Raw genomic sequence first — 225469 nt, 5'->3', positions numbered from 1 at the left:
ACGCAGCTTGAAGATCCGCAGCGGGATCAGGGCGTCGTCGCCCATGTGGCGCTCGGCCGCGACGAAGGCCGCCACGCCCGCCAGCCCGATGACGTACGCCGCCAGCGAGCGACCGGAGGTCCATCCCCACTCGCGACCCTGCTCGGCCACGGTCAGCAGCGGCACCAGGGCGACGACCAGGGCGGTGGCGCCCATCCAGTCGATGCGGGCCTCGCGGCGCACGTGGTGCAGGTGGAGGTTCTTGGTCACCACGAACAGCGCGGCGATGCCGATCGGCACGTTGATGAGGAAGACCCAGCGCCAGCCGGTGAAGCCCAGGATCGTGTCCTGCCCCGCGAACAGGCCGCCGGCGACCGGGCCGAGCACGCTCGAGGTGGCGAACACGGCCATGAAGTAGCCGGTGTACTTCGCGCGCTCCCGGGGGCTGACGATGTCGCCGATGATGGCCAGCACCAGCGTGAACAGCCCGCCGGCGCCGAGGCCCTGCAGCGCCCGCAGCGCGGCCAGGTTCCACATGGAGGTCGCGAACGAGCAGGCGGCCGAGCCGATGACGAACAGCGTGATGGCGAACAGGAACAGCTTCTTGCGGCCGTAGAGGTCGCCCAGCTTGCCGTAGATCGGCGTCGTGATCGTCGAGGTGATCAGGTACGCCGTGGTGACCCACGCCTGGGCCGAGAGGCCCTGCAGGTCGTCGGCGATGGTGCGGATCGAGGTGCTGACGATCGACTGGTCCAGCGCGGCCAGGAACATGCCGAGGAGCAGGCCCGAGAGGATCGTGAGGATCTGCGCGTGGGTGTACTCCTCGCCTGCCGGTGCGGCCCCCTCGGGCGGGGTGGTAGCGCTGGGCTGGGCGGCGTCGGGACGCGGGGCGGTGGCCGTCACGGGCGGGCTCTCCTGAGGGATCGGTGCGGGGTGGCGGCCCCCCGGAGCGGCGGCCCCTCCCAGGTTAGTTGCTCGGCGCAAGCACCGCTGCCGGACCGCCGCACCCGCCGCTCGCCCGACCTCAGGCGGGGGCGAAGACGCCCGCGTCGAGCACCGGGACGAGCGTGCTCGAGCCCGTCTCGAGCGCCACCTCGACGTCGGCGGCGAACCCCATCTGGTCGAGCTCCACCCCGCTGCGCGAGCGACGCACGCGGTCGGCGAGCCGGTCCCCGGCGTCGGCGTACGCCGCCACGGCGGCCTCGGCCTCCCCGTCGGGCTCGCGGGTGCTCCGGGCGGCGGCCAGCACCGCCCCGGCGCCCAGCAGGTCCTCCAGGGCCGGTCGCAGGCTGTCGTCGCCCCAGCGCTCCCCGGCGGCCACCACGACGGCGTCGCCGGGCTGCTCGGCCAGCCAGGCGCCGACCGCGACGGCGTTGCGCAGGCAGCCGGCGGCGACCACCACGTCGGCGTCGGCCAGCGCCGCGCAGATCGTCGAGCCGTTGGGGGAGGGCAGCACGAGGCGTCGTACGCCCCCGGAGCGCCGCAGGCTGGTCGGCGAGAGGCTCACCTCGCCCGGCCCGGCGGCGAGCCGGCGGCGGGCGAGGGTGGCGCCGTGCTGCAGGGCGTACGCCGCGGCCGACCCCTCCCAGGCGTGCGGGAGCACCTCGATGCCCAGGTCGGCGGCCACGCTGACGGTCGTGCTGAAGCTGAGGACGTCGACCACCACGGCGGTGCGCACGCCCTCCTCGACGGCGGCCAGCGCACCCGCCACGCCCCAGGTCGCGAGCAGCCGCCGGGGCGGCTCGTCGGCCCTCCGTGGGGGCGGCGGCGGGCTGCTCGTCATGGCTGTGTCCTGACGTCGGAGGGGCAGGAACGGGCCGATTTCATCTATCGGCCCACGCCTGTGTATTCTGCTCGTCGGCCCGAGAGGTCGTGCCCCTTTAGCTCAGTCGGCAGAGCGTCTCCATGGTAAGGAGAAGGTCTACGGTTCGATTCCGTAAAGGGGCTCTGGGAATGACCGCGGTGACGCGGTGGTTGCCCGGGGCGGGGTAGCTCAGCTGGTTAGAGCGCACGACTCATAATCGTGAGGTCGCGGGATCGAGTCCCGCCCCCGCTACTCACTCGTCATTCACAGCATCAAGCAGGGAAGAAGGCACGCGCGTGGCCAGCAAGAGCTCCGACGTCCGCCCCAAGATCACCTTGGCGTGCGTGGACTGCAAGGAACGCAACTACATCACCAAGAAGAACCGTCGCAACGACCCCGACCGCATGGAGCTGAAGAAGTTCTGCCCGCGCTGCCGCACGCACACCGCGCACCGCGAGACCCGCTGAACCCAGCAGTCCCACCGCATCGAGCGGCTCCGGCCTTGCCGGGGCCGCTCGTCGCGTTCCGGGCCTCCTCCGCACTAGCCTCCCCGAGGTGACCGTGACCCCGTCCGCTCCCCGCTCCGGCCCCAGCCCGCACCTGGCGGGGCTCACGACCCTGCGCGTGGGTGGCCCCGCCGCCGACCTGGTCGTCGCCGAGACCGAGGACGCGCTGGTGGAGGCGGTCCGCGGGGCCGACGAGGCCGGCACCCCGGTGCTGGTGGTCGGTGGCGGCAGCAACCTCGTGGTCGCCGACGAGGGGTACGCCGGCCGCGTGGTGCTGGTCCGCACCCGCGGTCTGCGCGCCGAGTCCGACCTGTGCGGCGGCGCCTTCGTCGAGGTCGCCGCGGGCGAGCCGTGGGACGACCTGGTCGCCGCGGCCGTCGAGCGCGGCTGGTCGGGCCTGGAGGCCCTGTCCGGCATCCCCGGCACGACCGGCGCCACGCCGCTGCAGAACGTCGGCGCCTACGGCCAGGAGGTCAGCCAGACCCTGGCCCGCGTCCGCACCTGGGACCGCCGGCGCGGAGCGGTGCGGACCTTCGCAGCGGCCGACTGCGGCTTCGGCTACCGGACCTCGCGCTTCAAGCAGGAGCCCGACCGCTTCGTGGTGCTCGCGGTGACCTTCCAGCTGGGCGTGGGCGACCTCGGCGCCCCCGTGCAGTACGCCGAGCTGGCCCGTGCGCTGGGCATCGAGGTCGGTCGCCGGGCGCCCGCCCGCGCCGTGCGCGAGGCGGTGCTGGCCCTGCGGCGGGGCAAGGCGATGGTGCTCGACGCGGAGGACCACGACACCTGGAGCACCGGCTCGTTCTTCACCAACCCGTTCGTCGACCCGGACCGGCTGCCCGAGGGCGCGCCCTCCTGGCCGGCCGACGGCGACCGCGTCAAGACCAGCGCGGCCTGGCTGATCGAGCACGCCGGCTTCGCCAAGGGCCACGGGGACGGCCCGGCCCGGCTGTCCTCGCGCCACACCCTGGCCCTGACCAACCGCGGTGAGGCCAGCACCGCGGACGTGCTCGCCCTGGCCCGCGAGATCCGCGACGGCGTGCTCACCCGCTTCGGCGTCGAGCTCCACCCCGAGCCGGTGCTGGTGGGCTGCTCGCTCTGAGGGCGCGGGCCGCCGCGCCGCGGACCCGCCTCAGACGTTGCCGTAGTCGCTGCTGCTGCTCCCACCGGAGGCGACGCCGATGACGATCACGGCGGCCACGACGAGCAGCGCGAGGACGAGCAGGACGGTGCCGATGATGCCGGTGACCTGGCCCGCGCGGGCCTGGCCCTCGCCGCTGAAGCGGCCCTGCGAGGCGCGGATCTCCTTGAGGCTGTTGCGCCCGATCGCCCAGGCGAACGGCGAGGCCAGGAAGCCGATGCCGCAGCTGAGGCCGAGCACCAGCCCGACGATGCCCAGGATCATGGCCAGCGTCGACTGCGGGTGCGCCACCTGGGGGTACGGCGTGCCGTACTGGCCCGGCGCGTAGCCGCCCGGTCCGTAGCCGCCCGGCGCGTACCCACCCTGGCCGTAGCCCCCCTGCGCGTACCCGCCCTGTGCGTAGCCGCCCTGGCCGTATCCCTGCTGCTGGCCGTACCCGCCCTGGCCGTAGCCCTGCTGCCCGTAGCCCTGCTGCTGGCCGTAGGCCGACGGCGGGGCGGCCTGCTGCGGGGCGTCGCCGCCGGGGGAGGCCTCGGGCTGGGGGTAGGAGCCGTGGGGACGGTCCCAGCTCTGGTCCGCGGACGGCTCGCCCCAGCCCTGCTGGTCGGCGGGCCGGTAGCCGACCGGCTGGGTGTGCTCCGGGTCGGCGGAGCCCGACGACCCCGACGACCCCGACGACCCCGACGACCCCGACGACCCTGACGACCCCGGGGTCCCCGAGGGGGTCTCCTGGTCGTGCTCGCCGCGGGCGGGGTCCTCACCGGGATAGCTCGTCATGGCCTCATCATCCCCACCAGGCGTCGATCTCGGCCAGCCAACCCGCCTTCTGGTCCTCCGGGGCGGCGCTGGCGCGCACCGACCCGCGCGCCAGGTCGGCCAGCTGGGCGTCGTCGAGGTCGTGAGCGGCGCGCATGGTGGCGTACTGGCCGGCGAGGCGCGAGCCGAACAGCAGCGGGTCGTCGGCCCCGAGGGCGACGGTCGCGCCGGCCGCGAGCAGCTCCGGCAGCGGCACCGAGGTGAGGTCGCTGTAGACGCCGAGGGCCACGTTGGAGGTGGGGCAGACCTCGAGCGCGATGCCGCGCTCGACGATCAGCTCCAGCAGGCGCGGGTCCTCGACCGAGCGGATGCCGTGGCCGAGCCGGTCGGCGTGCAGCTGCTCGACGCAGGTCCGCGCCGAGGCGGCGCCGAGCAGCTCGCCGCCGTGGGGGACCAGCCGCAGGCCGGCCCGCTCGGCGATGGCGAAGGCCGGCGCGAAGTCGGCGGTGGTGCCGCGTCGCTCGTCGTTGGACAGCCCGAAGCCGACCACGCCTCGGTCGGCGTACTGCGCCGCGAGCCGGGCCAGGGTGCGGGCGTCGAGCGGGTGGCGGGTGCGGTTGGCGGCGATCACCACGGCCATGCCGATGCCGACCTCCCGGGAGGCCTGCGCCACCGCGTCGAGGACGAGCTCGGTGAAGGCGGTGATGCCGCCGAAGAGGGTGGCGTAGCCGCTGGGGTCGACCTGGATCTCCAGCCAGCGACCGCCGTCGCGCTTGTCGTCCTCGGCGGCCTCGCGGACCAGGCGGCGGACGTCGTCCTCGGTGCGCAGCACCGACCGGGCCACGTCGTAGAGGCGCTGGAAGCGGAACCAGCCCTTCTCGTCGGCCGCCGACAGCGTGGGCGGCCACTCCTCGACCAGGGCGTCGGGCAACCGGTAGCCCTCGCGGGCCGCGAGCTCCAGGAGCGTGCCGTGCCGCATCGAGCCGGTGAAGTGCAGGTGCAGGTGCGCCTTGGGGAGCTCCTCGATCGAGCGGGGGCGCACCGGGCGTCCCCGGGCTGCGCCGTCCTCGTGGTGGCGGTCCCGGGCTCGGGCTCCGCCCTGGTCCTGGCGGGGATCGGTGGGGCCCGTCACCGTGGCTAGCCGTGCAGCTTCTCGGCGGCGGCGAGCAGGACGCAGGTGGTCACGGCCTCCATGGCCGCGGTGACCTGCTCCAGCGGCGGGAACGTCGGGGCGAGGCGGATGTTGCGGTCGCGGGGGTCGTCGCTGTGGGGGAACGCCGAGCCGGCGGGCGTCAGCGCGATGCCGGCCTGCTTGGCCAGGGCGATCACCCGCGAGGCGGTGCCGTCGAGGACGTCGAGGCTGACGAAGTAGCCGCCGGTCGGCTCGGTCCAGGTCGCCACCCCGAGGCCGCCGAGGCGCTCCTCGAGCACCCGCTGCACCTCGGCGAACTTCGGACCGATGACCTCGCGGTGCCGGACCATGTGGTCGCGCACGCCCTGGGCGGAGCCGAAGAACTGCGCGTGGCGCAGCTGGTTGAGCTTGTCGGGACCGATGGAGCCCTGGCCGAGGTGCCCGACGTACCACTGCACGGTCTCCACCGAGCCGCCGACGAAGGCGACGCCGGCGCCGGCGTAGGTGATCTTCGACGTCGAGGCGAACATGATCGGGCGGTGGGGGTGGCCGGCGGCCGAGGCCAGGGACAGGATGTCGGCGCTCTTGGCCTCGTCCTCGGTCAGGTGGTGGAACGCGTAGGCGTTGTCCCAGAAGATCTTGAAGTCGGGCGCCGCCGTCGGCATCGAGGCGAGCCGCTCGGCGACCTCCTGGGTGACGACCGAGCCCGTGGGGTTGGCGTACGTCGGGACGATCCAGATGCCCTTGACCGACGGGTCGGCCGCGGCGATCTCCGCCACGGCGTCCACGTCGGGGCCGGTCTCGAGCATCGGCACGGTCACGGTCTCGATGCCGAGCCACTCCAGCAGCGTGAAGTGGCGGTCGTAGCCGGGTACCGGGCAGATGAAGGTGACCTTCTCCTCGGCCGACCACGGGCGCTCGCTGTCGACGCCGCCCTTGAGCAGCAGGTCGACCAGCACCTCGCGCATCATGACCAGGCTGGAGCTGCCGCCGGCGACGAGCTGCTCGGGCTCGATCCACAGCAGCTCGGCGAAGATCTCCCGCAGCTCCCGCAGCCCGTGGAGCCCGCCGTAGTTGCGGGTGTCGACGCCGTCGGCGTCGACGTGGCCCTCGGGCAGGGCCAGCAGCCGGTCCGAGAGGTCGAGCTGCGCCGAGGACGGCTTGCCCCGGGTCAGGTCGAGCGTCAGGCCGCGGGCCGCGAGGTCGGCGTGCGCCGCCCGCTGCTCGGCGAGGAAGGCCTCGATCTCCTCGGGGGAGCGGTCGGCGAGGGGGCGGGTGCTCTGGCTCTGCTGCGTCACGCCCACCATGGTCCCAGATCCGCCCGGTTCGACTTTGTCCGGGACCGACCCGTAGACTCGGGGACTGGTGTTTCCGGCCACTGTTGCGGCATGCCCGGAGCGCACCGAAGGGCACTAGCTCAACTGGCAGAGCATCGGTCTCCAAAACCGAAGGTTGGGGGTTCAAGTCCCTCGTGCCCTGCGAGACGCAGACCAAGGACGGCGACCGGAAGTGGGAAGCACGTGACGGAGAAGGCAGTTCGCCCCGAGAAGAACTCTCGTGAGCGCACCAGCCCGCTCACGTTCTACCGCCAGGTGGTCGCCGAGCTGCGGAAGGTGGTGTGGCCCACGCAGCAGCAGCTGGTCACCTACTTCTTCGTGGTCCTGATCTTCGTGCTCGTGATGATCGCGTACGTCTCCCTGCTCGACGTCGCCTTCGGCAAGGCCGTGTTCGCGCTCTTCGGGGAGTAGCCCCGCAGCGCGGGCCGCCTCGAGCCCACGAGCACCGGTGTCCCGGACGGGACACCCGACCAGAAGCAGCAGGAAACCGAGATGACGGAGTGATCGTGTCGCAGTTCAACGACGAGCAGCCCACCGAGGCTGACTCGACCGGGTCCGAGTCGGTCCTGGAGGCCGAGGAGGCCGTCCTCACCGACCCCGAGACCGGTCAGACCACCGAGGTCGTCTCGCCCGCCGACGAGGAGGTCGTCGACCCCGACGCCCCCGTCGAGGCCACCGACGAGTCCGCCACCGAGGACGCCGCTGCCGACACCGAGGAGCTGCCCGACATCGACGCCGCCCCCGCGGACCCGATGGAGGAGTTCCGCAAGGCGCTGCGGGAGAAGGAGGGCGACTGGTTCGTCGTCCACACCTACTCCGGCATGGAGAACCGGGTGAAGGCCAACCTCGAGAACCGCATCACCTCGCTCAACATGGAGTTCTACATCCACGAGGTGGTCGTGCCGACCGAGGAGGTCGCCGAGATCAAGAACGGCCAGCGCAAGATGGTCAAGCGGACCGTCCTGCCCGGCTACGTCCTCGTCCGCATGGACCTCACCGACGAGTCCTGGGCCGCCGTGCGCCACACGCCGTCGGTGACCGGCTTCGTGGGCCACAGCCACCAGCCGGTGCCGCTGAGCCTGCAGGAGGTCGAGAACATGCTCGCCCCCGCGATCGCCGCGCAGGCCGCTGCCGCCGCGCCGGCGGAGTCCTCGGGCTCCGGCGGGTCGAGCCCCTCGGCCTCGCGCCCCCAGGTCGCCGTGGCCGACTTCGACGTCTCCGACTCCGTCATGGTCGTCGACGGCCCGTTCGCCACGCTCCACGCGACCATCACCGAGATCAACGCCGAGGCCCAGCGGGTCAAGGCGCTCGTCGAGATCTTCGGCCGGGAGACCCCGGTCGAGCTGAGCTTCACCCAGATCCAGAAGGTGTGAGGCTAGCCGGTCGCCGCCCGCGGTGACCGGACAGCGCAACCGCAACACCAGTGGCAGAGGGCATCGGCCCTCGTCCTGACCACGAGAGAGAGAAGAAGGCAATGCCCCCCAAGAAGAAGATCGCCGCACTCGTCAAGGTGCAGCTCAACGCGGGCGCGGCCACCCCGGCCCCGCCCGTCGGTACCGCCCTGGGTCCCCACGGCGTGAACATCATGGAGTTCTGCAAGGCGTACAACGCCCAGACCGAGGCCATGCGCGGCAACGTGATCCCGGTCGAGATCACCATCTACGAGGACCGCTCGTTCACGTTCATCACCAAGACCCCGCCCGCCGCGGAGCTGATCAAGAAGGCCGCCGGCGTCGCCAAGGGCTCGGGCGTCCCGCAGAAGGACAAGGTCGGCAAGCTGACCAAGGACCAGGTCCGCGAGATCGCCACGACCAAGCTGCCCGACCTCAACGCCAACGACCTCGACGCCGCCGTCAAGATCGTCGAGGGCACCGCCCGCTCGATGGGCATCGTCACCGAGTGACCCCGCGTCGGTCGGACCCGTCCGGGACCGACCGGCACCCATGCTCCACGTGGCAGAGCCGCGCTGGCTCATCGCGACCACACTTCCGAGAAACAGAGGAATCACCATGCAGCGCAGCAAGACCTACCGCGCGGTGGCGGAGACGTTCGACCAGGACGAGCTCCACGCCCCGCTGTCCGCCATCAAGATCGCCAAGGGCGGCGCCAAGAAGAAGTTCGACGAGACCGTCGACGTGGCCATGCGCCTCGGGGTCGACCCCCGCAAGGCCGACCAGATGGTCCGCGGCACCGTCAACCTGCCCCACGGCACCGGCAAGACCGCCAAGGTCCTCGTGTTCGCCAACGGCGACAAGGCCGAGGCCGCCCGTGAGGCCGGCGCCGACGTCGTCGGTGGCGACGAGCTGATCGAGAAGGTCAACGGTGGCTGGCTCGACTTCGACGCCGTCGTCGCGACCCCCGACATGATGGGCAAGGTCGGCCGCCTCGGCCGCGTGCTCGGCCCCCGCGGCCTCATGCCCAACCCGAAGACCGGCACGGTGACCCCCGACGTCGCCAAGGCCGTCACGGACATCAAGGGCGGCAAGATCGAGTTCCGCGTCGACCGTCACGCCAACCTGCACTTCATCATCGGCAAGGCGTCGTTCTCCGAGGCCCAGCTGGCCGAGAACTACGCCGCTGCCCTCGAGGAGGTGCTGCGCCTCAAGCCGTCCAGCTCCAAGGGCCGCTACCTGCGCAAGATCACGGTCTCCACGACCATGGGCCCCGGCGTCCAGGTCGACCCCAACCGCACGCGCAACGTCGCGGGCGAGGACGAGGCCTGACGGACCCCCGTCACCAGCGTCATTGCTCCACCGCCGAGGCGGCCGTCCTGACAGGATGGCCGCCTCGGTCGTCTCCGCCCCGGTGACGACCACGACTCGGGAAGGTGGCGCGCCGTGCGTCGTACGTCGAAGGTCCGGATCCTGGCCGCCCCCGCGGTGGCCACCCTGCTCGTGCTCGGGGGCTGCGGCTCGAGCGACTCGGGCAGCTCGGGCGACGGGGGCAGCTCCTCGGCGGGCGACTCGTCCAGCGCGTCCGCCGACGCCGGGTCGGACGACTCGGCAGGCTCCTCGGGCGAGGAGCTGACCAAGGCCGACTTCGGCGACCGCATCTACGCCGCCTTCCAGGACGCCGGCACCCTGAAGTTCACGATCACCACCAGCGGGGCCGGCTCCAGCACCGGCACCGGGGAGGCCGACCTCAGCGGCGACCAGCCCGCGTCCTCGGTGACGCAGGAGGTGCAGGGGGCGGGCAAGGTGCAGGCCATCGCCGTCGACGGCGTGTTCTACCTCAAGTCGGCCCAGCTGAGCGGCGAGAAGTGGCTCAAGGTCGACCCGAACGCCAAGGACGGCCTGGGGGCCCTCATCGGCTCCCTGGGCGGCAACAGCGACCCCTCCAAGCTGCTCCAGGTGATGAACCAGGCCAGCGAGGTCACCGCGGAGGGCCAGGAGGAGGTCGAGGGCACCGAGACCACGAAGTACCACGTGGTGCTGCCGCGCAAGGCCTTCGCCGCCACCCTGGGCGACAACCCGCAGGTCGTGCAGATGCTGCCCGCCCAGATCGAGTTCGACATGTGGGTCGACGGCGACGACCAGCTCCGCAAGGTGACCTACGAGCTGGCGGTCGGTGGCCAGGAGAGCGGGACCACCGTCACCTACCGCGACTTCGGAGACCCCGTCTCGATCCAGGCCCCGCCCGCCTCCGAGACCACGACCCAGGCGCCCGGCCTCGGCGGCACTCCCTGACGGGAGGGTCACCCGGCCTGACGGGTTCTCAGAAGTCACCCAGCCTGGTGGCCTAGCATGGCCCGAGCACCTACGAGGGGGGATCGCCGGTGGACCGGATGTTGGAGGGGGCGTCGGCACGTCCCGACGGCTCGTCGAACCGGGAGCGCGCGGGGGCGACGCCCTGGCGCGAGACCACCCTCAACCGGCTCCGGCTGCGCTGGATCTGGATCGTGCTCGTGGGCCTGCTCGGGGCCGTGCTCGCCGTGCTGCTCTCCGCGGGTCCGGCGACCTACGAGGCCACCGGGGTGCTGCAGATCAGCAGCTCGACGACCGACAGCGCCCGCGTCAAGCAGGTCGCCCAGACCGTCGAGCGCACGGCCACCTCGTCGCGGGTGATCGACCGGGCCGCGTCGGCGCGCGGCACCACGGAGGCCGAGCTGGCCCCGCGCGTGACCGCGCTGTGGCAGACCGACACCGACATCGTCGACGTGACCGTCACCGGCGCCGACGAGGACGGCGTCGTGGCCGACGCCAACGCGGTGCTGCGCAGCCTCGACGCCTACTACCGCCAGCAGACGCAGGACGCGGTCAGCGCGCTGCGCCAGAGCGGCAACGAGCTGCTCAACAACGGCGAGCTCGACAACCCCACCGCCGAGGAGGCCCGCCGCGCCGGCGTCGGCCAGGCGCTCGCCGCCCAGCAGGGCGAGGCCGCGTCCAGCACCACCGCCGTCTCGGCGCTCGCCGACGCCACCAGCGCCACCACGGTCGGCCTCTCCACCCCGGTCTCCGCGGTGCTCGGCCTGTTCGCCGGCCTGGTGCTCAGCTCCGCCGTGGCACTGCTGCTGCCCTTCCGGCGCCGCGCCGTGCGCCGCGCCTCCGACGTGCCCCTGCTGCTGCCCGGCACCAGCGGGGTCGACGGCAAGGGCGGCTCGGCCGAGGTGGCCGGGCTCTTCCTCGAGTCCGACCGGCGCGACATCGCGGTGGTGGCCATGCCCGGCGCCGAGGAGGCCGCCACGACGTTCGGGGCCGACCTGGTCGCCCTGCTCCACGCCCACGGCGTGACCGCCTCGATGACCAACCTGCTCAGCACCGACAACGCCGCCATCGGGGTGCACAAGCGCACCCCGGAGACGGTGCCGCGGACCGCAGCGGCGGCGCCCTACAGCGACCTGGCGGCGATCCGCGTCCTGGGCCACGCCGGCCGCCACGACACCCGGGCCCGGCTCAACGTCGCGACGCTGGTGATGGTGACCGGGGCCCGCAGCGAGTCGCTCGGCCTGCTGGCGGGCCAGCGCGAGGTGCAGGCCGTCGTGGTGACGGTGCCGCGCGGGCACTCGGTCAACAAGCTCAGCGGGGTGGTGGCCCAGCTGCGCCACGCGGCCCCGGTCGTCGCCGTCGTGTCGTGACCGCGACGGTCCTCGCGGCGCCGGACGCGCTGCGCCGCGACACGCTGCGCTTCGTGACCGTGATCTACGTCGGGGTGGTGCTGCTCCAGCGCTTCTCGGTGCCCAACCAGCCCGTGGCGCTGCTGCTGCCGCTCGCCTTCGTGGCCGCGGGCTGGGGCCTGGCGCGGGGGCTGCTCGAGGTCGACGACCGGCGGCTGCTCGCCTGGCTCGCCGCCTCGGGCGCGACCGCCCTGCTCATCCCGTTCCAGTCCTACGTGCTGGACCGGGAGCTGATCAGCTTCACCTCGTGGGGGCTGTTCATGGCCAGCTGGCTGCCGTTCGTGCTGCGGCTGGTCGACCGGCGGATGGCGACGTACCTCGACGTGCTCCGAGCCGTGGTCCGCATCAGCGTGGTGCTGGCCGCCGTCTGCGTGGTCATGGTGGTCTCGCAGTACGCCGGGCTGGCCTACCACGACTGGTTCGCCGACCTCGTGCCCGCGCCGCTGCAGCTCGGCGGGTTCGTCATCACCTACCCGATCAGCTACGACTCGCCCATCTACCGCGCCAACGCCTGGATCGGGCTCGAGCCCTCGATGGTCTCGCTCCAGCTCGGGCTCGGGCTCGTGGCGGCGCTGCTCACCGGGGCCCGGCTGCGCTCCATCGCCCTGCTGCTGGCCGGCCTCGTGGCGGCGACGTCGGGCTCGGGCTTCGCGATCCTCGTCGTGGCCCTGGTCGTGATGCTGCTCAGCCCCGTGCGGACGGTGCTGCGCCGCTTCCTGCTGCCGGGGGTCGCCGTGGTGCTCGCCGGCCTGGCCAGCCCCCAGGGCCAGAGCATCGCGGGCCGGCTCGGGACCGGCAGCGGCGTGGACCCCTCGCTCGGCCTGCGCGCGATCTCGCCGTACTCCTACCTGTGGCCGACGTGGTCGACCGACCTGTCGCTGGTCCTCTTCGGGGCGGGGCCGGGCTCCTCGCAGCGCCTGGTCGACCGCTCGGGCATCCTGGGCCTGCTGGTGCCGACCCCGATCAAGATCTTCTTCGACTACGGCCTGCTGGCCGGCCTGGTGCTCGCGGCGTTCATCCTCGTCTGCTTCGTGGGCGGGCCCAGCCGCACCCTCTCGCTCGCCCTGCTCATCTCGCTGTGGACCCTCCAGCCGGGCACCACCACCATGGTCGTGGTCATCCCGGTGCTGCTGCTGGTGGCCTGGTGGTCGCCGCGCGCCGACTCCCCGGCGCTGGAGGACCTCTACCGACGTCGCCGCGAACGCCGTCGCCGAACCGGTCGCCGCGCGCTGCGCGTCCCCAGCGGCGACGGGTACGCCGACCTCACCGACGCCCTCAGGAGGCACCCGTGACCCCCGACGCGACCACCACCGCGACGCCCGTCGTCTCGATGCTGATGCCCGTCTACAACGAGGAGGCCAGCGTCGCCGAGGCGGTCGCCTCCGCGCTGTCCCAGAGCGTCGACCCGGTGGAGCTGCTCGTGGTCGACGGGCGCTCGGCCGACGCGACCGTCGACATCGTGAGGCGGCTGGCCGAGGCCGACCCCCGCGTCCGTCTGCTCGACAACCCGGGCCGCACCATCCCGTGCGCGCTCAACATCGGCCTGGCCGCGGCCCGGGCCGACGTGGTGGCGCGGGTGGACGCCCACCTGACCATCAACCCGGACTACGTCGCGACCGGGCTGGCCGTGCTCGCCGAGCACCCCGAGGTGGCCGCGGTCGGCGGCCGGCGGGTCGGGGTGGCCGACTCGGCCACGGGTCAGGCCGTCGCCGCCGCGCTCTCCAGCCCCTACGGCGTGGGCGACTCGATCAACCACTACGCCACCGAGCCCCAGGAGACCGACCACGCCTCGATGGGCGTCTACCGCACCGCGGTGCTGCGCGAGGTCGGCGGCTGGGACGAGTCGCTGCGCGTCAACGAGGACGTCGACATCGACCACCGGATCCTGGCGACCGGGCGCCGCATCCGCTACCACCCCGACATGGTGATGCTCTGGTCGGTGCGCGAGTCGCTGCGCGACTTCGGCCGCCAGTACCGCCGCTACGGCCGCGGCAAGGCGGGCATGGTGCGCAAGAACGGGCCGGCGGCCGTGCGTCCCCGCCACCTCGCGCCCCCCGGTCTGCTGGGGATGCTCACCACCTCCGCGCTGGCCGGCGTGACCGGCCACCCGAGGGTCGCCGTCGCGCTCGCCCTGCCGTACGCCGCGGTGCTCACCAAGGCGGTCTCGGCCACCGACCTGCCGGGCGGACGCACGCCCGACGGCGCTCTGCGGCTGGCAGGGGCGTTCGCCACCATGCACCTGGCCTGGGGCCTGGGGTTCACCGAGGGGCTGCTGCTGGGGGCCGAGCCGGCGCTGTCGAGCGGCCGGGCGCCGGGGGAGCAGGGCTCGCGGCTCACCAGAGCTCTCGGTAGACCTCGCTCGACTCGGGGTTCTGCGCGGGCGTGAGGAACAGCGAGGACCCCAGGTAGGGGTTGGGCTCGTCGAAGTAGTTCTCGTAGGCGAGCCGGTCGCGGTGCTCCCGGAAGAAGGCGAACATCTGCTCGACGAAGTAGGGGTTGTCTCCCGACCCCTCGGCCGAGCGGGCGGTCAGGCCCCACTCCGGCACGGCGAACGGCTTGTCGTGCTCGGTGGCGAAGTCCACCAGGTCGAGCAGCCCGACCCCGGTGCTGGGCCGGATGGACTCCTCCCACGCGGCCCGGTCGGTGGCACGGGCCGTGAAGCTGTCGTAGTGGTCGCACCCGACGACGTCGACGACGTCGTCCCCGGGGTAGAGCCGGGTCAGCGCTGAGAGCCGGTCGTCCTCCGCGCCGCGCAGCGGGGCCCCGCAGGAGATGTCGAAGACGAAGCTGAGGTCGGGTGCCTCCTGCGCCATGACCGTCGCCACGTGGCGGTACGCCGCGACGAAGTCGGTCGCGGTCGCGGCCGTCGCCCCCCACGGGAACCAGGTGCCGTTGGCCTCCAGCCCGATCCGCACGAAGCTGTCGCCGCGGTCGCCCGCGACCAGGGTCCTGGCCACGCTGCGCCAGACGTCGTCGTGCGCACCGTCCGCCACGTCGCGCAGCGTCCCGGGGGCTCGCTCCGGCAGCAGCGGCAGGCCGTAGCTGAGCCGTCCGGGGAAGCCCGCGAAGGTGTCGACGTGCCAGTCGCTGGTGCGCAGCTCCTCCCAGGTGGCGTACGCCGGGTAGGTGGTCACCACGTCGGCCGGGTCGCCCCGCCAGGCGCCGAAGCGCTCGAGGTCGCCGTCGCTGAGCGCCCCTCCCAGCCAGATGCCGCTCGACCACGGAGGCCCGGGGTCGCTGCTGGCCGTGGAGGCGCGCGCCCCCTCGTCGCGGGTGCCGGCGGCACCGGTGCCCGTGCTCGGGGTGCACGCCGCCAGGGGGAGGAGCAGCGCCGCGGTCGCGGCGGCGAGCAGGCGACCGCGCCGGGACGCGGCCGGCCGGGTCGGCAGGGCGTGGTGCAGGGCGTGGTGCTGGGCGCGGTGGTGGGCGTGGTGACGGGCGTGGTGCACGACGTCCCCCAGACGGCTGTGGGTGCTCGGCCTCGTGTGCACCACGAGCCTAGCCAGGGGGTCGGCACCCGCCAGGCCGCCCACGGGTGCCGGCCGGACAGGTGCACGACCGCGGCCCCGTCCCCGCGCGTGGGCAACATCCCTGGTCAGGGGCCTGCCCCTCGGCCGGGAGCGCTGCGAGCAGGGCGGCGCACGGCGGATGCCCGCCGACTTCTCACGCGGTCTAGCCCGACCTGCGCGATCGCCCCAAAACATCCCTCCGTGGGTGATAACTTCCTTGCGTCGCAGGGCCCGCCGGACGTCTCCGGTGTCGTCCCGCACGGGCCCGGTCTCCGGCAGCCCGACGAAACCGGGGGGTTTTCACTGATGGCGAGCCACGTCACCGACGCGTCCGTCGCTGCTGCCGTCCTCCCGACCCGCAGCCAGCGTCGCGGCCGTTCTCGGGCCGTCGCCGGCGACTCCGCTGCGCACCTCGCGCAGCCGTCCACCGACCCCGACAGATGCGTAGGATCCCAGCCATGAACAACGCCGACATCCCCGTCGTCATCCTCTGCGGTGGCATGGGAACTCGCCTCCGCGAGGCCAGCGAGAAGCTCCCGAAGCCGCTGGTCGACATCGGTGGCAAGCCCATCCTGTGGCACGTGATGAAGACCTACAGCCACTTCGGCTTCCGGCGCTTCGTGCTGTGCCTGGGCTACAAGAGCGACCTCATCCGCCGCTACTTCCTCGACTACCGCGAGCACCAGAACGACTTCACCCTGGAGCTGGCCTCGGCCGAGCAGCCGCAGTGGCACGGCGGCAGCCAGCTCGAGGACTGGGAGATCACCTTCGTCGACACCGGCCTGCTCTCCGGCACCGGTGCCCGGGTGAAGCGCGTCGCGCAGTACCTCGACCAGGACACCTTCATGCTCACCTACGGCGACGGCATCGGCGCGGTCGACCTCGACCAGCTGCTGGCCAACCACGCCGAGGGCGGCCGCATCGGCACCGTCACGGGTGTCCACCCGGCCAGCCGCTACGGCGAGATGCACGTCGAGGGCAACCAGGTCAGCGAGTTCAACGAGAAGCCGACCCTGGCCACCGGCTGGGTCAGCGGCGGGTTCTTCGCCTTCCAGCGCGAGATGGTCGACCGCTACCTCGACGACGACCCCGGCCTGCTGCTCGAGCACAAGCCGCTGCGCTCGCTCGCCTCCGACGGCGAGCTCACGATCAACCCCCACGAGGGCTTCTGGATGGGGATGGACACGTTCCGTGACTGGACGGAGCTCAATCAGCTCTGGGACGCCGGCGAGGCTCCCTGGAAGGTCTGGGAGGACTGACGTGCGCGTTCTGGTGACTGGCACCGACGGATACCTCGGCTGCCTGGTGGCCGCGGACCTGATCCGCGAGGGCCACGAGGTGACCGGTGTCGACACGGGCTTCTACCGTCTCGGCTGGCTCTACAACGGCGTCGACGCGTTCGCGCGCACGCTCAACAAGGACATCCGCAAGCTCACCCTCGAGGACCTCGAGGGCGTCGAGGCCATCGTGCACATGGCCGAGCTGTCCAACGACCCCCTGGCGGCGGTCGCGCCCGAGCTGACCTACGAGATCAACCACCAGGGCTCGGTCAACCTGGCCACGCTGGCCAAGCAGGCCGGCGTGGAGCGGTTCGTCTACATGTCCTCGTGCAGCGTCTACGGCTTCTCCGACAGCGACGCCGAGCTCGACGAGACCTCCCCGGTCAACCCGCAGACGCCGTACGCCGAGTGCAAGGTGATGGTCGAGCGCGACGTCTCGCCGATGGCGAGCGACTCGTTCTCGCCGACCTTCATGCGCAACGCGACGGCGTACGGCGCCTCGCCGCGGCAGCGCTTCGACATCGTGCTCAACAACCTGAGCGGCCTGGCCTGGACGACCAAGGAGATCGTGATGACCAGCGACGGGTCGCCCTGGCGCCCGCTGGTCCACGCGCTCGACATCTCCCAGGCGATCCGCCGCGTGCTGGCGGCGCCGCGCGAGGCGATCCACGGACAGGTCTTCAACGTCGGTGACAGCGCCCAGAACTACCGGGTCAAGGAGATCGCCGAGATCGTGGGTGCGGAGTTCCCGGGCTGCGAGGTGACCTTCGGCGAGAACGCCGGCGACAACCGCAGCTACCGGGTCAACTTCGACAAGATCAAGGACACCCTGCCCGGGTTCGCGTGCGACTGGGACGCCGTCAAGGGGGCCCGCCAGCTCCACGAGATCTTCGAGACCATCGACCTCGACGAGGCGACCTTCCGCGGTCCCGGCCACACCCGGCTGCTCGCGCTGCAGAAGCTGATGCGCTCGGGCCAGGTCGACGGTCAGCTCTACTGGAAGCAGCCGTGAAGATCCTCACCACGCCCATCGAGGGGGTCGCGATCGTGGAGCTCGAGCTCCGCGAGGACGACCGGGGCTTCTTCGCCCGCACCTACGACCGGGCCGAGTTCGAGGCGGCGGGCCTCGAGCCCGCCGTCGAGCAGTGCAACATGTCCTACAACCACAGGGCCGGGACGCTGCGCGGCATGCACCTGCAGGTGGCGCCGCACCCCGAGACCAAGCTGGTGCGCTGCGTGCGCGGCGGCATCGTCGACATCATCGTGGACCTGCGTCCCGACTCGCCGACGCGGCTGCAGCACGTGGCCGTGGAGCTCACCGCGGACAACCGCCGGGCGCTGTTCGTGCCGGCGTACTTCGCCCACGGGTTCCAGACCCTGGTCGACGACACCGAGGTCGTCTACCAGGTGAGCGGCGCCTACACCCCGGCCGCCGAGCGCGGCCTGCGCCACGACGACCCCGACCTGGGACTGCCCTGGCCGCTGGCCACCTCGGTGATCAGCGACAAGGACCGGTCCTGGCCGCTGCTCTCCGAGCGCCCGGCCTCCGACTTCGACCCGCTGCCCGCAGCCGAGGAACCGCCCCGATGATCATCGTCGACACCGCCCTGCGCCGTCGCGCCGCCGAGGGCAACCCGGTCCGGGTGGCCCTGGTGGGCGCCGGCTTCATGGGCCGCGGCCTCACCAACCAGATCGTCAACAGCGTCCCCGGCATGGAGCTGGTGGCGATCGCCAACCGCACCCTGGCCCGCGCCGAGCAGGCCTACGCCGAGGCCGGTGTCGGCGAGGTCCGCCAGGTCGCCGACGGCGCGGCGCTCGACGCCGCCGTGGCCGACGGCGTCGCGGCGGTGACCGACGACTGGCGCGCGGTGTGCGACGCCGCGTCGGTCGACGCCATCGTCGAGGCGACCGGTGCCGTGGAGTTCGGCTGCCACGTCGTGGTGCGGGCCATCGAGCGCGGCAAGCACGTCGTGCTGATGAACGCCGAGGTCGACGCGACCGTGGGCCCGCTGCTCAGCCGGCGTGCGAGCGAGGCCGGCGTGGTCCTCACCGGGTGCGACGGCGACCAGCCGGGCGTCCAGATGAACCTCGTCCGCTTCGTGCAGGGCATCGGTCTGACGCCGCTGGTGGCCGGCAACGTCAAGGGCCTCCAGGACCCCTACCGCACGCCCACCACCCAGAAGGCGTTCGCCGAGCGCTGGGGACAGGACCCCCACATGGTGACCAGCTTCGCCGACGGCACGAAGATCTCGATCGAGCAGGCGACCGTGGCCAACGCGACGGGCATGACCGTCGCGCGGCGCGGCATGGGCGGAGCCGACCACGCGGGCCACGTCGACGACCTGGTCGAGCACTACGACGTCGAGCAGCTGCGCGAGCTGGGCGGCGTCGTGGACTACGTCGTGGGCAGCAAGCCCGGACCGGGCGTCTACGTCCTGGCGACCCACGACGACCCGAAGCAGCGGCACTACCTCGAGCTCTACAAGCTCGGCCAGGGTCCGCTCTACAGCTTCTACACGCCCTACCACCTGTGCCACTTCGAGGTGCCCTCCACGGTCGCGCGTGCGGTGCTGTTCGGCGACGCGGCCATCGCGCCGCTGGCCGGTCCGAAGGTCGAGGTCATCACGATCGCCAAGCAGGACCTCGCCGCCGGCACGGTCCTCGACGGTCTCGGCGGCTACCACACCTACGGCGAGGCGGAGGCCTACGACGTCAGCCAGGCCGAGGGCCTGCTGCCGATCGGCGTGGCCGAGGGCTCGCGGCTGACCCGCGACGTGCGCAAGGACGAGGCGATCTCGTACGCCGACGTCGTGCTGCCGGAGGGGCGCCTCGTCGACGAGCTGGTCGCGGAGCAGACCCGGCTCTTCGCCGCCCAGGCGTGAGCACGACGAGCGACGAGCAGGAGGCGGCGGCGGTGGTCGAGTTGTCCGAGATCGAGGTGGTCCTCGTGACCTACCGCAGCCGGGCGCTGGTCGAGACGCTGCTCGCGCGGCTGCCCCGCGACCTGCCCCTGGTGGTCGTCGACAACTCCGGGGGCGCGGACGCGGTGGCCGACGTGCTCGAGGGCCGGGAGCACGCGCGCTACCTCGACGGTGGCGGCGTGGGCTTCGCCCGCGCGGCCAACCTCGGTGCGTGGAGCTCCGAGCGCCCCTACCTGGTCTTCGTCAACCCCGACACCGCCCCCACCCCCGAGCAGCTGTTCGCGCTGGTCGAGGAGCTCAAGGGCGACCCGGGTCTGGCGGCCGTCTCGGCCACGACCGTCACCCACGACGGCCGCGTCGAGCTGGGCGTCGGGGGCTGGGAGCCGACCGTGGGCCGGGTCCTCGTCTACGCCACCGGCCTGCACTCGCGGTTCCCGACGGCGGGCGTCTTCGCCCGGCCCGAGCCCCACCAGGAGATCGACCTGGAGTGGCTCACCGGTGCCTGCCTGGCGGTGCCGCGCGAGACGTTCGTGGCCCTCGGCGGCTTCGACGAGCAGCACTTCATCTACAACGAGGACATGGCCTACGGCCGCCGGCTGCGCGAGGCGGGGCTGCGGCAGAAGCTGCGCACCGACCTGCTGGTGCCACACGCCGGCGCCGGCTCCGGCGGGGCCAAGACCACCATGCTCCAGATGCGGGGCGCCTCGATGTTCGACTACGTGCGCCGTCACAACAGCGCCCCGGCGGCGCACACGATGCGACTGGTGCTCGCGGCCGGGTCGCTCGGCCGCGCGGCCGTGTGCCGCGCCCGGGGCAACCCGGACGCCGCGGCCGGGTTCGCGGCGTACAACCGCGGGCTGTGGCGCGGCGCGCCGGACATGAGCTGACCCGACGAAACCCGACCCGGCGGGGTCTGGCGCCTCAGGTGCCGGCGTGGTGCTGCGCGGAGGCACCGGCGAGGCGACGGGCTTCGCGGCGCACGCGCACCCACCACACGGGCGCCACCGACCAGTAGGCGAGGGCGAAGCCCCAGGCCGCCCCCTGCGCACCTCCGACGACGACGCCCCCGACGCCCCCGAGGAACATCAGCGGGGCCAGCACCGCGTGGATCGAGAGCGTCACCCGTGCCCGGTCCATGGCGTAGAGCGCCACTGCGGGTCCTAGTGCGATGGCCGCGCCGGCCTGCTGCACGATCGAGGCGACCAGGATCTGCGAGGTCGTGGCCCACGTGTCGCCGAGCAGCTCGCGGCCCCACGCGTCGGGCACCAGCAGGAACAGTGCCCCCCACAGGACGCCCATGCCGGTGACCAGGCCCGAGAGGGCCACGGCGGCTAGCACCCACCTCCGCGCGGACAGGTCCCGGCGGCGGCGCGAGAGCTCCGGGAGGGCGAAGCTCTGGATGCCCACGGCCAGGATCGTCGTGGGGCCGAGCAGCACCTGCACCCCGCGCAGGGCTCCGACGGCGCTCAGGGTGCCGATCGAGGCGATGCACAGCAGTGCGAGCTGCATGCCGCCCTGGAGGGTGACGTACTCCAGCAGCAGGTAGCGCGAGAGGTCCCAGTGGCGACGCAGCCAGGTGACGGCCGACCGGGGCGCGGGGCGCACGCCGGCCTGCCGCAGCCCGAGCAGTGCGGCAGCGCAGGCCGCTCCGCCCCAGGCCAGGAGCAGCGGGCCGACGGTGCCGAGGTCGGCAGCCACCAGCGCCAGGACTGCCCCGATCTGGAGCACCGCCCACAGGGCGTCGTTGACGACGGCGGCCTGCGGCCGCGCCTCGGCGAAGAAGACGAAGCGCCAGGCGTCCTGCACGAGCAGCCCGGGCAGCACCACGCCCAGCGCGAGCAGTGCCGTGCCGGCCGCGCCGTCCAGCAGCGAGCCGGCGACCAGGCAGCCGACCCCGCCCACGGCGCCCACCACCAGCGCGGTCCCGACCGACGCGGCGCCGGCCGGTCGGAAGAGGCGGTCGTCCTTGCCGGCGAAGCGCACGCTCAGCGGGGACGACGACACGGCCCGGCTCAGGCCGACGAGCACGGAGAAGACGGTGAAGGCGATCGAGAAGCCGCCGAACTCGGTCTCGGTCACCGACCGGGCGACCAGGAACGACAGCAGCGCGTTGGTGGCGCTCGAGAGCACCTGGTCGCCCAGGTTCCACCCGACGCGCAGCAGCGCCCCCCGCCTCACCGGCGGGTCACGCCGACTGCTCGCCCGCGGCCTCGGTCCGCTCCTTGAGCCATGCCCGCGTCTGCTCCGCCAGCTCGGCCCAGCCCTCGGAGGGCTGGAAGGCGCCGGTCTCGAGGTGGGCGATGAGGTCCTGCGGCGGCTGGTGCAGGGTGCGACGGTGCGAGGGCCGGCGCAGGCCCCGGGTGCCCAGAGCCGTGCGCACCACGCCGCGGGTGACGTGGCGGGCCCACTGGTCGGGGGCGTGGTGGCCGAACGGCACCAGGTCGCGTCGCAGCCGGCGGGCGGTGAAGGGGTAGCGGCCGGCCAGGGTGAGGAAGGTGGTGTGGTCGAAGGCGCCACCGGTGTAGGTCATCAGCATGAGCAGCCGGGCGTCCTCCTGCAGCGCCGCCCGGCGTACGCCGAAGCTGCTGGTGGTGCTCACGGCCGGCACCCAGTCGTCGACCGGGAACTTGTCGTCGCGCTGCCGCAGCTCGCCGAGGTAGAGGGAGAAGTAGTCGACCTCGGGACGCTCCTGCGCCACCCGCACCAGCTCGGCGAAGGCCTCGGGACGGTAGAGGTAGTCGTCCTCGGCGAACCAGACGAGGTCGTCGGGGCCGTGGTCGCGGGAGCGGGCGAGACGGACCGCGGCGTTCCAGGAGGCCCGGTTGCTGCCGAACTCGCCCTGCACCACCTCGCCCGCGCCGGCCATCAGCCGCTCGCGAGCCGCCGGGAGCGGCCCGTCGTTGAGGAAGACCAGCTCGGCGGTCGGCGCCACCTGCTCGGCGGCACGCACCAGGGACGCCAGGCAGGTCGTCTTGTCGTAGAAGTCGGGCCGGTTCTTGAGGTTCTCGCTGCCGTGGGAGCGGAGGAAGACCCGCAGCCGACCGGGGGTCGGGGGAGCGACGACCAGCGGGGGCACCGGCGAGGTCTGGGCGGGCGCCGTCGTGGTCTCGACCCGGGCCGGTGCCGCGTGGGCGGTCGACACGGACACCGCGTGGTTGACCTGGCTCAGCGCCTGGCCGGCCGCGAAGGCGGAGTACTTCCAGCGCAGCGACGGACCTCCGCTGCCGTAGGCGAAGTCGTGGTGGGTGTCGATCTGCTCGCTCCAGCGGAGCTTGGCGACGTTGGGCCCGGGGGAGAAGTTGACCCACCGGGCCCCCGACTCGGCTGCCTCGCGCACCAGGTGCTCCTGCAGGTAGGTCACCGGCGAGAGCGCCCAGACCGACGGGTCGACGCCCGAGGAGTGGAAGTAGGTGACGCCGGGGGCGCGCAGGGCGAGCTGCACCGCGACCACCTCGTCGTCGACGTGGAGCTCGAGCAGGGTCGCCCGGCCGCGGGCACCGAGCCGGGGGAGCAGGTCGCGCAGGAACGCCTGGCGCGCGGGGCTGGCGTAGGCGTCGGCGTGCTGGACGCTGGCGCCGTGCGCGGAGCGGCGGTGGTGCAGGTCGAGCAGCCGCTCGACGGCGTGGACGTCGAGGTCCTCGGTGCGCGGGACGACCGTCCAGGTGCGGCCGTCCTTGGCGATCCGGTTGCGCGAGCGGCGCAGGCTCTCCTTGAGGTTGCGCTTGAAGCCCGCGCGGGTCGCCTCCCACCCGGCGTCGACGGGCAGCACGACCGAGGCGCGCACCATCTGGCTGCGGTAGAACGCCACGGGCTGACCCGTGCTGTAGGACCACTCGGGCTCGAACCAGCCGGCCCCGGTGGGGATGGCGATCTCGGACCAGTCCACGCCCTCGCCCTCGGGGACGCTGATGGTCTCCTCGACCACGGCCCGGACGACCTCGCGGGCCAGGCCGGGGGCGGTCAGGACCTGGGGCGACTCGAGGACCGACCCGCCCTGGCCGGCGCCGGCCAGGGTCAGCCGGTGGGCCACGCCGGCCGGCCCGAGGGCCACCCGGTCGCGGTAGAACGGCGCCACGCCGACGAGCTCGTCGCCGCGCCACACGGTCAGCAGGTGCCGCTGGCTCGGCCGGGTGAAGTGGGTGTACCAGGTCTCGACCCACTCCGGCGCGCAGAACGGGTTGGCCAGCGCGTCCTGGGCCTCGAACAGCCGGTCCCACGCGGCGCGGCCGGCCCCGGCGAGCCGGTCGAGGTCGTCGAGCACGACGTGGATCCGCTGGCCCGGGCGGCCACCGGCGGTCGGGCCGCTCACGACAGCTCCTTCTCGAGGCGCGCGAGGTTGGTGGCGGGGTCGAGCAGGTCGGCGACGTGGCGTCGGGCGGCGGCGCCCATCGCCTCGGCCCGGTCGGGGTCCTGGAGCAGGCCGACCAGCGCCTCGGCGTACGACTCGGGGCGGTCCTGGACGCTGACCAGCGGGCCGTCGGTCAGGCCGAGGCCCTGGGCGCCCAGCGTCGTGGTCACCACGGGGACACCGGCCTGCAGGTAGTCGACGAGCTTGATGTTGACCCCCGAGCCGGACACGGCGGGGTTCACCGCCACCCGGGCCCCGCTGAGGAACGGGGCGAGGTCGGGCACGTCGGCGTGGAGCTCCACGCCGGGCTCCGCGTCGAGCCGGGTGACGAGCGCCGGCGCGGGGTGGCGGCCCACCACGTCGAGCACGGCGTCGGGCACCTGCCGGCGCACCTGGGGCCAGACCCGCTCGAGCAGCCAGTCCAGGGCGGTGGTGTTGGTCTCGACGTCGAGCGCCCCGAGGAACACCACCCGCGGCTCGGGTCCGGGCGTGCGGGGGAGCACCAGCTTGGAGGCGTCGTGGGCGAAGGGGGGCACGTGCACCGCCCGACCGCCCCGGTCGCGACGCACCTGCGCGTCGGTCGCCGAGATGTCGGCCATGGTGCGCAGCCAGTCGGCCTGCTCGAGCCGGCGCTCGTCGCGGTCGATGCGGCGGGCCTCGAGGTGCATCACCAGGCGGCGCACGCCGGTGCTCCCGGTGGCCAGGCTGCGGTGGTAGGGCCCCTCGAGGTTGTGCTGCCGGAGCACGGCCGGCACCTCGAGACCGAGGGCGAGGGCCTCGCCGATGCGCCAGGACTTGTAGGAGAAGCACACGACGCCGGTCGCCTGCGGCGCGACCTGGCGCACCCGGCCCACCAGGCCGGGGCGGGCCGGCCGCGAGGACACGACGTACGGCGTGACGGGGTGGGCCGCCAGCCACGGGCGCTCGCGCCGCCGGGTGACCACGAGCGGGGTCTCCCCGAGGACGGCGCGGTAGGCGGCGACGTCGAGCGTCTCCGAGGACGGCACCACCAGGGCGGCCAGACGACCGCCGGCGACGGCGGCCTCGACGAACCCGAGGTGCTCGCGCTCGCCGCCGCCGCGGGCGGGCAGGAAGGGTGAGTCGGCGACGACCACCCAGGCGTGCTCGGCGATGACTGTTCCCCCTCGTACGACGGTCATGTCGGCACCTCGATGCTACTCGCGCGCCGACGCCGGCGGGGCGTCCTCGCCAGGTCCGCGACCTGGTGGGTCCCCGCCGGCGCCGGTCGCCGCGGTGTGGTGGTGACTAGCCCTTGAGCAGGCCGCTCAGGGTGCTGGCCCAGTCGGCGGTGCCGGCCCGGCCGGCCTCCCACAGGTAGCCGCCGCGGAGGTTGGGGTACTTCGCCTTGATGTAGGTCACCGCGGCGACGCACTCGGCGACGGTCCAGTAGACGTCCGCGGTGCCGACCATCATGCCGACGGCGATCTTGCTCTGCGGGATCCCCATGCTCACGGCCTGGTTGATGCGGCCCATGGCGGCCTCCTTGGAGACCACGGCGTCGTAGAACTGCTGGCCGATCATGTCGAGCGCGTTGTTGGCCTGCAGCTGCACGGCGATGGCGAGGTACTCGTTGATGTTGGAGCCGTTGGGCGCCAGGGTGATCGCGAAGTCCTGGCCCCGCAGGGTCTTGAGCCGCTTGGAGATCCACACGACGTCGGCGGCCGCCATCGGGGTGGAGCCCTCGATGTCCCAGTCGATGCCGTCGAGGGGGAGCTTGGCGTTGAGGCTCATGACGCCCTGGACGAAGGCCTCGCGGTTGGCCAGGTTGACGTGGCCGCCGGCTCCGCCGACCGAGGCGACGATCCGGACCCCGCGGGCCCGCAGCGCCTTGGCGTCGGCGATGAAGCTGGCCTCGCTCTGCGAGCCCCAGCCGACCAGCGACGGCGGGTCGCCCTGGAGGAAGGACAGGTTGACGACGTTGACGTCCGAGGGGATGTTGCGCAGCATCGGCGAGCCCGAGTTGGACCACATCATCAGGTAGAGCGCCTGCACCTTGCTGGGCAGCGGCATCGGGTCCGTGCTGCTGGTGCCCGTGCTCGGCGTCGTGGGTGCGGGGGTCGGCGTCGGGGTCGGAGTGGGCGTGGGGGTGGGCGTCGGGGTCGGGGTGGAGACCGAGCCGCTGCCGGAGGTGACGGTGCCGCCGACCTGGGCCGCCGCCCGGAGCCACTCGCCGGCCGCGCCGTGGCCCGACAGGACGTAGCCGCCCGAGGGGACCGGCGTGGCCGCGCTGATGTTGTTGACCTGCCGGTCGATCACCGAGGTGATCCTGCCACCGACCACGCCGACCTCGACGCCCCACATGTTGGTCGGGGTCTGCGTCAGGGGGGAGGTGTAGGCCACCAGGGCGTCCACGCCGCGGTCGATGTTGACGCCGCTGACGGGGTAGCTGGACGAGCCGATGGCGGCCCGGGTGCCGGCGGCCGGCACGGCGGGCGCGGTGGGCGTCGGGGTGGGGGTCGGGGTCGGGGTGGGCGTGGGGGTCGGCGTCGGGGTCGGGGTGACCACGTCGGGGACGGTGACCTGGTAGCCGACGGTGCCACCGACCTTGGCCCGGGCCCGCAGCCAGTCGCCGGCGCTGCCGTGGGCGGAGAGCACGTAGCCGCCGGTGGGGACCCGGGTGCCGCTGGTGACCTGCTTGACCTGGCGGTCGACGATCGAGGTGATCTTGCCGCCCACCACCGTCAGCTCGACGCCCCACATGTTGGTCGTGGTGACCGTGACGGGCGCGGTGTAGGCGACGACCTGGTCGACGCCGCGGGGGACGTTGATGCCCGAGAGCTTCCAGGTGCCGTTGCCCACGACCACGGGGGCGCCGACGGTGGGGGTGGCGGTGGCGACGACGCGGCCGCCGGTGCCGACCTGGCCGCCGGTGGCGGCGGTGGAGGTGACGGCGACGCCCGGCTTGGCGTGGGCGCGCAGCCAGGCGGCGGAGGAGCCGAGCCCGGAGACGACGAAGCCACCGGCGGGCACGGCGGTCCGACCTGCCCGACGGCCGTGGTGGCGCTTGACCGAGACGACCTTGCCGTCCTGGACGACGACGTCCACGCCGCGCTTGGTCTTGTGGGTGGTGGAGCGCGGGGCCGAGTAGACGACCAGCTTGCCGACCTTGCGGGCCACGTTGGTGCCCGCGACCGACCGCGTGGCGCCACCGATGGTGAGCGTGGCCGACCGAGCGGCGCTGGCCGCGGCGGTGGCGACGCTGCTGGTGGGGGTTGCCGGGGCGGCGGCGGCGGGAGCGGTGGCCAGGGTCGAGGCGAGGAGCGTCGAGCTCACCAGCAGGGCGACCGTGGAGCTGACCTGGGCCAGGCGGGACTGGTGGCGGAGCGGGCGGGGGAGTGACATCGTGAACCTCGTTCGTGGGCGATTGTGGTTACGCACAGAACGTTATGGGCTAAATGTCCGATTTGGTCAGTTTTCCCGACTGGTCTAGTGATCCTTGGCCCGGTCCGCGATTTGGCCGCACGGCGAGCAGCGACGTACAGTCCTCCGCGTAGCCGAAGACCGCCGGTCGGCCACTCCCCGGAGTGGCTCGAAAGGTCCGCGATGCGGGCGACCTGCGCAGGTGACACCGAGTTGACCGACGCGATCGCGTCGCCCGCCCTGTGCACCTGCACGGGGCGTTCTGCATGTGTGGCCCTTCCGGCCCTCGGCTCGGGGACCCGGTCAACCCGGCCGGATCCTCCGCACGCACCAGTGCACCGAAGTGTGGAAGGAGACCCATGGCGCGGCCAGACAAGGCAGCAGCCGTCGCGGAGATCGTCGACTCGTTCAACGACTCCACGGGCGCTGTGCTGACCGAGTACCGCGGTCTCACCGTGAAGCAGCTGCAGGACCTGCGGCGAGTTCTCGGCGAGAACGCCCACTATGCCGTGGTCAAGAACACGCTGACCAAGATCGCCGCCGGCCAGGCGGGCGTCGAGGGATTCGACGACCTCCTGACCGGTCCGACCGCCATCGCCTTCATCAACGGCGACGTGGTCGACGCGGCCAAGGGTCTGCGTGACTTTGCCAAGGCCAACCCCGCCCTGATCATCAAGGGCGGCTACATCGACGGCGCCACCGTGGACGCTGCCGGGATCGCCAAGCTGGCCGATCTCGAGTCCCGCGAGGTGCTGCTGGGCAAGATGGCGGGCGCCATGCTCGCCTCGCTCAGCCAGGCCGTCTACCTCCTCAACGCCCCGCTCGCCCAGGCTGCCCGGCTCGCCGGCGCCCTGGAGGCGAAGGCGCAGGAGGACCCCTCCATCCTCAAGGGCGGTGCCGGCGAGCCGGCCGCCGCGGCCGAGGACACCGCAGCGGACGAGGCCCCCGTGGCCGAGCCCGCTGCAGCCGACGACGCGCCCGCGTCCGAGGAGACCACCGAGGCCACCGAGAGCACCCAGGCCTGACATCCCGGTTGCGGCGCGAGCCGCACCACCACTGAAAGGAACGCCACCATGGCGAAGCTCAGCACCGACGAGCTGCTCGACGCTTTCAAGGAGATGACCCTCCTGGAGCTCAGCGAGTTCGTGAAGCAGTTCGAGGAGACCTTCGGCGTCACCGCCGCCGCCCCCGTCGCCGTTGCCGCTGCCGGCGCCGGTGCCGGTGCCGGCGCTGCCGAGGCCGTCGAGGAGCAGGACGAGTTCGACGTCGTCCTCGAGTCCGCTGGCGAGAAGAAGATCAACGTCATCAAGGAGGTGCGCGCCCTCACGAGCCTCGGCCTGAAGGAGGCCAAGGACCTCGTCGAGTCCGCCCCCAAGGCCGTCCTCGAGAAGGTCAACAAGGAGGCCGCGGAGAAGGCCAAGGAGTCCCTCGAGGGCGCCGGCGCCACCGTCACCCTCAAGTGATCCCGGTCGGCTCGCGCCGACGCTGATCGCCTGCACCACCCGAACGCCCCGGACCGTCTGGTCCGGGGCGTTCGTCGTGCCCGGGAACCCGTCGGTCGGGGTGGCGCATGGGACCGTCCGGGAGGGGAACTCCTGGTGCACGGTCGTAGGCCGACCGTGTCCGTCCTGTTTTGAGACGAGTGCCCGATCCACCTGACGCCGCCGCAATGCTGCCGTAACTTAGCGGCGGGCTACTCGTTGGTACGCGCAGCAGAGGGGGGCTGAGCGTGCCTCCAGGTCGAGAGGGACCTGGACGCAGTCATGCAACGCGTGGAACACCAGCGACGAGGGAGGCGGACGGCGTGGGCGTCGAGATCGCGATCAAGGACCTGACCAAGAGCTTCGGCAGCCAGCTGATCTGGGGCGACGTGACGCTGACCGTCCCCGCGGGCGAGATCTGCGTGATGCTGGGTCCCTCCGGGACCGGCAAGTCCGTGCTGCTCAAGACGATCATCGGTCTGCTCAAGCCCGACCGCGGCAGCGTGGTCATCGAGGGCGTCGACATCGCCTCCTGCCCCGAGCGCGAGCTCTACGAGATCCGCAAGCTGTTCGGGGTGCTGTTCCAGGACGGCGCCATGTTCGGCTCGATGAACCTCTACGACAACATCGCCTTCCCGCTGCGCGAGCACACCAAGAAGTCCGAGTCCGAGATCCGCAACATCGTGATGGAGAAGCTCGACCTCACGGGTCTCCTCGGCACCGAGACCAAGCTGCCCGGCGAGATCTCCGGCGGCATGCGCAAGCGCGCCGGCCTGGCCCGTGCGCTGGTCCTCGACCCGGAGATCGTGCTGTTCGACGAGCCCGACTCGGGCCTCGACCCGGTCCGCACGTCGTTCCTCAACCAGCTCATCGTCGACCTCAACGCCCAGATCGACGCGACGTTCCTCATCGTCACCCACGACATCAACACCGCGCGCACGGTGCCGGACAACATCGGCCTGCTCTACCACAAGCACCTGGCCATGTTCGGTCCCCGCGAGATGCTGCTGTCCTCGGAGGAGCCGGTCGTGCGCCAGTTCCTCAACGCCCAGGTCGTCGGACCCATCGGCATGTCGGAGGAGAAGGACGCCGACGAGCTCGAGGCCGAGAAGGACATGGACCTGCCGCCGCTGCCCCCCATCCCGCTGCAGCTCGAGCCCTCCAACGGCCAGCCCCGACGCAGCCAGCGCGACCCGGGTGCCTGGTGCAAGGAGAACGGCATCACGCCGCCGCCCGGCTCGTTCGACGAGAACATGACCATGACGACTGGCGCGTGAGCCGCTGATGGCCACCCTCACCTCGAGCCGCCTGCTGAAGCCGATCGGCACGTCGGGCAAGCTCTTCGCCTTCGCGCTCGACACCTTCCGGCAGCTCTTCCGGCGCCCGTTCCAGACCCGCGAGTTCATCCAGCAGGCCTGGTTCCTGGCCTCGGTGACGATCGTGCCGACGGCCCTGGTCGCCATCCCGTTCGGTGCGGTCATCGCGCTGCAGGTCGGCGGCCTCATCAAGCAGTTCGGCGCACAGTCGTTCACCGGGTCCGCCTCGGTGCTGGCGGTCGTGCAGCAGGCGGCGCCCATCGGCACGGCGCTGCTGATCGCCGGTGCGGGCGGCTCGGCGATCGCGGCCGACCTCGGAGCGCGCAAGATCCGCGAGGAGCTCGACGCCATGATGGTGCTCGGCATCGACCCGATCCAGCGCCTCGTCGTGCCCCGCGTGCTCGCCTGCATGATGGTGGCGGTCTTCCTCAACGGCATGGTGAGCGTGGTCGGCGTCGCAGGCGGCTACGTGTTCAACGTCGGTCTGCAGGGCGGTACGCCGGGCGCCTACCTGGCCAGCTTCACCGCCCTCGCCCAGCTGCCCGACCTGTGGGTGGGCCTGTTCAAGGCCCTGCTCTTCGGCATGCTCGCGGCGGTCGTCGCGGCGTACAAGGGCGTCAACGCCAACGGCGGCCCCAAGGGCGTCGGTGACGCGGTCAACGAGTCGGTGGTCATCACCTTCGTGCTGCTGTTCATCGTCAACTTCGTGGTGAGCGCCATCTACCTCCAGATCATCCCCCCGAAGACAGGCTGAGGACGATGGCGAACCTCAAGAGCGTCTACGAGCGGCCGCTGTCCTCCATCGACCGGATGGGGGAGGAGCTGGCGTTCTACCTGCGCGCCCTGCGCGCCACCCCGCGGTCGGTGACGCGCTACCCCAAGGAGATCCTGCGGCTGCTGGCCGAGGTCACCCTCGGATCGGGCGCCCTGGCCGTCATCGGCGGCACGGTCGGCGTCATCCTGGCCATGACCTTCTTCACCGGGGCCCAGGTGGGCCTGTCGGGCTACGCCGCGCTCGACCAGATCGGCACCGCACCGTTCGCGGGGTTCGTCTCGGCGTACTTCAACACCCGCGAGATCGCCCCGCTCGTGGCCGGCATCGCACTGGCCGCCACCGTCGGCTGCGGCTTCACCGCCCAGCTGGGCGCCATGCGCATCTCCGAGGAGGTCGACGCCCTCGAGGTGATGGCGATCCCCTCGATGCCGTTCCTCGTCACCACGCGCATCGTCGCGGGCCTGGTCGCGATCATCCCGCTCTACGTCGTGGGCCTGATGTCCTCCTACGTCGCCACCCGCCTGACGGTGACGCTGTTCTACGGGCAGAGCCCGGGCACCTACGACCACTACTTCAACCTGTTCCTCCCACCGGGCGACGTGCTGTGGTCCTTCGGCAAGGTCCTGGTGTTCTCGGTCGTGGTGATCCTCATCCACTGCTACCACGGCTACACCGCCGGCGGCGGCCCCGCGGGCGTGGGCGTCGCGGTCGGCCGCGCGGTCCGCACCTCGATCGTGGCGGTCAACGTGATCGACCTGTTCCTGTCCATGGCGATCTGGGGATCTGCCGCCACCGTCCGGTTGGCGGGGTGACGACGTGACCAAGCACCTCATGAACCACCGCTTCCTCGGCCTCGTGTTCATCGGCCTGCTCGTGCTGGCCGTGTGGCTGGTGAGCGCGATCTTCGGGCAGAAGTTCACCGACTTCGACCGGGTCTCGCTCACGACCAACAGCGCCGGCCTGCAGCTGCCCGACAAGGCGGACGTCAAGGTCCGCGGCGTCATCGTCGGCCAGGTCACCAAGATGGACTCCGTCGGGAAGGGCGCGACGATCGAGCTCGGCATCAAGCCCGACTCGATCAAGCAGATCCCCGACAACGTGACGGCCGCGATCCTGCCCAAGACCCTGTTCGGCGAGAAGTACGTCGAGCTCGACATCCCCTCGAAGCCCGCGTCGACCCCTCTCGCGGCGGGGGACGAGATCACGCAGACGAAGCTGCCCATCGAGGTGGAGAAGGTCCTCAACGACCTCTACCCGCTGCTGCGCGCGGTGCAGCCGGCCGAGCTGAACTACACCCTGAACGCCCTCGCCGACGCCCTCGACGGGCGCGGCGAGAAGCTCGGCGAGACCCTGGTGACGCTCGACGACTACCTGACCCGGATGAACCCCCAGCTGCCGGCCCTGGTCGAGGACCTGAAGCTGCTGGCGACGGTGACCGACACCTACGCCGACGTCTTCCCGCAGCTGGCCGAGACCCTGCGCAACACCACCAAGACCGGCAACACCCTGGTGTCCAAGGAGGCCAAGCTCAACGCCTTCCTCAAGGACCTGACGTCGTTCTCGGACACCACGACCGGGTTCCTCAACGACAACGGCAACAACCTGATCCGGCTCAGCCAGCTGAGCGAGCCGATCGTGGCCCTGCTCGCGCGCTACTCCTCGACGTACCCCTGCATGCTGCGCGGCATCGTCGACCAGGCGCCGCGGCTGGCCTCGACCTTCCGCGGCTTCATCTTCCACATCGACCTGCAGCTGCTGCCCAAGCAGCCGCGCGGCTACACCGCGGGCGACACCCAGGTCTACGGCGCCTCCAACGCCCCCAACTGCGCCGGGCTGCCGAACCCGCCGATCCCCTACCCGAAGTTCCCCAACATCGACGACGGCGTGAACGGCATCGGCAAGGGCGGTCAGCGGACCTCGCCGGGCTTCGGTGTCACGTCCGCGACCCCCCGTGATGCCTCGGTGGGCCAGGTGGGCCGGGCCGACCGCTCCTCCATCAGCGTCGGTCCCTCGGGGACCCCCTCGCAGAAGGCGCTGATCAACTCGCTGCTGGCGCCCTCGCTGGGGATGCCGGTCGACGAGATGTCCGACATCACCGCCGCGCTGTTCGCGCCGGCCATGGCCGGGACGAAGGTGAGCATCGGATGAGCATCCTCGACAAGAAGACCAGCGGCGACCTGGTCAAGCTGATGATCTTCATCCTCGTGACCTCGCTGGCCACGGGCGTGCTGGTGGTCCTCATCGGCAACTTCACCTTCGAGTCCACGCGGACCTACAAGGCCCAGTTCTCCGACGCGACCGGCGTGGTCAAGGGCGACGACATCCGGATCGCCGGCGTCAAGGTCGGCAGCGTCAAGGACGTGCGCATCGTCGACCGCGAGCGCGCCGAGGTGACCTTCGGGGTCGCCCGGAGCTCGGTGGTCACCAAGAGCAGCACGGCCACGATCCGCTACCGCAACCTCGTCGGCCAGCGCTACATCGCGCTGACGCAGGGCGTGGGCGACCTCGACCGGCTGCCCGAGGACGCCACCATCCCGATGGACCGGACCAAGCCGGCCCTCGACCTGACGGTGCTCTTCAACGGCTTCAAGCCGCTGTTCGCGGCGCTCTCGCCCGCCGACATCAACAAGCTCTCGGCCGAGGTCATCTCGGTCTTCCAGGGGGAGGGCGGCACGCTCACCTCGCTGCTGCAGAGCACCGCGTCGCTGACCAACACGCTGGCCGACCGCGACAAGGTGATCGGCGAGGTCATCGACAACCTCAACGCCGTGCTGGCCACGCTGGCCGGGCGCGACAAGCAGCTCAACGAGCTGATCACCGACTTCCAGCGGCTGATGTCGGGCCTGGTGCAGGACCGCGGCGCCATCCTCGGCTCGCTCGACTCCGTATCGGCGCTGGCCGACGAGACCTCCAGCCTGGTGATCGGCATCCGGCCCTCGCTGGTGCGCGACGTCAAGGGCCTGCGCAAGGTGGCGGCCAACCTCAACCAGGGTCGCGGCGAGATCGACCGCGCGCTGCAGGTGCTGCCGATCAAGCTGAACAAGATCGGTCGCACCGCGATCTACGGCTCGTTCTTCAACTTCTACCTGTGCCAGTTCCAGGGCAACGTGAAGGTGGGCAACGCCCTCACCGTCCCGATCAAGTACGACACGAGCACGTTCAGCAAGGACGCGAGGTGTGAGCTCGGATGAGCGTTCCCTTCCGCGAGCGGAACCCCGTGGTGATCGGCGCGATCAGCATCGCCGTCCTGGCCGCCCTGCTCCTCGGGGCCTTCAAGGCCGGCTCGCTGCCCCTCATCGGCGGCGGCGACACCTACCGGGCCGCCTTCAACGACGCCAGCGGTCTCAAGCCGGGCGACGAGGTCCGGATCGCCGGTGTCCGGGTCGGCAAGGTCGACGCCATCGAGCTCGACGGCAACCAGGTCGTCGCCAAGTTCAAGGTCGACACCCCGTCGAAGTTCGGTCGCGAGACCGGCGCCCAGATCAAGATCAAGACGCTGCTCGGTGACATGTACCTCGCCCTCGAGCCCGAGGGATCGGGCCAGCTGGCCGAGGACGCGCTGATCCCCCGCAGCCGCACCCAGTCGGCGTTCGACGTCGTCTCGGCGTTCGAGGGCCTCGCGGGCAAGGCCGAGGACATCGACGTCGACCAGCTCGGCAAGTCGTTCGACACCCTGGCCGAGCTGACCGACAACACCCCGGCCGCCTTCCAGGGCACGCTGCGAGGGCTGTCCCGGCTCTCGGAGACGGTCGCGAGCCGCAACGACCAGATCGGCGAGCTGCTGCGCAACCTCGACACGGTCTCGGGCACGCTCGCGAACCGCGACGAGGACCTGGTCTCCCTGATGAAGGACAGCGACGTCCTGCTGCGGGCGCTGGTGGCGCGCCGCGAGGCCGTGCACACCCTGCTGGTCTCCACCAACCGGCTCTCCCTCGAGCTGACCGCGCTGGTGCGCCAGACCCGCTCGGACCTCAAGCCGGCCCTCGACAACCTCAAGGGCGTCGTGGACACGCTGCTGAAGAACCAGAACAACCTCGACGAGAGCCTGCGGCTGCTCGAGCCCTTCTACCGCGTCTTCGCCAACACGCTCGGGTCCGGCCCGTGGTTCGACGTCTACATCGAGAACCTCCCGCCCGCCCCCGCCCTGCCGACGGGAGGCCAGGGATGAAGTCCCTCGCGAAGCTGAACCCCGTCATCGGCGTGGTCCTGGTCGTGGCCCTGCTGGCCGCCCTGCTCGCGGTCTTCTGGCCCGGCGGCGAGAAGCGCTACGTCACGGCCGACTTCCCGCGCACGGTCTCGCTCTACAAGGGCTCCGACGTGAAGATCCTCGGCGTGCCGGTGGGCAAGGTCGAGGAGGTCACGCCCGTGGGCACGGCCGTCCGCGTCAAGCTCAGCTACGACAGCAAGTACAAGCTGCCCGCCGACGCCAAGGCGGCCGTCATCGCGCCCTCGATCGTGGGCGACCGCTTCGTCCAGATGACCCCGGCGTACGACGGCGGGGACGTCCTTCCCGACAACGCCGAGCTGGGCGTCGACCGGACGGCCACGCCGCTCGAGCTCGACGAGATCTTCAGCAGCCTCAACCAGCTCAACATCGCGCTGGGCCCCGACCAGGCCAACAAGCCGGTCGACGGCGGGGTCGGCCCGCTGACCCGCCTGCTCGACGCCACCGCGCGCAACCTCGGTGGGCAGGGCGTGGAGCTCAACCGCACCCTCAAGAACGTCGGCGCCCTGACCCAGACGCTGGCCGACAACAAGGACGAGCTGTTCGGCTCGCTGAGCCAGGTGCAGGACTTCACCAGCACGCTGGCGCGCAACGACGACACCGTGCGCCGGTTCAACGACTCGCTGGCCAGCGGCGCCGAGCTGCTGGCGGGGGAGCGGCAGGAGCTCGCGGCCGTGCTGCGCAACCTGTCGGTCGCGATGCAGGAGATCCGTGGGTTCATCCGCGAGAACAAGGCCTCGCTGAGCCAGAACATCTCCGGCCTCAACCGCGTCACCAAGACCATCGTCAAGCGCCGCGACGCGCTGGACAAGACGCTGCAGTACGCCCCCGCCGCGCTGAACAACCTGTTCCTGGCCGGCAACACCGACACCGGGACGCTCGACGTGCGCGACAACCTCGGCCAGCTGTTCACCAACCTCGGCACCGACCCGCTGACGACCGTGTGCAGCCTGGTCAGCGCCGCCGACCAGAACAAGGCCTGCCTGTCGATCCGCGACGCCCTCCAGGGCGCGCTGCCCGCGGTCCCGGCCGGACGCGCCGCTCCCGGCTCCCCCGCGCAGGCCACCTACGAGCGCGAGCCCGTCGACCGGTCCCTCGGTGGACTCCTGGAGGTGCAGCCGTGAGCCCGAGCTCCCGTCCCGTGCTGCGGCGCCGCCTCGCCGGCGGGCTGTCCTCCCTCGTCGCCGGCGCGCTGCTGCTCTCCGGCTGCTCGGTGTACGACGCGCCGCTGCCCGGCGGCCCCGACACCGGGGACAACCCGATCGAGGTCACCGCCCGGTTCCGCGACGTGCTGGACCTCGTGCCCCAGTCGACGGTCAAGATCGACGACGTCAGCGTCGGCAAGGTGACCGCCGTCAAGCTCAAGGGCTACGTCGCGGTGGTGACCCTCAAGCTGCCCGCCGACGTGAAGCTGCCTGACAACGCGACCGCGCAGATCCGCCAGACCAGCCTGCTGGGGGAGAAGTTCGTCTCGCTGTCCCCGCCGCAGTCGCCGAGCGGCGGCCGGCTCTCCGACGGCGACGTCATCGGCCTGGACCGCACCGGACGCAACCCCGAGGTCGAGGAGGTCTTCAGCGCCCTCGCGCTGCTGCTCAACGGCGGTGGCGTGGGCCAGCTGAAGACCATCGTCTCCGAGCTCAACAACACCTTCGACGGCCGCGAGGCCGACGTCCGCTCGCTGCTCACGCAGATGGACACCTTCGTGGGCCAGCTCGACGAGAACAAGGCCTCCATCGTCGCGGCGATCGAGAACACCAACCGGCTGGCCGCCTCCGCGCGCCAGCAGGACCAGACGATCAAGAACGCCCTGGACGACGTCCCCGACGCGCTGCGCTCGATCAACCGGCAGCGGGCCGACCTGGTGCGGCTGCTCAAGGCGCTGACCCGCCTGTCCGACGTCGGGGTGCGGGTCATCAAGGCCTCCAAGCAGTCCACGATCAACACGCTGCGCGACCTCGGCCCGGTGCTGGACCAGTTCGCCGCGGCCGGTCAGGACCTCCCCAAGGCGCTGCAGGTCTTCCTGACCTACCCCTTCGTCGACGAGGCCGTCGGTCGTGACCCCCAGGTGGCCCGCAACCTGCACATGGGCGACTACACCAACCTCGCGGTCAACCTCGACCTCGACGTGCTCGACCTGCCCAACCTGCCGACGCTGCCGGGCCTGCCCACCGAGGTGTGCGACGCGCTGGCTGCGATCCGCGCGGCGACCGAGGCCAACGTCCGCGAGGCCGCCACCCGCGCGGTCAACGCCCTCCCGGACAACCCGCTCATCACCGCCCAGGAGCGCGAGAAGCTGCGCGACGCGCTGGTCGACCGGCTGCTGAAGAACGCCCTCGACACCGCGGAGCGCAACTGCGAGGAGGTCAGCCTCAACGACCTGCTCGACTCGGCCACCACGGTGCTCCCGACGCTGCTCGACGTGCTCGACATCCTCACGCCCGACCAGGTCAAGCAGCTGCTCAGCGGTGCCCTCGGCCCCGTCGGCGGCGCGCTGGACGGCCTGCTCACCGGGTCCGGCGGCTCCGGTGGTGGCTCCACCTCCGGTGGCTCCGGCTCCGGCTCCGGCGGTTCGGGCGGTGGCGGCCTGCTGGGCCTGCCGCGCGCCCCGCTCAACGAGCGCTTCACCACGTCCGGTGCGCCGGAGCCGATCGACCCGTTCGGGCTCGCCCGGCTCGGGCTGGACCCGGGCATCGGCACGATGCTCCTGCAGGGGGTGGCGGAGGACCGATGATCACCGCACGCACGAAGCGACAGCTGCTCATCTTCGCCATCCTCACGCTCGTGGGGGTCACCTACGTCGGTGCCCGCTACGCCCGCCTGGACCGGCTGTTCTACGACGACACCTACACGGTGACCGCCCACTTCGCCCAGTCCGGCGGCATCTTCACCGACGCCGAGGTCACCTACCGCGGCGTGCAGGTCGGGCGGGTGCAGGACATGAAGCTCACCGACAAGGGCGTCGACGTCGTCCTGGGCGTCTCCAAGGACCACGACGACATCCCGCGCGACAGCCTGGCGCTGGTCGGCAACAAGTCGGCGGTCGGCGAGCAGTACGTCGAGCTGCAGCCGCAGAGCGACGAGAAGCCCTACCTCACCAACGGCTCGGAGATCGACACCCCCGAGACGGCCGTCCCGGTGTCCACCACCGAGCTGCTGACCAACCTCGACAACCTGGTCCAGTCGGTGCCCCAGTCCGACCTGCGCACCGTGGTGGCCGAGGCCGGTGCCGCCTTCCAGGGGACCGGACCCGACCTGGCCCGCATCATCGACACGTCGAGCTCGTTCATCGAGACGGCCAACGAGAACTTCGAGACCACCACCAAGCTGATCCGCGACGGCCGGATCGTCCTGCAGACGCAGGTCGACAAGGGGTCGGCCATCCGCAGCTTCTCCCGCGACCTGGCGCTGTTCAGCGGGACCCTGGCCGACAACGACGCCAACCTGCGCCGCCTCATCGACGAGGGCTCGGCCACGGCCAACGAGCTGCGCACCTTCCTCGAGAAGAACCGCGTCGACCTGGGCGAGCTGGTCAACCAGCTCGTCACCACCAACGAGGTCGTCGTCAAGCACCTCGACGGCATCCGGCAGATCCTCGTCGTCTACCCCTACGTCGTGGCCGGCGGCTACACCGTGGCGGCGCCCAACGGCGACGGCGACTTCGACGCCCGGTTCGGGCTGGTCCTGCAGCAGCAGAGCCCCGTGTGCAACGCCGGCTACAACACCCCCAAGCGCACCCCGCAGCAGCGCGAGGACCTGCCGATGAACACCGAGGCCGGCTGCACCGACGGGAGCAGGAACCTCCGCGGCGCGGAGAAGTCCCCCGCCGGCCGCGCCGGGGCGGCGTACCGCTCACCCGTGGCGACGTACGATGCCGGCACCGGCGACGTGACCTGGACCGACGAGGCCACCCAGGGTCGGGTCGCCTACGACGGCGGTGCCGCGGCTCTGTTCGGTGACGACTCATGGAAGTGGACGCTGCTCCAGCCGTCGCTGCCCGACGACCAGCAGTAGACCCAGGAGTAGATGGTGCCCACGGCTCGACCCTCGCGGCTGCGCGCTGCGCTGACCTCCCTGCTCGCCGTCCTGCTGGTGGTGGGCGTGGTCGGTGCCGGCTACCTCGTCTACCGCATGGAGCACCTCACCGACCGTCCGTTCGACCCGGTGTCGTCGGGGTCGCGGGTCCCCGACGCCGCCCAGCGCAGCGAGGTGACCGCGGTCGCCGAGCAGTTCGCGCTGCGGATGGACACCGTCGACGGCAGCGACTTCGACTCCTACGTCAAGGGCATCAACCAGATGCTCACCACCAAGGCCAGGGCGCGCAACACCGAGACCTTCACCGCGCTGCAGAAGACCTACGAGGCCGCGAAGGTCAAGGGCAAGGGCAAGGTGCTGCTGTCGGGCGTCTCCGACATCGACAGCGACTCCGCGACCGTGCTCGTCGCGCACGACGCGTCGGTCACCACGACCCAGGGCGACATCGAGCACCACTACCGGTGGTCGGTCTCGCTGGTGGAGGTCGACGGCCGCTGGCTGGTCGACGACTTCACCCCGGTCAACTAGGAGCCCTGCCGTGAGCACCCCCCGCACCCCCACCTGGTACGACGTCCTCGGCGTCTCCCGCGAGGCCAGCCGCGACGAGGTCCGAGCGGCCTGGCGCCGGGCGACCGACACCCACGAGCCCGGCACGCCGCAGTTCCGGACCTACAACGACGCGGCCGACGTGCTGCTCGACCCCGAGCGTCGGGCGGCGTACGACGCCTCGCTCCCGGCCGACGAGCCCGAGCCCGCCCCCGAGCCCACCCTCGGGTCCGACCCGTCCGCCGGCGCAGCGACCGGGGCGGGCCCCGAGGCCGCGGCGGCCACGCGCCCCGCCGACGACGAGCCGGCGGCGCCCGGGGGAGTGGTGCGCGCGCTGGGACGGGTCTCGACCCTGGTCCTCGCGGTCCTGCTCGTGCTCGTGCTCGGCGCCTTCGGGGTGGCGGCCTGGGCCGGCACCGAGATCGCCCAGCAGCAGCGCGTCGACGACGCCCGGGTCGAGGCGCCGGCAGCGGCGGAGGCGGCGGCCAAGGCCCTGCTGTCCTACGACTACCGCACGCTCCCGGCCGACCGGCAGCGGGCGTCGCGCTACCTCACCGGTGGCTTCGAGCGGGAGTACCTGAAGAACTTCCAGCTGCTCGAGAAGCAGGAGGACGGGACCGCGGGGGCGGCCGTGCAGACCAAGGCGGTCGTCAAGGCCACCGTCACCGGCACCGGGGTGATCGACGCCGACAGCGACCGCGCGCGGGTGCTGGTGTTCGTCAACCAGGTCTCGGAGAAGCAGGGCCAGGACCCGCAGATCTTCCAGAACCGGGTGGCGATGTCGATGCGCGACGTCGACGGCCGCTGGCTGGTCAGCGACCTCAAGAGCTACTGACCGCGAATCCTCCCCAACGCGGCCCCCAGGGGGTAGCGTGTCGCCACCGAGGCGCTCCGGCGCGACGGTGGTCGGGTCCCCCGGCGTCGATCTGGCGCCGCGAGAGGCACCCGGGCTTGTGAGTGCCTTGACCACTGTTGTAGCCTGACTCTTTGCGCCCTCTCTCATATGCTTCCTGCCTGCCCGGTGGCCAGGTTTGTGGGGGGATGGAGCGCCACCACACGTGTGCCTCGGAAGGACCCCTCTTGGCCGCCTCGCGCAGCAAGAACAGCACCAACTCCCCCCGCCGCATCTCGTTCGCGAAGATCGCCGAACCCCTCGAGGTCCCGCAGCTGCTCGCGCTGCAGACCGACAGCTTCGACTGGCTCGTGGGCAACGAGAAGTGGGAGCAGCGCGTCGCCGAGCGTCGCGCCAACGGCGAGGAGGTCTCGCAGAAGTCGGGCCTCCACGAGATCTTCGAGGAGATCTCCCCGATCGAGGACTTCTCCGAGACGATGTCGCTCTCGTTCGAGAACCCCGTCTTCCTCGACCCCAAGTACACCGAGGAGGAGTGCAAGGAGAAGGACTTCACCTACTCCCGCCCCCTCTACGTCTCCGCCGAGTTCACCAACGGCGAGACCGGTGAGATCAAGGGTCAGACCGTCTTCATGGGCGACTTCCCGATGATGACCCGCAAGGGCACCTTCATCATCAACGGCACCGAGCGGGTCGTGGTCTCGCAGCTGGTCCGCTCGCCCGGCGTCTACTTCGAGCGCACGGCCGACAAGACCTCCGACAAGGACATCTTCACCTCCAAGGTGATCCCGTCGCGCGGTGCCTGGCTCGAGTTCGAGATCGACAAGCGCGACCTGGTCGGCGTCCGCCTCGACCGCAAGCGCAAGCAGAACGTCACGGTGCTGCTCAAGGCCCTCGGCTGGACCAACGAGCAGATCCGCGAGGAGTTCGGCCAGTACGAGTCGATGATGCTCACCCTCGAGAAGGACAACACCGAGGGCCAGGACGACGCGCTGCTCGACATCTACCGCAAGCTGCGCCCGGGCGAGCCGCCCACGCGCGAGGCTGCGCAGACGCTGCTGCAGAACTACTACTTCAACCCCAAGCGCTACGACCTGGCCAAGGTCGGTCGCTACAAGATCAACAAGAAGCTCGGCACCCACCAGGCGTTCGACCAGCAGACGCTGACCGTCGACGACATCGTGGCCACGATCCGCTACATCGTGGAGCTGCACGCCGAGAAGGACACGCTGGTCGACGCGCAGGGCAACGAGCTCACCAACCTCAACGGCGACACGATCGAGGTCCGCAAGGACGACATCGACCACTTCGGCAACCGCCGGATGCGCACCGTGGGCGAGCTCATCCAGAACCAGCTCCGCACGGGCCTGGCCCGCATGGAGCGCGTGGTCCGCGAGCGGATGACGACCCAGGACGTCGAGGCCATCACGCCGCAGTCCCTGATCAACATCCGCCCCGTGGTCGCGGCGCTGAAGGAGTTCTTCGGCACCTCGCAGCTCTCGCAGTTCATGGACCAGACCAACCCGATCGCCGGTCTGACCCACAAGCGCCGGCTCTCCGCGCTCGGCCCGGGCGGCATCTCGCGCGACCGCGCGCAGATGGACGTCCGCGACGTGCACCAGTCGCACTACGGCCGGATGTGCCCGATCGAGACCCCCGAGGGTCCCAACATCGGCCTGATCGGCTCGCTGGCCTCCTACGGCCGGATCAACCCGTTCGGCTTCGTCGAGACCCCCTACCGGGTGGTCGTCGACGGTCAGGTGACCGACGAGATCCACCACCTCACCGCCGACGAGGAGGAGTCCAAGGTCATCGCGCAGGCCAACGCCCGCATCGACGACGAGGGCAACTTCGTCGACGAGCGCGTGCTGGTCCGCACCCGCGGTGGCGAGGCCGTCGACATCCCGCGCACCGAGGTCGACTACATGGACGTCTCGCCGCGCCAGATGGTGTCGGTGGCGACCGCGCTGATCCCGTTCCTCGAGCACGACGACGCCAACCGCGCGCTCATGGGCGCCAACATGCAGCGCCAGGCGGTGCCGCTCATCAAGAGCGACGCCCCGCTGGTGGGCACCGGCATGGAGTACCGCGCGGCCGTCGACGCGGGTGACGTGGTCACCTCCGACGTCGCCGGCGTGGTCAAGTCGGTCTCGGCCGACGAGGTCGTGATCTTCACCGACGAGGGCGGCGACAAGTCGCACCGCCTGCTGAAGTTCACCCGCTCCAACCAGGGCACCTGCATCAACCAGCGCCCGCTGGTCTCCGAGGGCGACCGGGTCGAGGTCGGCTCGCCGATCGCCGACGGCCCGTGCACCGACGACGGCGAGATGGCGCTGGGCACCAACCTGCTCGTCGCCTTCATGCCGTGGCAGGGCCACAACTACGAGGACGCGATCATCCTCTCCCAGCGCCTGGTGCAGGAGGACGTCCTCACCTCGATCCACATCGAGGAGCACGAGGTCGACGCCCGCGACACCAAGCTGGGCCCCGAGGAGATCACGCGGGACATCCCCAACGTCTCCGACGACGTGCTGGCCGACCTCGACGAGCGCGGCATCATCCGCGTCGGCGCCGAGGTCACCACCGGTGACATCCTCGTCGGCAAGGTCACGCCCAAGGGCGAGACCGAGCTGACCCCCGAGGAGCGCCTGCTCCGCGCGATCTTCGGCGAGAAGGCGCGCGAGGTGCGCGACACCTCGATGAAGGTGCCCCACGGCGAGTCCGGCACGGTCATCGGCGTCCGCGAGTTCAACCGCGAGGACGGCGACGAGCTGCCCCCGGGCGTGAACCAGCTGGTCCGCGTCTACGTGGCGCAGAAGCGCAAGATCTCGGTGGGCGACAAGCTCGCCGGTCGCCACGGCAACAAGGGCGTCATCGCCAAGATCCTGCCGATCGAGGACATGCCGTTCATGGAGGACGGCACCCCGGTCGACGTGATCCTCAACCCGCTGGGCGTCCCGCGACGGATGAACATCGGCCAGATCCTCGAGCTGCACCTGGGCTGGCTGGCCAAGCAGGGCTGGGACCTCGACCTGTCGGGCGAGGACCAGTCGGCCGACTGGAAGCAGCGGCTGATCAAGATCCACGCCGACAAGGCGGAGGCGGACACCAACGTGGCCACCCCGGTCTTCGACGGTGCGCGCGAGGACGAGATCGTCGGCCTGCTCGGCTCGAGCATCCCCAACCGCGACGGCGTGCGGATGGTCGGCGAGAGCGGCAAGGCGAGCCTGTTCGACGGCCGCTCGGGAGAGCCCTTCCCGGACCCGGTCTCGGTCGGCTACATGTACATCCTCAAGCTCCACCACCTGGTCGACGACAAGATCCACGCGCGTTCGACCGGTCCCTACTCGATGATCACGCAGCAGCCCCTGGGTGGTAAGGCCCAGTTCGGTGGCCAGCGGTTCGGCGAGATGGAGGTCTGGGCGATGGAGGCGTACGGCGCGGCCTACGCCCTCCAGGAGCTGCTCACCATCAAGTCCGACGACGTGCCTGGTCGCGTCAAGGTCTACGAGGCGATCGTGAAGGGCGAGAACATCCCCGACTCGGGCATCCCCGAGTCGTTCAAGGTGCTCGTCAAGGAGATGCAGTCGCTCTGCCTCAACGTCGAGGTGCTGTCGCAGGACGGCACCGCGATCGAGATGCGCGACGCGGAGGAGGACGTCTTCCGCGCCGCCGAGGAGCTCGGCATCGACCTGTCCCGTCGCGAGCCCAGCTCGGTCGAAGAGGTCTGAGGTCGCGGGTGGCGTGTCCCCGGACACGCCACCCCGCCTCGGCCCCCCACCACGATCTCCACACTTCTTCTCACGAGGGACAGCCACTGTGCTCGACGTAAATTTCTTCGACCAGCTCAAGATCGGCCTGGCCACCGCGGACGAGATCCGCGGATGGAGCCACGGCGAGGTCAAGAAGCCGGAAACCATCAACTACCGCACGCTCAAGCCCGAGCGTGACGGCCTGTTCTGCGAAAAGATCTTCGGTCCCACCCGGGACTGGGAGTGCTACTGCGGCAAGTACAAGCGCGTGCGCTTCAAGGGCATCATCTGCGAGCGCTGCGGCGTCGAGGTGACCCGTTCCAAGGTGCGTCGCGAGCGCATGGGCCACATCGAGCTCGCCGCACCGGTCACCCACATCTGGTACTTCAAGGGTGTCCCGAGCCGGCTCGGCTACCTGCTGGACCTGGCGCCGAAGGACCTCGAGAAGGTCATCTACTTCGCCGCCTACATGATCACCTCCGTCGACGAGGACGCTCGCCACCGCGACCTGTCCGACCTCGAGGGCAAGATCGGCCTGCAGCGCAAGAGCCTGGAGAACCGCCGCGACGTCCAGATCGAGGAGCGGGCCCAGAAGCTCGAGTCCGACCTGGCCGCGCTGGAGGAGGAGGGCGCCAAGGCCGACGCCAAGCGCAAGGTCAAGGACGGTGCCGAGCGCGAGATGGCGGCCGTGCGCAAGCGCTCCGACGCCGAGCTGGCGCGTCTCGAGGAGGTGTGGAACACCTTCAAGAACCTCAAGGTCCAGGACCTCATGGGCGACGAGATGCTCTACCGCGAGATGAACAACTGGTTCGGCACGTACTTCGAGGGCTACATGGGCGCCACGGCGATCCAGAAGCGCCTCGAGACCTTCGACATCCCCGCCGAGGTGGAGTCGCTGCGCGACACCATCGCCAACGGCAAGGGCCAGAAGAAGGTCCGTGCGCTCAAGCGCCTCAAGGTCGTCGACGCCTTCCGCAAGACCGGCAACAGCCCGATGGGCATGGTCCTGGACGCCGTCCCGGTCATCCCGCCGGACCTGCGCCCGATGGTGCAGCTCGACGGTGGCCGCTTCGCGACCTCCGACCTCAACGACCTGTACCGCCGCGTGATCAACCGCAACAACCGCCTCAAGCGGCTGCTCGACCTCGGTGCGCCCGAGATCATCGTCAACAACGAGAAGCGGATGCTCCAGGAGGCCGTCGACTCGCTGTTCGACAACGGCCGCCGTGGTCGTCCCGTCACCGGCCCGGGCAACCGGCCGCTGAAGTCGCTGTCCGACATGCTCAAGGGCAAGCAGGGTCGCTTCCGCCAGAACCTGCTCGGCAAGCGCGTCGACTACTCCGGTCGCTCGGTCATCGTCTCGGGCCCGCAGCTCAAGCTGCACCAGTGCGGTCTGCCCAAGTACATGGCGATCGAGCTGTTCAAGCCCTTCGTGATGAAGCGGCTGGTCGACCTCTCCCACGCGCAGAACATCAAGTCCGCCAAGCGGATGGTCGAGCGCGCCGTGCGTCCCGAGGTCTGGGACGTCCTGGAGGAGGTCATCGCCGAGCACCCGGTGCTGCTCAACCGTGCGCCCACGCTGCACCGCCTCGGCATCCAGGCCTTCGAGCCCCAGCTGATCGAGGGCAAGGCCATCCAGATCCACCCGCTCGTCTGCTCGGCCTTCAACGCCGACTTCGACGGTGACCAGATGGCCGTGCACCTGCCACTGTCCGCGGAGGCCCAGGCCGAGGCCCGGATCCTGATGCTGTCGACGAACAACATCCTCAAGCCGTCGGACGGTCGCCCCGTGACCATGCCGACCCAGGACATGATCATCGGCATCTTCTTCCTGACCCGGGCCGACGAGGGCGCGGTCGGCGAGGGCCGGGCGTTCTCCTCGATCGGCGAGGCGATCATGGCCCTCGACAAGGGCGAGATCACCATCCAGTCGAAGGTGAAGATCCGGCTCGAGGGCGTCGTGCCCCCGGCCGGTGCCCAGCTGCCCGAGGGCTGGAGCGAGGGCGACTCCGCCGTGCTCGACACCACCCTGGGTCGCGCGCTGTTCAACGAGACGCTCCCGGCCAACTACGAGTACGTCGAGTTCGGCGTCGGCAAGCGCGAGCTGGGCCGCATCGTGAACAACCTGGCCGAGCGCTACAGCAAGGTCGAGGTCGCCGCGTCGCTGGACGCCCTCAAGGACACCGGTTTCCGCTGGGCCACGCGCTCCGGCGTGACCGTCTCGATCGAGGACGTCGTCACCCCCGACTCCAAGGCCGAGATCCTGGAGAAGTACGACGCCAAGGCGGCCAAGGTGCAGCAGCAGGCCGAGCTGGGCCTGATCACCGACGACGAGCGTCGCCAGGAGCTCATCGAGATCTGGACGCAGGCCTCCAACGAGGTCGCGAAGGCCATGGAGGCCAACTTCGACAAGAAGAACCCGATCTACATGATGGTCGACTCGGGCGCCTCCGGAAACATGATGCAGATGCGTCAGGTGGCGGCCATGCGTGGTCTGGTGGCCAACCCCAAGGGCGACATCATCCCGCGTCCGATCAAGGCCAACTTCCGTGAGGGCCTCTCGGTCCTGGAGTACTTCATCTCCACCCACGGTGCCCGCAAGGGCCTGGCCGACACCGCGCTGCGCACCGCCGACTCGGGCTACCTGACCCGTCGTCTGGTGGACGTCTCGCAGGACGTGATCATCCGCGAGGACGACTGCGGCACCGAGCGCGGCATGAACAAGGTCATCGGTGTCCGTCTCGACGACGGCGTCGTGGTCAAGGACGACAACGCCGAGACCTCGGCGTACGCCCGGGCCGCGGCGGTCGAGATCACCCACCCCGAGACCGGGGAGGTGCTCGCCGGTGCCGGTGAGGACCTGGGTGACATCAAGATCGAGGAGCTGGTCGCGGCCGGCATCGAGACGGTCAAGGTCCGCTCCGTGCTGACCTGCGACGCCCGCACCGGCACGTGTGCCAAGTGCTACGGCCGCTCGCTGGCCACCGGCAAGCTGGTCGACATCGGCGAGGCGGTCGGCATCATCGCCGCCCAGTCCATCGGCGAGCCCGGCACGCAGCTGACGATGCGCACCTTCCACACCGGTGGTGTGGCCTCCGCGGACGACATCACGCAGGGCCTGCCCCGCGTGGTCGAGCTCTTCGAGGCCCGTCAGCCCAAGGGCAAGGCGCCCATCGCCGAGTCCGCCGGCCGCATCGAGATCGAGGACACCGACAAGTCCCGCAAGGTGCTGCTGACCCCCGACGACGGCTCGGAGGTCCAGGAGTACCCCGTCAGCAAGCGCTCGCGCCTGCTGGTCGGCGACGGTGACCACATCGAGGTCGGCGAGCAGATCACGCAGGGCACGCCGGACCCCCAGGAGGTCCTGCGCATCCTGGGTGTCCGCAAGGCCCAGGAGCACCTGGTGGCCGAGGTCCAGCGGGTGTACCGCAGCCAGGGCGTGTCGATCCACGACAAGCACATCGAGATCATCGTCCGGCAGATGCTGCGCCGCGTCACGGTGATCGAGTCCGGCGACACCAAGCTGCTCCCGTCCGACCTCGTCGACCGGGTGCGCTACGAGGAGGAGAACCGCCGCGCGGTCTCCGAGGGCTCCAAGCCCGCCTCGGGTCGTCCGGTGCTGATGGGCATCACCAAGGCCTCGCTGGCGACCGAGTCGTGGCTCTCGGCGGCCTCCTTCCAGGAGACCACCCGGGTGCTCACCGACGCCGCCATCAACGGCAAGTCGGACTCGCTGCTGGGTCTGAAGGAGAACGTCATCATCGGCAAGCTGATCCCGGCGGGCACCGGCCTCGAGCGGTACCGCAACATCCGGGTGGAGCCGACCGAGGAGGCGCGCGCCGCGGCGTACGCCGTCACGGGCTACGACAACTACGGTGACGACTACTTCGGTAGCACCACCGGTCAGACCGTGGCGCTGGACGACTTCGACTTCGGGTCCTACCAGAACTGACGCACCACCTCACGACCCCCGACGCCTCGGCGTCGGGGGTCGTGCTGCGTCCGGGGACTGCCCAGCCCGGCGGGGTGCCCACCCCCGAGGAGATCGTCACCCACCACGACGACACGCCCCCGCCCGGCTGCAGCCCGTGGGTGGGCGACCACGGACCCGGGACCGAGGTGGCAGTCGCGGTCGGCGAGAACTCGCCATCTGGTTGCCGTATGCAACTTCTGGGGAGCATCGTGCGTCGTACGGGGTGAGGCACCGACCAGCCTGGCCGGGCCCCGAGGAGAGAAGGTCAGCATGTCCACACGCACGTTCCTCGCCACCGGTGCCGCCGCCCTGACGGTCGCTGCCAGCGCGCTCGCGGGCCCGCTCGTCGGTCCCGCGTCGGCAGCCACGGCCCCGTTCTGCGGTCCCGAGAACCTCGTCACCGCCTACCACGCCACGGACGCCGGGGCGGGTCACCGCTACGGCCGGATCGTGCTGCGCAACACCTCCGACCAGACGTGCCGCACCCACGGCTACGGCGGGGTGGCGTACGTCGACGACATCGGTCGCCAGATCGGGGCGTCGGCCACGCGCACCCCTGGTCCCGACCCGGTCCTGGTCCTCGAGCCGGGCCAGAAGGCGGTCAGCGTGCTCGACGAGGTGGTCGCCCAGAACTACCCGAAGGCCACCTGCCACCCGAGGAAGGTGACCTCGCTGCAGGTCATCGGCCCGGACTGGGAGGTGGGCCGGTTCGTCGCGCACCGCACCACCGGCTGCGCGAGCACCAAGGTCCACCTGCTCGCGCACAAGCCCTACACGCGGCCCTGACGCCGGGCGACCTGCTCGCCGCGAGCCCCTGGGAGGCCGGTGACCAGGGGCTTGCGAGAATGGGGGCGTGAGCCTCGCCCCCGTCCCCGCCGAGACCGACGTCCTGGTCGTGGGGGCCGGTCCCGCCGGCTCCGCGGCCGCCGCCTGGGCCGCGCGGGCGGGCCTCGACGTCGTCCTGGCCGACGCCGCCGTCTTCCCCCGCGACAAGACCTGCGGCGACGGGCTGACGCCCCGGGCCATCGGCGAGCTCGAGCGGCTGGGCCTCGGCGAGTGGGTGCGCTCGCACACCGTCAACCACGGCCTGCGGGCCCACGGGTTCGGGCAGACGCTGCTGCTGCCCTGGCCCGGCGGCACGCTGCCGGCGTACGGCTCGGCCGTGGCGCGCACCGAGCTCGACGACCACCTGCGCACGACCGCGGTCAAGGCGGGCGCCCACGGGCTCGACGGTCTCCGCGCCGTCGACGTGCGCCTCGAGGCCGGTCGCGTGACGGCCGTGGTCTTCGAGCGGTCCCGCGGGACCGAGGGCGCGGGGGAGCGGCTCGAGATCCGCTGCCGCCGCCTCGTGGTGGCCGACGGCGTGCGCTCGCCCCTGGGCAAGCTGCTCGGCCGCGAGTGGCACCGCGACACCGTCTACGGCGTCGCCGCGCGGGCGTACGTCGACTCGACCGCGAGCGACGACCCCTGGATCTCCAGCCACCTCGAGCTGCGCGGCGTGGACGGCGAGATCCTGTCCGGCTACGGCTGGATCTTCCCGCTCGGCGACGGGCAGATCAACATCGGCGTCGGCACGCTGGCGACCTCGAAGCGGCCCGCCGAGGTCGCGCTGCGCCCGCTGATGCAGTTCTACACCGACGAGCGCCGCGAGGAGTTCGGGATCACCGGCGAGCTGCGCGCCCCCACCTCGGCGCTGCTGCCGATGGGCGGGGCGGTGTCGCGGGTGGCCGGCCCCAACTGGGCGCTGGTCGGCGACGCCGCGGGCTGCGTGAACCCGCTCAACGGCGAGGGCATCGACTACGGCCTCGAGGGCGGCCGGCTCGTGGTCGACCTGCTCGTCGAGGGGGGCGACCTGGAGACGGCCTGGCCCGACCTGCTGCGCGAGCACTACGGCGAGTCGTTCTCGATCGCCCGGCGGCTGGCCGGGCTGGTGACGGTGCCGCGGGTGCTGCCGACCTTCGGCCCCGCCGGCATGCGGTCGGACTGGCTGATGACGCTCGCGCTGCGCTGGATGGGCAACCTCGTGACCGACGAGGACCGCGACCGGGCCGCGCGCGTGTGGCGCTGGGCGGGTCGACGCTCGGTCGCGCTGGACCACCGGCCGCCGTTCAGCTGACCCGGCGGGGCGGGGCCCCCCCGAGGTGGGTGACCCCGTCGCCCTCAGCGAGCGCGGTGGTCCAGGGCCGTGCGGACGAGCTCGGCCACCTCGAGGGCGCCGGAGCGCACCTGCTCGACCGGCACCCAGGCCGCGGCGTCGGTGGTGCCGTCGGTGTCGCGGACCTCGGGGTCGCCGGTCGCGGTGACCTCGAAGAGGAGCTGGACGCCGTGGAAGTCCTCCTCGCGCCCGGAGGGGGCGGTGCCGGTGAAGTGCTCGTCGTGCACCCCGACGAGCCGCCCGACCTCGCCGTCGAGACCGGTCTCCTCGCGCAGCTCGCGCGCCACGGTCCGAGCCGGCGGCTCGCCGTGGTCGACGCCGCCGCCGGGCAGCGCCCAGCGGCCCGGGTGGGGCCCGCGCGCCGAGTTGCGGGTGAGCAGCACCTCGTCGGCGCCGTCGTGGGTCCGCACCACCAGGGCGTACGCCGCGACCCGCTGCAGCCGCGCGGTGGCGTGCTGGTCGAGCGCCCAGCGCACCATCGGGACCGTCTCGACCCGGCCCGAGACCACGTCGGCGAGCGGGTGCCACGCGGCGTCGACGGTGGAGCCGTCGACCTCGACGACGCGGGGCTCGGGGGCGTCGGGCGCGACCCAGCCCTCGTAGACGATCCGCACCGAGTGCATGTCGGTGTCGGACACGGTGGCGTGCCGGCGGGCGGAGTCGATCCAGGCCTCGTCGGAGACCGTCACGTCGAGGCCGGTCTCCTCGTGGACCTCGCGGACGACGGCGTCGCGGGGGTGCTCGCCGAAGTCGATGCCGCCGCCGGGCAGCGTCCAGCGCGGCGACTCGGACAGGTAGGGCGCCAGCCGGGACAGCAGCAGCTCCCCGTCGCGCAGCACCACGGCGTACGCCGCGACGCGCTGCCGCTGGGGCAGCGAGCGAGATCCCGGGGTGCTCGGCTCTGACACGCGCCCGAGTCTAGGATCCCCTCGCGCGTCCCCCTCGAGCGGTGCCGCGAAGTCGACCGGGTCGGTAGGCTTCTCCGGTGACGAGCGCCGCCCCCGCCGCGACCGGGTCCCGCCCCACGGCCCCGGCCCCGAAGGTCCGAGACCCCTGGTTCGACAACGCCAAGATGACGCTGGTCGTCCTCGTCGTGATCGGCCACGCCTGGACGCTGCTGCCGCTGTTCTCCGGCGACCAGGGGTCGGGGACGGCCAAGCTGGTCGACGGCTGGGCCTACCACTTCCTCTACGCCTGGCACATCCCGGCGTTCGTCATCGTCACCGGCTACCTGTCGCGGTCGTTCGAGTACACCCGCGCCCGGATGACGTCGCTGCTCACCACGGTGGCGCTGCCGTACGTCGTGTTCGAGGGCCTGCTCGTGTGGTTCCGCCACGAGTTCGGCGGGGTGGAGTTCGAGCGGATCTGGGCCAACCCGCACTGGCCGATGTGGTACCTGTCCGCCCTCTTCTTCTGGCGCCTGGCGACGCCGGTCTTCACGCGTCTGCCGGCGAAGGTGGTGGTGGCGACCGCGATCAGCCTGGCCGCCGGGCTGTTCGCCACCGACACCCTCGACAACGCCCGCATCCTGGGGCTGCTGCCCTTCTTCGTGCTCGGCCTGAAGATGCACGAGGGCCACTGGAACCTGATCCGCAGCCGCCGCGCGCGCTGGTACGGCTTCGCCGTGCTGCTGCTGATGGCCGTGGCCGCCCGCTGGGCCGGCGACCTGCTGGAGACCGAGTGGTTCTACTACCGGACCCGCTACGACGCCCTCGACCCGGACAACCTGCGGGCCTTCGTGATCCGCATGGGGATGCTGCTCAGCGGCCTGGTCGGTGCCTTCGCGTTCTTCGCCGTGGTGCCGCGCACCAGGACGTGGTTCTCCGCGATGGGCGGGGCCACCCTGGTCGTCTACCTCTACCACGGCTTCGTGGTGCTGGGCGCTGAGTTCCTGGGCTACAAGGGCTGGGCGGCCGACCACTGGCCGGTGTCGCTGGTGCTGACCACGCTGGCCGCGGTCGCCCTGGCGCTGGTGCTGGCCTGGCAGCCGGTGTCCTCGCGCCTCAACGTGCTGGTGGACCCGGTGGGGTCCTTCCAGCGGGCCCGCCGTAGGCGTCGAGATCGGGACCCCAGCTCGGCCTGACCGCGTGGAGCGGCACGGTCTCGAGCTCGACCGCGCGGTAGCGGGAGGGCGCGTGGCCGCCGAGGTGGGCGGGGTGCCACGGCGCGACCTGGCCCGGCCGCGGCTGGTGGTGGGGCAGTCGCTGCAGCCCCTCCAGCAGGTCGGTCAGCACGTGCCCGAGCTCGTGGGTGCGCTCGGTCAGGTCGTCCCCGGGTGCCACGCGCAGCGCGGGCCCCAGGGCCAGGTCGACCCGCCGGCCGCGCGTCCAGTCCGGTGGCGGGGCGGGGTCCCCGACGCCGAGCAGCCGCTGACCGCCCCACAGCGCGACCGGCACCAGCGGCACCCCCACCTCCTGGGCCAGCGCCACCAGGCCGCGCATCAGCGGCCGCACCGTGTAGGAGTGCGAGATCCCCGCCTCGGGGAACCCGCCGACGGCCTCGCCGGCCCGCAGCAGCGCCCGGGCCCGCAGGTACGCCGCCGCCGGGGCGTCGCGGTCCACCGGCACGTGGCGCATGGCGTCCATGAAGAACGGCACGCCGGGCGCGTGCCAGACGTCGTGGCGGGTCAGGAACCGCACGTAGCGGCCTCGGGTGACCGCCACCCGCTCGAGCAGCACGAAGTCGGGGAACGACCCGTGGGTGGCAGCGAGCACCACCGGCCCCTGCGTCGGCAGGTGCTCGGCACCGGTCCACCGGACCTCGAGGCGCAGCGCCCGCAGCGCGAGCCGGCCGACCCCGTTGACGAGGCGGTACACCGGGTCGGACACGCCCGCACAGTAGCGGCGCCGGCCCGGAGCAGCGGAGGAGGAGGAGCCGGGGGAGTGGCGCCGGTCACGTGGGTCGCTAGATTGGCGTCATGAGCGCTGAGTCGATCTTCACCTACGGAGCACCCGGTCTGAAGTTCGGTGAGGGGGCCTCCGACGAGATCGGCTACGACCTCTCCCAGTACTCCGTGAAGCGGGTGCTGGTCGTCACCGACGCCGGCGTGGCCGCCACCGGCCATCCCCAGCGGGTCGCCGACCAGATGGCGCAGTTCGGCATCGAGGCCGCGGTCTTCGACGGCGTCCACGTGGAGCCGACCGACGCCAGCCTCGAGGAGGCGATCGCGCACGCCCGTGCGACCGGTCCCTGGGACGCCTTCGTCGCGGTCGGGGGCGGCTCCTCGATCGACACCGCCAAGGCGGTCAACCTGCTCACCACCAACGAGGGCGAGCTGATGGACTACATCAACGCCCCCGTCGGCCAGGGCCGCGCCCCGGCCTCGCCGCTCAAGCCCCTGGTCGCCGTGCCGACCACGACCGGCACCGGCGCGGAGTCGACCACCATCTGCGTCCTCGACGTGCTGGCCCAGCACGTCAAGACCGGCATCAGCCACCCGCGGCTGCGTCCCACCCTGGCCGTCGTCGACCCCGCCCTGACCCGCACCCAGCCGGCCGGGGTGACCTCCGCGGCCGGCATGGACATCCTGTGCCACGCGCTGGAGAGCTACACCGCCCGCGACTACCGCTCCTACGACCGCAAGCAGCCCGACCAGCGCGTGCCCTACTGCGGCTCCAACCCGATGTCGGACATGTGGTCGGAGAAGGCGATGTCGCTGCTCTCGGAGTCCTTCCGCACCGCCGTGCTGCACGGCGACGACGACGAGGCCCGCCACCAGATGGCGATGGCCGCCACCTTCGCCGGCATCGGCTTCGGCAACGCCGGCGTGCACATCCCGCACGCCAACGCCTACCCGATCGCCGGCCGCGTCAGGGGCTTCCGGCCCGAGGGCTACCCCCAGGACGAGGCGATGGTGCCGCACGGCATGGCCGTCTCGCTGACCGCGCCCGAGGCCTTCCGCTGGACCTTCGAGGCCTCGCCCGAGCGCCACCTCAAGGCCGCGGAGCTGCTCGCCCCCGGCCACTCGCACGACCGCGGCCCCGACACCCTGCCCGCCGTGCTCGCCGAGCTGATGCGCGACATCACCATCCCCAACGGCCTGGCCGCCGTCGGCTACGACAAGGGCGACATCGACGACCTCGTCGAGGGCACCCTCAAGCAGCAGCGGCTGCTCGCCACCTCCCCCCGCGAGGTCACCGAGGAGGACGCCGCCGGGATCCTGGAGCGCTCGCTCGAGCTCTGGTAGGCCCGTCCACGGGCGGAGGGAGCGGCCGGCGGCGTGCACCCGGGTGAGAGACTGGAGCACGTGCCGACCAGCGATCTCGTCCAGGCCCTGCGGTCCGCGGGAGTCTCCGACGTCGACGACTCCGACCTCGCACGATCGCTCTACGCCAGCGACGCCGGGCTGTGGCGGGTGGCTCCGCAGGTCGTCGTGCGGCCCCGGCACACCGACGAGATCCAGGCGGTGCTCGGGGTGGTCCGCGAGACCGGGGTGCCGCTGACGATGCGCGGGGCCGGCACCTCGATCGCGGGCAACGCCATCGGTGCGGGCATCGTGCTCGACACCACCCGGCACCTGCACGACGTGCTCTCCATCGACGCCGAGGCGCGGGTCGCCCACGTCCAGCCGGGGGCGGTGCACGCCAGCCTGCAGCGGCAGGCGGTGCCCCTGGGGCTGCGCTTCGGCCCCGATCCCTCGACGCACACGCGCTGCACCGTCGGCGGGATGATCGGCAACAACGCCTGCGGGTCGCGGGCGCTGGGCTACGGCCGCACGGTCGACAACATCGAGGCCATGACGGTGCTGCTCGCCGACGGCACCGTGGTGCGCACGGGACCGGACCTGGCGCCGCCCGCGGCCCTGACCGAGCTGGTCGACGCCCACCTCGGGGTCGTCCGCACGGAGTTCGGCCGGTTCGGCCGCCAGGTGTCGGGCTACTCCTTCGAGCACCTGCTCCCCGAGCGTGGCCGTCGCTTCGACCGCTTCCTCGCCGGCACCGAGGGCACCCTCGGCGTCGTCCTCGACGCCCACGTGCGCCTGGTCGAGGACGCCCCCTTCCGCGCCCTGGCCGTGCTGGCATACCCGACGATGGCCGAGGCCGCCGACGCCGTCCCCGCCCTGCTCGCCGGCCACGACCTCGTCGCGTGCGAGGGCCTGGGCGAGCGCATCGTCGACATGGTCAGCTCCCACCCCGAGCTCCCCGCCGGTGGCGGCTGGTTGTTCGCCGAGGTCACCGCCGACTCGCTGGCCGAGGCCGACGCCCGGGCCCGGGCGGTCGCCCGCACGGCCGGCGTCGCCCACCGCGTCGTCACCGACGTCCGCGAGCAGCTCGCCCTGTGGCGGATCCGCGAGGACGGCGCCGGTCTGGCCGCCCGCTCGCTCACGCGCCCGGCGCAGGCGGGCTGGGAGGACGCGGCGGTGCCGCCCGAGAAGCTCGGCGCCTACCTGCGCGACTTCGACGCCCTGCTGCACCAGAGCGGCCTCGACGGCGTGCCCTACGGCCACTTCGGTGACGGCTGCGTGCACGTGCGCATCGACTTCGAGCTCGAGGACGAGGCCGGTCGCGGGCGCTACCGGCACTTCGTGGAGCAGGCCGCCGACCTGGTCGCGGGCTACGGCGGCTCGATGTCGGGCGAGCACGGCGACGGCCGGGCGCGCTCGGAGCTGCTCCCGCGGATGTACTCCCCGGCGGCGATCGCGCTGATGGAGCAGGCCAAGCGCGTGCTCGACCCGCGTGGGCTGCTCAACCCGGGGGTGCTCGTCGACCCGGCGCCCTTCGACTCCGACCTGCGGCTGGCCCAGCCGCTGCCCGGCCTGCGGACCACGCTGCGCCTGACCCACGACCACGGCTCGCTCACCTCGGCGGTGCACCGCTGCACGGGGGTGGGCAAGTGCGTCGCCGACAACACCGGCACCGGCGGCGTGATGTGCCCGTCGTACCTGGCCAGCCGCGAGGAGAAGGACTCCACCCGCGGTCGCGCCCACGTGCTGCAGGACGTCGTGTCGGGCGTCCTCGACGTGCGCAGCGAGGCCGTCGGCGAGGCGCTCGACCTGTGCCTGTCCTGCAAGGGCTGCGCCTCCGACTGCCCCACCGGCGTGGACATGGCGACCTACAAGTCCGAGGTGCTCTCGCAGCGGTACGCCGGGCGGCTGCGCCCCCGCTCCCACTACGCGCTCGGCCAGCTGCCGCGCTGGGCCCGGATGGCGCCGGCGCGCCTGGCCAACACGGCGCTGCGGAGCACGACCGTCGCGCGCCTGGCCAAGGCCGCCGCCGGCGTCGACCAGCGCCGCAGCCTCCCGCGCTTCTCCGAGCAGCCGCTGCGGTCCCGGTCGGGTGGCGGGGACGCCGCGGCGCGCACCGACGTGGACGTCTGGGTCTGGGCCGACTCCTTCACCGACAGCTTCGCCGCCGACACCGGCCGGGCAGCCCTGGAGCTGCTGCGCTCCACCGGGCTGCGGGCCGAGGTCATCCCCGGCCCCGCCTGCTGCGGCCTCACGTGGATCACCACGGGCCAGCTGTCCGCGGCGCGGAAGATCGTCGGCCGGGCGGTGGAGACGCTGCACCGCTACGTCTCCTCGGGTGTCCCGGTCGTCGGCCTCGAGCCCAGCTGCCTGGCCGCGATCCGCGAGGACGCCGCCCAGCTCGTCGACGACCCGCGGGTCGCCGAGGTGGCCGCCGGGATGCGCACCCTGGCCGAGTTCCTCTCCGCGCGGGTGGCCGCGGGGGAGTGGACCCCGCCCGACCTGACCGGGGTCGAGGTCGTGGCCCAGCCGCACTGCCACCACCACGCCGTCCTGGGCTGGGAGGTCGACGCCGCCCTGCTCGCCCGGACCGGCGCCGAGGTGACGCGGGTCGGCGGCTGCTGCGGGCTGGCCGGCAACTTCGGGGTCGAGGTCGGCCACTACGAGACCAGCGTCGCGGTGGCCGAGCACGACCTGCTGCCCGCCGTACGAGCTGCCGGGCCGGACGCCGTCGTGCTCGCCGACGGCTTCTCGTGCCGCACCCAGCTCGACGACCTCGCCGGGCGCCCGGCGCTGCACCTCGCCGAGCTGCTGCTCCGTGGCGCCCCGCAGCGGTAGTCCGCGACGATGAGCAGCGCTGGAGGGGCTTCGGAGGTGCCGAACGTCTCGGACTACCCGCCCCAGGAGGTCGAGCGGTTCCGGGTCGTGCCCGCGGCGTACGTCGTGCTGCGGCGGGGTGACGAGGTGCTGCTGCAGCTGCGCGAGGGCACGGGCTACATGGACGGCCGCTGGGCGTGCGCGGCGGCCGGGCACGTCGAGGCCGGGGAGCCCGTCCACGACGCCGCCGTCCGCGAGGCGCTCGAGGAGCTCGGCGTCGTGCTGCGGGTCCGCGACCTCGAGCCGATCACGACGATGCACCGCACCGGGGCGGGCGGCGCCGCGGTCGACGAACGGGTCGACTGGTTCTTCGCCTGCCGCACCTGGGACCGCGAGCCGCGGCTGCAGGAGCCGGACAAGGCGGCCGACCTGCGCTGGTGGCCGCTGGACGGGCTGCCGGAGCTGACGGTGCCGCACGAGCGCCACGTGCTGGACCGGTGGTGGTCCGGGGAGCTCGGTCCCGTGGAGGCCTACGGGTTCGACCCCGCCCAGGCGCGGGCCCAGTCCGACGCCGCCGCCGGTCGCTGAGCAGGGCCGGGCAGCGCCGTGGCCTCAGCTCCGGGCGCGCTCGATCGCCGACATCACGTGGTAGACGACGATCGCCGCGACCGTGCCGAGCGCGATGCCGTTGAAGCTGAGCTGGCCGGCGGAGAAGGTGAAGTCGGCGATGCCCACCACCAGCGCGGTCGCGGCGGTGAACTGGTTGACCGGCCGCGAGAAGTCCACGCCGTTGTCGATCCAGATCTTGACGCCGATGACGCCGATGAGGCCGTAGAGCGCGGTGGTGACGCCGCCCAGGACGCCCGGCGGGATGGTGTTGACGACCGCGCCGACCTTGGGCAGGAAGCCGAGCACCACCGCGAAGGTGCCGGCGACCCAGTAGGCGGCCGTCGAGTAGACCTTGGTCGCGGCCATCACGCCGATGTTCTCGCCGTACGTCGTGGTGCCGGAGCCGCCGCCGAGGCCGGCGACCGTGGTCGCGAGGCCGTCGGCGAACAGCGCCCGGCCGGTCTCCTTGTTGAGGGCCGGGTCCGCGAGGTGGGCGACGCTGCGGACGTGGCCGACGTTCTCGGCGACGAGCACGAGCACGACCGGGACGAAGGCCGGCAGCACCGACCACGCGACGGTGGGGGTGGTGAAGTCGGGCAGGCCCACCCAGGCGGCGTCGCGCACGGGCGCGAAGTCGACCTGACCGGCGAGGACCGCGGCGACGTAGCCGACCACGACGCCGAAGAAGATCGACAGCCGGGCGAGCAGGCCGCGGAAGGCGACCGTCCACACCACGACCGCGGTGAGGGTGATGAGCGCGACCCACGGGGCGGCGGTGAAGTTGGTCTTGGCCACCGGCGCCAGGTTGAGGCCGATGAGCGCCACGATCGCGCCGGCCACGACGGGCGGCATCAGGGCGTCGATCCACCCGGTGCCGGTGACGGTGACGAGCAGCCCCACCAGCGCCAGCAGCAGGCCGACCACGACGATGCCGAACAGCGCGCCACCCTGGCCGTCGGAGGCGGTCGCCGCCGTGATGGGCGCGATGAAGGCGAACGACGAGCCGAGGTAGCTGGGGAGCCGGTTGCGGGTCACCAGCAGGAACAGCAGCGTGCCGACGCCGGAGAAGAACAGCGTCGTGGTGGGCGGGAAGCCGGTCAGCAGCGGGACCAGGAAGGTCGCGCCGAACATCGCCACCACGTGCTGCAGGCCCAGGCCGATCGTGGCCGGCCACGCGAGCCGCTCGTCGGGACGCACGATCTCGCCCTCGGTGATGGTGGTGCCGTCGCCGTGCAGCTTCCAGGTCAGTGCCATGGGCGGCACTCTGACGCATCCGTGTGTCGCCCGCGTGACGAGGGTCGGGTCGGGCCCCGCGGGAGGGGCGTGCGGCTCGTTTTGACCGTGGTGGACCCGCCCGGTAATCTCATCCCTTGTGTCTGGTAACGCCAGACCTCTTCGCGTGCCCTGAATCCAGCGCAGCGCGTCCGCACCACGCACAGCATCACCATCGTGCCCGGCAGAGCGCCGCGCACTGAGAGTCGACAAGAGAGGGAACCACCAGGTGCCCACGATCAACCAGCTGGTCCGCAAGGGCCGACAGGACAAGGTGTCCAAGAACAAGACGCCTGCCCTGAAGGGTTCGCCCCAGCGACGCGGTGTCTGCACCCGCGTCTACACCACCACCCCGAAGAAGCCGAACTCTGCCCTCCGCAAGGTCGCCCGCGTGCGCCTGTCGAGCGGCATCGAGGTCACCGCCTACATCCCGGGTGTCGGTCACAACCTCCAGGAGCACTCCATCGTGCTCGTCCGCGGCGGCCGGGTGAAGGACCTCCCCGGCGTCCGCTACAAGATCATCCGCGGCTCGCTCGACACCCAGGGTGTCAAGAACCGCAAGCAGGCCCGCAGCCGCTACGGCGCGAAGAAGGAGAAGAGCTAATGCCCCGCAAGGGTCCCGCCCCGAAGCGGCCGATCGACATGGACCCGGTCTACGGGTCGCAGCTCGTCTCGCAGCTGGTCTCCAAGGTGCTCCAGGACGGCAAGAAGCAGGTCGCCCAGCGCATCGTCTACAGCGCCCTCGAGGGCACCCGCGAGAAGACCGGCACCGACCCGGTCGTCACGCTCAAGCGTGCGCTGGACAACGTGAAGCCGGCCATCGAGGTCAAGTCCCGCCGCGTCGGCGGTGCGACCTACCAGGTCCCGATCGAGGTCAAGGCCAACCGCAGCACGACGCTGGCCCTGCGCTGGCTCGTCGGCTACAGCGCCGCCCGCCGCGAGAAGACCATGTCCGAGCGACTGATGAACGAGATCCTCGACGCGAGCAACGGCCTGGGCGCCGCTGTGAAGAAGCGCGAGGACACCCACAAGATGGCCGAGTCCAACAAGGCCTTCGCGCACTACCGCTGGTGACCTCCGGTACGCCGCCCACACCGTGCGGCGGCGTACCGACCACCTGACCAACCAGCTGGGCACAGCGTCCAGCCAACCGAGGGGATCGAAGACCTACCGTGGCCGTCGACATCACCACTGACCTCAACCAGGTCCGCAACATCGGCATCATGGCTCACATCGATGCCGGCAAGACCACCACCACCGAGCGCATCCTCTTCTACACCGGTGTGACCTACAAGATCGGTGAGGTCCACGAGGGCGCGGCCACGATGGACTGGATGGAGCAGGAGCAGGAGCGGGGCATCACCATCACCTCCGCTGCCACCACCTGCTGGTGGAAGAACCACCAGATCAACATCATCGACACCCCCGGGCACGTCGACTTCACCGCCGAGGTCGAGCGCTCGCTGCGCGTCCTCGACGGCGCCGTCGCCGTCTTCGACGGTGTCGCCGGTGTCGAGCCCCAGACCATGACCGTGTGGCGCCAGGCCAACAAGTACTCCGTCCCGCGGATGTGCTTCGTGAACAAGCTGGACCGCACCGGTGCCGACTTCTTCCGCTGCGTCGACATGATGGTCGAGCGCCTCAACTCCACCCCGCTCGTGCTCCAGCTGCCCATCGGCGCGGAGTCCGACTTCCTCGGTGTCGTCGACCTGGTCGGCATGCGTGCCCTGACCTGGCGCGGCGAGACCAAGATGGGCGAGGACTACGAGATCGAGGAGATCCCCGCGGAGCTGGCCGACCAGGCCGCCGAGTACCGCGAGAAGCTCCTCGAGACGCTGGCCGACGCCGACGACGCGATCATGGAGAAGTTCCTCGACGAGGGCGAGTTCTCCGTCGAGGAGCTGGAGGCCGCGATCCGTCGCGCCACGCTCGCCGACAAGATCAACCCGGTCCTGTGCGGCACCGCGTTCAAGAACAAGGGCGTCCAGCCCCTGCTCGACGCGGTCGTGAAGTTCCTGCCCTCGCCGCTCGACATCGACGGCATCCAGGGCCACTCGGTCAAGGACGAGGACGAGGTCATCGTCCGCCAGCCCAGCGACGACGAGCCCTTCGCCGGCCTCGCCTACAAGATCGCCACCGACCCGCACCTGGGCAAGCTCATCTACGTGCGCGTCTACTCCGGCAAGCTCGTCGCCGGCTCGACGGTGATGAACTCCGTCAACGGCCGCAAGGAGCGGATCGGCAAGGTCTACCAGATGCACGCCAACAAGCGTGAGGAGATCGCGTCGGTCGGCGCCGGCCAGATCGTGGCCGTCATGGGCCTCAAGGACACCAAGACCGGTCACACCCTGTGCGACCCCGGTCACCCGGTGATCCTCGAGTCGATGACCTTCCCCGCCCCCGTGATCGAGGTGGCCATCGAGCCCAAGACCAAGGGCGACCAGGAGAAGCTCGGCACCGCGATCCAGCGACTGTCCGACGAGGACCCCACGTTCACCGTCAAGGCGGACGAGGAGACCGGCCAGACCATCATCGCCGGCATGGGCGAGCTCCACCTGGAGATCCTCGTCGACCGCATGAAGCGCGAGTTCCGCGTCGAGGCGACCGTCGGCAAGCCGCAGGTGGCCTACCGCGAGACGATCCGTCGCAAGGTCGAGAAGCACGGCTACACGCACAAGAAGCAGACCGGTGGTTCGGGCCAGTTCGCGAAGGTGCAGATCAGCCTCGAGCCGAACACCGACCCCGAGACCGGTCTCGGTGCGGGCTACGAGTTCGTCAACAACGTCTCCGGTGGTCGTGTCCCCAAGGAGTACATCCCCTCGGTGGACCAGGGCGGCCAGGACGCCATGGAGTTCGGCGTGCTCGCCGGCTACCCCATGGTCGACGTGAAGTTCACGCTCGAGGACGGCGCCTACCACGACGTCGACTCCTCCGAGCTGGCCTTCAAGATCGCCGGCAACCAGGCCTTCAAGGAGGCCGCCCGCATGGCCAAGCCGGTCCTGCTGGAGCCGATGTTCGCGGTCGAGGTCGTCACGCCGGAGTCCTTCATGGGCGACGTCATCGGCGACATCAACTCGCGTCGCGGCCAGGTGCGCGCGATGTCGGAGCGCTCGGGCGACCGCGTGGTCGACGCCCTCGTGCCGCTGTCGGAGATGTTCGGGTACGTTGGTGACCTGCGGTCGAAGACCTCTGGCCAGGCGTCGTACTCGATGGAGTTCGACTCCTACGCCGAGGTTCCCCAGAACGTCGCCGACGAGATCATCAAGAAGGTCCGCGGCGAGTAGCGTCGCGGTCCGGCACCACCCCCAGTTCACCCACGAGTTCACGTAACAACAACAGGAGGAGCCCCAGTGGCTAAGGCGAAGTTCGAGCGGACCAAGCCGCACGTCAACATCGGCACCATCGGTCACATCGACCACGGCAAGACGACGTTGACCGCAGCGATCACCAAGGTCCTGCACAACAAGTACCCCGACCTGAACGCCGCCTCGGCCTTCGACGAGATCGACAAGGCCCCCGAGGAGCGTCAGCGCGGCATCACGATCTCGATCGCGCACGTCGAGTACCAGACCGAGAACCGGCACTACGCCCACGTGGACTGCCCCGGTCACGCCGACTACATCAAGAACATGATCACCGGTGCGGCCCAGATGGACGGCGCGATCCTCGTGGTCGCCGCCACCGACGGCCCCATGCCCCAGACGCGCGAGCACGTGCTGCTCGCCCGTCAGGTCGGCGTGCCCGCCCTGGTCGTCGCGCTGAACAAGTGCGACATGGTCGACGACGAGGAGCTCATCGAGCTCGTCGAGATGGAGGTGCGCGAGCTCCTCTCCGAGTACGAGTACGACGGCGACGACATCCCCGTCGTCCAGGTCGCGGCCTTCCCGGCGCTGCAGGGCGACGAGAAGTGGGGCGAGTCGATCCTCAAGCTCATGGACGCGGTGGACGAGTACATCCCGCAGCCCGAGCGCGAGACCGACAAGCCCTTCCTCATGCCCGTCGAGGACGTCTTCACGATCACCGGTCGTGGCACCGTCATCACCGGTCGCATCGAGCGCGGCATCGTCAAGGTCAACGAGACCGTCGACATCATCGGCATCCGCGAGGGCAAGCAGAGCTCGACCGTCACCGGCATCGAGATGTTCCGCAAGCTCCTCGACACCGGCGAGGCCGGCGAGAACGTCGGTCTGCTCCTCCGCGGCACCAAGCGCGAGGACGTCGAGCGCGGCATGGTCGTGATCAAGCCCGGCACGACGACCCCGCACACCAACTTCGAGGCCTCGGTCTACATCCTCTCGAAGGAGGAGGGCGGCCGTCACACGCCGTTCTTCAACAACTACCGGCCGCAGTTCTACTTCCGGACCACGGACGTCACGGGCGTCGTGACCCTCCCCGAGGGCCGCGAGATGGTCATGCCCGGCGACAACACCGACATGTCGGTCGAGCTGATCCAGCCGATCGCCATGGAGGACGGCCTCCGCTTCGCGATCCGCGAGGGTGGCCGCACCGTCGGCGCCGGCCGCGTCACCAAGATCACCAAGTGATCTAGCGCTTCACCCCGAAGGCCCCGGACCTGCTGGTCCGGGGCCTTCGTGCGTCCCCGGGACCGCGCACGGCCGTCCGCCCCGTCCCGAGGGGCTCGACCCCTGTCGGTGCTCGCACCTACGGTGCCCTCATGACACTGACGATCGGCATGGTGACGGTGGACACCCAGGACGCGGAGCGCCTGGGCGGCTGGTGGGCCGAGCAGCTCGGGACCGAGATCGCGCAGAACCACGACGGGTGGTTCGTCGTGGTGCCGGCGCCCCCCGTGCTGCTGGCGTTCCAGAAGGTGGAGGACCCCACGCCGGGCAAGAACCGGCTGCACCTCGACCTCTCGGCGCCCGACCTCGACGCGGAGGTGGACCGGCTGGTGGCGGCGGGGGCGCGACTGGTGGGGCGGCGCGGCGAGGAGTCCTTCTCCTGGGCCACGCTCGCCGACCCCGACGGCAACGAGTTCGACGTCGCCTCCCACGACGAGGCCGCGGCCAGCTACTGACCCTCGAGGTCGCTCAGGCGAGCAGGGCCGCGACGGCCTCGCCGAAGACCTCGGTGTGGCGGTCGACGTCGGCCTCGGTGTGCGCCGGGCTGAACAGCGCCATGTTGTGGAACGGCGTCAGCAGCACCCCCCCGGTTGAGCGACCACAGGTGCAGGAAGCCCTCGAGGTCCTCGTCGACGGCTGCCGCGGCGGCGGCGCCGTCGCGCGGGGGCGGGCAGAACCAGTACTCCGCCCGGCAGCCGAGGCGCTGCACGTGCCAGGGCAGGCCGTGCTGCTCGATGACGCCCGCGACCCCGGCGGCGAACCGCTCCGCCAGGGGGACGGCGACCGCGAAGTCCTCCTCGCGCAGGCAGGTCGACAGCGTGGCCCGGACGGCCGCGAGGCTCAGGGCGTTGGCGGTCAGGGTGCCGCCGACGCCGGCGACGTCGATCTCGTGGCCCAGCATCGGCCCGTCGAGCCGGTCGGCCACCGCCTGCGAGAGGCCGTACGCCGCCGCGGGCACCCCGCCCCCGATCGGCTTGCCGACGACCAGCAGGTCGGGCTCCAGACCCCACGCGGCCGTCGCGCCGCCGGGCCCGGCGCACAGCGTGTGCGTCTCGTCGACGACCAGCAGCACGTCGTGGCGCCGGGTGACCTCGCGGACCCCGGCGAGGTAGCCCACCTCGGGCAGCACGATCCCGATGTTGGTCAGCGCCGGCTCCATCAGCAGGCAGGCGATGTCGCCCTGCGCCAGGCGTCGGTCGAGCGCGTCCAGGTCGTTGAAGGGCACCACCGCGGTGGTCAGCGCCGCGTCGACCTGCGGGCCCAGCGCCCCGGGCCGGGGCACGACCCGGTCGCCGTCGAGCACGGCGAGGGTCTCGTCGACGGTGCCGTGGTAGCACCAGTCCATGACGGCGACCCGCGGTCGGCCGGTCAGGTGGCGGGCGAAGCGCAGCACGAACCGGTTGGCGTCGGTGGCCGACATCGCGAGCTGCCAGCGCGGCAGCCCGAAGCGGCGGGCGAGCTCCTGGCCCACCCACACGGCGTCGGCGGAGGGCAGCATGGTGGTGATCCCCGACGCGGCCTGCCGGGCGACGGCCTCGGCGACCTGGGGCAGGGCGTGCCCGGTCATCGCGCCGGTGTCGCCGAGGCACAGGTCGACGTAGGCGTGACCGTCGACGTCGACCAGGCGGGCGCCCGAGGCGGAGGCGCAGAACAGCGGGAAGGCGCCGGGCCAGCGGGTCATCCACGGCATCGGCACGCCGGCGAGCAGGGAGCCGGCCGCCTCGGCGGCGAGCTCGGCCGAGCGGGGGTGCAGCTCGACGAAGCGCTGCTCCTCCTCGCGGCGCAGGTCGGCCAGGCGGCCACGGTCGACGGTGGGGGCGGCGGTCATGGCGGCAATCTAGGGCACCGACCGGGGCGTGGTCGGCGAGGTGTGGACCACACCCGCAGCGGGCCGCTGCGCACCGGGGTGCGGGACGTGTCCGAGAATGTCGGCCGTGACCTCGCCTGCCCGTGACCCGCTGCCCCCCGCCCGGCCGCACCAGAAGTTCACCGACGACGGGCGCCGGATGCGCGAGGTGCTGACCTACTCGCGGCGCGGCAGCCGCTTCACCCCCTCCCAGCAGGAGTCGTGGGACGCCCACCAGCAGCGGTGGGTGGTCCCCGACGATCGCGTCGACGAGCCGGGCTTCGACTGGGACGAGCTGTTCGGCCGTCGTGCCCCGAGGATCGTCGAGATCGGCTCGGGGGTGGGGGAGGCCACCGCGGTGCTCGCGGCCGCGCGTCCGGGGCACGACGTGGTGGCGCTCGAGGTGTGGCGACCCGGGGTCGCCCACACGCTCGGCCTGCTGGCCGAGGAGGGGGCCGACAACGTCCGGCTGCTCTCGGTCGACGCGATCTGGAGCCTCGAGCACCTCTTCGGCCCCGGCGAGGTCAGCGAGCTGTGGACGTTCTTCCCCGATCCGTGGCCCAAGAAGCGGCACCACAAGCGGCGCCTGGTGAGCCCGGAGTTCGCGGCCCTGGTCGCCACCCGGCTGCCGGTCGGCGGGTGCTGGCGGCTGGCGACCGACTGGGCGGAGTACGCCGACCAGATGCGCGCGGTCCTCGACGCCACCCCGGGTCTGGCCGGGGGCGTGGTCGAGCGGTGGGCCGACCGGCCGGTCACCAAGTTCGAGCGCAAGGGCGTCGAGGCGGGCCGCGCCATCACCGACCTGTGCTACCGCCGCACGCGCTGAGCCCGCGGCGGTGACCCGCGCCGGCTACTGCGGCCGGTCGGGGTCGCCGGTGCGGCGCACCTGCCAGACCAGGCCGGCCAGCGCCAGGGCGTGCTCGACCCGCATCCGCTCGGCCTCGCGCTCCAGGCTGGTCTCGAGCAGGTCGAGCAGCGCGGTCTCGACCTCCAGCACGCCCGCCACCTCCGCCAGGTGCGCGTCGTACGCCTGGACGACGCCGCGGTGCTTGGCCATCCGCGTGCCCGGCCGCGGGTCGTAGACCTCGGGCCAGAGCCGGCGCAGGTCCGCGGCCAGCTTCTCCAGGGGCGGGTGCGCGGGCCGCTCCGGTGGCGTCCGGTGGGGCAGCCGGGGGACCAGCCAGGCCCACGCCCGGGGTGCCCGCGTCCAGACGAGCACCACGACGACGGGGACCATCGAGATCCCCAGCACCTGCAGCAAGCCCGTCAGGACGACGCCGTCCATCCTCCGACGCTAGGTCGGCCGCACGAGCCGGACAAGGGCCCCGGCTCGCCGGGTTCCTAGACTGCGTCGGTGACCACCGCGGCCCCGTCCCCGATGCCCACCCGGGCGCGCTCGTCGCGGGCGTGGTGGGTGGCGCTGGCGACGCTCGCCGCCCTGGTCGCGGCGGCCGGCTTCCGGTCCTCGACCGGGGCGCTGCTCGAGCCGTTGGAGGCGGAGTTCGGGTGGTCGCGCACCACCACCTCGGGGGCGGTCACCCTCAACCTCGTCGTCTACGGCCTCACCGCCCCGTTCGCCGCTGCGCTGATGGAGCGCTTCGGGCTGCGCCGGGTGGCCGCGCTGGGCCTGCTGCTGGTCTCGGTCGGCTCGGGCCTGACCCTCGTGATGACCGAGTCGTGGCAGCTGTGGCTGCTGTGGGGGCTGCCCGTCGGGGTCGGCACCGGCTCCATGGCCCTGGTGTTCGGGGCCGTCGTGGCCAACCGCTGGTTCGTCGGGCAGCGCGGTCTGGTGACCGGCCTGTTCTCGGCCGCCAGCTCGACCGGCCAGCTGGTGTTCCTGCCGGCCATCGCGCGGCTGGCCGACGGGCCCGGGTGGCGGTGGGCGGCCGGCCTGGTCGCGGTGGTCGCCCTGCTGCTCGTGCCGGTGGTGGCGCTGGTGATGCGCGACCGGCCGGCCGACGTGGGCCAGGTGCCCCACGGCGCCCCCGCGTCGTACGTCGAGCCGCCGGTGGACCGCAGCGGTCCCGGGCCGGCCCGCGTGGCGCTGGGGACGCTGCGCCAGGTCAGCCGGACGTGGACCTTCTGGGCGCTGTTCCTCACCTTCTGGATCTGCGGCTGGTCGACCAACGGACTGGTCGGCACCCACTTCATCCCGGCCGCCCACGACCACGGGATGCCGGCGACCACCTCGGCCTCGCTGCTGGCCCTGATCGGGGTCTTCGACATCGTCGGCACGGTCGCCTCGGGCTGGCTCACCGACCGCGTGGACCCGCGGCTGCTGCTGGTCGGCTACTACTTCCTGCGCGGGCTCTCGCTGCTCGTGGTGCCCTCGCTGCTCGGCCCGACGGTGGCGCCGAGCCTGTTCCTGTTCATCGTGTTCTACGGGCTCGACTGGGTCGCGACCGTGCCGCCGACGGTCGCGCTGTGCCGGATCCACTTCGGCACCGCCCGCTCCGGGGTCGTCTTCGGGTGGGTGTTCGCCGCGCACATGGTCGGCGCCGGCGTCGCCGCGTCGTACGCCGGGTGGGTGCGGCAGGCGACCGGCGACTACCAGGGGGCGTGGCTGACCGCCGGCGTGCTGTGCGTGGCCGCGGCGGCGATGTGCGCGCTGGTCCCGCGGGCCCGGGACGCGCGGCAGGAGACGACCCTGGACGAGGTCGCCCAGGAGAACGCCCAGATCTGAGGGGTGTCCCGGCCCGTGGTCAGGGCCGCCGGGCCGTCAGCCGGTGCCGCAGCTCGGCCTCGCGGCGCAGCCGGACCTCGTCGCGGGAGCGGCGCTCGGCGCTCACGGCGGCGAGGAACGCCTCGGGCGGCGTGCCGGGCGGTGGCGGCGGGGCCACGTGGCGGGCCACCTGCGCGGCGGTCCGCTCGGTCAGCGCGCGGCGGGCCTCGGGGTGCAGCGTCCCGCCCCGGGCCAGCACCCGGCGCACGGTGAGGGCGAGCCGGTCGGGCAGCGGGGCGATGTCGGCGCCGGCGGCCCAGGCCGCGAGCGGCGGGGGCATCGGCACCGGCCAGGGCAGCGAGAGCCGCACCCGGTCGCGCACCACGTAGGTGCCGGCGACCAGGTCGCCCAGGCGCTTGCCACGGGTGGTGACCAGGGCCGCGGCCAGCGCCGGCACCCCGACCAGCAGCCACAGCTCCACGACGCCCACGAGGTGGCGCACGAAGACGTGGTGGAAGGAGACCGGTCCGGCGTCGTCGCGGACCGTGCGCAGGCCGAGGGCCAGCTTGCCCAGGGTGCGGCCGCCGGTGAGCGTCTCCAGGACGGTGGGGGCCACGACCAGGGCGCCGACCACCGCCACCACGCCGTACGCCGCCGCCAGCGCCTCGCTGGTCGCCAGCAGCCCGGCGACGAACAGGCCCACGACCAGGACGACCACCTGGACCACCAGGTCGACCAGGCCGGAGACCACCCGCAGCCCCGCCGACGCCGGGGGCAGCTCGAGGGCGACCCCCTCGCCGGTGACGAGGCGGTCGAGGTCGGCCCAGGCAGCGTCGTGCCCGCCCGGGGTCGCGCCCCAGGAGGTCGTCGCGGCCGGTCCCGGGGCGGGGCCGGACCGCGGACGGGCCTCGGGGGAGGAGTCGCTCGGGCTCACCCCGCCAGCGTAGGGCGCGCCGTACGCTGGCGCCGTGGACCTCGACGCGTACGTGCGCCAGCACGGTCCCACCTGGGAGCGGCTGGACCGGCTCAGCCGGCGTCGCCCCCGCACCGGCCCCGAGGCCGACGCGCTGGTGGAGCTCCACCAGGAGGTCTCGACCCACCTGTCGGTGGTGCGGACGACGGTGCCCGACCCCGAGGTGGTCGCCTACCTCAGCGCCTTGCTCGCCCGCTCGCGCCACCGCGCCGCGGGCACCCGCACGACCGCGTGGAGCGGGGTCGCCGACTTCTTCGGACGGCGCTTCCCGGCCGCGCTGTACGCCACCCGCCGCTGGTGGCTGACCACGATGCTCCTCAGCTACGCCCTGACCGCGCTGATGACGTGGTGGCTGCTCGCGAACCCCCAGGTCGAGCAGGGCCTGCTCGACCCGGCCACCGTGCGCCGGCTGGTGGAGAGCGACTTCGAGGGCTACTACTCCGAGTCGGCCGCCGGCAGCTTCTCCGCGCAGGTGTGGACCAACAACGCCTGGGTCGCGGCGCTGTGCATCGCGCTGGGGGTGCTGGGGCTCCCGGTCCTGTGGCTGCTGCTGCAGAACCTGCTCAACCTGGCCCTGGTCGCGTCGCTGATGATCCGCTACGACCGCGCCGGGCTGTTCTTCGGGCTCATCACCCCGCACGGCCTGCTCGAGCTGACGGCCGTCTTCGTGGCCGCCGGCACGGGGCTGCGGCTGTGCTGGTCGTGGGTGGTGCCGGGCGACCGGCCGCGGGTGCAGTCGCTGGCGCGCGAGGGCCGCGCGGCCGGCGGCATCGCCCTCGGGCTGGTCGTGGTGCTGCTGGTCTCGGGGGTCATCGAGGGCTTCGTCACCCCCTCGCCCCTGCCGACCTGGGCCCGGGTCGCGATCGGGGTGGTGGCCGAGGTGGCCTTCCTGGCCTACGTCTGGGGGCCGGGGCGCCGGGCGGCCCGCGCGGGCCACACCGGCGACCTCGACGCCTCCCTGCTGGAGGACCGGGTCGCGACCGCCGGCTGAGCGACCTGCCCGCCCTCAGAGCAGGGCGCGGGCCTTGAGCTCCAGGTAGTGGTCGGTGAGCCGCACGGCGAGGTGGTCGGCGTCGACGTCGAGCACCTCGACGCCCATCCGCGCGAGCAGGCGGGAGGTGCGCGCCCGGCCCGACGAGGTCTGCTCGGCCGCGGCCGCGGCGTACGCCGAGGCCGCGTCACCGCGCTCCCGGGCCACGCGGTCGACCTCGGGGTCGCGGACCGAGGCGACCACGACGCGGTGCCGGGCCGTCAGGGCCCCGAGCACGGGCAGCAGCCCCGCCTCGAGGGCCGCCGGCTCCAGCGCGGTGAGCAGCACCACCAGCGACCGCTGCCTGGTCAGGGTGCCGACGGCCCCCACCAGGCGGCGCCAGTCGGTCTCGGCCAGCTCCGGGTCGAGTCGGGCCATCGCCTCCTGCGCCTCCGCGACCACGTCGCGCCCGCGGCGACCACCTGCCCCGCCGTCCACCCGGGCGCGCACCACGGCGTCGCCGGCGACGAGCGAGACGCGGTCGCCCGCCCGGGCCGCGACCGTGGCGAGCAGCAGGGCGGCGTCCATCGCGGCGTCGAGCCGGGGGGCGTCACCGACGCGCCCGGCCGAGGTGCGGCCGGTGTCGAGCACCAGCACCACCCGGCGGTCGCGCTCGGGCTGCCAGGTGCGCACCACGACCGACCGGGTCCGGGCGCTGGCACGCCAGTCGACGCTGCGGACGTCGTCGCCGCGCACGTAGTCGCGCAGCGAGTCGAACTCCGTGCCCTGCCCGCGCAACCGCACCGCGGCCAGGCCCTCGAGCTCGCGCAGCCGCGCCAGGCGGCTGGGCAGCGCCCGCACCGAGGGGAACGCCGGCAGCGCCCGCAGCGACCCGCCCGCCAGCAGCGACCGCTGCCGCGCGGCGAGCCGCAGCGGCCCCAGCAGCCGCAGCGTCACCCGGTCGGCGCGCAGGTCGCCACGGCGCACGGGGAGCAGGTCGGTGACCAGGGCGCTGCCGACACCGGGCCGCAGGTCGAGCCGGTGCCGGTTGCCGGCGGCGCCGGCCGAGGGCTGCCAGGCGTCGCGCAGCAGCCCGTGGGCCCGGCGGCGCCCGGTGACCACCACGTCGAGGGTCGTGGTCGTCGGCTCGCCGACCCGCACGCGGCCGACCGGGCGGCGCGCGACCTCGACGCGCCGGGGCGAGGGCGCCAGCGCCAGGTCCCCGCCGACGAGCAGTACCACGAGGCCGACCCAGGCCCAGGCCGTGGCGGCGCGCGGCACCAGCAGCAGCGGCAGCAGGCCGAGCAGCAGCAGCGCGGGCACCCGCCAGGTGAGGGCCACGGCGCTCAGCGGGGGACGGTCACGGAGGCGATGGCGGTGTCGAGCACCTGCGCGACCTCGACGCCGTCGAGCTCGGCCTCGGGCCGCAGCGCGAGCCGGTGCGCGAGCGTGGCGTGGGCCAGCGCCTTGACGTCGTCCGGCGTCACGAAGTCGCGACCGGTCAGCCAGGCCCACGCGCGGCTGGAGCGCAGCAGGGCCGTGGCGCCGCGCGGGCTGACGCCCAGCGCCAGCGACGGCGAGTCACGGGTCGCCCGCGCCAGGTCCACGACGTACGCCGCGACCTCGTCGGCGACGCGCACCTCGCCGACCGCCGCGATGCCGGCCGCGACGTGGCCCGGCCCGGCGACCGGCGTCACCCCGGCCCCGGCAACGTCGCGCGGGTCGAAGCCGTCGGCGTGGCGGCGCACGATGGCGACCTCGTCGTCGCGCTCGGGCAGCGGCAGCACCAGCTTGAGCAGGAAGCGGTCGAGCTGGGCCTCGGGGAGCGGGTAGGTGCCCTCGTGCTCGACGGGGTTCTGGGTCGCCGCCACCATGAAGGGCCGGGGGAGCGGGTGGGTCCGGCCGTCGACCGACACCTGGCCCTCCTCCATGGCCTCGAGCAGCGCCGACTGCGTCTTGGGCGGGGTGCGGTTGATCTCGTCGGCCAGCAGCAGGTGGGTGAAGACCGGGCCCTCGCGGAAGCGGAGCTCGTGGCGACCGTCCTCGATCACCATCGACCCGGTGAGGTCCCCGGGCATCAGGTCCGGCGTGAACTGCACGCGGGTGGTGTCGACGTCGAGCGCCGCCGCGAGGCTCCGCACGAGCAGCGTCTTGGCCACGCCGGGCACGCCCTCCATCAGCACGTGGCCACGGCTGAGCAGGGCGACCAGCAGGCCCGAGACCGCCGCCTCCTGGCCCACCACGGCCTTGGCCACCTCCGCGCGGACGGCCGCGATCGCCTCGCGGGCCTCGCCCGCGCTCGTCGTGCCCATCGGCTCCGTCGTCATGCTCGTCGCACCTCGTCCTCCAGGTCCTGCAGGCGCCGGCCGAGCTCGACCAGCTGGGAATCTCGGGCGGGTGGCGCAGGCGACAGCAACGCCTCCACCTCCCGGGGGTCGCGGCCGGTGCGCGCCGCGACGACGGCGGCCACCTGGGCGCGGGGGGCGTCGGCGGGCAGCCGCAGCCGGTCGACGAGCCGGTCGTGGGTCGCCCCGACCAGGACCTGCGCAGCGTGGCCGCGGTCCCCGGTGCGGTGGTAGAGCCGACCCCGGCTGTGCGTCGCCTCGGCCGCGCGCACCACGACCGGCAGCGGCTCGCGGACCAGCGGCCCGAGCCGGCGGCCGCCCACCAGCACCAGGGCGAGCACCGAGGCCGCCACCAGCCACAGGCCGGGGACCAGCCACGGGGGCAGCAGGTCGCCGAGCCGGACGCCGTCGGACACGTCGGTGTCGCCGGCGTCGGGGACGTACCAGACCACCCGGTCGCCCTGGCCGAGCAGCCGCAGCCCCAGGGCCGCCCCGTCGTCCTCCAGGACGTGACGGTTGGTGATCGAGGCCGGCGTGGCCAGGGCCCAGGTGGCGCCGCTGCGGACCAGCCCGGCCGCGCCCTCGCCGCCGGCGGCGGCGAAGCAGCGCGTGGTGGTCCCGGCGCCCTCGTCGACCAGCCCGGCGCCGCCGCGGGTCCGGACCACGAGGTCCTCGACCAGCGGCTCGGGGCACCCCGCCGGGCGGGTGGCGGGGGCCAGCGGGGCGGCGGTGAGGTCCTCCAGCGCCCCTCCGGCGAGCGTGGCGAGGACGTCGGCCGGGCCGGCGTACACGAGGGCGGCGGCGGGGGCGGCGTGCTCCTCCAGGCGCCGCACGGTGCTCTCGCCGAGCGCCTCGACGCCGGTGACGGCCACGACGGTGGCGGCGTCCACCCGCTCGTCCAGGAGCGCCTGCTGCCCGCGCACCACCACCACGTCGGTCCCGCGGTCCTCCAGCGTGCGGGCCAGTGCCCGGGCCCCGTCGGGTCCGGGATTGCGGGGGTCGAGGGGGGAGTCGACGGCGGCGTCGTCGCGTCCCAGCACCGACACGGCCAGGAGCACCGCGAGCAGGCCGAGCCCGACCAGCACCATCCGGCGGCGACCGCCGCCACCGCGCGCGGGTGCGGCCGACCGGGGCGACAGGGCGGCGGTCGTGCTCGGCGGCCCGCTCACCGCGGCACCGCCGGCCGCCGGGGCCCGCCCACCGCGTCCCGGGCGGGGGAGGAGCGCCGCACCTGCTCCTCGAGCGCCAGGGCGGCGTCGGCCGCGGCGCGGGTCGTGCCGCGCTCGCCGTAGCGGGTCCGGTCGAAGTCCTGGGCCACCGCGCCCAGCTCGCGGGCCAGGCCGGGGAACCGCTCCGCGGCCGCGCCGGTGGTCTCGGCCACGGTCACGCCCGCGCGCTCGGGCAGCAGGCCGCGCTCGGACAGCCCCGCCGACAGCGCGCGGACCGCCTCCAGGAGCGCCTCCTCGTGCCGGCCGGCCGACCGTGCGGCGCGCGCCGCCCGGCGGTGGTCCTCGCTGCCCAGGCGGCGGTCCTCGAACACCTCCGCCGACTCCCGCGGCGCCGCGGCCGAGCGACGGACCCGGGCCAGCACCAGCACCGCCACGGCCACCAGCCCGACGCCCACGACCACGGCCGCGACGCCGCCCAGGCCGCCGCCCGTGCCGGCGACGAGGTCGAGCAGCTCGCCGAGCCAGCGCTGCAGCCGCTGGAGCACCGACTCGCGGTACTCGGGTCGCGACAGCTCCCGCTCCAGCCACCGACGGGCGGTGCCGGGATCGGGGTCGAGCACGCTGGGGACGGCCCGCCACAGCGCGGTGGGAGGGCTCACCGGCGGTCGGTCGGAGTCGTCCCGCCCAGGCTCTCCTCGAGCAGGGTGATGTCGAGGCCCTCCTTGCGGAAGCGCTGGTCGACGTACTGCAGCGCGGTGATGCCGGCGGTGAACGGCCCGATCAGGCCGCCCGTCACGACGGTCGCCACGTTGGAGGTGAGCAGCAACCCGGCCAGGGACCAGCTGTCGGGGAGCAGGAAGACCGCGGCGATGCCCCCGACCGCGAACGGCACCGCGATCACCTGGCCGACGATGCCGGCGGCGAGCTGGGCCAGCAGGGCGATGCCGAACAGCCGCCAGAACTGACCGCGGGAGAGCTCGCGGGCCCGGGCGAGCGACCGGCGCACGCCGATGTCCTCCAGGACGAGGGCGGGGGCCGCGAGCAGCACGAGCCGGACCCAGCCCCACACCAGCACCACCACGCCCGCGACCCCGAGGAGCAGGGCGAGGCCGACGGCCAGGGCCCGGCTGCCCGCGGCGAGGCCGATGCCCGCGCCGACGCCCACGGGCAGCACCACCACCGCCACCGAGGCGAGGCCGGTGACCAGGGCGAGCCCGACCAGCGCGGGCAGCCGGCGGCGGGTCCGGGCCCAGGCCTCGCCCGGGCGCATCGGTCGTCCCACGACCGCGGCCCCGGCGACCCGCACGATGAGGCCGACGATGACGATCGTGGCCAGCGCGTTGAAGACCGAGCTCAGCAGCGACGCCACGAAGACCGACACGTCCGAGAGCGACACCGCCGCCGACGACTCGCCGGCCTGGAGGTCGAAGCCGGAGACCAGGTCGCCCGCCCCGACGACCACCGCGCCGGCGATCGGCACGAGCATGAAGGCCAGGGTCACGAGCAGCGCCATGCCGACGGTGGCCGCTCCGTTGCGCCGGATGGTCTCCAGGGCGCCGCCGAAGATGTCGCCCAGGGTCAGCGGGCGCAGCGGCACCACGCCCGGTCGGGCCGTGGGCGGCGTCCAGGGGTGCTGCCAGTGGGGGGCCTCGGGCACCGGTGACGCCCCGGCGGGGGACCCCGGAGGGGGGAGCGGAGGGCGACCCGGCGACGGCGGAGGCGGGCCGGGCGGGCCCGGAGGCACCTGGTGCGCCCCGTCGTGGGGGAGGTCCTGCGACATCGTGCTCCCGTGGGCCCCGAGTGGCCGAGGACGGCATCGCGACCCCGACGACCCGCGGTCACGGGTCCAGCACCCATCCTGCCAGGCGGGGGCCGGTCGCGGAGCCGGAGCCGATTTGGCGCCACGGCGGGGTCTCTGTCAAGATAGTGCGGTTGCTCCGGCGGGATCGCCGGGGCGCGGACATTGACTACTGAACAGGTTCTCCTGCGCCACCCTCACCGTGGCGAGCAGTGGTCGTGCGTCCGTGCCGCACCAGGAGATCCCGTTCAGCCCGGCCCCCCGGGCGTCATCCCAGCTCGACCAGCACTGCAGCGGGCATGCCCGCGCGCCTGAGAAGCCGCGCGACACGCCCGACCGCGGGGGTCGGGGACGGGGTGGGAAGCAGGGCGGACCTCCTCACCGAGGGGAGGGTCCGAGACCAGTCGTAGCGACTACGAAGCGAAGGACGTTGTTTGATGGCGGGACAGAAGATCCGCATCAGGCTCAAGGCCTATGACCACGAGGTGATCGACACCTCGGCGCGGAAGATCGTTGACACCGTGACTCGCACGGGTGCCAAGGTGGCCGGCCCGGTGCCGCTGCCCACGGAGAAGAACGTCTACTGCGTCATCCGCTCGCCCCACAAGTACAAGGACTCCCGCGAGCACTTCGAGATGCGCACCCACAAGCGCCTCATCGACATCATTGACCCCACGCCGAAGACGGTCGACTCGCTCATGCGTCTCGACCTGCCTGCCGGCGTCGACATCGAGATCAAGCTCTGAGGTCGTCGACATGAGCACTTTCGAACGAAACATCAAGGGCCTCCTGGGCACCAAGCTGGGCATGACCCAGGCGTGGGACGAGAACAACCGTCTCGTCCCCCTCACCGTCGTGGCGGCCGGCACCAACGTGGTGACCCAGGTCCGCACCCCCGAGACGGACGGCTACAACGCCATCCAGATCGGCTTCGGCGAGATCGAGGGCCGCAAGGTCACCAAGCCTGCGGCCGGTCACTTCGGCAAGGCCGGCGTCACGCCGCGCCGCCACGTGACGGAGATCCGCACGAGCGACGCCGCCACCTACCAGGTCGGCCAGGAGCTCAGCCCCGAGCTGTTCGCCGCCGGCCAGGAGGTCGACGTGACGGGCACCAGCAAGGGCAAGGGCTTCGCCGGAACCATGAAGCGTCACGGCTTCCACGGCGTCGGTGCCTCCCACGGTGCCCACCGCAACCACCGCAAGCCCGGCTCGATCGGCGCCTGCGCCACCCCGGGCCGTGTCTTCCGTGGCACCCGGATGTCGGGCCGCATGGGCACCGACACCGTCACCACGCAGAACGTCACTGTCCACGCGGTCGACGTCGAGAAGGGCCTGATCCTGCTCAAGGGTGCCGTCCCCGGCGCCAAGGGCGGGCTCGTCATGATCCGCTCGGCCGCCAAGAAGATCGAGGAGGCCGGAGCATGAGCGCCAGCACCGTCGAGGTCGATCTCCCCGCCGAGATCTTCGACGTCGAGACCAACGTCGCGCTGATCCACCAGGTCGTGGTGGCCCAGCAGGCCGCGGCTCGCCAGGGCACGCACGCCACCAAGACCCGCGGCGAGGTCCGCGGCGGTGGCCGCAAGCCCTACAAGCAGAAGGGCACCGGCCGCGCCCGCCAGGGCTCGACCCGCGCACCGCAGTTCGTCGGCGGTGGCACCGTCCACGGCCCGCAGCCGCGTGACTACAGCCAGCGCACCCCCAAGAAGATGAAGGCCGCTGCCCTGCGTGGCGCCCTCTCCGACCGGGCCCGCGCCGGCCGCATCCACGTGATCGGCCAGCTGGTCGAGGGTGACAAGCCCGCGACCAAGCTCGCCGTCAAGGCCCTGGCCGAGCTGTCCGGCAACCGCCGCCAGCTCGTCGTGCTGGAGCGCGACGACGCGATCACGTGGCTCTCGCTGCGCAACGTGCCGTCCGTGCACCTGCTCGCGGTCGACCAGCTCAACACCTACGACGTCCTGATCGCCGACGACGTGGTCTTCTCCAAGGGCGCCTTCGACGCGTTCGTGAGCAGCGCCTCTGCTGCCAGGGAGCGCAAGGCGACCGTGGTCGAGGCCCCCGCGCACGACGAGCAGACCGCCGCGACGACCGACGAGGAGGCCTCCAAGTGAGCACCCTGCACAAGGACCACCGCGACGTGCTCGTCGCGCCCGTGGTGAGCGAGAAGAGCTACAGCCTGCTCGACGCCAACAAGTACACCTTCCTGGTGCGCCCCGACGCCAACAAGACGGAGATCAAGGTCGCCGTCGAGAAGATCTTCGACGTCAAGGTCACCTCGGTGAACACGCTGAACCGTCCGGGCAAGACCCGCCGGACCCGCAACGGGCTGGGCAAGCGCAAGGACACCAAGCGCGCCATCGTCAGCCTGGCCGAGGGTCACCGGATCGACATCTTCACCGGCCCGGTCGGCTGACCGGGTCCACGAGGAGCTGAGGAACTCACATGGCTATCCGCAAGTACAAGCCGACCACCCCGGGCCGTCGTGGCTCGTCGGTCGCTGACTTCGTCGAGATCACGCGCACCACGCCCGAGAAGTCCCTGACCAAGCCGCTGCCCAAGAAGGGCGGTCGCAACAACCAGGGTCGGATCACCACGCGTCACCAGGGTGGCGGTCACAAGCGCGCCTACCGCATCGTCGACTTCCGTCGCTACGACAAGGACGGCGTGCCGGCGAAGGTCGCCCACATCGAGTACGACCCCAACCGCACCGCGCGCCTCGCGCTGCTGCACTACGCCGACGGCGAGAAGCGCTACATCATCGCGCCGCTCGGCATCGGGCAGGGCACCGCGCTGGAGTCCGGCGTCGGCGCCGACATCAAGCCCGGCAACAACCTGCCGCTGCGCAACATCCCCGTCGGCACGACGATCCACGCCGTGGAGCTGCGTCCCGGTGGCGGGGCCAAGATCGCCCGGTCCGCCGGCATCAGCGCCCAGCTCGTCGCCAAGGAGGGTTCCCGCGCCCAGCTGCGGATGCCCTCCGGCGAGATGCGCTACGTCGACGTCCGCTGCCGCGCCACGATCGGCGAGGTCGGCAACGCCGAGCAGTCCAACATCAACTGGGGCAAGGCCGGCCGGATGCGCTGGAAGGGCCGCCGCCCGACCGTCCGCGGTGTCGTCATGAACCCCGTCGACCACCCGCACGGTGGCGGCGAGGGCAAGACCTCCGGTGGTCGCCACCCGGTCTCGCCCTGGGGCAAGCCCGAGGGCCGCACGCGCAAGCGCAAGGCCAGCGATGCCCTCATCGTCCGTCGCCGTCGCACCGGCAAGAACAAGCGCTGAGTAGGGAAGCAAACAGATGCCTCGCAGCCTGAAGAAGGGCCCCTTCGTCGACGACCACCTCATGAAGAAGGTGGACACGCAGAACGACGCCGGGACCCACACCGTGATCAAGACGTGGTCGCGTCGCTCGATGATCGTGCCGGCCATGATCGGCCACACGCTCGCCGTGCACGACGGACGCAAGCACGTCCCGGTCTTCGTGACCGACTCGATGGTGGGACACAAGCTCGGCGAGTTCGCGCCGACCCGCACCTACCGGGGCCACGTCAAGGACGACCGGAAGAGCCGTCGCCGCTGATCGCGGCGACCAAGGAGAGATGACAGCAATGAGCGTAGGAGAGCGTAGGCGCAGCAGCGCCCGCCGTGACTCGCTGCTCGGTGACAACCCGGGCGCATTCGCCAGCGCGCGCTTCGTCCGGATCACCCCGATGAAGGCGCGGCGCGTCGTGGACATGGTCCGCGGCCTGCCGGTCGACGACGCCCTGGCCCTGCTGCAGTTCGCGCCGCAGGCAGCCAGCGAGACGGTCTACAAGGTGCTCGAGTCGGCGGTGGCCAACGCCACCACGACCGAGGACCTCGACCGCGGTGGGCTCGTCGTCAGCAAGGCGATGGTCGACGAGGGTCCGACGATGAAGCGGTGGCGGCCGCGTGCGCAGGGCCGGGCTACCCGGATCAACAAGCGCACCAGCCACATCACGCTCGTCGTGGAGCCCCGCGTCGAGACCACCAGCACCGCCAAGAAGGGACGGAAGGCCTGATGGGTCAGAAGATCAACCCGAACGGGTTCCGCCTCGGCATCTCCACCGACCACAAGAGCCGGTGGTACGCCGACAAGCTCTACAAGTCCTACGTCGGCGAGGACGTCGCCATCCGGCGCCTGCTGTCGAAGGGCATGGAGCGTGCCGGCATCTCCAAGGTCGAGATCGAGCGCACCCGTGACCGGGTCCGCGTCGACATCCACACCGCCCGTCCCGGCATCGTCATCGGTCGCCGCGGCGCCGAGGCCGACCGCCTGCGCGGCGAGCTCGAGAAGCTCACCGGCAAGCAGGTGCAGCTGAACATCCTCGAGGTCAAGAGCCCCGAGGTGGACGCCCAGCTGGTCGCCCAGGGCGTGGCCGAGCAGCTCGCCGGCCGCGTGCAGTTCCGCCGTGCGATGAAGAAGGCGATGCAGACCGCCATGCGCTCCGGCGCCAAGGGCATCCGCATCCAGTGCTCGGGCCGCCTCAACGGCGCCGAGATGTCGCGCTCGGAGTTCTACCGCGAGGGCCGCGTGCCCCTGCACACCCTGCGCGCCGACATCGACTACGGCTTCTACGAGGCCAAGACCACCTTCGGCCGCATCGGCGTGAAGGTCTGGATCTACAAGGGCGAGGTCGCCGGCACCCGTGCCGAGCGCGAGGCCCAGGCCGCCGCCCGCGCCGGTGCCCCCGGCCGCGGCCGCGGTGCCGCCGGTGCGCGGGGCGACCGCCCCACGCGCGGCACCCGCAGCGACCGTCCGACGCGCAGCGACCGCACCGAGGCCCCGGCCGAGGCGACCGCTGCCCCGGCCGAGGCGACCGCCTCGACCGGCACCACCACCACTGGGGAGGCCTGACCATGTTGATGCCCCGCAGGGTCAAGCACCGCAAGCAGCACCACCCCAAGCGGACGGGTGCGGCCAAGGGCGGCACGAAGCTCACCTTCGGTGACTTCGGCATCCAGGCGGTCGAGGCCCACTACGTGACGAACCGACAGATCGAGTCGGCTCGTATCGCCATGACCCGCCACATCAAGCGAGGCGGAAAGGTCTGGATCAACATCTACCCGGACCGCCCGCTGACCAAGAAGCCCGCCGAGACCCGCATGGGCTCGGGCAAGGGCTCGCCCGAGTGGTGGGTGGCGAACGTCAAGCCCGGCCGCGTCATGTTCGAACTGTCCGGTGTTCCTGAGGACGTCGCTCGCGAGGCCATGCGCCGCGCGATCCACAAGCTCCCCATGAAGTGCCGGTTCATCAGCCGTGAAGCAGGTGATTTCTGATGGCGACCGCACACGATCTCGACGACCTGAACGCCGTCGACCTCGAGGGCAAGTTGCGCGAGGCCAAGGAGGAGCTGTTCAACCTCCGGTTCCAGGCCGCGACGGGTCAGCTCGAGAGCAACGGCCGCCTCAAGGCGGTCAAGAAGGACATCGCCCGGATCTACACCGTGGTGCGCGAGCGCGAGCTCGGCATCCGGACCGCTCCGGCGTCGGACAAGGATGGTGCTGCATGAGCAACGACGTGACCCCTGCGGGGGAGCGCACGGCGCGCAAGGTCCGCGAGGGCCTGGTCGTCAGCGACAAGATGGAGAAGACGGTGGTCGTCTCCGTGGAGGACCGCGTCAAGCACGCGCTCTACGGCAAGGTCCTGCGTCGCTCGACCAAGCTCAAGGCGCACGACGAGGCCAACTCGTGTGGCGTCGGTGACCGCGTGCTGATCATGGAGACCCGCCCGCTCAGCGCCACCAAGCGCTGGCGCGTCGTGGAGATCCTCGAGAAGGCGAAGTAGGAGACAACCCATGATCCAGCAGGAGTCGCGACTCAAGGTCGCCGACAACACCGGTGCCAAGCAGATCCTGTGCATCCGCGTGCTCGGTGGCTCCGGTCGGCGCTACGCCGGCATCGGCGACGTCATCGTCGCCACCGTCAAGGACGCGATCCCGGGCGGCAACGTCAAGAAGGGCGACGTCGTCAAGGCCGTCATCGTGCGCACCGTCAAGGAGCGCCGCCGTCCCGACGGTTCCTACATCCGCTTCGACGAGAACGCCGCGGTGATCCTCAAGGCCGACGGCGAGCCGCGCGGCACGCGCATCTTCGGCCCCGTGGGCCGCGAGCTGCGCGACAAGCGGTTCATGAGGATCGTCTCGCTGGCACCGGAGGTGCTCTGAGATGAGCGTCAAGATCAAGAAGGGCGACACCGTCAAGGTGATCGCCGGCAAGGACAAGGGCGCCGAGGGCAAGGTCATCGAGGTGCTGCGCGAGCAGGACCGCGTGGTCGTCGAGGGCGTCAACCGAGTCAAGAAGCACACCAAGGCCGTGCAGGGCAGCGGCGCTGCCGGCGGCATCATCACCGCCGAGGCCCCCATCCACGTGTCCAACGTGATGCTGGTCGAGGGTGACGGCGTGACCCGGATCGGCAGCAAGCGCGTGGACGCCGAGAAGCGACGCTCGGACGGCTCGACGTACGCCGTGCAGCGCAGCGTCCGCATCTCCCGCAAGTCCGGAGACGAGATCTGATGAGTGAGTCGATGACCGAGATCAACCAGGACCAGACGGCCGAGAAGGCCGCCGGTCCGCGCATGAAGGCGCGCTACCGCGAGGAGATCCTCCCCGCGATGCGCGAGCAGTTCGGCTACGCCAACGTCATGCAGGTGCCCGGCCTGACCAAGATCGTGGTCAACATGGGTGTCGGCGAGGCCGCGCGTGACTCGAAGCTGATCGAGGGCGCCGTGCGCGACCTCACCGCCATCACCGGCCAGAAGCCGCAGGTCACCAAGGCCCGCAAGTCCATCGCCCAGTTCAAGCTGCGCGAGGGCATGCCGATCGGCGCCCACGTGACGCTGCGCGGCGACCGGATGTGGGAGTTCCTCGACCGCCTGCTGGCGCTCGCGCTGCCCCGCATCCGCGACTTCCGCGGTCTCTCCGACCAGCACTTCGACGGTCGTGGCAACTACACCTTCGGTCTGACCGAGCAGGTCATGTTCCACGAGATCGACCAGGACAAGATCGACCGGTCCCGCGGCATGGACATCACCGTCGTCACCACCGCGACCAACGACGACGAGGGTCGCGCGCTGCTGAAGAAGCTCGGCTTCCCGTTCAAGGAAGGCAACTGACATGGCGAAGACTGGACTGAAGGTCAAGGCCGCACGCAAGCCCAAGTTCGCGGTGCGCGGCTACACGCGCTGCCAGCGCTGCGGCCGCCCCAAGGCCGTCTACCGCAAGTTCGGCCTGTGCCGGATCTGCCTGCGCGAGATGGCGCACCGGGGCGAGCTGCCCGGCGTCACCAAGAGCTCCTGGTAACCCGGGGCGGGCCACCTGGCCCGTCCCGACCTGACAAGCACCACACGACGATCGCTCCAGGTCGCGCTGAGGTACAGCGCGAAACCGGGGTGGAGAAAGGGCCGACCAGGCCATGACGATGACCGACCCGATCGCAGACATGCTCACCCGTCTGCGCAACGCCAACCAGGCGTACCACGACTCCGTCACGATGCCCTACAGCAAGCTGAAGCAGGGCGTCGCGGAGATCCTCAAGCAGGAGGGCTACATCACCTCCTTCGAGGTCTCCGACGACGAGGGCGTCGTGGGCAAGACCCTCGAGATCCAGATGAAGTACGGCCGCAGCCGTGAGCGCTCGATCGCCGGCGTCCGCCGCATCAGCAAGCCCGGCCTGCGCGTCTACGCCAAGAGCACCGCGCTGCCCAAGGTCCTCGGTGGCCTCGGCGTCGCGATCATCTCGACGAGCCAGGGCCTGCTGACCGACCGTCAGGCCAACAGCAAGGGCGTGGGTGGGGAAGTCCTCGCCTACGTCTGGTGACCAGGAAGCTGAGGTAGAAGCAATGTCGCGAATCGGCAAGCTGCCCGTCCCGGTCCCGTCCGGGGTCGACGTGCAGGTCCAGTCCAACCTGGTGACGGTCAAGGGCCCCAAGGGCACCCTGAGCCACTCCGTCGCCACCCCCATCACCGTGGAGCAGGTCGACGGCACCCTCGAGGTCAAGCGCCCCGACGACCACCGGACCAACCGTGCGCTGCACGGGCTGACCCGGACCCTGATCCACAACATGGTCGTCGGCGTCACCGACGGCTACGAGAAGAAGCTCGAGATCGTCGGCGTGGGCTACCGCGTGCTCTCCAAGGGCCCGACGCAGCTGGAGTTCCAGCTCGGCTACTCGCACTCGATCACGTTCAACGCGCCCGAGGGCATCACGTTCACCGTCGAGGCGCCCACCCGCCTCGGCGTCCAGGGCATCGACAAGCAGCTCGTCGGCGAGGTCGCTGCCAACATCCGCAAGCTGCGCAAGCCGGAGCCCTACAAGGGCAAGGGCGTGCGGTACGCAGGCGAGCAGATCCGTCGCAAGGTCGGAAAGGCTGGTAAGTGACGATGGCTATCTCACTCAAGACTGGCAAGCACTCCTCGGCTCGGCTGAGGTCGCGCACGCGTCGTCAGATCCGTGGTCGCAAGAAGGTGCACGGCACCGCCGAGCGTCCCCGCCTGGTGGTGACGCGCTCCTCGAAGCACATCACCGTCCAGGTGGTCGACGACCTCGTCGGCAAGACGCTCGCCTACGCCTCCACGATGGAGGCCGACGTGCGCTCCTCCGAGGGCGACAAGACGGCCAAGGCCCGTCAGGTCGGTGCGCTCGTCGCCGAGCGCGCCACCTCCGCCGGTGTCCAGGGCGTGGTCTTCGACCGCGCCGGCAACAAGTACCACGGTCGCGTCGCGGCCCTCGCGGACGGCGCCCGCGAGGGTGGCCTGGCCTTCTGATGGCGACCGGTGCAGACATGACATTCAAGGGAGTTAACTCATGAGCGGATCCCAGCAGCGCGGACAGCGCGCCGGTGGCGGCCGCGGTGGCCGTGACGGTGGTCGCGGTGGCCAGCAGGAGAAGAGCCAGTACATCGAGCGCGTCGTCGCGATCAACCGCGTCGCCAAGGTCGTCAAGGGTGGTCGTCGCTTCAGCTTCACCGCCCTGGTGATCGTCGGTGACGGCGACGGCATGGTCGGCGTCGGCTACGGCAAGGCCAAGGAGGTGCCTGCGGCGATCGCCAAGGGCGTCGAGGAGGCGAAGAAGAACTTCTTCCGCGTCCCCCGCATCCAGGGCACCATCCCGCACCCCGTCACGGGCGAGAAGGCGGCCGGCGTGGTGTTCCTGCGCCCCGCCGCCCCCGGTACCGGTGTGATCGCCGGTGGTCCGGTCCGTGCGGTGCTGGAGTGCGCCGGCGTGCACGACATCCTCAGCAAGTCGCTCGGCTCCTCCAACCAGATCAACATCGTGCACGCCACGGTGGAGGCGCTGCGCTCCCTCGAGGAGCCGGAGGCCGTGGCCGCGCGTCGCGGCCTGCGCGTCGAGGACGTGGCCCCGGCCGCGCTGCTGCGCGCCAAGGCCGAGGTGCCCGAGGGCGTCAGCCAGGAGGTGGCTTCCTGATGGCTCGCCTGAAGATCAAGCAGGAGAAGTCCACCATCGGCCGCAAGAAGAACCAGCGCGACACCGTGCGCTCGCTGGGTCTCAAGCGGATCGGTGACGTGGTCGTCAAGGAGGACCGCCCCGAGGTCCGGGGCATGGTCCACACCGTCCGTCACATGGTGACGGTCGAGGAGGTTGACTGATGACGCTCAAGCTGCACCACCTGCGTCCCGCCCCCGGGGCCAAGACCGCCAAGACCCGCGTGGGTCGCGGTGAGGCCTCCAAGGGCAAGACCGCCGGTCGCGGAACCAAGGGCACCAAGGCCCGCTACCAGGTCTCGGCCGCCTTCGAGGGTGGACAGATGCCGCTGCACATGCGGCTGCCGAAGCTCAAGGGCTTCAAGAACCCCTTCAAGGTCGAGTTCCAGGTCGTCAACCTCGACCGCATCGACCAGCTCTTCCCCGAGGGCGGCACCATCACGGTGGCCGACCTCGTCGCACGGGGTGCCGTCCGCAAGGGCGCTCCCGTCAAGGTGCTGGGCCAGGGGGAGATCTCGGTCGCCGTGCAGGTCACGGCCGACAAGTTCTCCGCCTCCGCCAAGGAGAAGATCGCGGCAGCCGGTGGCTCCGTGACCGAGCTCTGACCCGCAGCAGCTCCTCGCCGCAGGGCAGGACGTTCCCCACGGCTCCGGCCGGTGGGGGAGCGTCCTGCCCTGTTAGGCTTCCACGGATCTAGGACCAGGCCCGCCCCCGGCAGGCCGCCAGAAGTTTGAGAGGGCCAGTTGCTCAGCGCATTCGCCAACGCATTCCGGACACCGGACCTGCGCAAGAAGCTGTTGTTCGTGCTGGCCATCGTCGCCATCTTCCGGCTCGGCTCGCAGATCCCCGCCCCGGGCGTCAACGTCCCCAACGTCCAGCAGTGCTTCCAGGCCACCGCGGACAGCGGCGTCTACGGCCTGATCAACCTGTTCTCCGGCGGCGCCCTGCTGCAGCTGACGATCTTCGCCCTGGGCGTGATGCCCTACATCACGGCGAGCATCATCCTGCAGCTGCTGGTGGTCGTGATCCCACGGCTGGAGGCCCTCAAGAAGGAGGGCCAGTCCGGCCAGACGAAGATCACGCAGTACACCCGCTACCTGACGCTGGCGCTGGCCGTCCTCCAGGCCACCGGCATCGTGGCGCTGGCGCGCTCGCGCAACCTGCTGCCCGACTGCACGCAGCCGCTGATGTACAACGAGACCGTCTGGGCCTCGGTCCTGATGGTGCTGACCATGACCGCCGGCACGGCGATCATCATGTGGTTCGGCGAGCTCATCACCGAGCGCGGCGTCGGCAACGGCATGTCCATCCTCATCTTCACCCAGGTCGTCGCCACCTTCCCGGGCGCCCTGTGGGGCGTCCAGCAGTCCCGCGGCCCGTGGATCTTCGGCTCGGTGCTGGTGATCGGCCTCGTCGTGATGGCGGCGGTCGTGTTCATCGAGCAGGCGCAGCGCCGCATCCCGGTGCAGTACGCCCGTCGCATGGTGGGCCGCAAGATGTTCGGCGGCTCCTCGACGTACGTCCCGCTCAAGGTCAACCAGGCCGGCATCATCCCCGTCATCTTCGCCTCGAGCCTGCTCTACCTGCCGGCCATGGCGGTGCAGTTCAACCAGGGCTCCGACGCACCGTGGGTGCGCTGGATCTCGACCTACTTCGTGCGGGGTGACCACCCCCTCTACATGATCGCGTACTTCCTGCTGATCATCTTCTTCACCTACTTCTACGTCGCGATCAACTTCAACCCCGAAGAGGTCGCGGACAACATGAAGAAGTACGGCGGTTTCATTCCCGGGATCCGGGCAGGCAAGCCGACCGAGGAGTACCTCTCCTACGTCCTGTCCCGCATCACGCTGCCGGGTGCGCTCTACCTCGGTCTGATCTCGTTGATCCCGCTGGTCGCGCTCATCGTGGTCAACGCCAACCAGAACTTCCCCTTCGGCGGCACGTCGCTGCTGATCATGGTCGGGGTCGCCCTCGACACGGTGAAGCAGATCGAGAGCCAGCTCCAGCAGCGCAACTACGAAGGATTCCTCCGTTAATGCGAATGATCTTCATGGGCCCTCCCGGCGCCGGCAAGGGCACCCAGGCCAAGCACGTGGCCACCCACTTCGGCATCCCCGCCATCTCGACCGGTGACATCTTCCGGGCCAACGTGTCGCAGGGGACCGAGCTCGGCAGGAAGGCCCAGGAGTTCATGGACTCCGGGGAGTACGTCCCCGACGAGGTCACCAACCTCATGGTCCGCAACCGCATCGACGAGCGCGACGCCGAGCCCGGCTTCCTGCTCGACGGCTACCCCCGCACCCTGGCCCAGGTCGAGGAGCTCGACGGGATGATCAAGCACACCGGGCACGAGCTCGACGCCGTGGTGGTGCTGACCGTCGACGCCGAGGAGCTGGTGCAGCGGTTGCTGCACCGTGCCGAGACCGACGGCCGCAGCGACGACACCGAAGAGGTGATCCGTCGTCGCCAGGAGGTCTACACCGAGCAGACCGAGCCGCTCATCGAGGTCTACCGCGAGCGGGGCCTGCTCATCGAGGTCGACGGCATGGGCGAGGTCGAGGACGTCACGCAGCGCATCTTCGGTGCGCTCCAGGACGTCCGGCAGAGCTGAGCCATGGGTCTGCGTGACCGCGGGGTCGAGATCAAGACCCCCGACCAGATCGCCCGGATGCGCGTGGCCGGCCTGCTGGTCGGCCGCACGCTGGAGGTGCTGCGCGAGGCCGTGCGTCCCGGCGTCAGCACCGCCGACCTCGACGCGATCGCCGAGCGGCACATCCGCGACGGGGGCGGCACCCCCAGCTTCCTCGGGTACGGCGACCCGCCGTTCCCCGCGAGCATCTGCGCCTCGGTCAACGACCAGGTGGTCCACGGCATCCCCGGGCCGCGCGTCCTCGAGCCGGGCGACGTCGTCTCGATCGACTGCGGTGCGATCGTCGACGGCTGGCACGGCGACGCCGCGATCACCGTCGCCGTGGGGGAGACCCGCCCCGACGTGCTCGAGCTGATGCGCGTCACCGAGGAGTCGATGTGGGCGGGGTTCGCCGCGGCCCGCCTCGGCGGCCGCGTCACCGACATCTCCCACGCCGTCGAGCAGCACGTCCGCTCGCAGCCGCACCCGAGCGGCGGCACCTGGGGGATCGTCGAGGAGTTCACCGGACACGGCATCGGGACCGCGATGCACCAGCCCCCCAACGTGCCCAACTACGGCCGCGCCGGCCGCGGGCCGAAGCTCGAGCGGGGCCTGGCCCTCGCCGTGGAGCCCATGGTCACCCTCGGCAGCAAGCACCCGGTGCTCGACGACGACGAGTGGACGGTGCTGTCCGAGGACGGCAGCTGGGCCGCGCACTTCGAGCACACCTTCACCCTCACGCCCGACGGCCCGTGGATCCTCACCGCCGTCGACGGCGGGCGGTCCCGGCTCGCCGAGCTCGGCCTGCCCTACGGCGGGGACTGAGCCCCGACCGGTGCGGCCCTTCCTGCTGATCTCGATCCGGGCCGAGCAGGCGGCCGCGGACGACGAGTACGACGCGTTCCTGCGCTTCACCGGTCTCGACGAGGCGACCCTGCCGCGCGTGGACGTGCACGCCCACGACCTGCCGGCGCTCGACCTCGACGCGTGGTCCGGTGTGGTCCTGGGAGGCGGGCCCTGGAACGCCAGCGACGACCCGGCCACCAAGTCGGCGGTCCAGCTGCGGGCCGAGGACCAGCTCGGACGGCTGCTCGACGAGGTGGAGCAGCGCGACTTCCCGTTCCTGGGTGCCTGCTACGGCATCGGCACGCTGGGGCTGCACCGCGGCGGGGTGGTCGACCGGTCCTTCCCCGAACCGGTCGGCCCGCTGTCGGTCACGCTCACCGACGAGGGCCTGCGCGACCCGCTCTTCGCCGGCGTCCCGCGCGCCTTCGCGGCGTACGGCGGGCACAAGGAGTCGATGACCACGCTGCCGCCCGGCGCGGTCCTGCTCGCCACCTCCGAGGCGTGCCCGGTGCAGGCCTTCCGGGTGGGCGAGAACGGCTACGCCACCCAGTTCCACCCCGAGCTCGACGTCGACGGGGTGTGCACGCGCATCGAGGTCTACCGCCACGCGGGCTACTTCCCGCCGCAGGAGGCGCAGGCACTGACCGAGGTGGCCCGGAGCGTCGAGGTGCTGCACCCGATGACGGTGCTCGCCAACTTCGTCGCCCGTCACGCTCGCTGACCGCGCGGGGCGGGGGCTCCCACGATTAACGCTGGGACCGGGTTGTGACCTAGACTCTCTCCTTGGCCCAACGTGGGCTCGTTTCGTGGTGCCTCGCGGCTGCCCGGACCCTCGCATCCTTCCTCGTCACGAGGACGTGCGGCGCGCCCGGGGTTGAGGCTCACGGAGCCGCTCCACGAGGTCCACCCCGCGTCACCGTCACGGTGCCGGGGAGGTTCCCGGGCCGACGGTAGACAACGGACGAGCAGATTGCGGAGGACATGCCGAAGAAAGAAGGCGTGATCGAGATGGAGGGCTCCGTCGTGGAGGCCCTCCCCAATGCCATGTTCCGGGTGGAGCTCTCCAACGGACACAAGGTGCTCGCCCACATCAGCGGCAAGATGCGCCAGCACTACATCCGGATCCTCCCCGAGGACCGCGTGGTGGTGGAGCTGTCGCCGTACGACCTCACCCGGGGTCGGATCGTCTACCGGTACAAGTAACCGCATCCAGCCGACCCAGAAAGGGCTGACATGAAGGTCAACCCGAGCGTCAAGCCGATCTGTGACAAGTGCAAGGTGATCCGTCGCCACGGCCGCGTCATGGTGATCTGCGAGAACCCGCGTCACAAGCAGCGCCAGGGCTGAGCCCCGGCTCCGCCCCACAACTGAAGACATCCACCACGTGATCGCTCAGGGCCTCCAGGCCTGACACACCTCCGGAACGGATGGCCGGAGCCCGCCGCTCGGCGGGGCGCGACACGACCAGACCACCGTGATCCACAGAAGGGCCACCACCATGGCACGCCTCGTTGGTGTCGACCTCCCGCGCGAGAAGCGCATCGAGATCGCACTCACCTACATCTACGGCATCGGCCGTACCCGCTCCCAGAAGCTCCTGGCCGCGACGGGCATCGACCCGAACGCGCGCGTCCACACCCTGGGCGACGACGAGCTGGTCAAGCTCCGTGACGCCATCGAAGCCGACTACAAGATCGAGGGTGACCTCCGTCGCGAGGTCCAGGCGGACATCCGCCGCAAGATCGAGATCGGCAGCTACCAGGGTCGTCGTCACCGCATGGGCCTGCCCGTGCGCGGACAGCGGACCAAGACCAACGCGCGCACCCGCAAGGGTCCCAAGCGCACCGTCGCCGGCAAGAAGAAGGCGAAGTGACCTCAGGCCCCGCCTGAGCACCGCCTACAACTGACACCAGAAGACTTCAGGAGTACTGCATGCCCCCCAAGAGCCGCAGCGCGGCCGGCGCCAAGAAGGTGCGCCGCAAGGAGAAGAAGAACGTCGCTCAGGGCGAAGCCCACATCAAGAGCACGTTCAACAACACGATCGTCACGATCACCGACCCCACGGGTGCGGTCATCTCGTGGGCCTCTGCCGGCACCGTCGGCTTCAAGGGCTCGCGCAAGTCCACGCCGTTCGCCGCGCAGATGGCCGCCGAGGCCGCTGGCCGTCGGGCGATGGACCACGGGATGAAGAAGATCGACGTGTTCGTCAAGGGCCCGGGCTCGGGTCGCGAGACCGCGATCCGCTCGCTGGGTGCGATCGGCCTCGAGGTCGGCACCATCCAGGACGTCACGCCCACCCCCCACAACGGTTGCCGCCCGCCCAAGCGCCGGCGCGTCTGACCCGAGACTGAACAGGAGACTTACGACCCATGGCTCGTTACATCGGCCCCATGACCAAGAAGTCGCGCCGTCTCGGTGTCGACCTCGTCGGTGAGGACAAGGCGTTCGAGAAGCGCCCCTACGCTCCCGGCCAGCACGGACGGACCCGCATCAAGGAGTCCGAGTACCGCAACCAGCTGCAGGAGAAGCAGAAGGCGCGCTTCACCTACGGCGTGATGGAGAAGCAGTTCCACAACTACTACGAGGAGGCAGCGCGTCGTGCCGGCAAGACCGGTGACAACCTGCTGCAGCTCCTCGAGTGCCGCCTCGACAACGTGGTCTACCGCGCCGGCTTCGCCCGCACGCGTCGTCACGCCCGCCAGCTCGTCGTGCACGGTCACTTCCGCGTCAACGGCAAGAAGGTCGACATCCCGTCCTACCAGGTCGACGCGCACGACATCATCGACGTGCGCGAGAAGAGCCTGGAGATGACCCCGTTCATCGTGGCTCGCGAGACCCACGGCGAGCGGATCGTCCCGGCGTGGCTCGAGGCCATCCCGTCGCGGATGCGCGTCCTCGTGCACTCCCGCCCGTTGCGCGCACAGATCGAGCTGCCCGTCCAGGAGCAGCTCATCGTGGAGTACTACTCCAAGAAGTAAGCACCACCCCCCAGGCCACACCCCAGCGTTGTTCGAGCCCGTCATATGTCGGGTGGGCTCGGAAAGGAAACCAACAGTGCTCATCGCTCAGCGCCCGTCCCTGTCGGAAGAGGTCGTCGAGGACAACCGTTCGCGGTTCGTCATCGAGCCCCTCGAGCCCGGCTTCGGCTACACGCTCGGCAACTCGCTGCGCCGCACCCTGCTCTCCTCGATCCCCGGTGCCTCGGTCACCAGCATCAAGGTGGACACCGCGCTGCACGAGTTCTCCACGGTGGAGGGCGTCAAGGAGGACGTCACCGAGATCATCCTCAACCTCAAGGCGCTCGTCGTCTCCAGCGAGCACGACGAGCCCGTCGCCATGGTGCTGCGCAAGACCGGCTCCGGCGACGTGACCGCGGCCGACATCGAGGTGCCGGCCGGGGTCGAGGTGCACAACCCCGACCTCAAGATCGCGACGCTCAACTCCACCGGCAAGATCGAGATGGAGCTCATCGTCGAGCGGGGCCGTGGCTACGTCAGCTCGGCCCAGAACAAGGGTGCGGACAACGAGATCGGCCGGCTCCCGGTCGACTCGATCTACAGCCCCGTGCTGAAGGTGACCTACAAGGTCGAGGCCACCCGAGTCGAGCAGCGCACCGACTTCGACAAGCTCGTGATCGACGTCGAGACCAAGCCCTCCATCACCCCGCGCGACGCCATCGCCTCGGCGGGCAAGACGCTCGTGGAGCTGTTCGGCCTCGCCCGGGAGCTCAACGTCGAGGCCGAGGGCATCGACATCGGCCCGTCGCCCGTCGACGAGCAGCTGGCGCAGGACCTGGCGCTGCCGGTCGAGGACCTCAACCTCACCGTCCGCTCCTACAACTGCCTCAAGCGCGAGGGCATCCACACCGTGGGCGAGCTCATCTCGCGCTCGGAGCAGGACCTCCTCGACATCCGCAACTTCGGCGCCAAGTCGATCGACGAGGTGAAGGCCAAGCTGGTCGAGATGGGTCTGTCCCTCAAGGACAGCGCCCCCGGCTTCGACCCGGCGACCGCCCTCGCGGCGTACGACGACGACGACGACAGCTTCGTCGAGGACGAGCAGTACTGAGAGAACCCCGGAAGGTGGCCCGGACGTCGGGCCACCTCCACCTCTACCCCGGTACCTGACACGGCCGGGGAGGAACGAGAGAGACCATGCCTACCCCCAAGAAGGGTGCCCGCCTCGGCGGCAGCCCCGCCCACCAGCGCCTGATCCTGCGCAACCTGGCCACCGCGCTCTTCGAGCACGGCCGGGTGACCACGACCGAGGCCAAGGCCCGGCTGCTGCGGCCCTACGCCGAGAAGCTGATCACCAAGGCCCGCAAGGGCGGCCTGCACAACCGCCGCCTCGTGATGCGCGAGCTCTACACGAGTGTCGACCGTCAGCTGCTGGCCGACGAGGGCCTGGTCGCGGTCAACCAGTACCCCCAGCACCGCCTGTTCACCGAGATCGCCCCGGCGTTCGGTGACCGTCCCGGTGGCTACACCCGGATCACCAAGATCGGCCCCCGCAAGGGCGACAACGCGCCCATGGCGGTCATCGAGCTCGTGACCGAGACCTACACCCCCTCGGCCCCGCGCCAGAAGGCGTCGGCCACCACGGCGGCCCCGGCTGCCGAGGAGACCACCGAGGAGTCGACCGAGGCCACCACCGGTGACGTCGAGGCGACCGAGGCCGGCGCGTACGCCGGTTCGCACGCGCCGCTCGAGGACGTCCACGAGGCGCCCGAGGGCTTCCCGATCAAGGGCAACGAGGACTCGAAGAAGTACCACGAGCCGCTGAGCCCGGCGTACGCCCAGACCGAGGCGGAGGTGTGGTTCGACAGCGTCGAGTCCGCCGAGGCCGCGGGGTTCACCGCCCCGCAGGGCGAGCAGGACTGACCTGCAGCACCCGCACGTCGACGGCCCGTCACCCGCGAGGGTGGCGGGCCGTCGTGCGTCCGTGGGGTGCCGGCCCGCGGCGCCGCGCCAGGGACGCCTCAGGCCAGGAAGGCGCGCAGCACCTCGGCCTCGGCGCGCATCCGACGGGCTCGCGCCTCGTCGCCGCGGCTGGCGTAGGTCTGCGCCACCTGTTCGCGCTGCTCGGCCTCAGCAGCGACGATCGCGGTCACCTCGAGCTCGCTGAGCTGCTGTCGCGCGAGCTCGGAGCCCCCGCGCGGCCCGGCTGCGGACGGGGGACCCGACGGGACCGCCTCCGCGTTGGCGAGCACCCCCAGCGTCGAGCGCAGCGCGGTGACCACGACGCGGTCGCGGTCCTTCATGGCGCGGGGCAGCGCCGCAGCCATCCGGCCACGGAGTCCCTGCGTCACGGTGTCGACCACGGTCCGACCGTAACCGCGGCGGGCGCCCGGCCCGACATGGTTTTTTCGAGACCGAGGCAGTCGTGACGGGATAGTTACCGGGGAACCGGGGCAGCTCAGACGTCTCGGGCGAGATCGGCCAGGTGTGCGTGGACCAGCGGCACGGTGCTGGCGCCCTCGCCCGACGCGGCGGCCACCCGCTTCATGGACCCGGCGCGGATGTCGCCGGCCGCGAAGACGCCCGGGACCGCGGTGGCCAGGTCGGCGGGCGGTACGCCGTCGTGCCAGTAGTCGCGGGGCAGGTCCCTCCCGGTGAGCACGAAGCCCCGGTCGTCGCGGCAGACCTCGTCGGGCAGCCAGGCGCACTGCGGGTCCGCGCCGAGGAGCAGGAACAGCCCGCCAGCCGGGTGACGGGTCACCTCGCCGGTGCGCAGGTCGCGGACCGCGATCCAGCCCAGGCGGTCCTCGCCGCCCCCGTCGACGACCTGGGCGCACGGCCGGACCTCGACGCCGGGCGCCCAGCGCAGCTCGCGGACCAAGTAGTCCGACATCGTCTCGGCGATGCCGTCGCGACGCACGAGCAGGGTGACCGACCGGGCGAAGCGGGCCAGGTGGAGCGCGGCCTGGCCGGCGGAGTTGCCGCCCCCCACCACGAAGACGTCGGTGCCGGCCGTCTCCTGGGCGGCGCTCACGGCGGCCCCGTAGTGGACGCCGAGCCCGACGAGGTCCTCCAGCGGGGCGACGCCGAGGCGCCGGTAGGCGACCCCCGTGGCGATGACGACGTTGCGCGCGCGCACCTCGCCGCCGTCCGTCAGCAGCCGGTGGCCGGCCGCGCCGGTGTGCAGCTCCTGCACCGGCCAGCCGGTGAAGAAGCGGGTGCCGAAGCGCAGCGCCTGGCCGCGGGCGCGCTGGGCCAGCCGCATCCCGGACACGCCCCGGGGGAACCCGAGGTAGTTGCGGATCATCGAGCTGGTGCCGGCCTGGCCGCCGATCGCCCCCGTCTCGAGGACCACCGTCGAGAGGCCCTCCGAGGAGCCGTAGACGGCGGCCGCCAGCCCGGCGGGGCCCGAGCCCACCACGGCCAGGTCGACCTCGCCATCCACGTCGAGCTGGTCGGGGGCGCCGTAGACGGCCGCCGCGACCTCCTGCACCGACCGGGTCAGCACCGGGGCGCGGCCCATCGCGGCCACCAGCGGGAACGAGCCCGCGGTCGAGCCGTCGGAGCGCTGCGACTCCAGGTCCGCCCCCTCCGGGGAGGTCGGGTCGACGACCTGCGCCGGCATCCCCATCTGGTAGAAGAAGTCGCGGATCGCCACGGTGAGCGCGTCGAGGGTGGGGGAGACCACCTGCACCGGCGCCACCTGCGGGACCGCCACGCTCGAGCCCCAGTCGGAGAGCAGCTCGGTGAGCACGCCGTGGAACTCCTCGTCGCGCACCCCGCGCGGCATCAGCAGGTAGGCGTCGTACTTGCCGGCCCCCAGGCCGCCCCGCAGGTCGTCGGCGCGGTCGCGGAAGCGGCTGACGTGGGCGGTGACCACGCGCCGGGCGGTCGGCACCAGCACCCGCCACTGGTGGAAGGCCCGCAGCACGTGGTCGTCGGGCAGGTCGGGCTCGGCGACGAACAGCGCCACGTCGCGCCCCGGCTCCAGCCCGCGCAGCAGCTCCAGCGTCGCGGCCGACGAGGAGGTCCAGCGGACGTCGTACTCGCGGGCGTAGCGGTGGAGCGGCAGCTCGAGGTCCTCGGCGTGGTCGGGGGCGCAGACCACGACGAGCGGGCGGGTGTCGGAGGCGGGCTCGGCCATGGCTCCATCCTCCCCCGGTGGGCCGGGCCGGTCCTAGCCGCGGGACTGGTGGACGTCGAGGTGCAGCCGGCGGCTGACGAGGTCGACGAGCGGGCCGAGCAGCACGACGACCGCGACGGTGCCCACCCCGAGGGTGCCGCCGAGCAGCCAGCCGACGACGGCGCTGGCCCCCTGCGCCGCGGTGTAGCTCCAGCGGAACGGCACCGGCGGGTCCCAGGCCAGCGCGGCGCTCTCGATGGGGCCCGCACCCAGGCGGCTGCCGAGGTAGCAGGCGATCCCGGTGGCCAGCACGGGCAGCGAGAGCACGAGGAGCGCGACGCGCGGCACCAGCCCGTCGAGCGCGTCCCAGCGCTCCAGCGGCGGGAGCAGGACGGAGACCACCACGCCGACGAGCAGGACCTGCACCACGGTCCCCACCCCCGGGAACAGCCGCCGGGTCGCGGCGAGCAGCAGGAAGGCCACGCTGACGAGCAGGTTGGCCAGCGCGAAGGGCCACCCCGTCGCGCGGGCCGTGCCGTTGACCAGGGTGGAGAAGCCGTCGGAGCCCAGGTCGGCCGCCAGCAGCAGCGCGACCCCCACCCCGAGGACGACCGCGCCGCCGACCAGCAGCAGGGCACGACCGGACAGGTCACGGTGGCGGCTCACGCGGGGAGCATCCCAGACGACGGTAGGTTGTCGCGGTGCGGCTGCGCCTCGACCTCTCCTACGACGGCACCGGGTTCCACGGATGGGCCCGGCAACCCGGGCTCCGGACGGTGCAGGGAGAGCTCGAGCAGGCGCTCGACACCGTGCTGCGCACCACGGGCAGCACCCTCACGGTGGCCGGGCGCACCGACACCGGCGTCCACGCCCGGGGGCAGGTCGCGCACCTCGACGTCGACCCCGCGCTGGTGCAGGCCGCCTCGGGCCGCAGCCAGGACCCGCCCGAGGAGGTGCTGGTCCGCCGGCTCAACGGGGTGCTCGACCCGGACCTGCGGGTCCGGGGCTGCGGCCCGGTCGCCCCGGGGTTCGACGCGCGGTTCTCCGCCTCGTGGCGGCGCTACGCCTACCGGGTGGCCGACCGACCCGACCTGGTGGACCCGCTGACCCGGTCGCACGTGCTGGCCTGGCCGCGCCCGCTGGACGTCGAGCTGCTCAACCGGGGCGCGGAGCTGCTGCTGGGCGAGCACGACTTCGCCGCCTTCTGCCGGCGCCGCGAGGGGGCCACCACGATCCGGACGCTGCTGGCGCTCGAGTGGGAGCGCCCCGCCCGGGGCCCGCTGGTGGCCACGGTGCGCGCCGACGCCTTCTGCCACAGCATGGTCCGCGCCCTGGTCGGGTGCCTGCTCCCGGTCGGGGAGGGCCGCCGGCCGGTGACCTGGCCGGGGGAGGTGCTGGCCCGGCGGCAGCGCGACCCCGCCGTCACGGTCGCCCACGCCCACGGGCTGACGCTCGAGGAGGTGGCCTACCCGGCTGCGGACCAGCTCGCGCGCCGGGCCGAGGAGTCGCGCACCCTCAGGACGCTGCCCGGCGGCTGAGCCGGACCAGGCGGGCCGCCTCCACCTCGTAGCGGCTGGTGCGGCCGCCGGCGCCGCCGAAGAAGCGCCGGCGCAGCGATCCCTCGACGCGCACGGTGTCACCGGGGAGCAGCGCGCCGGCGCTGCGACGGGTGCGCCTGCTCCAGCAGGCGACGTCGACGACGTCCACCGTGCGCCGCGTCGCCCCCGTGTCCGGCGGCCGGTCCACGACCACGCGCAGCGTCACGAGCTCGTCGCCGCTCGGCAGCTCGCGGGTCTCCGGGGCGGCGCTGACCCGGCCGACCAGCGCCACCTCGTTGACGTGGGCCGGACCGGGGGTGGGGCCGGGGGCGGGGTCGGGCGGGGCGGGGGTCTCGAGGCTCATGCCCCCAGTGCAGCGGGTCCGCGGCGGTCGGCGGTCGGAGCCGGCCCCGGCTGTGGAAGGCTGGCCGTCCCGGACCGCCTGTGGACGCGGCGTCCGGCGCAGCGTCGTACGGGACCGGGAGGACGAGCGTGGCCGAGGAGCACTACTTCAGCGCGGACCCCTCGTCGCCGTTCCGACGGGTGCCGGTGCGGGCCGACGTGTGGGGCCACTGGCTGGAGCTCACGACGGGATCGGGCGTCTTCGCCCAGGGCCGGCTCGACGTCGGCACCGGCGTGCTGCTGCGGGAGACCGCCCCGCCCACCGGGGCCCGGGAGGTGCTCGACCTCGGCTGCGGGTACGGCGTCATCGGGCTGGCCGTCGCGGTGGCGGTCCCGCAGGCGCGGGTGACCGCCGTCGACGTCAACGAGCGCGCGCTGCTGCTGGCCCGCGAGAACGCCGAGCGTCTGGGGGTCTCCGACCGCTTCCGCGCGGTGCGCCCCGACGAGGTCGACCCCGGGCTGCGCTTCGACGAGATCTGGTCGAACCCGCCGATCCGCGTGGGCAAGGAGGCGCTGCACGAGCTGCTCCTGCAGTGGTTGCCCCGGATGGGTCCCGACGGCCGCGCCGTCATGGTGGTGGGCAAGAACCTCGGGGCCGACTCGCTGACCCGGTGGCTGGGGGAGCAGGGCTTCCCCACCAGCAGGACGGCCAGCGCCAAGGGCTTCCGCGTGCTCTCGAGCCGCCGGGCCGAGCCGGCAGGGGCGGACGACCACGACGGCCCGGCCGGCCCGGACCCGTCGCACCCGGAGCTCCCGCCGACGGACGACTAGGTCGTGGGGACGCGCCTGAGCGCCTGCAGGGGGCACGCCCGCACGGCGCGGACCGCGAGCCGCTCCAGGTCGCGCGGGACCGAGGGATCGCGCTCGCCGGTGCGCGAGACGGGATAGCCCCAGTCGTCCAGGTCGAGCAGCTCGGGGAGCAGCTCGGCGCAGGCGCCGTGGCCGTCACAACGGGTCCAGTCGACGTGCAGCCTCATGGCAACCTCCTCGCAGGTGGTCCTCGACGTGGGGGGCGAAGGTGGTCAGGGTGCTGGCGACGAACCGGGCCGAGCCGTCGGGGTGGGCGCAGGCTCCGCGGCCGGTGACCAGCCGGCGGACGCGCTGGACCTCCGGGACCAGGCCGGGGTCGGCCCCGGGGCGGGCCAGCTGCTCGAGCAGGTCGGCCATCCGGGGCAGGCCGTTGACGCAGGGACCGCACTGGCGGGCGCTCTGCCCGGCGAGGTAGCGCGCGACCTCGGCGGCGGCCGCGAGCGGGCAGGCGGCCCGGTCGAGGGCGTGCACGACGCCGGCACCGGGGGTCGCCCCGAACGGCGCGAGGTGCTCGCGGTCCAGGGGCACGTCCAGGTCCGTGGCGGGCACCCAGGCGCCGTGGTAGCCGCCGACCAGGACCGCCCGGACCCGGTCGGTCCTCGTGCCGCCCGCCTCGAGGACCGTGCGCAGCGAGGTGCCCCGCGCCACCTCGAGCACGCCCGGGTGGGTGAGCAGGTCGGCCGAGCTGCCGCTCAGCGTCACCAGGAAGGTGCCGGGGTCGGCCGGCGTGCCCTGCTCGCGGAACCAGTCGGCACCGTGCCGGGCCAGCAGCGCGAGCTGGGCCAGGGTCTCGGCGTTGAGGACGAGCGTCGGTCGGCCCCCGACGCCGCGCCGGAACACCGGGACCAGGGGATCGGTGGGGACGGCCGGGCCCCCGTCGAGCTGGCGGACCAGGGCCGACTCCTGGCCCGCGACGAAACCGCCACCGAGCGCCCGGACCTCGACGCGGGTGCCGCGGGCGGCCTCGCGTGCCGGTCCGGCGGCGACCTCGGGGCCGGTGGCCAGGAGCACCCGGGAGGCGCCCAGCGCGGCGCCGAGCAGGCTCAGCCCGTCGACGACGAGGTGGGGGGCCTGCGCGAGCAGCACGGCGTCCTTGGAGCTGAGCGGCTCGCCCTCCATGGCGTTGCCGACCACGACCGGTGAGCGGCCCGCGACCGAGCGCAGCTTGCGCGCCGTCGGGAACCCCGCACCGCCGCGGCCGGTCAGTCCGGCCGCCTCGGTGAGGGCGACCAGCTGGTCGGCGCTCACGTGCGGCAGGGGTACGTCGGGCCGCCGGCCGAGCAGCCGGGACGGACCGCTCGGAGCAGGTCGTGGGACGTCGGGTCCCGAGGCGAGCCCGGGGGCGGGCACGGAGGCGAGGACGTCGGTCATCGGACGAGCTCCCGGTCGGTGCGGACGTGGCGCAGGCCGCGACCGCGGAAGGAGGGGGTGAGCCGCCAGGCGACGGCCGCGGCCACCAGGGCGGTGGAGCCGCCCGCGACGGCGTCCAGCCACAGGGACCCGGCATCGGTGCCGTTGCCCAGGGAGTGCAGCAGCGCGATCGGCCACAGGGCGTAGGTGAGCCGGTGGACGGCGGTGAAGACCCGGGGCCCGACGCGGTCGCGCAGCAGGCTCACCGCGGTGACGGCGAGGAGCAGGTCGACCGCGAGCGTGCCCAGGCCGAGCCAGAGCGGGCGGTAGGTGCCGAGGAACGGCACCACGAGGTCGACCAGCCGCAGCTGGGCGTAGGGGTCGAGGAGCAGCGTGACGACGTGGACCACGACCAGGGCCACGCCGGTCAGCGAGGCGGTGCGGTGCAGCTCGGCCAGGCCGAAGCGCCCCAGCCGGTCGATGCTGCGGCCCGAGCGGGTCACGATGCCGAGCACGAGCGAGACGGTGAACAGCAGCAGGGCGGCGACGCCGGTGCCCCGGCCGAGCGCCCACAGAGCCTCGCTCACGACGCCCGCCCCTCGGGCGCGGCGGGAGCAGGCCAGCCACCCAGCACGACGACGTCGCCGTCCTCGGAGACCAGGCGGGCCGGCAGGCCCGTGCCGCGCAGCCAGGCGACCGCGTCGCCGCCCTTGACGAGGGCGGCGGTGCTCGCGGCGTTGGCCCGGGTGCAGCTGGTGGCGACGACGCTCGCCGTCCGCCACGGGCCGCGGGTCGGCTGGCCGGTGCGCGGGTCGAGCAGGTGGTGCACGTCGCGGTCGCCGGTGCGCCAGGTGCGGCGCACCGTGCTCGACGTGGCCAGGGCGGCGCCGGCCGCCAGCGTGACCTGCTGCGGGACGTCGACCGGCAGGTCCTGGACGGTCACCTGCCAGCCACCGGCCGGCGGTGCCCCCGCGGTGGCGACGTCGCCGCCCAGCGAGACCAGCACGCCGGTGCCGAGCCGCTCCGACACGAGGGTGGCGGCCCGGTCGGCCGCACCGGCCTTGGCCGTGGCCCCGAGGTCGAGCTGCACCCCGGCCGGCATCGAGAGCCGGTGGCCCGCGAGCGCGAGGCTGCGCCACCCGGGGAGGGAGCGCACCACCAGCGGGGTGCCCGCGCGGCGGCCGCCGGTCGCGACGCCCGGGACCGTCCGGGGGCGGTCCAGCAGCGAGAAGTCGCGGTCGTAGCCCAGGGCCGCGAGGGCGCCGCCCAGGGTCGGGTCGACGGCTCCACCGGTCGCGCGGGCCGCGGCGAGCGCCTCGGCGAGCAGCGCGGCGAGCAGCGGGCTCAGGACGACGTCGCCGTCGCCCGACCGGGCCAGGCCGAGCAGCTCGCTGTCGGGCCGGAACCGGCTCGCCGCCCGGTCGACGGCGTCGAGCAGGTCGTCGACGAGGTCGGCCGCCGCGGCCAGCCGGGCGGGGTCGGTGACGACCAGGCGTGCGGTGGTGCTCCACAGCTCCCAGTCGCGCACGCCGAGGGCCCCGGTCGGGGAGCCGGTCGTGGTGCCGACCGTGGCGGTCATCACGACCCGCCCGAGGAGGCGTTGCTCGCGCCGCCGGTCGACGGGCTGACCAGGGTGCTGCCCTGGCTCCGGCTGCTCGAGCCGGCCGACGTGGTGGCCTGGGAGGACGTGGTCGAGGAGGACGCGGAGGAGGTGCCGGTGGAGCCGGTCGCCGCGGTGCCGGTGGTGCCGGAGACCACCAGGGCACCGGCGACCGCCAGCGAGGTGCCGACGGCGCCGGCGACCACGAGACCCTTCGCGCGACCGGTGGCGCGGGTGCGCTGGCGGCGGCGCAGGGTCGGGTCGGTGGTCGGGTCGGGAGCGGTGTGCGGGTCCATGACGACGACCCTGCTCGCGCTCCCTGTGTCCTTCCTGTGGGTCCCCTGGTGGGGCCGTGTGGGTGGGGCGCCGGGTCAGGCAGCCGTGACGGCCTTGCGGACCTCGTTGACGCACAGGGCGAGGAACGCCAGCGCGCACAGCCCCATGGCCAGGTTGGAGTGCAGCTTGTTGCGCCACTCCCGCGGCGTGCGGTCGCTGTTGAGCAGCCACATCAGGGTGACGGCGAGGAACGGCATGAAGAACGCGCCGAGGACGCCGTACGCCAGGATCAGCCAGACCGGCTGGCCCAGGAAGAGCATCACCATCGGCGGGAAGGTCAGCCACAGGATGTACGCGCGGTACCACGTGCCGCCCGCGCGACGGGCGGGGTCCTCGGCGTCGAGCCCCCGGACGTGGCCCACGAAGTCGGCGAACATCAGGCTGACGCCGTTCCACACGCCGACCAGCGAGGACATCGCCGCCGCCCAGAAGCCGACCAGGAACACGGTGCCGGCGGCCCGGCCGTAGCGGTCGGCCAGCACCTGGGAGAGGTCGAGGAGGCCCTGGTCGCCGGTGGAGACCGCGATGCCGGCCGAGTAGAGCAGCTCGGCGCCGACGATGAGCGTGGCCACCACGAACAGGCCGGTCACGGCGTACGCGACGCTGTTGTCGATGCGCATCACCCGCATGTGGCGCGGGGTGATCCAGCCCTTCTCCCGCAGCCAGTAGCCGTACGCCGCCAGCGTGATCGTGCCGCCGACCCCGCCCGCGAGGCTGAGCACGTAGACCAGGCCGCCGCCGGGGACGAGCGGGACCAGCCCGGTCGCGATCTCGCCGAGGTTCGGGAGCGTCAGGGCGGCGGCGCCGACCATCGTGACGAACATCAGCAGCACGAAGATGCCGAGCACCTTCTCGAAGACCCCGTAGCGGCCCGACCAGACCAGGGCCAGGCCCGCCAGGCCGGAGATGATGCCCCAGGCCTTGACCGAGAGCACCGGGAACAGCGAGTGCAGCGGCAGCCCGGTGCCGGCCATCGCCGCGGCGCCGTAGACGAAGCCCCACACCACGATGTAGGGCCCGAAGTACCACGTCGTCCAGCGGCCCAGGCTGGTCCAGCCCTCGTAGATCGTCTTCCCGGTGGCCAGGCTCCAGCGGCCGGCGCCCTCGACCAGCACGATCTTCATCAGGCAGCCCAGGACGGCGCACCAGAGCAGGGCGTAGCCGTACTGGCTGCCGGCCACCAGGGTGGCCACCAGGTCGGCCGCGCCCACGCCGGTGGCCGCGACCACGAGGCCGGGCCCGAGGAGCTTCCAGCGGGGTGGGGTGTCGGTCAGGTCGTCCCGAGTCTGCTGCGACATCACCCCACCCTAGGAGGTGAGGCTCCCGGGGCAAGCCCGCGTCGCGCCCGTCCCGGGCCGGTCTCAGCCGGCGAAGCGGGCGCGCAGCTGGCGCTTGAGGACCTTGTGGGTGGGTCCGACCGGGAGCTCGTCGACCACCTGGACCACGCGGGGGTACTTGTGGCCGGCCAGCCGCTCGCGGGCCCACGCGACCACCTCGGACGGGACGACCTCCGCGCCCTCGACCGGCACCACGACCGCGCAGACCTCCTCGCCGTGCTCGGCGTCGGGCAGCCCGATGACCGCGACCTGCGCGACGTCGGGGTGGCGCACCAGCACCTCCTCGACCTCGCGCGGGTAGACGTTGAAGCCGCCGCGGATGACGAGGTCCTTGGTGCGGTCGACGATCCAGATGAACCCGTCGGCGTCGCGGCGCCCGATGTCGCCGGTGCGGAACCAGCCGTCGACGATGGCGCGCGAGGTCGCCTCGGGGTCGTCGAGGTAGCCGGCGAAGACGTTGTGGCCGCGCACGACGATCTCGCCCAGCTCGTCGCGGGGGAGCAGGTGCACGGCGTCCTGGGCGTGCTCGTCGGCGATCTCGACGTCGACGCCCCAGATCGGGTGGCCGACGGTGCCGGCGCGGGTGCCGGACCAGGGCTGGTTGACCGAGGCGGTGGGGGAGGTCTCCGAGAGGCCGTAGCCCTCGAAGATGCGGGTGTCGAAGGTCTTCTCGAAGTCCTCGAGCACCGCCACGGGCAGCGAGGCACCACCGGAGACGCACTCGCGCGGGCGGGGCAGCGGCTCGGACCGCTCGGTGCGTCCGCGCGCGGCGCCGAGCAGCTGGATGAACATCGTCGGCACGCCGAAGAACAGGCTCGCGGACTCGTCGAGCATCAGCTGCAGCGCGGCCGCGGGCTCGAAGCGGGGCTGCAGCAGCAGGGTCGCGCCGACCCGGAAGGAGGAGTTCATCGACACCGACTGGCCGAAGGTGTGGAACAGCGGCAGGCAGCCCATCACCACGTCGTCGCGACGGATCGGGTTGGCGTCGTAGGCGTTGGTGGTCGCGTTGAGCACCAGGTTGAGGTGGGTCAGCACGGCGCCCTTGGGGCGACCGGTGGTGCCGCTCGTGTAGAAGATGACCGCCGGGTCGTCGGCCTCGCGGGTCGCGTGGGAGGCGACCGGCTCGTGGCCCTCGCCGAGGCCGGCGACGTCGAGCGCCGGGATGCCCGCGGCGGCGGCCGCGGCACCGGCCTGCTCGGCGTACGACGCGTGGTGCAGGACGGCGGCCGCCCCGGAGGCCCCGACCAGGTAGGACGCCTCGTCGGCGTTGAGCAGCGTCGGCACCGGCACCACGACACCGCCGGCGGCGAGGATGCCGTAGTAGGAGCGCACGAAGTCGGTCACGTTGGGCGCCAGCAGCGCGACCCGCGACCCCGGGCCCAGCCCGTGGGAGGCGAGCGCCGCGGCGACGGCGCGGGCCTGGCGCCACAGCTCCTCGTAGGTGGTGCGGGTCCCGCCCTCGACGACCGCGACCTTCTCGGGGACGCGCCGGGCGGACTCGGCGAGGATGCTGGCGACGGACAGGACGGTCATGCGGCTCCTGGGGTGAGGGGAAGGGCTGGTCGAGGCCTAGACGAACGCGCTGATGCCGGTCTCCGCGCGGCCGATGAGCAGCTTCTGGATCTGGCTGGTGCCTTCGTAGAGGGTCATGACGCGGGCGTCTCGGAGGTACTTGGCGGCGGGGTACTCGTCGATGTAGCCCGAGCCGCCGTAGACCTGGATGGCGTGGTTGGCAGCACGGACGGCGGCCTCGGAGGCGTAGAGCTTGGCCTTGGAGGCGGCGACCCCGAACTTCTCGCCGCGGTCGCACAGGTCGGCCGCGCGCCACACCAGCAGCCGGGCAGCGTCGGCGTCGAGCGAGATGTCGGCGATCATGTCCTGCACCAGCTGGAAGCTCCCGATGGGGCGGCCGAACTGGGTGCGGGTGCGGGCGTAGTCGACGGCCGTCTCCAGGCAGCCCTGCACGATGCCGACGCAGCCGGCGGCCACCGCGATGCGGCCCTTGTCCAGCGAGGACATCGCGATCTTGAAGCCCTGGCCCTCCTCGCCGAGCATGGCGGAGGCGGGCACCCGGACGTCGGTGAGGAAGAGCTCGGCGGTGGCCTGGCCGCGCAGCCCGAGCTTGCCCTTGATCTCGCGGGCCTCGAAGCCCTCGCTGTCGGTCGGCACGAGGAAGGCCGAGATGCCGCGGGGGCCCTCGCCGCCGGTGCGCGCGAAGACCAGCGCGACGTCGGCCCAGGTGCCGTTGGTGATGAACAGCTTCTGGCCGCTGATGACCCAGTCGTCGCCGTGGCGGCGGGCCTTGGAGGTGAGGTTGCCGGCGTCGGAGCCGATGTCGGGCTCGGTGAGGCCGAAGCAGCCGAGGATCTCGGCGCGCGCCAGGCGGGGGAGGAGCTCCTGCTTCTGCTCCTCGGTGCCGAAGGAGAGGATCGACTTGCCGACCAGGCCGCTGGAGACCGAGACGATGCCGCGCAGCGCCGAGTCGGCGCGACCCAGCTCCTCCATGCCGATGGCGTAGGTGACGTAGTCGCCCCCGACGCCGCCGTACTCCTCCGGGATGGTCAGCCCGAAGAACCCGAGCTCGGCCATCTTGGGCACGATCGCCAGGTCGACGGCCTCGCGGCGGTCCCACTCGACGCGGTGGGGGACGGCCTCCTTGTCGAGGAACTCGCGGGCGATCTCGCGGAAGCTGCTCTGCTCGTCACTGAGGCTGAGGTCCATGCCGGCCACGATACGACCGGCCCCCGACGCGCGTCCGGCGGTCGGGACGGCGCCCGTTCCGACCCGCTCAGGTGCCGCCCGTGAGGGTGACGCCACCGTCGAGGACGACGGTGTGGCCGGTCGTCCAGGACGACTCGTCGCTGAGCAGGAAGGCCACGGTGGCGGCGACGTCCTCGGGCGTGCCGAGCCGCCCGAGGGGGTACGCCGCGGCGACCTCGGCCTCGCGCCCCTCGTAGAGCGCCGCCGCGAAGCGGGTCTTGACCACCGCCGGGGCGACCGCGTTGACCCGGATCCCCGGGGCCAGCTCGACGGCCAGCGACTCGGTGAGCCGGACGAGCATGGCCTTGCTCGCGCCGTACAGGTCGATGCCGGGCGCGGGCCGCAGCCCCGCCACCGACACCACGTTGACGACCGCGCCGCCGTGCTCGCCCAGCCAGGCGCGGTGGGCCGCCTGCACCCAGCCGAGCGCGGCGACGACGTTGACCTCGGTGATCTTGCGGGCGGCGGCCAGGTCGAGGTCGACCAGCGGGCCGTGGACGGGGTTGATGCCGGTGTTGTTGACCAGCAGGTCGAGGCTGCCGTACGTCGCGACGGCGGCCGCCACGACCTCCTCGCGGTGGGCCTCGTCGTCGGCCGCCCCGGCGATCCCCAGCGCGTGCTCCGGCCCGCCGAGCTCCTCGACGGCCGCCTGCAGGGCCTCGTCGCGACGGGCGGTGAGCACCACCCGCGCGCCCTCCTCCACCAGCCGGCGCGCGATCCCGAGGCCGATGCCCCGGCTCGCCCCGGTGACGACGGCGGTCCTGCCGGACAGTCCACGCATGCTGGCTCCTCGGGGTGGGGGACTCGCACCCTACGGCCGGCCCTTCGAGACAGGACTCCGTCCTTCCTCAGGGACCGATGCGTGTCGTCCTTCCTCAGGGACCGGGACCGGCGGGCCCTTCGAGACAGTACTCCGTCCTTCCTCAGGGACCGATGCGTGTCGTCCTTCCTCGGGGACCGGGACGTGGTCGGTCCCTGAGGAGGTCGCCCTGGCGACCGTCTCGAAGGGCGGTGGTGGGGCCGCGGGAAACCCGGGTGACACCCGCGCGGCGCCACCGGGATGATCGAGGGGTGGGACATGTCGAGGTGGCCGGGGTGCGCTACGAGCTGCCGGACGGGCGGGTGCTGCTGGACGACGTGTCGTTCCGGGTGGGCGAGGGGGCCAAGGTCGCGCTCGTGGGGGCCAACGGCGCGGGCAAGACCACGCTGCTGCGCATCGTCACCGGGGAGCTGGTGCCCGACGCGGGGGCGGTGACCCGCACCGGTGGGCTCGGCGTGATGCGCCAGATGGTCGGGCGGGACGCGACGTCCGTGGCCGAGCTGCTGCTCTCGGTGGCACCGCCGCGGGTGCGGCAGGCCGCGGCCGAGGTGGAGCGGCTCGAGCTGGCCCTGATGGAGGTGCACGACGAGCGCACCCAGATGGACTACGCCCACGCGCTGTCGGAGTTCGCCGATGCGGGCGGCTACGAGATCGAGGTGGTCTGGGACGGCTGCTGCACCGCGGCGCTCGGGGTCGGGTTCGACCGGGTCAAGTACCGCGACCTCGCGACGCTCAGCGGCGGGGAGCAGAAGCGGCTGGTCCTGGAGTACCTCCTGGCCGGCCCCGACCAGGTGCTGCTGCTCGACGAGCCCGACAACTTCCTCGACGTGCCGGGCAAGCTGTGGCTCGAGGAGCGGATCCGGACCTCGCCGAAGACGGTGCTGTTCATCAGCCACGACCGGGAGCTGCTGGCCAACACCGCCACCCGGGTGGTCACCGTCGAGCTCGGCGCGGCCGGCAACACCACCTGGACGCACGCCGGCGGCTACGCGTCGTACCACCAGGCGCGCAGCGACCGCTTCGCCCGCTTCGAGGAGCTGACGCGGCGCTGGGAGGAGGAGCACCAGAAGCTGCGCGAGCTGATGCTGATGTACAAGGACAAGGCGGCCTTCCGCTCCGACATGGCCTCGCGCTACCGCGCCGCCCAGACCCGGCTGCGCAAGTTCGAGGAGGCCGGGCCGCCGCAGGGCCAGCCGCGCGAGCAGCAGGTCTCGATGCGGCTGCGCGGTGGTCGCACGGGCAAGCGCGCGGTGGTCTGCGAGGACCTCGAGCTGACCGGGCTGATGCGGCCCTTCGACCTCGAGGTGTGGTTCGGCGAGCGGGTCGCGGTGCTGGGCTCCAACGGCTCGGGCAAGTCGCACTTCCTGCGGCTGCTGGCCGCGGGCGGCTCGGACCCCGACGTGGAGCACCGGCCCGTCGGCGACCCGCCCGCGCCCGTGCCCCACACCGGTCGTGCCCGGCTCGGCGCCCGGGTGCGGCCCGGCTGGTTCGTGCAGACCCACGCCCACCCCGAGCTGGTCGGGCGCACCCTGCTCGAGGTGCTGCACCGCGGCGACGAGCACCGCGACGGCATGCCGCGCGAGCCCGCCTCCCGGGCGCTCGACCGCTACGAGCTGGCCCACGCCGCCGACCAGCGCTTCGAGTCGCTCTCCGGCGGCCAGCAGGCCCGCTTCCAGATCCTGCTGCTGGAGCTGTCCGGGGCCACGCTGCTGCTGCTCGACGAGCCGACCGACAACCTCGACGTCGAGTCCGCCGAGGCGCTCGAGGAGGGGCTCGCGGCCTTCGAGGGCACGGTCGTCGCCGTCACCCACGACCGCTGGTTCGCCCGCGGCTTCGACCGGTTCCTCGTCTACGGCGCCGACGGCGAGGTCTACGAGGCCGACGGCCCGGTGTGGGACGAGGGCCGGGTCAGCCGGGCGCGCTGAGCCACCTAGGCTGGCCGCGTGTCCGGTCGGGAGTCGCGTGGGGTCGTGGTGCCCGCCCCGCTGCTGGTCCTCGGCGGGGTCGTCTCGGTCCAGTTCGGCGGCGCCCTGGCCGCGACCCTGGTGCCGGAGATCGGCGCCGGCGGCTCGGTGCTGCTGCGCATCGGCATCTCGGCGGCCATCCTCGGCGTGCTCGTGCGGCCGCGGCTGCGGGGCCGCTCGCGGCAGGACTGGACGACCGTGGTCGCGTTCGGGGTGGCGCTGGGCCTGATGAACTGGAGCTTCTACGGCTCCCTGGCCCACCTGCCGCTGGGCGTCGCCGTGACCGTGGAGTTCATGGGCCCGCTGCTGCTCACCACGGTGCTGTCGCGGCGGCTGCTCGACCTCGTGGCGGTCGCGGCCGCGGCGGCGGGCGTGCTGCTCATCTCCGAGGCGTTCACGGTGCCGCTCACCGAGCTCAGCTGGGTGGGCCTGCTGCTCGCCGGGACCGCCGGCGCGCTGTGGGCGGCGTACATCCTGCTGAGCAGCCGCACCGGTGCCGCCTTCGAGCGGCTCGACGGCCTGGCCATCGCGCTGCTCGTCTCCACCGTGGTGGTGCTGCCGGCCGGGCTGCCCAGCGTGGGGGAGTGGACCCGCGTGCACCTGCTGATGGGCCTGGGGCTGGCGGTGCTGTCCTCGCTGCTGCCCTACTCCCTGGAGCTGCTCGCGCTGCGCCGGCTGGCCAAGCCGGTCTTCGGGATCCTGCTCTCGCTGGAGCCCGCGGTCGCGGCTGTCGCCGGCCTGCTGGTGCTCGGCCAGGTGCTCGACGGCCTCCAGGTGGTGGGCCTGGTGCTGGTCGTGCTGGCCTCGGTGATCGTGCTGGGCCTGGGCGCGCGCCGCGGCCCGGCCGTGGCCGTCGAGGAGCCCGAGCTCACCCGGAGTACGTGAGGTCCCGGCCCACCAGGGTGAGCCGCAGGCCGGACTCGGTGGCCCGCAGCGAGGTGGGGCGCACGCCGAACGGCAGGCCCTCGAGCGGGACGTCGACGCCGAACGCCTCCCGCAGCGGGGCGGCGACGGCGTCCGGCAACGACCCGTCGGCCAGCGCGTCGGCGAAGCCGAGGGTGCCGTCGAGCAGGCGCGGGGTGACGGTCAGGGCGGGCCGGACGGTCCGGCCGGCCACGGTGACCTCCCGGGTGCCGCGCACGCGTCCCTCGCCGACGTAGGTCACCTCGAGGCCGGTGAGGCGGCCCAGCTCGGCGTACGACACGGTCCCGACCGCGCGGCCCCGGGCGGCCTGGACGCGGGAGAAGCTGCGGTCGGTCGTCACGTCGCGCAGGGTCAGCCGCAGGTCGGCCAGGCCGAGCCGCTGCCGCCCCGATCCCAGGGTGAGGTCGTCGACGGTGGCGGTGACGCGGTCGAAGCGCCGCGCCGCGACCTGGGTGAGGAACGGGAAGCCGGCGATGTCCACCTCGGGCGTCTGCTCCAGCCCCTGGCTGGCGGCCAGCCGGGTGGCGACGGTGCGCTCGGCGTACCAGTCGGCGCCGCGGTCGAGGCCGACGGCGAGCAGGACGAGGACGACCAGGGTCCAGAGCAGGGCGCGCACGCGGTCACCCTCTCAGGCACCCGGTCGTCACCACCGGCTGGACCGGACCGCCCGTCGCGGCGGGAACTCCGGGCGTTGTCTGCTCGTGTGCCCTGTGTCACAGTCGCCCCACCCCAGCCCGAGGAGACCCGACGATGACCGCCACCGAGACCGCGCCCGCCGGCAGCGACGCGCTGCCCGACCCGACGTTCCTCGACGACCGCCTCGCCCACTGGGCGGCGGCGACGCCCGACGCGGAGGCCTTCACCTACCTCGGCCGCAGCTGGACCTGGGCCCAGACCGAGGAGCGCGTGCGCCGGCTGGCCGGCGCCCTGCGCTCGCTGGGCGTCGGGCGCGGCGACGTGGTGTCCTTCCTCGACAAGAACCACCCCGCGTGCGTCGAGCTGACCATGGCGGCGGCCTCGCTCGGCGCCGCCAACGCGATCATCAACTTCCGCCTGGCCGGCGACGAGATCGACCACGCCGTCAACGACTCGGGCGCGACCGTGCTCCTGGTCGGCAGCGAGCTGCTGCCGGTCGTGGCGCGGATCCGCGAGAAGCTGGTGCACGTCCGCGAGGTCGTGGAGGTGACGCCCGACGGCGGCGAGGGCGACCAGTACGAAGCGCTGCTCGCCCGCTCGACCCCGGTGGGCCGCGACCCCGAGGTGACGCCCGAGGACGTCTGCCTGGTGATGTACTCCTCCGGCACGACCGGCCGCCCCAAGGGCGTCATGCTCACGCAGGCCAACATGATCGCCCACACCCTGGCCGCCCACGACGGCTGGGGGTTCGACCCGGGCGACAAGAACATGGTCTCGATGCCGTTGTTCCACGTCGGCGGCTCGTCGTACGTCCTGTTCGGCATCCACGACGGCGTCCCCAGCGTGATGACCCGCGACCCCGACGGCGCCTCGCTCGCCGGCGCGATCCTGCAGGGCGCCAACCGCACCTTCCTGGTGCCGGCCGTGCTCGCCCAGGTGCTCCAGTCGGGGCCGGACGCCGTGCAGCTGTTCGGACAGCTCAAGACCTACTGCTACGGCGCCGCCCCGATGCCGCTGCCGCTGCTGCGCGCGGCGATCGAGGCGTGGCCCGACACCGACTTCATCCAGGTCTACGGGCTCACCGAGCTGTGCGGCGTCATCACCCACCTGATGCCGGCCGAGCACCGCGACCCCGAGCACCCCGAGCGGCTGGTCAGCGCCGGCCAGGTGCTGCCCGGCGCCGAGGTCCGCGTCGTCGACCCCGGCACCCTGGAGGACGTGGGCGCCGGGGAGCACGGCGAGCTGTGGTTCCGCAGCCCGCAGGTGATGAAGGGCTACCTCGGCCAGCCCCGGGCCACCGCCGACGTGATCACCGAGGACGGCTGGTTCCGCACCGGCGACATGGGCCGCGTGGACGCCGACGGCTACGTCTACGTCGAGGACCGGCTCAAGGACATGATCATCTCGGGCGGGGAGAACATCTACAGCCCCGAGATCGAGCGGGTCCTGGCCGAGCACCCCGCCGTCGCGGAGGTCGCGGTCATCGGCGTGCCCGACGACCGCTGGGGCGAGTCGGTCAAGGCGGTGGTCTCGCTGCACCCCGGTGCCACGGCGACCGAGGAGGAGCTGGTCGCGCACACCCGCGAGCACCTGGCGGGCTACAAGTGCCCCAAGTCGGTCGACGTCCTCGAGGCCCTGCCGCGCAACCCCACCGGCAAGATCCTCAAGCGCAGCCTGCGGGCGCCGTACTGGGAGGGCCGTGACCGCCAGGTCTAGGAGGGCCCTGCCCGTCGCTGTCCTTGGTGCCGCCGCGGCGCTCGTGCTCGCGGGCTGCGGCGACGGCTCCGGCGCGGGTGGCGGGGGCGAGCAGCCCCTCACCTCTCGCGCCGTCGCGGCGGTGGCGCTGGACCACCTGCCCGAGGACACCAGCAGCCGCCGGGCGGCGTACGTCGACCGCACCGACCCGGAGGGCTACGTCGGCGCCGACCTGCGCTACGGCGGGGGCGAGGGGGACGACGGCGACCTGGTGCGGGTCGCCGTGACGCCCGACGAGCCGCTGCGCGGGTGCGACCAGGTCGACGTCGACTGCGCCGAGCCGGCCGAGGGGGTCGTCCTGGTGTGGGAGCAGGAGGCACCCGAGGAGGACCCCGGGTACGTCGCGGTGATGACCGAGCGCGACGGCGCGACGGTCGCGGCGCTCGCCGCGGGGCCGGCGATCACCGGGGACCCGCGCGAGCAGGCCGACCTCGAGCCGTCGGTCGAGACCCTGGTGCGGATCGTCTCCGACGAGCGGCTCGCGCCGCTGGCGTCGGCGGCGACGATCGCGGCGGGCGAGCGGCTGGGGAGGTGGGACGGCGGCGACCGCGAGGAGGGCGAGCTCGACGAGGTGGCGCAGACGAGCGCGGGCCTCGTCGGCACCTTCATGCTCGGCAACGGCGAGGGGTGGACCTACCAGGGTCCCTCCCCGGTCGCCGGCGACCTGGGCGACGGGGCGGTCGGCGGCCGGCTGCGGCTGGCCTTGGCCACCGGCCCGATCGGGCCCGGCGTCCTCGACGTCGCGGCGGTGCCGGAGATGCCGGCCTGGGCGGAGCCCGACACCTGCCGCGAGGGGTGGCGGTGCTGGTCGAGGGGCGAGACCCGGGTCGTGTGGCGCCCGGCCGCCGGCGGCGACCCGGGGGAGTCCTGGCTGCTGCAGCCCTCCGAGCTCGGCGGGGTCGCGGCCCTGCACACCCGCGGCCGCCCGATCCCCGACGACGAGCGCCGCATCCGCTACTACTCCGGCTACGTGCTGTGGGCCCGCTCCCTCACCGACGCCGTCGAGCCCCAGGCCATCGGCACCACCACCGACCGCCAGGGCCTCGAGCAGGCCGAGGCCCTCGCGGCCGAGCACCAGCAGGACTGACGAGCAGCGCCCAGAACTGGTCCCGACCGGGATGTCGAGACCTGCCCCGGCCGTTCGACGTACGGGCGAGAATACCAGCACCCACCACCACAGGAGTGATCGACAATGCCGCGATTCATGGGGTTCGTCAGGATGGAAGAGAACGTCGGCATGCCGCCGCAGGCGCTGTTCGAGGCGATGGACGGCTACATCGGCGAGCGGGCCGCGAAGGGGATCTTCGTCGACGGCGGCGGGCTGTTCGGCACCGAGGACGCCGTCAACTTCGTCGTGCGCGAGGGCCAGGTCAGCCGGGTCGACGGGCCGTACGCCGAGGCCAAGGAGGTCGTCGGCGGCTGGTCGATCCTGGAGTACCCCTCCCTCGAGGAGGCGGTCGCCGACCAGCGCGAGTTCGCCGAGCTGCACGCCCGGCACTGGCCCGAGGTGACCGTGGTCGCCACGCTGCGCCAGATCTCCGACGGCCCGGACGCGCCCACAAAGTAGCACCGTGCCCGCCTCCCCGGGGCTCCTAGGCTGGCGCCGTGACCACGACGACCAGCGCGGACGACCCCGGGGCGGCCGTCGTCGCCGCGTGGCGGGCCGAGTCGGCCCGCCTCGTGGGCGCCCTCACCCGGATGACCCGGGACGTCGGGCTGGCCGAGGACCTGGCGCAGGACGCGCTGCTGGCCGCGCTCGAGCAGTGGCCCACCACCGGGGTGCCGGAGAACGCCGCCGCCTGGCTGATGACGGTCGCCCGGCGTCGTGCGGTGGACCACGTGCGTCGCGCGGAGGTGCTGCGGCGCAAGCTCGACGCGCTCGGCCGCGCAGGGGAGGAGCAGGTGGTGCCGGACCTCGAGACCCAGGTCGACCACATCGAGGACGACGTCCTGAGGTTGCTCTTCCTGTCCTGCCACCCGGCGCTGACGCCCCCGTCGCGCGCCGCGCTGACGCTGCGGCTGGTCGGGGGACTGAGCACCGCGGAGATCGCCCGCGGGTTCCTGACCTCGGAGTCCACCGTGGCCCAGCGCATCTCGCGGGCCAAGCGCACGCTGGCCGACGCGCGCGCCGGCTTCGAGCTGCCCACGGGGGCGGAGCACACCGCCCGTCTCGACGACGTGATGGCGGTGGTCTACCTGGTCTTCAACGAGGGGTACGCCGCCACCGCGGGCGACGACTGGACCCGTCCCGACCTGGCGCACGAGGCGACGCGGCTGGCGCGGCTGCTGGTCACGCTCGCGCCGGACGAGCCCGAGGTGCTGGGGCTGCAGGCCCTGCTGGAGCTGCAGGGGTCGCGGCTGGCGGCCCGCGTCGACGCGGAGGGTCGTCCGGTGCTGCTGGAGGACCAGGACCGGACGCGGTGGGACGCCGTCCAGGTGCGCCGTGGCCTCGCCGCCCTCGCGCGGGCCGAGGAGCTCGCCGCGCGGGGCGTGCCCGTGGGCACCTACGTCCTCCAGGCCTCGATCGCCGCCGAGCACGCCCGCGCCGCGCGGCCCGAGGACACCCGGTGGCGCCGGATCGCGTCGTTGTACGACGTGCTGGCCGGCGCCGCGCCCGGCCCGGTCGTCGAGGTCAACCGGGCCGTCGCCCACGGGCGCGCCCACGGAGCCGACGCGGGCCTGGCCGTGCTCGACGCGCTGGCCCCCGACGCCCTGGGCGCCTCGCCGCTCGTGCCGAGCGTGCGCGGCGACCTCCTGGAGCGGGCGGGTCGCCACGACCAGGCCGCCGCCGCCTTCACCCAGGCCGCCTCGCGGTCCACCAACGCGGGCGAGCGCTCGGTGCTGCTGCGGCGGGCCGAGGACAACCGGCGGGGCTGAGGACCCTCAGAACTCCGACATCTTGTCCCAGCCGTCGCGGTCCGGGACGTCGATGTACATGATGTCGGGACGCTCGGCGACGTACTGCTTGGCGTCGCCGTCGACACCGTCCTGGAAGTGGTCGGTGCTGACGTGCGCCTCGCCGGCGGCCTTGTCGGTGAAGGCCTCGATCGTCAGGATCGTGTCGGGGTCGTCGACGCTGACGAAGTGCTCGTAGAACATGTTGCCGGGCTCGGCGCGGGTCGCGTCGGTGTAGGCCTGGCTCGCGGCGAGGTAGGCCTCGGCGGTGCCCGGTTTGAGCTTCTTCTTCACGGTGATGTAGATCAAGGCGTGCTCCTCGGTCGGACGGGTGAGCAGGACCGGTGCCTGCTCCGCCCCGCACCCTCGCACGGGCCGCCGACACCGGGTGGTGGCAGCCATGGGCACCGTGACCCCGGGCACGGGCCCGGGCAACGCGCCGAGGGCCGGCCCACCAGGTGGTGGACCGGCCCTCGGCACGCTGTCTGGCGGGTGCGCTCAGCTGATGCCGGGCGTGATGCCGGCGCTGCCCGCCCACCGCTCGGAGGCGGGGACGAAGTCGAGCGTGCGGTCGCCGGTGTAGATCTGCTTGGGGCGCGCGATCTTCTGGTCCTTGTCCTGGACCAGCTCGAGCCACTGCGCCAGCCAGCCCGGGGTGCGGCCGATGGCGAAGAGCACGGTGAACATCTCGGGCGGGAACTGGAAGGCCTCGTAGATCAGGCCGGAGTAGAAGTCGACGTTGGGGTAGAGCTTGCGCTTGACGAAGTACTCGTCCTCGAGCGCGATCTTCTCCAGCTCCTGGGCGATCTCGAGCAGCGGGTTGACCCCGGTGACCTCGAAGACGTCGTCGCAGGCCTTCTTGATGATCTTGGCGCGGGGGTCGTAGTTCTTGTAGACCCGGTGGCCGAAGCCCATCAGCTTCTCGTTGCCGTTCTTCACGCCCTCGATGAAGGAGGGGATGTTCTCCTTGCTGCCGATGCGTCGCAGCATCCGCAGCACGGCCTCGTTGGCGCCGCCGTGGAGCGGGCCGTAGAGCGCGCCGATGCCGGCGGCCACCGAGGAGTAGGGGTCGACCTGCGAGGACCCGACGGAGCGGACCGCGTTGGTCGAGCAGTTCTGCTCGTGGTCGGCGTGCAGGATGAACAGCACGTCGAGGGCCTTGACCAGGCGGGGGTCGGCGTCGAACTTCGGCTCGCTCATCTTGAACAGCATCGCCAGGAAGTTCTCGGTGTAGGACAGCTCGTTGTCGGGGTAGACGTAGGGCTTGCCCTGCGCGTGGCGGAAGGCCCAGGCGCCGAGCGTCGGCATCTTGGCGATCATCCGCACGATCTGCATGTGGCGGTTGTCGGCGTCCGCGATGTTGTTGGACTCGGGGTAGAACGTCGACAGCGCGCCCACCGAGGCCATCAGCATGCCCATCGGGTGGGCGTCGTAGCGGAAGCCCTGCATGAACGTCTTGACGTTCTCGTGCAGGAAGGTGTGGTGGGTGATCTCGTGGACCCAGGTGTCGTACTGCTCCTTGGTGGGCAGCGCGCCGTGGATCAGCAGGTAGGCGACCTCGAGGAAGCTGGACTTCTCGGCGAGCTGCTCGATGGGGTAGCCGCGGTACTCGAGGATCCCCTTCTCGCCGTCGATGTAGGTCACCGAGCTGCGGCACGAGGCGGTGTTGGTGAAGCCCGGGTCGTACGTCGACAGCCCGGGGGCGTCGTCGGCGACCTTGATCTGGCCCAGCTCCGCGGCCTTGATGGCGCCGTCGGTGATCGGGATCTGGTATTCCTTGCCCGTCCGGTTGTCGCGGACGGTGAGGCTGTTGTCCCCGGTGTCGGTCACGTCGGCTCCTTGCGCTCGCAGTGCGGGGGACGCGGGCGGTCGGCCTCGGCTGTCCCCGAGATGTGGTGGGACTCGGTTGGGGAAAACCTAGTCGCAGGCGGGTGGCGCGAGCCACCGGGGCGACGTTTTGACCTCGACCGACGCAGCCCGGTACCTTTGGCGGTCGCGTCTCCTGCCGCGCCCGGGCCACGTCCTCGTGACCCGCGGTGCAGTCCCGGACATGGCTGGCCCCCGGCTCCTCGGAGCTCCGGGGTCACGGCCCGGGCAGTGTTCGTCAGAAGGCGTCGCTCCACCACCGGTCCGGGTCCCCGGGCAGGTCACGAACGAGTCAGTAAGGCAATCACGTGCGTACGTACAGCCCCAAGCCCGGTGACGTCCAGCGCGAGTGGCACGTCATCGACGCCACCGACGTCCGGATGGGCCGCCTCGCGGTGCAGGCGGCCAACCTCCTGCGCGGCAAGCACAAGCCCACCTTCGCCCCCCACATGGACATGGGCGACTTCGTCATCATCGTCAACGCCTCGAAGCTCTCGCTCTCGGGCACCAAGGCGACCAAGAAGATGTCCTACCGCCACTCGGGCTTCCCGGGCGGTCTGTCGGCCACCCCCATGGGTGACCTGCTGGAGAAGGACGCGCGCAAGGCCGTGGAGAACGCGGTCTGGGGCATGCTCCCCAAGAACCGCCTCGGCCGCCAGATCCTCAAGAAGCTGAAGGTCTACTCCGGTCCCGAGCACCCCCACTCGGCCCAGCAGGCCAAGCCCTTCGAGATCACCCAGATCTCCCAGTAAGACCTCCCCAGACTTTTTTCGAGAACAGGCAAAGGAACATCGTGGCTGACGCAGACATCGAGACCGGCGAGGAGACCTACGAGGTCAACGAGCAGGGTGTCGCCTACTCCTCCGAGAGCGCTCCCAGCGCCGACGCGCCCGAGCGCCCGGCGACCATCGCCCCCGCCGCGGCCACCGGCCGCCGCAAGGAGGCGGTCGCCCGCGTGCGGATCGTCCCCGGCACCGGCAAGTGGACCGTCAACGGTCGGGAGCTGGACAACTACTTCCCCAACAAGCTGCACCAGCAGGTCGTGAACGAGCCGTTCGCCACCACCCAGCTGGAGGGCCGCTTCGACGTGATCGCCCGCATCCACGGTGGCGGCATCACCGGTCAGGCCGGCGCCCTGCGCCTCGGCGTGGCCCGCTGCCTCAACGCGATCGACGTCGAGGCCAACCGCCCCGAGCTGAAGAAGGCCGGGCTGCTGACCCGCGACGCGCGCGTCATCGAGCGCAAGAAGGCCGGTCTGAAGAAGGCCCGCAAGGCGCCCCAGTTCAGCAAGCGCTGATCCAGCACCTGCACCTCGGCCGTCCCGCAGCCCACCGGCTGCGGGACGGCCGTCGTCGTTCGGTCCCGGGCCACCCGACGCGGCAGCCCGTCCACCACCAGCGAAGGGTTCTCGCATGACACGCCTGTTCGGCACCGACGGGGTCAGGGGACTGGCCAACGGTGACCTGACCGCCGAGCTCGCGCTCGACCTGTCGGTCTCCGCCGCGCACATCCTGGCCGAGCGCGGCACCTTCGAGGGCCACCGCCCGGTCGCGGTGGTCGGGCGCGACACCCGGATCTCGGGCCAGTTCCTCGAGGCGGCCGTGGTCGCGGGCCTCGCCTCGGCGGGCGTGGACGTGCTGCTCCTCGGGGAGCTGCCGACCCCGGGCGTGGCCTGGCTGACCGCCGAGCTCGGCGCCGACCTCGGCGTGGTGCTCTCGGCCTCGCACAACGCGATGCCCGACAACGGCATCAAGTTCCTCGCCCGCGGCGGCGTCAAGCTCGACGACCGCATCGAGGCCGCCATCGAGAAGCGGCTGCGCGAGCCCTGGGACCGGCCGACCGGCGGGTCCGTCGGCCGCGTCACCCAGCACCCCACCTCCGTCGAGCAGTACGCCGCCCACCTGGTCGGCACCGTCCGGCACCCGCTGGCGGGCCTGAAGGTCGTGCTCGACTGCGCCCACGGCGCCGCCTCGGCCGTCGGCCCGGTCGCGCTGCGCGACGCCGGCGCCGAGGTGGTCGCCGTGTGCGCCGAGCCCGACGGCCTCAACATCAACGACGGCTGCGGCTCGACCCACCTCGAGGTCCTCCAGGCCGCGGTGCTCGAGCACGGCGCCGACGCGGGGTTCGCGCTCGACGGCGACGCCGACCGCTGCCTGGCCGTGGACCGCCACGGCGAGGTGGTCGACGGCGACCAGATCCTGGCCGTGCTCGCGCTGGCGATGCGCGAGGCCGGCACGCTGCACGACGACACGGTCGTCGCAACCGTGATGAGCAACCTCGGCTTCGTCCAGGCGATGAGGGCCGCCGGGATCGGCGTGCGCCAGACCAAGGTGGGGGACCGCTACGTCCTCGAGGCCATGAAGGTGCTCGGCTTCACGCTGGGCGGCGAGCAGTCGGGCCACGTCATCATGAGCCAGCACGCCACGACGGGTGACGGCCTGCTCACCGCGCTGCAGGTCCTCGACCGGATGGCCGCCACCGGCCAGGAGCTCCACGAGCTGGCCGCGGTGATGACGCGGCTGCCGCAGGTCCTGGTCAACGTGCCCGGCGTCGACAAGGCCCGCGCCGACGAGGACTTCGTGCTCGCCGCGGCGGTCGCCGACGCCGAGGCCGAGCTGGGCGACTCCGGCCGGGTGCTGCTGCGCCCCTCGGGCACCGAGCCGCTCGTGCGCGTCATGGTCGAGGCACCCACCGCCGAGCAGGCCCGCTCGGTGGCCGACCGTCTTGCCGGCGTGGTCCGCGACCAGCTGACCCTCTAGCCGTCGAGCGGGCGGTTGTGACACGCCCCACGCCGCCGAGCGGGCAGGAACAACACGACGCCCGGGGTGCTTGAAGGCTGCATGACCAACACCCCCGAGAAGATCGTCTACACCGCCCGCGCCACCGTCACCGGCGGCCGCCAGGGTCGCGCGACCTCCGAGGACGGCGTGCTGGACCTCAGCCTGACCGCCCCCAAGGAGATCGGCGGTCCCGGCACCGGCACCAACCCCGAGCAGCTGTTCGCGGTCGGGTACGGCGCCTGCTTCCAGGGTGCGCTCGGCCTGGTCGCCAAGAAGCACGGCGTCGACGCCTCCGCGTCGACGCTGGAGATCGCCGTCGGGTTCGGCCCCGAGGGCGATTCGTACGCCATCACCGCTGACATCGTCGCCACCATCCCCGGCGTCGACGACGCGACGGCCCAGGAGCTGGTCGAGGCCGCCCACGAGGTGTGCCCCTACTCCAAGGCCACGCGGGGCAACGTCCCCGTGACGGTGGTGGGCAAGGGCGCCTGAGCGCGCTGGTTGCCGAACGGGGCCCGGACGACGACGTCGTCCGGGCCCTGCTGCGTCCCGGGGGCTGCTTGACTGGCCGCGTGCGCCCCGAGGACGTCGTGCCGCAGCACGACCTGTCGCCCGCCGCCTGGCTGCTCGGCGAGCTGACCCGGCCGGGGCCGCTGGTGCGCCACACGACCACGCCCGAGCGCTGCTGGTGCACCTTCTGGGAGGGGTTCGCGCTGCCGCCGGCGTGGGACCGGGCGCCGCGGCTGCGGTTCCCCCACCGCGACCAGCTGCTCTTCGAGGCCCCGCTGTCGGAGCTGGAGGCGGTCACCGAGGCCTTCGGCCGGGTGGGGTACGCCGAGCCGACGCTGTGGTGGCCCGAGGACCGGGCCTGGGTCGTCCACTGGGAGGTCGACTCGGACGCGACGTACGCCGCCTGCCCGGGGCCGGCGGCCGCGGACCTGGTGGCCGCCGGCATCGGGGCGCACGAGGTCGACGGCGCGGACGCGATCACCCTCGAGGGCTGACCCCGGGCCGGCCCCGGGCCGGCCCCCGCCGCTCGTCGTGGGCTAGCCCCAGACCTCCTCGGCGACCTCGACGACGAGCCGGAGCTTGGCGACCTCGTCGTCCAGGGTGAGGTCGTTGCCCTCGACGGTGGAGGAGAAGCCGCACTGGGGGGAGAGGCTGAGCTGCTCGAGGGGGACGTGCCGCGCGGCGTCGTCGATGCGGCGCTTGAGGTCGTCCTTGGACTCCAGGACCGGGCTCTTGGTGGTGACCAGGCCGAGGACGACCTGCGTGCCCGGGGGCACGAAGCGCAGCGGCTCGAAGCCGCCGGAGCGCTCGTCGTCGTACTCCAGGAAGAAGCCGTCGACGTCGAGGCCGCCGAAGAGCGCCTCCGCGACGAAGTCGTAGCCGCCCGAGGCCGCCCACGAGGAGCGGTAGTTGCCCCGGCACAGGTGGGTGGTCACCGACAGGCCGGCCGGACGGCCGGCGAGGGCCTGGTTGAGGGTGCGGATGTAGCGCTCGTGCTGGTGGTCGGCGTCGCCGCCCCGGTCCGTGACGGCCGCGCGCTGGGCGGGGTCGTTGAGGTAGGCCAGGCTGGTGTCGTCGAGCTGGAGGTAGGTGCAGCCGAGGTCGGCGACCATCCGCAGCTGCTGGGCGTACGCCGCCGCGAGGTCGTCGAAGAACGCGTCCTCGTCGGGATAGACGCTCGGGTCGATCGCGGCCCGGCCGCCGCGGTAGTGGACCATGCTCGGCGAGGGGATCGTCAGCTTGGCCGTGGTGCCCGCGGGGGCGAGCGCGCGCAGGTGGGTGAAGGCCTCGCCGAAGATCGGCTGCTCGATCCGCACGGGGGCGTCGACGACCAGGCCGGCCGAGGTGAAGGAGCGGTCCTCCGAGGCGTTGCGCATCCGCACCTCGAGCTGCTCCTCGGTGCGGTGGATGCCCTCGATGGCGTGGATGAAGTCCATGTGCCACGACGTGCGCCGGAACTCCCCGTCGGTCACCGTCCGCAGCCCCGCGTCGGCCTGCAGGCGCACGACGTCCGCGATCGCCGCGTCCTCGGCGGCGCGGAGCCCCTCGTCGTCGAGCCGGCCCGCCGCGTGCTCCGCCCGCGCGTCGAGCAGCGGGCGGGGCCGCAGCAGGCTGCCGACGTGGTCGGCGCGGAAGGGGGGTGTGGTGCGGTCGGTCATCGTCGCTCCCGAGGGTGAGGGTCCGGCCAACCTAGCCCCGCCCCACCCGCCCCGCCCCGCTGCCGGTCAGCGCCAGACGCTGGCGACCTCGCGGCGGTAGCCGCGGCCCATCACGCCGATCAGGAGCACGCGGAAGGGAGCCGGCACCAGCTCGCGCAGCGCCTGGCTCTCCCGGGGTCCGGCGCCGTCGGCCAGCCAGCTCATCAGCACCGCGGCGCGACCGAGCCCGCCCGCCCGCAGCCGCCGGTCCATCTCCGCGGCCTCGGGGCTGCCCTCGAAGCCGCCGAGCAGCAGCGGCTCGAGCTCGCGCTCCTCGTGCTCGAGGTGGTCGGCGGTGACGCGGTGCAGCCGCCGCACGGCCTCCCGGGCGTGGTCGCGGGACCGTGGCGACGCGTCACCGCGCAGCGTCCCGACCGCGGCGTCGGCGTCGGCGAGGGCGGCCGCCATCAGGTCGTGCTCGGCGTCCATCTGGGCGAGCAGCGCCGGGTCCACGCCCCACGACGTGAGCGCCGGCCACACGACCTCGTGCTCGGAGCGGTGGTGGTGGTCGAGCTGCTCGCGGAAGTGGGCCCAGGCGCGGGCCAGCTCGGCCGCCCGGGCGGTGTCGCCGGGCGCCAGGTCGTCGAGGGCGCGCTCGAGGCGGCCGAGGTCGCGGCGCACGGCCGCGTGGATCACCGTGTTCATGCTCATCGTGGCCATGCCCCCGCACGCTAGGCCGCGTCCGGCGCCCGGGGGAGGGGGAGCACGACGACGGCCGCACCTGGTCAGGACCAGGTGCGGCCGTCGGTATCAGGAGCGGCGCTGCGCGCTCAGGCGTCGGGCTTGACCGCCAGCACGGGGCAGCGGGCGTCGAGCAGGATCCGCTGCCCGACGCTGCCCATGAGGGCCTTGCCGACCGGCGAGCGGTGCCGGACGCCGACGACGATCATGGTCGCCTCGGTCTCGCGGGCCACCTCGAGCACGGCCTGGGCGACGTCGGGCACCACCTCGTGGCGCACCGTGACGTCGAGGCCGGCCGACTCGAGCTTGCTCGTGATCGCGGCGATCTGGTCCTCGTGGGCGTAGCGGGGGTCGACCAGCGCGTCGCCCTTGGTGGCGTTGACGACCACCAGCGCGGTGTCGCGCTGCAGCGCCTCGGCGGCACCGTGGTCGAGGGCCGCCTCTCCGTAGGCGTCGGGGGTGTAGGCGACGACGATGCTCATGCGTGGACCTCGTCCTTCTCGGTGGCCGGAGCGGTGGTGTTCCTGCGCGAGCGGAGCCGGGCGACGACGAGGCCGGCGACCAGCGCCGCCATCACGACGTACGCCGCGACGGCGACCGGCTCGCCCCACAGCGTGGAGTAGCTGCCGCGGGAGATCTCGAGCGCCTCGGAGAGCTGCTCCTCGAGGCGGGGGCCGAGGATGACGCCGATGATGAGCGGCAGCACCGGGATCCCGAAGCGGCGCATCGCGAAGCCGAGCACGCCCAGGACGAGCAGCAGGCCGAGGTCGAACGACGACGTGCCGGCGGCGTAGGCGCCCAGCGTGGCGAAGAACAGGATGCCGGCGTACAGGTAGGGCCGGGGGATCTGCAGCAGCTTGGCCCAGACCGGCGCGAGCGGCAGGTTGAGCACCAGCAGCAGCGTGTTGGCGACGAACAGGCTGGCGAGCAGCGCCCAGACCAGCGACTCGTTCTGCGACATGAACTGCGGGCCGGGCTGGAGGCCGTAGCTCTCGAAGGCCACCAGGATGACCGCTGCGGTGGCCGTGGTCGGCAGGCCCAGCGCGAGCATCGGGAGCAGGGTGCCGGCGGCGGAGGCGTTGTTGGCGGCCTCGGGACCGGCGACGCCCTCGATGGCGCCCTTGCCGAACTCCTCGGGGTGCTTGGAGAGGCGACGCTCGGTGACGTAGGACAGGAACGTCGGGACCTCGGCACCGCCGGCGGGCAGCGCGCCGAAGGGGAAGCCGAACGCCGTGCCGCGCAGCCAGGGCTTCCAGGAGCGGCCCCAGTCGGCCCTGCTCATCCAGGGCTGGCCCACGGGGATGATCTCCAGCGGCTTGCGGCGCAGGTGGGCCGCGACCCACAGGGCCTCGCCCAGGGCGAAGATGGCGACCGCGACCACGACGATCTCGATGCCGTCGGAGAGCTCGGCGAAGCCGAAGGTCATCCGGGGCTGCCCGCTGGTCATGCCGACCAGGCCGATCGCCAGGCCGAGGAACAGCGCGATGAAGCCGCGCAGCTTGGAGGAGCCGAGCACGACGGTGACGGCCAGCAGGGCCAGCAGCATGATCGCGAAGTACGACGGGGCGCCGAGCTGGACGACCAGGGGACCGACCGTGGGGGCGAGCACGATCAGCAGGACCGTGCCGATGGTGCCGGCGACGAAGGACCCGATGGCCGCGGTCGCCAGCGCCTGGGCGGCGCGACCGTTCTTGGCCATCTTGTTGCCCTCGAGGGCGGTGATGACCGACGAGGACTCACCGGGGGTGTTGAGCAGGATCGAGGTGGTCGAGCCGCCGTACATGCCGCCGTAGTAGATGCCGGCGAACATGATGAGCGCGCTGTCGGCCGGGACGCTGTAGGTCACGGGCAGCAGCAGCGCCACGGTCATGGCCGGGCCGATGCCGGGGAGCACGCCGACGGCGGTGCCGAGGAGCACGCCCAGGACGGCGAAGAGCAGGTTGGTGGGGGTCAGCGCGGTGGCGAACCCGTCGAGGAGCAGGTCCATGTCACAGGACTCCGTTCAGGAGGCCGGCGGGGAGCGGGACGCCCAGGCCGACGTAGAAGGCGTAGAAGGTGCCGACCGAGAGCGCGACGCCGATGGCGACGTCGCGGACCCAGTGACGGCTCCCGAGGACCCAGGCGGCGCCGGTGAACAGGATGGCGCCGCTGATGGCCCAGCCGAGGGTCTCGATGAAGAACACGTTGACCGCGAGCACGGCGACGAGCAGCAGCAGCGTGCGCACGTCGGTGCCGTCGCTGAGGTCGACGTCCTCGCCCTCCTCGGCCTCGGCCACGTCGCCGCGGGCGGTGGCGACCGCGAGCAGCACGGCCAGGACCAGCAGCACGCCGCCGATGACGTAGGCGAAGGTGGACGGGGGCAGGAAGTCCGCGGACATGCCGCCGCGGAGCTGGGTGCCGTTGTGGACGACGTAGCCGCCGACGACGGCGAGGAAGGCCGCCATGACGTACTGCGCGGTGTCCACGACGCGGGTGCCGGTGGACACCTGCGGTGGGGACTGGAGCTGCTCGGACATGGCGGGACCTCCTCGGTCGACCAGTGGTGAGCCGGTGGGTGAGCCGGCGGGGCGGGCCCGCCGGGGTGGAGCGGGGGGCCGGGCGGCCCCGGTGGTGGGGCCGCCCGACGTCACCGGGTGGTGCGGTGTGCTCAGGCCAGACCGAGGTCGGTGAGCGTGGTGCGGACGCGGTCGTTCTGCTCGTCGAGGAAGGACTCGAACTCCTCGCCGGTGGCGAAGTTGTCGGCCCAGCCGTTCTTCTCGAGCGTGTCCTTCCAGGCCTGGGTGTCGTGCATCTCCTCGAAGGCCTTCACGTAGGCCTCGCGGGTGGCGTCGTCGATGCCGGGGGGAGCCAGCACGCCGCGCCAGTTGGTGAAGACCAGGTCGATGTCCTCCTCCGACAGGGTCGGGGCGTCGACGGTCTCGAGGCGCTCGTCGCCCGAGACCGCGAGCACGCGCAGCGAGCCGTCGGCGATCTGGCCCTCGAACTCGCCCAGGCCGGACATGCCGACGTCGATCTTGGAGCCCAGCAGCGCGGTGGTCAGCGGGCCGCCACCGTCGTACTCGACGTACGCGACGTCCTTGGGGGTGACGCCCACGGTGTCGGCCAGCTGCATCGGGAACAGGTGGTCGGGACCACCGGGGGCCGAGCCACCGCCGACGATGACCTTGTCGGGGTCGGCCTTCCAGGCCTCGACGAAGTCGTCGACGGTCTTGAAGGGGGAGTCCTTGGGGACCAGGATCGCCTCCTGCTCCTCGATGAGGCGGGCGATCGGCACGGCCTTGTCGACGGTGGCGTCGGACTTGTTGGTGTAGACGGCGCCGACGACGCCCAGGCCCATGGTCATGAGCAGGTCGTCGGAGCCCTTCTCGTTGAGCAGCCGCTGCATCGCGACGGTGCCGCTCGCGCCCTCGACGTTGCTGACCTCGAAGCGGCCGGTGATGTCGTCGTCCTCCATCACCTTGACCGCGGCGCGGCCGGTGAGGTCGTAGCCGCCGCCGGCGGCGTTGGGGATCATCATGCGCAGGCGCTGGTCGGCCAGGTCGCCGCTCGCGTCGCCGCCACCGGACGAGGTGACACCGCCGCACGCGGTCAGGGCGGCCAGCGAGACGACGCTGACGGTGGCCAGGGCGGCGCGCAGGCCACGACGGGTGGTCTGGGAGCGGCGGGGGAACAGGGTGACGGTCATCCTGGGAGCACCTCCTCGGTGAGTTCCGTGGGAGCATGTCCCGCGGATGTGGCGCCCGTCACGCTTGCGGAAGCAATGGAGGTTGTGGTCGTTGTGGTCAGCGTCACGTCGGGTCGACGCCGTGACCCGAGCCTCGCGGCGCAGGTGCTGGTGCTGCAGCTCGCGGTCGTCGTCGGGGTGCTCGCGCTCGTCGCGGTGATCTCGCTGCGCCAGTCCGGCGCGACCTTCGAGGAGCAGGCCGGCGCCCGGGTGCGCTCGGTCGCGGAGTACGTCGCCGACTCCAGCCAGGTGCGCACCAAGCTCGAGGAGGTCGCCGACCCGGCCACCGGCGTCGCCGCCCGCGACACGGCCAACCAGCTGGCGCCCGCGCTGGAGTCCGCGCTGAGCCTGGCCCGGGCCGACGAGATCGACATCACCGACACCAGCGGGGAGGTCCTGGTCAGCTCCGACCCGCTGCGCCTCGGTGGCCGCGCCGACCTCGCCGGCAGCGACGTGCAGCAGGGCCGCGGCTGGTCGGGGCTGCGCGAGTCCGGCGGCCGCACGGTCGTGGCCGCGCACGCGCCGGTCCTCGCCGACGACGACGGCGAGGAGGGCGAGCTGGTCGGCCTGGTCCTGGTCGAGCTGGAGTACCCCTCGGTGTGGGAGCGGCTGACCTCCAGCGCCGCCGACCTGGCGCTGTTCCTGGGCCTGGGCACGCTGCTGGGCGTGCTCGGCACCTACGTCGTCTCCCAGGTCGTCAAGCGCCGCACCCGCGGCCTGGGCGCCTCGGAGATCTCCCGGCTCGCCGACCACCGCGAGGCGCTGCTGCACAGCATCCGCGAGGGCGTGCTCGCCGTCGGCACCGACGGCCGCGTCACCATGGTCAACGACGCGGCGCTGGTGCTGCTGCGCCTCGAGGAGGACCCCGTGGGCCGGCCGCTCGCGGAGCTGGGCCTGGGCGACCAGGTGGTCTCGCTGCTCGACGGGTCGGCCGCCGCCGACGAGGACACCGTCGCCGTGGTCGCCGACCGCGCCCTGGTGTTCAACCGCCGCACGGCCTCGAGCCGCGGCAGCCGCATCGGCACCGTCACCACGATGCGCGACCGCACCGAGCTGGTCTCGCTGCAGAGCCAGCTGTCGTCCAACCTGTCGATCACCGACACCCTGCGGGCCCAGACCCACGAGTTCAGCAACCAGCTCCACACCATCTCGGGGCTGGTCCAGCTGGAGGAGTACGACGAGGTGCGCGCCCTGGTCGGCACGCTCGCGCGCCGGCGGGCCGAGACCTCCGACTTCGTGACCGCGCGGATCCAGGACCTGGCCGTGGCCGCGCTGGTGCTGGCCAAGTCGAGCGTGGCCGACGAGCGCGGCGTGTGCCTGGAGCTGACCGAGGACTCCGCCCTGCCCGCCCTGGCGCCCGGCGACTCCGCCGACCTGACCACCGTGCTCGGCAACCTGGTCGACAACGCCGTCGACGCCTGCAGCGGCCGCGAGGACGCCGAGGTGACGGTCTCGCTGCAGGCGGGGATGTCGTTCCTCCACGTCGAGGTCGCCGACAACGGGCCGGGCGTGCCCGAGGAGCTGCGCGAGGCGATCTTCGTGCGCGGGTTCTCCACCAAGCCCGAGGTGCTCGGCGGGCGCGGCATCGGGCTGCCGCTGGTGCGGCTGATCTGCGCGCAGCGGGGTGGGAGCATCGAGGTCCACCAGGGCCGGGGCGCGGTGTTCTCGGTGCGGCTGCCGCGCTCGGTCCACCCGGCCGACCCGACCCCAGGCCCGACCCCGGGCCCGACCCCTGCCCCGCACCCGTCCCACTCGTCCGGGAGGACCGCGTGACCGGCCCGATCAGCGTGCTCGTCGTCGACGACGACTTCATGGTGGCCAGCGTGCACCAGCGCTTCGTCGCCCGGACCCCGGGCTTCGAGGTCGTGGGCAGTGCCCGCACCGGTGCCGAGGCGCTCGCCCTGGTCGAGGAGCTGCGGCCCGACCTGGTGCTGCTCGACGTGCACCTGCCCGACATCAGCGGTCTCGAGGTGCTGGCCCGGCTGCGCGCCGAGGGCCGCCAGACCGGCGTGGTGATGGTGACCGCCGAGCGCGGCGCCGACGCGGTCCGCACCGCGCTGCACGGCGGCGCCCTGCAGTACCTCGTCAAGCCCTTCGACCACGACGACCTGGCCGCGCGGCTGACCCAGGTCGCGGCGGCCCTGGGCGAGCTGCACGCCGGCCCCACCGACCAGGACACCATCGACCGGCTCTTCGGCACCGCCGCGCCCGCTTCCCGGGCCCCCACGGCGCTGCCCAAGGGGCTCAGCTCCGAGACCGGCCAGCTGGTCCTCGAGGCGCTGCGCGGCGGGGCCGAGCTGTCGGCGGCCGAGGCGGGGGAGCAGCTCGGGCTCTCGCGGGTCAGCGCGCGCCGCTACCTCGAGCACTTCGTCACCACGGGCGAGGCGCAGGTGCGGCTGCAGTACGGCGGCGCCGGTCGCCCCGAGCGCCGCTACCGCAGCACGGCGACGACGTAGTCCTCGCCCACCGGCTCCAGGCCGTAGCCGCCGAAGACGTGCTCGACCACCAGCCCGGCCTGCGCGGCGTGCTCGCGCAGCAGCGCCAGCGGGTAGTCGCGGCTGTGCTCGGGGCCGGCCACCGGGTGCCAGCCGAGCAGCACGCACCCGCCGTCGACGAGCAGGTCGCGCCAGCGCCGCAGCACCTCGACCTCGGTGTCGTCGGCGAGGTAGACCACGACGTTGCCCACCGCCACCACCGCGTCGTACGCCGTGGGCCGGCCCACCGCCTCCAGCACGCCCGGCACCAGCTCCACCAGGTCGCGCTCGACCACGGGCACCTCGGGGAAGCGCTCGCGCGAGATCGCCACCAGGGCCGGGTCCTTCTCGACCGCGGTCACGTCGTGGCCGCGCCGTCGCAGCGCCTCGGCGACCCGGCCGAGGCCGGAGCCGGCGTCGAGCACGCGCGCCCGGCGGGGGAGCAGCACGTCGGCCAGCCGGGCCTCGCCGTCGACGTCCTCGCCGGCGTCGAGCCGCTCGGTGAAGGTGCGGACGTACGGCGTCGCGAGGGTGTCCTCGATCCGCTCCCAGCGGGTGTGCCGGGGCTCGCTCATCGCGGCAGCACCCGCCCGCGCGACCCGGCGGCCACCCGCGACCACACCAGCCGCTGCACCAGCAGCGTGAGCGTGCCGGCGAGCAGGATGCCGACCAGGTTGATGCCGAGCTGCAGCAGCGCCGAGGCGGCCTCGCCCCAGATGCCGCAGGCCAGGCACACGGCGACGGTGCCGACCGCGGGGATGGTGGTGACCGAGATGAACACCCCGACCAGCGGCCCCGACTTGGCGGTGGTGAGCGACAGGGTGCCGGCGATGCCGGCCAGCACGGCGACCACGAAGGACCAGGCGTCGGGGCTGACGATGAAGTCGGTCAGCTCGCCGGTCCCGGCCTGGGTGCGCGTGAACCCGCCGGCGGCGTACGCCACGGACCAGAGCGCGGTCGCCAGCGCGACGGCGATCCCGAACCCGGCGCCGAGGGCGAGCAGGGCGCGCGGCAGCAGCGAGGGGCGTGGCCGGGCGAGCGCGAAGCAGATCGCCGCGACCGGGACGAACTCCGGGCCCACGACCATGGCGCCGACGATGAGGATCGGCTGGTCGAGGATCCGGCCCGCTCCCGCGATCAGCGTCGCCAGGGTCATGAAGGCCACGAACGCCCAGGACAGCCGCGAGTCGTCGCGCAGCCGCTGCTCGACCGAGACCCAGACCACCCCGTCGTCCGGGGCGCCCGGCGCGACCCGCTCGGCCTCGTCGGCGGCGTGGGAGAGCAGCGTCCCGACCTCGTCGATGCTGATCGAGCCGTGCCGGTGCAGCTCGAGGTCGCGGAGCCGGCCCACCACCGCGGTGGCGTTCTCGCGGGCCACGTCGGCGAGCACCAGGCAGCCCTCGGGCTTGCGGAACCCGTGGGGCACCACCACCAGGTTGGTCACGGTGGGGTCGGCGGCCAGCAGGTCGACGACCTCGTCGGTCTGCCCGCTCGGGACGCGCAGGCGCAGGTGGAGCACCGGTCGCCCTCAGAGCTTCCGGAGCCGGACCCAGCGCACCGAGTGGTCGTGGTCCTTGCGCAGCACGAGCGTGGCGCGCGAGCGGGTGGGCTGGACGTTCTGCTTGAGGTTGGGGCCGTTGATGTCGTCCCAGATCCGGGTGGCCTCGGAGACCGCCTCGTCGTGCGAGAGCGAGGCGTAGCGCGCGAAGTAGGACTGCGGGTCGCGGAAGGCGGTCTCCCGCAGCCGCAGGAAGCGGTCGGTGTACCACCGGCGGATGTCGCTGGTCGCCGCGTCGACGTAGACCGAGAAGTCGAAGAAGTCGCTCAGCGCCAGCCCGGTGCTGCCGTCCTCGCGGGTGCGGGCCGGCTGCAGCACGTTGAGGCCCTCGATGATGACCACGTCGGGGCTGCGGACGACGACCTTCTCGTCGGGCACCACGTCGTAGACCAGGTGGCTGTAGGTCGGCGCCTCGACCTCCTCCCTGCCCGACTTGATGTCGACCACGAACTTGAGCAGCGCCTTGCGGTCGTAGGACTCCGGGAAGCCCTTGCGGTGCAGCAGGCCGCGCTCGCGCAGCTCGGCGTTGGGCAGCAGGAAGCCGTCGGTGGTGACCAGCGAGACCCGCGGGTGCTCGGGCCAGTGGGCGAGCATGTGCTGGAGCACGCGGGCGGTCGTCGACTTCCCGACGGCCACCGACCCGGCCAGGCCGATGACGAACGGCGTGCGCGGCGGCTGGGTGCGGTGGAGGAACTCCTCCTGGCTGCGGTGGAGCTGGCCCGCCGCGCCGACGTACAGGCTCAGCAGCCGCGAGAGCGGCAGGTAGACCTGCTGCACCTCGTCGAGGTCGAGCTGGTCGCCGAGGCCCTTGACCCGGTCGATCTCGACGTCGGTGAGGGGTTGCTCGGTGGCACGACCGAGCGCGGCCCAGGCCTGGCGTTCGAGCTCGACGTACGGCGAGCTCTCGCTCGCGTGCGAGCCGTTCGACATGTGCGCACCCTAGGGCCTGGACCAGCCGGGCCGCTGAGGCGGGGCTGGACGCCGTACCCGCCTAGGATGTCGCCCATGTGCGGAATCGTGGGGTACGTCGGCCACCAGCAGGCCCGTGACGTCGTGATCGAGGGGCTGCGCCGCCTGGAGTACCGCGGCTACGACTCAGCGGGCATCGCGGTCATCGACAGCGGCACCATCGCCTCGGACAAGCGGGCCGGCAAGCTGGCCAACCTCGAGCAGGCGCTGGCCGAGCACCCGCTGCCCCCCTCCAGCACCGGCATCGGCCACACCCGGTGGGCCACCCACGGCGCCCCGACCGACCTTAACGCCCACCCCCACCAGGGGCAGAAGGGCCGCGTGGCGCTGGTCCACAACGGCATCATCGAGAACTTCCGGCCGCTGCGCGCCGAGCTCGAGGCCGCCGGCCACTCGATGCTGTCGGCCACCGACACCGAGATCGCCGCCCACGTCCTCGAGACCGAGCTGCTGCGCACCGACGACCTCACGCTCGCGATGCAGGCCGCCTGCCGCCAGCTCGAGGGTGCCTTCACGCTCGTCGCGGTCGACGCCGAGGACCCCTCCCGCGTGGTCGCGGCCCGCCGCAACTCCCCGCTGGTCGTCGGCCTGGGCGAGGGCGAGAACTTCCTCGGCTCCGACGTCGCGGCCTTCATCGAGCACACCCGCGAGGCGCTCGAGCTGGGCCAGGACCAGGTCGTGACCATCACCGCCGACGGCGTCGAGGTCACCGACTTCGACGGCAACGCGGCGGAGGGGAAGCGCTACCACGTCGACTGGGACCTCTCGGCCGCCAAGAAGGACGGCTTCGACTGGTTCATGCGCAAGGAGATCTTCGAGCAGCCCCGCGCCGTCGGCGACGCGCTGCTGGGCCGGCACTCCGGCGACGGCCAGCTCCAGCTCGACGAGCTGCGGCTCAGCGAGCACGACCTGCGCCAGGTCGACAAGATCGTCATCATCGGCTGCGGCACGGCCAACTACGCCGGCCTGGTCGCGAAGTACGCCATCGAGCACTGGACCCGGATCCCGTGCGAGGTCGAGCTGGCCCACGAGTTCCGCTACCGCGACCCGATCCTCACCAGCAACACCCTGGTGGTCGCGATCAGCCAGTCCGGCGAGACCGCCGACACCCTGATGGCGGTGCGCTACGCCCGGCTCCAGAAGGCCAAGGTGCTGGCCATCTGCAACACCAACGGCTCCACCATCCCGCGCGAGTCCGACGCGGTCATCTACACCCACGCCGGCCCCGAGATCGGCGTCGCCTCGACCAAGGGCTTCCTGACCCAGCTGGTGGCCTGCTACGTGCTCGGGCTCTACCTCGCCCAGGTGCGGGCCACGAAGTTCGGCGACGAGATCGCCGCCGTGGTGCACGAGCTGGAGAAGATGCCGGCCCACGTCCAGCAGGTGCTCGACGGCGCCGAGGCGGTCTACGCCCTGGCTCGCAAGCACGCCGGCACCCGGTCGGTGCTGTTCCTCGGCCGCCACGCGGGCTTCCCGGTGGCCCTCGAGGGCGCCCTCAAGCTCAAGGAGCTGGCCTACATCCACGCCGAGGGGTTCGCGGCCGGCGAGCTCAAGCACGGCCCGATCGCGCTCATCGAGGAGGGGCTGCCGGTCTTCTGCGTGATGCCTCCCCAGGGACGCGACCAGCTGCACGACAAGATGGTCAGCGCGATCCAGGAGATCCGGGCCCGTGGCGCCCACACCTTGGTGCTCGTGGAGGAGGGTGACGACGACGTCGACGACTACGCCGACGAGATCATCCGGCTGCCCGTCGTACCCACCCTGCTGCAGCCGATCCTGGCCACCGTCCCGCTCCAGCTCTTCGCCTGCGAGCTGGCCACGGTCATGGGCCACGACGTCGACCAGCCGCGCAACCTGGCCAAGTCCGTCACGGTCGAGTGAGGCCCGGGGCGGTCGCGCCGTGATCGTCGGGATCGGCACCGACGTGGTCGACCTCGCCCGCTTCGCCGCCACGCTCGAGCGCACCCCGACGGTCCGCGCCCGGCTGTTCACCCCCGCCGAGGCGGCGCTGCGCCCGGAGTCCCTGGCCGCGCGGTTCGCGGCCAAGGAGGCGCTGGCCAAGGCCCTCGGCGCCCCCGGCGGCCCGGACGGCCCGGACGGCCCGGACGGCATGGCCTGGCACGACGCCGAGGTCGTCACGGACGCTGCCGGCGCACCGAGGTTCGAGCTGCGCGGCACCGTCGCCGCCCTGGCCGCCGAGCGGGGCGCGACCACCGTCCACCTCTCGCTGTCCCACGACGCCGGCGTCGCCCTGGCCTTCGTCGTCCTCGAGTCGTGAGGGTGAGAGGGCGCTAGGACGCCCTCTGGCCCCCACGACGCGGGAGTCCGAGCGCCTGGAGGTCGGCGACCACGTCCTCGGGACGGTCGCGCAGTTCGCGGGCGCTGCAGCGCACGATGACGCGACCGGGGCCGCTCAGGCGCCGCTGCCGCGCCAGGTCGTCCTCCCAGTGCTCCACCTCCATGTGGAAAGCCCCGTCGACCTCCAGCGCCAGCACGGTGCCGTCGGCGAGCACCCACTCGCAGTCCACGAAGCGGAGCCGGCCGCGGCTGTCGCGCCGTCGGCGCTGCTGGCGTGGACGGGGCAGGCCGAAGCGCCGCACCACCCGGAGGAGGTCGACCTCGGCCAGCGACTGGGCGCCGCCCTCCAGGTCGCGCAGCGTCGCGCGGAACAGCGGCGCACGACGCAGCGGACGCATGCCCGCCAGCTCGGTCAGCAGCAGGGTCGGGGTGGTGAGCCGCTGCTGCACCGTCGCGGCCAGCAGGCCCTGCGCGGTGCGGGGCGAGCGCTCGTAGCCGGCGAGGAGGAGCGCGGCCGGCTCCACCCGTGCCAGGGGGAGTGCGGAGCGCCGGTCGCGGAAGCGTCGCAACGGACGCCGGGTGCGGGCGAAGACCAGTCCGGGGAGCGGCTCGACGTCGGCCTCGTCGTCGACCAGCACGGTCACGTCGTCGCGGTGCCACCCTCGCAGGCCGTGGACCTCCAGCGCGCTCAGCCCGCCCACGACGCAGTCCGCCCCGGCGTGCAGGGCGCCGAGCCACATCGTCGCCTCCCGGGACAGCGGTCCGGTGAAGGTGCTGACGACGGTGCTCGAGCGCTCGGCCCAGCGGCGCGCGGCGACCTGGTTGCGCACCCGCTTGCGGTCGCAGCCCAGGGCCCGCAGCTGGCGCCGGGCGACCAGCCCGGCCTGGGCCGTCGCGAGTCGGGCGATGACGAGGTCGTCCATGCCCAGACCCTGGCGCAGCCGGGCCGAGGGCGCGCTCGGCGATCCACAGGCAACCGGGTCGTGAGGGTGAGCGGGCGCCAGGGCGCCCGGTGGCACCCACGACTCGTAGGTTGGGGGGATGAGGCGCGCACACACCGTGGAGCAGGTCCGGGCGGCGGAGCGGGAGCAGATGGCCAGGCTGCCCGAGGGGGCGCTGATGCAGCGGGCGGCAGCGGGGCTGGCGGTGGCGGTGGCCGACCTCCTGGGGGCGTCGTACGGCGCGCGCGTGCTGCTGCTGGTCGGGGCCGGGGACAACGGTGGCGACGCGCTGTGGGCCGGGGCGGTGCTGGCGCGCCGCGGGGTGTCCGTCGAGGCGGTCCTGCTCGCCGAGCAGGCGCACGCCGAGGGGCTGGCGGCGCTGCGCCGGGCCGGGGGACGGGTGGTCGAGCGGGCCGAGGCGCGCCGGCCCGACGTCGTGGTCGACGGGATCGTCGGCATCGGCGGGCGGCCGGGTCTGCGCGAGGCGGCGACCGCCGCGCTGGCCGGGCTGGAGGACGTGCCGCTGGTGGCCGTCGACGTGCCCTCCGGCGTCGAGGTCGACACCGGCCGACTGGACGGCCCCCACGTGCGCGCCGACCTGACCGTCACCTTCGGCACCCTCAAGGTCGCCCACCTGGTCGACCCGGCCGCAGCGGCGTGCGGGGTGGTGCACCTGGTCGACCTGGGGCTGGACCTGCCCGGGCCGGACGTCGAGGCGCTGCAGCCCGACGACGTCGCGGCGCTGCTGCCGAGGCCCGACGAGGCGGCCCACAAGTACACCCGCGGCGTGGTCGGGGTCCGGGCCGGCTCCGCGACCTACCCGGGTGCCGCGGTGCTGTGCACCTCGGCGGCCGTGAGCGGGCTGGCCGGCATGGTGCGCTACCTCGGCTCCGCCGCCGACGCGGTGCGCGCCCGGCACCCGGAGGTGGTGGTCGCCGAGGGCCGCGTGCAGGCCTGGGTCGTGGGCTCGGGCGGCGACGCCGACGCCGAGCAGGCGCTGGCCGACGCGCTGGCCGACGGCGTGCCGACCGTGGTCGACGCCGACGCGCTGCAGCACGTGCGGCGGGGGCCGGGCGACCTGGTGCTGACCCCGCACGCCGGCGAGCTGGCCCGGATGCTCGGCGTCGAGCGCGCCGAGGTCGAGACCGACCAGCTGGGGTCCGCCCGCCGCGCCGCCCGCGAGCTCGACGCCGTGGTGGTGCTCAAGGGCCGCCACACCCTCGTCGCCCGTCCCGACGGGGCCGTCCGGGTGACCACGAGCGGGGTGCCCTGGCTGGCCGTCGCCGGGGCCGGGGACGTGCTGGCCGGGATGGTCGGGTCGCTGCTCGCGGCCGGGCTCGACCCCTGGGACGCGGCCTCGGTCGGGTCGTGGGTGCACGGGGCGGCGGCCGCCCTGGCGAGCGCCGGGGGACCGCTGAGCGCCTCGCGCGTGGCGGACGCCATCCCCGAGACGGTGCGTCGGCTGCTCACCTGAGCCGCTCCGGGGTGGGAGGATGGTCGCGCCATGGACGCCTCCGACCCCGCCCGGGGACCCCGCGCGGACGCCGAGGTCGTCGTCGACCTCGCGGCGGTGCGCCACAACGTCCGCCGGTTGCGCGAGCTCGTCTGGGCCGACGCCGAGTCGCCCGGCGAGGTGATGGTCGTGGTCAAGGCGGACGGCTACGGCCACGGGATGGCCCAGGTCGCCCGGGCCGCGCGCCAGGCCGGCGCCGGCTGGCTGGGCGTCGCGACCCCCGGCGAGGCGCTGGCGCTGCGGGAGGCCGGCGACACCGGCCGGCTGCTGTGCTGGCTGGCCGCTCCCGGCCACGACTTCGCGCCGCTGGTGGCCGCGGACGTCGACTGCACGGCGTACTCCGTGGCGCAGCTGGACGAGGTCGTGGAGGGAGCGCGCAGCGCCGGGCGCCCCGCCCGGCTGCAGCTCAAGCTCGACACCGGCCTCTCGCGGGGCGGCGCGACCCGCGACCACTGGCTGGCGCTGGTGACCGGGGCCCGGCACGCCGAGGACGAGGGCACCGCGGTCGTGACTGGCCTCTGGTCGCACCTGGCCTGCTCCGACGAACCCGACCACCCCGCCAACGCCGCCCAGGTCGCCGCCTTCGCCGAGGCGCTCGCGCTGGCCGACGACGCGGGGCTGCGGCCGGAGGTGCGCCACCTGGCCAACTCCGCGGGCGCGCTGCTGCACCCCGCGGCCCGCCACGACCTGGTGCGGCTCGGCATCGCGACGTACGGCGTCAGCCCCGCCCCCGACGTCGTCACCGAGGCCGAGCTCGGCCTGCTCGCCGCGATGACCGTGCGCGGCCGCCTGGTGATGGCCAAGGAGCTCTCCGCCGACGACGGCGTCTCCTACGGCCACACCTACGTCGCGACCGGGCCGGAGCGGGTCGGCCTGGTCCCGCTGGGGTACGCCGACGGCGTCCCGCGCCACGCCTCCTCCCGCGCCGAGGTGCTGGTCGACGGCCGGCGCGCGCCGGTGCGCGGGCGGGTCTGCATGGACCAGTTCGTCGTCTCCGTGCCCGAGGGCGAGGCCGGCGACGAGGTGCTGCTGCTCGGCCCGGGGACCCAGGGGGAGCCGACCGCCAACGAGTGGGCCGCCTGGTCCGACACCATCGGCTACGAGATCGTCACCCGCATGGGTGCCCGCACGCACGGCCGCGCGACCCGGGTGTGGGTCGGTCAGGAGGACACGTGAGCAAGCGATCCCTCGCCTACACCTTGGGCGGCACCGGTGCCGGCATGGTGGCGGCCCTCGTCGCCGGGGTGGTGGTCGAGCGCCGGGTGGTCGAGGCCCGCCGCGAGGGTGCCGCCGAGGCCGACAAGCTCGGGTCGCTGCACTCGCCGCCGCTGGCGGTCACCTGCGACGACGGCGTCGTGCTGCACGCCGAGCTGGACGAGCTCGACCCGCCGCAGCGGGCGGAGGCGGCCCCGACGCTGGTGTTCGTGCACGGCTACGCCCTGAGCCTGGACTGCTGGCACTTCCAGCGCGACGCCTTCCGCGGCCGCTTCGAGATGGCCTTCTACGACCAGCGCTCCCACGGGCGCTCGCAGCGCTCCGACAAGGAGCACGTGACCATCGACCAGCTCGGCGACGACCTGGCGCGGGTGCTCGAGCAGGTGGTGCCGGACGGCGACGTGGTGCTCGTGGGCCACTCGATGGGCGGCATGTCCATCATCGCCTTCGCCGAGCGCCACCCCGAGGTGTTCCACGAGCGGGTGCGCGGCGTCGCGCTCATCTCGACGACCGCCGGCGGCCTGCGCCCGCACCGCACGCTCAGCCGCTGGATCCCCGACGGCCTCGGCCAGCTGGTCGCGCCCCGGCTGGTGGCCGCGCTCGCCGGCGCTCCCGAGCTGGTCGACTCGGCCCGCCGCGGCGGCTCCAACATCGGCTTCCTGGTCTCGCAGATGTTCGCCTTCGGCCACAAGGACGTGCCGGCCGCCGAGGTGGAGTTCCTCGACGAGATGCTGGCCGACACCCCCTTCGAGGTGCTGGCGGCCTTCTTCCCCAACTTCTCCGCGCTCGACAAGTTCCAGCAGCTGCCGATCTTCCGCAGCGTGCCCACCACGATCGTGTGCGGCACCAAGGACCGGATGACCTCGATCGGCCACAGCCGCAAGATGGCCGAGATCATCGAGAACGCCACCCTGGTCGAGTCCGAGGGCTCGGGCCACATGGTCATCTTCGAGGACCGGGCGCTGGTCAACGCCGCGCTCGTGGAGCTGGTCGAGGCGGCTGCCCGTGAGTGAGCACCCCGCGACCGCACGTCCCGCCACCGGGCGCCTGAGCGAGCCCGTCATCGACCCGGTCGACGGCCTGGTCATCCGCGAGGTCGACGGCAGCCGCGCGGCCGACGTCCTGGCCGTGGTCCACGAGGCCTTCGGTGCCCGCCCGCCGCTCGACCCGCCGGCGACGGCCCTCGACGAGACGGTGGAGTCGGTGCGCGCGGCGCTCGACGCCCACGGCGGCCTGCTCGCCGAGCACGACGGCGTCCCCGTCGGCGTGCTGCTGTTCGAGCTGCGCGGCCGGATGCTGGGGCTGCGCCGGGTCGGCGTGCGCTCGCGGGCCCGCGGCCTCGGCGTGGCCCACCGGCTCTCCGCCCGGGCGATGCGGATCGCGGCCGAGCGCCACTTCGGCGGCATCGAGCTCGAGGCCCGCGTCGAGCTCCCGCAGACGGTCGCGATGTGGGCGCGCTACGGCTTCGTCGAGGCGGGCCGCAACGGCAACCGCCTCACCATGCTCAAGCTGCTCCCGATCGAGCGCACCCTGCCCACGCCCGAGGACACCCGTGCCTTCGGCGGCTGGATCGCCTCGCTGCTGCGCCCGGGCGACATGGTCATCCTCAGCGGCGACCTGGGCGCGGGGAAGACCACGCTCACGCAGGGCCTCGGCGAGGGGCTCGGCGTCCGGGGTCCCGTCACCTCGCCCACCTTCGTGATCGCCCGCGTCCACCCCTCGCTGGTCGACGGTCCGCCGCTGATCCACGTCGACGCCTACCGGCTGGGGGAGAGCGCCGAGCTCGACGACCTCGACCTCGACACCGACGTCGAGACGGCCGTGACGGTCGTGGAGTGGGGCCGGGGGCTCGCGGAGGGGCTGGCCCACAGCCGGCTGGAGCTGGAGCTGACCCGGGCCGACGACGACGTGCGCCGCCTGCGGCTGACCCCGGTGGGTCCGCGCTGGCGCGAGCTCGTCTTCTAGGCTCACGCCGTGCTCCTCGCCTTCGACACCGCCACGTCCCGGGTCACCGTGGCGCTCCACGACGGGACCCGCGTGGTGGCCTCCCACGACGCCGACGAGGCGATGCGCCACGGCGAGATGCTCGCCCCCGGCATCGCGCGGGTGCTGGCCGAGGCGGGCGCGACCGTGCGCGACCTGACCGGGATCGCCGTCGGCGTCGGCCCCGGTCCCTTCACCGGCCTGCGCGTCGGCCTGGTCACCGCCCGCACCCTGGCGCTGGTGCGCGACCTCCCGGTCCACGGCGTCTGCACCCTCGACGTGCTGGCGGCCGAGGCGGTGCGCGACGGCCTCGAGGGCGACTTCTCGGTGGCCACCGACGCGCGCCGCAAGGAGGTCTACCTCGCGTCGTACGCCGGGGGCCGCCGCGTCGCCGGACCCGTCGTGGTGCGACCGGCCGACGCGGACGTGGCCGGACCGGTCGTCGGCCGGGGCGCGGTGCTCTACCCGGAGGTGTTCGGCGACGCCCGGGGGCCCGAGCAGCCGTCCGCCGCCGTGCTCGCCGAGGCGGTCCGGGCCGGCACGGTCGAGCTGCTGTCCTCCGAGCCGCTCTACCTGCGGCGCCCCGACGCCACCGCGCCCGGGAAGCCCAAGCGGGTCAGCTGACCGCGGGGGCGCTGCGCGGACCGGCCGCGCGCCGGCGCTGCAGCAGCACGAGCGCGCCCACCACCACGGGCGAGACCAGCCCGAGGTAGCCCGGCCAGGCGTCGGCCGCGACCAGGGCGATCCCCACCCACACGACGACGTCGCCGCTCCACGAGCGCCCGGTCGCGACCAGCGCCTGTCCCGCCAGCCACGCAGCCAGCCCGACCCAGGTCAGCAGGCCCAGGACGCCGATCGACAGGCTGGTGACCTGCAGCGGGGCGCTGACCAGCCACAGCGCGGGCACCGCCAGGGCGGCCGGGACCCCGAGCAGCGGCGCGGGGTGACCGGTGCCCGAGCGCAGCACGTGGAGCACCGACCACAGCAACGCCATCACGCACGGCAGCCAGACCAGCGTCGCGATGCCGGGGGAGAGGGGGTCCTGGTCGGACCACGCCATCGCCCCCTGGCCGCTCGACAGCGGGGCGTACGCCGTCCACCCGAAGTCCTCCGGGGTGCGGGTGCCCCACGCGATCCACAGCAGCGAGACGACCGCCACGGCGGCCGTCGCCCCCGACCAGGTGTGCGCCGCGGTCGTGCCCGGCGACCAGCCGTGGCGCCGGCCGAGCGCCCGCACGAGGAGCACCACGGCGGCGACGGCGGCCAGGGAGGACAGGGCGACCCGCAGGGTCGCCCCGAGGTCGAGGTAGAAGTCCAGGCCCGAGGTCACCCCCAGGAGACTAGGAGACGGCCACCTTGCGGGGCGGCAGGGGGACGAACATCGAGGTGCGGGCGGCGTACTCCGGGTAGCCCGCGCGCTTCATCATGGTCTTCTCCAGCAGCCTGGCGCCGGTCGCGAAGACGAGGAAGTAGGTCATCACCACGGGGGAGAGGACCGTGGCCAGCCCGACCAGGCCACCGCCGAGGCCGACGGTCCAGACGCCCCACCAGACGCAGGCGTCGCCGAAGTAGTTGGGGTGGCGGGTGTAGCGCCACAGGCCCTGGTCCATCACCTGCGGGCGGCTCTCGCGAGGCCGGGCGCGGTACGCCGAGAGCTGCGCGTCGCCGACGGTCTCGAAGACCAGGCCGACGGCCCACACCACGACGCCGACCACCACCAGCCAGGTCCAGCGGGTCTCGGTGACCGCGGCGACCTGGACCGGCAGGGACACGAACCACATCGCCAGGCCCTGGGTGAGGAACACCCGCGTCACGGCGAACGAGTAGGGCTTGCCGTCGAGGAGCTCGGCGTAGCGCGGGTCCTCCTCGTCGGTGGCCAGCAGCCGCTGCAGCGTGTGGCGCCCCAGCCGCAGGCCCCACAGGCCGACCATGACCAGCAGCAGCCAGCGCACGCCAGCGTCGCCGACCAGGGCGCACACCAGCGCGACCAGCACGAAGCCGAAGCCCCAGGTGGCGTCGACGATGACGACCCGGCCCATCCTCCGGGCCAGCAGGGCGGTCGCCACCATGAGCAGCGCGACCGCGACGAGCGAGGCCAGGAGGACGGTCAGCACCTCAGAAGTCTCGCACCGCGGGCAGGGTGTGGGCGGCGCCGGGTCGCACCATGAGGATCTGGTCGACGCCCATGCGGCCGTCGCGGAAGGCCATCGCGCCCCCGACGAGGTAGAGCCGCCAGACCCGCACGACCTCCTCGTCGGTGAGCGCGGTCAGCTCGGCCTGGTGGGCCTCGAAGTTCTCCAGCCAGCCCGCCACCGTCTTGACGTAGTGCTCGCGCATCCCGTGGACGTCGCGCACCTCGAGCCCCCCGCGCTCGAGGTAGGCGACGGTCTCGCCCACGGGCCGCATGGTCATGTCGGGGGCGATGAACGACTCGATGAACGGGCCGCCGCCCGGGTGGCCATTGCGGCCACCGGCGCGCGACATCTGCTGGATCAGCACGCGGCCGCCCGGCTTGACGGCGTCGTGCAGCACCCGGGCGTACGTCGCGTAGTTGCGCTCCCCGACGTGCTCGCCCATCTCGAGCGAGCCGACGGCGTCGAACGGCCCTGCGCCCCGGCCGTGGGCCTCGGGGATCTCGCGGTAGTCCTGGAGCCGGATCTCCACCCGGTCCTCGAGCCCGCGCTCGCGGATCCGCTCGTCGATGAACTTCTTCTGCTCGGCGGCGATCGTCACGCCGACGACCTGGGCGCCGAAGTGCTCGGCGGCGTGCAGCGACAGCGAGCCCCAGCCGCAGCCGATGTCGAGGAAGCGCATGCCGGGCTCGAGGCCGAGCTTGGTGCAGACCAGGTCGAGCTTGTCGCGCTGCGCGTCCTCCACCGTGTACGACGGGTCGTCGCTGCGGTGGTAGCCGCACGAGTAGGCCATCTGGGGCTCGAGGATGAGCGAGTAGAACTCGTTGGACAGGTCGTAGTGGTGGCTGATGGCGCGGCTGTCGCGCAGCTTGCTGTGCAGGCGCCCGCGCAGGCGCGCCTGCGAGGCGGGCGGGGCCGGGGGCCGGCCCAGGGCGCCGACGTCGACGGCGGTGCGCAGCGCCTGGACGAACGCCTTCGGCGAGGGGCGCACGCCGGACAGGCCGCGCTCGGCGGCCACCGACCAGACGTGGGTGAGCGCGGCGTCGAGGTCGTGGTGGACCTCGATCTCGCCGGTCACGTAGGCCTGCGCGGCCCCGAGCTCGCCCGGGTGCCACAGCAGCCGCCGGATGGCGTCGGGGGTGCGCAGCTCGACCAGCGGCGCGTCGAGCGGCCCGGTCTCCGAGCCGTCCCACGCACGCAGCCGCACCGGCAGGTCGCCGCCCACGAAGGGCCGCAGCGCCTCGGCGAGCCGCTCGGCCACGCCGCCGCCCTGCGTGGTGCTCGGGGCGCGGTCCTGGGTCGCGGTCATGCGCGGGTCCTCTCGAAGGTGAGCTGCTGGACGTCGAGGTAGCCCGAGGCGAAGCCCGCCCGGGAGTACTCGAGGTAGAAGTGCCACATCCGCTCGAAGGTCGCGTCGAAGCCGAGCGCGGCCACCTGCTCGTGGGCCTCGCGGAAGGCGAGGTCCCAGCGCTCCAGGGTGTCGGCGTAGTGGGTGCCGAAGGAGAGCCGGTCGCTGATCCGCAGCGAGGTGTCGGCCGCGGTGACCTCCTCGAGCGCGCGCACCGAGGGCAGGAAGCCGCCGGGGAAGATGTACTTGTTGATCCACGTGTAGGTGTGGCGGGTGGCCAGCATCCGGTCGTGCGGCATCGTGATCGCCTGGATCCCGACCCGGCCGCCGGGGGCGAGCAGCCGGTCGATGGTCTGGAAGTACGTCGACCAGTACTCGTGGCCGACCGCCTCGATCATCTCGACCGAGACGACCGCGTCGAACTCGCCCTCGACGAGGCGGTAGTCGCACAGCGCGATGTCGACCTGGTCGGCGTACCCGGCCGCCGCGACCCGCTGCTCGGCCAGCTCGAGCTGCTCGCGCGAGAGCGTCACGGAGTGGACCGTCGCGCCGCGGCGGGCGGCCCGGATGGCCAGCTCGCCCCAGCCGGTGCCGATCTCCAGCACGCGGGTGCCCTCGGTGACGCCGGCCTGGTCGAGCAGCCGCTCGACCTTGCGGGCCTGGGCCTGCGCGAGGGGCTCGCCGCCGTCCTCCGCGCCGCCCTCGGGCGGCGTGGCGACCAGGTGGCGACGACCGTCGGCGACCACGCGGGTCAGCGAGGTGTCGAACAGCGCGGAGGAGTAGCTCAGCGTCTCGTCGAGGAAGACCCGGAACAGGTCGTTCGACAGGTCGTAGTGGTGCGCGATGTTGTCGCGGGTGTTGTCGGTGGTGTTGCGGTGCATCGAGGGCGGGCGCTTGACGTAGACCGCGCGCAGCTTCTGCATCCAGCCCGGCACCAGCCGCGGCATCTCGGCCGCCAGCACGGTGAGGAAGCCGCCGAGGTCCTCGGCGTCCCAGGCCCCGGTCAGGTAGGCCTCGCCGAAGCCGATGAGGCCGTCGGAGCCGACCCGGCGGTAGAACTCGTCGGGGCGGTGCACGACCATCTCGGGCCCGCCGAGGCCCACGACCTCGGCGCCGTCGCGCACGGTCACCGGGAGCCGGCGCACGGCCGCGTGGAAGATCTTGCGGGCGATGCGGGCCGAGACCTCGGTGCGCACCCCCGAGGGGACGGTGTCCAGCCCCGGCCACCGGGTGGCGGAGCGGGCAGGGGTGGTGGTCATGAGGTGACCCCTTCCTGTCGCGGGTGCTCGGGTCGCGGTCGGATCCCGAGCCGTCGTGCCCACAGCCAGACGCCGTGGACGTGGATGAGCAGGGTGTGGCGCAGGGCGGCGGGGGCCGCACGCAGCGCGGAGACGCCGGAGCGCTCGCCGTCGAGGGAGGCGCTGAAGGTGGCGCCGTCGTCGGTGTGCAGGGTGACCGCGACGCGGAGCCGCTGGCCGGGCGTCGGGACGGCCACGTCGTACCAGCCGTCGGTGCCGTGGAACGGCGAGACGTACATCTGCTTCTCGGTGCGGGCGCGGCCCTGCTCGTCGGGGTGGACGAGGTAGGCGTGGCGGTCGCCGTAGGTGTTGTGCACCTCGACCACGACCCCGGCCAGGTCGCCGTCGCGGCGGTGGCACCAGAAGACGCTGATGGGGTTGAAGCAGTGGCCGAGCGCGCGGGCGTTGGCGGCCATGACGATGCGGCCGCCGTCGGTCTCGACGCCGTTGAGGCGCAGGAAGTGCTCGACGTTGCCCTTGAGGGTGCCGTCGGGGTCGCCGAGGTGGTCGCGCGCCTCGAAGCTGCCCTTCACGCCGCGCAGCACCCCGTGGTCGGGCAGGTGGTCGAGGTCGACCAGCCAGGTGGTCGACCGGTGGGAGAAGCTGCGCCGGAACGGCCGGCGACGGGTGTGCCGGATCGTGGTGGCGTACGCCGTGGGCTCGCGGGAGACCTCCAGGGCCGGCACGCGGACCCGGGCCGGTCCCCACTCGACGCCCAGCCGGGCGGCGGCGTCGACGCCGGAGCGCGCGCCGTCCTCGTGGAAGCCCCAGCCGTGGTAGGCGCCGGCGAAGACGACCCGCTCGGTGTCGATCTCGGGCAGCAGCCGCTGCGCCGCGACCGAGGCCGGGGTGTAGATCGGGTGCTCGTACTGCATCGTCGCGATCACCCGCGACTGGTCGACGAGGTCCTCGCCGCCCAGCGTGACGAGGTAGCGGGTGCCGTCGGCCGGGACCGGCAGGCGCATCAGCCGCGTCATGTCGTAGGTGACGGTCACCGTGCGTCCGGGTGCCGAGGCGCGGCGCAGGTAGTTCCACGACGCGCGGGCGCGGGGCAGCCGGGGCAGCACGCTGGTGTCGGTGTGCAGCTGCGCGGTGTTGGGGGAGTAGGGCATCGCGGAGAGCACCTCGGCCTGCAGCGCGGTCGGCTCGGCGAGCATCCCCAGGGCCTGGCCCGGGTGGGTGGCCACGACGACGGCGTCGAACCGCTCGACCTCGCCGTTGCCGTCGGTGACCTGCACGCCGTCGGCGGTCTCGAGGACGGAGGTGACCTTGGTGGAGGTGCGGACGTCGTCGAGGCCGGCGGCCACGCGACCGACGTACTCGCGCGAGCCGCCGGTGACGGTGCGCCACGTCGGCGAGCCGAAGACGCCGAGCATGCCGTGGTGGCGCAGGAAGCTGAACAGGTAGCGGGCGGGGTACTCGCGGGCCACCTCGGGGTCGCACGACCACACGCAGGCGACGAGCGACTCCATGAAGTGGGTCCGGAACAGCGGGCTGAAGCCGCCGCGGTCCAGGAAGTCGCCGAGCGTCTCGCCGTCGTCGGCCACGCTCGTGCCGCCGTCGGTCTCCTCGAGCAGCCGGTGGGCCATGCGGTGGAAGCGCGGGATCTCGACCAGCATCCGCAGGTACGCCGGCCGGCGCAGGTTGGTCGCCGACGGGAACAGTCCGCCGGCCCCCAGCGCTCCGGCGTACTCCAGGCCGCCGAGGCGGTCGATGGGCGCGTCGGCGCGCACCGACATCGACATCTCCGACTCCTGGGTGGAGACGCCGAGCTCGTCGAACAGGCGCAGCAGGTGGGGGTAGGTGCGGTGGTTGTGCACGATGAAGCCGGTGTCGACCGCGATCCGTCCGACGGCGGGGTCACCGGTCTCGACCTCGTGGGTGTCGGCGTGGCCGCCGAGCCGGGCGTCGGCCTCGAGCAGCGTCACCCGGACGCCGCCGCGCGCGAGCACGTGGGCGGCCAGCAGCCCGGCGACCCCGCTGCCGATGACGGCCACGCGGTCGGGTGCGGGGCGGGTCATGCAGTGCCCTGCCCGAGGTCCATCATCGCGATCGGGTCGGACGTGGGGGCCGAGGAGCCGCCCTCGGGCTCGACGGTGATGCCGACGCCGGTGGCGGTGGCGCCGTCACCGCGGAGCACGAAGGTCTGGTCGCCGCCCGAGGTCATCAGGCCGGCGGGACGCATCCGGCCCTCGGCGTCGCGCAGCCACATCTCGAAGACGCGGCCGCTGGGCGGCGCAGCCATCCGCTTGGTGGTCAGCACGGCCTTGCCTTCGGCCCTCGAGCGGGTCACGGTGGCGCTCGACCCGTCGGGGAAGCGCTGGGTGACCTCTTCGGCGTCGTCGGCCGACAGCACGCGGTCGGCGACCGAGAGGGTGGCCGACGGGGCGCTGCGCTCGGGCTCCCACGGCTGCGTCACGGCGCCGACGCCGACCACGCCGAGGACGACGGCGGCGGCGGCCAGGTTGGCCAGGCGGCGGCCGCGGCGACGCGGTGCCAGCGGCACGACGTCGGCGGTCGGGGCCTCGTCGCGGACCGGGACGACCCGCTCGGCGGCGTCGACCTCGGGCGGCAGCGGTCGCACGGTGGCGACGCCGGCCAGCACGGAGGCGCGCAGCGAGGCGGGCGGCGTCTCGAGGGTGGACTCGGGCAGGACGGCGGCGGCCTCGCGGAGCTCGGCCACCTCGACCTGGCAGTCGCGGCAGCCGGTCAGGTGCTCCTCGAAGACGGACCGTTCCTCGTCGTCGAGCGCGTCGACGACGTAGGCACCGGACAGCGCGTGGATCGATGACGTCACTGTCCCACCCCCCATGTGTCTCGCAGACGGATCAGTCCGTCGCGGATGCGTGTCTTGGCCGTGCCCAGCGGGAGGTCGAGCATCGTCGCCACCTCCGTGTGGGTGTAGCCCTTGAAGTAGGCGAGCTCCAGCGCTTCTCGCTGGACCTCGGTCAGGTCGCCCAGGGCCGCGCGGACGCGGCGGGCTTCCATGGACGCGTGCACGGCTTCGGCGGTGGAGTCGTGCTCGGTCGTCTGGTTCTCGTGGTGGTACGTCGTCTCGCGACGGGTGCTGGCCTCGGCCGAGCGGACCCGGTCGACGGCCTTGCGGTGGATCAGGGTGAAGATCCAGGACAGCGCGCTGCCCTTGGTGGCGTCGAAGCGGCTGGCGGTGCGCCAGACCTCGAGGTAGGCCTCCTGCGTGACCTCCTCGGCCTGTGCCGGGTCCCGCACCACGCGGCGGGCGAGCCCGAAGGCCCGCACCGACGTGGCGTCGTAGAGCTCGGCGAAGGCGACCTCGTCACCGCGGGCGCTGCGTCGCAGCAGCTCCGCGAGCTGGTCGCCGGCCGGGACCAGGTGGACGACCTCGCCCTCCTGGACCGGGTCGACGGAGACCTCCGGCCCGCCGAAGGGGGAGCCGGAGGTCGCGTTGCCGCTCTGCTTCACAGGGAGAACTTTCGCAGATCCGTCGAGCTGGGGTGGCGCGTCGGGTCAGTTGGCCGGCGGCGAGAGGACGCCGTCGATGATGTAGACCGTGGCGTTGGCCGTCTGCACGTTGCCGCAGATGACGTTGGCGTCGGCGCTGCCGACGGTGAACTCCTCGCCGGAGCCCTTGACGGTGACGTCCTGGCCCTCGAGGGTCTTGTGGGTGCCCGCCAGGTCCTCGGGGCTGAGCTTGCCCGCGACCACGTGGTACTGCAGCACCTTGGTCAGCGCGGCCTTGTCCTTGAGCAGCGCGTTGAGGTCCTTCTTCGGGATGGCCGCGAACGCGTCGTTGGCCGGGGCGAAGACGGTGATGTCCTGCGCGGAGTTCAGGGTGTCGCCCAGGTCCGCGGCGGTCACGGCGGCGACCAGGGTCTTGAGGACCGGGTTGTTGCTGGCGGCGGTGGCGACCGGGGCGGTCGACATGCCCTGGAAGGAGCCGGGGCCGCTGGCCGGGACGGCCGAGCAGGCGGAGCCGAACTCGCCCGAGGCGGCGGCAGCGGACTCGCTGGCGCTGGGCGACTCGCTCGGCGAGGAGGAGGCGGAGGACGACGAGTCGCTCGAGGCGGAGCCCGAGTCGTCGGAGGAACCGCAAGCGGCCATCCCGAACGACACGGTGAGGGCCATGGCGGCGAGGCCGGTGCGGCGGAGCTTGGTGTTCATGGTCTGCCTTTCGTTGGGTGCTGCTGTCGGTGTTGCACTGGTGGTTCGGTGTGGTGCGGGACCCGGATGGGTCCGATGGGAAAAAACTTGGAGATTTCGTCAGGAAACGGTGACGACGACGGACTGGATGCCGCTCGAGCCCGCTGGGAAGGGCGTGGCGCGCTTCTCGGTCTGGACCTCGCCACGGGTGTTGGTGGCGCGCACGGCGATGGTGTGGGTGCCGGGCTGGGCGTCCCAGGGCAGGAACCACTGGCGCCAGTAGTCGACGCCGGCGTCCGGCCCGAGCTTCGCCGTGGTCCACTCGCCCTCGTCGATGCGGACCTCGACCTGCTCCACGCCGTCGGGCTGGGCCCAGGCGACACCGCCGATGACGGTCTGGCCGGCGTCGAGGTTGGTGAGCGCGGCCGGGGTGTCGATGCGGCTCGAGAGCTTGATCGGCGCGTCGGTGGCCCACTTGCGCTTGGTCCAGTAGGCCTCCTGCGCGGCGTACGTCGTCAGGGTGAGGCGGGTGAGCCACTTGGTGCCGCCGACGTAGCCGTAGAGGCCGGGCGTGATCAGGCGCACCGGGAAGCCGTGCTCGCGGGGGAGCGGCTGGCCGTTCATGCCGAAGACGACCAGCGAGTCCCGCCCGTCCAGCGCCACCTCCAGCGGGGTGCTGATCGTGAACCCGTCGTCGGCCGTGGAGAGGATCTGGTCGGCCTCGGTGCTCTCGATGCCGGCCAGGGCCAGCACGTCGGCCAGGGGCACGCCGAGCCAGCGGGCCGACCCGACGAGCTCGCCGCCGACCTCGTTGCTGACGCAGGTCATGGTGATGTCCTTCTCGACCACGTCCATGCGGGTGAGGTCCTCGAAGGTCAGCTCGACCTTCTTGCCCACGTCGCCGTCGATGGTCAGCGTCCAGCCCTCGACGTCCACGGTCGGGACGGTGAGGTTGGTGTCGACGCGGTAGAAGTCGCCGTTGGGGGTGACGAAGGGCGTGATCGCGTCGTAGCGCTGGTCGAGGCCCTCGGCCAGCGCGGGCAGCGCCCGGCGCGGGCGGGGCAGCGCGATGTCGGTGACCCGCTCACGGGCCCGGACGATCAGCTGGCCGGCGCCCCCGAGCACGACGGCCACCGCGGCGGCGGCCCCGGCGCCCAGCAGGAAGCCGCGGCGGCTCGGGGCGGGCGCGTCGGTGGCCGGGTCCGCGCCGGGCCCTGCCTGCGCGGTCGCGTGGGCCTGCGTCCCGGCGCGGGTCAGCTGCGCCAGCACCGCCAGGCCGACGACCGCGGTCGTCAGGGCCGGCAGCACGTCGAGCGGGCCGGCCGCGGGCTGCAGCACCGCCGCGGCACCGGCCGCGGCGACCAGCAGCATCAGCAGGGCCACGCCCGCGCCGAAGGTCCGGCGGGCGAGCACGCCCGCGACCCCGGCCAGCAGCAGCGTGACGACCAGGACCGTGCCGATGAGCACGGGCTTGTCGGCGCTGCCGAGCGTGCGCACGGCCCAGGTCTTGACCGGCGTCGGCGTCAGGTTGATGACGGCCGTGCCGACCGCCAGGACCGGTGAGGAGGCGGGGTTGGTCAGCGCGGCGACCAGGTGACCGGCGGCAGCGCCCGTGAGGGCGGCCAGCACGCCGGCGCCGAAGGCAGCGGCTCCGGCGGCGCGGCCACCACGGGTCGTCGAGTGGGGAGACATGCCGGTGGTTCGGTGCGGGGCGGGGGGTCGGATGGGTGGGAGGTCCGATTCGTCCCGGGGACGGGCAGGATGGGGCGGTGCCCCCGCCGCCCGCGCACGTCCGACCCGCCACCGCCGCCGACCTCGAGGCCGTCGTCGACCTCGAGCAACGGTGCCTGGGGGCCGACGCCTGGGGCGCGGCCCTGGTCGCCCCGGGCCTGGCGGGCGAGCTGCCCACCGTGTCCTACCTCGTGGTCGAGGTCGGGGGCCGGGTGGTCGGTCACGCGGTCGTCTCGGCGGCCGGCGACGTCGCCGAGCTGCAGCGGATCGCAGTGGCACCCGAGCAGCGCCGCCAGGGCCTGGCGACCCGGCTCCTGGGAGCCGCGACCGAGGACCTGCTCGGGTCCGAGGCCGAGCGGCTGCTGCTCGAGGTGCGCGAGGACAACGCCGGGGCCGCGCGCTTCTACGCGGCCGAGGGGTTCGCCGAGATCGCCCGCCGGCGTCGCTACTACGCCGACGGGTCGACCGCGGTGGTGATGGAGCGCCGGCTCAGCCCGCGGGGCTGAGCTCGGCCAGGCGGCGCACGGCCAGCTCGGCGTACACCGTCGCGGCGTCCGGCAGCACCGCCTCGTCGAAGTCCGCCCGCGGGCTGTGGTTGTTGGGGGCGGTGGCCGGGTCGCGGCCGGGCAGCGTGGCGCCGAGGAAGACGAACGCCCCGGGCACGGCCTGCAGCACCCGCGAGAAGTCCTCCGACCCGGGGATGGGGTCGGCCAGGTCGGCCCAGCGGTCCTCGCCGAGCACCTCGCGGACCACGCCGGAGGCGAACTCCACCCCGGCCGGGTCGTTGACGGTCAGGGGGTACTCGCCCTGGAAGTCGACCTCCACCTCCACCCCGTGGGCACGGGCGACGCCCTCGAGCACCTCGGGCACCAGCGCGCGCAGCAGGTCCTCGTTGGCCTCGGAGAAGCGGCGCACGGTGGCCTCGAAGCGGGCGCTGTCGGGGATGACGTTGCGTCGGGTGCCGCCCTCCACCATCCCGACCGTGAGCACGACCGGGTCGAACACGTCGAAGCGCCGGGTCACCATCGTCTGCAGCGCGGTGATCATCTCGGCCATCGCCGCGATCGGGTCGCGCCCGCGGTGCGGCATCGAGCCGTGGCCGCCCTGGCCGCGGACCGTGACGTAGAGCCCGTGCGAGGCCGCCATCAGCGGGCCCGGGCGGCTGCTGAACTGGTGGGCCGGGAAGCTGGCCGAGAACACGTGCAGGCCGTACGCCGCGTCCGCGCGCCGTCCCGCGGCGTCCAGGACGCCCTCGTCGATCATCACGCCGGCGCCGTCCCAGCCCTCCTCGCCGGGCTGGAACATCAGCACCACGTCGCCGCGCAGGTGGTCGCGGTGCTGTGCGAGCAGCCGGGTGGCGCCGAGCAGCGCGGTGGTGTGCAGGTCGTGCCCGCACGCGTGCATGGCCCCGTCGGTGGCGGCGAAGTCGAGCCCGGTCTCCTCCCGCACGGGCAGCGCGTCCATGTCGGCGCGCAGCAGCACCGTGCGGGGGTCGGCGTCGTCGCGGGCGCCGCCGCGCAGCACGGCGGTCACCGAGGTGGTGCCGGTGCCGGTCGAGAGCTCCAGGCCGAGGCCGTCGAGCTCCTCCAGCACCGCCTCCTGGGTGCGGGGGAGCACCAGTCCCACCTCGGGTCGGGCGTGCAGCCGCCGTCGCAGCTGCACCAGGTCGTCGGCCAGGCTCCGGGCGTCGTCCCTCAGGTCCATGGGTGTCCTCTCCTCGTGCGCGTCGGTCCGTGAGGCGACAATGGCACGGTGAACGCCTCGACCGCCCCCGGCCCCCGCTCCGACGGGGGCCCCCTCGTCCTCGGCATCGAGACCTCCTGCGACGAGACCGGCATCGGCGTCGTCTCGGGCCACCGGCTGCTGGCCGACGCCGTCGCCTCCTCGGTCGAGGAGCACGCCCGCTTCGGCGGCGTCGTGCCCGAGGTCGCCTCGCGGGCCCACCTGGAGGCCATGGTCCCGACGCTGCAGCGGGCCTGCGAGACCGCCGGCATCGCCCTCGACGACGTCGACGCGATCGCCGTGACCTCGGGCCCCGGGCTGGCGGGCGCGCTGCTCGTCGGCGTGGCGGCCGCCAAGGCGCTGGCGCTGGGCCTCGACAAGCCGCTCTACGGCGTCAACCACCTCGCCGCCCACGTCGCGGTCGACCAGCTCGAGCACGGCGCGCTGCCCGACCCCTGCCTGGCGATGCTGGTCTCCGGGGGCCACTCCTCGCTGCTGCGCGTCGACGACGTCACCGCCTCCGTCACCCCGCTGGGCGCGACCATCGACGACGCCGCCGGCGAGGCCTTCGACAAGGTGGCGCGGCTGCTCGGCCTGCCGTTCCCCGGCGGCCCCCACGTCGACCGGGCGGCGGCCTCCGGGTCCTCGGTGGCCATCGACTTCCCGCGCGGGCTCTCCTCGCGCCGCGACCTCGAGCGCCACCGCTTCGACTTCTCCTTCTCCGGGCTCAAGACCGCCGTCGCGCGCTGGGTGCAGGCCCGCGAGGAGTCCGGCGAGCCGGTGCCGGTGGCCGACGTCGCCGCGTCGTTCCAGGAAGCGGTCTGCGACGTGCTCACCCGCAAGGCCGTCGACGCCGCCCGCTCGGCCGGCATCGAGGACCTCCTCATCGGCGGGGGCGTGGCGGCCAACTCGCGGCTGCGGGTGCTCGCCGAGGAGCGCGCCGCGGTCCACGGCATCCGGGTGCGCGTCCCGCGCCCGGGCCTGTGCACCGACAACGGCGCCATGGTGGCCGCCCTGGGCTCCGAGATGGTGGCCCGCGGTCGCACGCCCTCCTCGCTCGACCTGCCGGCCGACTCGTCGCTGCCCGTCACCGAGGTGCTCGCCGGCTGAGGGCCGGTTAGCCTGTCGGGGCTCGTCCCCCCACCCAGCAAGGAGCACGCATGCAGCAGGTCAAGGCCGTCATCGCCCGGAGCAAGGGAGCTCCGGTCGAGATCGTGACCATCAACGTGCCCGACCCGGGGCCGGGCGAGGCGCTCGTCCGGGTCCAGGCCTGCGGGGTGTGCCACACCGACCTGCACTACCGCGAGGGCGGCATCAACGACGAGTTCCCGTTCCTGCTCGGCCACGAGGCCGCGGGCGTCATCGAGGCCGTCGGCGAGGGCGTCACCCAGGTCGCTCCCGGCGACTTCGTGGTGCTCAACTGGCGTGCCGTCTGCGGCGAGTGCCGCGCCTGCAGGCGCGGTGAGCCGCAGTACTGCTTCGCCACGCACAACGCCACCCAGAAGATGACGCTGGCCGAGGGGGAGGACGCCGGCACCGAGCTGTCGCCGGCCCTGGGCATCGGGGCCTTCGCCGAGAAGACCCTGGTCGCCGCGGGCCAGTGCACCAAGGTCGACCCCGAGGCCCGTCCGGCCGCCGTCGGCCTGCTCGGCTGCGGCGTGATGGCCGGCATCGGCGCTGCCATCAACACCGGCAACGTCGGCCGCGGGATGTCGGTGGCCGTCATCGGCTGCGGCGGCGTGGGGGCGGCGGCGGTCGCCGGTGCGGCGCTGGCCGGCGCGGCGAAGATCATCGCCGTCGACCTCGACGACAAGAAGCTCGCAGGCGCCACCAGGCTGGGCGCCACCCACACGGTGAACAGCAGCGAGCAGGACGCCGTCGAGGCGATCCAGGCCCTCACCGACGGCAACGGCGCCGACGTCGTCATCGACGCGGTCGGTCGTCCCGAGACCTGGAAGCAGGCCTTCTACGCCCGCGACCTGGCCGGCACGGTCGTGCTCGTGGGCGTCCCGACGCCCGACATGACGATCCCGGAGATCCCGCTCATCGACGTCTTCGGGCGCGGCGGGTCGCTGAAGTCCAGCTGGTACGGCGACTGCCTGCCCAGCCGCGACTTCCCGGTGCTCGTCGACCTCTACCGCCAGGGCCGGCTCGACCTCGACGCGTTCGTCACCGAGGAGATCGCGCTCGGCGACGTGGAGGCGGCCTTCGAGAAGATGCACCACGGGGACGTGCTCCGATCCGTCGTCCTGCTCTGACCCCTCGCCCCACCCGGCTGCGGCTCCTCGTGGGAGCCGTGGCCCTGTCGCTGTGCGCCAGTGCCTGCGGCGGGGACGACACCGCGGCACCCGCGCCGTCCCCGTCCGCCTCGCCCACGGTGGCCGGCCCCGAGCCGACCTTCGGCGAGCGCGCCGTGGCCGGGATGTCGCTGCGCGACAAGGCCGGGCAGGTGATCGTCACCGACTGGGACGGCACCGGGTCCCCGGCCCCGCTCGTGAAGCGGCTCCACCTCGGCGGCGTCATCGCCTTCGGGCGCAACGTCAGCTCCCCGCGCCAGATCCGCCAGGTCAACCGCAGCGTCCGCGCGGTCGTGGCCGCGCGGGGGTGGCCGGCGTTCGTCGGCGTGGACCAGGAGGGGGGCACGGTGCAGCGCATCGGCTCGCCCAGCACCGGGTTCCCGGCCTTCATGGCCGCGGGCGCCGCGGGCGACACCGGCCTCACCGAGCAGGCGGCCCGCGCCAGCGCCGCCGAGATGCGCGGCCTGGGCTTCGACGTGCTCTTCGCGCCGGTCGCCGACGTCACGGCCGGAGCGCGCGACGTCGCCATCGGCACCCGCTCGGCCGGCGGCAACGCCCGGCTGGTGGCCGCCCAGGTGGTCGCGGCCACCCAGGGCATCGAGTCCGCGGGCGTGCTGCCCGTCGTCAAGCACTTCCCGGGCCACGGCTCGCTCGGCTCGGACAGCCACCGCTCGCTGCCGCGGCAGCGAGCCTCGCTGGCCGAGCTGGAGCGCCGCGACCTGCTGCCGTTCGTGGCCGCCATCGCCCAGGGCGCCCCCGCCGTGCTGACCGGCCACATCGACGTCGCCGCCGTCGACCGCGGCGTGCCCGCGAGCCTGTCGCGCAAGGTGACCACCGGCCTGCTGCGCGACCAGCTCGGGTTCGAGGGCCTGGTCGTGACCGACGCCCTCGACATGCGGGGGGCCCAGCAGGTCGCCCCCGGGGCACGGGCCGCCGTCCGGGCGCTGCGGGCCGGGGCCGACGTGGTGCTGATGCCGCCCGACCCCGCCCGGGCCCGCGCCCGCATCGTCACCGCGGTCCGCACCGGCGCGCTGCCCGAGGCCCGGCTCGACGAGGCGGCCGCCCGGATGATCGACGCCCTGCGCGGCGTGCGGCGCGGCACCACCGCCCCCGTCGGCAGCGGCCGGCTGGCCTCCCTGGCCCTGGCCCAGGCCTCCCTGACCTCCGTCGCCGGCCCGTGCCGCGGCCGGCTGCTGGGCCAGGAGGTGCGCGTGGTCGGCCCCGAGGGCGACGTCGCCGAGGTGGAGCAGCTGCTCGAGGCCCGCGGCGTCACCATCGCCCGCCCCTACCTCAAGCGGGTGCGCTCCGGCTTCGAGCGGGTGGTGGTGCGCTACCGCAAGAAGACCGTCACGGTCGAGAAGAAGGTCCGCAAGAAGAAGGACGGCGAGGTCGTCGTCGTGGTGAAGGAGGTGAAGGTGAGGAAGAAGGTGCCGGTCTACAAGCGCAAGCCGGTCTTCACCACCATCACCGTGGTCCCCGACGCCCCGGTCGTCTCGCTCGTCGGGTACGGCGGCGCCCGACCCGGGCCGGCGGACGTGACGGTGGCCCTCGACCGTCCCGGCGTGCTGGGCCGGGTGCGCTCGCGCGTCGAGCTGGCGACGTACGGCGACGCCCCGGCCGTGCTGGAGAACCTCGCCGACGCGCTGGTCGGTCGTCGGGGCGCCCCGGGCGAGCTGCCGCTGGCGGTGCCCGGCACGCAGCGGCGCGGCTGTGGGGGCTGACGCTCCTCGATAGGGTCGCGCCATGAGCTCCGTGCGCATCGACCACGCCGTGTCCAGCGGCACCTTCAGCCTCGACGGCGAGACCTTCGACGTCGACAACAACATCTGGGTCATCGGCAACGACGACGAGTGCGTGGTCATCGACGCCCCCCACGACGTCGACGACATCCTCGCGGTCGTCGGGGGCCGCACGGTCAAGGCGATCATCGCCACCCACGCCCACGACGACCACGTGCGCGTCGCCCCCGAGCTGCGCGAGCGGGTCGGCGCGCCGATCCTGATGCACCCGGCCGACCGCGAGGTGTGGGAGCTGACCCACCCCGACTCGCTGTGGGACGTCGACCTCGAGGACGGCCAGACCGTCAAGGTCGCCGGCGCCGCGCTCAAGGTGATCCACACCCCGGGCCACGCGCCGGGCGCGGTCTGCCTCTACGTCCACGACCTCGGCTGCGTGTTCACCGGTGACACCCTCTTCCAGGGCGGTCCGGGCGCGACCGGACGCTCGTTCAGCGACGCCGACCTGATCGAGCACTCGATCCGCACCAAGCTCCTCGACCTGCCCGACGAGACCGTCGTGCACACCGGCCACGGGCCCGACACCACGATCGGTGCCGAGCGCGCCAACCTCGGGTGACCCGGCTGCGGCTGCTCGCGCGGGCGGTCTTCGCCGTCCTGCTGGTGGCCTCGCTCGTCTCGTTCCTCACCCCGGCCGACGACCTCGCCGACCCCGGCGTCGACGACAAGGTGATGCACGCGCTCACCTTCCTGGTGCTCACCCTGTCCGGGGCGCTGGCGGGGGTCCGGTGGCGGACGCTGGCGGCCGGGCTGGCGGCGTACGCCGTGGGCACCGAGGTGCTGCAGCACGTGCTCCCCATCGGGCGTCACGGCGACCCGTTCGACGCCCTGGCCGACCTGGTCGGGACGGTCCTGGGCCTGGGCGTGGTCGCGCTGCTCGCACGGACGCCGCGCCCCGGCCGTCGCGACGGCGCGGGGCGCGGCGGCGTGCGCTCAGCGCCGCGCTGAGGTCAGGGCCTGCAGCGAGCGCAGCAGCGTCGAGGCGCCGGCCCGGTGCGGCTGGGTGGCCCGCAGGTCGGCGGAGCCCAGGATCACCGACCCCGGGTCGTAGGTCCGGCTGACGCGCGCCAGCCGCCGCAGCGTGGGGGCGGAGTACGTCGCCCGCAGCCAGGCCGTCCCGGTGCGCGGCGCGAAGTTCGGCAGCCGCCCGGCCACCGTCCAGGGGCCCAGCGCGGCGACCAGCTCCTCGGCGTCGCGTCGCACCTGCTCGACCACCGGGGGAGCGCCCAGGCCGATGGCCATCAGGGAGTACGCCGCCCCGCGGGCGTCGTACGCGCTCGGCACCGGGCCGGGCAGGCGGAGCGCACCACCCAGCTGCCGCAGCTCGACCACGACCTGCTGGCAGGCCGCCCCGGGCCCGGCGAGCCGGAGCAGCTCCTCGACGGCCGGGCGCGGGAGCGCGCCCAGGAGGGCGTGCTCCTCGTGGACCGGCATCGGGTCGACCGGGTCGGCGTGGATGGCGCCCAGGGCGGCGTACGGCATGGTCGTGACGGTGTCGACCAGCGGCTCGGCCACCGCCCGCACCGGCGCGAGCACCTCGGCCCCGCGCGCCGCGGAGCCGGTCCAGGCGAAGCGCACGGCGATCGTCAGCCGACCGGCGAGGGGCGGGGGCACGGAGGGCAGCGGGGGCAGCCGCAGCAGCGCCACCGAGGTGGTCGCCTCGCGGGGCAGCCGCTCGGCCCACGTCGCCCACCGGCGCAGCACGTCGGGTGCGTCGTCGCCGTCGAAGTAGACCGCGCCGGCGTAGAGCTCGGCGATCGGCAGCACCTCGAGCTCGACCGCCGTGACGATGCCGGCCAGGCCCTTGCCGCCGCGCAGCGCCCAGAACAGCTCGGGGTTCTCGGTGGCCGTGGCGCGGCGCAGCTCGCCGTCGCCGGTCACCACGTCGAAGGCCCGGACCCGGTCCGAGGCGAGGCCGTGGGTGCGGGCGAGCGGGCCGACGCCGCCGCCGGTGGTGTAGCCGACGACGCCGACGTGCGGCGCCGAGCCGGCCAGGGGCGCCAGCCCGTGGGGGGCGCAGGCGTCGAGGACCCGGTCCCAGCGCACGCCGGCACCGACGCGGACCACGCGGGTGGCCGGGTCGACGTGGAGGTCCTGCAGCGCGCGGGTGCTGACCAGCAGCGTGCCCTGCAGGCCGGAGGTGGCGCCGTGGCCGGTGGCCTGGACGGCGACCGCCAGGCGGTGCCGGCGGGCGAGCCGGACGGCCGCGACCACGTCGCGCGGCGACTCCGCGGCCACGACGGCGACGGGCCGCTGCACCACGGCGACGTTCCACGGGGAGACGGCGGCGTCGTACTCCGGCGTGCCGGGCAGGTGGTGGGTGCGGGTGGTGCGGGCGAGGTGGGCGAGCACCGGCTGCAGCTCGTCGTGCTCGGGCCGGTGGGTGGTGGACTGCGACATCGGGGGCTCCTGGTGTGGGGGGTGGATCGGTGGGCCCACCCTCGGCGCGGGCCCTTGGCGGTCGCCTGGTGCCGGCTTGGTGCCGTCCTTGGTGCCCTCCACCGTGCGGTCCTGCCACCCGTGGGGGGTCTCGCGGTGGCACCATGTCGGCGTCATGAACGCTCCGCTGCAGCTGCGCCTGCTGGGGCCCCTGGACGTGCGCCGCGACGGGGCCGGCCTCGACCTGGGCCCGCCCAAGCAGCGGGCGGTGCTGGGTCGGCTGCTGCTCGACCGCGCCCACGTCGTCGGGGTGGACCAGCTCCTGGACGCCGCGTGGGGGGACCGGCTGCCGACGAGCGCCCTCGGGAGCCTGCAGGTCTACGTCTCCCACCTGCGGCGCCTGGTGGGCGGCGACCCGGGAGTGCGGCTGGTGCGCCGCGACCCCGGCTACCTGCTCGACACCGACGGCGCCGAGGTGGACCTCGACCTGGTCGCCCACGAGGCCGAGCTGGTGCGTGCAGCTGTCTCGCAGGAGGACTGGAGGGCGACCGTGGACCGGGCCGGTGCGGCGCTGGGCCGGTGGCGCGGCGAGCTGCTGTCCGACCTCGGGGACCCGGGGTGGCTGGTCGCCGAGAGGGCCGCGTGGGCCTCGCGCCGCACGGACCTCCGCATCGCCCTGGTGACCGGCCTCGCCGGGTGCGGTCGCCGCGACGAGGCCGCCCGGGCGGCCGTCGCGCTGCTGGACGAGGACCCGCTGCGCGACGACCTGGTGCGGCTGGCGATGCTCGCGCTCACCGGTGCGGGCCGGGGCGTGCAGGCGCTGGAGGTGCACGCCGCGCACGTCGCTCGGCTCGACGAGGAGCTCGGGGTCGGCCCCACCCCCGGGCTGCGCGAGCTGCACGTCGCGCTGCTGCGCCAGGAGGCGTGGACCCAGGTGTGGCCGGGCCCGGTGGCAGGCCCGGTGGCCGGGCCGGTGGCCGGGCCGGTGGCCGGGCCGGCGGCGGTGCCGGCGGCGGTGGGGGCACCCTCCGACGAGGACGCGACGGATGACGGCCTCGTGGGCCGCGGGCGGGAGCTCGACGTCGGCCGGTCGCTGCTGGAGGAGGCGGTGTCCCAGCGACTGCCGCGGACGCTGGTGCTGACCGGGCCGGCGGGCATCGGCAAGACCCGCCTCGCCGAGGCGGTGCTGAGCGAGGTCGCCCGGCGGGGCGGACGCGTCGCCCGGTCGCGCAGCCCCCAGGAGCAGGGCGTCCCGGCCTGGTGGCCGATGCGCCAGCTCGTGCGCGACGTCGGCCAGGACCCCGACGAGGTCCTGCGGACGCCGGTCGGGGCCGATGCCGACACGGTGCGCTTCGCGCTCTACGAGCGCCTCCGTGCCTGCCTGGAGACGGCGGCGGCCGACGCGCCGCTGGGGGTGCTCGTCGACGACCTGCAGTGGGTCGACCCCACGTCCGCCACGGCTCTGGCCTACCTCGCCGCGGCCACCTCGGCGCCGGTGCTGCTCGTCGTCACGGCTCGCGACGACGAGGCCGTGACCGGCTCCGCCGGCCCGGCCGACGCGCTGCTCCGGGCGGGGGGATCGCGGCAGCTGGCGGTGCCACCGCTGCAGGTCGAGGAGGTCGCGGCGCTCGCCGCCCGCGTCGGTGGGCGAGCCCTGACCGAGGACCAGTCCGTGCGGCTCACCGAGGAGACCGGCGGCAACGCGCTGTTCGTCACCGAGTACGCCCGGCTGCCCGAGGCCGCCCAGGCACAGGGCGAGGTGCCGCTGGCGGTCCGCGGCGTGCTCGGGCGGAGGATCGGCCAGCTCGGCGAGCAGGCGCGGGCGGTGCTGCAGGTGGCGGCGGTCGTCGGCGACCGGATCGACGTGGACCTGGTCGCGCGCGTCGGCGGGGCGTCGTACGACGAGGTGCTGGACCTGCTCGACGAGGCGGCGGCCGCGCGCATCGTCGTCCCGGCCGAGGGCGGAGGTGGCTACGTCTTCTCCCACGCCCTGGTGCGGCAGGAGGTGCTGGCCGGGCTCACCGCGGTGCGGCGCCACCGCTGGCACGCCCGCGCGGCCGAGGCGCTGACCACCGCCGGCCGCGACCGGGTCGCGGCCCGCGCCCAGCACCTGCTCGACGCCGGCCCCCTGGCCGAGCCGCGGGAGCTGCTGGAGGCGTGCCGCGCCGCGGCCCTCCAGGCCGAGGAGGGGGGCTCGGCCGAGACGGCCGTGCAGTGGTGGCAGGAGGCGTCCGGCGCCTGGGCGCGGCTGCCGGCCGAGGAGCGCGACCCCCAGGAGCGCGACGACCTGATCGTGGCCCGGGTCGAGGCGCTGGTGCGGGCCGGCCGCGGCCAGACCGTCCTCGACGTCGTCGACGACGAGCTGCTGACGGCCGCCCGGGAGGCGCGCTGGAGCGCCGTCGGTCGGCTCGCCGCCACCCTGCTGCGCTGCGCGGGCACGTGGCCGTGGGTCACGCAGGGACGCGACCCCGGCCCGGTGCTGAGCCGGCTGCGGGGCCTGGAGCCGCTGCTCGACGCCGACCCGGCAGCCCGGGTGCAGGTGCTGGCCGCCGCTGCGGTGGGCAGCTGCTACGACCCCGACCCGACCGTCCCGGACCGCCTCGGCCGTCGCGCGCTGGAGCTGGCGGAGCGGCTGGGCGATCCGGAGGTGCTCGCGGACGCGCTGCTCGGCCGGGTGCTCACCTACGTCGGCGAGGCGGCCCACGCCCGGGAGTGCGAGGCCCACCTCGCCCGTCTGCTGGCGCTGCCGCGCCCCGTCACGGGAGCAGCGGACGAGGCCGTCGCCCACAGCGCGATGACCATGTCGCGACTGCTCCTGGGCGACGTGCCGGGCGTCGAGGTCCACCTGCACCGCGCCGCTGCCGCCAGCGACCTGCTGCGGCTGCCCACCGTCCGGGCGCAGCTGCGCTGGATGGAGGTGGGCCTGGCGCACTGGCACCACGGGGCGGAGCGCGCGCTGGTGCTGCACGGCGCGGCCGTGACCGCGCACCGGGCGACCGAGCTCTACGAGAGCGGCGGGTTCGGCGACCTCACCCTGCTCGCGCTGCTGCACGACCTGGGGCGCCTGGCCGACCGGCCCGACCACGAGGGGGTCGAGCCGCTGACCTGGAACGCCGCCATCGCCCTGGCCCGGGGGCGGCACGACCGTGCGGCGGCGCTGGTGCGCGAGCGGCTGGCGGACGACTCGCCGCCCACCTGGTCCACGGCGTCCCACCTCGTGGTGCTGGGTGACGTGGCCGTCGGCCTGGGTCGCCGTGACCTGGCCGAGGCCGTCGTCGGCCGGCTCGCGCCGTACGCCGGCCTGCTGGCCTCCTTCGGGCAGGGCCCGGTCGCCGGTCCCGTCGACCTCACCCGTGCCCGGTTGCTGCTGCTCCTGGGCCGGCTCGAGGAGGCCCGCCGGTGCGGCGTCGCGGCGCGGGACCTCGCGGCGCGCAACGGTGGGCCCGGTTGGGCGGCTCGCGCCGAGGCGGTCGTGGCCGACGTCGACGCGCGCGGCTCAGCCGGCCCGTGAGGCCGTCCGCCGCTCCCGCACCACCTCGAGCACCCCGACCGAGGTGGCCGCCAGCACGAAGCACAGCGAGACCCCGACCGCGACGGCCAGCGCCGCGGCGTACGACGCGGGGCCGGGGCCGGCGACCGCGGCGAAGAACGCCGCGCCGATGACCGCCTGCCCCACCGCGAGCCCGACGCGCTGGGCGGTCTGCAGCACGCCGCCGGCGGTGCTCCCGACGACGGGGTCGACCTCGGCCAGGGTGAGTGCCTGGTTGGGCGTGATCACCGCGCCGTTGCCGACGCCCATGAGGAACAGCGGCACCGCGAGGGCGTACGCCGCGGCCCCGGGCGGGGTGAGGTGGGCCGCGACCGCCAGCGAGACGCCGCCGACCCCGAAGACCGCGGTGCCGACGACGGTGAGCGGGCGACCGACCCGGGTGACGAACCGGCCGGCGGTCTGGGCGGCGACCGCGCTGCCGACCGCGAACGCGGTGACCGCGAGCGCGGTGTGCAGCGCGCTGTAGCCCAGCCCGCGCTGGAAGTAGAGCGTGAGCACGAGCGGGATGCCCGCCTGGGCGGGGAAGTAGAGCAGCGCCAGCACCACGCCCGAGGTGTAGGAGGGCTGCCGGAACAGCCGCAGGTCGACCAGCGGGTCGAGCCGGGCGCGGGTCAGCCGCCGCTCGCGGCGCCAGAACCCGACCAGCAGCAGCACGGCCGGGACCAGGAGCGCCAGCACGACGGGGCCGACCCGCTCGAGCTCGACGGCGGTGAACAGCACGCAAAAGGTCGCGGCGCCCAGCAGCAGCGAGCCCAGCACGTCGAGCCGGTGGCGGCCGGTCGAGGGGGTCTCGGGGAGCAGCCGTCGGGCCAGCACGAGCACGACGACGGCTATCGGCACGTTGACGAAGAACACCAGCCGCCAGCCCAGCTCGGGGCCACCGACCGCGATCAGCAGGCCGCCGACCATGGGCCCGAGCGCGACGCCGACACCGACGGTCGTGCCCAGCGCCCCGAACGCGCGGCCGCGCTCCTCGCCGCGGAACATCTGCTGGATCAGCCCCGAGACCTGCGGGTTGATCAGCCCGCCGGCGACGCCCTGCAGCACCCGCGCCGCGATCAGCAGCTCGGGCGTGGGGGCGAGCCCGGCGACGGCGCTGGTGACCGCGAACCCGACCACCCCGACCTGGAACATCAGCTTGCGGCCGTGGTCGTCGCCGAGCCGCCCCGCCAGCACGGGCACGAGACCGAAGGCGAGCGTGTAGCCGCTGACGATCCACTGCAGCTCCGCCGGACCGGCGCCGGTGGCGTCGCTGATCGAGGGCAGCGCGACGTTGGTGATCGAGACGTCGAGCAGGGTCATGAAGAGCGCGCTGCAGCACACCAGCAGGGCCAGCCAGCGGTTCGTGGGGGTGGTCGCGGGGGCGACGTGGTCGTCGCGCGCGTGCTGCTCGTGCGGGAACTCGCTCACGCCAGCGGCTCCACCAGCAGCGCCCGGCCCTTGCCGTCGACGCGGGTCATCACCAGGGTCGCCTCGGCGTCGCCGGCCAGCGCGAGCCGCTTGCGCAGCTCCTCGGGCACCACCGAGACGCCCCGCTTCTTGATGGTCAGCCGCCCCACGCCGCGGGCCCGCAGCGCCGCGCGGAGCGGCTTCTCGCGGAAGGGCAGCTCCTCGACGACGCGGTAGCCGCGGGCGAAGGGCGTCCGCGGCGCCCGGTCGGTGCCGACGTAGGCGATGTGCTCGTCGAGCAGCCGTCCGCCGACCGCGTCGGCGACGGCGGTGACCAGGCCCGCGCGGATGACGGCGCCGTCCGGCTCCAGGACGTACGCCGGCAGCGGGTCGCCCTCGGCCAGGGCGCCCACCGGCTCGCGGGGGAGGTCCTCGTCGGTGAGCGTGGCCAGGCCGCCGTCACCGATGACCGTGGCCCGGCGCCGGGTGGTGGCCAGCCGCCCCGACCACAGGACGGCCTCCTTGACCTCGCGGTGGTCGCTGACCCACTCGGCCTCGACGTGGTCGGGCACCAGGTCGTGGGGCAGCCCGGGCGCCAGCTTGACGCAGGCGTCGCGCTCCAGCAGGCGCAGCACGAACGGCCACGGGGGCGTCCAGCCGTCGACGTCGAAGACCCGTCCGCGGGCCGAGCGGCGGGCCGGGTCGGCGTACGCCAGGTCGAAGGGGGTGGTGTCGACCTCGGTGCCGTCGGCGACCGCGACGGCGCCGCCGAGACCCAGCGCGTCCAGGTTGGCCCGGGCGACCTCGACCCGCAGCTCGTCGAGGTCGACGCCGGCCGCGGTGGCACCGGCGCGGGCGAAGGCGACCAGGTCGCCCCCGATGCCGCAGCCCAGGTCGACCACCGAGGCGGCCGAGGCGGCGCGGGCGCGGGCCGCGCGGTGGGCGGCCACCGGCGCGCGGGTGGCCTGCTCGAGGCCCTCGGGGGTGAAGAACATCCGGGCGGCGTCGTCGCCGAACTTGGCCACGGCCCGGCGCCGCAGCTCGACCTGGGTCAGCGCGGCGGCGACGTGCGCGGCCGAGGCGGTGCGCCGCAGGGCCGCGTGGCCCGCCAGCGAGCCCGACCGCGACCCCGGGTCGACCTCGGCGGCGCGCTCCAGGAGCCGTCGCCCGTCGGCGGTGAGCAGCCAGCGGAAGGCGTCGAGGTCCACCGCCCCATCCTGACGCATGGACGGACGCCCCCCGGCCTGGCACTCGGCTGCGGTGAGTGCTAGTTTCTGGATTGGCACTCTCCCCGTGAGTGTGCCAGCGCTTGTGAGGCGTGCGACCCCCGCGACGGCGCACTCAGCACAGGCGGCGAACTTCTCAGACACCCCCAGACAACTGCGTGGAAAGTGGAGGTCGACACCGTGTCGGTCAACATCAAGCCCCTCGAGGACCGGATCGTCGTCAAGGCCCTGGAGGCCGAGCAGACCACGGCTTCCGGCCTGGTCATCCCTGACACTGCCAAGGAGAAGCCCCAGGAGGGCGAGGTCCTGAGCATCGGTCCGGGTCGCGTCGACGACAACGGCAACCGCGTCCCCCTGGACGTCCAGGTCGGCGACAAGGTCATCTACAGCAAGTACGGCGGCACCGAGGTCAAGTACGCCGGCGAGGAGTACCTCATCCTCTCCGCCCGCGACGTCCTCGCCGTCGTCTCCTGATCCACCTCATCGGATAGTCCGAGACGATCGGCACCCCGCCACCGTGCGACCAGGTGTCGAACGTCTCGGACTATCGCCGTTCTGAGACCAACCGAAAGGAGCATCCACCGAGATGCCGAAGATCCTGGAGTTCGACGAGCACGCCCGCCGCTCCCTCGAGCGGGGCGTGGACGCCCTGGCCAACGCCGTCAAGGTGACGCTGGGCCCGCGCGGCCGCTACGTCGTGCTGGACAAGAAGTGGGGCGCCCCCACCATCACCAACGACGGTGTCACCGTCGCGCGTGAGATCGAGCTGGACGACCCCTTCGAGAACCTCGGGGCCCAGCTGACGAAGGAGGTCGCCACCAAGACCAACGACGTCGCCGGTGACGGCACCACCACCGCCACCGTGCTGGCCCAGGCGATGGTCCACGAGGGCCTGCGCGCCGTGGCCGCGGGCATCAACCCGATGAGCATCAAGCGGGGCATGGACAAGGCGACCGAGGCCGTGGGCAAGGCCCTCGACGAGGCCGCCCGCGACGTCGACGACCGCAGCGACATGGCGGCCGTGGCCACCGTGTCCAGCCGCGACGAGCACATCGGCGACCTGCTCGCGCAGGCCTTCGACAAGGTCGGCAAGGACGGCGTCATCACCGTCGAGGAGTCCAACACCATGGGCACCGACCTCGAGTTCACCGAGGGCATGCAGTTCGACAAGGGCTACCTGTCGCCCTACTTCGTGACCGACCAGGAGTCGATGGAGGCCGTCCTCGACGACCCGTTCATCCTGCTGCACCAGGGCAAGATCTCGGCCATCGCCGAGCTGCTGCCCCTGCTGGAGAAGGTCATCGCCGCCGGCAAGCCGCTGTTCATCCTGGCCGAGGACGTCGAGGGCGAGGCCCTCTCGACCCTGGTCGTCAACAAGATCCGCGGCACCTTCAACGCCGTCGCGGTGAAGAGCCCGGCCTTCGGCGACCGCCGCAAGTCGATGATGCAGGACATCGCCACCCTCACCGGTGGCCAGGTCATCGCCCCCGAGGTCGGCCTCAAGCTCGACCAGGTCGGTCTCGAGGCCCTCGGCACCGCCCGTCGCGTCGTGGTCACCAAGGACAACACCACGATCGTCGAGGGTGGCGGCAAGGCCGACGAGGTCGCCGGCCGCGTCAACCAGATCAAGGCCGAGATCGAGTCGACCGACTCCGACTGGGACCGCGAGAAGCTCCAGGAGCGCCTGGCCAAGCTCGCCGGCGGCGTGTGCGTCGTCCGCGTGGGTGCCGCCACCGAGGTGGAGCTCAAGGAGAAGAAGCACCGCATCGAGGACGCCGTCTCCGCGACGCGCGCCGCGATCGAGGAGGGCATCGTCGCCGGTGGCGGCTCCGCCCTCATCCACGCGGTCTCCGTCCTCGAGGGCGACCTCGGGCTCACCGGCGACGAGGCGGTCGGCGTGCGCGTCGTCCGCAAGGCCGCCGACGAGCCGCTGCGCTGGATCGCCGAGAACGGCGGCGAGCAGGGCTACGTCGTCATCTCCAAGGTCCGCGAGCTCGGCGTCGGCAACGGCTACAACGCCGCGACCCAGGAGTACGGCGACCTGGTCTCCCAGGGCGTGCTCGACCCGGTCAAGGTGACCAAGTCCGCGCTGGTCAACGCCACCTCGATCGCGGGCATGCTGCTCACGACCGAGACCCTGGTCGTGGACAAGCCCGAGGACGAGGAGCCGGCTGCCGCCGGTGGCCACGGCCACGGGCACGGCCACTGATCCGCAGCACCTGACCAGGGGCACCTGGTCCAGCGCCGGCCCGTCGCGCACCGCGCGGCGGGCCGGTGTGCGTCCGGGGCCGGCCTCAGTCCGCGGCGTACTGCGCGCGCATCGCCCCGGCGGCCTCGTCGATGATCGAGCGCATCGCCCGCTCGGCGGCCGTGGCGTCGCCGGTGCGGATCGCCCGGGCCACCTCGTCGTGCAGGGCGATCGCCTGGGGGTTGGGCCGGGCCGGCATCAGGTCGTGCTCGGTGCGGCCGGTCAGCACCTCGGCCACCACGTCGGCCAGCGCCCGGATCATCTCGTTGCCGCTCGCCTCGAGCATCGTGGCGTGGAAGCGCACGTCGGCCACCAGGTAGGCCCGCAGGTCACCGCTGCGGCCGTGGACGACCATGTCGCTGACCGCGCTGGCCAGCTCGGAGCACTGCGCCGGGGTGGCGCGCCGGGCCGCCAGGCCCGCGGCCACGGGCTCGAAGCCGTTGCGCAGCTCGCTCAGGGACAGCAGCTGGGCGGTGCGGTCGTCGCCGGCCAGCCGCCAGCGGATCAGCCGGGGGTCGAAGACGTGCCACGAGGCCCGGGGGAGCACGCTCACCCCGACGCGCCGCCGGGCGGCGACCATCCCCATCGACTCCAGGACCCGCACGGCCTCGCGCGCGACCGGCACCGACACGGCGTACTCCCGGGCGATGGTGTCCAGGGTCAGCACGCGCCCCTCGACGAGGTCGCCGGTCACGAGCCGGGCTCCGAGCGCGTCGAGCACGTCGCCGTGCAGCGCCCCGTGGGGGCGGGTGCGAGGGGTCGCGTCGGCGGGCATGTCGGCATCCTGTCAGGTCGGCGCGGGGCCGCAAAGATATGACGAATGTCGCAGCAAACCTTGCAAAGATCATATCTTTGGGGGCATGCTGTGTCGACCGTCACAAGGAGTCCTCATGGATGCACGCACCGCACCACCCCTGGTGGTCGTCATGGGCGTCTCGGGGTCCGGCAAGTCGACCGTGGGGGCTGCGCTCGCGCAGCGCCTGGGCGTGCCGTACGCCGACGCCGACGACTTCCACCCCGAGGCCAACATCGCCAAGATGACCGCCGGCCAGGCCCTCGACGACCACGACCGGGGCCCCTGGCTCGACGCCGTCGGCGCCTGGCTCCGCGACCACGGGGAGTCCGGGGGAGTGATGAGCTGCTCGGCCCTCAAGCGGAGCTACCGCGACCAGCTGCGCGCCCACGCACCCCGCGCCGAGCTGGTCCACCTGCACGGCACCCGCGAGGTCATCGCGCGCCGCCAGGCCAGCCGGCCCGGGCACTTCATGCCCGCCTCGCTGCTCGACTCGCAGTTCGCCACGCTCGAGCCCCTCGGCGAGGACGAGGCCGGCCAGGTGATCGACGTCGACCAGTCCGTCGACGCCGTCGTGCAGGCCTACGTCGACACCCACCCCAGCCCCACCACCGAGAACAGGAACGCCGGATGACCGCCCTGCTGAGCAGCCCGCTCGCCGCCCTCGTGCCCACCGCGGACCCCGCCCCGCTGGTCGAGCCGGTGGCCTCCGGCCTCCAGCTCGTGCTCGCCGCGCTCGTCGCGATCGCACTGATCGTCGTGCTGATCACCTGGGCCAAGGTCCACCCGTTCCTGGCGCTGATCCTCGGCGGCCTGACGGTGGGCATCGTGGCCGGCCAGAACATCAGCGCCGTGATCACCAGCTTCACCACCGGCTTCGGCTCGACCGCCGCCGGCGTCGGCGCGCTGATCGCGCTCGGCGCGATGTTCGCCAAGCTGCTCGCCGACTCGGGCGGGGCCGACCAGATCGTCGACACCATCGTCGGCAAGGCCTCGCCGCGCACGCTGCCGTGGGCGATGGCCGGCGTCGGTGCCCTCATCGGCCTGCCGATGTTCTTCGAGATCGGCCTGGTGCTGCTGATGCCGGTGATCTACCTGGTCGCGCGCCGCGCCCAGATGTCGGTCATCACCATCGGCATCCCCACGCTCGCCGGCCTCTCGGCGATGCACGGCCTGGTGCCGCCGCACCCCGGTCCGCTGGTGGCCATCGACTCGCTGGGCGCCGACCTCGGCACCACCCTGCTCTTCGGCGTCATCGTGGCCGTCCCGACCGTCGTGGTCGCCGGCCCGCTGTTCGGCAAGCTCGCCGGCCGCTGGGTCGACGTGCCGGCCCCGGAGCTGTTCGAGTCCCGCGAGGAGAAGCCGGTCGAGTCCCGTCCGAGCTTCGGCCTGACCCTGATGACGGTGCTGCTGCCCGTCGCGCTGATGATGGCCAAGGCCCTGGTCGACATCTTCGTCTCCGACGAGACCGCCACCGTGCGCCAGGTCTTCGACGTGATCGGCAACCCGTTCACCGCGCTGCTCATCGCCGTGCTCGTCGCGATGTTCACCTTCGGCAAGGCCTCGGGCATGGACCGCGCGGGGATCACCAGGTCGGTCGAGACCTCGCTGCCCGCCATCGCCGGCATCCTGCTCATCGTGGCCGCCGGCGGCGGCTTCAAGCAGGTGCTGGTCGACACCGGGGTCGGCACCCTGCTGGCCGACTGGGCCCGGGACGCCAACGTCTCGGTGCTGCTGCTCGCGTGGTTCGTCGCGGTCCTGATCCGGCTCGCGACCGGCTCGGCCACCGTGGCCACCATCACCGCCTCGGCGCTGATGCTCGGCCTGGTCGAGGGCCTCAGCCAGCCCGAGGTCTCGCTCGTCGTGCTCGCCATCGGCGCGGGCTCGGTGTTCTTCTCCCACGTCAACGACGCCGGCTTCTGGCTCGTCAAGGAGTACTTCGGGCTCTCGGTCGGCCAGACCATCAAGTCCTGGTCGCTGATGGAGACGGTGCTCTCGGTCAGCGGGCTGGTGTTCGTGCTGCTGCTGGGGCTGCTCGTCTGAGCCGCTCCACCGCGGAGCGGGCGCGGTCGCGCGCCTGCTCCGCGCCCGGCGCCCGCCGCACCACGACCGGGTAGTCGACCAGCGTGCCGCCGAACTGCTTCTTGTACGCCGCGATCTCGGGGGTCGGCACCCCGCTCAGGTCCAGGGTCGCGGCGCCGCGCTCGTGGGCCCACCGGAGGGCGTCCCAGTAGAGCAGCGGGTTGGCGTGGTGCGGCGGTGCTCGGGCAGCACGCCGCCCAGCCAGGCGACCGCCCGGTCCTCGTGGCGCACGGTCAGCAGGCTGCCCACGGGCTCGTCGCCCACCTGCGCCACCGCCCAGCGGGCGTCGAGGTCCTTGAGGGGCAGCAGGTCGGTGGGGGCCAGCCCCAGCGGGTGGCGGTAGCCCGAGGAGTGGTCCTTGAGCGCGAAGACCGACTCGAGCACCCGCTCCAGCGTCGGTCCGGCCAGCGGTGAGCGCGCCTCGACGCGGACGCCGCCCGCCTCGGCCTTGCGGATCTGGCGCCGGCAGCGCGGGTCGACGCCGGCGAGCAGGACGTCGAGGTCCGCAGAGGTGTCCACCACGTAGGTCTGGTCGTGGCGCAGCGTGCTGCCCCAGGTGGCCAGCGCCCCGGGGTCCACGGCCGTGCCCGGCGCGAACTCGTGGTCCTGCGTGACCACCCCGTGGCGACGGCCCCGCCGCCACAGCGCGTCGAGGGTCTCGCCCAGCAGGTCGGGAGGGACCAGCGGGCCGGCGTACGGGAAGGGGACGCGGTTGACCCGCGCCAGCGGGCCACGCCGCCGCAGCAGCCACGGGGCCACGCCGACGTCGCGGCCGCGGTGGCGCACCACCAGCGGCACCAGGTGGCTCTGCGTCACGGCCGCGGCGACGGTCAGGAACCCCACCGCGTGGAAGGCCGACACGGGCTGGCCCGAGGCGCGGGCCGCCTCGCCCCACCGCTGCACGTCACCGTCCACCACGAGCTCCACGCCCACGCTGCTCCTCCTCGCCGCTCCCGGACCGGGGCCCGAGACACCTGCGTGGGGCCCTGGCCCCGCGCAGGGGGCCGGGCACGAGGGTGCCACCTCCGGTGCCGCCACGCGGGCTGAACGCGGGGGACGACGCGCACTGGTCTGGTCGGGTGGGCACAGGGAGTCGGAACCGGAACCCGATACGAGTTGACATGCCCGAAATACGACGGCAGCGATCCCGCAACACGGCCCCGTCACAGTGAGGCCATGTTCTTCCGAGTACGCGCGTCGCTGACGGACCGTCCCGGTGCCCTCGCGCTGCTCGCCACCCGGTGCGGAGACGCGGGCCTCAACATCCTGGGCCTGCAGATCTTCCCCGACCTCGGGCAGGTCACCGACGAGCTGGTGATCTCGACCCCCGAGGACTGGACCGCGCGAGCGGTCGCCGAACTCGTGGGTGGTGCAGGCGGGGACGAGGTGAGCGTCGAACCCTGCACCACCCACGACCTGATCGACCAGCCGACGCGGTGGCTGGGCGCGGCGCAGGACGTGGTCGACGACCCGTCCGCCCTGCCCCACCTGCTCGAGCGGCTGCTCGGTCCGCACCCGGAGAAGTGGAGCGCCACGGAGCACTCCCGCGCCGGTGCGCTCACCTCCCTGGCCGAGGGCGTCGCGGCCCGGTCCGGCCGCGAGGCCGTGCCCGGGTCGGTGCCGATCACGCCGCGCTCCTCCGGGGTGGAGTACGCCGAGACGCCGTCCGGACTGCAGGCCCGGATCGGCGGCCACGTCGTCGGCGTGGCCGGGTTCGCCCCGACGGCGGCCCAGGAGCTGACCATCGAGGTCGCGCCCGCGTGGCGCCGCCTCGGCATCGGCACCCAGCTGCTGACCCGGGGGTGCGCCCTCGCGGCGGCCCGCGGGATGACCGAGGTCGTGCTGCTCGCGCCGGCCGAGGACGAGGGCTTCGTCTCGATGGTCTGCGGTGCGGGCCTGCGCGCCCGGATCAAGGTGACCCAGGGCGTGCTGCAGGCCCGGATCGCGCTGCCGGGCGGGCCGGTGACGGGCCTGACCGGGGAAGAACGCGTCGCGCTCGGGCGTTAGGCTCAGGTCCCGCACCTCTGCCACCGGAAGGCCCCCGGACCATGACCTCCGACGCCGAAGTCCCCGCCAAGTTCGCGCCGCTGGGCCTCACCTACGACGACGTGCTGCTGCTGCCGGGGGAGACCGACGTCATCCCCAGCGAGGTCGACACCTCGACCCGGCTGACGCGGGAGATCCGGCTGCGGACGCCGCTGGTCTCCAGCGCCATGGACACCGTGACGGAGTCCCGGATGGCGATCGCGATGGCGCGCCAGGGCGGCATCGGCATCCTGCACCGCAACCTGTCCATCGAGGACCAGGCCTACCAGGTCGACCTCGTCAAGCGGACCCAGACCGGCATGATCTCCAACCCGGTGGTGATCGGCCCCGACCGCACCCTGGAGGAGCTCGACGCCATCTGCGGCGAGTACCGCGTCTCGGGCCTGCCCGTCGTCGACGTCGACCACCGCCTCCTCGGCATCATCACCAACCGTGACCTGCGCTTCACGCCCGTCGCGGAGTGGGCCACCACCAAGGTGGACGAGGTGATGACCCCGATGCCCCTCATCACCGCCCCCGTCGGGATCTCCCGCGACGACGCCACCGCCCTGCTGCGCCAGCACAAGCGCGAGCGGCTCCCGATCGTCGACGAGCAGGGCCGCCTGGCCGGCCTCATCACCGTCAAGGACTTCGTCAAGTCCGAGCAGTTCCCGATGGCCTCCAACGACGCCGACGGCCGCCTCCTCGTGGGGGCGGCGATCGGCTACTTCGGCGACGCGTGGGAGCGCGCCACCACGCTGGTCGAGGCCGGTGTCGACGTGCTCGTCCCCGACGTCGCCAACGGCCACGCCCGGCTGATGCTCGAGATGATCGCGCGCCTCAAGAGCGACCCCGCCACCCGCCACGTGCAGGTCATCGGCGGCAACGTGGCCACGCGCGCCGGGGCCCAGGCCCTGGTCGACGCGGGCGCGGACGCGGTCAAGGTCGGGGTGGGCCCGGGCTCCATCTGCACCACCCGCGTGGTCGCCGGCGTCGGCGTCCCGCAGGTCACCGCGGTCTACGAGGCCTCCCTGGCCTGCGGCCCGGCCGACGTGCCGCTGGTCGCCGACGGCGGCCTGCAGTACTCCGGCGACATCGCCAAGGCCCTCGTGGCCGGCGCCGAGACCGTGATGGTCGGCTCGCTGCTCGCCGGCTGCGACGAGAGCCCGGGCGAGCTGATGTTCGTCAACGGCAAGCAGTACAAGTCCTACCGCGGCATGGGCTCGATCGGCGCCATGGCCTCGCGCGGCAAGAAGTCGTTCTCCAAGGACCGCTACTTCCAGGCCGACGTGGAGAGCGACGACAAGATCGTTCCCGAGGGCATCGAGGGCCAGGTCGCCTACCGCGGGCCGCTCTCGGCCGTCGCCCACCAGCTCATCGGCGGGCTCCACCAGTCGATGTTCTACGTCGGGGCCCGCACCGTCCCCGAGCTGCGCGAGCGGGGCCGCTTCGTGCGGATCACCTCCGCCGGGCTCAAGGAGAGCCACCCCCACGACGTGCAGATCACGACCGAGGCGCCCAACTACTCCTGGCGCTGATCCGGCTCCGCCGTAACGCCCCGGGGCGCTGCGGCAGAGGACGGGCATGACACCGACGCCGGTCTCGCGCATCGCGACCGACCCCGACTCCCTCGAGGCCTTCTACCGGGCCCACGTCGAGGAGGTGCAGGGGTTCGTCTCGCGACGCGTCGGCGACCCCGCCACCGGGGCCGACCTCACGGCCGACGTCTTCCTCGCCGCCATCGACCGGGCCCACACCCACGACCCCGCACTGGGATCCCCGCGGATGTGGCTCTACGGCATCGCCCGCAGCGTGGTGGCGATGGAGCTGCGCCGCTCGGGTCGGCACGCGCGCGCCGTCTCCCGGGTGAGCGGCCGCCGGCTGCTCGAGGGCGACGCCTACCAGCAGGTCGTCGACCGACTCGACGCCGAGCGGGAGGCGCGCCGGCTGCACCGCCGGCTGGAGGCGCTGCCCGACCCGCTGCGCGCCGTGCTGGAGCTGGTGGCCCTCGACGGGCTCGGGGTCGCCGACGCCGCCGAGGTGCTCGGCATCTCCGCCGGGGCGGCCCGCGTCCGGCTGCACCGCGCCCGCCGCCGGCTGACCGCCGCGCCCGGGGGCGACCCGCCGGAGGACCTGGCCCCCCGCCCCGTGACCGTCCCCGCCCGAGAGGAGACGTCGTGAGCACCTCGCTCGACGCGTTCCAGACCGCCCTGCTGACCGAGCTGCGCGACGACGTCGCCCGGTCGTCCCCGGCCGACCGCCCCGACGCCCCGCCACCCGTCAGGCGGCCCCGGCGCCGCCTCGTGCTCGCGGCCGCCCTGGTCGGGCTGCTGGCCGGTGGGGGACTGCTCGTCCCCGCCCTGCTGGCCCAGCGACCGGCGTACGCCGTGGTGCAGGGCGCCAACGGCGTGGTCGACGTCGAGGTCCACCGGCTGGAGGACGCCGCTGGCCTGGAACGCGCCCTGGCGGACGCCGGTGTGCGCTCGGACGTCACCTACCTGCCTCGCGACACCCGCTGCGCCGCCGGGCGCTTCGTGCAGGTGGCGGCGCCCGTCGGCTCGGCCCGCTTCGAGTTCGTGCTGGGGGAGGACGGCTACCGCGTCGCGCTCTCACCGGGAGTAGTCGCCGACGACCAGACCCTGGTCATCTCGGTCGCCCGGGTCTCCGGCGAGCCCGGGCCCGGCGACGACGGGGTCCGCGACCTGGGGGGCGTCGCGGGGTCGATCGGCGTCGCCGAGGGGGCCGTGGCCCCCTGCGAGCCCCGGGCCCTGCCCTGACGCACCTCGCCGCCGGGGGCGCGGGGTCCTACGATCGGCGGCGATGACTGCCGACCCCGACCGTCCCGTGACCCGGCCGACCGACCCCCCTGCCCCGTCCCCGGGGCCGCGAGCCGAGCGTCAGCGGGTCCTCGACGTCGCGGCCCGACGCTTCGCGGCGCAGGGCTGGGTGCGCACGACGATGGCCCAGCTGGCCGACGAGTCCGGCGTCGACGCCGCCCGCATCGAGCGCCTGGTCGGCACCAAGTCGGAGGTCTTCACCGCGATGGTGTGGCGGGCCATCCTGGGCGAGCACCAGGGGCTGCAGGAGGCCTTCGACGTGCTCCGCCTGGAGGAGGAGCCCGACGTCGACGCCCGCCTCGACGTGCTGGCGCGGGCCGTGACGGCCATGGTGGCGCGGATGGCCCACCTGGTGCCCGCGATCGCCGAGGCCGTGGCGCGCGACGCGACGGTGCGGGGGATCGTCCAGGGCGCGGAGCTGCAGCGCGTCGGCAGCACCCGCCGCCTGGTCGCCCTGCTCACGCGGGGCGACGCCGCCCGTCCCGACGCCGTGCCCGAGGTGCAGATGCTGTGCTCGGGCGAGACCTACCGATCGATGACGGCCTTCTCCTGGTCCGAGGAGCGGTACGCCGCGTGGCTGCGGCAGGCGTTCGACCTCGCGGTCAACGGCACGGGGGCGGTCCTCGTCGACCGACCGGCCGGGCCTGCAGCTCGCCCGTGACGAACTGCGCGCGTCCGTTGCCGAAGGACCAGTCGTCGCGGCCGACCTCGGCCAGGGAGACGACCAAGTCCTCGGGGCGCAGGCCGCACTCCCGCTCCAGCCGCTCGGCCAGCGCGGCGTTCAGCGCCTGCTTCCGAGCGGTGTCGCGTCCCAGCGGGGAGACCCGTCCCGAGGTCGATCCGCACCAGGGGCACGGGCCCGGTCCGGCCCCGGGGACCGCGCGGCTCGGCGTCGCCCCCGACCTTGGTTAGGGTTCGTCCGTGACTGAGATCGAGATCGGGCGCGCCAAGCGCGGCCGCCGGGCCTACGCCTTCGACGACATCGCGATCGTGCCGAGCCGGCGCACCCGCGACCCCGAGGAGGTCTCGACGGCCTGGCAGATCGACGCCTACCGCTTCGAGCTGCCCATCGTGGCCGCCCCCATGGACTCGGTGATGTCGCCGGAGACCGCCATCGCGTTCGGCCGCCACGGCGGCCTGGGGGTGCTCAACCTCGAGGGCCTGTGGACGCGGTACGACGACCCCACCGAGCTGCTCGCCGAGGTGGCCGGCCTCGAGGGCGTCGACGCCGTGCGCCGGATGCAGGAGATCTACGCCGAGCCGATCCGCGCCGAGCTGATCACCGAGCGGCTGCGCCAGGTCCGCGAGGCGGGCGTGACGGTGGCCGGGAGCCTGAGCCCCCAGCGCACCAAGGAGTTCGCCAAGACCGTGGTCGACGCCGGGGTCGACATGTTCGTCATCCGGGGCACCACGGTCAGCGCCGAGCACGTCTCGTCCAACGCCGAGCCGCTCAACCTCAAGGAGTTCATCTACGAGCTCGACGTGCCCGTCGTGGTCGGGGGCTGCGCGACCTACCAGGCCGCCCTGCACCTGATGCGCACCGGCGCCGCGGGCGTCCTGGTCGGCTTCGGTGGCGGCGCCGCCCACACCACCCGCACGGTGCTCGGCGTGGCGGTGCCGATGGCCAGCGCGGTGGCCGACGTCGCCGCGGCCCGGCGCGACTACATGGACGAGTCGGGCGGCCGCTACGTGCACGTCATCGCAGACGGCTCGATCGGACGCAGCGGCGACATCGCCAAGGCGATCGCCTGCGGCGCCGACGCGGTCATGATCGGCTCGCCCCTGGCCCGGGCGACCGACGCCCCGGGGCACGGCTTCCACTGGGGGACCGAGGCCCACCACGCCGACCTCCCGCGCGGCCAGCGGGTCGAGTTCGGGACGGTCGGCACGCTCCAGGAGATCCTCTTCGGCCCCTCCCACGTCGCCGACGGCACCATGAACCTGGTGGGCGCCCTCAAGCGCGCGATGGCGACCACGGGCTACACCGACGTCAAGGAGTTCCAGCGCATCGAGGTCGTCGTCAGCTGACCGCGGCCGCGCGTCCGGGGCCGGCGACGCGGTGTTTGGGGTGCCGGGCTGGGGGTAGTGATCTCCAAAGGCGTCCGCGCCGATGCCCCCTGGGAATCGAGGCACCATGTCCGACACCGCGACCGCCACCCCCGGAGAGGCCGAGAGCGGGCTCAAGCGCTCGATCACCGGCCGGCTGCTGTTCTTCTACGTGCTGGGCGACGTCCTAGGCTCCGGCATCTACGCCCTCATCGGTCTGGTCGCCGGCGCGGTGGGAGGGGCGTTCTTCATCGCCTTCGCCGTCGGCGTGACGATCGCGACCGTGACCGGCATGGCGTACGCCGAGCTGGCCACGAAGTACCCCCGCGCCGCCGGTGCCGCGCTCTACATCAACCAGGCCTTCCGGTCCCAGCCGCTGACGTTCCTGGTGACGGTGCTGTTCCTGGCCTCGAGCTTCGCCGCGGCCGGCTCGCTGGCCACCGGCTTCGCCAACTACTTCGGCCAGGTGTGGGCAGCACCCCCGGGCCTGGTCATCGCGCTGCTGTTCATCCTGATGCTGGCGGTGATCAACTTCATCGGCATCACCGAGTCGGTGGTGGCCAACATGGTGATGACCTTCGTCGAGGTGTCGGGCCTGCTGATCGTGCTCCTCATCGGGGCCGTCGTGGTGTTCCGCGGCGATGCCGAGTTCGGCGTCCTGACGGAGTTCACGGCCGACGGCAACCCGGTCTTCGCGATCCTGGCCGGCGTCTCCCTCGCGTTCTTCGCCATGACCGGGTTCGAGAACGCCGCCAACGTGGCGGAGGAGACCGTCGACCCCGCCCGCAACTTCCCGCGGGCGCTCATCGGCGGCATGGCGGCGGCCGGCGTCTTCTACGTCCTGGTCTCCGTCGCCTCGGCCCTCACCCTGCCCGTCGACGAGCTGGCGGGGTCCGACACCCCGCTGCTCGACGTCGTGGAGTCGGGCGTGCTCCCGCTCCCGGTGGGCGTGCTGTCGATCGTGTTCGCCGTCATCGCGATGACCGCGATCACCAACACCACGCTGGTCGCGATCGTCACCCAGCCCCGGATCCTCTACGGGATGGCCCGCGAGGACGTGGTGCCCGCGGTGTTCGGCAAGGTGCACCCGACGCGTCGCAGCCCCGTGGTGGGCCTGGTCTTCTCCGCCGCCGTGGTGATGGTCCTGCTCGCGGCCAGCAACGGGCTCAAGGCCCTGGGTCTCGACGTCGACGTCGTGGCCCGCCTGGCCACGGTGACCGTCGTGCTGCTGCTCATCATCTACTCGATGGTGATCGTGGCCTGCATGAAGCTCGGCTCCACCGACGTCAACGCCGAGCACTACCGGGCGCCACGTCCGCTCCTCGTGCTGGGGCTGGTCGGCAACCTCGCGGTGCTCGTCTACACGGTGGTGGACGACCCCACCTCGGTGCTGTGGTGCCTGGCCCTGGTGGCCGTGGGGGTGGGGCTGTTCGTCTTCGAGTACTTCTTCGGCCACCGCGACCGTCCCGCGGGCACCGACCGCGGGGACCGCACCCTGCGCACGGAGGGGAGCTGAGATGCACGTCGTCGTCGCCACCGACGGGTCGGCCCAGTCCCTGGCCGCCGCAGAGCACCTGCGCTCCTTCGCCGACCCCGACCGGATCACCGACGTCACGGTCGTGGGAGTGATCAGCCCCTACGCCACCCTCGCCTTCGCCGACGAGATCAGCGAGCTCGGCACCGACGCGAGCTTCCGGGAGGCGGGCCAGGCCGCGGTGCGCACGGTGGCCGCCGGCTTCGAGGGCTGGGGGCCGGCCGTGCACGAGCAGGTGCGCAGCGGCTCCCCGGCCAACGAGATCGTCAGGGCCGCCACCGACCTGGACGCCGGTCTGGTGGTGGTGGCGAGCGGCAGCCGCGGGCTGAGCGAGACGGTGCTGCTCGGCAGCACCGCCCAGCGGGTGCAGCACTCCGCCCCCTGCCCCGTGCTGGTCGTGCGTCCCGCCGGTCGCCGTCGCCGACGGCTCCGCGGCTGAGGCGCAGGGACCCTCACGGGGGACCGCCACGGGCCCCGACGCGTGCGTCGGGCGCGTGACCGGGAGGTTGCGAAGAAGTTTCGACAATTTTCCGGGCCGCTGACCTGCACGGATGCTGTCGGCGGACCCCGTGGAGGCCCCCGGGGTGGCCCCTCGATGTGCACATCCCCGGATCCGTGTGTAATGTTCTCTCTGTCGCCGGGTGCGGCGGGACACAAGGCCTCAAGGCCGGGTGGCCGGCCCCCAGCAGACATCCTCTCCACCACGTCGTGGTCGTTCCCGTCGCAGTCTGCGCCGAGATCGGATCCACGTGAAGCAGGAGAGCGGCCGGACCGGCCAGGGAAGCGATTTGACGCGACTCGGGCCGCCCGGTAAGTTTCACCAGATTGCCCCGCGGGGAGATCGCAAGATTTCCAGTGGTGCGCGCTTGATCCTTGAGAACTCAACAGTGTGCCAAAAGTCGACGAATTAATTTATACCTGTCGGCCGATTGCCTGCCTTTTGGGGTGGGTGTTGGTTGATGGTTCCTTTGGTAAGAACGACGATGATTCTGGCAATTTTTTGTCAGTGGATCGTTCCTCTTGCTGGGGTTTGAATTTCTGCATTTTCAATGGAGAGTTTGATCCTGGCTCAGGACGAACGCTGGCGGCGTGCTTAACACATGCAAGTCGAGCGGTAAGGCCCTTCGGGGTACACGAGCGGCGAACGGGTGAGTAACACGTGAGCAATCTGCCCTGCACTTTGGGATAACCACCGGAAACGGTGGCTAATACCGGATATGACTGCGCCTCGCATGGGGTGTGGTGGAAAGTTCTGGCGGTGCAGGATGAGCTCGCGGCCTATCAGCTTGTTGGTGAGGTAATGGCTCACCAAGGCTTCGACGGGTAGCCGGCCTGAGAGGGTGACCGGCCACACTGGGACTGAGACACGGCCCAGACTCCTACGGGAGGCAGCAGTGGGGAATATTGGACAATGGGCGAAAGCCTGATCCAGCAACGCCGCGTGAGGGATGACGGCCTTCGGGTTGTAAACCTCTTTCAGCGCAGACGAAGCGAAAGTGACGGTATGCGCAGAAGAAGCACCGGCCAACTACGTGCCAGCAGCCGCGGTAATACGTAGGGTGCGAGCGTTGTCCGGAATTATTGGGCGTAAAGGGCTCGTAGGCGGTTTGTTGCGTCGGGAGTGAAAACTCAGGGCTTAACCCTGAGCCTGCTTCCGATACGGGCAGACTAGAGGTATGCAGGGGAGAACGGAATTCCTGGTGTAGCGGTGAAATGCGCAGATATCAGGAGGAACACCGGTGGCGAAGGCGGTTCTCTGGGCATTACCTGACGCTGAGGAGCGAAAGTGTGGGGAGCGAACAGGATTAGATACCCTGGTAGTCCACACCGTAAACGTTGGGCGCTAGGTGTGGGACTCATTCCACGAGTTCCGTGCCGCAGCTAACGCATTAAGCGCCCCGCCTGGGGAGTACGGCCGCAAGGCTAAAACTCAAAGGAATTGACGGGGGCCCGCACAAGCGGCGGAGCATGCGGATTAATTCGATGCAACGCGAAGAACCTTACCTAGGTTTGACATATACGAGAAGCCTCTGGAGACAGAGGTCTCTTTGGACACTTGTATACAGGTGGTGCATGGCTGTCGTCAGCTCGTGTCGTGAGATGTTGGGTTAAGTCCCGCAACGAGCGCAACCCTCGTCTTATGTTGCCAGCACGTCATGGTGGGGACTCATAAGAGACTGCCGGGGTCAACTCGGAGGAAGGTGGGGATGACGTCAAGTCATCATGCCCCTTATGCCTAGGGCTTCACGCATGCTACAATGGCCGGTACAAAGGGCTGCGATACCGCAAGGTGGAGCGAATCCCAAAAAGCCGGTCTCAGTTCGGATTGGGGTCTGCAACTCGACCCCATGAAGTCGGAGTCGCTAGTAATCGCAGATCAGCAACGCTGCGGTGAATACGTTCCCGGGCCTTGTACACACCGCCCGTCACGTCACGAAAGTTGGCAACACCCGAAGCCAGTGGCCCAACCGTTTACGGAGGGAGCTGTCGAAGGTGGGGCGAGCGATTGGGACGAAGTCGTAACAAGGTAGCCGTACCGGAAGGTGCGGCTGGATCACCTCCTTTCTAAGGAGCATGTAGGCACCTGCTTCGGTGGGTGTCCATCGGCGCTGTTTCGGGGACGTGTGTTCCTCGGCGGTGCCAGCTCATTAGTGGAACGTCGATTATTTGGTTGCTCTCTCGTCTGGTTGGCGGCTAGTACTGCGTCGGTGGCTTCGTGCTGCTGGTGTGTGGAACGTGGTTACTGGGTGGGGGAGTTGTCAGGCACACTGTTGGGTCCTGAGGGATCAGGCCTTGTGAGGTCATGATTCTTCTGCGGCCTTCCATCTCTTCGAACTGCTCGTGCGGTCGTCGGGGTCTCCTTCGGGGGATGCCGGTGGCGTGTGGGTCAGCGGGGGTGTAGGTGGGGGTTCCGCCCGTATGTTGAGAACTACACAGTGGACGCGAGCATCTTTGTAGCAAGACAAGCTACTAAGGGCACATGGTGGATGCCTTGGCACCAAGAGCCGATGAAGGACGTAGAAGCCTGCGATAAGCCCCGGGAAGTTGGCAATCGAGCTGTGATCCGGGGATTTCCGAATGGGGAAACCCAGCTGGAGTCATGTCCAGTTACGCCCATCTGAACACATAGGGTGGTGCGAGGGAACGCCGGGAAGTGAAACATCTCAGTACCGGCAGGAAGAGAAAACAAAAGTGATTCCGAGAGTAGTGGCGAGCGAAATCGGAAGAGGCCAAACTCACGTCGTGTGATAGCCGGCAGGCGTTGCGGCGTGAGGGTTGTGGGGCCGCCTTGTTGGTTCTGCCGAACCAGCACAGAGTAAGAAACCATCGATGAAGTGCAACTGGATTGGAAAGTCCGGCCGTAGAGGGTGATAGCCCCGTATACGTAAACCGATGGCTCTGTGGCGTTACCCCAAGTAACACGGAACCCCTGAAATTCCGTGTGAATCTGGCGGGACCACCCGTTAAGCCTAAATACTCCTTGGTGACCGATAGCGGACAAGTACCGTGAGGGAAAGGTGAAAAGTACCCCTGGCGGGGAGTGAAATAGTACCTGAAACCATGTGCCTACAATCCGTTGGAGCTGAAGTCCCCCTCGTGGGGACCAGGTGACAGCGTGCCTTTTGAAGAATGAGCCTGCGAGTTTGCGTTGTGTCGCGAGGTTAACCCGTGTGGGGAAGCCGTAGCGAAAGCGAGTCCGAATAGGGCGTCTGAGTGGCACGATCAAGACCCGAAGCGAAGTGATCTATCCATGGGCAGGTTGAAGCGCGGGTAAGACCGCGTGGAGGACCGAACCCACTTAGGTTGAAAACTGAGGGGATGACCTGTGGATAGGGGTGAAAGGCCAATCAAACTTCGTGATAGCTGGTTCTCCCCGAAATGCATTTAGGTGCAGCGTCGCGTGTTTCTTTCCGGAGGTAGAGCACTGGATGGACTAGGGGGCCCAACAGCTTACCGAATTCAACCAAACTCCGAATGCCGGGAAGTGAGAGCGCGGCAGTGAGACTGCGGGGGATAAGCTCCGTAGTCGAGAGGGAAACAGCCCAGACCATCAGCTAAGGCCCCTAAGCGGTGACTAAGTGGAAAAGGATGTGGAGTCGCAGAGACAACCAGGAGGTTGGCTTAGAAGCAGCCACCCTTGAAAGAGTGCGTAATAGCTCACTGGTCAAGTGATTCCGCGCCGACAATGTAGCGGGGCTCAAGTCATCCGCCGAAGCTATGGCATTCATGCGTTATCCCGGCCCACGTGAGTGGGTCCAGGTGTGTGGATGGGTAGGGGAGCGTCGTGTGGCGAGTGAAGCGGCGGTGTGAACCAGTCGTGGACGCCACACGAGTGAGAATGCAGGCATGAGTAGCGAATGAAGAGTGAGAAACTCTTCCGCCGAATGATCAAGGGTTCCAGGGTCAAGCTAATCTGCCCTGGGTAAGTCGGGACCTAAGGCGAGGCCGACAGGCGTAGTCGATGGACAACGGGTTGATATTCCCGTACCGGCAAAGTAGCGCCCATGACGAGGCTAGTGATGCTAAGTGCCCGAAACCACCGGGATCCTTCGGGACGATGGTGGCAGAGCGCACGACCCGATCTAGTAGTAGTCAAGCGATGGGGTGACGCAGGAAGGTAGGCCAACCACCGCGATGGTTGTCGGTGGCTAAGGGTGTAGGACGAGAGGACAGGCAAATCCGTCTCTCATGTGTCTGAGACCTGATGGGGAGTCCGTATGGACGAAGTGGCTGATCCTATGCTGTCGAGAAAAACCTCTAGCGAGCTATGCGCCGCCCGTACCCCAAACCGACTCAGGTGATCAGGTAGAGAATACTAAGGCGATCGAGTGAACCATGGTTAAGGAACTCGGCAAAATGCCCCCGTAACTTCGGGAGAAGGGGGGCCGGATCCGTTATCACACTTGCTGTGAGACGCGGTGATGGCCGCAGAGACCAGGCCCAAGCGACTGTTTACTAAAAACACAGGTCCGTGCGAAGTTGTAAGACGATGTATACGGACTGACTCCTGCCCGGTGCTGGAAGGTTAAGGGGACCTGTTAGATCGCAAGATCGAAGCGGAGAACTTAAGCCCCAGTAAACGGCGGTGGTAACTATAACCATCCTAAGGTAGCGAAATTCCTTGTCGGGTAAGTTCCGACCTGCACGAATGGAGTAACGACTTGGGCGCTGTCTCAACCGTGGACTCGGCGAAATTGCACTACGAGTAAAGATGCTCGTTACGCGCGGCAGGACGGAAAGACCCCGGGACCTTTACTATAGTTTGGTATTGGTGTTTGGTTCGACTTGTGTAGGATAGGTGGGAGACTGTGAAGCATTCACGCCAGTGAGTGTGGAGTCATCGTTGAAATACCACTCTGGTCGTATTAGATATCTAACCTAGGTCCATTATCTGGATCAGGGACAGTGCCTGATGGGTAGTTTAACTGGGGCGGTTGCCTCCTAAAATGTAACGGAGGCGCTCAAAGGTTCCCTCAGCCTGGTTGGCAATCAGGTTTCGAGTGTAAGTGCACAAGGGAGCTTGACTGTGAGAGTGACAACTCGAGCAGGGACGAAAGTCGGAACTAGTGATCCGGCGCTGGCATGTGGAAGCGGCGTCGCTCAACGGATAAAAGGTACCCCGGGGATAACAGGCTGATCTTCCCCAAGAGTCCATATCGACGGGATGGTTTGGCACCTCGATGTCGGCTCGTCGCATCCTGGGGCTGGAGTAGGTCCCAAGGGTTGGGCTGTTCGCCCATTAAAGCGGCACGCGAGCTGGGTTTAGAACGTCGTGAGACAGTTCGGTCCCTATCCGCCGCGCGCGCAGGAAACTTGAGAAAGGCTGTCCCTAGTACGAGAGGACCGGGATGGACGAACCTCTGGTGTGCCAGTTGTTCTGCCAAGGGCACGGCTGGTTAGCTACGTTCGGAAGTGATAACCGCTGAAAGCATCTAAGCGGGAAGCACGTTTCAAGATGAGGTTTCCCACCGGGTCAACCGGGTAAGGCCCCCAGTAGACGACTGGGTTGATAGGCCGGAGGTGTACAGCAGTAATGCCTAGCCGACCGGTACTAATAGGCCGAGGGCTTGTCCCTCAAAGATGTTGCGCGTCCACTGTGTGGTTCCCGAGTTACGGTCGGGAACACCGTATGAGTCCCATGTGACTGTTCTGCCCTGTTGTGGGGTGGGGTGGTGGTGTGGGGCTGGTGTCCACTGGATAACTCCATAGTGTTTCGGCGGCCATAGCGATAGGGAAATACCCGGTTCCATTCCGAACCCGGAAGTCAAGCCTTTCAGCGCCGATGGTACTGCGACCGGGAGGTCGTGGGAGAGTAGGACGTCGCCGGACAATTTTTAGTGCTGAGGGCCGCCCCACCCGTGGGGCGGCCTTCAGTCGTTCCTGCATGTCCGAGCACGGTGGCACAGTGCGGGGATGACCTGCTTCGTCTCGCTCACCACCAGGAACCGCATCCACCTCGGCCTGAGCCCCAGCGCCACCACGCGCGACGAGGAGCTCGCCCGCCTGCTCCGGGGGCCGGCCGACGCCGCCCACGAGCAGGCTTCGCCGGCTTCGTAGACTGGTGCCACCCCCTGCCGCACTCGTCGGGGGGTCGTGTGCGTGCCCGAAGGAAGTGTTCTCGCGTGTCCCTCTCCACCCTGGCCGACCTGGTCCTCACCGAGCCGGTGCTGGCCCAGACGCTGTCCCAGGCCCGAACGCTGCCGACGGTCGACCTGGTGGGTCCGCAGGCGCTGCGGCCCTTCGTGGTCAAGGGCCTGGTGGACGCCGGTCGCACCGTGCTGGTGGTGGCCGCCACCGTGCGCGAGGCAGAGGACCTGACCGAGGAGCTCGTCGACGTCCTGGGCCCCGAGGGCGTGGCCTTCTTCCCCGCGTGGGAGACGCTGCCCCACGAGCGGCTGAGCCCGCGCAGCGACACGGTCGGTCGTCGGCTGGCGGTGCTGCGCCGGCTGGTCCACCCCGGGCAGGACGCCTCCAACGGCCCGGTGCAGGTGGTGGTGGCCCCGGTGCGCTCAGTGCTCCAGCCCCAGGTCAAGGGTCTGGCCGACCTCGAGCCGGTCGAGCTGGTCCCCGGGGAGGAGCACGAGCTCGACGAGGTGGTGGCCCGGCTGGCGGCCGCGGCGTACTCCCGGGTCGACCTGGTCGAGAAGCGTGGCGAGTTCGCCGTCCGAGGCGGCATCGTCGACGTCTTCCCCCCGACCGAGGAGCACCCGCTGCGGGTGGAGTTCTTCGGCGACGAGATCGACGAGATCCGCAGCTTCGCGGTGGCCGACCAGCGCACGCTGGCCCCGGTCGAGCGGCTGTGGGCGCCGCCGTGCCGCGAGCTGCTGCTCACCGACTCCGTCCGCGCCCGGGCGCGGACGCTGGGGGAGGAGCACCCCCAGCTGCGCGAGATCACCGACAAGCTCGCCGAGGGCGTGGCCGTCGAGGGCATGGAGTCGCTGTCCCCGGTGCTGGTCGACGAGATGGAGCTGCTCGTCGACCTGCTCCCGGCCGACTCCCACGTGCTGGTGCTGGATCCCGAGCGGGTGCGCACCCGGGCCCGCGACCTGGTGGAGACCTCCGAGGAGTTCCTCGGCGCCAGCTGGGCCGCGGCCGCCTCGGGCGGCACCGCCCCCATCGACCTGGGAGCGGCCTCCCTCAAGGGCATCGGCGAGATCCGCGACGCGGTGCTCGGCAGCCGGCGCGCCTGGTGGGGCATCAGCCCCTTCGGGCTCGACCTTCCCGACGGGGCCGACGACTCCTCGCGCGAGGTGGGCGTGCAGCCCGCCGAGGCCTACCGCGGCGACCTCGAGGAGGCCGTCGGCGACATCCGCAAGGCGCTCTCCGAGGGCCGTGACGTCGTCACCCTCCACCAGGGGGCCGGCCCGGCGCAGCGGATGGTCGAGGTGCTGGGCGAGCACGACGTGCCGGCCGCGCTGGTCGCCGACCAGGCCTTCGGCGCCCGCGGCGACGGTGTCGTGCAGGTGGGGCAGGGGTGCCTGTCCCACGGCTTCTCCATGGCCCGGCCCGGCCTGCTGCTGCTGACCGGCGAGGACATCGCCGGCCAGAAGGCGACCACGCGCGACATGCGCAAGATGCCGGTGCGCCGCAAGAAGCAGATCGACCCCCTCGAGCTCAAGGCCGGCGACTTCGTCGTGCACGAGCAGCACGGGGTGGGCCGCTTCCTGGAGATGAAGCAGCGCGAGGTCCACGGAGCGGTGCGGGAGTACCTCGTGCTCGAGTACGGCTCCTCCAAGCGCGGCCAACCGGCCGACCGGCTCTACGTGCCCGCGGACGCCCTCGACCAGGTGACGCGCTACGTCGGTGGCGAGCAGCCGAGCCTGGACCGGCTCGGCGGCGCCGACTGGGCCAAGCGCAAGGGCCGCGCCCGCAAGGCCGTGCGCCAGATCGCCGCCGAGCTGATCAAGCTGTACGCCGCGCGGCAGGCCACCAAGGGCCACGCCTTCGGCCCCGACACCCCGTGGCAGACCGAGCTCGAGGACGCGTTCCCCTTCCACGAGACGCCCGACCAGCTCAGCACGGTCGAGGAGGTCAAGGCCGACATGCGCCAGGTCGTGCCGATGGACCGGCTGGTGTGCGGCGACGTCGGCTACGGCAAGACCGAGATCGCCGTCCGCGCCGCCTTCAAGGCGGTGCAGGACGGCAAGCAGGTGGTCCTGCTGGTGCCCACCACGCTGCTGGTCACCCAGCACTTCTCGACGTTCTCGGAGCGGATGAGCGGGTTCCCGGTGGTGCTCAAGCCGCTGAGCCGGTTCCAGTCCGACAAGGAGGCCAAGGAGGTCATCGCGGGCCTGGCCGACGGCAGCGTCGACATCGTCATCGGCACCCACCGGCTGCTCAACCCCGACATCAAGCTCAAGGACCTCGGCCTGATCATCGTCGACGAGGAGCAGCGCTTCGGTGTCGAGCACAAGGAGCAGATGAAGCAGCTGCGCACCAGCGTGGACGTGCTCTCGATGTCGGCGACCCCGATCCCGCGCACCCTGGAGATGGCGATCACCGGCATCCGCGAGATGTCGACCATCGCCACCCCGCCGGAGGAGCGGCACCCGGTGCTCACCTACGTCGGGGCCTACGAGGACCGGCAGGTCGCCGCGGCCGTGCGCCGCGAGCTGCTGCGCGACGGCCAGGTCTTCTTCATCCACAACCGCGTCACCTCGATCGAGAAGGCCGCGGCGCGCATCAAGGAGCTGGTGCCCGAGGCCCGGGTCGCGACCGCCCACGGCCAGATGGGGGAGCACCAGCTCGAGCAGGTGATGCTCGACTTCTGGGAGAAGGAGTTCGACGTGCTGGTGTGCACCACCATCGTCGAGTCCGGCCTGGACGTCTCCAACGCCAACACCATGATCATCGAGCGGGCCGACACGCTGGGCCTGTCCCAGCTGCACCAGCTGCGCGGCCGGGTGGGCCGCTCGCGCGAGCGGGCCTACGCCTACTTCCTCTACCCGCCCGACAAGCCGCTCACCGAGACCGCCCACGAGCGGCTGGCCACGCTGGCCCAGCACTCCGACCTCGGCGGCGGCATGGCGATCGCCATGAAGGACCTCGAGATCCGTGGCGCCGGCAACCTGCTCGGCGGCGAGCAGTCCGGCCACATCGCCGACGTCGGCTTCGACCTCTACGTGCGCCTGGTGGGGGAGGCCGTCTCGGAGTTCCGGCAGGACGGCAGCGCTCCCGAGGCGACGATCGAGGTCAAGATCGAGCTCCCGGTCGAGGCCCACCTGCCGCACACCTACGTGCCCAGCGAGCGGCTGCGGCTAGAGATGTACAAGCGCCTGGCCGAGGTGCGCTCGGACGACGACGTCGCGACCCTGCGCGAGGAGCTGGTCGACCGCTACGGCGAGCCGCCGGCGGAGGTGGTGCGGCTGCTGGCCGTGGCCAGCTTCCGGGCCCGCTGCCGCGAGGCCGGGGTCTCGGAGGTGACGGTGCAGGGCAAGTACCTGCGCTTCCACCCCGTCGACCTGCCGGACTCGCGTGTCGTGCGCCTGAACCGGTTGCACCCCAAGAGCCTCTACAAGGAGCCCGTGCGTACCATGCTGGTGCCACGGCCCCAGCCGGTCGGCTTCGGTGCTCCCGCCCCGCGGGACGAGGAGCTGCTCGCGTGGGCCCGGCAGGTGATCGACGGGGTGATCGCCCCGGACCAGATCAAGGCCGCCCGGGCCGCCAGTGAGGAGACCGGATCGTGAAGGCACGTCGTTGGGCCCCCGTCCTCGGAGCCGGTGTGCTCCTGCTGTCGGGCTGCAGCCAGCTCACCCCGGGCACCGCCTCGGTGGTCGACGGCAGCCGGATCCCGACCTCGCAGGTCGACGACCTCGCGGCCGCCCAGTGCTCGGCCATCGAGCAGGCCGGGCAGTCGGGGCAGTCCAGCGAGGTCCCGCTGTCCAGCGTCAAGCGCCAGTCGCTGGCGCTGCTGGTCGACATCCAGCTCGACGAGCGGTTCGCCGCCGACCAGGGCGTCTCCGCGCCCCGCTCGCTGGTCACCTTCATCGACCAGCAGCTCCAGACCCAGGTGCAGGGCGTCAAGGGGCGGGCCGGGACGGTGCTCTCCGACGTGCTGTCGCAGTACGCCGCCAGCCGCGCCGACGTCGTGCAGGTCGCGGCCGAGGCCACGGGCCAGAAGGCCAGCCCCACCAACCTCGACGCCCTGCTGACCGAGGGGCTCAAGCAGCGCGACGCCTGGGCGAAGAAGGTCGAGATCGACACCGACGCCCGGTTCAACCCCGGCAAGGACGGCCGTCCCGGCGGTGGCTCGGGCTCGGTGTCGCAGGCGGGGTCCGACTTCGCCAAGCAGGCCGGTGCCGAGCAGGCCGACCCGGCGTTCGTCGCCTCCCTGCCCGACTCCCAGAAGTGCGGCTGAGGCCGTCCCGGCCATGACCACCACCGCCCTGCTCGAGGTGGTGGCCATGATGCGTCGGCTGCGGGCCGAGTGCGGCTGGAAGGCCGCCCAGACCCACCGCACGCTCGCCCGGCACCTGCTCGAGGAGACCTACGAGCTGCTGGAGGCGATCGAGGCGGGGCAGGACGCCGAGCTGCGCGAGGAGCTCGGCGACGTGCTGCTCCAGGTGCTGTTCCACGCCGCCATCGCGGAGGAGCAGGGCCGCTTCGACCTCGAGGACGTGGCCGCCGGCCTCCGCGACAAGCTGCTGCACCGCAACCCCCACGTGTTCGGGGACCTGGTCGAGACCGACCCGGCGCGCATCAACGACGCCTGGGAGCAGGCCAAGGCCACCGAGAAGCAGCGCACCGATCCCTGGGAGGGGATCGCGCTCGCGCTGCCCGCGCTGAGCCGCGCCGCCAAGGTGCTCGACCGCCAGGAGCGGGCCGGCCTGCGGACCACCCCGCGGCCGGCTCCCGGCCCCGAGGCCGAGCTGGGCGACCAGCTGCTCGCGCTGGTGGCCCAGGCGCGGTCCTCGGGCATCGACCCGGAACAGGCGCTGCGCGACGCGGTGCGGCGCACCCGGGACTGAGGTCCGCCGGGCGGGTGCTCCCGAGGATCGGCCGTCGGGATGGTTAGGCTGGTTCGGCAGTCCACCCCCTGGATCAGGAGCACCACCTTGGCTTCCATCGACACCGTCCTCGCCCGCGAGATCCTCGACTCGCGCGGCAACCCCACGGTCGAGGTCGAGGTCCTCCTCGACGACGACTCCGTCGGCCGCGCGGCCGTGCCCTCGGGCGCCTCCACCGGCGCCTTCGAGGCCGTGGAGCTGCGCGACGGCGGCAAGCGCTACGGCGGCAAGGGCACCCAGAAGGCCGTGGCCGCGGTCCAGGACCAGATCGAGCCGGAGATCATCGGCCTCGACGCCACGGACCAGCGCCTGGTCGACCAGGCCATGCTCGACCTGGACGGCACCCCCAACAAGGCCAACCTCGGCGCCAACGCCATCCTCGGCGTCTCCCTGGCCGTCGCCCGCGCCGCCTCGGTGAGCTCGGGCCTGCCGCTGTTCCGCTACGTCGGCGGACCCAACGCCCACGTGCTGCCCGTGCCGATGATGAACATCCTCAACGGCGGCGCGCACGCGGACACCAACGTGGACGTCCAGGAGTTCATGATCGCGCCGATCGGCGCTCCCACCTTCCGCGAGGCGCTGCAGCAGGGCGCCGAGGTCTACCAGGCGCTGAAGTCGGTGCTGAAGAAGAAGGGCCTGGCCACGGGCGTCGGCGACGAGGGCGGGTTCGCCCCCGACCTGTCGAGCAACCGCGCCGCCCTGGACCTGATCGCCGACGCGATCGACGCCGCCGGGTTCACCCTGGGCCGCGACTTCGGCCTGGCGCTCGACGTCGCGGCCTCGGAGTTCCACGAGAAGAAGAAGTACGCCTTCGAGGGGGCGCACAAGTCGAGCCTGGAGATGATCGACTACTACGCCGACCTCGTCGCGTCGTACCCCATCGTCTCGATCGAGGACCCGCTGGACGAGGAGGACTGGGACGGCTGGAAGGCCATGACCGAGCGCCTCGGCGGCCAGATCCAGATCGTCGGCGACGACCTGTTCGTCACCAACGTGGAGCGGCTGCAGCGCGGCATCACCGGCGGCCAGGCCAACGCCCTGCTGGTGAAGGTCAACCAGATCGGCTCGCTCACGGAGACCCTCGACTCCGTCGAGCTGGCCCACCGCAACGGCTTCCGCAGCATGATGAGCCACCGCTCGGGCGAGACCGAGGACACCACGATCGCCGACCTCGCCGTCGCCACCAACTGCGGCCAGATCAAGACCGGTGCCCCGGCCCGCTCGGAGCGCGTCGCGAAGTACAACCAGCTGCTGCGCATCGAGGAGGAGCTCGACGACGCGGCCCGCTACGCCGGCCGCGGCGCGTTCCCCCGCTTCCAGGGCTGACCCCGCACCGTGGCACGCCGAGACGAACCCCAGCAGGGCCCCCGCCGCCGCGGGCGGTCCGAGCGACGGGGCTCCACCCCTCGGCACCTCCCGGGCAACCTGCGACCCGGGAGCCGGTCGGGCGGGCGCGAGCGCCGGGACCCGGCCGCGCCGCGCCCCCGCTTCACCCAGCGGATGGTCGTGCTCGTCCTGGTGCTGGCGGTGCTGGTCGTCTCCTACGCGTCCTCGATGCGGGCCTACCTCGACCAGCGCTCGCACATCAACGACCTGAAGGCCCAGATCGCCTCCTCGCAGACCGAGATCTCCACCCTCGAGCGCGAGAAGCGCCGCTGGAAGGACGAGGCGTACGTCGAGGCGCAGGCCCGCGAGCGGCTGGGCTGGGTGATGCCCGGCGAGACCAGCTACCAGGTGATCGACCGCGACGGCAAGCCGCTGGAGCGCACCGACGAGCTGACCGACCCCGACTCCGTGCCGGAGGTCGCCACCGACGCCTGGTGGGACAAGGTGTGGACCACCGTCGAGGTGGCCGACCACCCGGAGAAGCTCGACAACCCCGCGGAGCAGATCGACCCCCCGACCCCGTCGTCCGGAGACTGACCATGCCCATCGACCCCTCCGACGAGGCGGTGGTCGCGGCGCAGCTCGGTCGGCCGCCCCGGTCGATCCACGCCGTCGCGCACCGCTGCCCGTGCGGCAACCCCGACGTGGTCGCCACCGAGCCGCGGCTCGACGACGGGACGCCGTTCCCGACCACCTTCTACCTGACCTGTCCGCGGGCGGCCTCGATGATCGGGACCCTGGAGGCCTCGGGGCTGATGCGCGAGATGTCCGAGCGCCTGAGCGCCGACGAGGAGCTCGCCGCGGCGTACGCCCGGGCCCACGACGCCTACCTCGAGGCCCGCGCCGCGATCGGCGAGGTGCCCGAGATCGCCGGCGTCTCCGCGGGCGGCATGCCCGGGCGGGTCAAGTGCCTGCACGTGCTCGCGGGCCAGTCTCTCGCCCAGGGGCCGGGGACCAACCCGCTCGGCGACGAGGTGCTCGACGCCCTGGGGGCCTGGTGGCAGCGGGGACCGTGCGTCGGTGCCGACGCCGAGGAGCCGGCGTGACCCGGGTGGCGGCCTTCGACTGCGGCACCAACAGCCTGCGGGTGCTGGTGACCGACCTCGACCCCGTGGCCGGCACCGCGACCGAGCTGGTGCGCGAGATGCGGATCGTGCGGCTCGGCCAGGGCGTCGACCGCACCGGTCGGCTCTCCGACGCCGCCGTCACGCGGGTCCTCGACACCACCGAGGAGCTGATGGACCTGGTCCGGCCCCACGACGTGGCGTCGGTGCGCTTCTGCGCCACCTCGGCCGCCCGTGACGCCGAGAACGCCCAGGACCTCCTCGACGGCATCCGCGAGCGCACCGGCGTGGTGCCCGAGGTGCTCGACGGGGAGCAGGAGGCGCGGGCCACCTTCGCGGGGGCGGTGCGCGACCTGCCGCCGCTGCCGGAGCCGATCCTGGTGCTCGACATCGGGGGAGGGTCGACCGAGCTCGTCCTCGGTGGCGCCGACGGCACCGTCCGCGGACAGCACTCGCTCGACATCGGCTCGGTCCGGCTCACCGAGCGCTGCCTGGCCGGCGACCCGCCCTCGCGGGCCGAGATCGACGAGGCGGTCGCCGCTATCGACGCCGTGCTGGACACCTGCGAGGTCGACCCCGCCGTCGCCGGCGCGGTCATCGGGGTGGCGGGCACGGTCACGACGCTGGCGGCGGCCGTGCTCGGTCTCGACTCCTACGACCGGGCCCTGATCCACCACAGCGTGCTGCCGGTCGACGCCGTGCAGGGCGCCGTGACCCACCTGCTCTCCCTCGACGTCGAGCAGCGCCGGGCGCTCGGCTACATGCACCCCGGCCGCGCCGACGTCATCGCCGCCGGCGGGCTCGTCCTGACCCGGGTGCTGGCCCGCACCCGCGTCGACTCCCTGCTCGTCTCCGAGCACGACATCCTCGACGGGATCGCCTGGTCCCAGCTCCAGCACGGGTCCCCCGAGCGAAAGGCCTAGCCATGCCCCTGTTCACCCCCCGCACCACCGACGCCCCCACCGCTCCCGAATCCCAGGACGTGGAGCACACCCAGCCGCTCCACGTGCCCCCCGGCGTCGCCGCGGCCCCCGCCCCCTCGGGCAGCCCGACCGGCCCGGTCGTGGGCCCGCGCCCGCCGGGTGCCGACCGGTCCGACGTGCGCGATCCCGACGCCCCCGTGGGGAAGCGCTCGCCCTGGTTCGTGCTGCGCCTCACCGTGCGCGAGCTCCGCGACGACCGCGGCGCCGACCTGGCCGCCAGCCTGACCTTCCGCGCCCTGCTGGCCCTGGTGTGGGCGAGCCTCGCGCTCGCCTCCGGGCTGGCCCTGCTGGGCCGGTCGACCTCGGTGCTCGACCGGGTCGAGCGGGTCCTGGGCCAGGTGGTCGCCACCGACGTCGCGAGCCGGCTGGCCACGCCGCTGCGCGACCTCGGTGACCTGCCCGGCCTGCCCGTCGTGGTGGCCGTGGCCGCCGCGGGCCTGCTCTGGGCGGCCGTGGCGTACGTCGCCGCCGCGGCCCGGGTGGCCAACCTCGTGCACGAGGTCGACGAGGGCCGTCCCGCCTGGCGGCTGCGGCCGACGCAGCTGGTCCTGGCCGTGGTGGTCACCGTGCTCGCCTCGGCGGGCGTCCTGGTGCTGGCCGCCACCGGCCCGGTGGCCCGCGCGGTCGGCGCCGAGCTGGGCCTGGACGAGGGCGTCGTCACCGCCTGGGAGGTCGCGAAGTGGCCGGTCCTGGCCCTGGTCGTCCTGGCCGTCGTGGTGCTGCTCCAGCGCTCCACCCCGAACGCCGTGCTGCCCCGGCGGCTGCTGACCCCGGGGTCGGTGCTCGCCTTCCTGGCCTGGCTGGTCCTCGGCGTCGCTGCGGCGGTGGCCGTGGCCGCGACCTCCCGCGTCGACGGGGGGCCGACCCGGCTGCTGGTGGCCGCCGTCGGCGTGCTGGTGGTGCTGCTGTGGGCGTGGCTGAGCCACGTGGCGCTGGTGCTCGGGGCCGAGCTCGACGCCGAGCTCGAGCGCGGACGCCAGCTCCAGCACGGTGTGGCGGCCGAGGAGCGGCTCCAGCTGCCGCTGCGCGACGAGCGCGGCGTCCGCCGGGCCGAGGCGCGCCGGGAGCGCGACCACGCCGCCCAGCGCGAGATCCGCGAGGCAGCTGCCGGCCACGGCGACCCGGCCGACCGTCCGTTCGGTCGTCCGGGCTCGGCCGCGCCCCGTCGGTGACCGTCCCCGGGTCGGGCTGGCCCGGCGACCCCGTCGCTCCCGGCGTCCCCGTTCCGGTCGCCGCCCGCGGGGCGGCAGGCGTGGCCCGGCTGGCGGCCCGGGCCTCGCTCCCCGAGCTCGACGCACGGGTCTCGGTGTGCCGCGCCTGTCCCCGGCTCGTCGACTGGCGCGAGCAGGTCGCGCGCGAGAAGCGGGCGGCGTACGCGGGGGAGGACTACTGGGGCCGTCCGGTCCCGGGCTTCGGCGATCCGCACGCCCGGGTGCTGGTGATGGGCCTGGCCCCGGCCGCCCACGGCGCCAACCGGACCGGTCGGGTCTTCACCGGCGACCGGTCGGGTGACTGGCTGTTCGCCTCCCTGCACCGGGTCGGCCTGGCCTCGCGGCCCACCTCGACCCACGCCGGCGACGGACTCGAGCTGCGCTCGACCCGGGTGGTGGCCGCGGTCCGCTGTGCCCCGCCGGACAACAAGCCCACGACCGAGGAGCGTGACACGTGCGCGCCCTGGGTCGAGCGCGAGCTGCGGCTGCTGCTGCCGACCCTGCGGGTGGTGGTGTGCCTGGGCGGGTTCGGGTGGGACGCGGCGCTGCGCTCGCTGGAGCGCGCCGGGGTGGCGGTGCCGCGACCCCGACCGCGCTTCGGGCACGGCGCCGAGGTGGTGCTGGGGGAGCTGACGCTGCTGGGCTGCTACCACCCCTCGCAGCAGAACACCTTCACCGGCCGGCTCACCGAGCCGATGCTCGACGCCGTGCTCGGCCGGGCGGCCGGGCTGGCCGACCTCGGCTCCCTATGATCGGCGGGCACTGCCGCCCCGGTATCCCAACGGCAGAGGAAGCGGTCTTAAAAACCGCCCAGTGTGGGTTCGAGTCCCACCCGGGGCACGGTTGCACGATCGTGCGCCCGGTGGGAACACCGGTCCCGCGCCGATCGTTGAGACCATGACGCACCGGTAGGATCCGGGCGTCGCGCGAACACCAGAGTGGGGGGTTCGCAGGCATCCAAGGAGGACGCCTTGCAGAGCAACAACCCGGTTTTCACGCGTTCCGAGGGCTTCAACGGCCGCGGCAACGCCTCCGTCGGCAGTCCGTCCACCTGGAGCACCGGCCTCGGCCAGGGCTCCGGACCGGGCGGCTACGGCTCCTACGACCAGGGCGGCCTCGGGGGTGGCTACGCCCCCGCGCCCCAGCTCGACCAGGGCCGGATGACCATCGACAGCGTCGTGCAGAAGACCGGCCTGTCGCTGGGCGTGGTGGTCCTCGTCGCCGCGGCGACGTGGGTCCTCACCGGCGACCTCGGCAACGCCTCGACGGCGCAGGGCACCCTGGGGACGCTCTACGCGCTGTCCCTGGTGGGCTCGCTCGGCGGCTTCGTGCTGGCGATGGTCAACTCCTTCAAGAAGGTGATCAGCCCGGCGCTGGTGCTGGCCTACGCCGCCATGCAGGGCCTGTTCGTCGGCGCCTTCTCCAAGGTGGTCGAGGCGACCTTCGTCGGCCCCGGCCAGAGCGGCCTGGTCCTCCAGGCGGTCGCCGGCACCTTCATGGCGGTCGTCGGCACCCTCGCGGCGTACAAGTTCTTCGACATCCGAGTGACGCCGAAGTTCCGCATCTTCGTCACCGCGGCGATGATCGGCTTCGTGGCGGTCAGCCTGTTCAGCTTCGTGCTGTCGTTCTTCGGGGCCGGCCTCGGCGTCAACGGGTTCGGCACCGTCGGCATGGTCTTCGCGGCCCTGGGCGTCGTCCTGGGCGTGTTCATGCTGATCATGGACTTCGACTTCGTCGAGCGCGGCATCGAGGCGGGGCTCCCCGACCGCGAGTCGTGGCGGGCCGCCTTCGGGCTCACCGTGACCATCGTGTGGATCTACGTCCAGCTGCTGCGGCTGCTGGCCATCCTGCGCGGCAACGACTGACACCCGCCCGTCCGGGCCCCTCGGGGCGCGGACGACGCAGACAGCTCAGCCAGGCGCCTCGACCGAGTCCTCGGTCGGGGCGTCTGTCGCGTCCGACTCGTCCGGGGTCTCGGCCGCACCGGTGGGCAGCAGCCGGCGGCGCATGAGCGTCACCCAGCGGCCGCCGACGCCCCGGGTGGCGCCGCCGACCTCGGTGCCGTCGATCTCGGTGCCGGGGTTCTCGCTCGCCCGGGTGGCGGCGTACCCGATGGGGAGCACGGCCTCGCCGCGCACCGCGCGGGGAGCGTCCTCCTCGACCTCGCCGAAGCCCAGCGCGGCCAGCACCGAGGGCACCATGACCCGGGCCATCGACTCGTAGCCCCGCGCCGAGGGGTGGAACCGGTCGGGCCCGAACAGCAGGGCCGGGGCGGAGGCGAACTCCTCGCCCAGGATCGAGGCCAGGGAGACCGTGCGGCCGCCGGCCTCGACGACGGCGATGGTCTGCGCTGCGGCGAGGCGGCGCGACCAGACCCGGGCCACCTGGCGCAGCGGGGGAGGCAGCGGCTGGATGGTGCCGAGGTCCGGGCAGGTGCCGACCACGACCGCGACACCGGCCGCGGTGAGGCGCCGCACCGCGTCGGAGAGGTGGCGCACCGAGGCCGAGGGCAGCACCGCGTGGGTGACGTCGTTGGCGCCGATGAAGACCACGACGACGTCGGGGGAGCCGGCCAGGGCCGCGGTCACCTGGCCCTCCAGCGCGCTCGACTGCGCACCGACCTTGGGGTAGGCCCGCAGGTGCACCCGGCGGTCGGCCCGCTCGGCCACGCTCGAGGCCAGCCACGCGCCGGGGGTCTGCTCGACCGAGTCGACCCCGTAGCCGGCGGCGCTGGAGTCGCCGAGCAGGGCCAGGCGCAGGGCGGGGCCTGGCCGGCCGCGGCCGTACCAGCCGGTGGCGTCCGGGACCCGCAGGCCGGCCGGCCCGATGGTGCGCCGGGCGATCACGGCCTCGGCCCGCAGCAGGGCGTAGAGGGAGGCGCCCAGGGCGGTCAGGCCGCCGCTGCCGTAGGCGGTGGCGGCTGCCACCCTGCGTGCTGCCGCTGCTCTCCCCACGGGTCCAGTCTACGAAGCGGCCGTGGGGAGCCCGCGGTCAGTCCTGGAGGTGCGCCCGGGTCTGGATGATCGGGTGGTCGGTGATCTTGCTGGTCCGCGTCGTGGTGTCGCGCAGGAAGTAGGAGAACCGCACCTGACCGGCAGCGAAGATCCAGTCGATCGAGCGGCCCTTGGCCGGGAACGCGCAGGTGTCGCTGGGCAGGCTGTTGGGCGAGATCATCAGCTTGCCCGCGGTGAGCGGGCAGAAGGCGGGCTCGGCGTCGTTGAAGTCGCCGACCAGGAAGACGGGACGGCCGGTCGCGCGCAGGTCGACGACCTTCTGGCGCTCGATGGCCACGGCCTGGGCCCGCCACACGGCGTGGTCGCCGCGCTGCTTGCTGCTGGCGGGGTTGTGGACGTTGAGGTACCACGCGGTGCGGCCGGTGGCCTTCTCGCGCAGCAGCACCGCCGGCATGGCGCGCAGGTTGCCGCCGAAGTAGGGGACCGAGAAGGTCTGCGACTCGACGAGCTCCATCGTGGAGCGGCGCCAGATGATCGCGTTGTCGGGGTCCCACGACTTGCCGGGCGGGTCGAAGTAGAACTCGCCCCAGGTCTGGTCGTAGCCGTTGGCGTCGAACCACTGGGCCTGCGGCTTCTGGAACTCCTGCAGCCCGGCGACGTCGATGGCGCGGTCGTCGAGCAGCTGCATGGCACGCCGCATCCGCGAGGGGTACGTCGCGTACACGGGGCTGTTCTCGGTGTGGTTGGCGCCGAGCAGGTTGAACGAGACCAGGTCGATCCCGGCGGTGTCGTAGAGGCGGCCGACCGGCGGGGCGTCGCCGACGTACCGCGCCAGCCACGTCGTCGGGTTGACCGCCTTGCCGTCCTTGGTCACCGCGAACGCCAGCGAGCACGCGCGGGTGGTGAGGTGGCGGGTCAGGGCGCCGAGCACCTGGCCGGACTGGAGCACCTGGCCGTCGACGACCGCGGGCGAGGCGAGCCAGCCGTAGCTGGTGGACAGGTCGGCGGTGCCGGTGTAGACGCGCACCAGGTAGGCGCTGCGACCCTTGACCGTGCGCTTGAGGACGCGGGCGGTGCCGGGGTGCGAGGCGCGGACGCTGGTGCCGCAGGGCGCGGCGACGTCGGTGGCCTGGCGCCGTGAGGAGAAGGTCTTGAGGTCCTTCACGCCCGCGCCGCCGGCCACGGGGTAGAAGACGTTGGGGGCGCTGGTGGCCCGGTAGGCAGGGTCGTCCGTGGCGGCGCTCGACGGCGCGGCCACCGACAGGGGGGCGAGCAGCAGTGCGGCTCCGGCTGCGGCGATCAGTGCGGGTCGCACCGAGAAGCGACGTGTGTTCATCGTGCAGGACTCCCGTGTGAAGGCCGGAGGGGCGACGTCAGCGGCCAGAATCGGGCCGATGTGGGGCAGTCTGCCCCATTTTGGTGAGCCCTGAGGGGCTGATGTGAAGAAACCTAACCTGCTCGACGCGTGTCGGTCCTTGCTCGGAGGTGACAACTCGATCTCGGCTCCCGGTGGGCGGGAAGGGTGACGCTCGGCCTAGGTTGGTCCCATGCAGTACGCCAACTCCCTCCTGGAGCTGATCGGCAACACCCCGCTGGTCAAGCTCAACCGCACCGCGGGCGCCACCGCGTCCCTCGTGCTCGCCAAGGTCGAGTACCTCAACCCGGGTGGCTCGGTGAAGGACCGCATCGCGGTCAAGATGATCGACGCGGCCGAGGCCAGCGGCGAGCTCCGCCCGGGCGGCACCATCGTCGAACCCACCTCCGGCAACACCGGGGTCGGCCTCGCGCTGGTGGCCCAGCAGCGCGGCTACTCGTGCGTCTTCGTGTGCCCCGACAAGGTCAGCGAGGACAAGCGCAACGTCCTCAAGGCCTACGGCGCCGAGGTCGTGGTCTGCCCGACCGCCGTCGCCCCCGAGCACCCCGACAGCTACTACAGCGTCTCGGACCGCCTCAGCCGCGAGATCGAGGGCGCCTGGAAGCCCAACCAGTACGCCAACCCCAACAACCCGCTCTCGCACTACGAGCAGACCGGCCCCGAGATCTGGGAGCAGACCGACGGCCGCATCACCCACTTCGTCACGGGCATGGGCACCGGCGGCACCATCAGCGGCGTCGGGCGCTACCTCAAGGAGCGCAACCCCGAGATCCAGGTGGTCGGGGCCGACCCCGCCGGCTCGGTCTACTCGGGCGGCACCGGGCGTCCCTACCTCGTCGAGGGCGTGGGGGAGGACTTCTGGCCCGACACCTACGACCGCGGCGTCGCCGACCGGGTGATCGAGGTGTCCGACGGCGACTCGTTCGCCTTCACGCGGCGGCTGGCCCGCGAGGAGGGCCTGCTCGTCGGCGGCTCGGCCGGCATGGCGGCGTACGCCGCGGTGCAGCTGGCCCAGGAGCTCGACGACCCCGATGCCGTCGTCGTGGTGCTGCTGCCCGACAGCGGGCGCGGCTACCTGACCAAGGTCTTCAACGACGAGTGGCTGGCCCGCTACGGCTTCCTGTCCGACCACACCGGCCAGACCGTGGGCCAGGTCCTGCACGCCAAGAAGGGCGACATCCCCGCCCTGGTGCACACCCACCCGACCGAGACCATCGCCGAGGCGATCGCGATCCTGCAGGAGTACGGCGTCTCGCAGATGCCCGTGGTCCGCGCGGAGCCGCCCATCATGGCCGCCGAGGTGGCCGGGTCGGTGTCCGAGCGGCGTCTGCTGGACGCCCTCTACGGCGGCAAGGCCCGGCTGGCCGACCAGGTCGAGGACCACATGGACGAGCCGCTGCCCACCATGGGGGCCGGCGCCGCCGTCGAGGACGCCGTGGCGGCGCTCCGCGACGCCGACGCCGTGCTGGTCCAGGAGGACGGCAAGCCGGTCGGCGTGCTGACCCGGCAGGACCTGCTGGGCTTCGTCGCGCACGACTGAGGCGCCGACCGGGGCACCGACCGGGACGGTCGCCCGGAGCCGTCGAGGCGGGGACCGAATTGGTGACATCGGTCGCGCGCGACCGCTCGTTTGCCTAGGCTGTGCACCGGTCCTGGACGAGGATCGGCCTGCCTCAGGTCCCTCCAACCTTCCTCGTCGGCGACCACCTCGTGGTGGGGTGGCACTCCCAAGGTCGCCCCACCACCAGGCTGCGCCTCAGCGCACCCGGCAGGCCGCGTTGCCGTGCGGGTCGGCGCCCGCCACGATCGCGGCCAGGGTCTCGACGCCGTCGACCAGCCGCGGGCCGGGACGGGCGAAGGAGGCGTTGGCGTCGACCGCCCACACCGGCACGTCGGGGGGCAGCTCGCCGCTCCCGACGAGCTCCCGCGCGAGCTCGAGCGCAGCCGGCAGGTCGTAGCCGCACGGCGCGCACACCACGACGTCCGGAGCGCTGGCGCGGACCTGCGACCAGTCGGCCCGCACCGACGTCGCGCCGGCCTGGCCCAGCGTGCAGGTGGCACCGGCGAGCTCCACCATCTCGGGGACCCAGTGGCCCGGGGTGAACGCCGGGTCGGTCCACTCCAGCACCAGCATCCGCGGCGTGCGGGCGCCCGCGCGGCGGCGCTCGGCCACCTCGTCGCGGACCCGCTGCAGCCGCTCCTCGAGGCGCTGCACCAGGGCCTCGGCGGGCGCCTCCCGGCCGGTGGCCCGCCCCAGGGTCAGCACCGACCCGAGCACCTCGGCGAGGGTGTGCGGGTCGATGGTCAGCACCTCCGCGCGGGTGCCGAGGTGGGACAGCGCGTCCTGGACCACCGACACGTCGACGGCGCAGACCGCGCACAGGTCCTGGGTGACGACCAGGTCGGCGTCGAGGCCCTCCAGGGCTCCGGCGTCGAGGCGGTAGAGGTCCTCGCCGGCGTGGCGGGCCGCCCGCACGAACGCGTCGATCTCGCGGGGCGACAGGCCCTCGGGCAGGGCGCTGGTCGAGACGATCCGGCGCTCGCGGGCCTCGACCGGGTGGTCGCACTCGAAGGTGACCCCAACGACGTCGTCTCCGGCGCCGATGGCGAAGAGGATCTCGGTGGTCGAGGGCAGCAGTGAGACGACGCGCATGGACCGATCATCGCAAGCGATGATCGGCGCGTGGCCGTGACGTCGTACCAGACCATCGCGCGCGACGGCGAGGCCGAGATCGAGGTCGAGCGGTCGCGGTTCCGCTGCACCCTGGTGCGGGTCGGCGACGAGGCCGAGGCCCGCGCCGTCGTGGAGCAGGTGCGGCGCCGCCACTGGGAGGCGCGCCACCACTGCTCGGCCTTCGTGGTCGGCCCCGAGCGCGCGGTCGAGGCGGCACACGACGACGGCGAGCCCTCCGGCACGGCCGGACCACCGATCCTGGGCATCCTCCGCGGGCGCGAGCTGGGCGACGTGGTCGCGGTCGTCTCCCGGTGGTTCGGGGGCACGCTGCTCGGCACCGGGGGCCTGACCCGGGCGTACGCCGAGGCGACCCGTGTCGCGCTCGACGAGGTCGGGACCGTCGAGCGGGTGCTGCAGGACCTGTGCGAGGTGATGGTCGACATCGCCGCCGTCGGTCGCCTCGAGCACGACCTGCGCTCGCGGGGGGCGCGCGTGCTGGGCGTGGACTACACGGGCGAGGCCACGCTGCGGTTCGCGGTGCCGCCCGCGGCGCGGGGCGTCATCGAGGAGATCGTCGCCGAGCTGACCGCCGGCACGGCCGTGCCCCGCACCATCGGCCAGCAGTGGGTCGACGCCCGCTGAGCCCGGGCCCGGCCGGCTCCGACCGGCCTCACCCGGCGGTCATGGCCGCCCGCAGCCGGGCGGTGACCTCGCGGACCACCTCGGCGTCGAGCTTGAGCACCTCGCGGTCGTAGGTCCACAGCCCGTTGAGCTCGTCCTCGACGTCGCTGAGCTGGGTGTAGACCGTGGCCGAGAGCCCGCGGGCGGCCTCCGTGACGAGGGCGTCGTGGAGCTGCACGAAGGCCCGCTGGAGCCGCTTGCGGACCTTGAACTTGCGGTAGCCGAACATCCGCGGGCCCCACTGGTGGTCCTCGACGCGGTGGCTGTAGCCGCCGTACTCGGAGAGCACGACCGCCCGGCGGCCGCCGCGGTGCGCGGGCATGCGGAAGGGCTTGCCGTAGCGGTGGAAGCTGCGCAGGTCGCCACCGCCGTGGTCGACCCAGCCGCTGGTGGCCATCACCAGCCGGGTCGGGTCCAGGCGCCTGACCAGGCGGGCGACGGCCCGCGAGGAGAACTGGCCCCAGCCCTCGTTGAAGGGCGTCCACACCACGACGCTGGGGGCGTTGCCGAGCGTGGCGACGGTGGCCTCGACCTCACTCAGGAACTCGGCCCGACCGGCCCGGTGGCCGCGGCCGTAGACGGGGAAGAGACGGTCGGGGACGGGGGGCAGCCTGGAGGCGGGACGACGGGTGGTGATGCCGCGGTAGGTCGTGCCGCCGTTGACGACGTCCTGCCAGACCAGCACCCCGATCCGGTCGCAGTGGGCGTACCACCGGGCGGGCTCGAGCTTGGCGTGCTTGCGCAGCACCGTGAAGCCGAGGTCCTTCATGCTGGTGATGTCGTGGACCATGGCCGCGTCGCCGGGCGGCGTCAGCAGCCCGTCGGGCCAGTAGCCCTGGTCGAGCACCCCGACGTGGGGGTACGGCGCGCCGTTGAGCAGCAGCCGGCGGTGCCCCCGGGCGTCGGTCCCGACCGCGACCGAGCGGAGCCCGGCGTACGACGTGACGCGGTCCTCGCCGAAGGTGACCTCGAGGTCGTAGAGGTGGGGGTCCTCGGGCGACCACGGCCGCACCTGCGCCAGCGCGACGCGGGTGGCGACCCCGGGCGCGACCTCCGCGCGACCGACCTCCTGCTCGCCGCTGCGCACCACCACCGTGGCCGTGGCGCCCCGGTGGCCGCCCTGCGCGTGCACGGTGACCTCGAGCGCGCCCGCGTCGAGGTGGGGGACCAGCACCAGCCGCTCGACGTGCCGGGGGGGCACCCACTCGAGCCAGACCGTCTGCCAGATCCCTGACTGGGCGGTGTACCAGATGTTGCCGCGCCGGAGCTTCTGCTTGCCGCGGGCGTGCCAGCTGGTGTCGGACAGGTCGCGCACCCGCACCTCGAGGACGTGCTCGGCCGTGGCGTCGTGCCGGCGGGCGGCCAGCGCGTCGGTCACGTCGAGGGTGAAGGGCAGGTAGCCGCCGGTGTGTCCGCCCACCTCGTGGCCGTCGACCCACACGGTGCAGCTCTGGTCGACCGCGCCGAGGTGCAGCAGCACGCGGCCGCCGTCGACGACCGGCGGCGTCGGGAAGGTCCGGCGGTACCACAGCCACTCGTCGGGCTGCAGCTGCCGCTCGACCCCCGACAGCGGCGCCTCGGGGGAGAAGGGGACGGTGATCGGCCCGTCGTACGCCGCGGGGCGCTCGCCCGACGCGGTGAAGGCGTGCTCCCACCGGCCGTTGAGCGAGCTCCACGACGGGCGCTCGAGCTGCGGCCGCGGGTGCTCGGGCAGGGGCGCGTCGGGGTCGAGCTCGCGTCCCCAGCGGGTCGTCATCACCCGCCGGAGACTAGCGGCCCGTCAGTCGGTGCGCTCGACGTCCGCGCGGACGTCGGTGAGCAGCTTCGCGACCTGGCCGCGGGAGTAGCCGACGGCGGTCGGGAAGAGCTGTCCGACCGTGTCGCGGGTGGCCCAGGCGCAGATGGCGGCCTTCTGGCCCTCGGTCTGCGCCGCGCAGGCCCCGGCGGAGTCGTCGCCGGTGTCGAGCGAGGTCACCTCGAAGCCGTTGGCCTTCGCGCGCGAGCGGAAGTCCGCGAGCAGCGTTGCCGGGTCCTCGACGGGGGTGGCGAGCTTGACGCCCACGAACAGCAGCGGGCCGACGGGGCCGCGCTTCTCGTCGTCCTGGGTGTAGAGGCCCAGACGGGTGTAGGAGACCTTGCCCTCGATGTTGTCGACGACCTGCTTCTCGACCGCGGACAGCGTGCTGGCCCCGGCCTTCTCGCGCTCGGTGTCGCGCTCCATGCCGCCGGCCGTCTTCGTCAGCGTGAGGGTGTGGGTGTCCGGCCCGGTGAGGGCCAGGGCGGCGGTGATGCCGCCCCCGACGACGAGGGCGAGCACCACGACGGCGGCGACGACCTTGAGGAGCAGGCCGCGGCGGCCGCGCGTGGCGGGGGCCTCGGCGGCGGGCTCGGCGGCGGGCTCGTCGGGCGTGGGCTCGGTGGGCGGGGTGGTCTCGGGCATCGAGCCAGTGTGCCCCAGGGGCCGCGCCCGACCCGAATCGTGCAGGCGTTGCCCTGCTCACGTCACCGGCGCGACGACCGGAGGCTCAGTAGCCGACCGCGCGCCCGTCGTACGCCGTGGCGGCGTCGTCGGTGCCCCCGGAGAGCAGCTCCTCGGCCAGGGCGTCCCAGCGCTCCTGGTCCTGCTCGTAGGGCAGGTCCATGTGGCCCACGAGGTGGGTGACCGGCGCGACCATGACGGCCTCGCGGCGGCGCTGGGTGAGCGCGGCCAGGTTGATGCCCAGCCGGGCGAGCACCTTGTAGGCGACGCGCAGGGCCCGGCCCCGGGCCGGCATCGACGGTGGCGCCAGGTCGCTGAGCAGGTGGGCCCAGGGATAGGGCGTCGCGCCCTGGACGGCCAGGCAGGTGGTGCGGTCCCAGGCGGCGCCGGTCCACGGGCACAGGCGCAGCAGCCAGGCGGCGCGGCGGATCGCGTCCGGCCGGCCCCCGAAGGTGCTGGTGGTGCTGTCGATGCGCTGCCACTGGCGGCGCTCGTGGTCGCGGCGGGGCACCGCGAAGGCCCAGTGGCGCGAGCGGGGGAGCGGCACGGCCGACTGCGCGCGCCGCAGCTCGAGCCGGTCGAGCGGCGTCGGGCCGGACAGGGCGAACCAGCTCACGCTCGGCAGGTCGTGCACCGCGGCGACCAGCGCGTGCAGCGCGTCGGCGGCGTAGAGGTAGTCGTCCTCGGCGAACCACACCAGCTCGGCGCGCACCCCGGCGGCGACGCGCAGCTGCTCGGCGTACGACGCCCGGTTGCTGCCCCAGCGGCCGCGGTGCAGCGCGCCGGCGCCGCGCATCATCGACTCGACGTCGGCCTCGACGTCGCCGTCGACCAGGAAGGTGACCGCGACCTCGTCGCGCACCTCGTCCAGGGCGACGAGGAAGGAGTGCAGGGCCAGCTTCTTGGAGAAGTAGTCGGGCCGGGGCTTGTCGCCCACCGCGGCGGCGTAGCGGTAGACCACGTGCACGACAGGGTGCTGCATGGGTCCACCTCGTGGGTCGGTGCGGTCGGGATCGGGACGGCCGAGCTCGGTGACGGTTCAACCATGGCGGCCGGACCCCACCCTAACGTTGCCTTCACGTCAATGCTGGTGGAACGCAGCGTGACGTGTGGGCATCACCACGCGTCGCGGCCGGTCCCGGACGCACCACGGGCCGGAGCGACACGTGGTCGCTCCGGCCCGGGTGCGTGCGGGTCGCGGGTGCTCAGTCGCGGGGGACCGAGATGCCCGTCGCGCTGTGGCAGCGGTAGCCGAAGGGGTTCTTCAGCAGGTACTGCTGGTGGTGGTCCTCGGCGTAGTAGTACGGCGTCTCGGCCGCGGGCCGGATCTCGGTGGTGATGGGGCCGTAGCCGCGCTTGGCCAGCTCGGGCTGGTAGCGCTCGGTGACCTCGTGGGCGACCCTCTCCTGCTCGGGGGTCTCGTAGTAGATCGCCGAGCGGTACTGCGTGCCGGTGTCGTTGCCCTGGCGCATGCCCTGGGTCGGGTCGTGCACCTCGTAGAAGGTCGCGACCAGGTCGGCGTAGGACACCTGCGACGGGTCGTAGACGACGCGGACGGCCTCGGTGTGGCCGGTGCGACCGCTGCAGACCTCCTCGTACGACGGGTGGGGGGTCTGGCCGCCGGCGTACCCGACGGACGTCGACCAGACGCCGGGGACCTGCCAGAAGATCTCCTCGGCGCCCCAGAAGCAGCCGAGCCCGAACAGGGCGACCTGGTGGCCCTCGGGCACCTCGTCGGTCACGAGCGGCGCGTCGAGCGCGCGGTGCTTCTCGCTCAGCGGGAACCACTGCTCGGTGCGGCCCGGCAGGGCCTCGTCGGCGGTGGGCAGGGTGGTCTTGGTGCGGCTGAAGAACATGGTGTCCCTTCCTCGGATTCCACTGGTCCCAACAGTAGGCGGCGGGTGCATGTTCCCCGGCGAGTAGCGTGGCGCCGGTGACCCAGGAGCAGCACGACCAGCACCGATCGAAGTCCGGGTTCGAGACCCGTGCCATCCACGCCGGCTACGAGCCAGACGCCGCGACGGGGGCGGTGATCCCGCCCATCTACGCCACCTCGACGTACAAGCAGGACGGCGTCGGTGGCCTGCGCGGCGGCTACGAGTACAGCCGCTCCGGCAACCCGACGCGCAGCGCGCTCGAGGGCAACCTCGCGGCGCTCGAGGAGGGGGAGCGGGCCTTCGCGTTCGCCTCCGGCCTGGCCGCCGAGGACACCCTGCTGCACTCGGTGTGCGGTCCCGGCGACCACGTGGTCATCCCCGACGACGCCTACGGCGGCACCTTCCGGCTCGTGGACAAGGTCGCCACCCGCTGGGGCCTGACGTACGACGCCGCGCCGGTCAGCGACGTCGACGCCGTCCGTGCCGCGATCCGTCCCGGGCAGACGAAGCTGGTCTGGGTGGAGACGCCCACCAACCCGCTGCTCAACATCGGTGACGTCGAGGCGCTGGCGGCCGTGGCCCACGACGCGGGTGCGCTGCTCGTCGTGGACAACACCTTCGCCTCCTCCTACCTCCAGCAGCCGCTGACGCTGGGCGCCGACGTCGTCGTGCACTCGACGACCAAGTACGCCGGCGGCCACTCCGACGTGGTCGGCGGCGCGCTCGTGGTCCGCGACCTCGAGCTGGCCGAGCAGGTCGGGTTCCACCAGAACGCCATCGGTGCGGTGGCCGGCCCGTTCGACTCCTGGCTGGTGCTGCGCGGGCTCAAGACCCTGGCCGTGCGCATGGACCGCCACTGCGACAACGCCGAGCGGGTCGTGGAGTTCCTCTCCGCCCACCCGAAGGTGGCCGAGGTGATCTACCCCGGCCTCGAGCAGCACCCGGGCCACGCCGTCGCCGCCCGCCAGATGAAGCGCTTCGGCGGCATCGTGTCCTTCCGGGTCGCGGCCGGGGAGCAGGCCGCCCTCGACGCGTGCGCCCGCGCCGAGGTGTTCACCCTGGCGGAGTCGCTCGGCGGCATCGAGTCGCTCATCGAGCACCCCGGCCGGATGACCCACGCCAGCGTCGCGGGCACCGCCCTGGAGGTCCCCTCGGACCTGATCCGGCTCAGCGTCGGCATCGAGACGGTCGAGGACCTGCTCGCCGACCTCGACCGGGCCCTTGGCTGAGGTCCCCGCGGCCGGTCCGGCGGCGTCACCGGCGCCCCGGCCCGAGCCCGACGTCCGCTTCTCGCTCGCCAACGAGCGGACGCTGCTGGCCTACCAGCGCACGTCGGTGGGGCTGCTCGCCGCCGCGGTGGCGATCGTGCACTTCCTCGACGACGACCCCCTCGTGGTGGTGCTGGGCCTGAGCTTCGTGGCGACCTCGGCCGTGGCCGCGGTCGGCGGCTACCTGCGCTTCCGCGGCGTCGACCGCGCGATCCGGGAGGGGCGCCCGATCGGGGCCGGCCCGGCGGCCCACCTGCTGAGCGTCGCCGTGATGGTCACGCTGCTGGTCGGCACGGCGTACGTCCTGCTGGCGCGGGTCTGAGGCCCCCGGTGACCCCGCTGCTGTGCGTCGACCTCGGGTCGACCTTCACCAAGGCCGCCCTGGTCGACGGCGACACCGGCGAGCTGCTCGCCACCACCAGCCACCCGACGACGGTCGCCACCGACGTCATGGACGGCGTCGACGCCTGCCGGGCCGCCCTGGCCGAGCAGCGCCCCGAGGCCCTCGACGCGCCGCTGCTGGCCTGCTCCTCGGCCGGGGGTGGCCTCCGGATCGCGGTCGTCGGCAACGAGGAGCTGGTGACGGCCGAGGCCGGACGCCGGGTGGCGCTGTCCAGCGGCGGCAAGGTGGTGGCGGTCCTGGGCCGGGCCTCGGGGCAGGCGGACTACCGCGCCCTCGCCGAGCAGACCCGGCCCGACGTGGTGCTGCTGACCGGGGGCACCGACGGCGGCGACGTCGACGGCGCGCTCGCCGGCGCGCGGGCGCTGGTCGCCTCGGGCTGGCGCGGCCCGGTCGTGGTCGCGGCCAACCCCGACGCGGTGCCGCAGCTGCGGGAGGTGCTGGCCGGGTGGCCGGTGCAGGTGGCGGACAACGTGGTGCCGCGCATCGGGGTGCTCGAGCCCGGGCCCGCCCGGCTTGCGATCCGCGAGGCGTTCCTGCGCCACGTCATCGGCGGCAAGGGCCTCTCGACGCGCGTCGACCTGGCCGAGGTGGTCTCGGGCCCCACGCCCGACCTGGTGCTGACCGGCGTCGAGGTGCTGGCGGCCGAGACCGGCGACGACGTGGTCGTGGTCGACGTCGGCGGTGCCACCACCGACGTCCACTCCGTGGTCCGGCTCGACCCGGAGGAGGCCGGCCTGGCGCGCGAGGTGGTCGCACCCAGCCCGGTCACCCGCACCGTGGAGGGCGACCTCGGGATGCGCTGGAGCGCCGCCTCGACGTGGGAGGCCGCGACCGGGGCCGGCCTGGAGCCCGCCCTGCCGCAGTCCGCCGCCCTGCGCCGGACCGAGGACCCGGACCTGCTGCCCGCCACGCCCGCCGAGGTCGAGGAGGACCTGGCCCTGGCGCGGGTGGCGGCGACGCTCGCGGTGCGCCGCCACGTCGGTCGCTCGCGGGTCGTCGTGGGACCCGACGGGCGCCGGGTGGAGCGCTCGGGCACCGACCTGCGCGAGGTGGGCCTGCTCGTGGGGTCCGGCGGGGTGCTGCGCCACGCCGACCCCGCGCGCGCGGCCGCCCTGCTGGACGGCCTGGTGGGCCCCTCGCCGGAGGGCTGGCAGCTGCCCGACCACCCGCGCGTGGTGGTCGACCGCGACTACGTCCTGGCGGCCGTCGGGCTGCTCGCGACGAGCCACGACGACCGCCGCGCGGCTGCCGCCGCGCTCGCGCGTAGCCTGGCCCGGTGGCACTCGACCGGGGTCTGAGGACCCGCCTGCGCATCCCCTCCCGCACCGGCCATCGGGTCCGGGCGGTGGAGGAGCAGGCACGCCGCGAGCTGGAGACCGTCGAGCTGCGCGAGCGGATCGCCCAGCAGTGGGCCGAGGTCCGCGCGACCCGGCGCAGCATGGACGCCGAGCCGAGGATCACCGGCGGGGTCAGCAACTTCAGCCGCGCCAAGGTGCCCTACGGCGTGGACCTGGCCGCGGCCTGGGGGTGGCGCTTCCTGGTGATCTGCGCGGCCGGCGCGATCATCCTCTACCTGCTGCAGTTCTTCATGGTGATGGTGCTGCCGCTGGTCATCGCCCTGCTGCTGGCCGCCCTGTTCTCCCCGGTGGTCCACCGCCTCGGACGCCTCGGGGTGCCGCGCAAGCTGGGCGCGCTGCTCGTGGTGCTGCTGCTGGTCGGGATCGTGGCGCTGTCCGCGACCTTCGTCGGCAACCAGGTGGCGCAGGGGGTCAGCGACCTCTCCACGCAGGTCGGCAGCGGCGTGGGCCAGATCCGCGCCTGGCTGCGCGACGGACCGCTCCAGGTCACCGACTCCCAGATCAGCACGGCCCTGGGCGAGGCGCAGGCCCAGCTCACCTCGCTCGGCGACAACGCCGTGGAGACGCTGAGCGAGCTCGGCACCACGCTCGGGCACGTCGTGGCCGGCATCTTCATCGTGCTGTTCGCGACGTACTTCTTCCTCGCCGACGGTGGCCTGATCTGGGCCTGGCTGGTGCGGCTGTTCCCGCGGGCCGGTCGGCTGCAGGCCGACTCCTCGGGTCGCGTCGCCTGGGCCTCGCTGACCCAGTTCGTCCGGGCCACCGTGCTGGTCGCCGCCGTCGACGCCATCGGGATCGCGGTGGGCGCCGCCGTCCTGGGCGTCCCCTTCGTCGGGGCCATCGGCGTGCTGGTGTTCCTCGGCTCCTTCGTCCCCATGATCGGGGCGGCCATCAGCGGCACCGTGGCCGTGCTGGTCGCGCTCGTGGCGCAGGGCCCGGTGACGGCGCTCATCATGCTCGGCGTGGTGGTGGCCGTGCAGCAGGTCGAGGCCCACGTGCTGCAGCCGTTCCTCATGGGCCGCTTCGTCTCCGTGCACCCGCTCGGCGTCATCGTCGCGATCGCGATGGGCGTCCTGGTGGCCGGCATCGCGGGCGCGCTCATCGCGGTGCCGCTCGCCGCCTCCCTCAACGCCGTGGTCCAGCACCTCGCCCGTCACACCGACGTGGGACAGGACGCCGACGAGGCGACCGACGACGACCCCATCCCCGTCGCGGGCACGCCCGCACCCGACGCCGACGGGCCGGAGCCGGCCCCCGAGGGGAGCCCCGCATGAGCGTGACGCTGGCCGACATCGAGCAGTGCCGCGAGGTCGTCGACGCCGTGGCACTGCGCACCGCGATGGAGGAGTCGCGGTGGCTGCAGAACATCGTGGGCGGCCAGGTGCTCCTCAAGTGCGAGAACCTGCAGCGCACCGGGTCGTTCAAGATCCGCGGCGCCTACGTGCGGCTGTCGCGGCTCTCCGCCGACGAGCGCGCCCGCGGCGTGGTCGCGGCCTCGGCCGGCAACCACGCGCAGGGCGTCGCGCTGGCCGCGCAGCTGCTCGGCATCACCGCCACCGTCTTCATGCCCGAGGGTGCGCCCATCCCCAAGGCCAACGCCACGCGCGGGTACGGCGCCGACGTGCGCTTCCACGGGGAGTCGCTCACCGAGGCGCTGGTCGCCGCGCAGGAGCACGCCGACGCCACCGGGGCGGTGTTCATCCACCCCTTCGACCACCCCGACATCATGTCCGGGCAGGGCACCTGCGGCCTCGAGATCCTCGAGCAGGCCCCCCAGGCCCGCACGGTCCTGGTGCCGACCGGGGGCGGCGGCCTGCTCGCGGGCGTCGCCCTGGCCATCAAGGCCAAGCGGCCCGACGTCCGCGTCGTCGGCGTCCAGGCCGCGGGTGCCGCGGCGTACCCCGAGTCGCTGCGCACGGGCGCGCCGGTCGCCCTGCAGCGGATGCTGACGATGGCCGACGGCATCGCGGTCGCCCGGCCCGGCGACCTCACCTTCGCCGCCGTCCGCGACCACGTCGACGAGATCGTCACGGTCTCCGAGGACTCGATGTCACGGGCCCTGGTGCTGCTGCTCGAGCGGGCCAAGATGGTCGTCGAGCCGTCCGGGGCGGCGGCGGTGGCCGCAATCCTCGACGCGCCCCACGCCTTCGAGACCCCGGCGGTCGCCGTGCTCTCGGGCGGCAACGTCGACCCGCTGCTGCTCGGCAACCTGATCCGCCACGGCATGGCCGCGGGCGGGCGCTACCTCAGCATCGGCTGCGTGATCTCCGACCGGCCGGGCGGCCTGGCCACGCTGCTGCGCGACCTCGCCGACGCCGGGGCCAACGTGCTCGAGGTGGTCCACGAGCGGACGTCGGTCTCGCTGCACATCGGCGAGGTGCAGGTGCGGCTCAGCCTGGAGACGCGTGGGGCCCCGCACGCCGAAGCCGTGCTCGCGCGGCTGCGCGAGCACGGCTACGAGGTCGTGCAGTAGGTCCCGACGGGCTCCACCGCCGGGCGGGTCAGCCGGAGTAGGGGACCGCGTCGACGATCTCGGCCTGCTGCTCCTTGCCGTTGGGCAGCGTGTAGGTGACGGTGTCGCCGCGCTTGGCGCCGTCGATGGCCTGGCCGAGCGGGGACTGCGGGGAGTAGACCTTGATGTCGTCGCCGGCCATCTCGCGGGCGCCGAAGAGGAAGGTCTCCTCGAAGTCGAGGCCGACCAGGTTGACGGTGACCTTCATGCCGGGCTCCACGACGCCGTCGTCGGCCGGGGTCTCGCCGACCTGGGCCCGCTCGAGCATCTCGGAGAGCTGCTGGATCCGGCCGTCGATCTTGCCGAGCTCGTCGCGGGCGGCGTGGTAGCCGGCGTTCTCCTTCAGGTCGCCCTCGTCGCGGGCGTCGCTGACGCGCTTGACGATCATCGAGCGCGTCGGGCCGCGCAGCTCTTCCAGCTCGGCCTTCAGCTCGTCGAACTTGGCCTGCGTCAGCCAGACGGCGGCGGAGGTCTGCTCGCTCATGCGGGGCTCCTACGGAAGTGGGGGTCGATCGGGCAAGTAGGCGATGCTACCAACGAGCCCGGTCGGTCTCGAACCGACGCGTCCGGCGCGCCCGCAGGTCAGCACCCGGGTGGGTGCCCCGGGTCAGCGGGGGCGGGATTGGTCGGGGGTGGTGCAGCCGACCATCTCCACGGACGTCGCGCGGCGCTCGGTGCGGACCTGGAGCCGGTAGCCCTTGCGTCCCTCGACCCCCGTGACCGGGAAGCTCTGCTCGCCCACGACGCTGCGGTCGGCGGCGACGGCGCGCACCAGGCACGAGGCGCGGACCGAGGGGTCGGTGAGCTCGACGGTGACGCGGGCGTCGGCCCGGTGCACGCCGACGACGTCGTAGGTCACCATCCGCGACTGCACCTGCGGGGTGGCCTGCGCCCAGGCGGCCCAGGCCACCCAGGCCAGGGCGACCAGGCCCACCACGCCCGACACGACGACCACCCCGCGACGGCCTCCCGGGCGGGGGCGGCCGTAGCGGTCCTGCAGCGCCGGTCCGGAGGACGGCTCGCGGGACGGGTCGGACGGGGGGACGGACTGGCTCACCTGCCCATTCTCCCACCCGGGGGTTTCCCTAGGATGGGCGCATGCTGCGCCTGATGCACGTGCACGCCCACCCCGACGACGAGTCGAGCAAGGGTGCTGCCTCGACGGTGAAGTACGTCCGCGAGGGGGTGGACGTCCACGTCGTCACCTGCACCGGCGGGGAGCGGGGCTCGATCCTCAACCCCAAGATGGAGCGCCCCGACGTCCTGGAGAACATCACCGAGATCCGGCGCGCGGAGATGGACGCCGCCCGCGAGATCCTCGGCGTGCGCCAGGACTGGCTCGGCTACGTCGACTCCGGGTGGCCCGAGGGCGACCCCAAGCCGCCGCTGCCCGAGGGGTGCTTCGGCCTGGTGGACCCCGAGGTGGCCGCCGAGCCGCTGGTCCGGCTGATCCGGGAGCTGCGCCCGCACGTCGTCACGACGTACGACGAGAACGGCGGCTACCCCCACCCGGACCACATCATGTGCCACAAGATCTCCATGGTGGCCTTCGAGGCGGCCGGCGACCCCGAGCGCTACCCCGAGGCGGGCGAGCCCTGGCAGCCGCTGAAGCTCTACTACCAGCACGGGTTCAACCGGCCCCGCTTCGTCGCGATCCACGAGGCCATGGAGGCCGCCGGGCTCGAGTCGCCCTTCGCCGAGCGGCTGCAGGAGTGGAAGGTCGACCCCGAGCACGACGCCCGGATCACCACCCGGGTGCCCTGCGGGGAGTACTTCGAGGTGCGCGACCGCGCGCTGATCGCCCACGCCACCCAGATCGACCCCGACGGCTTCTTCTTCAAGGCGCCGATCGAGATCCAGCAGCGGGTGTGGCCCACCGAGGAGTTCGAGCTCGTGACCTCCCACGTGGAGACCACGCTGCCCGAGGACGACCTGTTCGCCGGCATCCGCGGGCGCGACGACCTCGACTGAGGGACCAGGCCGGGCCCGCCCCCTGCCGGGGTCCGAGCCACTGGTGCGGCTGCTTGGCGTTCTTGCGACAATGGGGTCATGGACCTCCTGCTCAGCCACGTCTTCGTCCTCCTCCCGCAGGCCCTCGACCCGGTGCCGCAGGACGACGACGTCAAGGCGGGCTGGCTGGCGTTCTGGATCTTCGTGGCGCTGTGCGTGGCCACGGCGCTGCTGTGCTGGAGCCTGGTACGCCAGCTGCGGCGCACCCGCGAGAACGCCGCCCGCGGCGTCTTCGGGCCCGTCGAGGAGCCCCGCACCACCGACGACGCCGACGGCCCCGTCACGCGCTGAGCGCGCCGACCACCCGCCGCCGACCGTGACCGTCCCCCTGCCGTGAGCGCGCGGGCGAGCGCGGACCGGGCGGTGGGCCCGATGCTGTGGGGGCGCGCCCTGACGCTGTCGGTCGTGGCGCTGAGCGTGGGCTCGGCCGCGCACGCCGAGGCCGGCGGCCTGCTGCCCGGCCCCCTGGCGCTGGCCGTCCTGGCGGTGCTCGGCACCCTCGCGGCGCTGCCGCTGCTGCGGCGACCCGCCTCCACGCTGCGGCTGGTCGTGCTCACCGTCCTCGGCCAGACGGCCGTGCACACCGCCCTGGCCGTGGTGGCCGGGCACCGGGGCGACCCGGTCGCCGGGCCCGCGCACGCCCCCGTGGCCCCGGCCGTGCCCCAGGTGCCCGTCGGCAGCGGGGCCGCCCGCGGCTCCTACTTCGAGGTGGCCTACGACGCCGCCCCCGCGTCCCTCGCGGGCGACGGGTCGGGCGGCCCGGTCGTGCCCGCCCCGCTGCTCCACGCGCTCACCGACGTGGTCGACCAGCCGGTGATGGCGCTGGCCCACCTGCTCGCCGCCGCGGCGTGCGGCTGGTGGCTCGCCCGCGGGGAGCGGGCGCTGTGGGCGCTCGTGACCCTCGTCGCCCAGGTGGCCGACCAGGTCGCCGTCCAGCCGTGGACCAGGGCCGTGGCCCGCTGCGTCGCGGCGGCGACCCTCACCGCGCGCGCCGCCTCCCACGGCGCGCGGGCGCGCGGCCCACGACCGCCGCTGCTGCTCCTCGAGCCGCCACCGCGCGGCTCGCAGACCCACCGACGCTGCGTCTCGCGGCGCGGCCCCCCGCTCGCGGCCTGACACCCGACCCACCTCTCCTCGCGCCCCGGCGCCGTCCACGCACGTCACCGCACGTCCGTGAGCCGGTGCCGCCTGCGCGACCCCGTCAGCCAGGAGCTCCCGCATGTCCGTCTCGACCCGTCCCGCCCTGCCCACCCCACCCGGCCCCCACGGGCCCTCCCGCGACCGGCCACCCCGACCGCAGCGGGGAGGGGGCGGCTGGTTCCGCGCCGTGTGGCGCTGGCACTTCTACGCCAGCTTCGTCGTCCTCCCGGTCCTGCTCGTGCTGGCCGTGACCGGGCTGGTCTACCTGTTCCGCTTCCAGCTCGAGCCCGCGCTGCACCCCGACCTGATGCGCGTCGAGCAGCCCGCCGACCGCGACGTCGTGCAGCCGTACGCCGGGCAGCTGCGGGCCGTCGAGCGGGCCCACCCCGACGCCACGGTGGTCTCCCTCGCCGAGCCGCGCGACGCCGGCCGCAGCACCGTCGTGTCCGTCACCGAGGCCGACGGCTCGGGCCGCGAGGTCTTCGTCGACCCCTGGACCGCCGAGGTGCTCGGCGACCTCGACCCCGACACCACGGTGAGCGGCACCGCCATCCGGGTGCACGCCGACCTGATGGCCGGCCGCCCGGGCGACCTGCTCGTGGAGCTCGGCACCTGCTGGGCGATCGTGATGACGCTGAGCGGCTACTACCTGTTCGTGCGCGGCCGTCGGGCGCGTCGCCGCGGGGTCGCGTCCGGGCGTCGTGGCGCACGGCTGCGCTCGCGGCACGGCGCGGTCGGCGCCGTCGCCGGGGTGGGGCTGCTCGCGATGCTGGTGACCGGCCTGCCCTGGACCGGGGTGTGGGGCGAGCAGGTGCAGGGCCTCGCGACGCGGACCGGGTCGTCGCTGTGGAGCACCGACCACGGGGCGCAGTCCGAGCCGCTGTCCACGCTCGACGAGTCGCTGCCGCACAGCCACGCCGAGGTGCCGTGGGCGCAGCAGCGCAGCGAGGTGCCGCGCTCCGAGCCGCCGTCGCCGGGCCACGCCGACGGGTCGGTCGCGGTCGCCAACGTCGACACCGCGATCGAGGTCGCCGCAGCGCAGGGGCTGCGACGTCCGATGACGGTGGCGCTGCCGGGCGACGAGTCCGGCACCTTCTCGGTGATCGGCTACGCCTTCGACGCGCCCAGCGACGAGCGCACGGTCCACGTCGACCAGTACGGCGGCACGGTGCGGTCGTCGTACGGCTACGACGACTACCCGGCGCTGGCCCGGGTGGTGTCCCAGGGGATCGGGCTGCACGAGGGCCGCAGCCTCGGGGCCCTCAGCTTCGTGGCCGCCGCGGCGTTCTGCCTGGCGGTCCTGGTGCTGTGCGTCACCGGGCCGCTGATGTGGTGGCGGCGCCGGCCCTCGGGTCGGCGCACGGGCGCGCCGCGCGGCCGGCTCCCGGTGCGGGCGACGCCCTGGTTGGCGGTGGCCCTGGTCGCGCTGGGGGTCTTCCTGCCCGTCTTCGGGGTCAGCCTGCTGCTGGTGCTGCTGCTCGACCGCTTCGTGCTGCGTCGGGTGCCGGCCCTGGGGAGGTTCTTCGAGACCACCTGAGCGGGCGGCCGCGGGTCAGGTCCGGCGCACGTGGACGAGCACGTCCCACGCGGTGCCGGCCGGCCCGTGGCCGTCGGCCGCGGGGACGGTGCGCGGCACCCGGTCGGCGTGGAGCACCTCGACCGGGACCGCGCCCGGTCCCTGCAGGTCGGCCAGCACGTCCGCCGCGGTGCACAGCACCGTGGCGTCCTGGGGGCCGCCGACGCCGTCGGTCAGGTTGCTCAGGTCGTGGCCGACCAGGTGCAGGTGGCCGCCCGCCCCCAGGGCCGCGACGGCCCGGCGCACCACGGTCGTGCGCTGGTGGGGCGGCAGGTGCAGGTAGGCGACGACGACCAGGTCGAGGTCGTCGGGCAGGGGAGCGGTGAGGGCGTCACCGACCCGCCAGTCGACCCCCACGCCCTGCTCCTCGGCGGCGGCCCGGCCCTTGTCGACCGCGACGGCGGAGAAGTCGAGCGCCGTGACCCGCCAGCCGCGGGACGCCAGCCAGCGCGCGTTGCGGCCCTCGCCGCAGGCCAGGTCGAGGGCCCGGCCCGGGGGCAGGCCGGCCAGGTCGCGCTCGACGAACTGGTTGGGCGTCGCCGACCAGACCAGGGCCGTCGCGGCGTACCGCTCGTCCCAGGCCGCGGCGTCCATCAGGCGCCCGAGCCGGCCTGGCCGGACGACTGGCCGGACGACTGGCCGGACGCCTGGTCCGCCGCCTGGTCCGACCGGGCCGCCAGCTGGCGGCGCACGTCGTCCATGTCGAGGTCGCGCACGGCCGCGATCAGCTGGTCGAGCGCCGGGGCGGGCAGCGCGCCGGGCTGGGAGAAGACCAGGACGCCCTCGCGGAACGCCATCAGCGTCGGGATGGAGCTGACCTGCGCCGCGGCGGCGAGCTGGTGCTGCTCCTCGGTGTTGACGGACCCGAAGGTGAGGTCGGGATGAGCCTCGGAGGCGGCCTCGTAGGTGGGGGCGAACTGGCGGCAGGGGCCGCACCAGCTCGCCCAGAAGTCGACCAGCACGATGTCGTGCGCGGCGACCTGGGCCTCGAAGTTCTCGGCGGTCAGCTCGATGGTTGCCATCCCACGAGCCTACGTCGGGGGCTGGTCCCCGGGCTCCTCGTCGGTCGGGTCGACCAGGTGGGGGTCGCCGACCGTCACGTCGCTGACGTGCACGTGGCTCACGGTGAGGGTGACCAGGTCGTCGCCCGAGGCCGGGGGACCGAGCGCGAGGCCGATCGCCTCGGCGGCGAGCCGTCGGGTGCGGTCGCCGAGCGCGAGGATGTCGTGGCCGTAGCGCACCAGCAGGTCGACGGTGAGCGCGCGCAGCCGGCCCTCGCGGTCGACGTCGAGCAGCACCCGGCCGACGGCCCCGCCCTCGAGCTCCTCGTCGACGTGGGCCCGGACCTGGGCGACCAGGACGAGCGAGCTGACCCGCAGCCACGACCGGTCGCCGCGGGCACGGACGAGCTCGGCGCGCCGCGGTGTGGACAGGGAGCGCCGCAGCACGGCGTCGGCGATCTCGACCGAGCGCGGGAGGGGTCGGGCGCGGAGCGCCTGGGTGGCCAGGTCGAGGGTCTCGGTGGGGGGCTCCTCCGGGGAGGACGCCGCCGGGGACGCCGAGGAGGACGCCGGGTCGAACGAGGCGGTCATCGCCACTGCTCCATCCTGATAGCGAGCGTGCGTCGGGCCCGGTGCAGCTGTCCGCGCACCACGGTGGGGGTGGTGTCGAGCACCCGGGCGATGTCGTCGTAGGAGAAGCCCTCCAGCTCGCGCAGCAACCAGCTGGCCCGTTGCCTCCACGGTAGTTCCATGAGCGCGAGGGTCAACGTGTGCCACAGCTCGTCGGCCAGCACGGCCTGGGCGGGGTCCTGCGGGCGGGCGGAGGCGGGGGTGCTCCGGTCGAGGATCGGCTCGAGCAGCTCCCCGTCGAGGGCGACGGGTCGTCGTCGGCGCCGGACCTCGAGCGCCTCGCGGGAGACGATCGAGAACAGCCACGTGGAGAAGGTCGAGGTGCCGCGGAAGTCGGGCAGTCCGCGCCAGGCCTTGACCCACGCCTCCTGGACGGTGTCCTCGGCCAGGCCGGTGTCGCTGTCGAGCATGCGCAGGGCGAAGCGGAACGTCGAGGGGAACAGCCGGCGGAACAGCTCCTCGTACGCCGCGCGGTCGCCCAGGCCGGCGCGGCGGGCGAGCGCCTGCTGCGTCGCTGCCGCGAGGGCGTCGTCGTCCGGCACGGTAGGCCTCCTGGTCGGTGGACCACGTCCTCCGCACGGCGTGCGTCGCGACGTCCTGCACCTGAGTGCCCCTCGAGGGGCGGGTGCGCGGTGTGAACTGGGTCACACCCGCGTGACGATCCGGGGGTGAGGCCCGTCCAACCTCCGTACCCACAACGCACCGCAACCACGAGAGGACGGTTTCCATGACCGACAAGTCCGTAGAGAAGACCACCACCTCCAACCAGCTGGTGGGCAAGGACGGCCGCACGACCATCGCCGACACCGTCGTGTCGAAGATCGCCGGCATCGCCGCCCGTGAGGTCTCCGGCGTGTACGCCCTCGGTGGCGGTGCCGCCCGCGCCGTCGGCGCGCTGCGCGAGCGCATCCCCGGCAGCAGCACCAACCACTCCCAGGGCGTCTCCGTCGAGGTCGGCGAGCGCCAGGCCGCGGTGGACGTGCAGCTCGTCGCGGAGTACGGCGTGAGCCTGGCCGACCTGGCCAGCGGCATCCGTCGCAACGTCATCGCCTCGATCGAGCGGATGACCGGCCTCGAGGTCACCGAGGTCAACATCGAGATCCAGGACGTGCACCTCGAGACCGAGGAGAACACCGAGGACACCTCGAGCGAGCCGCGGGTCAAGTGAGCGACCCCGAGCAGCTCGGCGGGCCGGCGGAGGGGGAGACCCCCTCCGCGGCCGGCGGGGCGCACGCAGCGGACCCGGTGACGCCTCCGGCCGCCGCTCCGCAGGCGCCGGCGGAGGGGGTCGACCGCGTCGCCGAGGCCGTCCTCGCGGTGCCCGGCGTCGTCGGGCTCCACGCCGGGTCGTTCGGCGAGGTCGCGACCTACCTGGTGGGACGCAGCGTCGCGGGGATCCGCGAGCGCGGCGACGTCACCGAGGTGCACGTGACCGTGCGCATGGGGTCGGTCCTGCTCGACGTGGCCGACCAGGTCCGTGCCGCGGTGGCCGCGGTCACCGCCGGTGAGGTCGAGGTCGTCGTCGAGGACGTCACCGCCGCATGAGCGAGCGCGGTGGTGCGGGTCGCTCGCCCGGGCAGTCGCCCGGGCAGGCCTCGGCCCGCGCCGCCGCTCGCCGGGCGGTCATCCGCCGGCACCACCCCGACGTCGGGGGAGACCCCGAGGTCCTGCGCCGCGAGCTCGCCGCGCTCGAGGACCCGGCACCCGCTCCGACGCTCGACCCCCGGGTGGAGCTGCGGGCCCCGGGCCGGTGGCAGCCGGTCGCCCGCGTCGCCACCCGCACCCGTCGCGTCGTACGCCGCCGCACCCGCGAGCTGCGTGCCCGCCTGCCCCACGGCTGGCCGGGCTCGCGCCGCTGGACCGATCTGTGACCCGTTCCATCCGCATCCCCCCTCCCAGGAGTGATTGACATGACCACCTCCACCATCGGCCTCATCGCCGGCCTGCTGCTCGCCATCGCCGCGGCCGCGGGCGGCTTCGCCGGCTTCCTCATCGCCCTCGTGCTCGGCACCGCCGGCTACGTCATCGGCGGTCACTACGACGGCGAGGTGGACCTGAGCGCCGTCTTCGGCAAGCGGGGCGACCGTGGCTGACCCCACGACGCCCGCCACGCCTCCCGAAGAGCGCGGCCGCACGGTCATCGCCGACCGGGTCGTGGAGCGGATCGCCTCCGCCGCCGCGGCCGAGGTCGAGGCCGTCACCGACTCGCGCGGCGGCTTCGGTCGTCTCGTGCGCGGCAAGCTGCCCTCCGCCGAGGCGGTCGTGGCCGGGAAGACCTCGCGCATCTCCGTCGAGGTCGGGGCCGTGTGGCCGACGCCGCTGAGCGTGCTGGCCGGCCGCGTCCGCGACCACGTGGGCGAGCGCGTCCACACCCTCGCGGGCGTCGAGGTCACCGCGGTCGACGTCACCGTCGCCGACGTCGTCCACAGCACCGACTCCGCACGCCGCGTCCAGTGACGCGGCCCCACCTCATCGAGAGGACACCGTCATGACCCAGTCCGTGACCCAGTCCGCGACCCAGTCCGGTGGTCCCGGGCAGTCCGGTACCGAGCCGGCGGCCCGTCCCGGCGCGGACGGCGCCATGCAGGCGGCCAAGCCGCCGGTCGGCGTCGGCGCCTCGCCGCTGGTCGCCCAGCTGGTCGCCCTGGCCCTGATCGCGCTCGGGGTGGTCGGGATCCAGGCGCTGCTCAGCACCACCGGAGCGATCGCGCAGGCTCCCTGGATCACCAGCGCGCTCGACGCCGTCGACGGCACCGCCTCCGACGCCCCCGTCGTGCTCGTGGTGGCCGTCGTGGCCATCGTGCTGGGCCTGCTGGTGCTGCCGATCGCCTTCAAGCGGCGGCCGCGCAAGTCCCTCGAGCTCGCCGCCCACACCGGTGTCCGGCTGCGGACCCGCGACCTGGCCCGCATCGCGAGCACCGCCGTGGAGGGCGCCGACGGCGTCACCGACGTCAAGGTCACCGCCACCCGCCGCAAGCTCCGCGTCGTGGCCACCAGCGTGGCCGCGAAGGACCGCAACGGTGCCGTCGTCGACGACATCGGCCGTCGCCTGGCCCCCACGCTGGAGGCCCTGGAGTCGCGTCCCAAGCTCGCCGTCTCGGTCCGCAACGAAGGAGTGTCATGACCTCGCGCCGCACGCTGTTCCTCGACCGGGTGGCCACGCTGCTCCTCGCCCTGCTCCTCGTCGCCGGCGGCGCCGCCGCGGCGTACTGGTGGAGCGGCCGGAGCTCGCTGCCGGGCACCCTCGACACCGGTGCCGTGCGCGACGTCGTCGACGCCGCGTGGTTCAGCTGGATCGCCGCCCTCGTGGGCCTGGTGCTGATCCTGCTGGGGCTGCGCTGGATCGCCGCCCACCTCGGGCGTCCCACCGTGTCCAAGCTGCACCTCAAGGGCTCCGGCTCGCAGGGGCGGCTGGACGTGGCCGGCAGCAAGGTCGCGGGCGCCGCGGCCTCGGCGCTGGCCGACACCATCGGCGTGCGCAGCGCCCGGGGCACCGTGGTCCGTGACCGCGGCCAGCTCGTGGCCAAGCTCACCGCCGTCATCGAGCCGGAGGCCGACCTCAGGGTCGTGGCCCGCCAGGCCGACATCGTCTCGGCGCAGCTGCGCCAGGTCCTCGAGCGTGAGGACGTCCGTTGCAGCGTCGAGATCCGGGTGGCGACTTTCGCTCGCTCGTTGGCACGTGCCCGCTAGTGTCGAAAGCGGCGTGACCCGGTAACAACCCCATCCCGCTACACCTGACGAGAGGAAACACCATGTCGCTTGCTGACAAGGCGAAGAACGCTGCCGAGGACCTCAAGGGCAAGGCCAAGGAGGCCGTCGGCGACGTCAAGAACGACGACCAGCTCAAGGCGGAGGGCAAGGCCGACCAGACCAAGGCCTCCACCAAGAAGGCCGGCGAGAACGTCAAGGACGCCTTCAAGTCCTGATCTCTCCTCACTGCCAGGGGCTCCGCCGATCCGGCGGAGCCCCTGTCGCACGTCCGGGGCCGGGCCGGCGCCGGTAGAGTGCGACGCGGTGTGCCGGGAAGTCTGGTCGGCGGTCGTTTCCCCCACCCCGAGAGCGAGCACCCGATGAGCACACCCCCCGCCCGACGCGCGCTGCTGGCGCGGGGCTCGTGGTCCGAGACCACCCGGATCGCCGAGGTGCTGCGCCGCGAGACCGTGGGCGGCGCCCTGCTGCTGGTGGCCACCGTGGCCGCGCTGGTGTGGGCCAACCTCGACGGAGCGTCGTACGCCGCGCTGCGCGACACCGTCGTGGGGCCCGAGGCCCTCCACCTCGACCTCTCCCTCGGCACCTGGGCGGCCGACGGCCTGCTGGCCGTCTTCTTCTTCGTGGTCGGCCTCGAGCTCAAGCGCGAGTTCGTCGCGGGCGACCTGCGCGACCCGCGTCGGGCCGCGCTGCCGATCCTGGCCGCGGTCGGCGGCATGGTGGCACCGGCGCTGGTGTTCGTGGCGGTCAACCTGGGCACCGGGGGAGACGCGCTGCGGGGCTGGGCCATCCCCACCGCGACCGACATCGCCTTCGCGCTCGCCGTGCTGGCCGTGGTGGGGCGCCACCTGCCGACGGCGCTGCGCACCTTCCTGCTCACCCTGGCCGTGGTGGACGACCTGCTCGCCGTCACGGTGATCGCGGTCTTCTACACCTCCGACCTGTCGTGGTGGCCGCTGCTGGGCGCGCTGGTGCCGATCGGCCTGTTCGCGCTGCTGGTGCAGCGGCGGATCTGGTCCTGGTGGCTGCTGGTCCCTCTCGCCGTGGCCGCCTGGGTGCTGGTGCACGAGTCGGGCGTGCACGCGACCGTGGCCGGGGTCCTGCTCGGCTTCACGGTGCCGGTGGTCCGCAGCCGGGCCGCCGGGGGACCCGAGGCGGGGCCGGGGCTGGCCGAGCACCTCGAGCACCTGGTGCGGCCGCTGTCCGCAGGGTTCGCGGTGCCGGTGTTCGCCTTCTTCGCCTCCGGCGTGACCATCGGCGGGGCCGCCGGGCTGCGCGACTCGCTGGCCGACCCCGTGGCCCTGGGCATCGTCGCCGGCCTGGTCCTCGGCAAGACGGTCGGCGTCCTCGGCACGACGTACGCCGTGTCCCGCTTCACCCGTGCCGACCTCGACCCCGACCTGCGGTGGCTCGACGTGCTCGGCGTCTCGGTGCTCGCCGGCATCGGCTTCACCGTGTCGCTGCTGATCGGGGAGCTGGCCTTCGGCCAGGGCAGCGCGCGCGACGACCACGTCAAGGTCGCGGTGCTGACCGGGTCCCTGGTCGCCGGGCTGCTGGCCGGGCTGCTGCTGCGCAGCCGCGACCGGGCCTACCGCCGCATCGAGGAGGCCGACCGGGTCGACCTCGACGCCGACGGCATCCCCGACGCCTACCAGCGCGACAGCTGAGCCGCCGCGGGGCGATGATCGGTCGGTGAGCCGTCCCGACCCCGCCCCCGCTGCCACCGGACCCGAGGAGCCCCTGCGGTGGGGCGAGGCCCGCGCCCGGTGGGTGCTGGGCGCGACCGTGCTCGGCGCGGCCCTCACCTTCATCGACGGCACCGTCGTCAACCTGGCCCTGCCGCACCTCGCCGAGGACCTCGGCGCCGGGTCCCAGTCGCTGACCTGGGTCGTCAAAGGCTACACCCTGGCGCTGGCCTCGCTGGTCCTGCTCGGGGGCGCGCTCGGCGACCGGCTCGGCCGACGTCGGACCTACGTCGTGGGGGTGGTCGGCTTCGCCGCGGCGTCGCTCGCGTGCGGCCTGGCCCCCAGCGTCGAGGTGCTGGTCGCGGCGCGGGTGGTGCAGGGCGTGGCCGCCGCGCTGCTGACCCCCGGCAGCCTCGCCCTGCTCCAGGCGGGCTTCGCCCCGGAGGACCGCTCGCGCGCCATCGGGGCCTGGTCGGGCCTGACGGGCGTGGCCGGGGCGATCGGTCCGTTCCTGGGCGGCTGGATCATCGAGGTGGCCGACTGGCGGTGGGCCTTCCTGGTCAACCTGCCGGTCGCGGCGGTGGTGGTGGTGGTCACCCGTCGCCACGTGCCGGAGTCCCGTCCGGTGGGCGACGGCGCCCCTCTCGACTACCCGGGCGCCGGGCTGCTGGTGGTGGCCCTGGGCACCCTCACCTTCGCGCTCACGGCCTGGTCGGGCGCGCCGTTCCTCGACCTGCGGGTCGGCGGGATGCTGCTGGCCAGCCTGGTCGTGGGGGCGGTGTTCCTCGCCGTCGAGCACCGGTCCTCCTCCCCGCTGGTGCCGACGCGGCTCTTCGGGTCGCGCGTCTTCGTGGTGGCCAACCTGGCGACGTTCCTGGTGTACGCCGCCCTCGGGGCGCTGTTCTTCTCCCTCGGCCTCGTGCTCCAGGTCGGCGCCGGGCGCTCGCCGCTCGCCGCGGGCCTGGCCCTGATGCCCGTGACGCTGCTCATGCTCCTGCTGTCGGGGCGCGTGGGCGTGCTGATGGAGCGCCGCGGCGCCCGGCTGCCGATGGCCCTGGGACCGCTGCTGGCCGCGCTGGGCGTGGGGCTGCTGACGACCCTCGACGCCGACGTCGACTACGTGAGCGGGGTGCTGCTCCCGATGACGGTCTTCGGCGCCGGACTGACGCTGCTCGTCACGCCGCTCACGGCCACGGTGCTGGCGGCCGCCCCCGACGACGCGGTGGGGCTGGCGAGCGGTGTCAACAACGCGGTGGCGCGCACGTCCGGCCTGCTCGCCGTGGCCGCCGTGCCGCTCGTGGCCGGGCTGGGCGGCACGGCGCTGACCGACCCCGAGCGCGTGGTGGCGGGCTTCGGGGCGGTCGCCTGGTGGTGCGTGGGCCTGCTCCTGGCCGCCTCCCTGCTGGCCGCGGTCGGCGTACCGGGTCGCTCGGGGACCCTGCGGAAGGGGGCCGAGCGGCCGGCGGCGCACCACTGCGCGACCTCGGCGCCACCGCCCGGCGTGCGCCCGGTCGCGGAGCAGGAGCCGTTCACGGCGTCCTGACAGGTCCGCGACAGAGCCCGGACATCCGGGCGCGCCACGCTCCGGGGTCCGAGGCGCCTCACCCGTGGCGCCCGGTGGAACCGAGGAGAGACATGACGGCATCGAAGAAGGCCAAGGCCCTGGCGGTGGGCGGCACGCTCGTCGTCGCCGGGTTCGGCGCGGGAGCGGTCCTGGCCGCGACCGGGTCGGCCTCCGCGACCAGCGGGGGCGCGGGCTACGGCTACGGCGCTCCCGGCGACGCGCGTGGCGACCACGACGGCGACGGCCACCGCGGTGGTCCCGGTGGTGGCGGGCAGGGCGAGACGCCGCTGACCGGCACGACCGCCGACAAGGTGGAGGCCGCCGCCCTGGCGGCGTACCCCGGCGCGACCGTGGACCGGCTCGAGACCGACTCCGAGGGCGTCTACGAGGCCCACGTCACCACCGCGGACGGCGAGCAGCTGGTCGTCCAGGTGGGCCGGGACTTCACCGTGACCGGCACCCAGTCCTTCGACGGCGGTGGCGGTCGCGGCGACCACGACGGCGACGGCCCCGGCGGGGACCGCCCGGCCCCCTCCGAGGAGTCCTCGCCGAGCGCCTGACCGCCCGACGACGGGCCCGGACCGCTCCGGACGCAGGTCCCGAGCGGTCCGGGTCCCCGACGTCGTCCCGACCACGCCGGTGCAGGTCCACCCCGACCCGCCGCGGCTCGGTCCTGGCGGCCCTAGCGCAGGGAGTACGTCGCGATCGACGCCGCGACGTAGTGGCACACGAAGGCCGCGATCGTCAGGGTGTGGAAGACCTCGTGGAAGCCGAACCAGCTCGGGAACGGGTCGGGCTTCTTCAGGCCGTAGACCAGGCCGCCGACCGTGTAGAGGCCGCCGCCGACCATGAGCAGCGTGGTGACCGCCGGGCCGCCGGAGCCGAGCTCGCCGGCGTAGAAGATCGCCACCCAGCCGAGCGCGACGTAGATCGGGGTGTAGATCCAGCGCGGCGCGTTGCTCCAGAAGATCCGGAACAGCACGC

The 225469-nt window shown here is 72.8% G+C and carries 228 protein-coding genes, 4 tRNA genes and 3 rRNA genes (2 of these 235 running past the window's edge); 157 read left to right on the top strand and 78 right to left on the bottom strand.

The features are described 5' to 3' along the window. Together BLU55_RS11165 and BLU55_RS11160 are read right to left on the bottom strand one after the other, a co-directional pair. On the bottom strand, nt 1-882 hold the start of the coding sequence (locus BLU55_RS11165; RefSeq protein ID WP_091729609.1) for an MDR family MFS transporter. 984 nt of this gene lie to the left of the window's left edge; only the first 882 of its 1866 coding nucleotides appear in the window; its start codon is at nt 880-882; its stop codon lies beyond the left edge, outside the window. Nucleotides 883-1003: 121 nt separating this feature from the next. Next, nucleotides 1004-1762: a 2-phosphosulfolactate phosphatase gene (locus BLU55_RS11160; protein WP_091729607.1), complete on the bottom strand. Its 759-nt coding sequence runs from the start codon at nt 1760-1762 to the stop codon at nt 1004-1006. A 91-nt stretch (nt 1763-1853) separates the two neighbouring features. On the opposite strand from BLU55_RS11160, the gene BLU55_RS11155 reads away from it, so the two are divergent. From BLU55_RS11155 to BLU55_RS11140, 4 genes are all read left to right on the top strand, one after another. Continuing rightward, nucleotides 1854-1926 (top strand) — tRNA-Thr (locus BLU55_RS11155). Between the two features lie 35 nt (nt 1927-1961). Next, nucleotides 1962-2035 (top strand) — tRNA-Met (locus tag BLU55_RS11150). A 44-nt stretch (nt 2036-2079) separates the two neighbouring features. Further along, nucleotides 2080-2250 carry a 50S ribosomal protein L33 gene (gene rpmG, locus BLU55_RS11145; RefSeq protein WP_056536155.1) on the top strand — a complete coding sequence of 57 codons (171 nt, stop codon included), beginning with the start codon at nt 2080-2082 and terminating at the stop codon, nt 2248-2250. 88 nt (nt 2251-2338) lie between these two features. Continuing rightward, nucleotides 2339-3388, top strand: a complete 1050-nt coding sequence (locus BLU55_RS11140; protein WP_231916830.1) for a UDP-N-acetylmuramate dehydrogenase — start codon at nt 2339-2341, stop codon at nt 3386-3388. A gap of 30 nt (nt 3389-3418) precedes the next feature. Here BLU55_RS11140 and BLU55_RS19760 read toward each other — a convergent pair whose 3' ends face one another. The 3 genes from BLU55_RS19760 to BLU55_RS11125 form a co-directional block, all read right to left on the bottom strand. Beyond that, complete coding sequence (locus BLU55_RS19760; protein ID WP_197680962.1) at nt 3419-4204, bottom strand: DUF4190 domain-containing protein; 786 nt, start codon at nt 4202-4204, stop codon at nt 3419-3421. Between the two features lie 7 nt (nt 4205-4211). Further along, nucleotides 4212-5225, bottom strand: coding sequence for an adenosine deaminase (locus BLU55_RS11130; protein ID WP_091729601.1), 1014 nt, complete (start codon nt 5223-5225; stop codon nt 4212-4214). Nucleotides 5226-5320: 95 nt separating this feature from the next. After that, entirely contained in the window at nt 5321-6613 is a 1293-nt protein-coding gene (locus tag BLU55_RS11125) for an aminotransferase class I/II-fold pyridoxal phosphate-dependent enzyme (protein ID WP_231916829.1), read from the bottom strand. Between the two features lie 108 nt (nt 6614-6721). Between BLU55_RS11125 and BLU55_RS11120 the strand changes: the two genes are divergently transcribed. The 9 genes from BLU55_RS11120 (at nt 6722) to BLU55_RS11080 (ending at nt 14151) form a co-directional block, all read left to right on the top strand. Next, nucleotides 6722-6794 (top strand) — tRNA-Trp (locus BLU55_RS11120). 41 nt (nt 6795-6835) lie between these two features. Next, a complete protein-coding gene (secE, locus tag BLU55_RS11115; RefSeq protein WP_091729596.1) occupies nt 6836-7063 on the top strand; it encodes a preprotein translocase subunit SecE in 228 nt (75 codons plus the stop codon). 92 nt (nt 7064-7155) lie between these two features. Then, entirely contained in the window at nt 7156-8025 is an 870-nt protein-coding gene (nusG, locus tag BLU55_RS11110) for a transcription termination/antitermination protein NusG (protein ID WP_407938430.1), read from the top strand. 101 nt (nt 8026-8126) lie between these two features. Further along, complete coding sequence (rplK, locus tag BLU55_RS11105) at nt 8127-8555, top strand: 50S ribosomal protein L11 (protein ID WP_091729592.1); 429 nt, start codon at nt 8127-8129, stop codon at nt 8553-8555. Between the two features lie 106 nt (nt 8556-8661). Continuing rightward, a complete protein-coding gene (gene rplA / locus BLU55_RS11100) occupies nt 8662-9375 on the top strand; it encodes a 50S ribosomal protein L1 (protein ID WP_091729589.1) in 714 nt (237 codons plus the stop codon). Between the two features lie 114 nt (nt 9376-9489). Further along, nucleotides 9490-10338, top strand: coding sequence for a LolA-like protein (locus tag BLU55_RS11095; protein ID WP_091729587.1), 849 nt, complete (start codon nt 9490-9492; stop codon nt 10336-10338). An 89-nt stretch (nt 10339-10427) separates the two neighbouring features. Further along, nucleotides 10428-11726 carry a YveK family protein gene (locus BLU55_RS11090; RefSeq protein WP_091729584.1) on the top strand — a complete coding sequence of 433 codons (1299 nt, stop codon included), beginning with the start codon at nt 10428-10430 and terminating at the stop codon, nt 11724-11726. Continuing rightward, on the top strand, nt 11723-13057 hold the full coding sequence (locus tag BLU55_RS11085) for a hypothetical protein (protein ID WP_091729582.1): 1335 nt from the start codon (nt 11723-11725) through the stop codon (nt 13055-13057). Before BLU55_RS11090 ends, BLU55_RS11085 begins: the two co-directional genes overlap by 4 nt. Beyond that, a complete protein-coding gene (locus BLU55_RS11080) occupies nt 13054-14151 on the top strand; it encodes a glycosyltransferase (RefSeq protein ID WP_197680961.1) in 1098 nt (365 codons plus the stop codon). The genes BLU55_RS11085 and BLU55_RS11080 overlap by 4 nt, the downstream gene beginning before the upstream one ends. Here BLU55_RS11080 and BLU55_RS11075 read toward each other — a convergent pair. After that, nucleotides 14099-15214: a glycosyl hydrolase gene (locus tag BLU55_RS11075; protein WP_091729579.1), complete on the bottom strand. Its 1116-nt coding sequence runs from the start codon at nt 15212-15214 to the stop codon at nt 14099-14101. The two genes, BLU55_RS11080 and BLU55_RS11075, sit on opposite strands and share 53 nt — an antisense overlap. A gap of 518 nt (nt 15215-15732) precedes the next feature. Between BLU55_RS11075 and BLU55_RS11070 the strand changes: the two genes are divergently transcribed. From BLU55_RS11070 to BLU55_RS11050, 5 genes are read left to right on the top strand one after another with little or no spacing between them, the layout of a single operon-like run. Continuing rightward, nucleotides 15733-16533: a glucose-1-phosphate cytidylyltransferase gene (locus BLU55_RS11070; protein WP_197680960.1), complete on the top strand. Its 801-nt coding sequence runs from the start codon at nt 15733-15735 to the stop codon at nt 16531-16533. A gap of 13 nt (nt 16534-16546) precedes the next feature. Continuing rightward, the gene (locus BLU55_RS11065; protein ID WP_197680959.1) at nt 16547-17566 is read left to right on the top strand and encodes an NAD-dependent epimerase/dehydratase family protein; all 1020 of its coding nucleotides are present in this window, start codon (nt 16547-16549) and stop codon (nt 17564-17566) included. Then, the gene (gene rfbC / locus BLU55_RS11060) at nt 17563-18144 is read left to right on the top strand and encodes a dTDP-4-dehydrorhamnose 3,5-epimerase (RefSeq protein ID WP_091729571.1); all 582 of its coding nucleotides are present in this window, start codon (nt 17563-17565) and stop codon (nt 18142-18144) included. The genes BLU55_RS11065 and rfbC overlap by 4 nt, the downstream gene beginning before the upstream one ends. Next, nucleotides 18141-19436: an NAD(P)H-dependent oxidoreductase gene (locus BLU55_RS11055; protein ID WP_091729569.1), complete on the top strand. Its 1296-nt coding sequence runs from the start codon at nt 18141-18143 to the stop codon at nt 19434-19436. Before rfbC ends, BLU55_RS11055 begins: the two co-directional genes overlap by 4 nt. Next, on the top strand, nt 19433-20362 hold the full coding sequence (locus tag BLU55_RS11050) for a glycosyltransferase (protein ID WP_091729566.1): 930 nt from the start codon (nt 19433-19435) through the stop codon (nt 20360-20362). The genes BLU55_RS11055 and BLU55_RS11050 overlap by 4 nt, the downstream gene beginning before the upstream one ends. 34 nt (nt 20363-20396) lie before the next feature. Here the strand turns inward: BLU55_RS11050 and BLU55_RS11045 are convergent, their stop codons facing one another. The 4 genes from BLU55_RS11045 to BLU55_RS11030 all read right to left on the bottom strand — a co-directional run bounded on the left by BLU55_RS11045 (nt 20397) and on the right by BLU55_RS11030 (nt 27186). Then, nucleotides 20397-21653, bottom strand: coding sequence for an MATE family efflux transporter (locus BLU55_RS11045; RefSeq protein WP_091729564.1), 1257 nt, complete (start codon nt 21651-21653; stop codon nt 20397-20399). A 7-nt stretch (nt 21654-21660) separates the two neighbouring features. Next, nucleotides 21661-23784 (bottom strand): GNAT family N-acetyltransferase, encoded by a 2124-nt coding sequence (locus BLU55_RS11040; RefSeq protein ID WP_091729561.1) that lies wholly within the window; start codon nt 23782-23784, stop codon nt 21661-21663. After that, nucleotides 23781-24983, bottom strand: a complete 1203-nt coding sequence (locus tag BLU55_RS11035; protein ID WP_091729559.1) for a glycosyltransferase — start codon at nt 24981-24983, stop codon at nt 23781-23783. Before BLU55_RS11035 ends, BLU55_RS11040 begins: the two co-directional genes overlap by 4 nt. Nucleotides 24984-25089: 106 nt before the next feature. Further along, a complete protein-coding gene (locus BLU55_RS11030; protein ID WP_091729556.1) occupies nt 25090-27186 on the bottom strand; it encodes a glycosyl hydrolase family 18 protein in 2097 nt (698 codons plus the stop codon). Nucleotides 27187-27563: 377 nt separating this feature from the next. Between BLU55_RS11030 and rplJ the strand changes: the two genes are divergently transcribed. The 17 genes from rplJ (at nt 27564) to BLU55_RS10945 (ending at nt 50270) form a co-directional block, all read left to right on the top strand. Beyond that, nucleotides 27564-28229 carry a 50S ribosomal protein L10 gene (gene rplJ / locus BLU55_RS11025; protein ID WP_091729553.1) on the top strand — a complete coding sequence of 222 codons (666 nt, stop codon included), beginning with the start codon at nt 27564-27566 and terminating at the stop codon, nt 28227-28229. Between the two features lie 48 nt (nt 28230-28277). Beyond that, complete coding sequence (gene rplL, locus BLU55_RS11020; protein ID WP_091729551.1) at nt 28278-28667, top strand: 50S ribosomal protein L7/L12; 390 nt, start codon at nt 28278-28280, stop codon at nt 28665-28667. A gap of 341 nt (nt 28668-29008) precedes the next feature. Beyond that, nucleotides 29009-29962: an ABC transporter ATP-binding protein gene (locus BLU55_RS11015; RefSeq protein WP_091729548.1), complete on the top strand. Its 954-nt coding sequence runs from the start codon at nt 29009-29011 to the stop codon at nt 29960-29962. Between the two features lie 7 nt (nt 29963-29969). Further along, nucleotides 29970-30755, top strand: a complete 786-nt coding sequence (locus BLU55_RS11010) for an MlaE family ABC transporter permease (protein WP_091729545.1) — start codon at nt 29970-29972, stop codon at nt 30753-30755. Between the two features lie 5 nt (nt 30756-30760). Further along, on the top strand, nt 30761-31588 hold the full coding sequence (locus BLU55_RS11005) for an MlaE family ABC transporter permease (RefSeq protein ID WP_091729541.1): 828 nt from the start codon (nt 30761-30763) through the stop codon (nt 31586-31588). A 4-nt stretch (nt 31589-31592) separates the two neighbouring features. Next, the gene (locus BLU55_RS11000; RefSeq protein ID WP_091729538.1) at nt 31593-32924 is read left to right on the top strand and encodes an MCE family protein; all 1332 of its coding nucleotides are present in this window, start codon (nt 31593-31595) and stop codon (nt 32922-32924) included. After that, nucleotides 32921-33967, top strand: a complete 1047-nt coding sequence (locus BLU55_RS10995; RefSeq protein WP_091729534.1) for an MCE family protein — start codon at nt 32921-32923, stop codon at nt 33965-33967. Before BLU55_RS11000 ends, BLU55_RS10995 begins: the two co-directional genes overlap by 4 nt. Then, on the top strand, nt 33964-34944 hold the full coding sequence (locus tag BLU55_RS10990) for an MCE family protein (RefSeq protein ID WP_091729532.1): 981 nt from the start codon (nt 33964-33966) through the stop codon (nt 34942-34944). The genes BLU55_RS10995 and BLU55_RS10990 overlap by 4 nt, the downstream gene beginning before the upstream one ends. After that, nucleotides 34941-36125, top strand: coding sequence for an MCE family protein (locus BLU55_RS10985; RefSeq protein WP_091729529.1), 1185 nt, complete (start codon nt 34941-34943; stop codon nt 36123-36125). Before BLU55_RS10990 ends, BLU55_RS10985 begins: the two co-directional genes overlap by 4 nt. Further along, complete coding sequence (locus BLU55_RS10980; RefSeq protein WP_172833902.1) at nt 36122-37732, top strand: MCE family protein; 1611 nt, start codon at nt 36122-36124, stop codon at nt 37730-37732. The genes BLU55_RS10985 and BLU55_RS10980 overlap by 4 nt, the downstream gene beginning before the upstream one ends. After that, a complete protein-coding gene (locus BLU55_RS10975; protein WP_091729523.1) occupies nt 37729-39012 on the top strand; it encodes an MCE family protein in 1284 nt (427 codons plus the stop codon). The genes BLU55_RS10980 and BLU55_RS10975 overlap by 4 nt, the downstream gene beginning before the upstream one ends. A 15-nt stretch (nt 39013-39027) precedes the next feature. After that, entirely contained in the window at nt 39028-39561 is a 534-nt protein-coding gene (locus tag BLU55_RS10970) for a hypothetical protein (RefSeq protein ID WP_157682827.1), read from the top strand. Nucleotides 39562-39571: 10 nt separating this feature from the next. Next, a complete protein-coding gene (locus tag BLU55_RS10965; RefSeq protein WP_091729517.1) occupies nt 39572-40414 on the top strand; it encodes a J domain-containing protein in 843 nt (280 codons plus the stop codon). Nucleotides 40415-40659: 245 nt separating this feature from the next. Then, a complete protein-coding gene (gene rpoB, locus BLU55_RS10960; RefSeq protein ID WP_197680958.1) occupies nt 40660-44160 on the top strand; it encodes a DNA-directed RNA polymerase subunit beta in 3501 nt (1166 codons plus the stop codon). An 88-nt stretch (nt 44161-44248) separates the two neighbouring features. After that, on the top strand, nt 44249-48133 hold the full coding sequence (locus BLU55_RS10955; protein WP_091729512.1) for a DNA-directed RNA polymerase subunit beta': 3885 nt from the start codon (nt 44249-44251) through the stop codon (nt 48131-48133). A 291-nt stretch (nt 48134-48424) separates the two neighbouring features. Next, nucleotides 48425-48940: a DUF4232 domain-containing protein gene (locus BLU55_RS10950; protein WP_091729510.1), complete on the top strand. Its 516-nt coding sequence runs from the start codon at nt 48425-48427 to the stop codon at nt 48938-48940. Nucleotides 48941-49007: 67 nt separating this feature from the next. After that, a complete protein-coding gene (locus BLU55_RS10945; RefSeq protein ID WP_091729507.1) occupies nt 49008-50270 on the top strand; it encodes a geranylgeranyl reductase family protein in 1263 nt (420 codons plus the stop codon). Nucleotides 50271-50314: 44 nt separating this feature from the next. Here BLU55_RS10945 and BLU55_RS10940 read toward each other — a convergent pair whose 3' ends face one another. After that, a complete protein-coding gene (locus BLU55_RS10940) occupies nt 50315-51217 on the bottom strand; it encodes an NUDIX hydrolase (protein ID WP_091729503.1) in 903 nt (300 codons plus the stop codon). A gap of 77 nt (nt 51218-51294) precedes the next feature. Between BLU55_RS10940 and BLU55_RS10935 the strand changes: the two genes are divergently transcribed. Further along, nucleotides 51295-52392: an acyltransferase family protein gene (locus BLU55_RS10935; RefSeq protein WP_091729500.1), complete on the top strand. Its 1098-nt coding sequence runs from the start codon at nt 51295-51297 to the stop codon at nt 52390-52392. On the opposite strand, the gene BLU55_RS10930 is transcribed toward BLU55_RS10935, so the two are convergent. Further along, on the bottom strand, nt 52313-53137 hold the full coding sequence (locus tag BLU55_RS10930; protein WP_091729497.1) for a lysophospholipid acyltransferase family protein: 825 nt from the start codon (nt 53135-53137) through the stop codon (nt 52313-52315). The genes BLU55_RS10935 and BLU55_RS10930 overlap by 80 nt on opposite strands. Before the next feature lie 89 nt (nt 53138-53226). Here BLU55_RS10930 and BLU55_RS10925 point away from each other — a divergent pair, with 89 nt between their 5' ends. The 3 genes from BLU55_RS10925 to BLU55_RS10915 are packed head-to-tail and all read left to right on the top strand — an operon-like array spanning nt 53227 to nt 57897. Beyond that, nucleotides 53227-54495, top strand: a complete 1269-nt coding sequence (locus BLU55_RS10925) for a hydroxyacid-oxoacid transhydrogenase (protein WP_091729495.1) — start codon at nt 53227-53229, stop codon at nt 54493-54495. 60 nt (nt 54496-54555) lie between these two features. Beyond that, nucleotides 54556-57330: an FAD-binding and (Fe-S)-binding domain-containing protein gene (locus BLU55_RS10920; protein ID WP_091729492.1), complete on the top strand. Its 2775-nt coding sequence runs from the start codon at nt 54556-54558 to the stop codon at nt 57328-57330. A 36-nt stretch (nt 57331-57366) separates the two neighbouring features. Next, nucleotides 57367-57897 carry an NUDIX hydrolase gene (locus BLU55_RS10915; protein WP_231916826.1) on the top strand — a complete coding sequence of 177 codons (531 nt, stop codon included), beginning with the start codon at nt 57367-57369 and terminating at the stop codon, nt 57895-57897. Nucleotides 57898-57921: 24 nt separating this feature from the next. Here BLU55_RS10915 and BLU55_RS10910 read toward each other — a convergent pair whose 3' ends face one another. Beyond that, nucleotides 57922-59172: a uracil-xanthine permease family protein gene (locus tag BLU55_RS10910; protein ID WP_091729487.1), complete on the bottom strand. Its 1251-nt coding sequence runs from the start codon at nt 59170-59172 to the stop codon at nt 57922-57924. Between the two features lie 247 nt (nt 59173-59419). On the opposite strand from BLU55_RS10910, the gene rpsL reads away from it, so the two are divergent. The 5 genes from rpsL to BLU55_RS10885 all read left to right on the top strand — a co-directional run bounded on the left by rpsL (nt 59420) and on the right by BLU55_RS10885 (nt 64228). Further along, a complete protein-coding gene (gene rpsL / locus BLU55_RS10905; protein WP_027860526.1) occupies nt 59420-59794 on the top strand; it encodes a 30S ribosomal protein S12 in 375 nt (124 codons plus the stop codon). After that, nucleotides 59794-60264, top strand: a complete 471-nt coding sequence (rpsG, locus tag BLU55_RS10900; protein WP_091729484.1) for a 30S ribosomal protein S7 — start codon at nt 59794-59796, stop codon at nt 60262-60264. The genes rpsL and rpsG overlap by 1 nt, the downstream gene beginning before the upstream one ends. Nucleotides 60265-60362: 98 nt before the next feature. Continuing rightward, nucleotides 60363-62474 carry an elongation factor G gene (gene fusA / locus BLU55_RS10895; protein ID WP_091729482.1) on the top strand — a complete coding sequence of 704 codons (2112 nt, stop codon included), beginning with the start codon at nt 60363-60365 and terminating at the stop codon, nt 62472-62474. 66 nt (nt 62475-62540) lie between these two features. After that, nucleotides 62541-63734 carry an elongation factor Tu gene (gene tuf, locus BLU55_RS10890; RefSeq protein ID WP_091729479.1) on the top strand — a complete coding sequence of 398 codons (1194 nt, stop codon included), beginning with the start codon at nt 62541-62543 and terminating at the stop codon, nt 63732-63734. 131 nt (nt 63735-63865) lie between these two features. Next, nucleotides 63866-64228, top strand: a complete 363-nt coding sequence (locus BLU55_RS10885) for a VOC family protein (protein WP_091729475.1) — start codon at nt 63866-63868, stop codon at nt 64226-64228. Here BLU55_RS10885 and BLU55_RS10880 read toward each other — a convergent pair. Further along, nucleotides 64222-65601 carry a transaminase gene (locus BLU55_RS10880; protein WP_197680957.1) on the bottom strand — a complete coding sequence of 460 codons (1380 nt, stop codon included), beginning with the start codon at nt 65599-65601 and terminating at the stop codon, nt 64222-64224. The genes BLU55_RS10885 and BLU55_RS10880 overlap by 7 nt on opposite strands. Before the next feature lie 106 nt (nt 65602-65707). On the opposite strand from BLU55_RS10880, the gene trmB reads away from it, so the two are divergent. Then, entirely contained in the window at nt 65708-66445 is a 738-nt protein-coding gene (trmB, locus tag BLU55_RS10875) for a tRNA (guanosine(46)-N7)-methyltransferase TrmB (RefSeq protein ID WP_091733762.1), read from the top strand. A gap of 24 nt (nt 66446-66469) precedes the next feature. On the opposite strand, the gene BLU55_RS10870 is transcribed toward trmB, so the two are convergent. After that, a complete protein-coding gene (locus BLU55_RS10870) occupies nt 66470-66904 on the bottom strand; it encodes a hypothetical protein (protein ID WP_091729472.1) in 435 nt (144 codons plus the stop codon). A 69-nt stretch (nt 66905-66973) separates the two neighbouring features. Between BLU55_RS10870 and BLU55_RS10865 the strand changes: the two genes are divergently transcribed. Next, nucleotides 66974-68302 carry an MFS transporter gene (locus tag BLU55_RS10865; RefSeq protein WP_231916825.1) on the top strand — a complete coding sequence of 443 codons (1329 nt, stop codon included), beginning with the start codon at nt 66974-66976 and terminating at the stop codon, nt 68300-68302. Nucleotides 68303-68321: 19 nt separating this feature from the next. On the opposite strand, the gene BLU55_RS10860 is transcribed toward BLU55_RS10865, so the two are convergent. Continuing rightward, nucleotides 68322-69215, bottom strand: coding sequence for an RDD family protein (locus BLU55_RS10860; protein WP_091729470.1), 894 nt, complete (start codon nt 69213-69215; stop codon nt 68322-68324). A 34-nt stretch (nt 69216-69249) separates the two neighbouring features. Between BLU55_RS10860 and BLU55_RS10855 the strand changes: the two genes are divergently transcribed. Then, nucleotides 69250-70245, top strand: a complete 996-nt coding sequence (locus tag BLU55_RS10855; RefSeq protein ID WP_091729467.1) for a stage II sporulation protein M — start codon at nt 69250-69252, stop codon at nt 70243-70245. A 15-nt stretch (nt 70246-70260) separates the two neighbouring features. Here the strand turns inward: BLU55_RS10855 and BLU55_RS10850 are convergent, their stop codons facing one another. Genes BLU55_RS10850 through BLU55_RS10830 form a run of 5 tightly spaced genes read right to left on the bottom strand, consistent with a single transcriptional unit; the run spans nt 70261 to nt 75395 of the window. After that, nucleotides 70261-71565, bottom strand: a complete 1305-nt coding sequence (locus tag BLU55_RS10850; RefSeq protein WP_091729466.1) for a DUF58 domain-containing protein — start codon at nt 71563-71565, stop codon at nt 70261-70263. 5 nt (nt 71566-71570) lie between these two features. After that, nucleotides 71571-72551 (bottom strand): AAA family ATPase, encoded by a 981-nt coding sequence (locus tag BLU55_RS10845; protein WP_091729464.1) that lies wholly within the window; start codon nt 72549-72551, stop codon nt 71571-71573. Further along, a complete protein-coding gene (locus BLU55_RS10840; RefSeq protein WP_091729461.1) occupies nt 72548-73738 on the bottom strand; it encodes a DUF4350 domain-containing protein in 1191 nt (396 codons plus the stop codon). Before BLU55_RS10840 ends, BLU55_RS10845 begins: the two co-directional genes overlap by 4 nt. Beyond that, nucleotides 73735-74397, bottom strand: a complete 663-nt coding sequence (locus BLU55_RS10835; protein WP_091729459.1) for a DUF4129 domain-containing protein — start codon at nt 74395-74397, stop codon at nt 73735-73737. Before BLU55_RS10835 ends, BLU55_RS10840 begins: the two co-directional genes overlap by 4 nt. Then, nucleotides 74394-75395 (bottom strand): hypothetical protein, encoded by a 1002-nt coding sequence (locus tag BLU55_RS10830; RefSeq protein ID WP_157682826.1) that lies wholly within the window; start codon nt 75393-75395, stop codon nt 74394-74396. The genes BLU55_RS10835 and BLU55_RS10830 overlap by 4 nt, the downstream gene beginning before the upstream one ends. 578 nt (nt 75396-75973) lie before the next feature. On the opposite strand from BLU55_RS10830, the gene rpsJ reads away from it, so the two are divergent. From rpsJ to rplQ, 32 genes are all read left to right on the top strand, one after another. Then, entirely contained in the window at nt 75974-76282 is a 309-nt protein-coding gene (gene rpsJ / locus BLU55_RS10825; RefSeq protein WP_008360994.1) for a 30S ribosomal protein S10, read from the top strand. 10 nt (nt 76283-76292) lie between these two features. After that, nucleotides 76293-76961, top strand: coding sequence for a 50S ribosomal protein L3 (gene rplC / locus BLU55_RS10820; RefSeq protein WP_091729452.1), 669 nt, complete (start codon nt 76293-76295; stop codon nt 76959-76961). Continuing rightward, nucleotides 76958-77644 carry a 50S ribosomal protein L4 gene (gene rplD / locus BLU55_RS10815; RefSeq protein ID WP_091729449.1) on the top strand — a complete coding sequence of 229 codons (687 nt, stop codon included), beginning with the start codon at nt 76958-76960 and terminating at the stop codon, nt 77642-77644. Before rplC ends, rplD begins: the two co-directional genes overlap by 4 nt. Continuing rightward, nucleotides 77641-77946, top strand: coding sequence for a 50S ribosomal protein L23 (rplW, locus tag BLU55_RS10810; protein ID WP_091729448.1), 306 nt, complete (start codon nt 77641-77643; stop codon nt 77944-77946). The genes rplD and rplW overlap by 4 nt, the downstream gene beginning before the upstream one ends. A gap of 29 nt (nt 77947-77975) precedes the next feature. Next, entirely contained in the window at nt 77976-78812 is an 837-nt protein-coding gene (gene rplB, locus BLU55_RS10805; RefSeq protein ID WP_091729445.1) for a 50S ribosomal protein L2, read from the top strand. Between the two features lie 16 nt (nt 78813-78828). Continuing rightward, nucleotides 78829-79110: a 30S ribosomal protein S19 gene (rpsS, locus tag BLU55_RS10800; RefSeq protein ID WP_091729443.1), complete on the top strand. Its 282-nt coding sequence runs from the start codon at nt 78829-78831 to the stop codon at nt 79108-79110. A gap of 28 nt (nt 79111-79138) precedes the next feature. Next, nucleotides 79139-79570, top strand: a complete 432-nt coding sequence (gene rplV, locus BLU55_RS10795) for a 50S ribosomal protein L22 (protein ID WP_091729440.1) — start codon at nt 79139-79141, stop codon at nt 79568-79570. Further along, nucleotides 79570-80406, top strand: a complete 837-nt coding sequence (gene rpsC / locus BLU55_RS10790) for a 30S ribosomal protein S3 (RefSeq protein WP_091729438.1) — start codon at nt 79570-79572, stop codon at nt 80404-80406. Before rplV ends, rpsC begins: the two co-directional genes overlap by 1 nt. A gap of 2 nt (nt 80407-80408) precedes the next feature. After that, complete coding sequence (rplP, locus tag BLU55_RS10785; RefSeq protein WP_091729435.1) at nt 80409-80828, top strand: 50S ribosomal protein L16; 420 nt, start codon at nt 80409-80411, stop codon at nt 80826-80828. Continuing rightward, a complete protein-coding gene (rpmC, locus tag BLU55_RS10780; RefSeq protein ID WP_091729432.1) occupies nt 80828-81061 on the top strand; it encodes a 50S ribosomal protein L29 in 234 nt (77 codons plus the stop codon). The genes rplP and rpmC overlap by 1 nt, the downstream gene beginning before the upstream one ends. Continuing rightward, nucleotides 81058-81336 (top strand): 30S ribosomal protein S17, encoded by a 279-nt coding sequence (gene rpsQ / locus BLU55_RS10775; protein ID WP_091729429.1) that lies wholly within the window; start codon nt 81058-81060, stop codon nt 81334-81336. The genes rpmC and rpsQ overlap by 4 nt, the downstream gene beginning before the upstream one ends. 10 nt (nt 81337-81346) lie before the next feature. Next, entirely contained in the window at nt 81347-81715 is a 369-nt protein-coding gene (rplN, locus tag BLU55_RS10770; protein ID WP_056536313.1) for a 50S ribosomal protein L14, read from the top strand. Nucleotide 81716: 1 nt separating this feature from the next. Continuing rightward, the gene (rplX, locus tag BLU55_RS10765) at nt 81717-82064 is read left to right on the top strand and encodes a 50S ribosomal protein L24 (protein WP_091729426.1); all 348 of its coding nucleotides are present in this window, start codon (nt 81717-81719) and stop codon (nt 82062-82064) included. Continuing rightward, complete coding sequence (rplE, locus tag BLU55_RS10760; protein ID WP_172833900.1) at nt 82064-82663, top strand: 50S ribosomal protein L5; 600 nt, start codon at nt 82064-82066, stop codon at nt 82661-82663. The genes rplX and rplE overlap by 1 nt, the downstream gene beginning before the upstream one ends. Nucleotide 82664: 1 nt before the next feature. Next, a complete protein-coding gene (locus BLU55_RS10755) occupies nt 82665-82850 on the top strand; it encodes a type Z 30S ribosomal protein S14 (protein ID WP_091729424.1) in 186 nt (61 codons plus the stop codon). Nucleotides 82851-82962: 112 nt separating this feature from the next. Beyond that, the gene (gene rpsH / locus BLU55_RS10750) at nt 82963-83367 is read left to right on the top strand and encodes a 30S ribosomal protein S8 (RefSeq protein WP_091729421.1); all 405 of its coding nucleotides are present in this window, start codon (nt 82963-82965) and stop codon (nt 83365-83367) included. Between the two features lie 22 nt (nt 83368-83389). After that, entirely contained in the window at nt 83390-83929 is a 540-nt protein-coding gene (rplF, locus tag BLU55_RS10745) for a 50S ribosomal protein L6 (RefSeq protein ID WP_091729419.1), read from the top strand. Nucleotides 83930-83931: 2 nt separating this feature from the next. Next, nucleotides 83932-84315 carry a 50S ribosomal protein L18 gene (rplR, locus tag BLU55_RS10740; RefSeq protein ID WP_091729416.1) on the top strand — a complete coding sequence of 128 codons (384 nt, stop codon included), beginning with the start codon at nt 83932-83934 and terminating at the stop codon, nt 84313-84315. 40 nt (nt 84316-84355) lie between these two features. After that, nucleotides 84356-84976: a 30S ribosomal protein S5 gene (rpsE, locus tag BLU55_RS10735; RefSeq protein ID WP_091729414.1), complete on the top strand. Its 621-nt coding sequence runs from the start codon at nt 84356-84358 to the stop codon at nt 84974-84976. Then, nucleotides 84976-85158 carry a 50S ribosomal protein L30 gene (gene rpmD, locus BLU55_RS10730; protein ID WP_091729411.1) on the top strand — a complete coding sequence of 61 codons (183 nt, stop codon included), beginning with the start codon at nt 84976-84978 and terminating at the stop codon, nt 85156-85158. The genes rpsE and rpmD overlap by 1 nt, the downstream gene beginning before the upstream one ends. Beyond that, entirely contained in the window at nt 85158-85598 is a 441-nt protein-coding gene (rplO, locus tag BLU55_RS10725; RefSeq protein WP_091729408.1) for a 50S ribosomal protein L15, read from the top strand. The genes rpmD and rplO overlap by 1 nt, the downstream gene beginning before the upstream one ends. A gap of 138 nt (nt 85599-85736) precedes the next feature. Beyond that, nucleotides 85737-87032, top strand: a complete 1296-nt coding sequence (gene secY / locus BLU55_RS10720) for a preprotein translocase subunit SecY (RefSeq protein ID WP_091729405.1) — start codon at nt 85737-85739, stop codon at nt 87030-87032. Then, entirely contained in the window at nt 87032-87607 is a 576-nt protein-coding gene (locus BLU55_RS10715; RefSeq protein WP_091729403.1) for an adenylate kinase, read from the top strand. The genes secY and BLU55_RS10715 overlap by 1 nt, the downstream gene beginning before the upstream one ends. A gap of 3 nt (nt 87608-87610) precedes the next feature. Further along, nucleotides 87611-88450, top strand: a complete 840-nt coding sequence (map, locus tag BLU55_RS10710) for a type I methionyl aminopeptidase (RefSeq protein ID WP_091729400.1) — start codon at nt 87611-87613, stop codon at nt 88448-88450. 10 nt (nt 88451-88460) lie between these two features. After that, nucleotides 88461-89192, top strand: coding sequence for a glutamine amidotransferase (locus tag BLU55_RS10705; RefSeq protein ID WP_091729398.1), 732 nt, complete (start codon nt 88461-88463; stop codon nt 89190-89192). A gap of 260 nt (nt 89193-89452) precedes the next feature. Next, nucleotides 89453-89674, top strand: coding sequence for a translation initiation factor IF-1 (infA, locus tag BLU55_RS10700; protein ID WP_056536352.1), 222 nt, complete (start codon nt 89453-89455; stop codon nt 89672-89674). Nucleotides 89675-89704: 30 nt separating this feature from the next. After that, nucleotides 89705-89818: a 50S ribosomal protein L36 gene (gene rpmJ / locus BLU55_RS10695; RefSeq protein WP_004008316.1), complete on the top strand. Its 114-nt coding sequence runs from the start codon at nt 89705-89707 to the stop codon at nt 89816-89818. A gap of 151 nt (nt 89819-89969) precedes the next feature. Continuing rightward, a complete protein-coding gene (gene rpsM / locus BLU55_RS10690) occupies nt 89970-90344 on the top strand; it encodes a 30S ribosomal protein S13 (RefSeq protein ID WP_091729396.1) in 375 nt (124 codons plus the stop codon). 59 nt (nt 90345-90403) lie between these two features. Beyond that, a complete protein-coding gene (rpsK, locus tag BLU55_RS10685; RefSeq protein ID WP_030483007.1) occupies nt 90404-90811 on the top strand; it encodes a 30S ribosomal protein S11 in 408 nt (135 codons plus the stop codon). Nucleotides 90812-90840: 29 nt separating this feature from the next. Then, on the top strand, nt 90841-91449 hold the full coding sequence (rpsD, locus tag BLU55_RS10680; RefSeq protein WP_091729393.1) for a 30S ribosomal protein S4: 609 nt from the start codon (nt 90841-90843) through the stop codon (nt 91447-91449). Between the two features lie 76 nt (nt 91450-91525). Next, nucleotides 91526-92539 carry a DNA-directed RNA polymerase subunit alpha gene (locus BLU55_RS10675; RefSeq protein WP_091729390.1) on the top strand — a complete coding sequence of 338 codons (1014 nt, stop codon included), beginning with the start codon at nt 91526-91528 and terminating at the stop codon, nt 92537-92539. An 86-nt stretch (nt 92540-92625) separates the two neighbouring features. After that, entirely contained in the window at nt 92626-93351 is a 726-nt protein-coding gene (gene rplQ, locus BLU55_RS10670; RefSeq protein ID WP_091729388.1) for a 50S ribosomal protein L17, sunset domain variant, read from the top strand. Between the two features lie 98 nt (nt 93352-93449). Here the strand turns inward: rplQ and BLU55_RS10665 are convergent, their stop codons facing one another. The 3 genes from BLU55_RS10665 to BLU55_RS10655 all read right to left on the bottom strand — a co-directional run bounded on the left by BLU55_RS10665 (nt 93450) and on the right by BLU55_RS10655 (nt 96217). Then, entirely contained in the window at nt 93450-93791 is a 342-nt protein-coding gene (locus BLU55_RS10665; protein WP_091729385.1) for a hypothetical protein, read from the bottom strand. 95 nt (nt 93792-93886) lie between these two features. Continuing rightward, the gene (locus BLU55_RS10660; protein WP_091729383.1) at nt 93887-95572 is read right to left on the bottom strand and encodes an FAD-dependent oxidoreductase; all 1686 of its coding nucleotides are present in this window, start codon (nt 95570-95572) and stop codon (nt 93887-93889) included. 33 nt (nt 95573-95605) lie between these two features. Continuing rightward, nucleotides 95606-96217 (bottom strand): hypothetical protein, encoded by a 612-nt coding sequence (locus tag BLU55_RS10655; RefSeq protein ID WP_091729380.1) that lies wholly within the window; start codon nt 96215-96217, stop codon nt 95606-95608. A gap of 35 nt (nt 96218-96252) precedes the next feature. Here BLU55_RS10655 and truA point away from each other — a divergent pair, with 35 nt between their 5' ends. Then, a complete protein-coding gene (gene truA / locus BLU55_RS10650) occupies nt 96253-97089 on the top strand; it encodes a tRNA pseudouridine(38-40) synthase TruA (protein WP_091729377.1) in 837 nt (278 codons plus the stop codon). Here truA and BLU55_RS10645 read toward each other — a convergent pair. Further along, entirely contained in the window at nt 97067-97453 is a 387-nt protein-coding gene (locus BLU55_RS10645; RefSeq protein WP_091729375.1) for a single-stranded DNA-binding protein, read from the bottom strand. The genes truA and BLU55_RS10645 overlap by 23 nt on opposite strands. A gap of 128 nt (nt 97454-97581) precedes the next feature. Between BLU55_RS10645 and BLU55_RS10640 the strand changes: the two genes are divergently transcribed. After that, nucleotides 97582-98262 carry a class I SAM-dependent methyltransferase gene (locus BLU55_RS10640; protein WP_091729372.1) on the top strand — a complete coding sequence of 227 codons (681 nt, stop codon included), beginning with the start codon at nt 97582-97584 and terminating at the stop codon, nt 98260-98262. Here the strand turns inward: BLU55_RS10640 and BLU55_RS10635 are convergent. From BLU55_RS10635 to BLU55_RS10595, 9 genes are all read right to left on the bottom strand, one after another. After that, on the bottom strand, nt 98259-98468 hold the full coding sequence (locus BLU55_RS10635; RefSeq protein ID WP_091729370.1) for a ferredoxin: 210 nt from the start codon (nt 98466-98468) through the stop codon (nt 98259-98261). The two genes, BLU55_RS10640 and BLU55_RS10635, sit on opposite strands and share 4 nt — an antisense overlap. Then, nucleotides 98437-99672, bottom strand: a complete 1236-nt coding sequence (locus BLU55_RS10630; protein ID WP_091729367.1) for an NADH-ubiquinone oxidoreductase-F iron-sulfur binding region domain-containing protein — start codon at nt 99670-99672, stop codon at nt 98437-98439. The genes BLU55_RS10635 and BLU55_RS10630 overlap by 32 nt, the downstream gene beginning before the upstream one ends. Further along, nucleotides 99669-100238: a ferric reductase-like transmembrane domain-containing protein gene (locus tag BLU55_RS10625; RefSeq protein ID WP_091729365.1), complete on the bottom strand. Its 570-nt coding sequence runs from the start codon at nt 100236-100238 to the stop codon at nt 99669-99671. Before BLU55_RS10625 ends, BLU55_RS10630 begins: the two co-directional genes overlap by 4 nt. Beyond that, a complete protein-coding gene (locus BLU55_RS10620) occupies nt 100235-101230 on the bottom strand; it encodes an FAD:protein FMN transferase (protein ID WP_091733756.1) in 996 nt (331 codons plus the stop codon). The genes BLU55_RS10625 and BLU55_RS10620 overlap by 4 nt, the downstream gene beginning before the upstream one ends. Beyond that, nucleotides 101230-101547 (bottom strand): hypothetical protein, encoded by a 318-nt coding sequence (locus tag BLU55_RS10615; RefSeq protein ID WP_091729362.1) that lies wholly within the window; start codon nt 101545-101547, stop codon nt 101230-101232. Before BLU55_RS10615 ends, BLU55_RS10620 begins: the two co-directional genes overlap by 1 nt. A gap of 75 nt (nt 101548-101622) precedes the next feature. Beyond that, complete coding sequence (locus BLU55_RS10610) at nt 101623-102885, bottom strand: Nramp family divalent metal transporter (protein WP_091729359.1); 1263 nt, start codon at nt 102883-102885, stop codon at nt 101623-101625. Nucleotides 102886-102948: 63 nt separating this feature from the next. Beyond that, the gene (locus tag BLU55_RS10605) at nt 102949-104457 is read right to left on the bottom strand and encodes a long-chain-fatty-acid--CoA ligase (RefSeq protein WP_091729356.1); all 1509 of its coding nucleotides are present in this window, start codon (nt 104455-104457) and stop codon (nt 102949-102951) included. Between the two features lie 36 nt (nt 104458-104493). Beyond that, nucleotides 104494-105645, bottom strand: coding sequence for an acyl-CoA dehydrogenase family protein (locus tag BLU55_RS10600; protein WP_091729353.1), 1152 nt, complete (start codon nt 105643-105645; stop codon nt 104494-104496). Nucleotides 105646-105712: 67 nt separating this feature from the next. After that, nucleotides 105713-106465 (bottom strand): SDR family oxidoreductase, encoded by a 753-nt coding sequence (locus BLU55_RS10595; RefSeq protein WP_091729350.1) that lies wholly within the window; start codon nt 106463-106465, stop codon nt 105713-105715. Nucleotides 106466-106755: 290 nt separating this feature from the next. On the opposite strand from BLU55_RS10595, the gene BLU55_RS10590 reads away from it, so the two are divergent. After that, nucleotides 106756-108429, top strand: a complete 1674-nt coding sequence (locus BLU55_RS10590) for an ABC-F family ATP-binding cassette domain-containing protein (protein WP_091729344.1) — start codon at nt 106756-106758, stop codon at nt 108427-108429. Nucleotides 108430-108447: 18 nt separating this feature from the next. Further along, entirely contained in the window at nt 108448-109353 is a 906-nt protein-coding gene (locus tag BLU55_RS10585; RefSeq protein ID WP_091729341.1) for an EamA family transporter, read from the top strand. Here BLU55_RS10585 and BLU55_RS10580 read toward each other — a convergent pair. Next, nucleotides 109337-110008, bottom strand: a complete 672-nt coding sequence (locus BLU55_RS10580) for an LmeA family phospholipid-binding protein (RefSeq protein WP_091729339.1) — start codon at nt 110006-110008, stop codon at nt 109337-109339. The two genes, BLU55_RS10585 and BLU55_RS10580, sit on opposite strands and share 17 nt — an antisense overlap. A gap of 134 nt (nt 110009-110142) precedes the next feature. Here BLU55_RS10580 and BLU55_RS10575 point away from each other — a divergent pair, with 134 nt between their 5' ends. The 4 genes from BLU55_RS10575 (at nt 110143) to BLU55_RS10560 (ending at nt 114660) form a co-directional block, all read left to right on the top strand. Further along, a complete protein-coding gene (locus BLU55_RS10575) occupies nt 110143-111744 on the top strand; it encodes a long-chain-fatty-acid--CoA ligase (protein WP_091729336.1) in 1602 nt (533 codons plus the stop codon). Continuing rightward, nucleotides 111728-112870: a hypothetical protein gene (locus BLU55_RS10570; RefSeq protein WP_157682825.1), complete on the top strand. Its 1143-nt coding sequence runs from the start codon at nt 111728-111730 to the stop codon at nt 112868-112870. The genes BLU55_RS10575 and BLU55_RS10570 overlap by 17 nt, the downstream gene beginning before the upstream one ends. A 105-nt stretch (nt 112871-112975) precedes the next feature. Beyond that, nucleotides 112976-113350, top strand: a complete 375-nt coding sequence (locus BLU55_RS10565; protein ID WP_091729331.1) for a YciI family protein — start codon at nt 112976-112978, stop codon at nt 113348-113350. A 38-nt stretch (nt 113351-113388) separates the two neighbouring features. Further along, the gene (locus tag BLU55_RS10560) at nt 113389-114660 is read left to right on the top strand and encodes an RNA polymerase sigma factor (protein WP_091729328.1); all 1272 of its coding nucleotides are present in this window, start codon (nt 113389-113391) and stop codon (nt 114658-114660) included. Between the two features lie 6 nt (nt 114661-114666). On the opposite strand, the gene BLU55_RS10555 is transcribed toward BLU55_RS10560, so the two are convergent. Then, nucleotides 114667-114987 carry a putative quinol monooxygenase gene (locus BLU55_RS10555; protein WP_157682824.1) on the bottom strand — a complete coding sequence of 107 codons (321 nt, stop codon included), beginning with the start codon at nt 114985-114987 and terminating at the stop codon, nt 114667-114669. A 189-nt stretch (nt 114988-115176) separates the two neighbouring features. Continuing rightward, nucleotides 115177-116508, bottom strand: a complete 1332-nt coding sequence (locus BLU55_RS10550; RefSeq protein WP_091729322.1) for a citrate synthase — start codon at nt 116506-116508, stop codon at nt 115177-115179. 344 nt (nt 116509-116852) lie between these two features. Between BLU55_RS10550 and rplM the strand changes: the two genes are divergently transcribed. The 5 genes from rplM to BLU55_RS10525 all read left to right on the top strand — a co-directional run bounded on the left by rplM (nt 116853) and on the right by BLU55_RS10525 (nt 120328). Next, nucleotides 116853-117296, top strand: a complete 444-nt coding sequence (gene rplM, locus BLU55_RS10545) for a 50S ribosomal protein L13 (protein WP_091729320.1) — start codon at nt 116853-116855, stop codon at nt 117294-117296. A 41-nt stretch (nt 117297-117337) separates the two neighbouring features. Beyond that, complete coding sequence (gene rpsI, locus BLU55_RS10540) at nt 117338-117841, top strand: 30S ribosomal protein S9 (protein WP_172833899.1); 504 nt, start codon at nt 117338-117340, stop codon at nt 117839-117841. 115 nt (nt 117842-117956) lie between these two features. After that, entirely contained in the window at nt 117957-119303 is a 1347-nt protein-coding gene (gene glmM, locus BLU55_RS10535) for a phosphoglucosamine mutase (protein ID WP_091729317.1), read from the top strand. A gap of 81 nt (nt 119304-119384) precedes the next feature. Further along, on the top strand, nt 119385-119816 hold the full coding sequence (locus BLU55_RS10530; protein ID WP_091729315.1) for an organic hydroperoxide resistance protein: 432 nt from the start codon (nt 119385-119387) through the stop codon (nt 119814-119816). A gap of 80 nt (nt 119817-119896) precedes the next feature. Then, complete coding sequence (locus BLU55_RS10525) at nt 119897-120328, top strand: hypothetical protein (RefSeq protein ID WP_091729313.1); 432 nt, start codon at nt 119897-119899, stop codon at nt 120326-120328. A 42-nt stretch (nt 120329-120370) separates the two neighbouring features. Here the strand turns inward: BLU55_RS10525 and BLU55_RS10520 are convergent, their stop codons facing one another. The 6 genes from BLU55_RS10520 to BLU55_RS10495 all read right to left on the bottom strand — a co-directional run bounded on the left by BLU55_RS10520 (nt 120371) and on the right by BLU55_RS10495 (nt 125897). After that, nucleotides 120371-121492 carry a 5-methyltetrahydropteroyltriglutamate--homocysteine S-methyltransferase gene (locus BLU55_RS10520; RefSeq protein ID WP_091729310.1) on the bottom strand — a complete coding sequence of 374 codons (1122 nt, stop codon included), beginning with the start codon at nt 121490-121492 and terminating at the stop codon, nt 120371-120373. Between the two features lie 66 nt (nt 121493-121558). After that, entirely contained in the window at nt 121559-122191 is a 633-nt protein-coding gene (locus BLU55_RS10515; protein ID WP_091729307.1) for a hemerythrin domain-containing protein, read from the bottom strand. A gap of 110 nt (nt 122192-122301) precedes the next feature. Next, complete coding sequence (locus BLU55_RS10510; protein WP_091729305.1) at nt 122302-122694, bottom strand: universal stress protein; 393 nt, start codon at nt 122692-122694, stop codon at nt 122302-122304. Next, on the bottom strand, nt 122691-124199 hold the full coding sequence (locus BLU55_RS10505; RefSeq protein WP_091729302.1) for a tripartite tricarboxylate transporter permease: 1509 nt from the start codon (nt 124197-124199) through the stop codon (nt 122691-122693). Before BLU55_RS10505 ends, BLU55_RS10510 begins: the two co-directional genes overlap by 4 nt. Nucleotide 124200: 1 nt before the next feature. Beyond that, complete coding sequence (locus BLU55_RS10500) at nt 124201-124728, bottom strand: tripartite tricarboxylate transporter TctB family protein (RefSeq protein WP_091729300.1); 528 nt, start codon at nt 124726-124728, stop codon at nt 124201-124203. A 131-nt stretch (nt 124729-124859) separates the two neighbouring features. Beyond that, entirely contained in the window at nt 124860-125897 is a 1038-nt protein-coding gene (locus BLU55_RS10495; RefSeq protein WP_091729297.1) for a Bug family tripartite tricarboxylate transporter substrate binding protein, read from the bottom strand. 93 nt (nt 125898-125990) lie between these two features. Here BLU55_RS10495 and BLU55_RS10490 point away from each other — a divergent pair, with 93 nt between their 5' ends. Next, the gene (locus tag BLU55_RS10490; RefSeq protein WP_197680956.1) at nt 125991-127709 is read left to right on the top strand and encodes a sensor histidine kinase; all 1719 of its coding nucleotides are present in this window, start codon (nt 125991-125993) and stop codon (nt 127707-127709) included. Continuing rightward, on the top strand, nt 127706-128392 hold the full coding sequence (locus BLU55_RS10485; RefSeq protein ID WP_231916823.1) for a response regulator: 687 nt from the start codon (nt 127706-127708) through the stop codon (nt 128390-128392). The genes BLU55_RS10490 and BLU55_RS10485 overlap by 4 nt, the downstream gene beginning before the upstream one ends. Here the strand turns inward: BLU55_RS10485 and BLU55_RS10480 are convergent. The 3 genes from BLU55_RS10480 to coaA are packed head-to-tail and all read right to left on the bottom strand — an operon-like array spanning nt 128368 to nt 130898. Further along, the gene (locus BLU55_RS10480; protein ID WP_091733750.1) at nt 128368-128985 is read right to left on the bottom strand and encodes a class I SAM-dependent methyltransferase; all 618 of its coding nucleotides are present in this window, start codon (nt 128983-128985) and stop codon (nt 128368-128370) included. The genes BLU55_RS10485 and BLU55_RS10480 overlap by 25 nt on opposite strands. Beyond that, nucleotides 128982-129929 carry a DUF389 domain-containing protein gene (locus BLU55_RS10475; RefSeq protein WP_091729292.1) on the bottom strand — a complete coding sequence of 316 codons (948 nt, stop codon included), beginning with the start codon at nt 129927-129929 and terminating at the stop codon, nt 128982-128984. The genes BLU55_RS10480 and BLU55_RS10475 overlap by 4 nt, the downstream gene beginning before the upstream one ends. Before the next feature lie 9 nt (nt 129930-129938). Continuing rightward, nucleotides 129939-130898 (bottom strand): type I pantothenate kinase, encoded by a 960-nt coding sequence (coaA, locus tag BLU55_RS10470; RefSeq protein ID WP_091729290.1) that lies wholly within the window; start codon nt 130896-130898, stop codon nt 129939-129941. A 75-nt stretch (nt 130899-130973) separates the two neighbouring features. Here coaA and glmS point away from each other — a divergent pair, with 75 nt between their 5' ends. Continuing rightward, nucleotides 130974-132818: a glutamine--fructose-6-phosphate transaminase (isomerizing) gene (gene glmS / locus BLU55_RS10465; protein ID WP_091729287.1), complete on the top strand. Its 1845-nt coding sequence runs from the start codon at nt 130974-130976 to the stop codon at nt 132816-132818. A 19-nt stretch (nt 132819-132837) separates the two neighbouring features. After that, entirely contained in the window at nt 132838-133215 is a 378-nt protein-coding gene (locus BLU55_RS10460) for a holo-ACP synthase (RefSeq protein ID WP_091729284.1), read from the top strand. Nucleotides 133216-133228: 13 nt separating this feature from the next. Here BLU55_RS10460 and BLU55_RS10455 read toward each other — a convergent pair whose 3' ends face one another. Further along, nucleotides 133229-134158 (bottom strand): PDDEXK family nuclease, encoded by a 930-nt coding sequence (locus BLU55_RS10455; RefSeq protein WP_091729282.1) that lies wholly within the window; start codon nt 134156-134158, stop codon nt 133229-133231. A 118-nt stretch (nt 134159-134276) separates the two neighbouring features. Between BLU55_RS10455 and BLU55_RS10450 the strand changes: the two genes are divergently transcribed. The 5 genes from BLU55_RS10450 to tsaB are packed head-to-tail and all read left to right on the top strand — an operon-like array spanning nt 134277 to nt 139511. Further along, nucleotides 134277-135650, top strand: a complete 1374-nt coding sequence (locus tag BLU55_RS10450) for an NAD(P)H-hydrate dehydratase (protein ID WP_091729278.1) — start codon at nt 134277-134279, stop codon at nt 135648-135650. Between the two features lie 30 nt (nt 135651-135680). Continuing rightward, nucleotides 135681-136865, top strand: a complete 1185-nt coding sequence (gene alr / locus BLU55_RS10445; RefSeq protein ID WP_091729276.1) for an alanine racemase — start codon at nt 135681-135683, stop codon at nt 136863-136865. Beyond that, nucleotides 136862-137917 carry an alpha/beta fold hydrolase gene (locus BLU55_RS10440; RefSeq protein ID WP_091729273.1) on the top strand — a complete coding sequence of 352 codons (1056 nt, stop codon included), beginning with the start codon at nt 136862-136864 and terminating at the stop codon, nt 137915-137917. Before alr ends, BLU55_RS10440 begins: the two co-directional genes overlap by 4 nt. Continuing rightward, nucleotides 137910-138869: a tRNA (adenosine(37)-N6)-threonylcarbamoyltransferase complex ATPase subunit type 1 TsaE gene (gene tsaE / locus BLU55_RS10435; RefSeq protein ID WP_231916822.1), complete on the top strand. Its 960-nt coding sequence runs from the start codon at nt 137910-137912 to the stop codon at nt 138867-138869. Before BLU55_RS10440 ends, tsaE begins: the two co-directional genes overlap by 8 nt. 9 nt (nt 138870-138878) lie before the next feature. Continuing rightward, nucleotides 138879-139511, top strand: a complete 633-nt coding sequence (gene tsaB, locus BLU55_RS10430) for a tRNA (adenosine(37)-N6)-threonylcarbamoyltransferase complex dimerization subunit type 1 TsaB (RefSeq protein WP_091729271.1) — start codon at nt 138879-138881, stop codon at nt 139509-139511. Here the strand turns inward: tsaB and BLU55_RS10425 are convergent. The 9 genes from BLU55_RS10425 to BLU55_RS10385 form a co-directional block, all read right to left on the bottom strand. Then, nucleotides 139504-140217: a DUF1295 domain-containing protein gene (locus tag BLU55_RS10425; RefSeq protein ID WP_091729268.1), complete on the bottom strand. Its 714-nt coding sequence runs from the start codon at nt 140215-140217 to the stop codon at nt 139504-139506. The genes tsaB and BLU55_RS10425 overlap by 8 nt on opposite strands. A gap of 10 nt (nt 140218-140227) precedes the next feature. Next, nucleotides 140228-141001 carry a DUF1295 domain-containing protein gene (locus tag BLU55_RS10420; RefSeq protein WP_231916821.1) on the bottom strand — a complete coding sequence of 258 codons (774 nt, stop codon included), beginning with the start codon at nt 140999-141001 and terminating at the stop codon, nt 140228-140230. Between the two features lies 1 nt (nt 141002). Then, on the bottom strand, nt 141003-142328 hold the full coding sequence (locus BLU55_RS10415) for an SAM-dependent methyltransferase (protein ID WP_091729266.1): 1326 nt from the start codon (nt 142326-142328) through the stop codon (nt 141003-141005). Continuing rightward, a complete protein-coding gene (locus tag BLU55_RS10410) occupies nt 142325-143626 on the bottom strand; it encodes an SAM-dependent methyltransferase (RefSeq protein ID WP_091729263.1) in 1302 nt (433 codons plus the stop codon). Before BLU55_RS10410 ends, BLU55_RS10415 begins: the two co-directional genes overlap by 4 nt. Beyond that, on the bottom strand, nt 143623-145686 hold the full coding sequence (locus BLU55_RS10405) for an FAD-dependent oxidoreductase (RefSeq protein WP_172833898.1): 2064 nt from the start codon (nt 145684-145686) through the stop codon (nt 143623-143625). The genes BLU55_RS10410 and BLU55_RS10405 overlap by 4 nt, the downstream gene beginning before the upstream one ends. Then, on the bottom strand, nt 145683-146462 hold the full coding sequence (locus BLU55_RS10400; protein ID WP_091729260.1) for an anti-sigma factor: 780 nt from the start codon (nt 146460-146462) through the stop codon (nt 145683-145685). The genes BLU55_RS10405 and BLU55_RS10400 overlap by 4 nt, the downstream gene beginning before the upstream one ends. Continuing rightward, nucleotides 146459-147106 carry an ECF RNA polymerase sigma factor SigK gene (gene sigK / locus BLU55_RS10395; protein WP_331713484.1) on the bottom strand — a complete coding sequence of 216 codons (648 nt, stop codon included), beginning with the start codon at nt 147104-147106 and terminating at the stop codon, nt 146459-146461. The genes BLU55_RS10400 and sigK overlap by 4 nt, the downstream gene beginning before the upstream one ends. Nucleotides 147107-147151: 45 nt before the next feature. Beyond that, nucleotides 147152-147805: a fasciclin domain-containing protein gene (locus tag BLU55_RS10390; protein ID WP_091729257.1), complete on the bottom strand. Its 654-nt coding sequence runs from the start codon at nt 147803-147805 to the stop codon at nt 147152-147154. 99 nt (nt 147806-147904) lie between these two features. Next, nucleotides 147905-149476, bottom strand: a complete 1572-nt coding sequence (locus BLU55_RS10385; protein ID WP_091729254.1) for a molybdopterin-dependent oxidoreductase — start codon at nt 149474-149476, stop codon at nt 147905-147907. 77 nt (nt 149477-149553) lie between these two features. Here BLU55_RS10385 and rimI point away from each other — a divergent pair, with 77 nt between their 5' ends. Next, nucleotides 149554-150021 (top strand): ribosomal protein S18-alanine N-acetyltransferase, encoded by a 468-nt coding sequence (rimI, locus tag BLU55_RS10380; protein ID WP_091729251.1) that lies wholly within the window; start codon nt 149554-149556, stop codon nt 150019-150021. Here rimI and BLU55_RS10375 read toward each other — a convergent pair. Then, nucleotides 150005-151219 carry a M20 metallopeptidase family protein gene (locus tag BLU55_RS10375; RefSeq protein ID WP_091729248.1) on the bottom strand — a complete coding sequence of 405 codons (1215 nt, stop codon included), beginning with the start codon at nt 151217-151219 and terminating at the stop codon, nt 150005-150007. The two genes, rimI and BLU55_RS10375, sit on opposite strands and share 17 nt — an antisense overlap. A 48-nt stretch (nt 151220-151267) precedes the next feature. On the opposite strand from BLU55_RS10375, the gene tsaD reads away from it, so the two are divergent. Genes tsaD through BLU55_RS10350 form a run of 5 tightly spaced genes read left to right on the top strand, consistent with a single transcriptional unit; the run spans nt 151268 to nt 156278 of the window. Then, entirely contained in the window at nt 151268-152347 is a 1080-nt protein-coding gene (gene tsaD, locus BLU55_RS10370; protein WP_091729244.1) for a tRNA (adenosine(37)-N6)-threonylcarbamoyltransferase complex transferase subunit TsaD, read from the top strand. A 50-nt stretch (nt 152348-152397) separates the two neighbouring features. After that, entirely contained in the window at nt 152398-153495 is a 1098-nt protein-coding gene (locus tag BLU55_RS10365) for an S-(hydroxymethyl)mycothiol dehydrogenase (RefSeq protein WP_091729241.1), read from the top strand. 29 nt (nt 153496-153524) lie between these two features. Continuing rightward, entirely contained in the window at nt 153525-155255 is a 1731-nt protein-coding gene (locus BLU55_RS10360) for a glycoside hydrolase family 3 protein (RefSeq protein WP_157682823.1), read from the top strand. A 22-nt stretch (nt 155256-155277) separates the two neighbouring features. After that, complete coding sequence (locus BLU55_RS10355) at nt 155278-155889, top strand: MBL fold metallo-hydrolase (RefSeq protein WP_091729236.1); 612 nt, start codon at nt 155278-155280, stop codon at nt 155887-155889. Further along, entirely contained in the window at nt 155886-156278 is a 393-nt protein-coding gene (locus BLU55_RS10350) for a VanZ family protein (RefSeq protein WP_091729233.1), read from the top strand. Before BLU55_RS10355 ends, BLU55_RS10350 begins: the two co-directional genes overlap by 4 nt. Here BLU55_RS10350 and BLU55_RS10345 read toward each other — a convergent pair. Beyond that, nucleotides 156264-157730 carry an FAD-binding oxidoreductase gene (locus BLU55_RS10345; RefSeq protein ID WP_157682822.1) on the bottom strand — a complete coding sequence of 489 codons (1467 nt, stop codon included), beginning with the start codon at nt 157728-157730 and terminating at the stop codon, nt 156264-156266. The genes BLU55_RS10350 and BLU55_RS10345 overlap by 15 nt on opposite strands. A gap of 154 nt (nt 157731-157884) precedes the next feature. On the opposite strand from BLU55_RS10345, the gene BLU55_RS10340 reads away from it, so the two are divergent. Continuing rightward, entirely contained in the window at nt 157885-161220 is a 3336-nt protein-coding gene (locus tag BLU55_RS10340; protein WP_091729229.1) for a BTAD domain-containing putative transcriptional regulator, read from the top strand. Here BLU55_RS10340 and BLU55_RS10335 read toward each other — a convergent pair. Then, nucleotides 161206-162669 (bottom strand): MFS transporter, encoded by a 1464-nt coding sequence (locus BLU55_RS10335; RefSeq protein ID WP_197680954.1) that lies wholly within the window; start codon nt 162667-162669, stop codon nt 161206-161208. The two genes, BLU55_RS10340 and BLU55_RS10335, sit on opposite strands and share 15 nt — an antisense overlap. Then, nucleotides 162666-163856 carry a class I SAM-dependent methyltransferase gene (locus BLU55_RS10330; RefSeq protein WP_091729227.1) on the bottom strand — a complete coding sequence of 397 codons (1191 nt, stop codon included), beginning with the start codon at nt 163854-163856 and terminating at the stop codon, nt 162666-162668. Before BLU55_RS10330 ends, BLU55_RS10335 begins: the two co-directional genes overlap by 4 nt. A gap of 198 nt (nt 163857-164054) precedes the next feature. On the opposite strand from BLU55_RS10330, the gene groES reads away from it, so the two are divergent. Both groES and groL read left to right on the top strand, forming a co-directional pair. Next, nucleotides 164055-164348 carry a co-chaperone GroES gene (groES, locus tag BLU55_RS10325; protein ID WP_056539586.1) on the top strand — a complete coding sequence of 98 codons (294 nt, stop codon included), beginning with the start codon at nt 164055-164057 and terminating at the stop codon, nt 164346-164348. A 112-nt stretch (nt 164349-164460) separates the two neighbouring features. Beyond that, nucleotides 164461-166083 carry a chaperonin GroEL gene (gene groL, locus BLU55_RS10320; protein ID WP_091729225.1) on the top strand — a complete coding sequence of 541 codons (1623 nt, stop codon included), beginning with the start codon at nt 164461-164463 and terminating at the stop codon, nt 166081-166083. Nucleotides 166084-166168: 85 nt separating this feature from the next. On the opposite strand, the gene BLU55_RS10315 is transcribed toward groL, so the two are convergent. After that, the gene (locus tag BLU55_RS10315; RefSeq protein ID WP_091729224.1) at nt 166169-166897 is read right to left on the bottom strand and encodes a FadR/GntR family transcriptional regulator; all 729 of its coding nucleotides are present in this window, start codon (nt 166895-166897) and stop codon (nt 166169-166171) included. Nucleotides 166898-167012: 115 nt separating this feature from the next. Here BLU55_RS10315 and BLU55_RS10310 point away from each other — a divergent pair, with 115 nt between their 5' ends. Further along, the gene (locus tag BLU55_RS10310; RefSeq protein WP_231916820.1) at nt 167013-167549 is read left to right on the top strand and encodes a gluconokinase; all 537 of its coding nucleotides are present in this window, start codon (nt 167013-167015) and stop codon (nt 167547-167549) included. Continuing rightward, nucleotides 167546-168958 carry a GntP family permease gene (locus BLU55_RS10305; protein WP_091729222.1) on the top strand — a complete coding sequence of 471 codons (1413 nt, stop codon included), beginning with the start codon at nt 167546-167548 and terminating at the stop codon, nt 168956-168958. Before BLU55_RS10310 ends, BLU55_RS10305 begins: the two co-directional genes overlap by 4 nt. On the opposite strand, the gene BLU55_RS19465 is transcribed toward BLU55_RS10305, so the two are convergent. Both BLU55_RS19465 and BLU55_RS10300 read right to left on the bottom strand, forming a co-directional pair. Beyond that, entirely contained in the window at nt 168915-169088 is a 174-nt protein-coding gene (locus BLU55_RS19465; RefSeq protein ID WP_157682821.1) for a hypothetical protein, read from the bottom strand. The two genes, BLU55_RS10305 and BLU55_RS19465, sit on opposite strands and share 44 nt — an antisense overlap. 5 nt (nt 169089-169093) lie before the next feature. Next, complete coding sequence (locus tag BLU55_RS10300; RefSeq protein ID WP_091729221.1) at nt 169094-169930, bottom strand: GNAT family N-acetyltransferase; 837 nt, start codon at nt 169928-169930, stop codon at nt 169094-169096. 243 nt (nt 169931-170173) lie between these two features. Here BLU55_RS10300 and BLU55_RS10295 point away from each other — a divergent pair, with 243 nt between their 5' ends. Genes BLU55_RS10295 through BLU55_RS10275 form a run of 5 tightly spaced genes read left to right on the top strand, consistent with a single transcriptional unit; the run spans nt 170174 to nt 174520 of the window. Next, on the top strand, nt 170174-171004 hold the full coding sequence (locus BLU55_RS10295) for a GNAT family N-acetyltransferase (protein WP_091729219.1): 831 nt from the start codon (nt 170174-170176) through the stop codon (nt 171002-171004). A gap of 41 nt (nt 171005-171045) precedes the next feature. After that, entirely contained in the window at nt 171046-172560 is a 1515-nt protein-coding gene (gene guaB, locus BLU55_RS10290) for an IMP dehydrogenase (RefSeq protein ID WP_091729218.1), read from the top strand. A gap of 46 nt (nt 172561-172606) precedes the next feature. Beyond that, nucleotides 172607-173203 (top strand): RNA polymerase sigma factor, encoded by a 597-nt coding sequence (locus BLU55_RS10285; RefSeq protein WP_091729216.1) that lies wholly within the window; start codon nt 172607-172609, stop codon nt 173201-173203. After that, a complete protein-coding gene (locus BLU55_RS10280; RefSeq protein WP_091729215.1) occupies nt 173200-173799 on the top strand; it encodes a hypothetical protein in 600 nt (199 codons plus the stop codon). Before BLU55_RS10285 ends, BLU55_RS10280 begins: the two co-directional genes overlap by 4 nt. A gap of 43 nt (nt 173800-173842) precedes the next feature. Beyond that, the gene (locus tag BLU55_RS10275) at nt 173843-174520 is read left to right on the top strand and encodes a TetR/AcrR family transcriptional regulator (protein WP_091729212.1); all 678 of its coding nucleotides are present in this window, start codon (nt 173843-173845) and stop codon (nt 174518-174520) included. On the opposite strand, the gene BLU55_RS20160 is transcribed toward BLU55_RS10275, so the two are convergent. Continuing rightward, a complete protein-coding gene (locus tag BLU55_RS20160; protein ID WP_091729208.1) occupies nt 174462-174674 on the bottom strand; it encodes a tautomerase family protein in 213 nt (70 codons plus the stop codon). The two genes, BLU55_RS10275 and BLU55_RS20160, sit on opposite strands and share 59 nt — an antisense overlap. A gap of 106 nt (nt 174675-174780) precedes the next feature. On the opposite strand from BLU55_RS20160, the gene BLU55_RS10265 reads away from it, so the two are divergent. The 18 genes from BLU55_RS10265 to BLU55_RS10185 all read left to right on the top strand — a co-directional run bounded on the left by BLU55_RS10265 (nt 174781) and on the right by BLU55_RS10185 (nt 195455). Beyond that, nucleotides 174781-175887 carry a GuaB3 family IMP dehydrogenase-related protein gene (locus BLU55_RS10265; protein ID WP_091729205.1) on the top strand — a complete coding sequence of 369 codons (1107 nt, stop codon included), beginning with the start codon at nt 174781-174783 and terminating at the stop codon, nt 175885-175887. Nucleotides 175888-175993: 106 nt separating this feature from the next. After that, nucleotides 175994-177421 carry an APC family permease gene (locus BLU55_RS10260; protein WP_091729203.1) on the top strand — a complete coding sequence of 476 codons (1428 nt, stop codon included), beginning with the start codon at nt 175994-175996 and terminating at the stop codon, nt 177419-177421. Nucleotide 177422: 1 nt separating this feature from the next. Then, on the top strand, nt 177423-177878 hold the full coding sequence (locus tag BLU55_RS10255) for a universal stress protein (protein ID WP_091729200.1): 456 nt from the start codon (nt 177423-177425) through the stop codon (nt 177876-177878). A 607-nt stretch (nt 177879-178485) separates the two neighbouring features. After that, nucleotides 178486-180004 (top strand): 16S ribosomal RNA (locus BLU55_RS10250). Nucleotides 180005-180399: 395 nt separating this feature from the next. Beyond that, nucleotides 180400-183515: ribosomal RNA gene (locus BLU55_RS10245) — 23S ribosomal RNA — on the top strand. Between the two features lie 137 nt (nt 183516-183652). Further along, nucleotides 183653-183769: ribosomal RNA gene (rrf, locus tag BLU55_RS10240) — 5S ribosomal RNA — on the top strand. The 16S, 23S and 5S rRNA genes sit together here, the layout of an rRNA operon. 84 nt (nt 183770-183853) lie before the next feature. Next, entirely contained in the window at nt 183854-183997 is a 144-nt protein-coding gene (locus tag BLU55_RS19460; protein WP_157682820.1) for a hypothetical protein, read from the top strand. A gap of 65 nt (nt 183998-184062) precedes the next feature. Then, the gene (gene mfd, locus BLU55_RS10235; RefSeq protein WP_091729198.1) at nt 184063-187626 is read left to right on the top strand and encodes a transcription-repair coupling factor; all 3564 of its coding nucleotides are present in this window, start codon (nt 184063-184065) and stop codon (nt 187624-187626) included. Further along, the gene (locus tag BLU55_RS10230) at nt 187623-188297 is read left to right on the top strand and encodes a hypothetical protein (protein WP_157682819.1); all 675 of its coding nucleotides are present in this window, start codon (nt 187623-187625) and stop codon (nt 188295-188297) included. Before mfd ends, BLU55_RS10230 begins: the two co-directional genes overlap by 4 nt. Nucleotides 188298-188310: 13 nt before the next feature. Further along, nucleotides 188311-188907, top strand: a complete 597-nt coding sequence (locus tag BLU55_RS10225; protein WP_091729192.1) for a MazG family protein — start codon at nt 188311-188313, stop codon at nt 188905-188907. An 87-nt stretch (nt 188908-188994) separates the two neighbouring features. Continuing rightward, a complete protein-coding gene (gene eno, locus BLU55_RS10220; protein WP_091729190.1) occupies nt 188995-190272 on the top strand; it encodes a phosphopyruvate hydratase in 1278 nt (425 codons plus the stop codon). Nucleotides 190273-190446: 174 nt separating this feature from the next. Next, a complete protein-coding gene (locus BLU55_RS10215; RefSeq protein ID WP_091729187.1) occupies nt 190447-190869 on the top strand; it encodes an FtsB family cell division protein in 423 nt (140 codons plus the stop codon). A gap of 2 nt (nt 190870-190871) precedes the next feature. Continuing rightward, a complete protein-coding gene (locus BLU55_RS10210; protein WP_091729185.1) occupies nt 190872-191378 on the top strand; it encodes a DUF501 domain-containing protein in 507 nt (168 codons plus the stop codon). Beyond that, complete coding sequence (locus BLU55_RS10205) at nt 191375-192319, top strand: Ppx/GppA phosphatase family protein (protein WP_091729182.1); 945 nt, start codon at nt 191375-191377, stop codon at nt 192317-192319. Before BLU55_RS10210 ends, BLU55_RS10205 begins: the two co-directional genes overlap by 4 nt. Nucleotides 192320-192321: 2 nt before the next feature. After that, on the top strand, nt 192322-193551 hold the full coding sequence (locus BLU55_RS10200) for a YhjD/YihY/BrkB family envelope integrity protein (RefSeq protein ID WP_091729179.1): 1230 nt from the start codon (nt 192322-192324) through the stop codon (nt 193549-193551). After that, on the top strand, nt 193548-194342 hold the full coding sequence (locus tag BLU55_RS10195) for a uracil-DNA glycosylase (RefSeq protein WP_091729176.1): 795 nt from the start codon (nt 193548-193550) through the stop codon (nt 194340-194342). The genes BLU55_RS10200 and BLU55_RS10195 overlap by 4 nt, the downstream gene beginning before the upstream one ends. A gap of 15 nt (nt 194343-194357) precedes the next feature. Then, nucleotides 194358-194430 (top strand) — tRNA-Leu (locus BLU55_RS10190). 131 nt (nt 194431-194561) lie between these two features. After that, nucleotides 194562-195455 carry a Bax inhibitor-1/YccA family protein gene (locus tag BLU55_RS10185; protein ID WP_091729173.1) on the top strand — a complete coding sequence of 298 codons (894 nt, stop codon included), beginning with the start codon at nt 194562-194564 and terminating at the stop codon, nt 195453-195455. Nucleotides 195456-195500: 45 nt separating this feature from the next. Here the strand turns inward: BLU55_RS10185 and BLU55_RS10180 are convergent, their stop codons facing one another. After that, nucleotides 195501-196517: an SGNH/GDSL hydrolase family protein gene (locus BLU55_RS10180; protein ID WP_231916819.1), complete on the bottom strand. Its 1017-nt coding sequence runs from the start codon at nt 196515-196517 to the stop codon at nt 195501-195503. Between the two features lie 64 nt (nt 196518-196581). Then, nucleotides 196582-197880, bottom strand: a complete 1299-nt coding sequence (locus BLU55_RS10175; protein ID WP_091729169.1) for an endonuclease/exonuclease/phosphatase family protein — start codon at nt 197878-197880, stop codon at nt 196582-196584. A gap of 211 nt (nt 197881-198091) precedes the next feature. Between BLU55_RS10175 and BLU55_RS10170 the strand changes: the two genes are divergently transcribed. Beyond that, nucleotides 198092-199459, top strand: coding sequence for a cystathionine beta-synthase (locus tag BLU55_RS10170; protein ID WP_091729167.1), 1368 nt, complete (start codon nt 198092-198094; stop codon nt 199457-199459). Nucleotides 199460-199675: 216 nt separating this feature from the next. Here BLU55_RS10170 and BLU55_RS10165 read toward each other — a convergent pair whose 3' ends face one another. Further along, on the bottom strand, nt 199676-200572 hold the full coding sequence (locus tag BLU55_RS10165; protein WP_091729164.1) for an ABC transporter substrate-binding protein: 897 nt from the start codon (nt 200570-200572) through the stop codon (nt 199676-199678). Between the two features lie 30 nt (nt 200573-200602). Between BLU55_RS10165 and BLU55_RS10160 the strand changes: the two genes are divergently transcribed. Further along, a complete protein-coding gene (locus tag BLU55_RS10160; protein ID WP_231916818.1) occupies nt 200603-201235 on the top strand; it encodes an IMPACT family protein in 633 nt (210 codons plus the stop codon). Between the two features lie 28 nt (nt 201236-201263). Here the strand turns inward: BLU55_RS10160 and BLU55_RS10155 are convergent, their stop codons facing one another. The 4 genes from BLU55_RS10155 to msrA form a co-directional block, all read right to left on the bottom strand. Next, nucleotides 201264-203030: a glycoside hydrolase family 2 protein gene (locus tag BLU55_RS10155; protein WP_091733734.1), complete on the bottom strand. Its 1767-nt coding sequence runs from the start codon at nt 203028-203030 to the stop codon at nt 201264-201266. A 24-nt stretch (nt 203031-203054) separates the two neighbouring features. Then, nucleotides 203055-203714, bottom strand: a complete 660-nt coding sequence (locus BLU55_RS10150) for a hypothetical protein (RefSeq protein ID WP_091729161.1) — start codon at nt 203712-203714, stop codon at nt 203055-203057. An 85-nt stretch (nt 203715-203799) separates the two neighbouring features. After that, nucleotides 203800-204735, bottom strand: coding sequence for a hypothetical protein (locus BLU55_RS10145; RefSeq protein ID WP_091729159.1), 936 nt, complete (start codon nt 204733-204735; stop codon nt 203800-203802). Nucleotides 204736-204958: 223 nt separating this feature from the next. After that, the gene (gene msrA, locus BLU55_RS10140; protein WP_091729156.1) at nt 204959-205609 is read right to left on the bottom strand and encodes a peptide-methionine (S)-S-oxide reductase MsrA; all 651 of its coding nucleotides are present in this window, start codon (nt 205607-205609) and stop codon (nt 204959-204961) included. 77 nt (nt 205610-205686) lie between these two features. On the opposite strand from msrA, the gene BLU55_RS10135 reads away from it, so the two are divergent. The 5 genes from BLU55_RS10135 to ilvA are packed head-to-tail and all read left to right on the top strand — an operon-like array spanning nt 205687 to nt 211132. Further along, nucleotides 205687-206859 carry a cystathionine gamma-synthase gene (locus tag BLU55_RS10135; RefSeq protein WP_091729153.1) on the top strand — a complete coding sequence of 391 codons (1173 nt, stop codon included), beginning with the start codon at nt 205687-205689 and terminating at the stop codon, nt 206857-206859. Beyond that, on the top strand, nt 206852-207220 hold the full coding sequence (locus BLU55_RS10130; RefSeq protein WP_091729150.1) for a YidH family protein: 369 nt from the start codon (nt 206852-206854) through the stop codon (nt 207218-207220). The genes BLU55_RS10135 and BLU55_RS10130 overlap by 8 nt, the downstream gene beginning before the upstream one ends. Nucleotides 207221-207228: 8 nt before the next feature. Next, complete coding sequence (locus BLU55_RS10125) at nt 207229-208599, top strand: glutamate mutase L (RefSeq protein WP_091729148.1); 1371 nt, start codon at nt 207229-207231, stop codon at nt 208597-208599. Continuing rightward, on the top strand, nt 208578-209933 hold the full coding sequence (locus BLU55_RS10120) for an AI-2E family transporter (RefSeq protein ID WP_231916817.1): 1356 nt from the start codon (nt 208578-208580) through the stop codon (nt 209931-209933). Before BLU55_RS10125 ends, BLU55_RS10120 begins: the two co-directional genes overlap by 22 nt. Further along, the gene (gene ilvA, locus BLU55_RS10115) at nt 209930-211132 is read left to right on the top strand and encodes a threonine ammonia-lyase (protein WP_091729145.1); all 1203 of its coding nucleotides are present in this window, start codon (nt 209930-209932) and stop codon (nt 211130-211132) included. Before BLU55_RS10120 ends, ilvA begins: the two co-directional genes overlap by 4 nt. 28 nt (nt 211133-211160) lie before the next feature. Here ilvA and greA read toward each other — a convergent pair whose 3' ends face one another. Together greA and BLU55_RS10105 are read right to left on the bottom strand one after the other, a co-directional pair. Beyond that, the gene (gene greA / locus BLU55_RS10110) at nt 211161-211655 is read right to left on the bottom strand and encodes a transcription elongation factor GreA (RefSeq protein ID WP_091729142.1); all 495 of its coding nucleotides are present in this window, start codon (nt 211653-211655) and stop codon (nt 211161-211163) included. Nucleotides 211656-211778: 123 nt separating this feature from the next. Next, nucleotides 211779-212228: a DUF4307 domain-containing protein gene (locus BLU55_RS10105; RefSeq protein ID WP_091729139.1), complete on the bottom strand. Its 450-nt coding sequence runs from the start codon at nt 212226-212228 to the stop codon at nt 211779-211781. 41 nt (nt 212229-212269) lie between these two features. On the opposite strand from BLU55_RS10105, the gene mca reads away from it, so the two are divergent. The 4 genes from mca to BLU55_RS10085 all read left to right on the top strand — a co-directional run bounded on the left by mca (nt 212270) and on the right by BLU55_RS10085 (nt 215858). Continuing rightward, on the top strand, nt 212270-213142 hold the full coding sequence (gene mca, locus BLU55_RS10100; RefSeq protein ID WP_091729137.1) for a mycothiol conjugate amidase Mca: 873 nt from the start codon (nt 212270-212272) through the stop codon (nt 213140-213142). 78 nt (nt 213143-213220) lie between these two features. Then, entirely contained in the window at nt 213221-213472 is a 252-nt protein-coding gene (locus BLU55_RS10095) for a hypothetical protein (protein WP_091729134.1), read from the top strand. Between the two features lie 42 nt (nt 213473-213514). Then, nucleotides 213515-214297, top strand: coding sequence for a hypothetical protein (locus tag BLU55_RS10090; protein ID WP_157682818.1), 783 nt, complete (start codon nt 213515-213517; stop codon nt 214295-214297). Nucleotides 214298-214400: 103 nt separating this feature from the next. Then, nucleotides 214401-215858 carry a PepSY-associated TM helix domain-containing protein gene (locus BLU55_RS10085; protein ID WP_091729128.1) on the top strand — a complete coding sequence of 486 codons (1458 nt, stop codon included), beginning with the start codon at nt 214401-214403 and terminating at the stop codon, nt 215856-215858. Between the two features lie 15 nt (nt 215859-215873). Here BLU55_RS10085 and BLU55_RS10080 read toward each other — a convergent pair whose 3' ends face one another. From BLU55_RS10080 to BLU55_RS10065, 4 genes are read right to left on the bottom strand one after another with little or no spacing between them, the layout of a single operon-like run. Next, entirely contained in the window at nt 215874-216491 is a 618-nt protein-coding gene (locus tag BLU55_RS10080; RefSeq protein ID WP_091729125.1) for a class I SAM-dependent methyltransferase, read from the bottom strand. Continuing rightward, on the bottom strand, nt 216491-216919 hold the full coding sequence (locus tag BLU55_RS10075) for a thioredoxin family protein (protein WP_091729123.1): 429 nt from the start codon (nt 216917-216919) through the stop codon (nt 216491-216493). The genes BLU55_RS10080 and BLU55_RS10075 overlap by 1 nt, the downstream gene beginning before the upstream one ends. A 9-nt stretch (nt 216920-216928) precedes the next feature. Next, a complete protein-coding gene (locus BLU55_RS10070) occupies nt 216929-217489 on the bottom strand; it encodes a hypothetical protein (RefSeq protein ID WP_157682817.1) in 561 nt (186 codons plus the stop codon). Next, nucleotides 217486-218070, bottom strand: coding sequence for an RNA polymerase sigma factor (locus tag BLU55_RS10065; RefSeq protein WP_091729119.1), 585 nt, complete (start codon nt 218068-218070; stop codon nt 217486-217488). The genes BLU55_RS10070 and BLU55_RS10065 overlap by 4 nt, the downstream gene beginning before the upstream one ends. Before the next feature lie 185 nt (nt 218071-218255). On the opposite strand from BLU55_RS10065, the gene BLU55_RS10060 reads away from it, so the two are divergent. The 11 genes from BLU55_RS10060 (at nt 218256) to BLU55_RS10010 (ending at nt 225045) form a co-directional block, all read left to right on the top strand. After that, nucleotides 218256-218696, top strand: a complete 441-nt coding sequence (locus BLU55_RS10060; RefSeq protein WP_091729118.1) for an Asp23/Gls24 family envelope stress response protein — start codon at nt 218256-218258, stop codon at nt 218694-218696. Beyond that, on the top strand, nt 218693-219073 hold the full coding sequence (locus BLU55_RS10055; protein WP_231916816.1) for a hypothetical protein: 381 nt from the start codon (nt 218693-218695) through the stop codon (nt 219071-219073). Before BLU55_RS10060 ends, BLU55_RS10055 begins: the two co-directional genes overlap by 4 nt. Beyond that, complete coding sequence (locus tag BLU55_RS10050) at nt 219070-219399, top strand: hypothetical protein (protein ID WP_091729116.1); 330 nt, start codon at nt 219070-219072, stop codon at nt 219397-219399. The genes BLU55_RS10055 and BLU55_RS10050 overlap by 4 nt, the downstream gene beginning before the upstream one ends. 39 nt (nt 219400-219438) lie before the next feature. Next, entirely contained in the window at nt 219439-219621 is a 183-nt protein-coding gene (locus BLU55_RS10045; protein WP_091729115.1) for a hypothetical protein, read from the top strand. Continuing rightward, nucleotides 219614-219985 (top strand): Asp23/Gls24 family envelope stress response protein, encoded by a 372-nt coding sequence (locus tag BLU55_RS10040; protein WP_091729113.1) that lies wholly within the window; start codon nt 219614-219616, stop codon nt 219983-219985. The genes BLU55_RS10045 and BLU55_RS10040 overlap by 8 nt, the downstream gene beginning before the upstream one ends. 31 nt (nt 219986-220016) lie before the next feature. After that, the gene (locus BLU55_RS10035) at nt 220017-220652 is read left to right on the top strand and encodes a DUF6286 domain-containing protein (protein WP_091729112.1); all 636 of its coding nucleotides are present in this window, start codon (nt 220017-220019) and stop codon (nt 220650-220652) included. After that, entirely contained in the window at nt 220649-221218 is a 570-nt protein-coding gene (locus tag BLU55_RS10030) for a hypothetical protein (RefSeq protein WP_091729110.1), read from the top strand. The genes BLU55_RS10035 and BLU55_RS10030 overlap by 4 nt, the downstream gene beginning before the upstream one ends. 62 nt (nt 221219-221280) lie before the next feature. Beyond that, entirely contained in the window at nt 221281-221454 is a 174-nt protein-coding gene (locus tag BLU55_RS10025; RefSeq protein ID WP_091729108.1) for a CsbD family protein, read from the top strand. A gap of 144 nt (nt 221455-221598) precedes the next feature. Next, a complete protein-coding gene (gene nhaA / locus BLU55_RS10020; RefSeq protein ID WP_091729107.1) occupies nt 221599-222903 on the top strand; it encodes a Na+/H+ antiporter NhaA in 1305 nt (434 codons plus the stop codon). A 25-nt stretch (nt 222904-222928) separates the two neighbouring features. Beyond that, nucleotides 222929-224464 (top strand): MFS transporter, encoded by a 1536-nt coding sequence (locus tag BLU55_RS10015; protein WP_091729104.1) that lies wholly within the window; start codon nt 222929-222931, stop codon nt 224462-224464. 92 nt (nt 224465-224556) lie between these two features. Further along, a complete protein-coding gene (locus BLU55_RS10010) occupies nt 224557-225045 on the top strand; it encodes a hypothetical protein (RefSeq protein ID WP_091729102.1) in 489 nt (162 codons plus the stop codon). A 122-nt stretch (nt 225046-225167) separates the two neighbouring features. On the opposite strand, the gene trhA is transcribed toward BLU55_RS10010, so the two are convergent. Then, nucleotides 225168-225469 carry the end of a PAQR family membrane homeostasis protein TrhA gene (gene trhA, locus BLU55_RS10005; RefSeq protein ID WP_091729099.1) on the bottom strand. It continues 460 nt past the right edge of the window, so only the last 302 of its 762 coding nucleotides appear in the window; its start codon lies beyond the right edge, outside the window; the stop codon is at nt 225168-225170.

Source organism: Nocardioides scoriae, from assembly GCF_900104965.1.
GTDB classification, from domain to species: domain Bacteria; phylum Actinomycetota; class Actinomycetes; order Propionibacteriales; family Nocardioidaceae; genus Marmoricola; species Marmoricola scoriae.
Note: the sequence above shows the minus strand (reverse complement) of the source record. Positions and strands in the feature narration are given on the sequence as shown.

Excerpts from the sequence above, each read along its gene's own strand:
- BLU55_RS11160 (WP_091729607.1), bottom strand. The coding sequence starts at position 1,762 with ATGACGAGCAGCCCGCCGCCGCCCCCACGGAGGGCCGACGAGCCGCCC.
- BLU55_RS19760 (WP_197680962.1), bottom strand. The coding sequence starts at position 4,204 with ATGACGAGCTATCCCGGTGAGGACCCCGCCCGCGGCGAGCACGACCAG.
- rplK (WP_091729592.1), top strand. The coding sequence starts at position 8,127 with ATGCCCCCCAAGAAGAAGATCGCCGCACTCGTCAAGGTGCAGCTCAAC.
- rplA (WP_091729589.1), top strand. The coding sequence starts at position 8,662 with ATGCAGCGCAGCAAGACCTACCGCGCGGTGGCGGAGACGTTCGACCAG.
- BLU55_RS11070 (WP_197680960.1), top strand. The coding sequence starts at position 15,733 with ATGAACAACGCCGACATCCCCGTCGTCATCCTCTGCGGTGGCATGGGA.
- BLU55_RS11055 (WP_091729569.1), top strand. The coding sequence starts at position 18,141 with ATGATCATCGTCGACACCGCCCTGCGCCGTCGCGCCGCCGAGGGCAAC.
- BLU55_RS11035 (WP_091729559.1), bottom strand. The coding sequence starts at position 24,983 with ATGACCGTCGTACGAGGGGGAACAGTCATCGCCGAGCACGCCTGGGTG.
- BLU55_RS11030 (WP_091729556.1), bottom strand. The coding sequence starts at position 27,186 with ATGTCACTCCCCCGCCCGCTCCGCCACCAGTCCCGCCTGGCCCAGGTC.
- rplJ (WP_091729553.1), top strand. The coding sequence starts at position 27,564 with ATGGCGCGGCCAGACAAGGCAGCAGCCGTCGCGGAGATCGTCGACTCG.
- rplL (WP_091729551.1), top strand. The coding sequence starts at position 28,278 with ATGGCGAAGCTCAGCACCGACGAGCTGCTCGACGCTTTCAAGGAGATG.
- BLU55_RS11010 (WP_091729545.1), top strand. The coding sequence starts at position 29,970 with ATGGCCACCCTCACCTCGAGCCGCCTGCTGAAGCCGATCGGCACGTCG.
- BLU55_RS11005 (WP_091729541.1), top strand. The coding sequence starts at position 30,761 with ATGGCGAACCTCAAGAGCGTCTACGAGCGGCCGCTGTCCTCCATCGAC.
- BLU55_RS10995 (WP_091729534.1), top strand. The coding sequence starts at position 32,921 with ATGAGCATCCTCGACAAGAAGACCAGCGGCGACCTGGTCAAGCTGATG.
- BLU55_RS10990 (WP_091729532.1), top strand. The coding sequence starts at position 33,964 with ATGAGCGTTCCCTTCCGCGAGCGGAACCCCGTGGTGATCGGCGCGATC.
- BLU55_RS10985 (WP_091729529.1), top strand. The coding sequence starts at position 34,941 with ATGAAGTCCCTCGCGAAGCTGAACCCCGTCATCGGCGTGGTCCTGGTC.
- BLU55_RS10975 (WP_091729523.1), top strand. The coding sequence starts at position 37,729 with ATGATCACCGCACGCACGAAGCGACAGCTGCTCATCTTCGCCATCCTC.
- BLU55_RS10950 (WP_091729510.1), top strand. The coding sequence starts at position 48,425 with ATGTCCACACGCACGTTCCTCGCCACCGGTGCCGCCGCCCTGACGGTC.
- BLU55_RS10925 (WP_091729495.1), top strand. The coding sequence starts at position 53,227 with ATGAGCGCTGAGTCGATCTTCACCTACGGAGCACCCGGTCTGAAGTTC.
- BLU55_RS10910 (WP_091729487.1), bottom strand. The coding sequence starts at position 59,172 with ATGGCACTGACCTGGAAGCTGCACGGCGACGGCACCACCATCACCGAG.
- rpsG (WP_091729484.1), top strand. The coding sequence starts at position 59,794 with ATGCCCCGCAAGGGTCCCGCCCCGAAGCGGCCGATCGACATGGACCCG.
- BLU55_RS10885 (WP_091729475.1), top strand. The coding sequence starts at position 63,866 with ATGACACTGACGATCGGCATGGTGACGGTGGACACCCAGGACGCGGAG.
- BLU55_RS10880 (WP_197680957.1), bottom strand. The coding sequence starts at position 65,601 with ATGACCGCCGCCCCCACCGTCGACCGTGGCCGCCTGGCCGACCTGCGC.
- BLU55_RS10870 (WP_091729472.1), bottom strand. The coding sequence starts at position 66,904 with ATGGACGGCGTCGTCCTGACGGGCTTGCTGCAGGTGCTGGGGATCTCG.
- BLU55_RS10845 (WP_091729464.1), bottom strand. The coding sequence starts at position 72,551 with ATGACGACGGAGCCGATGGGCACGACGAGCGCGGGCGAGGCCCGCGAG.
- rpsJ (WP_008360994.1), top strand. The coding sequence starts at position 75,974 with ATGGCGGGACAGAAGATCCGCATCAGGCTCAAGGCCTATGACCACGAG.
- rplC (WP_091729452.1), top strand. The coding sequence starts at position 76,293 with ATGAGCACTTTCGAACGAAACATCAAGGGCCTCCTGGGCACCAAGCTG.
- rplD (WP_091729449.1), top strand. The coding sequence starts at position 76,958 with ATGAGCGCCAGCACCGTCGAGGTCGATCTCCCCGCCGAGATCTTCGAC.
- rplB (WP_091729445.1), top strand. The coding sequence starts at position 77,976 with ATGGCTATCCGCAAGTACAAGCCGACCACCCCGGGCCGTCGTGGCTCG.
- rpsS (WP_091729443.1), top strand. The coding sequence starts at position 78,829 with ATGCCTCGCAGCCTGAAGAAGGGCCCCTTCGTCGACGACCACCTCATG.
- rplV (WP_091729440.1), top strand. The coding sequence starts at position 79,139 with ATGAGCGTAGGAGAGCGTAGGCGCAGCAGCGCCCGCCGTGACTCGCTG.
- rpsC (WP_091729438.1), top strand. The coding sequence starts at position 79,570 with ATGGGTCAGAAGATCAACCCGAACGGGTTCCGCCTCGGCATCTCCACC.
- rplP (WP_091729435.1), top strand. The coding sequence starts at position 80,409 with ATGTTGATGCCCCGCAGGGTCAAGCACCGCAAGCAGCACCACCCCAAG.
- rpmC (WP_091729432.1), top strand. The coding sequence starts at position 80,828 with ATGGCGACCGCACACGATCTCGACGACCTGAACGCCGTCGACCTCGAG.
- rpsQ (WP_091729429.1), top strand. The coding sequence starts at position 81,058 with ATGAGCAACGACGTGACCCCTGCGGGGGAGCGCACGGCGCGCAAGGTC.
- rplN (WP_056536313.1), top strand. The coding sequence starts at position 81,347 with ATGATCCAGCAGGAGTCGCGACTCAAGGTCGCCGACAACACCGGTGCC.
- rplX (WP_091729426.1), top strand. The coding sequence starts at position 81,717 with ATGAGCGTCAAGATCAAGAAGGGCGACACCGTCAAGGTGATCGCCGGC.
- rplE (WP_172833900.1), top strand. The coding sequence starts at position 82,064 with ATGAGTGAGTCGATGACCGAGATCAACCAGGACCAGACGGCCGAGAAG.
- BLU55_RS10755 (WP_091729424.1), top strand. The coding sequence starts at position 82,665 with ATGGCGAAGACTGGACTGAAGGTCAAGGCCGCACGCAAGCCCAAGTTC.
- rpsH (WP_091729421.1), top strand. The coding sequence starts at position 82,963 with ATGACGATGACCGACCCGATCGCAGACATGCTCACCCGTCTGCGCAAC.
- rplF (WP_091729419.1), top strand. The coding sequence starts at position 83,390 with ATGTCGCGAATCGGCAAGCTGCCCGTCCCGGTCCCGTCCGGGGTCGAC.
- rplR (WP_091729416.1), top strand. The coding sequence starts at position 83,932 with ATGGCTATCTCACTCAAGACTGGCAAGCACTCCTCGGCTCGGCTGAGG.
- rpsE (WP_091729414.1), top strand. The coding sequence starts at position 84,356 with ATGAGCGGATCCCAGCAGCGCGGACAGCGCGCCGGTGGCGGCCGCGGT.
- rpmD (WP_091729411.1), top strand. The coding sequence starts at position 84,976 with ATGGCTCGCCTGAAGATCAAGCAGGAGAAGTCCACCATCGGCCGCAAG.
- rplO (WP_091729408.1), top strand. The coding sequence starts at position 85,158 with ATGACGCTCAAGCTGCACCACCTGCGTCCCGCCCCCGGGGCCAAGACC.
- BLU55_RS10715 (WP_091729403.1), top strand. The coding sequence starts at position 87,032 with ATGCGAATGATCTTCATGGGCCCTCCCGGCGCCGGCAAGGGCACCCAG.
- map (WP_091729400.1), top strand. The coding sequence starts at position 87,611 with ATGGGTCTGCGTGACCGCGGGGTCGAGATCAAGACCCCCGACCAGATC.
- infA (WP_056536352.1), top strand. The coding sequence starts at position 89,453 with ATGCCGAAGAAAGAAGGCGTGATCGAGATGGAGGGCTCCGTCGTGGAG.
- rpmJ (WP_004008316.1), top strand. The coding sequence starts at position 89,705 with ATGAAGGTCAACCCGAGCGTCAAGCCGATCTGTGACAAGTGCAAGGTG.
- rpsM (WP_091729396.1), top strand. The coding sequence starts at position 89,970 with ATGGCACGCCTCGTTGGTGTCGACCTCCCGCGCGAGAAGCGCATCGAG.
- rpsK (WP_030483007.1), top strand. The coding sequence starts at position 90,404 with ATGCCCCCCAAGAGCCGCAGCGCGGCCGGCGCCAAGAAGGTGCGCCGC.
- rpsD (WP_091729393.1), top strand. The coding sequence starts at position 90,841 with ATGGCTCGTTACATCGGCCCCATGACCAAGAAGTCGCGCCGTCTCGGT.
- rplQ (WP_091729388.1), top strand. The coding sequence starts at position 92,626 with ATGCCTACCCCCAAGAAGGGTGCCCGCCTCGGCGGCAGCCCCGCCCAC.
- BLU55_RS10660 (WP_091729383.1), bottom strand. The coding sequence starts at position 95,572 with ATGGCCGAGCCCGCCTCCGACACCCGCCCGCTCGTCGTGGTCTGCGCC.
- BLU55_RS10645 (WP_091729375.1), bottom strand. The coding sequence starts at position 97,453 with ATGAGCCTCGAGACCCCCGCCCCGCCCGACCCCGCCCCCGGCCCCACC.
- BLU55_RS10635 (WP_091729370.1), bottom strand. The coding sequence starts at position 98,468 with ATGAGGCTGCACGTCGACTGGACCCGTTGTGACGGCCACGGCGCCTGC.
- BLU55_RS10630 (WP_091729367.1), bottom strand. The coding sequence starts at position 99,672 with ATGACCGACGTCCTCGCCTCCGTGCCCGCCCCCGGGCTCGCCTCGGGA.
- BLU55_RS10620 (WP_091733756.1), bottom strand. The coding sequence starts at position 101,230 with ATGACCGCCACGGTCGGCACCACGACCGGCTCCCCGACCGGGGCCCTC.
- BLU55_RS10615 (WP_091729362.1), bottom strand. The coding sequence starts at position 101,547 with ATGGACCCGCACACCGCTCCCGACCCGACCACCGACCCGACCCTGCGC.
- BLU55_RS10610 (WP_091729359.1), bottom strand. The coding sequence starts at position 102,885 with ATGTCGCAGCAGACTCGGGACGACCTGACCGACACCCCACCCCGCTGG.
- BLU55_RS10605 (WP_091729356.1), bottom strand. The coding sequence starts at position 104,457 with ATGACCGTCCTGTCCGTCGCCAGCATCCTCGCCGAGTCCGCCCGGCGC.
- BLU55_RS10600 (WP_091729353.1), bottom strand. The coding sequence starts at position 105,645 with ATGGACCTCAGCCTCAGTGACGAGCAGAGCAGCTTCCGCGAGATCGCC.
- BLU55_RS10595 (WP_091729350.1), bottom strand. The coding sequence starts at position 106,465 with ATGCGTGGACTGTCCGGCAGGACCGCCGTCGTCACCGGGGCGAGCCGG.
- BLU55_RS10575 (WP_091729336.1), top strand. The coding sequence starts at position 110,143 with ATGACCGCCACCGAGACCGCGCCCGCCGGCAGCGACGCGCTGCCCGAC.
- BLU55_RS10565 (WP_091729331.1), top strand. The coding sequence starts at position 112,976 with ATGCCGCGATTCATGGGGTTCGTCAGGATGGAAGAGAACGTCGGCATG.
- glmM (WP_091729317.1), top strand. The coding sequence starts at position 117,957 with ATGACACGCCTGTTCGGCACCGACGGGGTCAGGGGACTGGCCAACGGT.
- BLU55_RS10530 (WP_091729315.1), top strand. The coding sequence starts at position 119,385 with ATGACCAACACCCCCGAGAAGATCGTCTACACCGCCCGCGCCACCGTC.
- BLU55_RS10520 (WP_091729310.1), bottom strand. The coding sequence starts at position 121,492 with ATGACCGACCGCACCACACCCCCCTTCCGCGCCGACCACGTCGGCAGC.
- BLU55_RS10515 (WP_091729307.1), bottom strand. The coding sequence starts at position 122,191 with ATGGCCACGATGAGCATGAACACGGTGATCCACGCGGCCGTGCGCCGC.
- BLU55_RS10510 (WP_091729305.1), bottom strand. The coding sequence starts at position 122,694 with ATGAGCATCGTCGTCGCCTACACCCCCGACGCCTACGGAGAGGCGGCC.
- BLU55_RS10505 (WP_091729302.1), bottom strand. The coding sequence starts at position 124,199 with ATGGACCTGCTCCTCGACGGGTTCGCCACCGCGCTGACCCCCACCAAC.
- BLU55_RS10500 (WP_091729300.1), bottom strand. The coding sequence starts at position 124,728 with ATGTCCGAGCAGCTCCAGTCCCCACCGCAGGTGTCCACCGGCACCCGC.
- BLU55_RS10495 (WP_091729297.1), bottom strand. The coding sequence starts at position 125,897 with ATGACCGTCACCCTGTTCCCCCGCCGCTCCCAGACCACCCGTCGTGGC.
- BLU55_RS10480 (WP_091733750.1), bottom strand. The coding sequence starts at position 128,985 with ATGAGCGAGCCCCGGCACACCCGCTGGGAGCGGATCGAGGACACCCTC.
- coaA (WP_091729290.1), bottom strand. The coding sequence starts at position 130,898 with ATGTCGAACGGCTCGCACGCGAGCGAGAGCTCGCCGTACGTCGAGCTC.
- glmS (WP_091729287.1), top strand. The coding sequence starts at position 130,974 with ATGTGCGGAATCGTGGGGTACGTCGGCCACCAGCAGGCCCGTGACGTC.
- BLU55_RS10455 (WP_091729282.1), bottom strand. The coding sequence starts at position 134,158 with ATGGACGACCTCGTCATCGCCCGACTCGCGACGGCCCAGGCCGGGCTG.
- BLU55_RS10450 (WP_091729278.1), top strand. The coding sequence starts at position 134,277 with ATGAGGCGCGCACACACCGTGGAGCAGGTCCGGGCGGCGGAGCGGGAG.
- alr (WP_091729276.1), top strand. The coding sequence starts at position 135,681 with ATGGACGCCTCCGACCCCGCCCGGGGACCCCGCGCGGACGCCGAGGTC.
- BLU55_RS10415 (WP_091729266.1), bottom strand. The coding sequence starts at position 142,328 with ATGACCGCGACCCAGGACCGCGCCCCGAGCACCACGCAGGGCGGCGGC.
- BLU55_RS10410 (WP_091729263.1), bottom strand. The coding sequence starts at position 143,626 with ATGACCACCACCCCTGCCCGCTCCGCCACCCGGTGGCCGGGGCTGGAC.
- BLU55_RS10405 (WP_172833898.1), bottom strand. The coding sequence starts at position 145,686 with ATGACCCGCCCCGCACCCGACCGCGTGGCCGTCATCGGCAGCGGGGTC.
- BLU55_RS10390 (WP_091729257.1), bottom strand. The coding sequence starts at position 147,805 with ATGAACACCAAGCTCCGCCGCACCGGCCTCGCCGCCATGGCCCTCACC.
- BLU55_RS10385 (WP_091729254.1), bottom strand. The coding sequence starts at position 149,476 with ATGTCTCCCCACTCGACGACCCGTGGTGGCCGCGCCGCCGGAGCCGCT.
- BLU55_RS10375 (WP_091729248.1), bottom strand. The coding sequence starts at position 151,219 with ATGGACCTGAGGGACGACGCCCGGAGCCTGGCCGACGACCTGGTGCAG.
- BLU55_RS10365 (WP_091729241.1), top strand. The coding sequence starts at position 152,398 with ATGCAGCAGGTCAAGGCCGTCATCGCCCGGAGCAAGGGAGCTCCGGTC.
- BLU55_RS10355 (WP_091729236.1), top strand. The coding sequence starts at position 155,278 with ATGAGCTCCGTGCGCATCGACCACGCCGTGTCCAGCGGCACCTTCAGC.
- BLU55_RS10345 (WP_157682822.1), bottom strand. The coding sequence starts at position 157,730 with ATGTCGCAGTCCACCACCCACCGGCCCGAGCACGACGAGCTGCAGCCG.
- BLU55_RS10340 (WP_091729229.1), top strand. The coding sequence starts at position 157,885 with ATGAACGCTCCGCTGCAGCTGCGCCTGCTGGGGCCCCTGGACGTGCGC.
- groL (WP_091729225.1), top strand. The coding sequence starts at position 164,461 with ATGCCGAAGATCCTGGAGTTCGACGAGCACGCCCGCCGCTCCCTCGAG.
- BLU55_RS10315 (WP_091729224.1), bottom strand. The coding sequence starts at position 166,897 with ATGCCCGCCGACGCGACCCCTCGCACCCGCCCCCACGGGGCGCTGCAC.
- BLU55_RS10310 (WP_231916820.1), top strand. The coding sequence starts at position 167,013 with ATGGATGCACGCACCGCACCACCCCTGGTGGTCGTCATGGGCGTCTCG.
- BLU55_RS10305 (WP_091729222.1), top strand. The coding sequence starts at position 167,546 with ATGACCGCCCTGCTGAGCAGCCCGCTCGCCGCCCTCGTGCCCACCGCG.
- BLU55_RS10295 (WP_091729219.1), top strand. The coding sequence starts at position 170,174 with ATGTTCTTCCGAGTACGCGCGTCGCTGACGGACCGTCCCGGTGCCCTC.
- guaB (WP_091729218.1), top strand. The coding sequence starts at position 171,046 with ATGACCTCCGACGCCGAAGTCCCCGCCAAGTTCGCGCCGCTGGGCCTC.
- BLU55_RS10285 (WP_091729216.1), top strand. The coding sequence starts at position 172,607 with ATGACACCGACGCCGGTCTCGCGCATCGCGACCGACCCCGACTCCCTC.
- BLU55_RS10275 (WP_091729212.1), top strand. The coding sequence starts at position 173,843 with ATGACTGCCGACCCCGACCGTCCCGTGACCCGGCCGACCGACCCCCCT.
- BLU55_RS10260 (WP_091729203.1), top strand. The coding sequence starts at position 175,994 with ATGTCCGACACCGCGACCGCCACCCCCGGAGAGGCCGAGAGCGGGCTC.
- BLU55_RS10255 (WP_091729200.1), top strand. The coding sequence starts at position 177,423 with ATGCACGTCGTCGTCGCCACCGACGGGTCGGCCCAGTCCCTGGCCGCC.
- BLU55_RS19460 (WP_157682820.1), top strand. The coding sequence starts at position 183,854 with ATGACCTGCTTCGTCTCGCTCACCACCAGGAACCGCATCCACCTCGGC.
- BLU55_RS10225 (WP_091729192.1), top strand. The coding sequence starts at position 188,311 with ATGACCACCACCGCCCTGCTCGAGGTGGTGGCCATGATGCGTCGGCTG.
- BLU55_RS10215 (WP_091729187.1), top strand. The coding sequence starts at position 190,447 with ATGGTCGTGCTCGTCCTGGTGCTGGCGGTGCTGGTCGTCTCCTACGCG.
- BLU55_RS10210 (WP_091729185.1), top strand. The coding sequence starts at position 190,872 with ATGCCCATCGACCCCTCCGACGAGGCGGTGGTCGCGGCGCAGCTCGGT.
- BLU55_RS10200 (WP_091729179.1), top strand. The coding sequence starts at position 192,322 with ATGCCCCTGTTCACCCCCCGCACCACCGACGCCCCCACCGCTCCCGAA.
- BLU55_RS10175 (WP_091729169.1), bottom strand. The coding sequence starts at position 197,880 with ATGAACACACGTCGCTTCTCGGTGCGACCCGCACTGATCGCCGCAGCC.
- BLU55_RS10170 (WP_091729167.1), top strand. The coding sequence starts at position 198,092 with ATGCAGTACGCCAACTCCCTCCTGGAGCTGATCGGCAACACCCCGCTG.
- BLU55_RS10165 (WP_091729164.1), bottom strand. The coding sequence starts at position 200,572 with ATGCGCGTCGTCTCACTGCTGCCCTCGACCACCGAGATCCTCTTCGCC.
- BLU55_RS10155 (WP_091733734.1), bottom strand. The coding sequence starts at position 203,030 with ATGACGACCCGCTGGGGACGCGAGCTCGACCCCGACGCGCCCCTGCCC.
- BLU55_RS10150 (WP_091729161.1), bottom strand. The coding sequence starts at position 203,714 with ATGCCCGAGACCACCCCGCCCACCGAGCCCACGCCCGACGAGCCCGCC.
- BLU55_RS10145 (WP_091729159.1), bottom strand. The coding sequence starts at position 204,735 with ATGCAGCACCCTGTCGTGCACGTGGTCTACCGCTACGCCGCCGCGGTG.
- msrA (WP_091729156.1), bottom strand. The coding sequence starts at position 205,609 with ATGTTCTTCAGCCGCACCAAGACCACCCTGCCCACCGCCGACGAGGCC.
- ilvA (WP_091729145.1), top strand. The coding sequence starts at position 209,930 with ATGAGCGTGACGCTGGCCGACATCGAGCAGTGCCGCGAGGTCGTCGAC.
- greA (WP_091729142.1), bottom strand. The coding sequence starts at position 211,655 with ATGAGCGAGCAGACCTCCGCCGCCGTCTGGCTGACGCAGGCCAAGTTC.
- mca (WP_091729137.1), top strand. The coding sequence starts at position 212,270 with ATGCTGCGCCTGATGCACGTGCACGCCCACCCCGACGACGAGTCGAGC.
- BLU55_RS10095 (WP_091729134.1), top strand. The coding sequence starts at position 213,221 with ATGGACCTCCTGCTCAGCCACGTCTTCGTCCTCCTCCCGCAGGCCCTC.
- BLU55_RS10085 (WP_091729128.1), top strand. The coding sequence starts at position 214,401 with ATGTCCGTCTCGACCCGTCCCGCCCTGCCCACCCCACCCGGCCCCCAC.
- BLU55_RS10080 (WP_091729125.1), bottom strand. The coding sequence starts at position 216,491 with ATGGACGCCGCGGCCTGGGACGAGCGGTACGCCGCGACGGCCCTGGTC.
- BLU55_RS10075 (WP_091729123.1), bottom strand. The coding sequence starts at position 216,919 with ATGGCAACCATCGAGCTGACCGCCGAGAACTTCGAGGCCCAGGTCGCC.
- BLU55_RS10070 (WP_157682817.1), bottom strand. The coding sequence starts at position 217,489 with ATGACCGCCTCGTTCGACCCGGCGTCCTCCTCGGCGTCCCCGGCGGCG.
- BLU55_RS10060 (WP_091729118.1), top strand. The coding sequence starts at position 218,256 with ATGACCGACAAGTCCGTAGAGAAGACCACCACCTCCAACCAGCTGGTG.
- BLU55_RS10050 (WP_091729116.1), top strand. The coding sequence starts at position 219,070 with ATGAGCGAGCGCGGTGGTGCGGGTCGCTCGCCCGGGCAGTCGCCCGGG.
- BLU55_RS10045 (WP_091729115.1), top strand. The coding sequence starts at position 219,439 with ATGACCACCTCCACCATCGGCCTCATCGCCGGCCTGCTGCTCGCCATC.
- BLU55_RS10035 (WP_091729112.1), top strand. The coding sequence starts at position 220,017 with ATGACCCAGTCCGTGACCCAGTCCGCGACCCAGTCCGGTGGTCCCGGG.
- BLU55_RS10030 (WP_091729110.1), top strand. The coding sequence starts at position 220,649 with ATGACCTCGCGCCGCACGCTGTTCCTCGACCGGGTGGCCACGCTGCTC.
- BLU55_RS10025 (WP_091729108.1), top strand. The coding sequence starts at position 221,281 with ATGTCGCTTGCTGACAAGGCGAAGAACGCTGCCGAGGACCTCAAGGGC.
- nhaA (WP_091729107.1), top strand. The coding sequence starts at position 221,599 with ATGAGCACACCCCCCGCCCGACGCGCGCTGCTGGCGCGGGGCTCGTGG.
- BLU55_RS10010 (WP_091729102.1), top strand. The coding sequence starts at position 224,557 with ATGACGGCATCGAAGAAGGCCAAGGCCCTGGCGGTGGGCGGCACGCTC.